Source organism: Cellulophaga omnivescoria (assembly GCF_027915275.1).
Taxonomy (GTDB): Bacteria; Bacteroidota; Bacteroidia; order Flavobacteriales; family Flavobacteriaceae; genus Cellulophaga; species Cellulophaga omnivescoria.
This window is the reverse complement of sequence record NZ_CP115819.1, coordinates 2,757,672-2,988,357: the sequence shown is the minus strand read 5'-3', so window position 1 is coordinate 2,988,357 and position 230,686 is coordinate 2,757,672. Positions and strand designations below refer to the sequence as shown.

Annotated in this window: 187 protein-coding genes, 3 tRNA genes, 1 other RNA gene and 1 pseudogene (1 of these 192 running past the window's edge); 97 read left to right on the top strand and 95 right to left on the bottom strand. The window is 31.4% G+C overall.

Annotated elements, in window-relative coordinates; genetic code table 11:
* Positions 1-589, top strand: partial view of a UDP-glucose dehydrogenase family protein gene (locus PBN93_RS13200; RefSeq protein WP_271080852.1) — the 3' portion only. It extends 746 nt beyond the left edge of the window; 589 of the gene's 1,335 nt are visible here — the last part of the coding sequence; its start codon lies off the left edge, out of view; it ends in the stop codon at positions 587-589.
* Between the two features lie 15 nt (positions 590-604).
* Positions 605-1,882, top strand: coding sequence for a nucleotide sugar dehydrogenase (locus PBN93_RS13195; protein WP_271080851.1), 1,278 nt, complete (start codon positions 605-607; stop codon positions 1,880-1,882).
* A gap of 4 nt (positions 1,883-1,886) precedes the next feature.
* On the opposite strand, the gene PBN93_RS13190 is transcribed toward PBN93_RS13195, so the two are convergent.
* The 17 genes and pseudogenes from PBN93_RS13190 to PBN93_RS13110 form a co-directional block, all read right to left on the bottom strand.
* Positions 1,887-3,086 (bottom strand): glycosyltransferase family 4 protein, encoded by a 1,200-nt coding sequence (locus PBN93_RS13190; protein ID WP_271080850.1) that lies wholly within the window; start codon positions 3,084-3,086, stop codon positions 1,887-1,889.
* 6 nt (positions 3,087-3,092) lie between these two features.
* Positions 3,093-4,226 carry a non-hydrolyzing UDP-N-acetylglucosamine 2-epimerase gene (gene wecB, locus PBN93_RS13185; RefSeq protein ID WP_271080849.1) on the bottom strand — a complete coding sequence of 378 codons (1,134 nt, stop codon included), beginning with the start codon at positions 4,224-4,226 and terminating at the stop codon, positions 3,093-3,095.
* 26 nt (positions 4,227-4,252) lie between these two features.
* Positions 4,253-5,389 carry a polysaccharide biosynthesis C-terminal domain-containing protein gene (locus PBN93_RS13180; protein WP_271080848.1) on the bottom strand — a complete coding sequence of 379 codons (1,137 nt, stop codon included), beginning with the start codon at positions 5,387-5,389 and terminating at the stop codon, positions 4,253-4,255.
* Between the two features lie 17 nt (positions 5,390-5,406).
* Positions 5,407-5,847 carry a cupin domain-containing protein gene (locus PBN93_RS13175; protein WP_077402296.1) on the bottom strand — a complete coding sequence of 147 codons (441 nt, stop codon included), beginning with the start codon at positions 5,845-5,847 and terminating at the stop codon, positions 5,407-5,409.
* Positions 5,848-6,852: a polysaccharide biosynthesis protein gene (locus PBN93_RS13170; protein ID WP_077402293.1), complete on the bottom strand. Its 1,005-nt coding sequence runs from the start codon at positions 6,850-6,852 to the stop codon at positions 5,848-5,850.
* 22 nt (positions 6,853-6,874) lie between these two features.
* Positions 6,875-7,945 carry a glycosyltransferase family protein gene (locus PBN93_RS13165; RefSeq protein WP_077402290.1) on the bottom strand — a complete coding sequence of 357 codons (1,071 nt, stop codon included), beginning with the start codon at positions 7,943-7,945 and terminating at the stop codon, positions 6,875-6,877.
* Between the two features lie 4 nt (positions 7,946-7,949).
* The gene (gene wecC / locus PBN93_RS13160) at positions 7,950-9,161 is read right to left on the bottom strand and encodes a UDP-N-acetyl-D-mannosamine dehydrogenase (protein ID WP_077402287.1); all 1,212 of its coding nucleotides are present in this window, start codon (positions 9,159-9,161) and stop codon (positions 7,950-7,952) included.
* Positions 9,161-10,282: a non-hydrolyzing UDP-N-acetylglucosamine 2-epimerase gene (gene wecB / locus PBN93_RS13155; RefSeq protein WP_077402284.1), complete on the bottom strand. Its 1,122-nt coding sequence runs from the start codon at positions 10,280-10,282 to the stop codon at positions 9,161-9,163. The genes wecC and wecB (PBN93_RS13155) overlap by 1 nt, the downstream gene beginning before the upstream one ends.
* 50 nt (positions 10,283-10,332) lie before the next feature.
* On the bottom strand, positions 10,333-11,205 hold the full coding sequence (locus tag PBN93_RS13150) for a glycosyltransferase family 2 protein (RefSeq protein WP_077402281.1): 873 nt from the start codon (positions 11,203-11,205) through the stop codon (positions 10,333-10,335).
* Positions 11,206-11,326: 121 nt separating this feature from the next.
* Entirely contained in the window at positions 11,327-12,493 is a 1,167-nt protein-coding gene (locus PBN93_RS13145) for a glycosyltransferase family A protein (RefSeq protein ID WP_077402279.1), read from the bottom strand.
* A 108-nt stretch (positions 12,494-12,601) separates the two neighbouring features.
* A pseudogene (locus tag PBN93_RS16310) lies at positions 12,602-12,776 on the bottom strand (DapH/DapD/GlmU-related protein); the annotation flags it as partial.
* Positions 12,777-13,202: 426 nt separating this feature from the next.
* The gene (gene asnB, locus PBN93_RS13135; RefSeq protein ID WP_077402276.1) at positions 13,203-15,059 is read right to left on the bottom strand and encodes an asparagine synthase (glutamine-hydrolyzing); all 1,857 of its coding nucleotides are present in this window, start codon (positions 15,057-15,059) and stop codon (positions 13,203-13,205) included.
* Positions 15,060-15,117: 58 nt separating this feature from the next.
* The gene (locus PBN93_RS13130) at positions 15,118-16,035 is read right to left on the bottom strand and encodes an O-antigen ligase family protein (protein ID WP_271080847.1); all 918 of its coding nucleotides are present in this window, start codon (positions 16,033-16,035) and stop codon (positions 15,118-15,120) included.
* A gap of 293 nt (positions 16,036-16,328) precedes the next feature.
* On the bottom strand, positions 16,329-17,654 hold the full coding sequence (locus PBN93_RS13125; protein ID WP_271080846.1) for a flippase: 1,326 nt from the start codon (positions 17,652-17,654) through the stop codon (positions 16,329-16,331).
* 48 nt (positions 17,655-17,702) lie between these two features.
* A complete protein-coding gene (locus PBN93_RS13120; RefSeq protein WP_077399291.1) occupies positions 17,703-18,794 on the bottom strand; it encodes a GDP-L-fucose synthase family protein in 1,092 nt (363 codons plus the stop codon).
* A 1-nt stretch (position 18,795) separates the two neighbouring features.
* On the bottom strand, positions 18,796-19,917 hold the full coding sequence (gene gmd / locus PBN93_RS13115) for a GDP-mannose 4,6-dehydratase (protein ID WP_077399294.1): 1,122 nt from the start codon (positions 19,915-19,917) through the stop codon (positions 18,796-18,798).
* A 257-nt stretch (positions 19,918-20,174) separates the two neighbouring features.
* Entirely contained in the window at positions 20,175-22,151 is a 1,977-nt protein-coding gene (locus PBN93_RS13110; RefSeq protein ID WP_271080845.1) for a hypothetical protein, read from the bottom strand.
* A gap of 438 nt (positions 22,152-22,589) precedes the next feature.
* On the opposite strand from PBN93_RS13110, the gene PBN93_RS13105 reads away from it, so the two are divergent.
* The 5 genes from PBN93_RS13105 (at position 22,590) to PBN93_RS13085 (ending at position 28,463) form a co-directional block, all read left to right on the top strand.
* Positions 22,590-23,894, top strand: coding sequence for a phenylacetate--CoA ligase family protein (locus PBN93_RS13105; RefSeq protein WP_271080844.1), 1,305 nt, complete (start codon positions 22,590-22,592; stop codon positions 23,892-23,894).
* Between the two features lie 26 nt (positions 23,895-23,920).
* A complete protein-coding gene (locus PBN93_RS13100; RefSeq protein ID WP_271080843.1) occupies positions 23,921-24,937 on the top strand; it encodes an ATP-grasp domain-containing protein in 1,017 nt (338 codons plus the stop codon).
* A gap of 106 nt (positions 24,938-25,043) precedes the next feature.
* Complete coding sequence (locus PBN93_RS13095; RefSeq protein ID WP_077402447.1) at positions 25,044-26,081, top strand: hypothetical protein; 1,038 nt, start codon at positions 25,044-25,046, stop codon at positions 26,079-26,081.
* A 6-nt stretch (positions 26,082-26,087) separates the two neighbouring features.
* Positions 26,088-26,690 (top strand): sugar transferase, encoded by a 603-nt coding sequence (locus PBN93_RS13090; protein ID WP_077402444.1) that lies wholly within the window; start codon positions 26,088-26,090, stop codon positions 26,688-26,690.
* 27 nt (positions 26,691-26,717) lie between these two features.
* Positions 26,718-28,463 carry a NeuD/PglB/VioB family sugar acetyltransferase gene (locus PBN93_RS13085; protein ID WP_271080842.1) on the top strand — a complete coding sequence of 582 codons (1,746 nt, stop codon included), beginning with the start codon at positions 26,718-26,720 and terminating at the stop codon, positions 28,461-28,463.
* Between the two features lie 10 nt (positions 28,464-28,473).
* On the opposite strand, the gene PBN93_RS13080 is transcribed toward PBN93_RS13085, so the two are convergent.
* The 10 genes from PBN93_RS13080 to PBN93_RS13035 all read right to left on the bottom strand — a co-directional run bounded on the left by PBN93_RS13080 (position 28,474) and on the right by PBN93_RS13035 (position 41,360).
* On the bottom strand, positions 28,474-29,430 hold the full coding sequence (locus PBN93_RS13080; protein WP_271080841.1) for a hypothetical protein: 957 nt from the start codon (positions 29,428-29,430) through the stop codon (positions 28,474-28,476).
* Between the two features lie 4 nt (positions 29,431-29,434).
* Positions 29,435-30,883 carry an MBOAT family O-acyltransferase gene (locus tag PBN93_RS13075; protein WP_271080840.1) on the bottom strand — a complete coding sequence of 483 codons (1,449 nt, stop codon included), beginning with the start codon at positions 30,881-30,883 and terminating at the stop codon, positions 29,435-29,437.
* A 19-nt stretch (positions 30,884-30,902) separates the two neighbouring features.
* Positions 30,903-32,084, bottom strand: coding sequence for an OmpA family protein (locus PBN93_RS13070; protein ID WP_271080839.1), 1,182 nt, complete (start codon positions 32,082-32,084; stop codon positions 30,903-30,905).
* Positions 32,085-32,193: 109 nt separating this feature from the next.
* Positions 32,194-33,339, bottom strand: coding sequence for an N-acetyl-alpha-D-glucosaminyl L-malate synthase BshA (gene bshA, locus PBN93_RS13065; RefSeq protein WP_271080838.1), 1,146 nt, complete (start codon positions 33,337-33,339; stop codon positions 32,194-32,196).
* An 18-nt stretch (positions 33,340-33,357) separates the two neighbouring features.
* On the bottom strand, positions 33,358-36,294 hold the full coding sequence (locus tag PBN93_RS13060) for a glycoside hydrolase family 3 N-terminal domain-containing protein (RefSeq protein ID WP_271080837.1): 2,937 nt from the start codon (positions 36,292-36,294) through the stop codon (positions 33,358-33,360).
* A gap of 90 nt (positions 36,295-36,384) precedes the next feature.
* Positions 36,385-36,867, bottom strand: a complete 483-nt coding sequence (locus tag PBN93_RS13055) for a PIN domain-containing protein (protein ID WP_271080836.1) — start codon at positions 36,865-36,867, stop codon at positions 36,385-36,387.
* A 68-nt stretch (positions 36,868-36,935) separates the two neighbouring features.
* The gene (locus PBN93_RS13050) at positions 36,936-37,727 is read right to left on the bottom strand and encodes a (Fe-S)-binding protein (protein WP_077402423.1); all 792 of its coding nucleotides are present in this window, start codon (positions 37,725-37,727) and stop codon (positions 36,936-36,938) included.
* Between the two features lie 19 nt (positions 37,728-37,746).
* Entirely contained in the window at positions 37,747-39,081 is a 1,335-nt protein-coding gene (locus PBN93_RS13045; RefSeq protein ID WP_271080835.1) for a (Fe-S)-binding protein, read from the bottom strand.
* 17 nt (positions 39,082-39,098) lie between these two features.
* Positions 39,099-40,064 carry an MlaD family protein gene (locus tag PBN93_RS13040; RefSeq protein ID WP_077402417.1) on the bottom strand — a complete coding sequence of 322 codons (966 nt, stop codon included), beginning with the start codon at positions 40,062-40,064 and terminating at the stop codon, positions 39,099-39,101.
* A gap of 33 nt (positions 40,065-40,097) precedes the next feature.
* Positions 40,098-41,360 carry an N-acetylmuramoyl-L-alanine amidase family protein gene (locus PBN93_RS13035; RefSeq protein WP_271080834.1) on the bottom strand — a complete coding sequence of 421 codons (1,263 nt, stop codon included), beginning with the start codon at positions 41,358-41,360 and terminating at the stop codon, positions 40,098-40,100.
* 55 nt (positions 41,361-41,415) lie between these two features.
* Here PBN93_RS13035 and PBN93_RS13030 point away from each other — a divergent pair, with 55 nt between their 5' ends.
* Together PBN93_RS13030 and PBN93_RS13025 are read left to right on the top strand one after the other, a co-directional pair.
* Positions 41,416-44,163, top strand: coding sequence for a putative LPS assembly protein LptD (locus tag PBN93_RS13030; protein ID WP_171974486.1), 2,748 nt, complete (start codon positions 41,416-41,418; stop codon positions 44,161-44,163).
* Between the two features lie 63 nt (positions 44,164-44,226).
* Positions 44,227-44,607 carry a RidA family protein gene (locus PBN93_RS13025; RefSeq protein ID WP_271080833.1) on the top strand — a complete coding sequence of 127 codons (381 nt, stop codon included), beginning with the start codon at positions 44,227-44,229 and terminating at the stop codon, positions 44,605-44,607.
* A gap of 82 nt (positions 44,608-44,689) precedes the next feature.
* Here PBN93_RS13025 and PBN93_RS13020 read toward each other — a convergent pair whose 3' ends face one another.
* From PBN93_RS13020 to PBN93_RS13005, 4 genes are all read right to left on the bottom strand, one after another.
* A complete protein-coding gene (locus PBN93_RS13020) occupies positions 44,690-45,541 on the bottom strand; it encodes an N-acetylglucosamine kinase (protein ID WP_077402404.1) in 852 nt (283 codons plus the stop codon).
* Positions 45,542-45,627: 86 nt separating this feature from the next.
* Positions 45,628-46,629: a type I glyceraldehyde-3-phosphate dehydrogenase gene (gene gap / locus PBN93_RS13015; protein WP_077402401.1), complete on the bottom strand. Its 1,002-nt coding sequence runs from the start codon at positions 46,627-46,629 to the stop codon at positions 45,628-45,630.
* A 21-nt stretch (positions 46,630-46,650) separates the two neighbouring features.
* On the bottom strand, positions 46,651-47,637 hold the full coding sequence (gene pfkA / locus PBN93_RS13010) for a 6-phosphofructokinase (protein WP_077402398.1): 987 nt from the start codon (positions 47,635-47,637) through the stop codon (positions 46,651-46,653).
* Between the two features lie 206 nt (positions 47,638-47,843).
* Positions 47,844-52,226 carry a translocation/assembly module TamB domain-containing protein gene (locus tag PBN93_RS13005; RefSeq protein WP_456298760.1) on the bottom strand — a complete coding sequence of 1,461 codons (4,383 nt, stop codon included), beginning with the start codon at positions 52,224-52,226 and terminating at the stop codon, positions 47,844-47,846.
* A gap of 82 nt (positions 52,227-52,308) precedes the next feature.
* Between PBN93_RS13005 and tsaD the strand changes: the two genes are divergently transcribed.
* Genes tsaD through PBN93_RS12980 form a run of 5 tightly spaced genes read left to right on the top strand, consistent with a single transcriptional unit; the run spans position 52,309 to position 57,043 of the window.
* Complete coding sequence (gene tsaD / locus PBN93_RS13000) at positions 52,309-53,337, top strand: tRNA (adenosine(37)-N6)-threonylcarbamoyltransferase complex transferase subunit TsaD (protein WP_077402391.1); 1,029 nt, start codon at positions 52,309-52,311, stop codon at positions 53,335-53,337.
* 27 nt (positions 53,338-53,364) lie between these two features.
* Positions 53,365-54,072 (top strand): 16S rRNA (uracil(1498)-N(3))-methyltransferase, encoded by a 708-nt coding sequence (locus tag PBN93_RS12995; protein WP_077402388.1) that lies wholly within the window; start codon positions 53,365-53,367, stop codon positions 54,070-54,072.
* A 34-nt stretch (positions 54,073-54,106) separates the two neighbouring features.
* Entirely contained in the window at positions 54,107-54,757 is a 651-nt protein-coding gene (locus PBN93_RS12990; RefSeq protein ID WP_077402385.1) for a DUF4159 domain-containing protein, read from the top strand.
* 7 nt (positions 54,758-54,764) lie between these two features.
* Complete coding sequence (locus tag PBN93_RS12985; protein ID WP_077402382.1) at positions 54,765-55,853, top strand: AI-2E family transporter; 1,089 nt, start codon at positions 54,765-54,767, stop codon at positions 55,851-55,853.
* Between the two features lie 8 nt (positions 55,854-55,861).
* Complete coding sequence (locus PBN93_RS12980; RefSeq protein ID WP_077402379.1) at positions 55,862-57,043, top strand: THUMP-like domain-containing protein; 1,182 nt, start codon at positions 55,862-55,864, stop codon at positions 57,041-57,043.
* Between the two features lie 2 nt (positions 57,044-57,045).
* Here the strand turns inward: PBN93_RS12980 and PBN93_RS12975 are convergent, their stop codons facing one another.
* The 3 genes from PBN93_RS12975 to PBN93_RS12965 form a co-directional block, all read right to left on the bottom strand.
* Positions 57,046-57,774: a M15 family metallopeptidase gene (locus tag PBN93_RS12975; protein WP_077402376.1), complete on the bottom strand. Its 729-nt coding sequence runs from the start codon at positions 57,772-57,774 to the stop codon at positions 57,046-57,048.
* A gap of 92 nt (positions 57,775-57,866) precedes the next feature.
* Entirely contained in the window at positions 57,867-58,574 is a 708-nt protein-coding gene (locus PBN93_RS12970; RefSeq protein ID WP_077402373.1) for a gluconate 2-dehydrogenase subunit 3 family protein, read from the bottom strand.
* A 3-nt stretch (positions 58,575-58,577) separates the two neighbouring features.
* Positions 58,578-60,296: a GMC family oxidoreductase gene (locus PBN93_RS12965; protein WP_077402370.1), complete on the bottom strand. Its 1,719-nt coding sequence runs from the start codon at positions 60,294-60,296 to the stop codon at positions 58,578-58,580.
* A gap of 373 nt (positions 60,297-60,669) precedes the next feature.
* Between PBN93_RS12965 and PBN93_RS12960 the strand changes: the two genes are divergently transcribed.
* From PBN93_RS12960 to PBN93_RS12940, 5 genes are all read left to right on the top strand, one after another.
* A complete protein-coding gene (locus PBN93_RS12960; RefSeq protein WP_271080831.1) occupies positions 60,670-63,471 on the top strand; it encodes a M16 family metallopeptidase in 2,802 nt (933 codons plus the stop codon).
* Between the two features lie 6 nt (positions 63,472-63,477).
* Positions 63,478-64,854 carry a TlpA family protein disulfide reductase gene (locus PBN93_RS12955; RefSeq protein WP_271080830.1) on the top strand — a complete coding sequence of 459 codons (1,377 nt, stop codon included), beginning with the start codon at positions 63,478-63,480 and terminating at the stop codon, positions 64,852-64,854.
* Between the two features lie 228 nt (positions 64,855-65,082).
* A complete protein-coding gene (locus PBN93_RS12950) occupies positions 65,083-67,056 on the top strand; it encodes a protein-disulfide reductase DsbD family protein (protein WP_408612179.1) in 1,974 nt (657 codons plus the stop codon).
* Positions 67,057-67,102: 46 nt separating this feature from the next.
* Positions 67,103-67,552, top strand: coding sequence for a protein-disulfide reductase DsbD domain-containing protein (locus PBN93_RS12945; protein ID WP_271080829.1), 450 nt, complete (start codon positions 67,103-67,105; stop codon positions 67,550-67,552).
* Between the two features lie 156 nt (positions 67,553-67,708).
* Positions 67,709-68,422: a YebC/PmpR family DNA-binding transcriptional regulator gene (locus PBN93_RS12940; protein ID WP_013622143.1), complete on the top strand. Its 714-nt coding sequence runs from the start codon at positions 67,709-67,711 to the stop codon at positions 68,420-68,422.
* Between the two features lie 77 nt (positions 68,423-68,499).
* Here the strand turns inward: PBN93_RS12940 and PBN93_RS12935 are convergent, their stop codons facing one another.
* The 7 genes from PBN93_RS12935 to PBN93_RS12905 all read right to left on the bottom strand — a co-directional run bounded on the left by PBN93_RS12935 (position 68,500) and on the right by PBN93_RS12905 (position 74,999).
* Complete coding sequence (locus tag PBN93_RS12935; protein ID WP_171974508.1) at positions 68,500-69,036, bottom strand: 1-acyl-sn-glycerol-3-phosphate acyltransferase; 537 nt, start codon at positions 69,034-69,036, stop codon at positions 68,500-68,502.
* A 50-nt stretch (positions 69,037-69,086) separates the two neighbouring features.
* Complete coding sequence (locus PBN93_RS12930) at positions 69,087-70,220, bottom strand: FAD-dependent monooxygenase (protein WP_271080828.1); 1,134 nt, start codon at positions 70,218-70,220, stop codon at positions 69,087-69,089.
* Between the two features lie 92 nt (positions 70,221-70,312).
* Positions 70,313-71,392, bottom strand: coding sequence for an iron-containing alcohol dehydrogenase family protein (locus tag PBN93_RS12925; RefSeq protein WP_271080827.1), 1,080 nt, complete (start codon positions 71,390-71,392; stop codon positions 70,313-70,315).
* A gap of 80 nt (positions 71,393-71,472) precedes the next feature.
* Positions 71,473-72,177 carry an HAD family hydrolase gene (locus PBN93_RS12920; protein ID WP_077404757.1) on the bottom strand — a complete coding sequence of 235 codons (705 nt, stop codon included), beginning with the start codon at positions 72,175-72,177 and terminating at the stop codon, positions 71,473-71,475.
* The gene (gene kdsB / locus PBN93_RS12915) at positions 72,168-72,896 is read right to left on the bottom strand and encodes a 3-deoxy-manno-octulosonate cytidylyltransferase (protein ID WP_271080826.1); all 729 of its coding nucleotides are present in this window, start codon (positions 72,894-72,896) and stop codon (positions 72,168-72,170) included. Before kdsB ends, PBN93_RS12920 begins: the two co-directional genes overlap by 10 nt.
* Positions 72,897-72,907: 11 nt before the next feature.
* A complete protein-coding gene (locus PBN93_RS12910) occupies positions 72,908-73,477 on the bottom strand; it encodes a DUF4126 domain-containing protein (protein ID WP_271080825.1) in 570 nt (189 codons plus the stop codon).
* A gap of 82 nt (positions 73,478-73,559) precedes the next feature.
* The gene (locus PBN93_RS12905) at positions 73,560-74,999 is read right to left on the bottom strand and encodes an ATP-dependent DNA helicase (RefSeq protein ID WP_077404766.1); all 1,440 of its coding nucleotides are present in this window, start codon (positions 74,997-74,999) and stop codon (positions 73,560-73,562) included.
* A 103-nt stretch (positions 75,000-75,102) separates the two neighbouring features.
* On the opposite strand from PBN93_RS12905, the gene PBN93_RS12900 reads away from it, so the two are divergent.
* From PBN93_RS12900 to PBN93_RS12890, 3 genes are read left to right on the top strand one after another with little or no spacing between them, the layout of a single operon-like run.
* Positions 75,103-75,756 carry a hypothetical protein gene (locus PBN93_RS12900; RefSeq protein ID WP_077404769.1) on the top strand — a complete coding sequence of 218 codons (654 nt, stop codon included), beginning with the start codon at positions 75,103-75,105 and terminating at the stop codon, positions 75,754-75,756.
* Entirely contained in the window at positions 75,734-76,561 is an 828-nt protein-coding gene (locus PBN93_RS12895; RefSeq protein ID WP_077404772.1) for a DUF3822 family protein, read from the top strand. Before PBN93_RS12900 ends, PBN93_RS12895 begins: the two co-directional genes overlap by 23 nt.
* Complete coding sequence (locus PBN93_RS12890; RefSeq protein WP_077404775.1) at positions 76,561-77,112, top strand: RsmD family RNA methyltransferase; 552 nt, start codon at positions 76,561-76,563, stop codon at positions 77,110-77,112. The genes PBN93_RS12895 and PBN93_RS12890 overlap by 1 nt, the downstream gene beginning before the upstream one ends.
* Here PBN93_RS12890 and rnpB read toward each other — a convergent pair.
* Positions 77,112-77,424: RNase P RNA component class A (gene rnpB / locus PBN93_RS12885), an RNA gene on the bottom strand. The genes PBN93_RS12890 and rnpB overlap by 1 nt on opposite strands.
* A 120-nt stretch (positions 77,425-77,544) precedes the next feature.
* Between rnpB and PBN93_RS12880 the strand changes: the two genes are divergently transcribed.
* The gene (locus tag PBN93_RS12880) at positions 77,545-79,344 is read left to right on the top strand and encodes a DNA polymerase III subunit gamma/tau (RefSeq protein WP_077404778.1); all 1,800 of its coding nucleotides are present in this window, start codon (positions 77,545-77,547) and stop codon (positions 79,342-79,344) included.
* An 11-nt stretch (positions 79,345-79,355) separates the two neighbouring features.
* On the opposite strand, the gene PBN93_RS12875 is transcribed toward PBN93_RS12880, so the two are convergent.
* Entirely contained in the window at positions 79,356-80,078 is a 723-nt protein-coding gene (locus PBN93_RS12875) for a ThuA domain-containing protein (protein ID WP_077404781.1), read from the bottom strand.
* Positions 80,079-80,543: 465 nt separating this feature from the next.
* Between PBN93_RS12875 and miaE the strand changes: the two genes are divergently transcribed.
* Positions 80,544-81,125 carry a tRNA-(ms[2]io[6]A)-hydroxylase gene (gene miaE / locus PBN93_RS12870; RefSeq protein ID WP_077403773.1) on the top strand — a complete coding sequence of 194 codons (582 nt, stop codon included), beginning with the start codon at positions 80,544-80,546 and terminating at the stop codon, positions 81,123-81,125.
* 2 nt (positions 81,126-81,127) lie between these two features.
* Here miaE and PBN93_RS12865 read toward each other — a convergent pair whose 3' ends face one another.
* From PBN93_RS12865 to PBN93_RS12845, 5 genes are all read right to left on the bottom strand, one after another.
* Positions 81,128-82,024 carry a Ppx/GppA phosphatase family protein gene (locus PBN93_RS12865; protein ID WP_077403776.1) on the bottom strand — a complete coding sequence of 299 codons (897 nt, stop codon included), beginning with the start codon at positions 82,022-82,024 and terminating at the stop codon, positions 81,128-81,130.
* A 10-nt stretch (positions 82,025-82,034) separates the two neighbouring features.
* On the bottom strand, positions 82,035-84,110 hold the full coding sequence (gene ppk1 / locus PBN93_RS12860) for a polyphosphate kinase 1 (protein ID WP_271080824.1): 2,076 nt from the start codon (positions 84,108-84,110) through the stop codon (positions 82,035-82,037).
* Positions 84,103-84,588 (bottom strand): SixA phosphatase family protein, encoded by a 486-nt coding sequence (locus PBN93_RS12855; RefSeq protein ID WP_077403782.1) that lies wholly within the window; start codon positions 84,586-84,588, stop codon positions 84,103-84,105. Before PBN93_RS12855 ends, ppk1 begins: the two co-directional genes overlap by 8 nt.
* Before the next feature lie 95 nt (positions 84,589-84,683).
* The gene (locus PBN93_RS12850; RefSeq protein WP_271080823.1) at positions 84,684-85,859 is read right to left on the bottom strand and encodes a GlmU family protein; all 1,176 of its coding nucleotides are present in this window, start codon (positions 85,857-85,859) and stop codon (positions 84,684-84,686) included.
* Between the two features lie 90 nt (positions 85,860-85,949).
* The gene (locus PBN93_RS12845; protein ID WP_077403788.1) at positions 85,950-86,201 is read right to left on the bottom strand and encodes a type B 50S ribosomal protein L31; all 252 of its coding nucleotides are present in this window, start codon (positions 86,199-86,201) and stop codon (positions 85,950-85,952) included.
* 171 nt (positions 86,202-86,372) lie between these two features.
* On the opposite strand from PBN93_RS12845, the gene PBN93_RS12840 reads away from it, so the two are divergent.
* From PBN93_RS12840 to PBN93_RS12810, 7 genes are read left to right on the top strand one after another with little or no spacing between them, the layout of a single operon-like run.
* Complete coding sequence (locus tag PBN93_RS12840) at positions 86,373-86,891, top strand: DUF4199 domain-containing protein (RefSeq protein WP_077403791.1); 519 nt, start codon at positions 86,373-86,375, stop codon at positions 86,889-86,891.
* Between the two features lie 37 nt (positions 86,892-86,928).
* On the top strand, positions 86,929-87,879 hold the full coding sequence (locus PBN93_RS12835) for a glycosyltransferase family 2 protein (RefSeq protein ID WP_271080822.1): 951 nt from the start codon (positions 86,929-86,931) through the stop codon (positions 87,877-87,879).
* 32 nt (positions 87,880-87,911) lie between these two features.
* A complete protein-coding gene (locus PBN93_RS12830) occupies positions 87,912-89,621 on the top strand; it encodes a phospho-sugar mutase (protein WP_271080821.1) in 1,710 nt (569 codons plus the stop codon).
* Positions 89,621-91,450 carry an ABC transporter ATP-binding protein gene (locus tag PBN93_RS12825; RefSeq protein WP_271080820.1) on the top strand — a complete coding sequence of 610 codons (1,830 nt, stop codon included), beginning with the start codon at positions 89,621-89,623 and terminating at the stop codon, positions 91,448-91,450. Before PBN93_RS12830 ends, PBN93_RS12825 begins: the two co-directional genes overlap by 1 nt.
* Positions 91,451-91,505: 55 nt before the next feature.
* On the top strand, positions 91,506-92,045 hold the full coding sequence (locus PBN93_RS12820; RefSeq protein ID WP_271080819.1) for an RNA polymerase sigma factor: 540 nt from the start codon (positions 91,506-91,508) through the stop codon (positions 92,043-92,045).
* 33 nt (positions 92,046-92,078) lie between these two features.
* A complete protein-coding gene (locus PBN93_RS12815; protein ID WP_077403806.1) occupies positions 92,079-92,606 on the top strand; it encodes a hypothetical protein in 528 nt (175 codons plus the stop codon).
* On the top strand, positions 92,596-93,045 hold the full coding sequence (locus PBN93_RS12810) for a hypothetical protein (protein WP_139344232.1): 450 nt from the start codon (positions 92,596-92,598) through the stop codon (positions 93,043-93,045). The genes PBN93_RS12815 and PBN93_RS12810 overlap by 11 nt, the downstream gene beginning before the upstream one ends.
* Before the next feature lie 11 nt (positions 93,046-93,056).
* On the opposite strand, the gene PBN93_RS12805 is transcribed toward PBN93_RS12810, so the two are convergent.
* On the bottom strand, positions 93,057-94,088 hold the full coding sequence (locus PBN93_RS12805) for a WD40/YVTN/BNR-like repeat-containing protein (RefSeq protein WP_271080818.1): 1,032 nt from the start codon (positions 94,086-94,088) through the stop codon (positions 93,057-93,059).
* Between the two features lie 282 nt (positions 94,089-94,370).
* Between PBN93_RS12805 and PBN93_RS12800 the strand changes: the two genes are divergently transcribed.
* Positions 94,371-95,582, top strand: a complete 1,212-nt coding sequence (locus tag PBN93_RS12800) for an RsmB/NOP family class I SAM-dependent RNA methyltransferase (RefSeq protein WP_271080817.1) — start codon at positions 94,371-94,373, stop codon at positions 95,580-95,582.
* A gap of 73 nt (positions 95,583-95,655) precedes the next feature.
* Here the strand turns inward: PBN93_RS12800 and PBN93_RS12795 are convergent, their stop codons facing one another.
* Entirely contained in the window at positions 95,656-96,090 is a 435-nt protein-coding gene (locus PBN93_RS12795) for a hypothetical protein (protein WP_077403927.1), read from the bottom strand.
* Between the two features lie 679 nt (positions 96,091-96,769).
* Between PBN93_RS12795 and purL the strand changes: the two genes are divergently transcribed.
* A complete protein-coding gene (purL, locus tag PBN93_RS12790) occupies positions 96,770-100,429 on the top strand; it encodes a phosphoribosylformylglycinamidine synthase (protein WP_271080816.1) in 3,660 nt (1,219 codons plus the stop codon).
* 107 nt (positions 100,430-100,536) lie between these two features.
* Positions 100,537-101,019, top strand: a complete 483-nt coding sequence (locus tag PBN93_RS12785; protein ID WP_271080815.1) for a CIA30 family protein — start codon at positions 100,537-100,539, stop codon at positions 101,017-101,019.
* Between the two features lie 5 nt (positions 101,020-101,024).
* Here the strand turns inward: PBN93_RS12785 and PBN93_RS12780 are convergent, their stop codons facing one another.
* Together PBN93_RS12780 and PBN93_RS12775 are read right to left on the bottom strand one after the other, a co-directional pair.
* Positions 101,025-101,477: a hypothetical protein gene (locus PBN93_RS12780; RefSeq protein WP_271080814.1), complete on the bottom strand. Its 453-nt coding sequence runs from the start codon at positions 101,475-101,477 to the stop codon at positions 101,025-101,027.
* Positions 101,477-102,031: a hypothetical protein gene (locus tag PBN93_RS12775; RefSeq protein WP_271080813.1), complete on the bottom strand. Its 555-nt coding sequence runs from the start codon at positions 102,029-102,031 to the stop codon at positions 101,477-101,479. The genes PBN93_RS12780 and PBN93_RS12775 overlap by 1 nt, the downstream gene beginning before the upstream one ends.
* Positions 102,032-102,162: 131 nt before the next feature.
* On the opposite strand from PBN93_RS12775, the gene PBN93_RS12770 reads away from it, so the two are divergent.
* Complete coding sequence (locus tag PBN93_RS12770; protein ID WP_271080812.1) at positions 102,163-102,816, top strand: DinB family protein; 654 nt, start codon at positions 102,163-102,165, stop codon at positions 102,814-102,816.
* A gap of 68 nt (positions 102,817-102,884) precedes the next feature.
* Here the strand turns inward: PBN93_RS12770 and PBN93_RS12765 are convergent, their stop codons facing one another.
* Positions 102,885-105,476 (bottom strand): T9SS type A sorting domain-containing protein, encoded by a 2,592-nt coding sequence (locus tag PBN93_RS12765; RefSeq protein WP_077403830.1) that lies wholly within the window; start codon positions 105,474-105,476, stop codon positions 102,885-102,887.
* Between the two features lie 418 nt (positions 105,477-105,894).
* Here PBN93_RS12765 and PBN93_RS12760 point away from each other — a divergent pair, with 418 nt between their 5' ends.
* The 7 genes from PBN93_RS12760 to PBN93_RS12730 all read left to right on the top strand — a co-directional run bounded on the left by PBN93_RS12760 (position 105,895) and on the right by PBN93_RS12730 (position 115,812).
* A complete protein-coding gene (locus PBN93_RS12760) occupies positions 105,895-107,664 on the top strand; it encodes an AMP-dependent synthetase/ligase (protein WP_271080811.1) in 1,770 nt (589 codons plus the stop codon).
* Between the two features lie 167 nt (positions 107,665-107,831).
* Positions 107,832-108,266 carry a MarR family winged helix-turn-helix transcriptional regulator gene (locus PBN93_RS12755; protein ID WP_077403836.1) on the top strand — a complete coding sequence of 145 codons (435 nt, stop codon included), beginning with the start codon at positions 107,832-107,834 and terminating at the stop codon, positions 108,264-108,266.
* A gap of 28 nt (positions 108,267-108,294) precedes the next feature.
* A complete protein-coding gene (locus PBN93_RS12750) occupies positions 108,295-110,700 on the top strand; it encodes a 3-hydroxyacyl-CoA dehydrogenase/enoyl-CoA hydratase family protein (protein WP_077403863.1) in 2,406 nt (801 codons plus the stop codon).
* Positions 110,701-110,772: 72 nt separating this feature from the next.
* Positions 110,773-111,963, top strand: a complete 1,191-nt coding sequence (locus PBN93_RS12745) for an acetyl-CoA C-acyltransferase (protein WP_013622104.1) — start codon at positions 110,773-110,775, stop codon at positions 111,961-111,963.
* A gap of 36 nt (positions 111,964-111,999) precedes the next feature.
* The gene (locus PBN93_RS12740) at positions 112,000-112,362 is read left to right on the top strand and encodes a four helix bundle protein (RefSeq protein ID WP_271080810.1); all 363 of its coding nucleotides are present in this window, start codon (positions 112,000-112,002) and stop codon (positions 112,360-112,362) included.
* 47 nt (positions 112,363-112,409) lie between these two features.
* Positions 112,410-114,218 (top strand): acyl-CoA dehydrogenase family protein, encoded by a 1,809-nt coding sequence (locus PBN93_RS12735; RefSeq protein WP_077403870.1) that lies wholly within the window; start codon positions 112,410-112,412, stop codon positions 114,216-114,218.
* A gap of 178 nt (positions 114,219-114,396) precedes the next feature.
* A complete protein-coding gene (locus tag PBN93_RS12730; RefSeq protein WP_271080809.1) occupies positions 114,397-115,812 on the top strand; it encodes a pyridoxal phosphate-dependent decarboxylase family protein in 1,416 nt (471 codons plus the stop codon).
* A gap of 59 nt (positions 115,813-115,871) precedes the next feature.
* Here PBN93_RS12730 and PBN93_RS12725 read toward each other — a convergent pair whose 3' ends face one another.
* Positions 115,872-117,674, bottom strand: a complete 1,803-nt coding sequence (locus PBN93_RS12725) for a glycoside hydrolase family 15 protein (protein ID WP_077403876.1) — start codon at positions 117,672-117,674, stop codon at positions 115,872-115,874.
* Positions 117,675-117,776: 102 nt separating this feature from the next.
* Between PBN93_RS12725 and PBN93_RS12720 the strand changes: the two genes are divergently transcribed.
* The 5 genes from PBN93_RS12720 to PBN93_RS12700 all read left to right on the top strand — a co-directional run bounded on the left by PBN93_RS12720 (position 117,777) and on the right by PBN93_RS12700 (position 124,842).
* Complete coding sequence (locus tag PBN93_RS12720) at positions 117,777-119,984, top strand: bifunctional alpha,alpha-trehalose-phosphate synthase (UDP-forming)/trehalose-phosphatase (RefSeq protein ID WP_271080808.1); 2,208 nt, start codon at positions 117,777-117,779, stop codon at positions 119,982-119,984.
* A 95-nt stretch (positions 119,985-120,079) separates the two neighbouring features.
* On the top strand, positions 120,080-121,210 hold the full coding sequence (locus PBN93_RS12715; RefSeq protein WP_271080807.1) for an MFS transporter: 1,131 nt from the start codon (positions 120,080-120,082) through the stop codon (positions 121,208-121,210).
* A 21-nt stretch (positions 121,211-121,231) separates the two neighbouring features.
* Positions 121,232-122,569 carry a M28 family metallopeptidase gene (locus tag PBN93_RS12710; RefSeq protein ID WP_271080806.1) on the top strand — a complete coding sequence of 446 codons (1,338 nt, stop codon included), beginning with the start codon at positions 121,232-121,234 and terminating at the stop codon, positions 122,567-122,569.
* A 69-nt stretch (positions 122,570-122,638) separates the two neighbouring features.
* On the top strand, positions 122,639-123,109 hold the full coding sequence (locus PBN93_RS12705; RefSeq protein WP_077403889.1) for an FKBP-type peptidyl-prolyl cis-trans isomerase: 471 nt from the start codon (positions 122,639-122,641) through the stop codon (positions 123,107-123,109).
* Positions 123,110-123,219: 110 nt separating this feature from the next.
* On the top strand, positions 123,220-124,842 hold the full coding sequence (locus PBN93_RS12700) for a M1 family metallopeptidase (RefSeq protein WP_077403891.1): 1,623 nt from the start codon (positions 123,220-123,222) through the stop codon (positions 124,840-124,842).
* A gap of 82 nt (positions 124,843-124,924) precedes the next feature.
* On the opposite strand, the gene PBN93_RS12695 is transcribed toward PBN93_RS12700, so the two are convergent.
* Together PBN93_RS12695 and PBN93_RS12690 are read right to left on the bottom strand one after the other, a co-directional pair.
* Positions 124,925-127,777: a M16 family metallopeptidase gene (locus tag PBN93_RS12695; protein ID WP_271080805.1), complete on the bottom strand. Its 2,853-nt coding sequence runs from the start codon at positions 127,775-127,777 to the stop codon at positions 124,925-124,927.
* Between the two features lie 33 nt (positions 127,778-127,810).
* Positions 127,811-128,389, bottom strand: coding sequence for a hypothetical protein (locus tag PBN93_RS12690; protein ID WP_077403897.1), 579 nt, complete (start codon positions 128,387-128,389; stop codon positions 127,811-127,813).
* A gap of 65 nt (positions 128,390-128,454) precedes the next feature.
* On the opposite strand from PBN93_RS12690, the gene PBN93_RS12685 reads away from it, so the two are divergent.
* Complete coding sequence (locus PBN93_RS12685; RefSeq protein WP_271080804.1) at positions 128,455-129,030, top strand: YdeI/OmpD-associated family protein; 576 nt, start codon at positions 128,455-128,457, stop codon at positions 129,028-129,030.
* 1 nt (position 129,031) lies between these two features.
* On the opposite strand, the gene PBN93_RS12680 is transcribed toward PBN93_RS12685, so the two are convergent.
* Positions 129,032-130,498: a magnesium chelatase gene (locus PBN93_RS12680; protein ID WP_271080803.1), complete on the bottom strand. Its 1,467-nt coding sequence runs from the start codon at positions 130,496-130,498 to the stop codon at positions 129,032-129,034.
* A 75-nt stretch (positions 130,499-130,573) separates the two neighbouring features.
* A complete protein-coding gene (locus tag PBN93_RS12675) occupies positions 130,574-131,701 on the bottom strand; it encodes a vWA domain-containing protein (protein WP_077403906.1) in 1,128 nt (375 codons plus the stop codon).
* Between the two features lie 156 nt (positions 131,702-131,857).
* Here PBN93_RS12675 and PBN93_RS12670 point away from each other — a divergent pair, with 156 nt between their 5' ends.
* From PBN93_RS12670 to PBN93_RS12645, 6 genes are all read left to right on the top strand, one after another.
* Positions 131,858-132,418, top strand: coding sequence for a PepSY-associated TM helix domain-containing protein (locus PBN93_RS12670; RefSeq protein ID WP_271080802.1), 561 nt, complete (start codon positions 131,858-131,860; stop codon positions 132,416-132,418).
* A 49-nt stretch (positions 132,419-132,467) separates the two neighbouring features.
* A complete protein-coding gene (locus tag PBN93_RS12665; RefSeq protein ID WP_271080801.1) occupies positions 132,468-135,674 on the top strand; it encodes a WD40/YVTN/BNR-like repeat-containing protein in 3,207 nt (1,068 codons plus the stop codon).
* A 53-nt stretch (positions 135,675-135,727) separates the two neighbouring features.
* On the top strand, positions 135,728-136,375 hold the full coding sequence (locus PBN93_RS12660) for a hypothetical protein (RefSeq protein ID WP_271080800.1): 648 nt from the start codon (positions 135,728-135,730) through the stop codon (positions 136,373-136,375).
* A 105-nt stretch (positions 136,376-136,480) separates the two neighbouring features.
* Positions 136,481-137,059 (top strand): superoxide dismutase family protein, encoded by a 579-nt coding sequence (locus PBN93_RS12655; RefSeq protein WP_077403918.1) that lies wholly within the window; start codon positions 136,481-136,483, stop codon positions 137,057-137,059.
* 79 nt (positions 137,060-137,138) lie between these two features.
* The gene (locus PBN93_RS12650; protein ID WP_077403921.1) at positions 137,139-137,669 is read left to right on the top strand and encodes an RNA polymerase sigma factor; all 531 of its coding nucleotides are present in this window, start codon (positions 137,139-137,141) and stop codon (positions 137,667-137,669) included.
* A 4-nt stretch (positions 137,670-137,673) separates the two neighbouring features.
* A complete protein-coding gene (locus PBN93_RS12645; RefSeq protein WP_077403924.1) occupies positions 137,674-138,474 on the top strand; it encodes an anti-sigma factor in 801 nt (266 codons plus the stop codon).
* Between the two features lie 158 nt (positions 138,475-138,632).
* Here PBN93_RS12645 and PBN93_RS12640 read toward each other — a convergent pair whose 3' ends face one another.
* From PBN93_RS12640 to PBN93_RS12625, 4 genes are all read right to left on the bottom strand, one after another.
* Complete coding sequence (locus PBN93_RS12640; RefSeq protein WP_013622084.1) at positions 138,633-138,776, bottom strand: hypothetical protein; 144 nt, start codon at positions 138,774-138,776, stop codon at positions 138,633-138,635.
* 242 nt (positions 138,777-139,018) lie between these two features.
* Complete coding sequence (locus PBN93_RS12635; protein WP_271080799.1) at positions 139,019-140,296, bottom strand: tetratricopeptide repeat protein; 1,278 nt, start codon at positions 140,294-140,296, stop codon at positions 139,019-139,021.
* A gap of 74 nt (positions 140,297-140,370) precedes the next feature.
* Positions 140,371-141,066, bottom strand: coding sequence for a hypothetical protein (locus tag PBN93_RS12630; protein WP_271080798.1), 696 nt, complete (start codon positions 141,064-141,066; stop codon positions 140,371-140,373).
* A gap of 21 nt (positions 141,067-141,087) precedes the next feature.
* Positions 141,088-141,765, bottom strand: a complete 678-nt coding sequence (locus PBN93_RS12625; protein ID WP_077403214.1) for a DUF4331 family protein — start codon at positions 141,763-141,765, stop codon at positions 141,088-141,090.
* Between the two features lie 144 nt (positions 141,766-141,909).
* Here PBN93_RS12625 and PBN93_RS12620 point away from each other — a divergent pair, with 144 nt between their 5' ends.
* On the top strand, positions 141,910-143,094 hold the full coding sequence (locus PBN93_RS12620; RefSeq protein WP_271080797.1) for an LETM1-related biofilm-associated protein: 1,185 nt from the start codon (positions 141,910-141,912) through the stop codon (positions 143,092-143,094).
* A 92-nt stretch (positions 143,095-143,186) separates the two neighbouring features.
* Here the strand turns inward: PBN93_RS12620 and PBN93_RS12615 are convergent, their stop codons facing one another.
* The 5 genes from PBN93_RS12615 to PBN93_RS12595 all read right to left on the bottom strand — a co-directional run bounded on the left by PBN93_RS12615 (position 143,187) and on the right by PBN93_RS12595 (position 146,370).
* On the bottom strand, positions 143,187-143,942 hold the full coding sequence (locus PBN93_RS12615) for a LytR/AlgR family response regulator transcription factor (RefSeq protein ID WP_077403208.1): 756 nt from the start codon (positions 143,940-143,942) through the stop codon (positions 143,187-143,189).
* Between the two features lie 91 nt (positions 143,943-144,033).
* Positions 144,034-144,375 (bottom strand): 2TM domain-containing protein, encoded by a 342-nt coding sequence (locus tag PBN93_RS12610; protein ID WP_077403205.1) that lies wholly within the window; start codon positions 144,373-144,375, stop codon positions 144,034-144,036.
* Between the two features lies 1 nt (position 144,376).
* Positions 144,377-144,709, bottom strand: a complete 333-nt coding sequence (locus tag PBN93_RS12605; RefSeq protein WP_077403202.1) for a 2TM domain-containing protein — start codon at positions 144,707-144,709, stop codon at positions 144,377-144,379.
* A complete protein-coding gene (locus PBN93_RS12600; protein ID WP_077403199.1) occupies positions 144,709-145,014 on the bottom strand; it encodes a 2TM domain-containing protein in 306 nt (101 codons plus the stop codon). Before PBN93_RS12600 ends, PBN93_RS12605 begins: the two co-directional genes overlap by 1 nt.
* 33 nt (positions 145,015-145,047) lie before the next feature.
* A complete protein-coding gene (locus PBN93_RS12595) occupies positions 145,048-146,370 on the bottom strand; it encodes a 2TM domain-containing protein (protein WP_077403196.1) in 1,323 nt (440 codons plus the stop codon).
* Positions 146,371-146,596: 226 nt separating this feature from the next.
* On the opposite strand from PBN93_RS12595, the gene rluF reads away from it, so the two are divergent.
* The 5 genes from rluF to PBN93_RS12570 all read left to right on the top strand — a co-directional run bounded on the left by rluF (position 146,597) and on the right by PBN93_RS12570 (position 150,368).
* Positions 146,597-147,334 (top strand): 23S rRNA pseudouridine(2604) synthase RluF, encoded by a 738-nt coding sequence (gene rluF / locus PBN93_RS12590; protein ID WP_077403193.1) that lies wholly within the window; start codon positions 146,597-146,599, stop codon positions 147,332-147,334.
* The gene (locus PBN93_RS12585) at positions 147,327-148,160 is read left to right on the top strand and encodes an endonuclease/exonuclease/phosphatase family protein (protein ID WP_077403191.1); all 834 of its coding nucleotides are present in this window, start codon (positions 147,327-147,329) and stop codon (positions 148,158-148,160) included. Before rluF ends, PBN93_RS12585 begins: the two co-directional genes overlap by 8 nt.
* A 4-nt stretch (positions 148,161-148,164) precedes the next feature.
* Positions 148,165-148,761, top strand: a complete 597-nt coding sequence (locus PBN93_RS12580) for an FMN-binding negative transcriptional regulator (protein ID WP_077403188.1) — start codon at positions 148,165-148,167, stop codon at positions 148,759-148,761.
* A 95-nt stretch (positions 148,762-148,856) separates the two neighbouring features.
* Positions 148,857-149,687 carry a metallophosphoesterase gene (locus tag PBN93_RS12575; protein WP_171974493.1) on the top strand — a complete coding sequence of 277 codons (831 nt, stop codon included), beginning with the start codon at positions 148,857-148,859 and terminating at the stop codon, positions 149,685-149,687.
* 252 nt (positions 149,688-149,939) lie between these two features.
* Entirely contained in the window at positions 149,940-150,368 is a 429-nt protein-coding gene (locus PBN93_RS12570; protein ID WP_077403183.1) for a DUF2141 domain-containing protein, read from the top strand.
* 78 nt (positions 150,369-150,446) lie between these two features.
* Here PBN93_RS12570 and PBN93_RS12565 read toward each other — a convergent pair whose 3' ends face one another.
* Positions 150,447-150,920, bottom strand: a complete 474-nt coding sequence (locus PBN93_RS12565; protein ID WP_077403180.1) for a Dps family protein — start codon at positions 150,918-150,920, stop codon at positions 150,447-150,449.
* A gap of 106 nt (positions 150,921-151,026) precedes the next feature.
* Here PBN93_RS12565 and PBN93_RS12560 point away from each other — a divergent pair, with 106 nt between their 5' ends.
* Positions 151,027-151,968, top strand: coding sequence for a LysR substrate-binding domain-containing protein (locus PBN93_RS12560; protein WP_271080796.1), 942 nt, complete (start codon positions 151,027-151,029; stop codon positions 151,966-151,968).
* Between the two features lie 51 nt (positions 151,969-152,019).
* On the opposite strand, the gene PBN93_RS12555 is transcribed toward PBN93_RS12560, so the two are convergent.
* On the bottom strand, positions 152,020-152,217 hold the full coding sequence (locus tag PBN93_RS12555; RefSeq protein WP_013622067.1) for a hypothetical protein: 198 nt from the start codon (positions 152,215-152,217) through the stop codon (positions 152,020-152,022).
* A gap of 375 nt (positions 152,218-152,592) precedes the next feature.
* On the opposite strand from PBN93_RS12555, the gene PBN93_RS12550 reads away from it, so the two are divergent.
* Positions 152,593-153,618, top strand: a complete 1,026-nt coding sequence (locus PBN93_RS12550) for a D-alanyl-D-alanine carboxypeptidase (protein ID WP_271080795.1) — start codon at positions 152,593-152,595, stop codon at positions 153,616-153,618.
* Positions 153,619-153,739: 121 nt separating this feature from the next.
* On the opposite strand, the gene PBN93_RS12545 is transcribed toward PBN93_RS12550, so the two are convergent.
* Both PBN93_RS12545 and PBN93_RS12540 read right to left on the bottom strand, forming a co-directional pair.
* The gene (locus tag PBN93_RS12545) at positions 153,740-154,537 is read right to left on the bottom strand and encodes a TIGR00266 family protein (protein ID WP_077403171.1); all 798 of its coding nucleotides are present in this window, start codon (positions 154,535-154,537) and stop codon (positions 153,740-153,742) included.
* A gap of 71 nt (positions 154,538-154,608) precedes the next feature.
* On the bottom strand, positions 154,609-155,064 hold the full coding sequence (locus tag PBN93_RS12540; protein ID WP_077403225.1) for a DUF4442 domain-containing protein: 456 nt from the start codon (positions 155,062-155,064) through the stop codon (positions 154,609-154,611).
* Between the two features lie 243 nt (positions 155,065-155,307).
* Between PBN93_RS12540 and PBN93_RS12535 the strand changes: the two genes are divergently transcribed.
* The 5 genes from PBN93_RS12535 (at position 155,308) to PBN93_RS12515 (ending at position 160,351) form a co-directional block, all read left to right on the top strand.
* A complete protein-coding gene (locus PBN93_RS12535) occupies positions 155,308-155,652 on the top strand; it encodes a PadR family transcriptional regulator (protein WP_013622063.1) in 345 nt (114 codons plus the stop codon).
* Positions 155,645-157,384, top strand: a complete 1,740-nt coding sequence (locus PBN93_RS12530; RefSeq protein ID WP_077403168.1) for a PspC domain-containing protein — start codon at positions 155,645-155,647, stop codon at positions 157,382-157,384. Before PBN93_RS12535 ends, PBN93_RS12530 begins: the two co-directional genes overlap by 8 nt.
* Before the next feature lie 102 nt (positions 157,385-157,486).
* On the top strand, positions 157,487-158,203 hold the full coding sequence (locus tag PBN93_RS12525) for a head GIN domain-containing protein (RefSeq protein WP_077403165.1): 717 nt from the start codon (positions 157,487-157,489) through the stop codon (positions 158,201-158,203).
* Positions 158,204-158,294: 91 nt separating this feature from the next.
* Complete coding sequence (locus PBN93_RS12520; RefSeq protein ID WP_271080794.1) at positions 158,295-159,305, top strand: dipeptide epimerase; 1,011 nt, start codon at positions 158,295-158,297, stop codon at positions 159,303-159,305.
* Complete coding sequence (locus tag PBN93_RS12515) at positions 159,305-160,351, top strand: aminotransferase class I/II-fold pyridoxal phosphate-dependent enzyme (RefSeq protein ID WP_271080793.1); 1,047 nt, start codon at positions 159,305-159,307, stop codon at positions 160,349-160,351. Before PBN93_RS12520 ends, PBN93_RS12515 begins: the two co-directional genes overlap by 1 nt.
* Positions 160,352-160,362: 11 nt before the next feature.
* Here the strand turns inward: PBN93_RS12515 and trxB are convergent, their stop codons facing one another.
* Positions 160,363-161,319 carry a thioredoxin-disulfide reductase gene (trxB, locus tag PBN93_RS12510; RefSeq protein ID WP_077403155.1) on the bottom strand — a complete coding sequence of 319 codons (957 nt, stop codon included), beginning with the start codon at positions 161,317-161,319 and terminating at the stop codon, positions 160,363-160,365.
* A 111-nt stretch (positions 161,320-161,430) separates the two neighbouring features.
* Entirely contained in the window at positions 161,431-162,519 is a 1,089-nt protein-coding gene (locus PBN93_RS12505) for a formylglycine-generating enzyme family protein (RefSeq protein ID WP_271080792.1), read from the bottom strand.
* A gap of 409 nt (positions 162,520-162,928) precedes the next feature.
* Between PBN93_RS12505 and PBN93_RS12500 the strand changes: the two genes are divergently transcribed.
* Positions 162,929-164,266, top strand: coding sequence for an MFS transporter (locus tag PBN93_RS12500; RefSeq protein WP_271080791.1), 1,338 nt, complete (start codon positions 162,929-162,931; stop codon positions 164,264-164,266).
* Positions 164,267-164,334: 68 nt separating this feature from the next.
* On the opposite strand, the gene PBN93_RS12495 is transcribed toward PBN93_RS12500, so the two are convergent.
* The gene (locus PBN93_RS12495; protein ID WP_077403146.1) at positions 164,335-164,925 is read right to left on the bottom strand and encodes a DUF6134 family protein; all 591 of its coding nucleotides are present in this window, start codon (positions 164,923-164,925) and stop codon (positions 164,335-164,337) included.
* 458 nt (positions 164,926-165,383) lie between these two features.
* Here PBN93_RS12495 and PBN93_RS12490 point away from each other — a divergent pair, with 458 nt between their 5' ends.
* The 5 genes from PBN93_RS12490 (at position 165,384) to PBN93_RS12470 (ending at position 174,583) form a co-directional block, all read left to right on the top strand.
* A complete protein-coding gene (locus PBN93_RS12490) occupies positions 165,384-167,015 on the top strand; it encodes a tetratricopeptide repeat protein (protein ID WP_077403143.1) in 1,632 nt (543 codons plus the stop codon).
* A 241-nt stretch (positions 167,016-167,256) separates the two neighbouring features.
* Positions 167,257-170,340, top strand: a complete 3,084-nt coding sequence (locus PBN93_RS12485) for a SusC/RagA family TonB-linked outer membrane protein (protein WP_271080790.1) — start codon at positions 167,257-167,259, stop codon at positions 170,338-170,340.
* A gap of 20 nt (positions 170,341-170,360) precedes the next feature.
* On the top strand, positions 170,361-172,091 hold the full coding sequence (locus PBN93_RS12480; RefSeq protein ID WP_271080789.1) for a RagB/SusD family nutrient uptake outer membrane protein: 1,731 nt from the start codon (positions 170,361-170,363) through the stop codon (positions 172,089-172,091).
* Positions 172,092-172,101: 10 nt separating this feature from the next.
* Positions 172,102-173,667, top strand: a complete 1,566-nt coding sequence (locus PBN93_RS12475) for a hypothetical protein (RefSeq protein ID WP_271080788.1) — start codon at positions 172,102-172,104, stop codon at positions 173,665-173,667.
* A gap of 91 nt (positions 173,668-173,758) precedes the next feature.
* Positions 173,759-174,583, top strand: a complete 825-nt coding sequence (locus PBN93_RS12470; protein WP_271080787.1) for a sugar phosphate isomerase/epimerase — start codon at positions 173,759-173,761, stop codon at positions 174,581-174,583.
* Positions 174,584-174,593: 10 nt separating this feature from the next.
* On the opposite strand, the gene PBN93_RS12465 is transcribed toward PBN93_RS12470, so the two are convergent.
* Genes PBN93_RS12465 through PBN93_RS12455 form a run of 3 tightly spaced genes read right to left on the bottom strand, consistent with a single transcriptional unit; the run spans position 174,594 to position 177,323 of the window.
* Entirely contained in the window at positions 174,594-175,850 is a 1,257-nt protein-coding gene (locus PBN93_RS12465; RefSeq protein WP_271080786.1) for an NAD(P)/FAD-dependent oxidoreductase, read from the bottom strand.
* A gap of 5 nt (positions 175,851-175,855) precedes the next feature.
* Positions 175,856-176,164: a 2Fe-2S iron-sulfur cluster-binding protein gene (locus PBN93_RS12460; RefSeq protein WP_271080785.1), complete on the bottom strand. Its 309-nt coding sequence runs from the start codon at positions 176,162-176,164 to the stop codon at positions 175,856-175,858.
* Position 176,165: 1 nt separating this feature from the next.
* Positions 176,166-177,323: a cytochrome P450 gene (locus tag PBN93_RS12455; protein ID WP_271080784.1), complete on the bottom strand. Its 1,158-nt coding sequence runs from the start codon at positions 177,321-177,323 to the stop codon at positions 176,166-176,168.
* 183 nt (positions 177,324-177,506) lie between these two features.
* On the opposite strand from PBN93_RS12455, the gene PBN93_RS12450 reads away from it, so the two are divergent.
* The 11 genes from PBN93_RS12450 (at position 177,507) to PBN93_RS12400 (ending at position 188,228) form a co-directional block, all read left to right on the top strand.
* Entirely contained in the window at positions 177,507-178,343 is an 837-nt protein-coding gene (locus PBN93_RS12450; RefSeq protein WP_271080783.1) for an AraC family transcriptional regulator, read from the top strand.
* Positions 178,344-178,480: 137 nt separating this feature from the next.
* Positions 178,481-179,386 carry a YihY/virulence factor BrkB family protein gene (locus tag PBN93_RS12445; RefSeq protein ID WP_077403122.1) on the top strand — a complete coding sequence of 302 codons (906 nt, stop codon included), beginning with the start codon at positions 178,481-178,483 and terminating at the stop codon, positions 179,384-179,386.
* A 109-nt stretch (positions 179,387-179,495) separates the two neighbouring features.
* The gene (locus tag PBN93_RS12440) at positions 179,496-180,515 is read left to right on the top strand and encodes an AI-2E family transporter (protein ID WP_271080782.1); all 1,020 of its coding nucleotides are present in this window, start codon (positions 179,496-179,498) and stop codon (positions 180,513-180,515) included.
* Between the two features lie 234 nt (positions 180,516-180,749).
* Positions 180,750-181,391, top strand: a complete 642-nt coding sequence (locus PBN93_RS12435; RefSeq protein WP_077403115.1) for an NADPH-dependent F420 reductase — start codon at positions 180,750-180,752, stop codon at positions 181,389-181,391.
* 49 nt (positions 181,392-181,440) lie between these two features.
* On the top strand, positions 181,441-181,740 hold the full coding sequence (gene hpf / locus PBN93_RS12430) for a ribosome hibernation-promoting factor, HPF/YfiA family (protein WP_077403112.1): 300 nt from the start codon (positions 181,441-181,443) through the stop codon (positions 181,738-181,740).
* 70 nt (positions 181,741-181,810) lie between these two features.
* Positions 181,811-182,125, top strand: coding sequence for a hypothetical protein (locus tag PBN93_RS12425; protein ID WP_077403222.1), 315 nt, complete (start codon positions 181,811-181,813; stop codon positions 182,123-182,125).
* A gap of 40 nt (positions 182,126-182,165) precedes the next feature.
* Positions 182,166-183,551, top strand: a complete 1,386-nt coding sequence (locus PBN93_RS12420) for an NAD-dependent succinate-semialdehyde dehydrogenase (RefSeq protein ID WP_271080781.1) — start codon at positions 182,166-182,168, stop codon at positions 183,549-183,551.
* 216 nt (positions 183,552-183,767) lie between these two features.
* Positions 183,768-184,217 carry a ferritin-like domain-containing protein gene (locus tag PBN93_RS12415; RefSeq protein WP_077403106.1) on the top strand — a complete coding sequence of 150 codons (450 nt, stop codon included), beginning with the start codon at positions 183,768-183,770 and terminating at the stop codon, positions 184,215-184,217.
* A gap of 258 nt (positions 184,218-184,475) precedes the next feature.
* The gene (locus PBN93_RS12410) at positions 184,476-185,027 is read left to right on the top strand and encodes a helix-turn-helix domain-containing protein (RefSeq protein ID WP_271080780.1); all 552 of its coding nucleotides are present in this window, start codon (positions 184,476-184,478) and stop codon (positions 185,025-185,027) included.
* Positions 185,028-185,042: 15 nt separating this feature from the next.
* On the top strand, positions 185,043-185,489 hold the full coding sequence (locus PBN93_RS12405; protein ID WP_077403100.1) for a response regulator: 447 nt from the start codon (positions 185,043-185,045) through the stop codon (positions 185,487-185,489).
* A 159-nt stretch (positions 185,490-185,648) separates the two neighbouring features.
* A complete protein-coding gene (locus tag PBN93_RS12400; protein ID WP_271080779.1) occupies positions 185,649-188,228 on the top strand; it encodes an ATP-binding protein in 2,580 nt (859 codons plus the stop codon).
* A 2-nt stretch (positions 188,229-188,230) separates the two neighbouring features.
* Here PBN93_RS12400 and PBN93_RS12395 read toward each other — a convergent pair whose 3' ends face one another.
* A complete protein-coding gene (locus PBN93_RS12395) occupies positions 188,231-189,028 on the bottom strand; it encodes a TerC family protein (protein WP_077403094.1) in 798 nt (265 codons plus the stop codon).
* A gap of 411 nt (positions 189,029-189,439) precedes the next feature.
* On the opposite strand from PBN93_RS12395, the gene PBN93_RS12390 reads away from it, so the two are divergent.
* Positions 189,440-189,586: a lmo0937 family membrane protein gene (locus PBN93_RS12390; protein WP_139344228.1), complete on the top strand. Its 147-nt coding sequence runs from the start codon at positions 189,440-189,442 to the stop codon at positions 189,584-189,586.
* Between the two features lie 27 nt (positions 189,587-189,613).
* Positions 189,614-190,645 carry a helix-turn-helix domain-containing protein gene (locus PBN93_RS12385; protein WP_271080778.1) on the top strand — a complete coding sequence of 344 codons (1,032 nt, stop codon included), beginning with the start codon at positions 189,614-189,616 and terminating at the stop codon, positions 190,643-190,645.
* A gap of 188 nt (positions 190,646-190,833) precedes the next feature.
* On the opposite strand, the gene PBN93_RS12380 is transcribed toward PBN93_RS12385, so the two are convergent.
* Positions 190,834-191,325 (bottom strand): Dps family protein, encoded by a 492-nt coding sequence (locus PBN93_RS12380; protein ID WP_077403088.1) that lies wholly within the window; start codon positions 191,323-191,325, stop codon positions 190,834-190,836.
* A 247-nt stretch (positions 191,326-191,572) separates the two neighbouring features.
* On the opposite strand from PBN93_RS12380, the gene cls reads away from it, so the two are divergent.
* On the top strand, positions 191,573-192,994 hold the full coding sequence (gene cls / locus PBN93_RS12375) for a cardiolipin synthase (RefSeq protein ID WP_271080777.1): 1,422 nt from the start codon (positions 191,573-191,575) through the stop codon (positions 192,992-192,994).
* 22 nt (positions 192,995-193,016) lie between these two features.
* Positions 193,017-193,622 carry a hypothetical protein gene (locus PBN93_RS12370; RefSeq protein ID WP_271080776.1) on the top strand — a complete coding sequence of 202 codons (606 nt, stop codon included), beginning with the start codon at positions 193,017-193,019 and terminating at the stop codon, positions 193,620-193,622.
* Positions 193,623-193,639: 17 nt separating this feature from the next.
* Here the strand turns inward: PBN93_RS12370 and PBN93_RS12365 are convergent, their stop codons facing one another.
* The 3 genes from PBN93_RS12365 to PBN93_RS12355 form a co-directional block, all read right to left on the bottom strand.
* Complete coding sequence (locus tag PBN93_RS12365; RefSeq protein ID WP_271080775.1) at positions 193,640-195,163, bottom strand: GH3 family domain-containing protein; 1,524 nt, start codon at positions 195,161-195,163, stop codon at positions 193,640-193,642.
* 215 nt (positions 195,164-195,378) lie between these two features.
* Positions 195,379-195,453, bottom strand: a tRNA-Pro gene (locus PBN93_RS12360).
* 70 nt (positions 195,454-195,523) lie between these two features.
* A tRNA-Ser gene (locus PBN93_RS12355) sits at positions 195,524-195,612 on the bottom strand.
* A 372-nt stretch (positions 195,613-195,984) separates the two neighbouring features.
* Here PBN93_RS12355 and PBN93_RS12350 point away from each other — a divergent pair.
* Both PBN93_RS12350 and PBN93_RS12345 read left to right on the top strand, forming a co-directional pair.
* A tRNA-Arg gene (locus PBN93_RS12350) sits at positions 195,985-196,058 on the top strand.
* Between the two features lie 261 nt (positions 196,059-196,319).
* Positions 196,320-199,100, top strand: a complete 2,781-nt coding sequence (locus PBN93_RS12345; RefSeq protein WP_271080774.1) for a substrate-binding domain-containing protein — start codon at positions 196,320-196,322, stop codon at positions 199,098-199,100.
* 350 nt (positions 199,101-199,450) lie between these two features.
* Here PBN93_RS12345 and PBN93_RS12340 read toward each other — a convergent pair whose 3' ends face one another.
* On the bottom strand, positions 199,451-200,248 hold the full coding sequence (locus PBN93_RS12340; RefSeq protein WP_271080773.1) for a tryptophan-rich sensory protein: 798 nt from the start codon (positions 200,246-200,248) through the stop codon (positions 199,451-199,453).
* Positions 200,249-200,370: 122 nt separating this feature from the next.
* Here PBN93_RS12340 and PBN93_RS12335 point away from each other — a divergent pair, with 122 nt between their 5' ends.
* From PBN93_RS12335 to PBN93_RS12310, 6 genes are all read left to right on the top strand, one after another.
* Positions 200,371-202,272, top strand: a complete 1,902-nt coding sequence (locus PBN93_RS12335) for a metallophosphoesterase (protein ID WP_271080772.1) — start codon at positions 200,371-200,373, stop codon at positions 202,270-202,272.
* A gap of 116 nt (positions 202,273-202,388) precedes the next feature.
* Positions 202,389-202,901 carry an RNA polymerase sigma factor gene (locus tag PBN93_RS12330; RefSeq protein ID WP_077403071.1) on the top strand — a complete coding sequence of 171 codons (513 nt, stop codon included), beginning with the start codon at positions 202,389-202,391 and terminating at the stop codon, positions 202,899-202,901.
* A 96-nt stretch (positions 202,902-202,997) separates the two neighbouring features.
* Complete coding sequence (locus PBN93_RS12325; protein ID WP_271080771.1) at positions 202,998-203,924, top strand: FecR family protein; 927 nt, start codon at positions 202,998-203,000, stop codon at positions 203,922-203,924.
* A gap of 69 nt (positions 203,925-203,993) precedes the next feature.
* Entirely contained in the window at positions 203,994-207,269 is a 3,276-nt protein-coding gene (locus tag PBN93_RS12320) for a SusC/RagA family TonB-linked outer membrane protein (RefSeq protein ID WP_077403065.1), read from the top strand.
* Positions 207,270-207,278: 9 nt separating this feature from the next.
* Positions 207,279-209,045, top strand: coding sequence for a RagB/SusD family nutrient uptake outer membrane protein (locus PBN93_RS12315; protein ID WP_077403062.1), 1,767 nt, complete (start codon positions 207,279-207,281; stop codon positions 209,043-209,045).
* A gap of 413 nt (positions 209,046-209,458) precedes the next feature.
* On the top strand, positions 209,459-209,656 hold the full coding sequence (locus PBN93_RS12310; protein ID WP_139344227.1) for a hypothetical protein: 198 nt from the start codon (positions 209,459-209,461) through the stop codon (positions 209,654-209,656).
* Between the two features lie 211 nt (positions 209,657-209,867).
* Here PBN93_RS12310 and PBN93_RS12305 read toward each other — a convergent pair whose 3' ends face one another.
* The 9 genes from PBN93_RS12305 to PBN93_RS12265 all read right to left on the bottom strand — a co-directional run bounded on the left by PBN93_RS12305 (position 209,868) and on the right by PBN93_RS12265 (position 223,256).
* Complete coding sequence (locus PBN93_RS12305) at positions 209,868-211,352, bottom strand: hypothetical protein (protein ID WP_139344226.1); 1,485 nt, start codon at positions 211,350-211,352, stop codon at positions 209,868-209,870.
* Between the two features lie 4 nt (positions 211,353-211,356).
* Entirely contained in the window at positions 211,357-211,845 is a 489-nt protein-coding gene (locus PBN93_RS12300; RefSeq protein ID WP_077403053.1) for a protein-disulfide reductase DsbD N-terminal domain-containing protein, read from the bottom strand.
* A gap of 16 nt (positions 211,846-211,861) precedes the next feature.
* Positions 211,862-213,046, bottom strand: a complete 1,185-nt coding sequence (locus PBN93_RS12295) for a TlpA disulfide reductase family protein (protein ID WP_171974491.1) — start codon at positions 213,044-213,046, stop codon at positions 211,862-211,864.
* Between the two features lie 20 nt (positions 213,047-213,066).
* Entirely contained in the window at positions 213,067-214,269 is a 1,203-nt protein-coding gene (locus PBN93_RS12290) for a TlpA disulfide reductase family protein (protein WP_077403047.1), read from the bottom strand.
* An 18-nt stretch (positions 214,270-214,287) separates the two neighbouring features.
* Entirely contained in the window at positions 214,288-215,487 is a 1,200-nt protein-coding gene (locus PBN93_RS12285) for a TlpA disulfide reductase family protein (RefSeq protein ID WP_077403045.1), read from the bottom strand.
* Between the two features lie 13 nt (positions 215,488-215,500).
* Positions 215,501-216,688, bottom strand: a complete 1,188-nt coding sequence (locus PBN93_RS12280; protein WP_171974490.1) for a TlpA disulfide reductase family protein — start codon at positions 216,686-216,688, stop codon at positions 215,501-215,503.
* Between the two features lie 137 nt (positions 216,689-216,825).
* Positions 216,826-218,352: a RagB/SusD family nutrient uptake outer membrane protein gene (locus PBN93_RS12275; protein ID WP_077403039.1), complete on the bottom strand. Its 1,527-nt coding sequence runs from the start codon at positions 218,350-218,352 to the stop codon at positions 216,826-216,828.
* 11 nt (positions 218,353-218,363) lie between these two features.
* A complete protein-coding gene (locus PBN93_RS12270; protein WP_245799615.1) occupies positions 218,364-221,981 on the bottom strand; it encodes a SusC/RagA family TonB-linked outer membrane protein in 3,618 nt (1,205 codons plus the stop codon).
* Between the two features lie 99 nt (positions 221,982-222,080).
* Positions 222,081-223,256: a FecR family protein gene (locus PBN93_RS12265; RefSeq protein ID WP_077403034.1), complete on the bottom strand. Its 1,176-nt coding sequence runs from the start codon at positions 223,254-223,256 to the stop codon at positions 222,081-222,083.
* A 110-nt stretch (positions 223,257-223,366) separates the two neighbouring features.
* On the opposite strand from PBN93_RS12265, the gene PBN93_RS12260 reads away from it, so the two are divergent.
* A complete protein-coding gene (locus PBN93_RS12260; protein WP_271080770.1) occupies positions 223,367-223,978 on the top strand; it encodes an RNA polymerase sigma factor in 612 nt (203 codons plus the stop codon).
* A gap of 58 nt (positions 223,979-224,036) precedes the next feature.
* Here PBN93_RS12260 and PBN93_RS12255 read toward each other — a convergent pair whose 3' ends face one another.
* The 3 genes from PBN93_RS12255 to PBN93_RS12245 form a co-directional block, all read right to left on the bottom strand.
* Positions 224,037-225,842: an alkaline phosphatase gene (locus PBN93_RS12255; RefSeq protein WP_077403030.1), complete on the bottom strand. Its 1,806-nt coding sequence runs from the start codon at positions 225,840-225,842 to the stop codon at positions 224,037-224,039.
* A gap of 79 nt (positions 225,843-225,921) precedes the next feature.
* Positions 225,922-227,508 (bottom strand): RagB/SusD family nutrient uptake outer membrane protein, encoded by a 1,587-nt coding sequence (locus PBN93_RS12250; protein ID WP_077403027.1) that lies wholly within the window; start codon positions 227,506-227,508, stop codon positions 225,922-225,924.
* 21 nt (positions 227,509-227,529) lie between these two features.
* Positions 227,530-230,601 carry a SusC/RagA family TonB-linked outer membrane protein gene (locus PBN93_RS12245; protein WP_271080769.1) on the bottom strand — a complete coding sequence of 1,024 codons (3,072 nt, stop codon included), beginning with the start codon at positions 230,599-230,601 and terminating at the stop codon, positions 227,530-227,532.
* Between the last annotated feature and the right edge of the window lie 85 nt (positions 230,602-230,686).

Sequence of the window (230,686 nt, the reverse complement as noted above, 5' to 3'; positions counted from 1 at the left end):
CAGCAGAATTGGCTACAGCTTTATTTATCCAGGAAGTGGTTATGGAGGCTCATGCTTTCCAAAAGATGTAAAGGCTTTGCAAAAAACTGCCATAGAACATGGCTATAACCCTAAGTTAATTGAAGCCGTAGAATATGTTAATGACAAACAAAAATTAGTTATTGCCGATAAAATCATAAATAAATACGGCTCTAATTTAAAAGGCAAAATATTTGCTGTATGGGGTTTATCTTTTAAACCTGGTACAGATGATATGCGTGAAGCTCCTTCAATATACATTATAAAAAAACTTACAGAAATGGGTGCTAAAGTTCATGCATACGATCCAAAAGCAATGGATGAAGCAAAACATTTTTATTTAAAGGATGTAGAAAATATAGAATACTTTAGTTCTAAATATGAGACTTTAAAAAATTCTGACGCTATGATTCTATTAACTGAATGGAAAGAATTTAGATCTCCAGATTTTGAAGAGTTAAAATTACAATTAAAGGAACCTGTAATTTTTGATGGTAGAAATCAATACAATGATGAGTTAATGAAAAATAGAGGGTTTGAATATTACCAAATAGGAAAAAAAACAATTTAATTACTAAATATATTTATGCCAAAAATTGCAATTATAGGTCTAGGCTATGTTGGGTTACCTTTAGCTCGTTTATTTGCTGTTAAGTACCCCGTTATTGGTTTTGATATCAATAAGGAAAGAGTTTTAGAATTACAAACTGGTATAGACAGTACTTTAGAAGTTGACAACAACGCTCTGAAAAAAGTTATATCTAACACTCCTAATTTATCTAATACTGGTTTATTTTGTAGTAATAATCCAGAACATATAAAGGATTGTACTCATTATATTGTAACAGTACCTACACCTGTAGACAAAAATAATAGACCAATTTTAACACCTTTATACAAATCTAGTGAAACAGTAGGAAAAGTATTAAAGAAAGGTGATATTGTAATTTACGAATCTACTGTTTACCCTGGAGTAACAGAAGAAGAGTGTGTTCCTATTTTGGAAAAATACAGTGGTTTAAAATTTAATATTGATTTTTTTGTAGGATATTCTCCTGAACGTATTAATCCTGGAGATAAAGAACACACCGTAGATAAAATATTAAAAGTTACCTCTGGAAGTACTCCAGAAATAGGCATAGAAGTTGACAAACTGTATAAATCTGTTATTACTGCCGGTACTCATTTAGCCCCAACAATAAAAGTGGCTGAGGCTGCAAAAGTTATTGAAAACTCACAAAGAGATATTAACATAGCATTTGTGAATGAGTTAGCTAAGATTTTTAACCTCATGGGTATAGATACACATAATGTATTAGAAGCTGCTGGCACAAAATGGAATTTTTTACCTTTTAAACCTGGTTTGGTTGGTGGGCATTGCATTGGCGTAGATCCCTATTATTTAGCTCAAAAAGCACAAGAATTTGGATATCATCCAGAAATTATATTATCTGGGAGGCGTTTAAATGATGGTATGGGAAATTATATTGCTTCTGAGATTGTTAAATTAATGATCCAGAACGATATTAAAATAAAAGGCGCCAACATTTTAATACTTGGTATAACTTTTAAAGAAAATTGTCCGGATGTACGTAATACTAAAGTTGTAGATGTTATAAGAAACTTAAAAACTTATAGTGCAAACTTAGATATTTATGACCCTTGGGCTTCTCCCGAAGAAGTTTATAAAGAATATAATTTAGAAACAAGTAAAAAATTACCTAATAAAACTTATGATGCAATAGTACTCACCGTTGCACATAAAGACTTTTTAACTATTGATTTAGATAAACTAAAAAATAAAAATGGTATTATTTACGACGTAAAAGGAGTACTAAAATCTAAAGCAAATAAAAGACTATGAGTAATTAACTCATAGTCTTTTCTATTATAGTTTTATAAGCATTATCCGGTAATAAATTTTGCTTCATATAATCATATCCATTTTCTCCCATTTCTTTTCTTAAATCAGAATTCTTATATAGTAATAAAAGCTTATCTTTTAACTCATCCGTCTTTCCAGCTTCTGCCCAAACTCCAGAGTTAATTTCTTCTAAAATGGTACCAAAATCTGTTTGCAAATCTACAGAGGCTAAAACTGGAATTTTATTTCCATAATAAGATAATACTTTTGATGGAAAATTTGGAATTGTAAAATCTTCGCTCAAAGATATTAATCCAACATCAGCAATACGTAACAAATTATTATAATCTGCCTTAGGTAATTTATTTTCTAAAATTACATTTGGTAATTTTAAATCCTTAGCCATATTAAATATTTTTTCCTTTTCAGTGCCTGTACCAATGATAAAAAATACAATATCAGGATAATCAAGACAGTTTTTAGCTAAATTTATAATGTTTTCTAACTTTTGTGGCTTACCTATATTTCCACCAAAAATTAAAATAAACTTATCTTTTAAACCATATTTACTAACTAAAGAATCTAACTTAATTTCTTCCTTATAAACTGGAAGATTTTCCCAGTTTGGCAGTAAATGTAGTTTTGAGAAATCCATAGTAGGATTATGTTCCTTAACATAGTTTACATTAGCTGGTGACATACACCCAATACTGTCTGACACAACATAAAGCGCCTCTTCTTTTTTTCTAAAATAATTATGAAATAGACCTTTGTCTTTCATCATATTTAAATCAACAGCATTCTGAGGAAAAATATCTCTTAAAATTAAGTATAATTTACCTCCTGTTTTTTTCTTTAACCATGACGCTACAGGGGTTAACGTAATTGGCGGAGTTGGCATTAAAATTAGATCAAAATCTAACTTGATATTATTATTTATTAGAGCCTTTTTATACTGTCTTGCTAACAATAAATTTGCAATACCTTTTTTAATAGCTCCTACATTAAAAAGGGGTAACGTTTTCACTCTTAAAACCTTAACACCAGCTTCTTGCCTAAAACCTACATCGTCTTTACTGGCTGCTGGGGCTAAAACCAAAACATCATGACCTTTTGTACAAAATTCACTAATAAGGTCTGTATAGATATTGGTAGATTTAGATGCGTTGGGAAAACCAAGCGCAAGAAAGATAATCTTTTTCATTTCTACTTATTTAGACCAAACTACTCTGTTAATATAATCTACGTAAGAAATAATTATGCGAACAACCTTGTCACTAACGTTAGGCATAGAATAGTCTGCCACTTGCCTAAAGTTACGTTCAGGATTTCTTTTTTGCACTTCTAAAGCTTCTAAACCTTGTAAAATACGCTCTGGGTTTAAACCTACCATCATTACAGAAGCTTCTTCCATTGCCTCTGGTCTTTCATGAGCTTCTCTAATATTTAATGCATTAAAGTTTAAGATAGATGACTCTTCAGATATAGTTCCACTATCAGACAATACAGCAAAAGAATTGTATTGTAAAGCGTTATAATCTGAAAAACCTAAAGGTTTTAAAAATTGAATATTTTTATGCGTTTCCATTTTTTTAGCATCTAACATATTCCTTGTTCTAGGATGTGTAGATACAATAATTGGATAATTGTATTTTTCTGCTATCTGATTTAAAGAAGTAATTAAACCCTCAAAATTTATAGGGTTACTTATATTTTCTTCTCTATGAGATGAAACTACAAAATACTTCTGCTTTTCTAGGTTTAATTTTTCTAAAACGTTAGAGGCTTCAATTTTAGATCTAAACTGATCTAAAACTTCAAACATTGGGCTACCTGTCTTAATTATTCGGTCTGCTGGTAAACCTTCTCTTAGCAAGTATTCTCTAGCAATATCACTATATGTTAAGTTTACGTCTGCTACGTGGTCCACAATTTTACGGTTTGTTTCTTCTGGTACACGTTGGTCAAAACACCTGTTACCTGCCTCCATATGAAAAACAGGTATTTTACGTTTTTTAGCAGGTATAGCACATAAACAAGAGTTGGTATCCCCTAAAACTAAAAATGCATCTGGCTTAACTTCTTCTAAAACTGGATCTATTTTAATTAAAATATTTCCAACTGTTTCGGTAGCGTTTTTACCTGCGGCATTTAAAAAATGATCTGGTTTTCTTATTCCCAAATCATCAAAAAATATTTCATTTAATTCATAATCATAATTTTGTCCTGTATGTACAAGAGTATGATCTATAGCTTGGTTAGCATCTAATGCATTTAAAACACATGCTAATCTTATTATTTCTGGTCTTGTTCCTACTACTGTAAGTACTTTTAGCTTTTTCAAAATTTATAAATTTAAATTAGATACTATTAAACGTTTACAAAATATGTGTCTGCATCGTCAGGATTATAAGGTTCATTTATCCAAAATAATGTAATTAACTCTTCTTCTCCTATATTTTTTATATTGTGTGTATACCAAATTGGCATATCTACATAAGCTGGTTCGTTACCATCTAGGTAATAATCTATAACTTCATCAGTACCAATTTTACGTAATTGTATTAATGCCTTACCACTAATTACTGCAAAACGCTCTGCTTTTCTGGTATGAAAGTGATTTCCTCTGGTAATACCCGGAACCGTTGTAGAAAATGAAAATTGCCCACTAGTTTGTGTTCTAGCAATTTCTACAAAACTACCTCTAGGGTCTGTATGTTTTGTATACTTAACAGGGTAATGGTCTATAGGAACGTAACACCTAAATGTATTAAACAATGCTTTTTCAAATGTTTCTTCAAGACTAGGGAAAACACCATTTTCAATATAATCTCTTTTATATTGTTTTAGTAAATTTAGTATTTCCGAAACTTTTTTAGTGTGTGGAGCAGCAATAGCTACTTCTGAAACATTTTTACCAATATTAATGGTGTTTTCTGCCTTACTAGATATTGCATCTGTAATAACGTCAACAAGCTCATTAATATATATTAAGTTTACGTCACTATCATTAATAATTGTAGGTTCCTCACCTCTAGCAATTTTATGGCAAAAAGTAGCCACAAAAGAATTGTAGTTTGGTTTGCCAAAGGGTCCAAAAACGTTTGGTATTGTTAATGATGTAAATTTACCTCCAGTACTTTTTGCCCATTGTATAAACTTTTCCTTTCCTTCTTTTTTAGATTTTCCGTAAAGATTATCCTTTGTTTCTTGTGATGATGACGAAAAAAGAATGTGTGGCGTTACATTTTTAACTTTACAAGCTTGTAAAAGGGTATCTACTAAAGCTGTGTTTGTGTTATAAATTACATTTGCATCATCATGTCTGTTCATAGCTGCTAAATGTACTATCACGTCACAAGATGCTACAAAGTTTTCTAATTTTTTTTGATCGGAGAAAAAAGCCCTTTCAAAAGGTACTAATGTTACACTTTCATCTAAAGATAAAGTGTTGTATAAGTGATTTCCAACAAAACCGGCTTGACCCGTAATTCCAATTTTTTTCATGGTAGTGTTTCTTATAATTATTGGTTAATAGGCCATTCTTCTAGTTTAAATCTAAAATCATCTGCAACGGATTCTTCTACAGAAAAGTTAGAGAAAACTAATAATGTAGCATTTTCTTCTTTCGCCTTAAAAGCTGTTGCATAACCACCTGTTATATGTAATATTGAAGGTGAATTAGCTGACAAATTGACTTCTGAAATATGATCTTCACTTTTATTTTCTGCATTAACTGTATTAAAATAAGTCAACGGAACCAAATAAACCGTGAAAGAGCCTGCTGAACAATAAAACCATTTATGTTCTTTAGCATGCCCTTGCCACCCTCTAATGTTTGTTGTAGAAGAAGGAGATATTTCATACATCCTTACAATTTCTTTTAAATTAAACTGATTAAAGAAGTTTAATTTACCTCGTTCATCTATATGAGAATTACCAGCTATAATATTATGTGAAATCATTTATAGATTTTCCTTAATATAATCTAAATTTAACAAGGTATTTTTAAGCTCTTCATTGGTTAGTCTTGTTGTATTATGCGAATGATAATCCTCTATAGTACTAATATCTGTTTCTCCTTCCGAGAAATAACGACTATAGTTTAAGTCTCTATTATCTGCCGGAATTCTATAAAACTCACCCATATCCTCTGCCTTTTGCATTTCTTCACGCGTACAAAGAGTCTCGTATAACTTTTCACCGTGTCTGGTACCAATTACCTTAACCTCATTATCTACATTGTAAATATCCTTCATTGCATTGGCCAAGTCACCTATAGTACTTGCTGGTGCTTTGTTCACAAATAAATCTCCTTGATTACCATTGGTAAAAGCAAAAATCACAAGATCTACAGCATCTTCTAAAGACATTAAAAAACGTGTCATATTAGGATCTGTTACCGTAAGTGGCTGTTTTTCTTTTATTTGATTAACAAATAAAGGTATAACAGAACCTCTAGACGCCATAACGTTACCATACCTAGTTAAACAAACAATAGTATTGTTATCTGGAATGTTTCTAGACGCTGCAACAGCAACTTTTTCCATTAACGCTTTGCTAATACCCATAGCGTTAATTGGATAAGCGGCTTTGTCTGTACTTAAACAAATAATACGTTTTACATTATTAGCAACAGCAGCATCTATAGCATTTTGCGTACCAAAAACATTAGTTTTAGTTGCCTCTAAAGGAAAAAACTCACATGATGGTACTTGTTTTAAAGCTGCTGCATGAAACACATAGTCTACACCTTTCATAGCTCTGTTAATACTATCAAAATCTCTTACATCTCCAATGTAAAATTTAACTTTTTCGTTTTTTAGTGTATTACGCATATCATCCTGCTTTTTTTCATCTCTAGAAAAAATGCGAATTTCTTTAATATCTGTTTCTAAAAAACGGTTTAATACCGCGTTTCCAAAAGATCCTGTACCTCCTGTAATTAATAATGTTTTACCTTTAAACATGTTAGTGTTATTATTTATTATTTTAAGCTTCAAACAACAATTTGTCCAACTTCTTTATATTATTATGCTTATCTTCTATTTTACTTAACGTTAAATTATTAAAAAAAACGTTCATTTCATCTTCGGAAATACCAATAGACCACCCCATATTATGCTCTAAAACTCTATCTGAAAGATAAGTATTATCAGAGCATATAATTGGTATATTAAAAAAACCAGACTCATAATATTTATTAGGCATAGCAACCTTTTCATTATCTAAGGTATTGTCATAAGCGACAAAATTGACATTGCTATTCTCATATATTTCCTCTAAATCATCTGGATTTTTAAATGGACCGTGAAAAAAAATATTGTTAGTTGAATTTTGTGCTTTTTTCATCATTTCAATTATCTCTTTATTATGGCAATCACCATAAAAATCTAAACGAAACATTTCATTATTACTCAAAGTAGAGATCAGATTTTTTATTATCCCCGAGTATCTGAAAGCACCAATATAAGCCACTCTAATTTTATCCCTTTTAATTTCTTGAATCGGTTTTACTTTTCCATATGATTTAAATTTATTCTCCTTAATACTAATTTTATTTTCACTTATATAAGGTTTGTAATAATTTTTATAAAATCCGTAGGAGGTAAATGCAACTTGATTACTAAACTTGGTTAAAAAATAATCCGTATTCCTTAAAATTATTTTTTTTACTCCTTTTGAATATAGCCATACAATATCACTAATCTCATATGTTATAGATTTATTCAATATTAGACCTGTTAACATTCTTAAATCAAGCCCAAAAACATATATATTTTTTTTCTTTAACCCAAAGTTTTTATAAATTTTAAAAACTAAAGAAAAATAGCTTTTTAACCTATTTAAGTATTGTGAATTAGACAAATTACCCACAATATTTATTTCTACATTTGAAAAATTTTCTAGAGCTGAGAAATTATTTACTTTATGAATATTTCTATTAAAACCAAATACAATAACCTTTTTATACAAGTTAGATAATTCAGTTATTCTTTTCACAACTCTAGGCTGTTCCAAAGATTGAGCTAAAACTATTATTTCGTTTTTCTTCTCAGACATGCCATTACTTATTTACTCCAGCAAAATCAAGGATAACTTTTTCTCCATCATTAGGTAATGTTGAAAATTCTTTATGATTTACTAAATAAACCACAATGTCTGCTTTATCAAAAGCTTGTGCATAATCAGTTAATTTAAAAACATTATGCTCTTTTATATTTGGCTCTACTATGTAATATTCTTCATTGTTTGCATTTTGCAACACACGCTGTGCTATATATTTTGCAGGAGACTCTCTTAAATCATCAATATTTGGTTTGAAAGCAAGTCCCATCAATGCTATTTTCGGTTTTCTACCAAAATCCAACTCAAACTTAAGCTTAGTATTTTGAACCTTTTCTGCACACCAAAATGATTTGTAGTTATTTACCTCTCTAGCCGTTCCTATAATTTTAGATTCCATTGGGTAATCTGAGACTATAAAATAAGGATCTACAGCAATACAATGCCCCCCTACACCACATCCTGGCTGCAAGATATTTACTCTTGGGTGTTTGTTTGCTAAATTAATTAATTCCCATACGTTTATATCTGCTTTGTCACAAATTAATGACAATTCATTAGCGAAAGCAATTTGTACATCTCTTGATGAATTTTCAACCAACTTGCACATCTCTGCTGTACGAGCATTTGTTTTGTGCAACTCTCCTTTAACATATTTAGAATAAAAATCTAGTGCCATTTGTGTAGATTTTTCATCTATACCACCAATTACTCTGTCATTATATACTAGTTCATGCATAACATTACCAGGTAAAACCCTTTCTGGGCAATAAGCAATATTTAACTTATCTTTTAATTCTGGTCTATTTTCATATATAAAGTTCATCATTTTTTCTGTTGTACCTACAGGAGATGTTGACTCTATAATATATAAATCGTCTTCTTTTAGCAAATTTAAAATAGCAGATGTAGCTGCTTGTACAAATGAAATGTCGGGTTCATTTTTATCTTTAAAAGGTGTAGGTACTACTATAATATATGTATTTGCTTTAACTGGTTTTGTATCTGCCTTTAAGAAACCTTTAGTTACAGCTTGCTTTACTGCTTCTCCTAAGTCAGGTTCAACTATATGAATTTCACCTCTATTAATAGTATCAACCACAGATTGATTAATGTCCACTCCGTGAACATGTGCACCACCTTGTGCTATTAAGGCTGCTGTTGGAAGACCTATGTATCCAAGGCCAATCATTACTACTTCTGGATTCTGCATTACTTTAAATTTCCTATAAATTCTACAATTCTTTTACAAGCTTCACCATCGCCATACGGATTGTGAAGTTTACTCATTTCTTTATACTTGGAGTTATCTTCTAATAAATTTTGAGCTTCTAGTACAATCTTTTCTTTATTTGTTCCTACTAAAATTACAGTTCCCGCATCTACTGCTTCGGGTCTTTCTGTAGTGTCTCTCATTACTAATACTGGTTTCCCTAAACTTGGAGCCTCTTCTTGTACTCCTCCACTATCTGTAATTATTAATTTAGATTTATTCATTAACCATACAAATGCTGGATATGCAAGCGGGTTAATTAAATGTACGTTGTTTAAACCACTTAATATTCTTTTAACTGGTTCCTGTACTTTAGGATTTAGATGAACTGGATAAATTATTTGTACATCATCATTTTTTGAGGCTATCTCTTTTAATGCTTCACAAATATTAATAAAGCCTTGTCCATGATTTTCTCTTCTATGCCCAGTAACTAAAATTATTTCTTTGGTAAAATCTATAGATTCTTTTAAGTTTTCAATCTCATCATCTACAATAGTATCTACTTTAGATACGCTTTCTAAAAGAGCATCAATTACTGTATTCCCAGTAACTAAAATATCATCTTTATTTGTATTTTCTCTAACTAAATTATTAAAAGATGTTTGTGTAGGTGCAAAGTGGTAATCTGCAATTCGGCCAGTTACCGTCCTATTAATTTCTTCAGGAAATGGAGCGTATTTGTTAAAAGTGCGTAAACCTGCTTCTATATGACATACTTTTGCTCCAGAATAAAAAGCTGCAATACTAGAACCCATTGTGGTTGTAGTATCTCCATGAACATAAACAAAATCTGGTTTGTAAGATTCTAAAACTGGTTGTAAACCTGTAATAATTGCTGCAGTTAAACCATATAAATTTTGCCCAGGTTTCATTAAATTTAAATCATAGTCTGGAGTAATCTCAAAAAAGTCTAACACTTGGTCTAACATTTCTCTGTGTTGGGCAGTAACACAAACTTTAGTTTCAAATAATTCTGATTTTTGAAACTCTTTAACCAATGGAGCCATTTTTATTGCCTCTGGTCTAGTGCCAAAAATTATAAGGTTTTTTTTCTTCATTTATATAATGGTCTATATGTTTAACAATATCATTAATTGATTTAAAGTAACTATTTTCTTAATATTTTATTTTTGTAAATACTTGGAAAAAAAACTTTAAAGTATCCCATTAAATATACCAATGGCAACCTATATAAAAAGTGATTTTTCATATATACTAAATGTGATTCAAAATCAAAACCTATAGGATTATGCAACATTTTTAATCTCTCTTTAAAAGATAGGTTTACGAACTTAGCATACTTATCAATATGGTCATTAGTACAAGTTCCTAAGTAATTATCTGCTAACAATACAGGAACATTATTTTTTTTTGCCTTTAATGTATAGTCAAAATCTGCCAGACCATGAACATAACCTTTAGATAATTGTCCTATTTTATCTACTGCATTTTTACTGGCAAGCATAATATTAGCATTCCCAAGCTCACACTCTTGTGGATATTCTCCGTTTGGTATTAATTTTGTGTACCTTCCTTTAAATTTGTTGGTAAAAACACTACCTCCATATGTCATTACATTGGTTTCTTCATCTAATGTAGCACCTACATATACTCCTCCTTTTCCATACTTTGTTAAACAATAATTGTGAGTTTTAAATAGCTCCTCTAAAAAATTCACGTAAGGTTTAGTGTCATCGTTTAATAATAAATATGCATCATAATCATTTTTTAATGCTTCTGCCCAAGAATTTCTCATACCTCCTGCCCAAAACAACTCACCGTTACCTTTTAATAGATTTACTTTTGGATAATATTTTTGTATTGCTTCTGATGTTCCATCGGTAGAGCCATCATCTGTTAAATAAACAGACATATCTATGTCTAAACTGAGTTCTTGTTTGGCTTTAAAAAGAGATTCTAAAGCTGCTAAAGATTTTTCTTTTCTATTAAAGCATGTTAATAATACAGCAAATTTTTGCATAACAGTTTTTAAATAATATTATATTTAAAATTTAATAAGATAAAACTACAATATTACTTTATGTAAAAGCACAATATTGGATAAGGTTACGCAATTATGCGTTTATCTGTACTTACAGATTTTACTTACCTAAAATTCTTCTTAAAAGTACCCTAAACTTTCTAAAAGTTTCTAGTTTAATATAATGAACAGCATCATTATAATTAAGACGTTTAATATTGTACAAAAATTCTTTTTTAAAATTTAAAACTTTATCATTTTTTTGAGATACACTTAGGTTGTAAAGAAAAAAATCATCCCCATTTATGTCATTTATGATATTCGAATCCAAAGGCTTTAAGAATTTTCCAAATGATTTTTCAATCTTGTAATTAATTATCTTGTTTGTTAATAAATAATTTGAAGAATAAACATTTTTGTAACCATATAAATCTATCGTTGTATCTGTATCATAGTCATAAAAATATTTTTTTAAATAATTATTTTCAAAAAAAGCATCATAAACAGACTTTGAATCCTTTAACTCTGAAAAAAAATATTTCTTTTTTAAACCAAGTTGTAAAGAAACTTGATATAAGTTACTACCAATTCCAACGTGTGTACCAGCGTCACTAAAATTAGTTGAAAGAGAAACTTTAGGATATAAAAAAAATAAATTTTTCTCTACAAGATAAGCTATATTATACTTTAACCATGATTTCTCTGACCATGATCTAACATATTTTGGGACTTTTGTATTGTTAGCAATATCTTGGCCTTTATTATACCAATTTTTAAAATCTCTCCAGTGGTCAGCACTCCAAGCTTGCCCCCAAGATGATGCAAACTGAAAATACCAATTATCATAACCATCATCTATAGCATTAAAGTGCTCTCCTTTATGCACATTAAATTGATGGTTATACAATGAAATCCCTGCTACATATTGTTTATCTTTACTAAAATCTAAAGCACTTACTGTATAATTATAAAAATTAGGAGAAATAAGCAAATCATCTTCCAAAACTATTACAGATCCATAAACTGTACTAAGATCTCCACATTGAATTATATGCTTCCGTAATCCGAGATTTACTTGTTGATACTCTACTTTTTTGTTACCAAAATCCCAATTAAAATTATTTGCTACGTTTAAAACACTATCATTATCACTACCGTTATCAATACTTATTATTAAGTCTATATCAGTATTTGGGTAATCTGCTTTACTTAATGAGGTTAACAACCTTTGCAACGATTTTGGCCTATTATAAGCTACTACAACAATTGGTGTATTTTTACTTCTCATTTTTAATGTTTTTTATAAAACCGCTTATATCAGTAAAAAAAGTTGCATTATTTACAATCCAATCTTTGGGTTTATTCCACCATTTAAATTCTTGTAAAAAATCAATTTCTTCCTCTAAAAATCTTTTCTTGATAATTTTGGATGGAACTCCACCAACAATGGTATAAGGCGGTACATTTTTACTTACTAAAGCATTTGCCGCAATTATAGCTCCGTCACCAATTTCTACTCCATCTAAAATTGAAACGTTTGCCCCTATCCAAACATCATTTCCTATTTTGATAGTATATTTTTCGTTTTCACTAATTGGATCAGGAAACTCTTTAAACAATTGTTCTTTTGCATAAGTAAATGAAACTGGAGTACGTAAAGCAAAAAAAGAAGGATGTGTAGACACAAAAGTACCTACCGGATGCCTACCAAAAATGCACTGAACATTAGGCCCAATAGAGCAATATCGACCTATTTTAGTTTTAGAAATTTTAGTATGCTGAGCTATATAGGAGCCATAACCAATATATGAAGAGGTAATTGAGCTATAAGCTCCAAAGCCATTTGATCCTTCACAAATAGTAGAAAAACCAATAAATGATTTTTTCCCATACCTAATACCCAAGGCTTTTTTAAGACGCATACGCCTAAAATACATAATGCAACTTGTTAAAAAAGCACTATTTAATATTAGTCTTTTTATCCTTTGTTTCATTCTTTACTTATTAGGGAACGATTTCCCACTTAAAACTGATTTTTCCCAAATATACGGTGATAGTTCTGACCAACATTTTTGAGCATCAGAAAACTCATTATTTTCTCCCTTAACAATTTTTGTGATTTTGGTTTGTAAATCTTTTGGATTACTCACTAAATTAGATTGTAAAAAGTCAGTGTCATTTATTGTACTTAAAAACCAATCACTCAAATCGTTTTGCATCCAATTTACAATTGGAGAACTAAAACCAATTTTCGATTTTCTCCACGTAACTTCCTTAGGCATATAAGGGTCTAAAGCATCACGTACTATTCTTTTAGTATAACCACCTCCTATTTTGCTTGAATAAGGTAATGAGTTTACAAAATTTACAATTCTATGGTCCATAAATGGCATACGTATTTCTACGCTATTAATCATAGCGTACCTATCATAATTACGCAATAAAGTAGGCAATATATTTTCATGAAACATTGCATACAAATATTGTGCATGATTGTCTAGTTTTTTATAATTGGGGTGCGCACTATCTACAGACGGCATAGTTTTGCCTAAAATTTTCTTCACAATTTTTTTAGACATAAAGTCAGTATACAACTTACTACTGTTAGTTCTCTTGTACTGCTCTTTGTCTTCATTAATAGAATCTTGGTAAATATTTAAAATATCTTTTGTTTTAGACGGACTTAACTTAGCATCCCATAAAGCCTCTAAATTACCTTGTTGGTAACCACTTAATAGTTCATCTGCCCCATGTCCATCTAACGTAACTGTTACACCATTTTTTTTAACAGACTCATACAGCATTATCATTGGTATAGGAGATGTAATATATAAATCTTCAAACTTATAAAAATATTCTTCCAATTTATCCCAATGTTGTAGAGGGTTTATATCTACAAAAGTTGCACCTATACCTAAATTCTCTGTTACTTTTTTAGCGTAGTACGATTCATCTAATGGAGTTCCTGGAAACGAAGCAACAAAAGCATGCTGCCAATCTTTAGAATAACTTCCACTATTTTTAGCCAAATTAGCCATTGCAGATATTGTTGCGCTACTATCTAAACCACCACTTAATGCAGTACCTATAGTTACATCAGATCGCATACGCAGTTTACAAGCATCCATAAACAATTCTCTAAACTGCTCTACTTGCTCATCATAAGATTTTGGTACTTGCACTAAATGATCTAACGTATTATGATATCTATATGTGTTTAGCTTCCCCGCTTTATATACTGCACTATAACCAGCAGGAAAACGTTGTATGCCTTTAATTAAACACTTATCTGTAGACTCATAAAAGAAAATATTCTTTTTCATCCAATGAAAATCATCAGAAATCTCTAATTGTTTAAAGAAAGGAAAAATGGCTTTCATTTCTGAAGCAAAAATAAATTGACCGTTTACATTTGCGTAAAACAATGGTTTTTTACCATATCTATCTCTAGACATAAACAACTCCTTTGTTTCTTTATCCCATATTGCAAATGCCCACATACCATTAAATTTATGTACACACTCTTCTCCCCACTCTATATATGCTTTTAATAAAACTTCGGTATCTGAGGTAGATTTAAAAGAATGTCCCTTTAATACTAACTCCCTCTTAATTTCAATAAAATTATAAATTTCACCGTTAAAAGTAATTAAATACCTTTGGTTCTCACTTTTCATAGGTTGGTGTCCTGTTTCAGAAACATCTAATATAGACAACCTTCTATGACCTAATGTTACATCTTGGTCCACAGATTCTATTCCAAAACTATCTGGACCTCTATGGTATAATGTATCTAATGCAGGTTTAAATTTATCGTATGATGTATAAGGCACAGTGCCTAAAATTCCGCACATATATATATGGTGTTAGTGAATATTATATTATAGTTATTGGTTTTAACTTATATACGTATTAATTATTGTTTATAATAGACGTGTTACTCGTTGTTACAGATAAATAATGTTGTCTAACAAGTCCTACAAATAAACAAAACAAGATAAACAACGTAAATGTACCATCTATACCAGGCTCTACCATAAATAGTGAAAAAAAGCCTAAAGTATAGGTTAAACATAAAATCTGAAATGACATATCTATTTTTTTGCTAAAAAAAATATTATAAATCAAATTAATAAAGCGTAAAGAGTACAGTATTAGAATTACAAAAGGAATGAAACCTCCCACTCTCAAAGCATCTAACCATAAATTATGAGAGTAACCAAATTCTTCCAAATCCCACCCAAAGGGTTTTTCAAACATATTATCTATAGATTTCATCCAAAGTTTTGTACGGCCACCACCACTTGCTATATCTGCAGCTCCGTCATCTTCCATTCTACTTGCAAAAGTTGCTAAAATATCTGAGTCTAAATCTAGAGAAACCTGTGTTGCAACTATACCTAATAAAATGGCAAATACCGTAAATGTAACCGAGTTCTCTTTAAACGACCGTTTAGGAATTGCAACAACCAAACTAATAATTAAAGAAAGCATAAAAATTGCCAATTGCGTTCTACTGCCCAGACGTAATACACACAGCAAGCTCACAACAAAAACAACACTTAATACAATTAGTAAATACTTAGGTATAGCCTTATATGCTGAAAATAATAATGCGGGGATGCACATATTAAAAATAAACAGAGCCGCCATTTGGGTTGCATTTACAGGTTCCCCCCCCCAAAACATTGGTAAATTTCTATCGAGCTGACCAAATCCTCCCTCAAGTATATTTAAAACTACAGATACCATTGCGGGCAATGAGTACAAAAAAGTTACTGCAATTAAAACATAAAATAAGGTTAATTTATTTTTTGCAATTGTAGCCATGTATTTCCCCCATAAATAAAAAACTGGTGGTGTACAAGCATAGATTACCACAAACTGCAACCCTTTCCAAGGGTTTAATGCATAAAATAAGCTATAAGTAACAGAAAAAAATGTTAACAACAAAAAGTTACGATCAATAGCTTGCCTTAAGAATTGATTTTTAAAAAAAATTAGCCCAACACAACCATATGCAAATAAGTACCCTAAATTTAATACATTGAGTAGCGCGCCCAACAAAAAAAGCATATTAAAAAAACCTAATGTGTTACAATAAGCATAAATTTTTTTCATAACTAACTACGCTTAATACTTTTTTTTATTAAAGGTATAAAAAACAACGCCTTAACCATCATATAAAAAGTTACTCGTGTTTTTTTAAACAATACTGGTGCTACCAGCGATGCTATTGCTTGTGCTAATAATGTTGCATAAGCAGCTCCTAAAACACCATATTTGGGTATAAACACTATATTTAAAAGTACATTTGTTAACATACCCAGTGCCAAGCATAAAATATTATATTTCTGTAAATTTTCACTAATAAACCATTTTTGGTTGGCAACACCCAAAAACACAAAAACACCCGCCCAAATGTGTATTTTTAAAACAGCCGCGGACAATTCATAAGCTTTACCGTACAACAGTGCTATCCCCCAATCACTAAGTAATAATACAGGTACAACAACCACTAACCCCAATACAACCATTAAATTAAATAAATTTTGTAATCTAGATAAATACAATTGCTCATTTACTTTTTTGGCATTAAGTATAGCCGGGAATAAAGAACTACAAATAATCATAGGAATAAAATACCACGCCTCACTTAAACGAACTGCCGCGGAATATTGCCCTACAGCTTCTGCATTTAAAAACTCCTTAATCATTACTTGATCTATTTTCATATAAATAGAGATAACTATAGCACTAAGTATTAACGGCCAAGCATCTAACAGTAAATTTTTGGCTTTGTCCCATGAGAAAGACCATGTAACTATTGTATTACCCTGTTGATAATACAAATACACTTGTCCCATCATCAAAAAAAACACATCAAAAACTAGGACGTATACAAAATAAATTAAGCTATAGTTATTGAGTATAAAAAATATTTTAAAAGCAGCAGAGAGCAATAAGCCTATAAAACTAGGTATTACTATATTTTTACTAGTAACATTGCTATAAAAGTAAGAGCTAATTACACCAAAACTATTTATAAATGTAACTCCCCCTAAAATTAAAATGATTTTATTTGTTAATTCGTCATTTTTATTAATAAATACTGCAATTAACAAGCACAACATAATAAAGCAAGACCCCATTATTTGCAACCAAAATGATGTTCCTAAAATACTATTTTTGTCTTGTTTGTTTTTTATTAATTCTCTAATAATTATATCATTAAGCCCTAGTGTAGAAAATGCGGTAAAAAGCCCTACAAAACTTTGGGCATAACTTAGAATACCAAACTGATTTGGACCTAAATAGCGTGCTACCCAAACCCCTACAGTTAACGCCACAAGCATACGAGCAACTTTTTCTCCCATTAGCCATGACGTATTTTTTAAGTACCTTAAAAAACCACCTTGTAGTACTACACTTTTAATCTTTTGAATCATACAATTAGTATAACTTATTTGTTTTTAAAAAAACTCAATTACAATAAACTAATCTGTATTTGTTGCTGTATACCAATTATAAATCATTCCAATACCCTCCTCTAAATTAACCTTATGTTTCCAACCTAAATTATTAAGTTTGGTAACATCTGTTAGTTTTTTCATTGTTCCATCGGGTTTACTTGTATTAAAAACAAACTCTCCCTTATAACCCACTGTTTTTGCAATTAATTGGGCTAACTGAGCTATGCTAACGTCTTCACCAGTTCCTATATTTATGTGAGTGTTTCTTACCTCTTTAATGTCCTTTACTACATCTCCAAAATCCCTTTCCTCCATAATATACACACAGGCATCTGCCATATCTTCTGACCATAAAAATTCTCGTTTAGGCTTGCCGGTTCCCCAAATCTCTACACTAGCTTTAGATTGGTTCAATACAACTCCAAAGTCTGATAAAACTTGTTCTATTTCTTCCTTAGAGGCAGATCCGTTTATACCTTTTATTGGTAACTTGTTTAGGTCTGAACTGATATAATCCCAGTTTTTCTCTTCTAATGCTTTACCTAAGGCTACTTTTCTAATTAATGCTGGTAAAACGTGTGACTTTTCTAAATCAAAATTATCATTAGGACCATATAAATTTGTTGGCATTACAGAAATAAAGTTAGTACCGTACTGTAGGTTATAACTTTCACACATTTTTATACCTGCTATCTTGGCTATTGCATATGGCTCATTTGTGTATTCTAATGTGTCTGTTAATAGGTAGTCCTCTTTCATAGGTTGCGCACAGTTTTTTGGATAAATACATGTGCTACCCAAAAACAACAACTTCTCTACCTTATGTTTGTAGGACTCATGAATTACATTGTTTTGAATCATTAGATTTTCATAAATAAAATCTGCTCTGTACGTATTATTAGCCACTATACCTCCTACTTTAGCTGCTGCTAAAAATACGTACTTAGGTTGCTCTACCTTAAAAAAATGAGATACTGCTTCTGTATTAGTTAAATCTAACTCTTTATGAGTTTTAACTACTAAATTATGATATCCCTTACTCTTTAAATTTTTAACTATGGCACTACCTACAAGACCTCTATGACCCGCTATATATATTTTTGAACTCTTATCCATACTATTCAAAGTAGTTTAAAATGCGGTAACCACCGTCTTTTAAATACTGCTCTTTTTGCATTAACTTTAAATCACTCTGCACCATATCTTTTACTAAATCTGGAAGATCATACTCTACGGTCCATCCTAATTTTGTTTTTGCCTTGGTTGGGTCACCTATTAATAAGTCTACCTCTGTTGGTCTAAAATATTTTGGATCTACTGCTAATACCTCTTTACCTATCTCTAATTGGTATTTTGGATTATTACATTTTACAACATAAGCTTTTTCGTCTACACCAGTCCCTTTAAACTCTAACTCTATGCCAGCTTCCGCAAAACTCATTTTTACAAACTCTCTAACTTTTGTAGTTTTACCAGTTGCTATAACCCAGTCTTCTGCTTCGTCTGCCTGTAATATCATCCACATCATTCGAACATAGTCTTTAGCATGGCCCCAATCTCGCTCGGCATCTAAATTTCCTAAATAAAATTTATCTTGTAGTCCTAACGCTATTTTTGCCGTTGCTCTGGTTATTTTACGTGTTACAAATGTTTCTCCTCGGATAGGAGATTCATGATTAAATAAAATACCATTACATGCATACATATTGTATGCCTCTCTGTAGTTTACTGTTATCCAATATGCATACATTTTGGCAACTGCATAAGGGCTTCTTGGATAAAAAGGAGTAGTCTCTGATTGTGGAACTTCTTGAACTTTACCATACAACTCTGAAGTTGAGGCTTGATAAATTCTTGTTTTATTTGATAAACCCAACATACGAACTGCGTCTAATATACGTAAGGTTCCTATACCATCTGCGTTAGCTGTATACTCTGGTACTTCAAAAGATACGTGTACGTGACTCATTGCTGCCAAGTTGTATATCTCATCTGGTTGTATCTCTTGTATTAACCTTATTAGGTTTGTACTGTCCGTCATGTCTCCATAATGCAGAATAAAATTCCTATCTTCTATATGAGGATCTTGGTATAAATGGTCTATCCTATCTGTGTTAAATAAAGAAGATCTTCTTTTTAAACCGTGTACTTCATATCCCTTTTTTAATAAAAATTCACTTAAATATGCGCCATCTTGGCCTGTCACTCCTGTTATTAAAGCTACTTTCTTTTCTGACATAGTTATGGTGTATTCGTTTATAGTTGTGTTTAATTATATGTTTTGCAAATTATTATTACTGTAATATACACGCAAAGATAACATTTGTACGCGTAAACTTACACACATACAAATGTCAGGTATTTTATTGTATTTACTTGTATTAATCTACAAAAGGTATCATTAATTAGATAAGTTAACTCAAAATAAAGAATAAATAAAAAGAGGTTTAAGTACAATACTTAAACCTCTTTTTAAGGAATTAATTTTAATAACTTTTAAAACACTGTAATCGGCAATCCAGAACCGTCTTTACTATTGTTTATTTTAACTGTTTTATTAGAGCCAGTTACCTTTATTGCGCCTGTTGCCAGCGCTCCATTTATGGTACAATTTGTAATGGTATTGGTATTTCCAAAATTAGAACTATTTTTTGATCCTATATACCCAAATGTTTGTCCAACACCAGATAAACCTTTATAATTCACGGTAACATTATCTATTGTTAAATTTTCTACGCTAGACACAATACTTACCACAACACCACTAAATAAATTAAAAATATTACTTGCACTATAGTTTATCGTACTATTTTGTAGCGTTACGGATCCTGTAACTGTAGCATTAGAGCTAGATGAATAACGCAAAGCACCTACATAATTACCAGGATTATTACCACCCCACTTGTAATTAAATATACAATCTTCAATAACCACTGGCCCCTCTTTAGGATCAAAAATACGAGCTATTTCAACACCACAATTGGTAAACACATTCTCTTTAATTGTGTTATTGATTAATACACCATAGTAACCAGTAGTACCAGAACCTAAAGTTAAACCAGGATAATTAGACACATCACTAAAGGTAATTCTATTCCCAATAATTTTTGCGTCTTCCAATTCGGTAACAGCAATAGCTCCCATAGTAGGAATGTTATTTGATATTAAATCTGAATTTATTAACTCAAAATTTTTGTTGGTTTGTCCTTTTTTGGTACTAAAAACGCCTATTATAACTGCTGCTTGCCCGTTAAAATCTTGTTCTACACCAGGAGCCTCAAAATAAGAATCTCTAATATGCACATTACTAACCGTTATTTTAACTTGTCTCCGTTTTGCATATTTATATGTCTCATTAGTTAAATAAAAATTTACATTATTATCCATAGTAGCAGAACCATGAGGAGCTATGTACAAGCACTCTGCATCATCACCAATAATATTTGTAATTGTGTTACCCTCTAAAAACACGTCAGCATCTCCATCTTCATACAAGCCAAGTAAAATACCTTTACTTAATCCATTAACATTATTAGCAATACCGTCAGAAGCTGAACTTATATTATTTATGGTATTACGGTAAAACTCACCTTTATAAAATCCTTTAGATTGTGGGAGCATATTAACTCTAAATGCTATACCTCTGGCGTTAGATGTAGAATGGTAATTATGTACGTTTAAATCTGCAAAATAAAAACTTTGTTGTCCTCTTAACCAAATTAACCTCCCGTAAGTATCTGTACCATCAAACTCACCATTATAAAATCTTGGATTTAAATTGTAAAATGTAAAAATATAATCTACATCAAACGTATTTATTCTAAAATTAGAATTGCTAGTAGTTTCTATTTTTGCTCCGTTTAAATTCCAGTCAAAATTACCTTCTCTTTTGTATGTAGATGGTTTATTTTTAATATAAGAACCTTTTGGACTTGCATTTGCTATTTCTATATTATTAATAGTAGCATCAATAGCATCAGAATCGTCTATTCCGTCTCCAGAAATAGCCCCAAAAACCTCTATACTTAATCTAGATTTATCATATACTTGAGTAAAACTGGTAGAGGCTGAAAAGGCTTGTTTATAGGTATTTTCTACGTACGCATTGTTTAGGTTAATATTTTGACCTGTAATTACACCACCAGCAGGCTCTATAGTTTGGTTAGCAGCAAACGTACAATTGTTACACGTAAAAGAATTTGTAATAATTGCTTTTTTATTGGCATTATCGGCATTTGTAATATCTGCTTGCGAAGTTGGATAATAAGTACCCACTATTTTATTAGGGTTACTAAAATCCTTATCCTTATATGGATCTTCATCAGAACCCGTTACAGGATCACTTGGTTCTATAATTTCTTCTTTTTCTTCTAATACTAGGTCTGTTAACAAGTCTGAATCTTGAGAACAAGATATAAAGCACATAAATAGTAAAAAAAGCATAAACTTGCTTGTAAATTTAATTAACTGCATAATAGTAAGTTTTTGGGAAAACGTTTGTATTATTTTTTAGGGCGTAAAAGTAGGTTATCAATTTTAAAAAAACAGATGAAAAGCATAAATAATCGGTAAAATACATTTAAAATAACTTTTTTATAACATTACACTTTTATAATCTATTTAAACTACTAACGTTTAAAAACTTAATTATTGTAATTAATTAACAAATATTCGATTAAAGTACGTAGTTAAACCAACATTTGGATTATTTCATCTATACTTTTTTTATTTTTTACAATATTTACAATTATTTTCTTACAAAATTTTACTAATGACCAAAAAATCATTTAAAAAGAAAAGCAATTTTATTAACAAAAAAATGTTTTACTTGCAATCACATTTAATTGTGTAACTATAATTAGCCTAAAAAAGCTATTCTATTATTTAAAAAATAACTCTTTAGTTTTTATTATGAATTTATTAGAACAGATAAGAAATTATGCCTTTTGGACATTAGATTTTTTTAAAGGTAGTCCTATAAAGAAAGACTTAAAAGAGATTGAAGATTACCACAAAATTGAAAGCTATTCTACCCTAATTAACAAGCAAAAACCACAGTTAAATAAACTTTTAAATTTAACCGTTAATAATACCAACTATTACAAAAAATATAAAAATTATAACTCATTATTAGATTTTCCTGTAGTTACTAAAAAAGATATTAAAGACAACTTTTTAGACATAAACATTTGCAACAGAGAAGATGCAAATGTTAACAAGGTTAAAACAAGCGGATCTACTGGCTCCCCTTTTGAAATATACCAGACTAAGAGAAAAAAAATAAGAAATACGGCAGATACACTTTTTTACGCTAAACTATCGGGCTTTACATTGGGCCAAAAATTACTTTACTTGCGTTTATGGGCTGCTTACTATAAAAAACCAAAACTTACTGCATGGCTTCAGAACTCTACACAGCTAGACGTAAGCGACCTTAATGATGAATATTTACGTAAATTGATTATAAGCTTAGAAAATGATAAAAGTAACAAAGGCTGGTTAGGCTATGCATCTGGATTTGAAACGATATGTAAATACTTAGATAAAAATAATTATGCTCCACTAAATTGCAACATTACCTCTATAATAGCAATATCAGAAAGACTTGGTAATGACGTTAAAGAAAAAATGGAGTATTATTTTAAATCCCATACAGTGTCTAGATACTCTAATGTTGAAAATGGTATTATTGCGCAACAAACTAAAGACGATTCCTTTTTTACTATTAATTGGGCAAGTTATATTGTAGAGGTTTTAGATTTGGAGAAAGATGAACCAGCTAAAACTAACAAGGTAGGTAGAATTGTTATAACAGACCTATATAATTTAGCGACTCCTATGATAAGGTACGACACAGGAGACTTAGGAATACTCTCCGTAAATGATAATGATGAAATACCAAAACTAAAAAGTATTCAAGGAAGAAGGATGGATGCCTTATATAAAACAAATGGAGAAATTTTAAATCCATTTACAATGCATGCATATGTATATGACTTTCCAGAAATAGAGCAACTACAATTTATACAATTAGATAAATATCAGTTTAAAATAAAAATTAACACAAATGTTAAGTTTACAAAAGAAAAACTACTAATAAGTAAATTTAAAAATGATATTGGATTGGATGCAGAGATAACTGTAGCGTATGTTAAAGAAATACCGTCTTTAAAATCTGGCAAAAGAAAAATATCTGTTAATTTATACAAACCCTAATTAAACATATAGCTGAGCTTATTTATATGGAAAAAATTAATATTTTATTTACGTGTGCCGGAAGAAGAAACTACCTAATTAATTATTTTAAAGAAGCCTTACATAAAAAAGGAGTTATTATAGCTACAGACATGCAGAGTAACGCACCTGCATTAGTAGATGCAGATATTGCTGTTACTGTACCCAGTATATATGACAGCGCCTATATAAACACCTTATTAACCATATGTAAAAAATATAAGGTTGATGCAATAATATCTTTAAATGACCTAGAGCTTCCTATATTATCAAAAAGTTTAGACATTTTTAAAGAACAGGGCACTAGGGTTATTCTATCATCACAAAAAGTAATTAATATAGCTTTTGACAAATGGGAATCTTATAATTTTTTTAAAGCATCAAACTTACATACACCTAAGACTTATATAGATTATAAATTAGCATATGAAGATTTAAAAACTGGAAAACTAAGCTTTCCTTTAATTTTAAAACCAAGGTGGGGAAGCGCCTCTATAGGCATTGAAACGGTTTATAATTTTGATGAGTTGGAATTGGTATATAAACTTCAAAAAATAAAATTAAAAAATACAATTCTAAATACCGTAAGCAAAAACAATATTGAAGAAGCTATTTTAATACAAGAAAGAATAGATGGCATTGAGTACGGGCTAGATGTATTAAATGATTTTAATGGAAACTATTATGGGACCTTTGCTAGAGAAAAAATTGCTATGCGATCTGGAGAAACCGATAAGGCAAAATCTGTAATTAACCACGAAATAAATAAAGTAGGAGAAACAATATCGAACAACTTAGGTCATATTGGCAATTTAGACTGCGACATTTTTATTAAAGATAATATCATATATGTTTTAGAACTAAATCCAAGGTTTGGAGGCGGATACCCTTTTTCTCATGAAGCAGGTATTAACACAGCTGCTATTTATATAGAGTGGATTAAAAATAACACCAACGTTAATAAATTTAATAACTATAAAGAAAACATAACTTTTGCAAAGTGTGATAAGCTCTTAAAGGTATAAGAAGTTCGTTAATCTATATAAAAGTACCATACATCTATATGCTTAAAGCATATTAAAATCAGGAATTTTTTTTAACTATTTTTGATTTCTAAAACTAGGGTGTTTAATGAATAATAAAGCTGGTATTGGTTCTTTTTTTCATCAGGTAAACGCTGATGATCTTGTAGATTTTAATTTAAATGAATTTATTCCAAAATTTAAACTGTTTTATACTGGAAGGCACGCTATAAAATTTATTATTGACGAAATAAAATTAACTAAGGATATTTCTAAAATTTGGTTGCCTAATTACTATTGTCAACATGTTACTAGCTGGCTAAAAAAATGTTACTCTAATATCTACTTTTACGAAATAGATCCTTTTTCTAATGCTGAGAATTTAGATTTAAACACTTTTTCTAACCCAAGAGATATTGTAATATTAAACAATTTTTGGGGTATTTATAATTATAATATACCAACATCTAAAGCTAAAGCAATTTTTATAGAAGATCACTCCCATGGGTGGCAAAGTACCAATTGCTTAAACAGTAATGCAGACTATTGTGTAGCATCTTTACGTAAAACACTACCTATACCATTAGGAGGAATTTTATGGCAACCAAATAGCAACAAAAATTATAAGAATAATTTAATTGAAGATTTCGACTTTTATGAAAATTGGAGAAAAATTAAGTTAGCAATGCATTTAAAAAGTGATTTTATTAGAAATAAAAATGACGATAAAAGTAAATTTCTAGACCTAATAAACCAATCTGAGCAATATTTGCACAAACAATATTCCCCAATAAAATTATCTAAAGAAAATGAGGAATTAATATTGCGTTTTTTAAATAAAGATTACCAAATTTACAAAAAAGACAACCTAAAGTTTCTTTTAAAAAATTTAAAATTAAACAAAAAATTTAAAGTTTTAAACTCTAAAATTGATTGTACATTTGGCTTACAATTGGTGTTTAAGAACAGAGAAGATTTTAACGAAGTAAAAAAAACTCTTATCACAAAGGACATTTATCCTTCAGAACTTTGGCCAAATAATAAAGAAAGAGATGATTTGTCTTACCTCCTAAATATACATATAGACTTTAGATATAATCTAAAGCATATGCAACATATAACTACAACAATTAACACTATACCCTAAAAGATTATGTATAATTTTATAACAAGAATTTTTGATGTTATTTTTGCTATAACAGGTTTATTTATTTTATCACCTTTCTTCATATTTGTATACCTGTATCTGTTTATAACCAATAATGGAAATGTTTTCTTTTATCATGCCAGACCAGGTAAAAATGAAAAGATATTTAAGGTGATTAAATTTAAATCTATGAATGATAAAAAAGACGAAAACGGTGAATTTTTACCTTTTGACCAAAGAGTAACTAAATTTGGTAGTACTATTAGAAAACTTTCTTTAGACGAAATACCACAATTACTTAATGTAATTAAAGGAGATATGAGCTTAGTTGGACCTAGACCATTACTTGTACAATACTTGCCACTTTACAACGATTTTCAAAAACAAAGACATAATGTTAAGCCTGGAATTACAGGATGGGCTCAGGTTAATGGAAGAAATGCGATATCTTGGGAAAAGAAATTTGAATTAGATGTTTGGTTTGTAGAAAATAAATCTATCCTATTGTATATTAAAATTTTATTTTTAACAGTTAAAAAAGTCCTTTTTAAAGAAGGTGTTAACAGTAGTGAAAATTTAAATATGACAACTTTTACTGGCACTAAATAATAACAAGCTCAAAAAAAACTTCCCCTAATGCAAAATAAAAATACTGTAATACTTGGTGCTGGATCTTATGGCGAGGTATTTTTAAATTATTTAAAAGAACAAGGCTTTAATATTGTTGGGTTTTATGATGACAATAAAAAAAACAAAGGAAAGCTAGTTCATAACACTCCTATATTAGGAACTTTTAAAGACTTATTAAATAAGGATGTAAAAAATAAAATAGACTGTGTTTTTTGTCCTATTGGAGATAATAAAATAAGGGCAAAATATTTAAAAAAATTGTATGACTTTGGATATGAAATTCCTAACTTTATACATAACTCAGTTATTTATGATAAAGATAGCATTCAAGGCAAAGGCATATATTTATTACCTGGAGTAATTATTATGCCACATGCAAAAATTAAAGATTTTGTAATAATAAGTATGGGCAGTAAAATTGCCCATCATACATCACTAGAAAAAGGCGTTTTTATTTCTACAGGAGTAAATGTAGGTGCAAATATAACTATTAATGAAAAAGCCTTTTTAGGTATAAGTTCCACTATTATGACCGGTGTTACAGACATTGGCAAAAACACAATAGTAGGTTGTGGCGCAGTTGTTATAAAAAATGTTCCCCCAAATCATATTGTTGCTGGTTTACCAGCTAAAACATTAAGAGTAATGGACACAAAAGAACAAAGCACTAACAAAGTTATTGAAGATAAACCTTTTAAAATAAGTGTTTGCAATTTCAACAATTTAAAAGATATAAAAAATTATAAAAAATTACTAAAAAACCACTTTCAGGATAATATATATTACTCTTATGAATATCTTATTTATTTTGAAACGAAAACAGATAAATTGAGATACTTTGTTTTTGAAGAAAATGAAGAACCTATTGTTATTATGCCTTTTTATATAAGATCTATAAAAAACAGTTCTTATTTTGATGTAATTACTCCATATGGGTACGGAGGTCCTCTATTTAAAAATGATTTAGATATTGATAAGTTATCTAAATTCTGGAACTTAGTAGATCAATGGTATTTAGATAATAGTATTGTATCTGAATTTGTTAGATTTAGCTTAACAGATAACCACATTAATTACTCTGGTACACTTGTAAAGAGCTTATTAAATGTAAAAGGAGAAGTAAAACATAGTGAAGAAGAACATTGGACTGCTTTCTCTAAAAAAGTTAGAAATAATTATAGAAGAGCGTTAAAAAGTAATATTAAATTTAATATATACAGAGGAGAAGAAATTACTGATAGTATAATTTCTGATTTTCATAATATATATATTGAAACAATGGAAAGAAATAATGCTAAAGATATTTATTATTTTCCTAAGCAATTTTTTGAAAGTATTATATACTCTAACCCTAATAGCTTTGCTATAGCATTAGATTATATAGATGACACAGCGGTTTCTGCTGAGTTAATAATAATTAATAATAAAACTTTGTATGCCTTTTTAGGAGGTACAAGAGCTAAATATTTTTCAGACAGACCAAATGATTTTTTAAGAGTAGAAATTCTGAAATGGGCTATAAAAAACAACAAAAAGTTTTACGTTTTAGGAGGAGGACAACATGATGATGATTCTTTATACAAAAGTAAAAAGATGTTTTTTCCAAAAGATGAAGACACCCAATTTTATACAGGCAGAAAAATTATAAATGAAAATGTTTATAAAGATTTGTGCTCAAAAAATAACTCGAACATATTAGAAGTACATTCTCGTGAAAAATTAACTGAATTTTTCCCTGCTTACAGACAATAAAAAAAGCCCATTACAGGCTTTTTTTTATTTGTAAATTTTCTTTTCTTAAATACCTAACAATTTCGTCAGCAATAATATCTCTTCCTAAATTATTCCAGTGCTGATCATAAATTAACGTTTTTGGTCTAGAATCGTTTTGAAAAAGAGCGCTAAAGTCAATACTTTCAAAATCGTTCCTTTTTAAATATTCCAAAAACTCTTTAGAACAAAGACTATAATCTAAGAGTAAAACATTCTTTTCTTTATCATAGTTATAAGTTTTAACCAATTTTTTAAAATTAGCTAAGTAAATAGAATCCTTATTCACCTCTACGTTATCATTGGGCTTAGCTCTTTTTATAAGGTTTATTGTTGATGCTATTTTATTTTTAATAGGATCAAACAATCCTATATCCTTAGCATAAACAATTAATTTACTTTGTTTTAGCAATCGATTAACAGGTGTATTTAATGACAACCTGCTTGAGACTTTATACTCTCCTACCGTTAAATCATCAGTATACCTCATATAAACAATAACCTTATCAATATCTTTAAATAAATGATTGTACGACTGGATTAAATTAAATTCTTCCGATAAATTATAACCCGCATAACCAAATTCTAACACTTTAATTTCTGGTATTTCTCTCTCTATTTTTCTACTAATAGAATTTGTATAGTTTTGATGGAAGCCTTCTATAAATGAATCTCCAACAATTGCTACCTCTATACTATCCTTAGATACCGTATAATCATCGTATACAGAATTAAACCCAAAATTATTAATTCTATATTCACCTACATTTTGTCTTCTATTTCCTGTAATGGAATATCCTTTTTGATTAGGAATCCATTTTTCTACTCCATATTCATCTAAATACCTTTCTGGTCGCTCATTATGTAAATGAAAAATTCTTACCAATATTTCTAAAGAAACCAATAAAATAATAGTATATAATACTACTTTCAATATTACCTTTTTCATACTCTTAAAATTGAAAATAAATAAATGACCTATCTACTCCATCATCATAAAACAACAGCATTAAAAATACTAGTAAAATATATACAGACAATCTCACATATTTATTTTTAAAACCAATAGGATTACGTTCTTTACCCCTTATAATGTATTCATAAACAATAAAAAATAGTAATAACAGCCCGTAATCTATTAATCTATACCCATTTGGATGACTGTATTCTCCTATTGAAAGCCCAGTCACAATACGTTTTAAGTAATTAAACGCATCAGAAATAGTTTCTGCTCTAAAAAATACCCAACCAATGGTTACAAGTATAAATGTAACTATTGTTTTATAGGTGTTTTTGGCAAGTATAACAATATTAAAACCAGACTTGTTAACTCCTACATACCTTCTATTAGTACCCATCAAAAAGCTTGGTAAAAACAACAACGCATGAAAAAGTCCCCAGACTATAAATGTCCAATTAGCACCGTGCCAAAAACCGCTTACTATAAAAATAGCAAATACATTACGAATACCTTTTAATTTAGAGCCTCTTGAACCTCCCAAAGGAATATACAAGTAATCTCTAAACCAAGTAGATAATGATATATGCCAACGCCTCCAAAACTCCCCTATATTCTTCGATAAATAAGGAAATTTAAAATTAGACATTAATTCAATCCCAAATAGCTTTGATGTTCCAATAGCTATATCAGAATATCCACTAAAATCACCATAAATTTGAAAAGCAAAAAAAATAGCTCCCATTAATAACACTGGTGAAGACAATGTACTATAGTTAGCAAAAATATCATTTACAATTGGGGATAAAGAATCTGCTATTACTACTTTTTTAAATAATCCCCATAACATTAATCGTAAACCATCCTTAGTCTGGCAATAGTTAAATTTTCGTTTATTAAGTATTTGAGGTAATAAATTTGTTGCTCTTTCTATAGGACCAGCAACTAGCTGCGGAAAAAAACTAACAAAAGCAGCAAAGGCTATAAACTTTTTAGTAGGCTCTAAATTACGTTTATAAACATCTATAGTATAACTCAACGTCTGAAACGTATAAAAGCTAATACCTACAGGCAAAATAATATTTAAAGTACCAACTTGTATTTCTTGCCCAAAAAATGTAAATGCATCTACAAAGCTCTCTACAAAGAAATTGTAATACTTAAAAAAACCAAGGAAACCTAAATTAATTATAATACTTGTCCATAAGTATAACTTACGTTTACCCTCTTTTTCTTCTTTACCTAATAACACACCCAAAGTGTAATCAACTAATGTACTAAAAGCTATTAAAGATAGAAAACGCCAATCCCACCAACCATAAAATACATAACTAGCTACTAAAAGCAAGAAGTTTTGTAATCTCAAATTTTTATTCACTACAAACCAATACAATAAAAATACTATAGGCAAAAAAATAGCAAAATCTATGGAATTAAAAAGCATTAAAATTTGGTTTAGGTTATTATAATTTTTCTACTAAAATCTCTATTCTTCGGTTAATTTTGTGCTCTTGCTCTGTACAATATACTCCATCTAAACAATCATTTAATAGTACTTCTTCTCCGTAAGCATTAGCATTAACATTAGATGCTATTACTCCCTTAGATAATAAATAATCTAAAGATCTTTGCATTCTGCGCTGTGACAACCACAAATTATACTTATTTGTACCTCTTGAGTCTGTATACGCACCAAGTTTAACAACTACGGTAGGATTTTCTTTTAATAGTTCTGCTATAGCTACTAAGGTTTTCTTAGAATTTTTATCTAAATAAGAGCTATTTAAAGCAAAGTTGATACTCCCTAAACTATTTATTTTATTCTGTAAATCTTCTTTTCTTTGAATTAAGGCCTCAAGTTTCTCTTTTTCAATTTGAGCTAATCGGTTAGCTTCTTCTTCTTTTTTAAGACGCTCTGCTAACTGCCTCGCTTCTTCCTCTTGTTGTTTAGCCAATGCAGTAGAATCGGCTACACGTTGCCTCTCTTTTAAAATCTCTTCTATCTGAGCTTGTTTCTCTAATCCCTTTTTAGAAAGTTCTTTTTCTGCTTTAAATTGATATACAACACCAACTGCATGTTGCAAATGGTTTGTTACTCCGTCGCCTTTATCCATTGCCCATTTACCAGAAGAATTAAAGTCCAAACCGATACGGTCTGTAATCCAAGTTCTAAAACCTACAACTCCATTATACGTTCCTCGGCTATTATTATTAGCATCTGTATATCCTAATCCTACACCAATATATGGATCAAACCAAGCAGTTTGTCCTATAATTTTGTTTAAATCGTAACTTACTCTTGCATCAATAGCATAGTAGTCTGTTTCATTTAAGTTTACAGCCCCATCAACAATTTTACCTATTTTATACTTATTATAACTACCAATAGCCTCTAGACCTATACCACTTTCAAAATATTTTCCAATACTAACTCTAGATGGAAAAGCTACTGAATTCCATTGTTTATCTACATCAAATAATTCATCAAAAACATCTCCAGAGTCATCAACAAAATTATATCCAAGACCAAACATCCAAGAACTTTTAACAATGCTATCTTTAGCTGTAAGTTGTAAATCTTGAGCCCATAAAGAACCCATAGTGTGAAGTAAAATAACTAAAACACCAACCTTAATATTTTTCATAATCTAATTTTCCCAAATAAGATTACGAAGTTATTCTGTTAGCAAACTACGTCCAACAAAATCGTGTAAACAGTAGCTTTCATCGATATAAAACAGCTTTTAACAAAACTTATTGATGTGTATTTTTATAGTATTTGTTAAAGGCTTCTTCATAAACTTTTTCATACATTGGAAGAATATTTACGATGTCAAATTTATGTGCCTCTTTTTCCGCATTATCTTTAAAAGTATTTAATGTTGCATCATCCTTTAAAATCTTTAATGCATTTAATGCCATACTATCTACATCACCAACATTACTCATATAACCAGTTACGCCATCTACATTAACTTCTGGTATACCTCCAGTGTTACTAGATATTACAGGTACTCTATGCATCATTGCCTCTAAAGCTGCCAATCCAAAACTTTCTGTTTCTGAAGGTAATAAAAACAAATCTGTAAAACATAAAATACGATCTACCTCGTTGCTATTTCCTAAGAAAACAACTTTGTCTTTTATTCCTAAATCTTCTGCTAATTGTTCTGCTTTTTCTTTTTCAGGACCCTCACCCACCATAATTAATTTGGCTGCTGTTACATCAACAATTTTCTTAAATATTTGCACAACATCTGGTATTCTTTTTACCTTTCTAAAGTTACTAATGTGTGTTATAATTCGCTCATCATCATTTGCCATTAAAGAACGTTGACAATCTGTATAATCTGCATTGTAATTACTTTTATCTATGAAGTTTGGAATTACATTTATCTTTTTTTTAATATGAAAAAGATCTAAGGTACTCTGCTTTAAGTTTTCTGATACCGAGGTAACTACTTCAGACTTATTTATACTAAATGTAACTGCTGGTTTGTAAAAAGGATGCTTACCTACTAAAGTTATGTCTGTACCATGAAGAGTAGTTACCATAGGAATATAAATGCCTTCTTCTTCTAACATTTTTTTAGCCATATAACCTGCATAAGCATGTGGAATTGCATAGTGAACATGAAGTAATTCTATTCCAAAAAACTTAACAGTGTCTACCAATTTACTAGATAATGCTAGTTCATAAGGTTGGTATTTAAAAAGTGGATATTCGGGAACATTTACCTCATGAAAATGTATACGTTCGTTTAACAACTCTAATCTTACAGGCTGCCTATATGTAACAAAATGTATTTCATGACCTCTATTAGCAAGTGCAATTCCTAACTCTGTGGCTACAACACCACTTCCCCCAAACGTTGGGTAACAAACAATAGCTATTTTCATTCTAGCAAAATTAATATTTTAATTTAGTATAGCGTCGTAAATTACTTGCTGAATTCTGGTTCTTAACCCAGATTTAACTAAAAGGTTGTTGTTTTGAGTAGGATATGTTCTGTTAGACAAAAATACATATACAATTTCTTCATCAGGATCTGCCCAAGTATAAGTGCCTGTAAAACCACTATGTCCAAAACTTTTTCTAGAGACGCAACCGCATGTAGATCCTGAGCCTTTTAACTGTGGCTTATCAAAACCTACTCCCCTACGCACATCTTCGTCACAAAAATAACAGGTATTAAATTTTTTTATAGTCCGTTCGTTAAAGTAGCGTTTGCCCCCGTAATAGCCTCCTTGCAAATACATTTGCATAATTTTAGCAACATCATTAGCATTACTAAATAAACCTGCATGACCTCCTACACCGCCTTGCATTGCCGCTCCCATATCATGAACATAACCCTGCACGGTTGCATAACGGTAATAATTATCTTTTTCTGATGGCACTATCATATCTTTAGAATACTTCTCTAAAGGATTGTATGCTGTACGGTTTGCTCCTATTGGTTGGTACAAAAAATCATCTACCAATTTATCTAAATCATTCTTATAAGTATCTTCTATATATTTTTTAAAAACATAGTAGCCTACATCACTATACCTATACCTATTAGATTTTAAATCTTGCCTTCCTATTCTATTATAAATTGAGTCTTTGTAGGCTCTTGTTAGATATAAATGATCAAAAACTTTATACGGATAATCCGCAGACTTTTTACTACTATAAAATTCTCTAGAGGGTTTTCTGTTATTATCTAACGTACTCACATAAAAAGCTATCCAAGCTGGTAGCCTACCGTAATGAGACAGCGCTTTTAACACAGTAACATCTTTTAACTCTGTATCTGCATATTCCGGAATTAGATCTTTAAACGTATTATTTAACGCTATTTTATTCTCTTCTTCCATTTTCATAATCATTGGCAGTGTCCCTAAAATTTTGGTTACAGAGGCAAGGTCATAGATATAATTATTGGTAATTTTTTCATTAGACTCGTAAGTAGGCTTACCAAAGCTTTTGTGGTATACCACTTTTCCCTTACGTGCAACTAATACCTGTGCCCCAGGAAACATTAATGAGTCTATACCTGCGGTAACTAGTGTATCTATTTTGCGTAGTCCGTAAGTGCTTAAACCTACACGCTCAGGATAATCATACCCTAATCTTTTTAACGATTCAAATTTTATTCCTGTACCTACTGGGTATTTAGTACTTATAGAGACAGGTAAATTACCTTTTGCTCCTATAGCTCCAAATAATAATTGAGCAGTTTTCTGTTGTGCCAAAGTGCTATTTTGATATCCTATAACTACACCATCCAATGTACTTAAGTCCGTATTTAAAAGCGTATACGGCTTAGCAAAATTCACTAAAACAGAATTTGATGTTCTTAACGAGGATACTGCTTTTACAATTTCTGCATCTTTAGTTGAAAATTGATAAGATTTCCAAGGGCTAGCATTACTTTTGTGATGTCCTATTATAACAATATTAAATTGTTGTAATTTTTGTAGTAAAATTTGAAGGTTGTCTTCTTTCACTTCAGTAACTGTTGTGTATTTTTTAAGCTCTTGTATAAAATCTTCTCCAGAAGCGTCACCCAAACTTAGATAAGCTATTTTTTTGTTTTCTAACTTTGCAATAGGCAAAAGGTCTAATTTATTTTTAACAACGGTGATAGCTTCTTCAATTGCCTCTTCATACACCAAATCGTTACTTAAAGTATTTAAATCATTATACAAATTTTTAAGACTTACCAGCTTGTTATTATGCAAATTTGCCTTGTATTTTGCTTTTAATATTTTTTTTACAGAACGTGCTAATCTCTCCTCTGTTACAACCCCATAATTATAGGCTTCAATTATTTTTTGCTTCCCTTTTCTTACATCTAAAGGCATTAACAAAATATCATTACCTGCCAAAAAAGCTGTTAAATCTGTATCCCCTGGATCTGAGTGGTTTGCTACACCTTTCATATTTAGCGCATCAGTAAAAATTAAACCTTTATATTGCAATTTATTCTGTAATAAATTAGTCACAATATTTTCTGATAATGATGAAGGATAATTTGATCTTGACTCTAAACTGGGTATATTTAAATGTGCAATCATTACACTACTTAATTTTCCGTGATTTATGAGTTTTTTAAACGGATAAAGTTCAATACTATCTAGCCTTTCTTTTGAAAAGTTAATTACAGGTAATGTTTTGTGAGAATCTGTTGACGTATCTCCGTGCCCTGGAAAATGTTTTCCGCTAGACAATATACCGGCTTTTTCAAATCCGTTTACAAAAGCTATCCCCATTTTAGCTACGTTGTCTTTATCTTCTCCAAACGATCTATTACCTATAATAGGGTTTAATGAATTGGTATTTATATCTATATCTGGCGCAAAGTTAATTTGTACTCCTAAACGTTTAGCGTGCTCACCTATTTGCTGAGCTACTTTTTCTACAACGGCATTATTTTTTATGGCACCTAAAGTCATATTCCAAGGAAAAGCATAGGTAGAATCTAAACGCATTGCCAAACCCCACTCTGCATCCATACCTATTAATAGAGGTATTTTTGCTGCTTTTTGGTATGTGTTAGTTAACTTTGCTTGCCGTACAGGTCCTCCTTTAGAAAAAATGACACCGCCAATATTTTCCTTTAATATCAGCTCTTTTATTTTATCTGTACTTTGTTTATTTTGGTTTGATGCAACACTAACCATAAACAGCTGCCCTACTTTTTCATCTAAAGTCATAGCGCTGTACTGTGCATCTACCCATTTTTTTTGTAAAATAGAATCCTTTGTTACTAAAGGGTCTACTGTAGTAACTAAAGAATCTAATTCTTGAGCATTAACTACTAAAAAACTAAAAAAAAATAAAGAAAATGAAACTAATAACCGCATAAACGAATGTAAAACAGGTTTGTTTTTAAGTAAATCTGTAGGTTAAGAACTTTACTTAGTAAGTATAAAAGATTTGGGGAGAACTTTATATTACATAAACCTACTGTGCCAACTTTCTTCTGCAGGAACTTCCCAGTAGTTTAAATACTCGTGCTTATTAGCTACAAGATTGTTAAATACAATAGTTTTTTTAGAGACCGATTTATTTTTAGCCATCTTTTTAAAATCTACCAAAGTTTTGTAAGCTACAAATTCTCCTTGTTTGTAAGATACATTCATCTTATCTAACAAATCTATATTATATTTTTGCTCTAAACTTTGAATAAAACGTACTGAGGCATCTATAGAACAACCTGTTGCAGAAGCATTGGTTTGGTCTAAACCTAACACTATAAAACGTTTGTATTTTATTTCATAACCTGCTGTTAGGTTACTCCCGTGAGCAATCCAATCTACAATAAAAGCATCTAGACCCTCTTTTATCTCTGCTAACTCTTCTGGAGTTAAAGACCTATTGGCCTGGTATATCCAAATACGAGATGTATCTGGCAAATCTTTAAAATCTACTAGCATAATTATTTTATTAAAAGTAAATAGACGTTTATTTTTTATAAAACTTCCTCTCTACCATAAAGATTTTCTTATAAATCTTCTGCATTAGCAATAAGTTCTGCAATATCCAAAACTTCTACTTCTCCTTCTTTTTCTTTACTCTTAACGCCGTCTGTCATCATTGTATTACAAAAAGGACAACCTGCAGCAATAATTTCTGGTTTAGTACCTAAGGCTTGCTCTGTACGTTCTACATTAACATCCTTGTTACCATTTTCTGGCTCCTTAAACATTTGTGCACCACCAGCACCACAACATAATCCCTTTTTCTTGCAGTTTTTCATTTCTACAAGCTCTGCATCTAACTTACGTATTAAATCTCTTGGAGCTTCATACACACCATTTGCTCTTCCTAAATAACAAGGATCATGAAAAGTAATACGTTTACCTTTATATTGGCCACCTTCCATAGTAATTCTTCCTTCAGCTAATAAATCTTTTAAAAACTGCGTATGATGAACTACGTCATAGTTACCACCCAACCCTGGGTATTCATTTTTTATAGTATTAAAACAGTGCGGACAAGCTGTAACTACTTTTTTAACTTCATAAGCATTCATTACCTCTATATTGGTAACTGCTTGCATTTGAAATAAAAATTCGTTTCCTGCTCTTTTTGCTGGATCTCCTGTACAGCTTTCTTCTGTTCCTAAAACAGCAAAACTAACGTTTGCTTTATTTAAAATTTTTACAAATGCTTTGGTAATTTTTTTTGCTCTATCGTCAAAACTTCCTGCACACCCAACCCAAAATAAAACTTCTGGTTGTTTACCCTCGGCAAATAACTCTGCCATTGTTGGCACTTTTAATTCGTTACTCATAAATATTTTGGATTTCTATTTAAGATTCGTTTTTCCAGTTTAACCTATCCATTTGATTAAATGGCCAAGGCGCTCCGTTGTTTTCTATATTTCCCATCATATTATTTAAATCTGATGGTGCTGCAGACTGCTCCATTACCAAGTAACGACGCATATCCATAATTATAGATAATGGGTCTATACTAACAGGACAAGCCTCTGTACAGGCATTACATGATGTACACGCCCATAGCTCTTCTTCTGTAATGTAATCTCCTAATAATTGTTTGCCGTCTGCTACAAACTCGCCTTTATTTTTGTCTATATTATTACCTACTTCATGAAGCCTATCTCTGGTATCCATCATTATCTTTCTTGGCGATAATAATTTACCTGTTTGATTGGCAGGACACTCACTAGTACACCTACCACACTCCGTACAGGTATATGAATTTAACAACTGCACCCAGTTTAAATCTGTAACGTCTGATGCTCCAAACTTGTCTGGCTCTGCAGTCTCATCTGCTCCCTCTGCTGGTGCTGCAAATGGATCTGCATCTGGGTCCATCATCATTTTAACCTCTGCTGTTACAGCCTCAAGGTTATCTAATTGTCCTTTTGGTTTTACTTTTCCATAGTACGTATTAGGGAAAGCTAATAAAATATGTAAGTGCTTAGAATAGTATAGGTAATTTAAGAAAAGTAAAATACCTATTATGTGTAACCACCATGCAGAACGCTCTACAACTATTAGACTAGCCTCTGACATACCACTAAACAATGGCGCTATAAACTGACTAATAGGAAACGAACCGGCTTTAACATAATGCAAGGCATCTATAGTTTGTAATTGAAAATCTGCTGCATTCATTGTTAAAAAAAGCGTCATTAACACGAACTCAATATACAAAATAAGGTTTCCATCTTTTTTAGGCCAACCTTTCATTTCTGGCTTTAAAAAACGTTGAATTTTTATAACATTTCTTCTTACCCAAAAGATAACAACCGAAACAATTACTAAAAACGCTAAAATTTCAAAAGAACCAATTAACACATCATAAACAACACCTAATGGCGCAAAAATACGGTGTGTACCAAGTAATCCGTCTAAAATAATTTCTAGTACTTCAATGTTTATAATAATAAAACCAACATAAACAATTATGTGCAAAATACCTGCAACAGGACGCACAACCATTTTGGTTTGTCCTAATGCAATACGAGCCATATTTTTCCAGCGCTGTGGTTTATTATCACTTACATCTACATCTTTCCCTAATTTAATATTACGAGAAAGTGCTTTTACGTTTTTAGCAAAAAATCCTATACCAGCAACTAATACTAGTAAGAAAATAATGTTGGGAAGGTAATCCATATATAATAGTTAGTTATTTAGTTTTTTAAAGTGTCAGCAGGGTCGTTTTCTGGTAAGGTATAATCTTTTTGTTTTTTACCAAAAACAGAAACATTTACGTAACGTTTAGGGTTTAACCTAAAATCTTGCAATAGTAAATCTAACTCTTTTGATGCGCCTGCTAGATTGTTGTAAAGTTCTTCATTGTTCATTAATTTTCCTAATGAACCCTCACCTTTATCTATTTTTGTTAGCAAATTATCTAAATTAGCAACCGTTTTTTGTAATCCCGCAATGCTTTTATCTAGCTCTGATTCAGATAATGAGGTAGATATTTTAGCAAAATCATCAGTTATTTTTTTTATGTTAGCCAATGAGCCTTCTAAATCTTCTTTATTGTTAGCCATTAAGCTATTTAAAGAGTTTGTAGTAATCTTAAAGCTCTTTATTAAATCATTTAAACCAGCTATACTACTTTGTAAATCTTTTTTTGTTTTAGCATCTAAAACATCATTTACATTTATTAAAAGTGAGTCCGCATTGGAAATAGCTCCTTCTACCTTAGTTTGTAATGGAGCTAAATTTTGCTGCACTAAATCTGTTAAACCTGGTTTAGTTTTGGTTACTAATGTGTCTCCAGATTTTGCTGTTGTAGCGTTATCAAAAACAGGTATTATCTGAATTCCTTTTCCTCCAATTATTCCAGTATCATACAATTCTGCAACACTGTTTTTTGAAAACTGAAAATCACTATCAACCGTAAAGGTCACCAATAATTTCCCTGTTTTATCTTTAAATTTAATATCATTTACTTTACCAACAGCAAAGCCATTTATAGATACCTGCGTACCAGGTTGTAGTCCGCCAACATCGTCATAAATAGCATAAAAGGTTTTACTATTATCAAACAAAGGTGTAGCCTTTAGGTAACTAAACCCCATTATAAATAGCAATATTCCGCCAATAACAATTATTCCTGTTTTTAATTCTCTAGATAGTTTCAATAGAAATATGTTTTGCTCTAAAATTAATTAGAATTATTTTTTTAATTGTTTAATAGCATCCTCTACATTAATACGCTTGCCATCTTTATAAGCTACAATGTATGAAGATATATACCCTTTTATATCAGCATTACTCTTAATTAACTTTGCATCATAATACGTTTTTGCCTTACCAGTCATATAACGGTATAAATTGTTAACTGGTTCTTTTGTTAACGCATTAAGCCCTTTAAAATTATCTGGTACTAAAGGTATAGATTTTCCGCTTGCAAAAAGCTGTACTCTAAATTCTATATTATAAATATTTTCTTCAACTATTTTTTCTTCTTGTTTAGGTGCACTAACAATTTCTGGTTCTTTAATAACAGGTTTTTTAGTAACAACAACGTCTTTTTCTTTTTCCTCTTGTGCTTTTTCTTTAACAACCTCTGTTACTACTTGCGCTGTTGGTTGTGGTTCTGGAGTACTTGTAGATGCCGCCAATGCATTAGCCACCAATTGGTCCATATAAGCAACCACAGACTCTGCTATTGCCGTTCCCATCTCTAATTGTCCGGATCTAGAGTTTAAATAAGCACCTTCATTTTTATTAGTTAAAAAACCAGTTTCTATTAAAACACTTGGCATAAACGTTTGGTGTAAAACTATAAAACCAGCTTGCTTTACCTTACGGTCTGTACGCTTTAATTTATTAGAAAATTTATCTTGTAGTAATTTTGCCAAAGCAATACTTTGGTCTAAAAACTCTTCTTGCATAATGGTTAAACCGATTACAGACTCAGGTGAATCTATATTATACTCAGAGTATTTAGCCTGGTAATTATCTTCTAAATAAATAACAGAGTTCTCTTTTTTAGCAATTTCAAAATTTTGCTTATTGGCGTGTAATCCTAAAACAAAAGTACCCGCACCGTGTGCATCTGATGTGTGAGAATCACAATGTACAGAAACAAATAAATCTGCATTAGCCTTATTGGCTATTTCCCCACGCTCAAATAAATCTACAAAGGTGTCGTCCTTTCTGGTGTAAATTACTTTTATGTTTGGATTTTGAGATAATAATTGGCCCGCCTTTAAAACAATATTTAAGGCAATATTTTTTTCTAAATAACCATTACCCAAATTTCCTGGATCATGACCACCGTGACCGGCATCTAAAACAACCACAAATTTATCTTGTGCTGTAATAGAATTAAAATTAATGCTTAATGATGAAAGTAAAAAAGTAAGCAGCAATAGTCTAACTGATGAAAAGTTGTTAAATTTTAATATATAATTATTAAATGTTTTATTCATTTAGGTTAAATTTATTCTAATGCGTATTTTAAAATAAAAAATATGCGTAAGTTTGATGCCCGAAACGACGAGCCAAATCAATACAAAAATAGGATTTATAGCCTTGCAATCAAATAAACATCGTTTACTTTTTTCTTTACTCCTGTTTTTAGGGGTTTTAAGCCTATCTGCACAGGAAGATAAGGTAATACCACTAACTATAAAGAAACAAAAAGATACAATAGTAGCTCCATTAATTCCTGCCGATATACTAGGTAACACCGCAAAAAAAGATAGCGTAATACAAGATTCTACTGTAAAAAAAGAACCTTTACTAGCAGACATTGTAAAAAGAAAAGCTGAAGGTTATATGCGTTATGACCGTAAAGAAGGTAAAATATATTTGTATGACAAAGCAGAATTATATTACCAGGACACAGAACTAAAAGCAGGGATTATAATTATGGACCTTGCTAAAAATGAAGTTTATGCTGGCCGTATAAAAGACTCTACAGGTGTATACACACAGTTACCAGACTTTAAACAAGGTAACCAAGTTGTAAAACCAGACTCTATAAGGTTTAATTTTGACACACAAAAAGCTCTTATTTGGAACTCTAGAACGGAACAGCAAGCTGGTTTAGGTAGTATTGGTAGTGATGCTATGAAGGTGTACGCCGAAAAAACAAAAAAGGAGAACGACTCTGTTTATTTTATGAGCCGAGCAAAGGTTACAACATCTAACGACACTATAAACCCAGATTATTATATACTTGTACGCAAAGGTAAATTTGTACCTGGCAAAAAAATGATTGCAGGTTATAGTAATATGTTTATTGCAGATGTACCTACTCCTATTGCGTTACCTTTTGCATATTTTCCTATGACAACTGGTAATACTGCAGGCTTAATTTTTCCAACTTTTGGTAGTGATCCAGACAGAGGGTATTTTTTACAAAACGGTGGTTATTATTTTCCTATTAGTGATTATGTAGATTTAACATTACAGGGAGACTTTTACACCAATGGTAGTTATGGTTTTAGAGGGCAATCCGTCTATACCAAACGTTATAAATATAAAGGAAACATAAATATAAGGTTTGAAAACCAAATAAATAGCCAGAAAGGTTTTGAAGACTATAGTAGATCTACAAATTACAACATACAAATATCGCACACGCAAGATCCTAAAAACAACCCCAACTCTAGGCTTTCAGCCAATGTAAACCTTGGTAGTAGTGATTACTACAGAAGTTCTTTAAACCAGTATAATGTACCCAATACACAAAACAATAACTTATCATCTTCTGTATCCTACTCCAAAACGTTTCCGGCGTACCCGTCTGTAAACCTTAGTTTAACGGCTACTCATAACCAAAACACCAATACAGACGTTATTAACTTAACGCTACCTACAATGCAAGCAAGTATGGAGCGTATTTTTCCGTTTGCAAAAAGAGATGGCTTAAAAAAAGGCATTATACAAAACATTAATTTTCAGTATGATGTTAATGCACAAAACCAAATAACAACAGTAGATTCACTTTTCTTTAAATCTGAAATGTTTGATGATGCAAGAGTTGGAGCAAGACATAGAATACCCGTTAGTACAAATTTTAAAATTTTTAAACAGTTAAGTGTTAGTCTTGGTGGATCTTATGAAGATATTTGGACGCTAGAAACCTACAACAAGTCTTATGATGCAACCACAGAAGAAGTAGTGTCTGAAAAAATAAATGGCTTTGACCGCTACAACAAATACAGCTTTAGCGCAAGTTTAGGAACAACAGTATACGGTACTTGGACTTTTGATGAAAGTAAGAACATACAAGCTATAAGACATACTATGCGTCCATCTATAGGGTATAGTTATTCTCCTTCTTTTGAAGAAACCTATGATGAATATATGAATGCCGATGGAGAATACATACAGTACAGTAGGTTTGAAGGAACTTTAAATGGTGCGCCCGGATTAACACAAAGTAGTGCCCTTAGTTTTTCTTTACAAAACACATTAGAGGCTAAGGTAAAGGATAAAGACTCTACTGCTACAGAGCCTAAAAAAATATCTTTATTAAGCAGTTTTAACATCTCTACAAATTATAATTTTCAGGCAGATTCATTACGTTTAAGCCCGTTTAGAATAAATGGTGGTACTACTATTTTAAATAAAAAAATGTCCATTAATTTCTCTGCAAATTTAGATCCTTATGCAATAGATAATAAAGGCACCAGAATTAACACTCTTAACGTTAATAATGGAGGTAGTTTATTTAGACTTACAACAGCAAGAGCTAACATAGGATACTCTTTAAACAGTAAAATGTTTAGCAAGGATAAAGACAAGGAAGAAGAGGATGAAGATAACGGAGACAATTATGTTGCGGCTAGTGGTGGTAGAACAGATGACTTATTTGGTACAGCAGATAATTTTAACGGAAGACCAGGAAACTTAAATGGTGATGAAGATGAAGAGGTAAAAGAAAACCCTTTATACAAAAATACTATACCTTGGGACGTTAGGCTTGCTTACGCAGTAAGTTATAGCAATCCTAATAGACAAGATGAAATTAGCAACCACTCTTTAATGTTTTCTGGAAATGTTGATTTAACTCCTAGATGGAAAGTAGGTGTATCATCTGGTTACGATTTTAAAAACCAAGGTTTTTCATTAACGCAATTGCGTTTTGAAAGAGATTTAAAGAGTTTTAGGCTTAATTTTAACTGGACACCATTTGGAACTTATGAAAGATGGTATTTCTTTATAGGAATTAAGAGTAGTATTCTTAAAGACCTTAAATGGGAACAAAGAAGCCAGAGATAAAACAACATTTATTTCTAAAATATTCTTCTTCTTTTTAAACTAATTAAAAAACACTTAATTAAGATGAAAAAAATTATTACAACAACTAATGCACCTGCCCCAATAGGACCATACAACCAAGCAGTTTTAACAGGGAATACATTATACATATCTGGCCAAATACCTATTGACCCAAAAACAGGAAATTTAATAGAAGGTGACATTAAAGCAGAAACTAAACAAAGTATGGAAAACTTAAAAGCCATACTTACAGAAGCTGGAATGACCTTTGAGAACGTTGTAAAGTCTTGCATATTTGTTAATGATATGCATCAATTTTCAGAAATTAATGAGGTATACGGATCTTACTTTAATGCAGACACTGCACCCGCAAGAGAAACTGTAGAAGTGGCTAATTTACCTAAGTTTGTAAACGTAGAAATTTCTATGATTGCAGTAAAGTAACAATACTATTAAACCATATAAAAAAAAGCGCAATCCATTACAGATTGCGCTTTTTACTTATGTGTTGCTTTTACACTCTTTATTACAAGTTACTTTTATGAAAATCTACCAACCCTTCAATTGGTCGTCTTCTAATAACTCCTAAAATAAGGTCGTTTCTTTCTATAACTTTAGCCAACTCATCTCTTAAAAAATAAGATATACTACCTACAAAATTTACAGGTACTTTGGTAGCCAAATCAAACTGCATAACATTATTATTAATAAACTGCTGTAGGCCTTTATTAATAACTCCTTTACAATAAGGGTGTTCTTTGTTTTCTATTATAAACTTTGCAAAAGTTGCCAAGTAGGTGTTAGGATTTGGTTGTTTGTATAAATTTTCTTTGATAAGGTCTGCTTCCAAATCATATTCAGCAGCAAATTTATCTGCCAAATCTTTAGGGATTTTATGAAAATAGTAGTCCCTAAGCAACTTTCTCCCAAAGAAATTACCACTACCATCATCCATTAAAATATACCCTAAAGAGGTTACTTTTTGATGTACTTTTTCCCCATCATAATAACTACAGTTAGAGCCCGTACCTAAAATACAAACAATACCTGGATCTCCTAACTTAGTAGTAGCGTGTATTGCTGCATAAGTATCTTCTTTTACTTGTGCCTCTGCATTAGGGAAAAAGGATTTAAAAATATCTTTTAAAAACAAACGCATACGCTCCGTACCGCAGCCAGCACCATAAAAAAATAGTTTAGTTACTTTTTGTTTGTTTTTAGATAATTCAAAATTATTTGCCAGTCTGTCTTCTATAACTTCTCTGGTTAAAACTTCTGGACTTAAACCTAATGTTTGCGTCACAAATAACTGGTCACCTTTATCATCTAAGGCTATCCAATCAGACTTTGTAGCACCGCTATCTACAATTAAAATCATACGTTATTACTTAAAATTAATGTATCCTGAAAATAAGTTACTACCTACCAATTCTCAGGATACTATATCACAATTATAAAATGGATTTATAAGCTAGCTACGTGCTGAGCTAAATCTACTAATTTATTAGAATAACCAGCTTCGTTATCATACCAAGAAATAATTTTAAAGAAAGTTGGGCTCAATTCTATTCCTGCACCAGCATCAAAAACACTAGTTTGTGCTTCTCCTACAAAATCTTGAGAAACCACATCTTCTTCAGTATATCCTAAAACACCTGCTAATTCTCCTTCAGAGGCAGCTTTAAATACTTTTTTTATTTCTTCGTAAGAAGTCTCTTTTTTAACTCTTACAGTTAAATCTACTACAGAAACATCTGGAGTAGGAACTCTAAAAGCCATACCAGTTAATTTTCCATTTAATTCTGGAATAACCTTACCAACTGCTTTTGCTGCACCTGTAGATGAAGGAATTATATTTGCCATTGCAGATCTACCTAATCTGTAATTTTTTCTAGACGGAGAGTCTACAACAAATTGAGTAGAAGTACTTGCATGTATAGTAGTCATTAAAGCCTCTTCTATACCAAAATTATCATTTAAAACTTTGGCCACAGGAGCTAAACAGTTTGTTGTACAAGATGCATTAGATACAATTAAATCTGATGCTTTTGCTTCTTTATGGTTTACACCCATTACAAACATTGGTGCATCTGCAGAAGGTGCAGAAATAACCACTTTTTTAGCACCACCATCAATATGCAATTGTGCTTTTTCTAAAGTTGTAAAAATACCAGTACACTCAGCTACAATTTCTGCTCCAGCTGCATCCCATTTAATATCTTTAGGATCGCGTTCTGCAGTAATACGCACAACTTTTCCGTTTACTACTAAATTACCATCATTTACTTCAACAGTACCATCAAACTTTCCGTGAACAGAATCATACTTTAAAAGGTATGCTAAATGTTCTACATCTAATAAATCATTAATTGCAACAACATCTACGTCACCTCTTTTTATTGTTGTTCTGAAAACCAACCTACCTATTCTTCCAAATCCGTTGATTCCTATTTTTAAATTTGACATTTTCTTGCTTTTTGTTATTAATTATGTTGACATTATGTCTGAAACTCTAATGAGTTCTTTATCTATTTTTGTGTGCCCTTTAATTGCTTGGTCTATTGGCGTAAGTATTAGTTTGTTATCTTGTATACCAACCATTAAGTTGCTTTTTCCTTCTAACAATGCTTCTACAGCCCTAACACCCATTCTACTTGCCAATACACGGTCAAAACAAGAAGGTGTTCCTCCACGTTGCATATGACCTAGTACAGATACACGCACATCGTATATTGGTAAATTTTCTTCTACGTATTCTTTAAGTTCAAAAACATTTTTGCCAGTTTTATCTCCTTCTGCTACTATAACAATACTAGAAGATTTACCAGATTTTTTACTTCGTTTTAAAGACTCTAACAAACGCTCTAAACCAAGATTTTCTTCTGGAATTAATATTTCTTCTGCTCCTGCTCCAACACCTGCATTTAGTGCAATATGGCCAACGTCTCTACCCATAACCTCTACAAAGAAAAGCCTGTTATGAGAACTAGCCGTATCTCTAATTTTATCTATAGCGTCTACAACTGTGTTTAAAGCCGTATCAAAACCTAAAGTATAGGTTGTACCAAAAATATCGTTATCTATAGTACCAGGAATACCAATTACAGGAAAGTTGTATTCTTTATTAAATATCATTGCTCCGGTAAAGCTACCATCACCACCAATTACAACAAAAGCATCTATATTGTTAGCCACAAGATTGTCATAAGCTTGCTTACGACCTTCTGCTGTTCTAAAAGAATCTGAACGTGCAGACTTTAATATAGTACCTCCTTTATTAATAATATTATTTACACTACGGGCATCCATTGGTTTAAAGTCTCCTTCAACCATACCTTCATACCCTCTATAAATACCTACACATTCTACTTTTAAATAAGCACAAGTACGTACTACAGATCTAATTGCCGCGTTCATTCCAGGAGAATCTCCACCGGAAGTAAATACTGCTATTTTTTTAATTTTTGATGCCATTTATTAATTTATTGTAGTAAAGCTAGGAAACTTATTTTAATAAATTAGTGCTAATAACCCTAAATTTTGACACAGGTAAAACTTCAAACGTTTTCGTTAATAAGTTTTATCAAAAGCTCTTAAAAATGTGTGATTTTAAACCGAAAAAAAGGATAAAAATGAAGAAAAAAAATATTTCCCTAGGTAGAATTTAAGTATCTGTAATTTTAGTTTTGAGGTTTTTTTGAGTTTTCTTCTACTTTTGGCTCCTCTTCTTTACGTGCTTTATTAGGAAAAATTTTAGTCATTAATTCCTTAAACGTATCAAAATCTACCTGGTAACTTAAACCTACACCTTGGGTATACCCTTGACGCTCTGCTAAAAATTGTTGAATTTCGTTTTCTCTATTAAATACTTTAGCACTTAATGTACCTTTGTCATTTAATATAATTTGCACTTCCATATCACCAGCAACTACAGATTCTCCTACACCACCTACTGGAACACCAAACTTACCATTAAATAGTATTTTTTCTCCAAGTTTTGTAGATACCGTAACACCTACTCTATTTTCTGTTTGTATAGCGTTTGGATTTAGGTTTCCTTGCTCATAAACAATACCTAGGTCTAGATTTTCTCCGTTGCTTTTAAAAACAGAATTTAGTAATCCAGATGCTGTTTGCGTTAAATTACCGCTTAATGCAGTTGCATTTAAACCACTTTCTTCATTTACAAACGTACCTTGCATTAGTAAGTAAAATGCATTGTTTTGTTCAAAATTATGATCTAACAATCTATATTCTAATTCAGATTTTACAATAGAACTGGTACTTGGAAACTCTATATTAAAGTCTACTTCTGGTTTTTCTAACTCCCCTTGTAAACTTACCACAACATCTACAGGTATACGATTTGTATAGTCAGAATTATCTAATAAAGGAGCAGGATTAGCGTCTAAAGAGTAAATAGCACGCATATTAACCTCTGCGTTTAATGGCGAGCCATCCCAAATAATTGTACCACCTGGCTCCACAGTAAATTTACGGTTTATAATACCTCCATATTTGTAATTATATTCACCAGTAGCAACAGCAAATTCGCCATACATATTAAACTTATCATTGGTATTAATTTCCATTAGTATGGTACCACCACCAGTACCTTTTAAAGAACTTTTTGTGCTTGGATCTATTACTATTTCTACTTCGGCTTCTGGTGTAACATCCAAGTCAAACATCAATTCTAAACCTTCATAATTCTGCAACTCTCTTCTTTTGTCTTCTTCGGTTTGCTTGGTAACAAAATTTATAAAACTATAATCGCCTACTGTTGCAACATCACTAAGTGGTATTTTTAATGATGTACCTTTAGCTGTAGCTCCAATAACATCTATATTTAAGGCCTTGGTAGAACCGTAAATTCTTCCTGTACCATTTAAATAGCCTGTACCGTAATACAAACTCTCCTCAGAAAAATCTGTGTTTAAAATTAAAAAACGGTTGTTATTTGTATTTACATTTAGGTCTAAATCCCAAGCAGAAAAATCTTTGTGACTAATTGTACCATCTAATATTGCTGTAGTATTTTTAGCTACATCAGTTAGCTGTATGTTTTCAAAATCAAAAGTTTGTTTGTATAAATTAACTACAGAGTTGTTTGCAAATCCATAATCTACATTTAAATAATCTATTCCTAAACCTGCCTTATTTAGCAGTAATTTACCTGTAATATCCGGGTTACTTAAACGCTCTGTTATTTTAGCTTTTCCGTTAATAACGCCTCTTATATTGGAAAGTATACCTTCTCCTAAATTAGAAAAAGGCTCCATTAAAAAATCATTAAACTCTACATCTAAATCTGCCGTAGGATTACTGTTTTCGTTAGTAATTTTACCTGCAACAACTAACCTATCTTCTCCTTTATTGCGCAAATGTGTTTCTACATCAAAAGAGGTTAAGTCATCATTACCTACAATTTCTACACCCAAGTTACCTAATCTAATGTCGTTAACTGTAAAGTCTGTCATTGTTAAATTACTAGAAGGCAAATATTTACCTTCTTCTTGGTAAATATTTAAGGACCCATTTACCTCTCCTTTAAGTTCTAAGTTTTCTAATGCCGGTGTAATTTTATGTAATGACACATCACTAAACTCCAACAACAAATCTTTGTAAGTAGAGTCTATAACTTTACCACTTAAACGTATTTGTTCATTAGCTTCATTATTAAAAACAATTTCTCTAATATCTATACTATCTAAAGTTCTATTTACTACAACTTTATTTTTTTTATCTCTATTTTTATTTACAATCCACTCGTTACCTTTAAGTACTATAGAAGAACGCTTAAGCCCTATAACAGACCTGTTATTTTTATTAAAGGTGTGGTAAAAGTTTAAATAATATGTATCATCATAACCACGCCCACCAGCAAATTCTGTTCTAAAAAACAGCGTATCATTTAACTTCGTATTAATAAGTTTAAAATTATTAACATCATAAAAACTGGTTGTGGCATCATTTACAGAAATAAACGTATTAAAAAGCGGATTTTTATTATCTATTTTTACGTTAATACTATCAAGCTTATTGCCATAAGCCTCTATCTGTGGAGATTTAAAGGTGAGTTTAAAATCACCTTCATCTGCTACAACTTTACCCCTAATAAATGTGTTAGACCCAAACTTTACTTTTGGAAAAAATACATCTACTATTTTATTGTAAATATTAAACTTAAAATCTACTTTTTGTCCTGATGAAATTTTAAAAGGTCTATAATTAGTATATATGCTCCCAATAGAATTTTGTATTAACTTATCTAACTCGTTTACCTTAAAATTACCTTCTAAATAACCAGTAATAATATCTGGAGAGTTAATAGTTATTTTACGTAGAGAATCTGTCTCAAAATTAGAAGTAACCTCAAAATCCTCAAAGTAATAGGTATCATTTTTATTTTGATAACTGGTTTCTCTAAATTTTATAGCACCAACAATATTATCTAATGTATTACCGGTAATATCCATATTAATATTGCCCTTAAATACAGATACACTATCATTTATAAAGTTTAACGCCTTAAAGTTTGCATAATCTACAGAGGCTATAAAATCAAACGTATTGTTATCTGATGAAAAATCTGCTAAACCTTTAAAATTTAGCTTTAAGTTAGGATCATTACTAAGCAAAGCACCGTCAAAAAACTGCTCTTTTAACGTACCAGATACCACTTTTATATTTTTGTAGACGTAGTTATTAAACTTAATGCTATAAACTTCACCAGTTATTTCTGTGTTCATAGTTTCTGCTACAAACCCATTACCATCTACATTGATATCTACAGTTGCCTTACCTAATGATTTATTTTCTAAAAACTTACCCAAATCAAAATCTATAAGCGATATAAATCCGTGGTAATTAGAATTATCTATATTGTTAATATTAGTTAACTCTACATCTGCATAACTACTACCAATAGCTGTGTTAACATTTACTTTAGCATTAACCAAAGTCTCTGTAATAGCCGTTGTTCCTCTAACCGTGAACTGTCCAAATTTAGAAAAGGACGAAGGCAAAACATTGCCTAATATATTTGGTAATAAAGAGCGTAACTCATAATAACTTGTGGTTACACTTTTCATATCTGCGTTTATAACATACGGTTTGCTTAAGGTAAATAAGTTTTTAAAGTTAAAATCTCCTCTAACACCAGTGTTTTCAGAAAAAAGCATTAATCTTTTTGTTGTAAGGTCATTTAAAACACCGCTAACATTGGCAGACAAGCTAACCTTTTTACCACTACCAAACTCATTGTATAGTATATTAATATCATCTAATGCTACCTCAGAGTCTGCAAAATTGGCATCTATTTGTACTTTATTTATAAAATCTGCAAAGTCTTTACGGTCATAATTAAAGACTAAATTACCTTTTAAATCAGATTCTTTTGTTTTTATCTGCAACGCATCAAACCTCATTTGTGTTCTAGAGTATTTAAATGCTGTGGTTAAGTTTTCTACCCTTGGCCCTCTTCTGCTAGTAAAAGTTAATGTGTTTATTTGTGTAGATACGTCTGGCCCTAAAATTAAAAAATCTGTTGCGCCAATATTTAAATTTTTAAAATCTAATTGTTGTGGTTTTTCTAAGTTTTCATCAATTAACTGAAACCTACTATTACCAATATTTACATTACCTGAAACCATTTTAAAAGGCTTTGCTCCTTCTGCTCTAGGTTTTTTATCATCTAACTTATCTATAAATACCTCTAAATTAGAACTGCTTTCTCCTTTGTATGTTTTTAATTTTAAATGAAGGTTGTCTACATTTATATCTCCAAACTCTAACTGTCCTTTAACTAAATTTTTAATATCTAAGATAGATGTTGTAAGGTCTCCTACATAAAAAAGAGTGTCATTTTTTTCATCTTCTGCATAAATACCCTTTGCAGATGTGTTCCAAGTAATAAAGTTAACTTTTAGCTTATCTATCTTTAAATTTGTTCCAAAGTCTTTATTTATAGTATTTGTAGCGTAATTAGCCAGGCGTGTTTGTACAGATGACAATGAAAAAACAAAAGTCGCTAACAAACAAAGCAGTAATAAAACTAGCAATATTCTTAGTAGTATTTTAAATAGTTTTTTGATAGCTCTTTATGTTTTACCTTTGTTACTTCAATATTTATTCCAAAAATACGTGGAAAAAAACAATATCTATATACTTGCAATAGAATCTTCATGTGATGACACATCTGCAGCCGTTTTACAAAATAGTAAAATGCTTAGTAATGTTGTTGCTACACAAAAGATTCATGAAGAATACGGTGGTGTTGTTCCCGAGTTAGCCTCTAGAGCACACCAACAAAACATTGTACCTGTGGTGCACCAAGCACTAGCCAAGGCAAATATCAACAAAAAAGATTTATCTGCAATAGCTTTTACAAGAGGACCCGGTTTAATGGGGTCTTTGCTAGTTGGTACTTCTTTTGCCAAATCTTTATCTTTAGGGTTAAACATACCTTTAATAGAGGTTAACCATATGCAAGCCCATATACTAGCCCATTTTATTGATAATGAAACAGGTAAAAAACCAAAGTTTCCTTTTATTGGAATGACTATAAGTGGCGGACACACACAAATTGTACTGGTTAAAAGCTATTTTGATATGGAAATCTTGGGTCAAACCTTAGATGATGCTGTTGGTGAAGCCTTTGATAAAAGTGCAAAAATTTTAGGTTTACCATACCCTGGCGGACCTTTAATAGATAAGTATGCACAATTGGGTAACCCAAAAGCATTTCCGTTTCCTAAATCTAAAGTTGGTGGTTTAGACTTTAGTTTTAGTGGATTTAAAACAAGTGTACTTTATTTTATACAAAGAGAAACACAAAAAAACCCCAATTTTATAACTGAAAATTTAAACGACATTTGTGCATCTATACAATACACCATAATAAATGTATTGCTAAGCAAGCTTAAAAAAGCGGTTGCACAAACAGGTGTAAAACAAATTGCTATAGGTGGTGGCGTATCTGCAAATTCTGGCATTAGAAAAATATTGCAAGAAGCAGAACAAAAACACGGTTGGAAAACATTTATTCCGCCTTTTCAATTTTGTACAGATAATGCTGCTATGATTGGTATAGTTGGTTATTTAAAATACAAAGAAGAATTATTTACAACACAAGAAATTACCGCAAAAGCACGTTACGTAATTAACGAATAACAAACAGTAACCAAATTAATATATTTTATGCAATTATTTTATAACAGCACTTTAGACAACAGTATTTCTCAATTTGTTTTTCCTCCAGAAGAAAGCAAGCATATTGTAAAGGTGTTACGTAAGGTAGAAGGAGATGAATTGTACATAACCAATGGTAATGGCTATTTATTTACAGCTAAAATTATGGTTGCTGATGTAAAAAAATGTAAAGCGCAAATTACATCTAAAGAAAAAAAACACAGACCTATGCACTGGTTGCACGTAGCTGTTGCACCAACAAAAATGAACGATAGGTTTGAGTGGTTTTTAGAAAAAGCTACAGAAATTGGTGTAGACGAAATTACACCTATAATTTGCGACCATTCTGAACGTAAAGTACTAAAACTAGAGCGTATGGAAAAAGTATTGCAATCTGCTATGAAACAGTCCTTACAAACATACTTACCTAAATTAAACACTCCTATACCTTACACTAAGTTTGTACAAAAAGAACATAAAGATTTATTGTTTATAGCACATTGCGAAGAAGAAGAAAAAGTAGAGCTTAAAAGAAGGGTAGCTGCAGACAAAGACGTAACTATTTTAATTGGTCCTGAAGGCGATTTTTCTTCTAACGAAATTAAACAAGCTTATGAAAATGGGTTTATTCCTGTATCTTTAGGTAAAAATAGGTTACGTACAGAAACCGCTGCTATAGTAGCCTGTGCTACAGTTGCTATGATTAATAACGGATAGTATTTTAAACATTTTTAAATCATCTTTTACTTGTATGAAAAAAATTGCTCTTTTATACTTTCTTTTATTAAGTACTGTAACAAATAATGTACAGGCTCAGGAAATAGCAATTTTAAAATATAATGGCGGCGGAGATTGGTATGCAAACCCAACTGCGTTACCTAACTTAATACAGTTTTGCAATAAGGAAATAGACACAAAAATAAAACCAAAACCAGCAACTGTAGAAGTTAGCAACATAGGTATTTTTCAATATCCTTTTTTACATATGACAGGACACGGAAACGTTGTTTTTTCTAATGAAGAAGCAGAAAACTTAAAAACCTACTTACTATCTGGTGGTTTTTTACATATTGATGATAATTACGGTATGGAACCGTATATAAGAAAAGAATTAGCTAAATTATTCCCAAATAAAAAACTTGAAGAATTAGGAGTTAACCACCCAATTTTTAATCAGAAATTTAAATTTAAAGACGGTTTACCTAAAATACACGAGCACAACGGAAAAAGACCACAGGCCTTTGGCATAACTCACAATAATAGACTTATATTGCTACTTACATTAGAAAGCGATTTAGGTGACGGTTGGGAAGACCCAGAAGTACATAATGATAGCCCTGATGTTAGACTTAAAGCCTTGCAAATGGGTGCAAATATTATAAAATATGTTTTTAACAACTAAACAGTAAATGAAAGCAAAAACAATAGCAGATGGCATATTACGTGCACTTGGCATTATAGTAGGTATTGTACTATTATGCTTTTTTTTATATAAAATTAGTTCTGTTTTAGTCTATATTTCTATTGCTGCTGTTGCCTCTTTAATTGGTAGGCCTATTGTTTTATTTTTGCGAGATAAATTAAAGTTTAATAACACATTAGCCGTAATTATTACAATGCTTTTTTTAATAGGCATAGTTGGTGGTATAATAGCACTTTTTATACCTCTTATAATACAACAAGGTCACAACTTAGCTTTACTAGACATTAACCAGCTACAAGGAAATATAGAAAACCTATATACTGAAGTGGTAAATTATTTTGGAGTAAGCACAACAGAATTAGAAGAAAACGTAAAATCCTCTAACTTTTTAACCAATGTAGACTTTGCCTTTATTCCAGACTTTTTAAACTCTCTTGTAGGTGTACTTGGTAGCTTAAGTATAGGGCTGTTCTCTGTGTTATTTATTACTTTTTTCTTTTTAAAAGACCGTAAATTATTTAGTGACGGACTTTTAATGCTAACGCCACAAAACAAAGAAGGACGATTTAAAAAATCTATGGACACTATTAGCAGTCTACTATCAAGATATTTTGTTGGACTTGTTTTTCAGATACTAATATTGTTTGTTATTTATACCATTGTTTTGCTAATTGTAGGTATAGAAAATGCTATTGTAATTGCTTTTTTATGCGCTTTATTAAACTTAATACCTTATGTAGGGCCAATAATTGGTGGTGCTTTAATGGTTACACTAACAATGTCCAGCAATTTAGGAGAAAGTTTTAGTGACGTTATTTTACCAAAAACAGGTTATGTAATGATAGGTTTTATTGTAGGCCAACTGGTAGATAACTTTTTTTCACAACCTTTTATCTTTTCAAACAGTGTAAAATCTCATCCATTAGAAATATTTTTAGTTATAATTATTGGCGGATTACTTTTTGGTATTACGGGTATGATTATTGCTGTTCCTGGATACACTGCTATTAAAGTAATTTTAAAAGAGTTTTTTGCAGACAATAAAATTGTAAAATCTATGACTAAAAATTTATAATCTTAAGTTTGAACACTGCTATTTTACATACCCAAGCTCAGGATTTTATTGCTCATAATTTAGATACAGATATTATGTCTGTTTTACTAAAAAAAAACACTATTGCTAATGTTACTAATAAAGAATTAGCAGCACAAATTGAAGCTAAAAATAAATGCAAAGATAAATTACCTACGTGGTTTAAAACGCCTGGTATTTACTATCCAAACAAGCTAAACATAGAACAAACCTCATCAGAAAAAACTGCTAAATACAAAGCCAGTATAGTTCACGGAAACACTTTAATAGACCTTACAGGAGGACTAGGTGTAGACTGTTTCTTTTTTGCCAAAAAAATTACAACAGTTTACCATTGCGAAATTTCTGAAAACGTATCTAAAATAGCTACACACAACTTTAATACACTAGGTGTAAACAACATTAACACCTTTACAGATAATGGCATTGAACACTTAAAAAGTTCAGATATATTTTACGACTGGATTTATATAGACCCATCTAGAAGAAATGAAGCCAAAGGAAAAGTATTTTTTTTAGAAGATTGCTTACCAAATGTACCACAACATTTAGATTTAATTTTTAGCAAAGCTAATAATATACTAATAAAAACATCTCCGCTTTTAGATTTTTCAGTTGGTATAAAGTCATTAAAAAATGTAAAAGAAATACATGTTGTAGCCCTTAATAATGATGTAAAAGAATTGCTCTGGATTTTAGAAAAAGAATATGCAGGAGATATACACATTAAAACAATAAACCTAACTAAAACTGAAGATGCACTTTTTTCTTTTAACTATACAGATGAAAAAGAAATTGTATTAAACTATAGTAAACCTCAACAGTACATTTACGAGCCAAATTCGGCTATTTTAAAAGCAGGAGCTTTTAAAGCTGTTGCTGCACATTACAAATTACATAAATTACATGAACATACACATTTATACACTTCTAACACCTTACTAAATTTTGCAGGCAGATGTTTTAAGGTTGAAAAGCAAATAGCTTTTAACAAAAAGGAAATTCAGCGTTTACAACTAACAAAAGCAAATATTACAACACGTAATTTTCCTGAAAGTGTAGCTAATATTCGTAAAAAGTTTAAAATTAAAGATGGTGGCAACACTTACCTATTTTTTACAACAGACTGCAATAACTCTAAAATTGTATTGCTCTGTAGTAAAATACAATAATATTACTCACCACAGTCCCACTTAAAATTTGCTACTTTTGCATTAGACATTGCAGACAAATTGTAATGCCACCACTCTGTACGTATAGACCAAAATCCGTGCTTTTCCATAGTTTCTTTTAGCAACTTTCTGTTTGCTAAAATTTCTTTAGGTAAATTGGTATTATCATGATATGCTTTTTTACCAAAAAAATCAAAATCTGTTCCCATATCTACTTCTACACCATCTAATGTCTCTAGGGTAATATCTACAGCACCACCTTTGTTATGTATAGACCCTTTTTTAGGGTTTGCTACATATTGCGGGTTTGGTACAATCTTCCACATTTTATATTGCACAGAATTTGGTCTGTAACAATCAAAAAACTTAATACGGTATCCAAGCTTTATAAAATCTGAATTAGCTGCTAAAAGTGCCTTAGCTGTTTTAACGCGAGTATAACACTCAGGACAATCATACACCTTAGCTTTTAAAAAATTATTTGTTGTTGCGTAACGTAAATCATAAGCAAAATCTCCACTATAATCTGCCAAACGTACAAAAGTGGTATCTGCCAAACCAGATAAAGTTTTGTATTTAATCTCTTGCTTAACTGGTGGTACTACAACAGTATCTTTTTTAATAGCGACTGTATCTTTTTCTAATACATTAGTTGCCATTTTGGTTTTATTTTTTTTGCATGCAAAAACAAAACAAATTAGAGAAGCTGCAAGTATGTGTTTAATTTTCATTGTTATTTTTTTTCAAAAACATCTATAGCAAAATTGCCTTTAGATTATAACTCTAAAGGCAATTTAACATTCTTAATTTAAAAGTGAATGATTTATGTAATTAAATTCATATCATCATCCCACTCTGCCATTACATTTCTCTTGCTTTGTTCTACAAACTTAGGCATCCATTCTTTTGGGTAAGATTTTCCGTGCTTATCCAGTACATCTTGTGGCACACCATCCCAAACATTTGGTGTATTTCCCTTATAACCTAGATCTTCTATACCTTCTTTAGATGTATAATAACCTGTAACAGTTAAATTACGCATTAATGAAAAAAAGTTTTGCTCATAAGTTGGCTCTTCTTTATCTGGATAAGCAATAGCATCTAAAATAACTTTTTGCTGCTCTGGTGTAGCTTTTTTAAACTCTACTCCATAATCTTTATTACTTGTATGGTCTAACCACATTAAACCTCCCTTAAGCTGTGTTTGGTATGCAGGTATATCTTTAGCCATAAACTCTATAAAATCTGGAACACCAATATCTGTGGCGCTACCATATTTTTCATTTGCTGGTAAAATTAAAGCACATAATACACCTAAGGTTTCCATTTGGTGTTCATTAAAAAATTGTTCTGCATTTAATTTTGCTATTTGCTCTTTTTCTTCTGGTGTACGTCCAAAATACTTTTCATCTACAACTGCTTCTTCTGTACTAGTTGTATCACTATCTACACCTGGTTTACAACCGTTTAAAGCTAAACCACCGGCTACACCGCCAAGAATAATAGATTTTATACTTTTTCTTCTATCCATAACTTAGATATTTTGCTGTTTAAACTGTTCTACAATATAATCTGACGTTCTCCAAGCCAATGCTAAAATTGTCCAGGTTGGATTTTTATCTGCCTGAGAAACAAACGGACCAGCATCTACAATAAAAACGTTGTCTACATCATGCATTTGTTCATACTTATTTACTACAGACGTTTTTGGATTATCTCCCATACGTGTTGTACCAACCTCATGAATAATTTCACCAGGTTTGTTAAGTCCATAATCTTGCTCTGCAGTTGGTGTATCTCCTAACACTTTACCACCCATATTATGAATTATTTCTTCAAACGTTTCTTGCATATGCTTTGCTTGTTTACGCTCATAATCTGTCCACTCATAATTAAAACGTAATACTGGTATACCATATTCATCTACAGTGGTTGGGTCTATTTCACAGTAATTAGTTTCTTGGGCAATAGACTCTCCTCTACCACCAAAACCTAAGGTAGCACCGTAATACTTTTTTACATCTGCACGCAAGCTGTTGCCATAGCCCCCAACTTTTTCTCCAAAGTATTCATTAAAACCATTAGGGTTAAAACCAAAACCGTAGTTTGGCATACCCATACCTCCCCAAACCTCTATATGGTAACCTCTAGGGAAATCTAATTTTTTATTGTCTAACCACCAAGGAGAATATACATGCATACCACCTACACCGTCTTCGTTATACATTTTACGGTCCATTAATGCCGGTATAAAACCACCTCTACTAGAACCCGTAGAATCATGTAGGTACTTACCAATTAAACCGCTACTATTACCTAAACCTGCTGGGTGTTGTTTACTTTTAGAATTTAAAAGGATACGCGCAGAGCTACAAGCAGAAGCTGCCATAACAACAACCTTACCTTTAAGTCTGTACTCTTTACGGTCTTCTTTATTTATATATAAAACACCTGTAGCTTTACCTTCGTCATTAGTAGTTACTTCTCTAACCATAGAGTTTACAAACAAATCTATTTGTCCGCCATTATTCTGTGCCGGAAAAATTAAGCAACTCCCAGATGAAAAATCTGCATAGTATTGGCATGATCTAGCACACTGCCCGCAATAGACACATACACCACGGTCTTTATTCACTTTTTTAGTAACCATAGACATACGAGCAGGTATTACAGGAACACCAGATTTTTTTGCTCCATCCATGTAATACAATTCATGTAATCTAGGTTTTGGTGCTGGCAAGAAAAACCCGTCTGGCTCATTTACCAAACCTTCTTTAGATCCAAAAACACCAATTAGTTTATCTACTTTATCATAATATGGCTTAACATCATCATAACCAATTGGCCAATTTTCTCCTAAACCATCTACATCTTTATGTTTAAAATCTCTTTCACTAAAACGTAAAGAAATACGTCCCCAGTGGTTGGTTCTACCACCAAGCATTCTAGATCTAAACCAAGCAAATTTAGATCCATTTTTTTGCGTATACGGCTCTCCTTCTATGTTCCATCCACCCAAAGCCATATCAAACTCTCCAAAATCTCTAACGGTATTAGCTCCTCTACGCGGAGACTCATAAGGCCATTTAAATTGGGTTTGTTGTTTTGGGTCTTTGGGATCAAAAAAAGGACCTGCTTCTACTACAGCAACTTTTAGTCCGGCTTCAGACAAAACTTTAGTTGCCATACCTCCACCAGCACCAGAACCAACTATGATAACATCGTACATAGTTGAAGATTCTATTATCTGCATATTATTTTAGTTTAAGTTAATTTGGTTGTTTACAACATTTAGAGCTTCTGTTTATACTCTTATATTGTTTTTTTGTTTGGTATTTTTTAAATAACAGAAGTCACTAATTTAGAATTTTTAATCATAAAAAAATTAAAAAATATGTTAATACAATTAATTAAGAATGATTTTATAGTTAAAAAATAAGAACTATTTACTTGTAATTTAAGCTCGTAAAAACACTATTACAGCAGTAAAAATATCTTTAAAATTACAGGCATACTGCAGTAAACAGATAAACATTTTACCATTTATTTAACAGTATAGCAATAAGGGTTATGCATTTTACCTACGTCTATTACTAAAACTCACAAAAAACTAACAAAATTTTAAAATGAAAAAAATTACAACATTACTCTGTTTATTTCTATGCTTAGGTGTTTATGCCCAGCAACTAGATTTAAACCAGCCGTTACCTGTGAACACCAAATTTAAGAAAGGTGTTTTACCAAATGGTATGACTTATTACATTTACAGTACAGATGTTACCAAAGGCGTAGCCAGTTACTACATTATACAAAATGTGGGCTCTATACTAGAAAACGATAACCAACAAGGTTTAGCTCACTTTTTAGAACATATGGCCTTTAACGGTACAAAAAACTTTGAAGGAAAAGGTATTTTAAACACATTACAAAAACACGGAGCTGTTTTTGGCAGAGATATTAATGCATACACAAGTTTTGATGAGACTGTATATAATATGGACAATATACCTACTAAAAATGGGCTAATTGATACTTGTTTATTGGTATTACATGATTGGTCTAACTACCTATTACTTACAGATGAGGAGATTGATGCAGAACGTGGTGTTATTAAAGAAGAATGGAGAACACGCCAAAATGGTAGAATGAGAATTTTGCAACAATCTTTACCTGTTGTTTTTAACAACTCTAAATACAGCAAAAGGTTGCCTATTGGCTTAATGAATATTGTAGAGAATTTTGAGTACAAAGCCTTAAGAGATTTTTACCATGATTGGTACCGTACAGATTTACAAGCTATTGCTATTGTTGGTGATATTAACGTAAATGAAATTGAACAAAAAATAAAAGATAAATTTTCTAAAATACCAGCTGTTAAAAACCCTAAAGAACGCTTTTATGTAGAAATACATGGAAATAAAGAAATGCTTTATAACATTGCTATGGATGAAGAAGTATCTACAGCAAATATTAGTTTTAGCATTAATCACTCTAAAAAAATTAAAGAGCAAACTATTGGGGACCTTAAAACATCTCTTTTAAGAAATATAGCAACATCTATGGTGTCTACTAGACTTGGTGAAATACAACAACAACCAGATGCTCCTTTTTTAGCCGCAAGAGTTAGGTTTACAGAAAAAGCAAAACTTAATAATGATTTATCTATTGATATTACCCCAAAGCCAGGTAAACAACAAGAAGCTTTTAAAACGGTAATGAATGAGGTTAACAGAGCTTTAAAATTTGGATTTACAGATGGTGAAATAGATCGTATAAAAAAACAATACGCAAACTATTATGAAAATGCTATTAGTAAGGAAGGAGATACACCTCACGGCCAATTAATAAAGTCTATACAAACCAATTACCTATCTAAACAAACCATTACTCCTATTGCAGAAGAATATAAAATTGTACAAGCAATATTTACTTCTTTAACTAAGGAAGATTTTCAGCAGACATTAAAAGCACTTTACACTAAAGAAAATAGAACTTTAAATGTTACTGGTGTTAAAGGTAAAAATAACTTAACTAAAGAAGAAGGGTTAGCTATTATTACAGCCGCAGAAAATAATAAGGAGTTAACAGCGTATACAGATAAGTTTAGCGGTAAAACATTAATATCTGATGTAAATATTACAGCAGGCAGTATTGTAGTTGAAGAAGAAAATAAAGACACAGGAGCTACCATATTTACACTAAGTAATGGTGTTAAGGTGTATTACAAATTTGCAGACAAAAATAAAAACGATGTTAAACTAGTAGCTACAAGCTATGGTGGTACTTCTTTACTAGCTACAGAAGATTTACCTTCTGCAAATATTATGGGGAACATAGTACAAATGTCTGGTTTAGGAGATTTTTCTGCCACAGAATTACCAAAAGTACTTGCTGGTAAAACTGCAAACACAAGTATTAACTTATCAGATTTAACAGAAAGTATTAGTGGCTCATCAACAACTAAAGATGTAGAAACTATGTTACAAATGGTTTATCTACGTTTTGAAAAACCTAGGTTTGATGAAGATGCTTATAAAGTATTACAAGGTAACATTACCAATTTTTTAACAAGAAAAAGTAAAGACATTAACGCTAAAATTAACGATAGTGTTACGGTTACTTTGTACGGTAAAAACAATCCTAAAGTGCGTATTTTGGATGACGCTTATATGAAAGAAGTGTCTTTTAGTAAAATGAAAGATATTTATTTAGACAGATTTAAAAATGCTGCAGATTTTACATTTTTTATAGTTGGTGATGTTAAAAAAGATGCATTAAAACCATTGCTAGCAAAATATATTGCAAGTATTTCTGCCAATACTAGTAAAGAAAATTACAAAGTAGACCCTAAAGTTTGGACAAGCAATGCTATAGACAAGGATATTTTCTTAAAAATGGAAGATGAAAAAGGATCTGTTAGAGTTGGTTACAAAAACGAAATGAAATATAGCTTAAAGAATGCTATTTTAGCAAGCGCCTTAGGAGACATTTTACAATTAAGAATTACAGAAACTGTTAGGGAAGCAGAAGGTGGTGCTTACTCTCCAAGAGCTGGAGCTAGTTTTTCTAAAAGACCAATACCTGAAGGTAGTATAACTGTAAATTTTGATTGTAACCCCGATAAGGTAGATGACTTGTTAGAAATTGTGCATACCGAAATTAAAAAAATAGCTAACGGAGAAATAAATCAAACAGATTTAGACAAAACTTTAACCAACTTCATTAAAGAACGTAAAGAGTCTAAAGACTACAATAGTTATGATATGAGCTTGCTTCAAAATTATGTTTTAGAAGGTTATAATATGAACAATCCAAAGAATTTTGAAAACATTGTAAACTCTATTACTGTTAAAGACATTAAAAAATTTACTAAAACCTTATTAAAAGGCGCAAAAACTTACGAAATTGCGTTTAAACCTAAACAATAACAACTTATGAAAAAATCAATTTATGTACTTGGTATAGCTATAATAAGCTTAGCCTCTTGTAAAACAGAATCTACACCAGTAGATTATGCAGTTATTACAGGAAAAATTAACAACGCTAGTACTACAGAATTAATTATTGCTAGTTTTAACGACCGAAAAGCAATAGATACCGTAGCCATAGCTGCAGATGGTACCTTTACAGATACAATTGTAAATGCAAAAGGACATTACGCCATAGTTAATGATAAAAACAGAGCCGATATTTATTTAGAAGAAGGTTTTAATATTGCTTTTAATGCAGATGCTACAGATTTTAATAAAAGTATAGTTATTACCGGAAACGGTGCTGTAGAAAACAACTTTTTTACTGCTAAAAAAGAGAAAGAAAATAGTTTTAGAAATGGAACAAATCCTTATACATTAGATGAAGCTGCATTTAAGGAAGAAATGCTTTCTCAAAAAAATGCTCTAAATGCAATAGTAGATACCACAGAGGGTTTAACAGAAGAGTTTAAAAAAGAGCAGAAAAATGATAACAATTACAATTATTTAGTAAGCTTATCTAATTTTGAAAGATACCATCAACATTATGCTAAAAAACCAGAGTTTAAGGTTTCTGAAAACTTTTTAGCAGAATTAGATGCTGTTGATATTAATAATGAAAATGACTTTAGCAAATCTAGCGCATACAAATCTTTAGTAGCAACGCACTACGGAAAAATTGCAGCAAAAAAAGCTGAAAAAGATTCTATTTCTTATGACTTGGCCATGCTTAAAACTGTTGCGCCCATAAAATCTGAGACTATTAGAAATAGCCTATTAAAAGATGCTATTTTTGGTATTACAGTAACAGACAATTTAGAAGAATACTACAATACTTTTATATCTGCTTCTACAGATGAAGAACAGAACAAAACAGTAAAAGATTATTACACTAAATTAAAAGCAGTAGAAAAAGGCAATCCTTCTCCTAAGTTTATTGGTTATGAAAACCACGCTGGTGGTAAAACTTCTTTAGAGGATTTAAAAGGTAAATATGTGTATATAGATGTTTGGGCTACTTGGTGCGGACCGTGTATAGCAGAAATACCTGCTTTAAAAGAAACAGAAAAAGCATACCATAACAAAAACATAGAGTTTGTTAGTATCTCTGTAGACAGGCCAGATGCTTATAATAAATGGAAACAAATGGTTGTAGATAAAGAATTAGGCGGTGTACAACTAATTGCAGATAATAATTTTGAATCTGATTTTATACAAGACTATGTTATACAAGGTATTCCTAAATTTATATTATTAGATACAGAAGGTAATATTGTAAATGCAAATGCTCCTAGACCATCTGACCCTAAATTAAAAGAAGTTTTAAATAGCCTGTTATAATACAGTAAACTATACAATTTAAAATATAAAAATCATCTTGGTAATTTATCAAGATGATTTTTTTTGTCCAATATTTTTATTTTATTGTCACCCAATCTACGTGTAATCTACTCATATATTAAGAAAGCGTAAACTTAACTTTAAAATATTAACCAAATTTAACAACATTAAAGTAAGGGTTCTTTGTTATTTTTACGTCTTATATTATATATCCATAAATATTATATTTTGAATAAACGTACTTTTTATTTCCTACTAGTTATTTTTACTACTCTTTTTAGTAATGTAAAAGCACAGATACTAGATCCTGTTAGTTGGTCTACATCTGTAGAAAAAATTTCTGATACAGAATATGATTTAGTCATGAAAGCAACTATAGACGCTTCATGGCATTTATATTCTCAGCATTTAGATGAAGGCGGACCAGTTGCTACTGAATTTACTTTTGTTGAAAGTGAGGATTATATATTAGTAGACTCACCATCTGAAGAAGAAGGGCATTCTGCTCCAGAACCTGCTTTTGATAATATGATGGTAAAATATTTTGAGAACTCTGCAACCTTTAAACAACGTATTAAGGTTTTAAATAAAGAGCTATCTATAATAAAAGGCGAGGTAAATTATATGGTATGTAATGACACACAATGTCTCCCTCCTACTTTTAAGGATATAGAGTTTAAATTTACATCAGATAAAACTGCCGCTAAACTAGCTAATAATGCAGACTCAACTTCAGATAAAAACTCTAAAAATAAAGAAGATAAAAAAGGATTATTTTCCATTTTCATTATTGCATTTTTATCTGGTTTTGCAGCCTTACTAACTCCTTGTGTATTTCCTATGATACCAATGACGGTGAGCTTCTTTACAAAACAAAGTAAAACTAAAGCTAAAGGTGTACGAAATGCAATAATATATGGTATATCTATTATTGTAATATACCTATTATTAGGTATTATAGTCAGTGCTGTGTTTGGTGCAGATGCTTTAAACGCATTATCTACAAATGTATGGTTTAACTTAATCTTTTTTGTACTATTATTAATTTTTGCTGCATCCTTCTTAGGTGCTTTTGAAATTATGCTACCAAATTCTTGGGCTAATAAAGTAGACAAACAAGCAGACCGTGGTGGTTTGGTTGGTATATTTTTTATGGCATTAGCTTTAGCTATAGTATCTTTCTCTTGTACAGGACCAATTGTTGGTACCTTATTAGTGCAAGCTGCTTCTGGCGGTAGCCAAATAGGCCCAATTGTAGGTATGTTTGGTTTCTCTTTAGCAATTGCTCTTCCATTTGCTTTATTTGCAGCATTCCCAGGTTGGTTAAATTCTTTACCTAAATCTGGCGGATGGTTAAACTCTGTAAAAGTTGTTTTAGGATTCTTAGAACTTGCTTTAGCATTTAAATTCTTATCTAATGCAGATATGGTTTTACAAATGCACTTACTAGAACGCGAAGTATTTATAGCAATATGGATTGCTGTTTTTGGAGCATTAACACTATACTTATTTGGTAAATTACAACTACCGCATGATTCGCCGTTAAAACATATTTCTGTAGGCAGATTAAGTTTAGGTTTAGTAACATTAACATTTACATTATATATGATTCCTGGTTTATGGGGAGCTCCATTAAACTTAATTAGTGCTTTTCCTCCGCCACAGCATTATAGTGAGTCTCCTTATGGTGTTGGTAATATGCAAACTGGTGGTGGTACAGCTACTCATACTCAAGAAGTACCAGAAGGTGCACATTTAATGGCACCACATAACATACTTGCTTTTAACGACTATGAAAAAGGGTTAGCTTACGCTAAAAAAGTAAACAAACCTGTTATGATAGATTTTACAGGTCACGCTTGTGTTAACTGTAGAAAAATGGAACAAAACGTTTGGGTAAAAGACAATGTTTTAAATGTGTTAAAGAATGATGTTGTTTTAATTTCTTTATATGTTGATGAAAAAATTAAGTTTGAAGGAGAAGCTCCTGACTCTAAATTACGTCCAGGTAAAAAGCTCCGCTATACAGGGCAACAATGGAGTGAGTTACAACAAATACGTTATGGCACTAATGCACAGCCATACTATGTGCTTATTGGCCATGATGAAGAAAACTTAAATGAACCCGTTGCTTACACACCAGATGTAACCGAGTATCACAATTGGTTAAAAGAAGGTGTATCTAACTTTAAAAATAAATAATATGGTATGCAATTTGTATACTAACTAACAACTTAAAAAATTTACAATGAAAAAATATTTTTTAGCAATTGTTGTATTAGCAATAAGTATTAGCTCATACGGACAAATATTAGAACCAGTTACTTGGAAAACATCAGTAAAAAAAATATCTACCACAGAGTATGATTTAGTTGCTACAGCTACTATAGATGATGGTTGGCACCTATACTCACAAGTAGTACCAGAAGGCGGACCAATAGCTACGGCTTTCATTTTTGAAACAGGAGAGAACTATACAATAGCTGGCAAAACTAAAGAAGGTAAAGGACATACTGTAGATGACCCAGTTTTTAATATGAAAATTACCTATTTTGAAAAAAAAGCTAGTTTTACACAACGTATTAAATTAACTAAACCAGGTAAAACTACTGTTGTAGCTGAAGTAGAGTTTATGGTTTGTGACGACTCTAGATGCTTGCCTCCTACTTACGTAGATTTGGATTTTAAAATAGAATAAGAATACCGCATTATTAAAAAAAGAGAGTTACCTAAAAGTAACTCTCTTTTTTTTTACTAAAACTAAAATAGTTAGCTAAAACACTAACCATCATTTGCTACGGTCTTAATTTTTATTAAATTTGTCTTTATACTAATTTTTATAGCATTTTAATTTATGGGAAGAGCGTTTGAGTTTAGAAAGGCACGTAAAATGAAGCGTTGGTCTGCAATGTCTAAAGCATTTACTCGTATAGGTAAAGACATAGTAATGGCTGTTAAAGAAGGAGGTCCAGATCCTGACTCTAATGCGCGCTTAAGAGCTGTTATTCAAAACGCAAAGTCCGTAAATATGCCTAAAGATAACGTGGAGCGCGCTATTAAAAGAGCTTCGGACAAAAGTTTAGGAGACTTTAAAGAGGTACTTTTTGAAGGTTATGCACCTCACGGTATTGCAATTTTAGTAGAAACTGCTACGGACAATAACACCAGAACAGTAGCCAATGTACGTAGCTACTTTAATAAATGTAATGGTAGCTTAGGAACATCTGGTTCTGTAGAGTTTATGTTTGACCATACTTGTAATTTTAGAATTCCTGCAGAAGGCATAGACCCAGAAGAATTAGAACTAGAATTAATAGATTTTGGAGCAGAAGAAGTGTTTGTAGATGATGATGGTATTTTAATTTATGCTCCTTTTGAAAGCTTTGGTGCATTACAAAAAGAATTAGAATCTAGAGGTATTGAAATTTTATCATCTGGTTTTGAACGTATACCACAAGTTACAAAGGAACTAGAAAATGAAGAGCACGTTGCCGAGGTAGAAAAATTATTAGAAAAATTAGAAGAGGATGATGACGTACAAAACGTTTATCATTCTATGAAAGAATAGTTTTTTATTACAATAAATATAAATAAAGCCCTTAAATTTTCTTTAAGGGCTTTATTTATATTTAACAGTAAAAGTAACTACATATTTTTTTTAACCCTACCTTCTACTCCTTTAAAAAAAGCTTCGTAGGTTTTAAAATCTAATTCTGTATTATCTGTAGTACTTAGAGCTTCAGATATTTTTATTTCTTTTTTACCATAATCAAATGCAACCATAACCACAGGTACATTAGCTTGTTTTGCAATGTAATAAAACCCAGTTTTCCATTTAGAAACTTTACTACGAGTACCCTCTGGCGCTAGGGTTAAGTGTATTTTGCTAGTACTTTTTATTAATTCTGTACAAGCATCCACAAAGTTGTTGCTTTTAGTACGATCTATAGGCATACCACCTTGCCACCTAAAATACCAGCCAAAAGGCCATTTAAACAAACTCTTTTTACCAACAAAATTAAACTCTTCATTAAGCACTCTTCTAATGAGTAAGCCTAAAAAAAAATCTAAGTTACTTGTGTGCGGCACAACTATTACAACACATTTATCTATTTTAGGAAAGGCTCCATTTAAAGTCCATCCCATTATTTTAAAATATATAAATTTAGCTATCGCATGCATCATCTCTCTATTTCATTAAAAATTTATAACTATTGTACAGCAAAAATACGTTACTCGTTATCTAATCTGTAAACAAAATGCATTTTTTTATCAATTAAAGATTTAGGAAGGTTTTTAAATACCATATTCCTAATTTTAGAACCAAAACCTAAATGTGCAACTTTACCCGTAATCCAAGACTGGTTTACAATAGAGTTTACTTTTTTATACCTTACCTTCTGAAATTCTTTAAAAGGACTATCTGTAGTATTTGTTGTAATAATTTTAGATAAAAAATAAGCATCTTCTATAGCTTGTGCACCACCTTGCCCCATATTTGGTGTTGTAGCATGAGCAGCATCACCCAACAAACAAACCCTATTTGTATGCCATTTTTTAATTGGTTTAAGGTCTATAATATCATTTCTAAGTATAGCATCTATATTAGTATTTGCAATTAAATCTGTAACCACATTTGCATAGTTATTATACTCCTTGAGCAAGTCTTCCTTTAAAGTTTTTCTATTATCTGTTAAAAAAGGTTTGCTATTAGCTACTGCAAACCATGATGTTTTATCTGTAGACAGTTTAGATATTCCAAATCTGGTTTGCTTACCCCACATTTCTATACCTCGATGATTATAATCTTCTGGTAGTATAAAATTTGTTACACCGCGCCAACACGTTTGTCCGCTATACCTAATTTTACTTTCTGGAAACAGTTGTTTTCGTACTACAGAGTTTATACCATCTGCTGCAATTAGGTAACTTACATTAGCTGTAGTAGCATCTAAAAACTGAAGTTCTATTCCTTCTTTAGTTTCTGTGTAACTCTTTAAACCCTTTCCCCAGCTAATATTAGAACTAGCTACATTGTTAGCCAATACTTTTTGCAATTCTGCCCTATGTATGGCAACGGTAGAATATCCATACTCCTGTTTAGCTTCATCCTGTCTACTGTCTGTAAGTGGTTTTAAATCTGCTGTTGCTATTGTTATACGATCTATAGAGTTACCTGTATCTTTAATCTGATCTAGAATACCCAACCACTCATACACTTTTAGTGCATTTGGAGCCAACCATATTCCTGCTCCAATAGCATTAATATCTTCAGCTTTTTCATATAAATGGTATGGTATATTTAACTTTTCAAAAGCCAAAGCCGTTGTTAAACCTCCAATACCAGCACCTATTATAGCGTACATTTTATTTTATTTATAGTTATTTATAAAATTACTACAAAAAAAGCCGAAAGCGTATGTACACTTTCGGCTTTTTTAAAATTATATAAAGTCTATTATATTTTAGCGTAAATAGATCTTAATTTCTCTGGAGTTGCAGTTTTTTTCCAATCTTTACCTAAAGCGTTTTCCCAAAGTGGTTCTAAACTTAAAGCAACATTAATCATAGTTGTAAACTCCTCTTCCGTAAGGTCTTTACATATACCTGTTGGCAACGTAATATTATGTTTTTCCATCATTTTATAAAACAATTTTACACCTTCTGGGTAAAATTCCTCTAAATGATTAAACACCAAACAGTTTCCTATACCGTGTTTTACTCCTAATAGGTATGATAGTCCATAACTTAACGCATGTGCAACACCCACCTGCGAGTAAGCAATGCTCATACCACCGTGCCAAGATGCCATCATTAACTTGTCTCTAGACTCGTCTTCTGGAATATCTTTTAAATACACATCATTACATAGTTCCATAGCTTTTTCACCATAACTTTGGCTAAAAGCATTTAAAAAAGTCCCTTCTAAAGACTCTACACAATGAATATAACAATCCATACCTGTATAAAACCATTGGTCTTTTGGAACACCTTGTGTTAAATCTGGATCTAATACAACCTGATCAAAAGGAGTATAATCTGAGTTTATGCCTAGCTTACGCTCTGGACCTAGTAATACAGTTGTTCTAGACACTTCTGCACCGGTACCACTAATGGTAGGTACACCTACGTGATAAATAGCTGGATTTTTAACTAAATCCCATCCTTGGTATTCTGCAGAACTACCTGGGTTAGTTAACATAATTGCAACAGCCTTAGCCATATCTAATAATGTACCACCACCAATACCAATAATACCAGAAGGCAACTCATTATAATCGGCTTTAATTTGTTCTACTAAAGCATCTACTTGGTATGTTTTTGGTTCAAATTCTGATGAAACAAAAATAGTTTTATCATTCTCTACCAAAGGTATTCTGGTAGCTAATTCTTTTCCTTTAAAAACATCATCAATTAAAAAAATAAAAGGTGCGTTAGCACTTTTACGCTTTAACTTTAATATGTCTCCTATTTGGCTAAAACTACCGTTCCCAAAAATTACTCTAGGTACCATTGGGAAGTTTCTATATGTCGTCATAGTATTATATCTATTATGTATGATAAGACAAATTTAAGCAAACCTGTCTTGTTATATGAATTTCTTTTTCTAAAATAATGTTATTTTAAGTAGTCTAAAATATCTTCAATTTTATTTAAGGTTAAAAACGAATTAGATTCCTCTTCTTCTTTAGATACGGTTTCATGCACCCAAGTTGTATGAAAAGGAATGTGTACAGCCTGTGCTCCTAGCTTTACAATAGGTAACACATCAGACTTTAAAGAATTACCTAACATTACAAATTCTGAAGTTTTTATTTGAAGATGATCTAATAAATTTTTATAATTCTCTTCTTTTTTATCACTTAAAACTTCTACGTGATGAAAGTATTTTTTTAATCCAGATTTTTCTAGTTTTTGTTCTTGATCTAGTAAATCTCCTTTAGTTAAAACTATTAATCTGTATTTAGACTGAAGCTTTTGTAAAACAGACTCTACACCTGGCAATAACTCAACAGGTTGGTCTATCATTTCTTTACCAATATCTAAAATTTTAGCTATTACAGAATTGTTTACTTTGTTATTAGATATCTCTAAGGCAGACTCTACCATAGACAATACAAATGCTTTTATGCCGTACCCGTACCGACCTAAATTTTGCATTTCCATTTTAAACAATTCCTGATCTATTTTATTTTTAGTTTCATAGCCTTCTAATAATTCTGCAAAAGTTTCTTCTGCTTCTCTAAAATAAGTTTCATTAACCCAAAGTGTATCATCGGCATCAAAACCAATAACTTTTATATTTTTAAAGTCTACTTCCATTCTGCTTGTGCTCTTTCTAAATCCTCTGGTGTATCTATTTCTATACCAGAAGTATTATCTACAATCATTTTAATTTTTTTTCCATATTCTAGATAACGAATACACTCTATTTTTTCTGATGCCTCTAAAGGTAACATTGGTAGATTGTAAAAATCCATAAGAGCATTTTTTCTAAAGGCATAAACACCTTTATGCTCGTAATATTTTAGTCCAACATTTTTTTCTCTAGGGTAAGGAATTGGCGAACGAGAAAAGTATAATGCAAAATTTCTGTTATCTACTATAACTTTTACAAAGTTTGGATCTTTAATTTCATTTTCATCTGTCATTTCAGACATAATTGTAGCAAGATCTATTTCTTTTTTATCATCATTTTTAAATACCGATAATAATTCCTCCAACCCTTCTTTAGGCGTAAAAGGCTCATCCCCTTGTATATTAAAAACTATATCTACGTCCATATTTTCTACAGCCTCTGCTATACGGTCACTACCACACTCGTGTTCCTTAATGCTCATTATAGCCTTACCACCAGCCTCTGTTATTGTCTTGTAAATAGTGTCACTATCTGTAACCACAAAAACATCATCAAATAAATTTGTTTTTATAGCGGTTTCATAGGTTCTAACAATAACGGGTTTACCTGCTAAATTTTGCATTAGTTTACCCGGAAATCTAGACGCTGCATACCGTGCAGGAATCATTGCAATAATCTTCATGTATCTTTTATCTATTTTTTTCGTTTAGGCATTAATTTTCTGTACATTCTAAAAATTAATGCTAATATAATAACTACCAAAACAGCTCCAATAACAGGAGCTATAATAGTTGCTGTAGATACAACTACAGCTGTACCTGTTTCTACTGTTGCTACAACAGGATTTGCTAAACCACCAGTTGTAGCGGTAGAGGTTAGCCTAGTTGCTGCAGAAGTACCTTTTATGGCGCTGGCTGTACCACCACCTGCAATAATTGCTAAAGACCAAGTAATTACCGGATCTAAATTAGCTACTGTAGATACCATTACTGCGGTACCCGCAATTGCTGCCAAAGGTATGGCGGCAGAGTCTAATAAATTATCTACCCAAGGAATAAAGTATGCAAAAATTTCTACCAAAGTAGCTACACCTAATACTATTAGTGCTGGTAAACTACCTATCCAAATCCAACTTTCATTTAATTCCCAAGCTCCAAAATATGATGCTAAACTTAATGCAAATAAAGGCAAAAAGACTCTAAAGCCTACAGATGTAGCTAAGCCAATGCCTAAAAAAATACTAATAATGGTTTCTGATGTCATTTGTAATGGTTTTATGTGTTTAAGTTGCTTTTAAAAAGCAGCTATATGGTTAGTTATACACATATATTGTACCAAAAATAGGTTATTCCCAATCAAGAAAAAAATCGTTCTTAAATCCTATTAAATACAATTGTTTTTTAGCTCTTGTTACTGCGGTATACAACCAACGCAAGTAATCTTTATCTATGCCATTTGGCAAATAGGGTTGTTCTACAAAAACTGTATCCCATTGTCCACCCTGACTTTTATGGCACGTTATAGCATAAGAAAATTTTACCTGTAATGCATTAAAATACTTGTTGTTTTTAACCTTTAAAAACTTTTTATATTTAGAGGTTTCATCTGCATAGTCTAACATAACCTCTTGGTACAAGCGGTTGCTTTCCTCATACGGTAAAGAAGGTGTTTCTGCGTCTATAGTATCTAACAATAAAACAGTTTCAAAAGCAGGCATATTTGGGTAATCTACCATTTTTACATTTACTTCTGCAAACTTAAAACCGTACAATTCTTTAATAGCAAAAATTTCTAAAATCTCTAAAATATCACCGTTTGCAATAAAACCAGCTTCTGTTGTAGGCTTAATCCAAAAATAATTATTTTTTACCACCATCATATAATCTCCTGTAGAAATTACATTTTCTAAATATAAAATACGATTTCTGATATTGGCATTATACAAATTGGCACGTTTGTTAGAGCGTACAATAAAAGCCGTTTCTTCTTTTCCGTTTTGTGCATAAGAATCTTCAATAGCTTCTAAAATATCATTACCTTCTATTAAACGCACAATGTCTTTGTACGGATTAACATCAAACTTAAAATCTTCAAAAAAACTACCGTGCAACTGCTCTCTTAAATTAGTTGCATTCATTAAAATACCCGAGTCTTCTGCCTGCCTCATTACTTCATCCAACTCTACCTTAGTAACATCTTTATTATAATTTAAAGATAGTCTGTCTTCATCTAAAGCCGGACTAATATCTAGTTTTACCGGTGGTAACTGAGCTGTATCTCCAATTAAAACCAGTTTACAATTTTTACCAGAATACACATAAGACATTAAATCATCTAACAATGAGCCATTTTCAAATAACTTGGAATCTGACGGCGCATCTGGTATCATAGACGCCTCATCTACAACAAAAACGGTATTTGTATGTTTATTAGGTGCCAAGGTAAATTGTATACCTCCACCGCTTTGTTTTTTAGGAAAATATATTTTTTTATGTATGGTAAGTGCCTTTGCATTGGAGTAATTAGACATAACCTTTGCTGCCCTACCTGTTGGTGCCAAAAGCACAGCTTTCATTTTAATATTCCACAAATTTGTAACTATAGTTCCTATAATTGTTGTTTTTCCAGTACCAGCGTAACCTTTTAAAAGAAAAAGATCATCATTATTTTTGGACAACAAAAACTGAGATAACTTCTCTAAAGTAATGAGTTGCTTTAAAGTAGGCTCAAAAGGAAATTTTTCTTTTAATAAATTAAAGAATGATGTAGAGGTAGGTAGATTCATAAGTCTTCAAAGATAATGATGAAATTTAAGCTGAAATACTTTTGTGATTAAAAAAAAATTGTAGATTTGTGTCAAACCACTAAATAAAAACAACAGTATACTAATGAAAACCGTAATTAAAATTGTTCTTTGGTTAGCAGCTATCTTTTTTGGATATATGATATACCAATCTGTAAATGGTCCTATAGAATTTAAAAAAGTAAAACAAGAGCGCTTCCAAGCTGTAATTAACTCTTTAAAAGATATTAGAGATATACAAGAAGCTCATAAATCTGCCACTGGTAAATTTGCTCCTAACTTTGATGCTTTAGTGAAGTTTGTAGAAAACGGAAATTACTACATTATACAGCAAAGAGATTCTTCTTACATGGAGTATGACAAAGACTTTGGTATTGATTTACAAAGAGACGTTAAAATTGTAGATACCTTAAATGTTATACCTGTTAAAGATTCTTTATTTAAGAACGATGATAGATATAAAACATTAAAGTTTGTACCTTTTTCTGAAAATGGAAAAGCTGAGTTTGATATGAAAACAGCGACTATTGAAAAAGGAGGAAAAGAGGTTTCTGTATTTAAAGCATCTGTTAAAAAAGACGTTGTTTTATATGACCAACCTAAAGATTTAAGAGACAGAGAAAATGCCTTAAATAGTGTTGAAGAAATAAATTTTGATGAAATTATAGTTGGTGACTTAGATGATGTAAGCACTAGCGGTAACTGGCCTCCTATTTATGACAGAAAAACAAAAAAATAATACTTTAGATACAACATCTAATTATAAAAAATTGTCCATTCAAATTAGTTTGAATGGACTTTCTTTTTGTGTTGTTGACACTCTAGATAATACCATTTTAGTCTCTAAAAGAAAAATTTTTAATACAGAACTAGATCCTTTAGAGTTAGAAAAAGAACTTGTTACTATGTTTAAAGAGCATAATATTACAAGTGATTCTTATACAGAAGTAATTGCTACGCACAGAAACACTTTATTTTGTTTTGTGCCAAAACCTTTGTTTGTAGAAGACGAGAAACACAATTATTTAAAATACAATACCAAAGTTTTAGCAACTGACCTAATTGCACATGATGAAATAACAAACTTTGATATTGTAAATGTTTTTGTTCCCCTAGTTAATATTAACAATTACATTTACGACTTATTTGGTGATTTTACCTACAAGCATAGCTCTTCTATTATAACATCTTCTTTACTTAATGCAAACACTAACAATGATATTACTTGTTACGTGTACGCATCAGAAAAACAAATGGATATTGTTATAATTGACAAGAAAAAACTACTCCTTTTTAATAGTTTTGAGTACTTAACTACAGAAGACTTTTTGTACTACCTACTTTTTACTTGCGAACAATTGAAATTAGATAATGAAACGGTTATACTTAGATTGTTTGGAGATATAGAAGAAGATAGTACTATTTATAAAAAATGCTATAATCATTTTAAAAACATTAGTGTGTACGCACCAGATAACAGTACTTTTCAACTAGGAGATTACACTAAAAAAAATATAGACTTTACCGTTCTAAACGCCCTATAATGCGCATAATATCAGGAAAATTTAAAAGCAAAAGACTAATAGCACCAAAAAAGTTACCGGTTAGACCAACTACAGATATGGCTAAAGAAGCCTTATTTAATATTTTAAATAACCATTACTATTTTGAAGATATTAGCGTTTTAGATCTTTTTGCTGGTACAGGTAATATAAGTTATGAATTTGCATCTAGAGGAACAGAAAACATAATATGTGTAGATGCAGATTATGGTTGTGTAAAATTTATAAACCAAACAGCTAAAGAACTAGATGTAAATATATCTACCATAAAAAGTGATGTTTTTAAATATTTAGAACGTACAGCCATCAAGTCTACAATAATTTTTGCAGATCCACCATACGATTTTTCTACAGAAGATTTTGCAAAAATACCAGAATTGGTTTTTAAAAACGATTTACTTTCTGATGATGGTTTGTTAATTGTAGAGCACTCTAAACACACTAAGTTAGATAACTTACCAAACTTTTCCTATCTAAAAAGATATGGAGGAAGTGTTTTTAGTTTTTTTGAAAAAGAAACAAAAGAAGAATAAAAAAGAGCAGGTAATAAGCCGGATTCTGTAAAGCCAACTAGTGGCTTCCCTATCATTTATCTAGGCTTTTAGTTACCTAAAAGCTCAAACCGCCTACCCTTTAGCTTGGGCGTGTACCCTTATAACGCTAATTTACATGGCGTTGCACCGCATAGAGTTTACCTGGTTTCACTACAGCATTACCTGTACATACTTTCTGCTGCACTTGTCCTCGTTTTACAACGGACGGGAATTACCCGCTATGCTACACTATGGTGTCCGGACTTTCCTCTTTACAAAACAAGTTTGCAAAGCGATAGAGTAACCTGCTCGTGGCAAAGGTAAATTAATTGTTGATAAGTAAGCACTATATCTTTGTAAAAAATAAGGTAAAATGAAGCCATATATTTATATTTGTACTGTAACATTAGTTCACTAATAAAAGCATAGTAATTGGAACCATTTGTAGTATCAGCTAGAAAATATAGACCACAAACATTTAAAGATGTTGTAGGGCAACAAGCTATTACAAATACACTTTTAAATGCCATACAAAACAACCACTTAGCCCAAGCTTTGTTGTTTACAGGTCCTAGAGGTGTTGGTAAAACAACCTGTGCACGTATTTTAGCAAAAATGATAAATTCTGATGGAGAAGAAAATCCAGAAGAAGATTTTGCGTTTAATATTTTTGAACTAGATGCTGCCTCTAACAACTCTGTAGACGGTATTAGGAGCTTAATAGACCAAGTACGCATACCGCCGCAAGTTGGCAAGTACAAAGTTTATATTATAGATGAGGTACATATGCTTTCGCAGGCTGCTTTTAATGCATTTTTAAAAACCTTAGAAGAGCCACCAAAACACGCTATTTTTATTTTAGCTACTACAGAAAAACATAAAATTATACCTACTATTTTGTCTCGTTGCCAAATTTTTGATTTTAAAAGAATTACGGTAAAAGACGCTGCAGAATATTTAAAATACATAGCAGAAAACCAAGGTATTGAAGCCGAAGATGATGCTTTACATATTATAGCTCAAAAAGCAGATGGTGCCATGAGAGATGCATTGTCTATTTTTGATAGGGTGGTAAGTTTTTCTGGAAAACAATTAACCCGAAAGGCAGTTACAGAAAATTTAAATGTATTAGATTACGATACTTATTTTGAAGCAACAGACCATATTTTACAAAATAACATACCGTCTTTACTAATACTATTTAACACTACACTTAGCAAAGGTTTTGACGGCCATCACTTTATAATCGGTCTCGCGTCTCATTTTAGAGATTTAATGGTGTGCAAGCATCCAAACACCGTTAATTTGTTAGAAGTTGGTGACGAAGCAAAAAAACGATACCAAGAGCAAGCTCAACAAACCAACAACGCCTTTTTATTGAAAGCCATAGATATTGCCAACACTGCAGATCTCAACTATAAAACAAGTAAAAACCAGCGCTTGTTAATAGAACTTGCCTTAATGAAATTAGCCTCTATCACTTTTGATGGAGAAAAAAAAAATCCTGAATCCCTAGCATTAAGTAATCAAATAATTACACTAGTACCTGCATCTCATTTTAGAGAAAGCAAACCTAAAACTAGTAATACTGCAGCAAACACCAAACCCAGCGCTAGTACAACTAATAACCAAAAAGCTAAAGAAACTGCTCCTGTCTACACAGATAACTCTACTATTGCTACCCCTACTAAACCTGTAGTTGCGGCAAAAACAGTTACTAAAGAAGTAGCTGCTACACCTGCTATAAAAAAGCTAAACATTAATTCTCCTAAAAGAGTATCTGGTTTATCTTTATCTAGCTTAAAAGCTAAAGAACAACATAAATTAAATAAAGTAGATGTAGTTGTTGACGAAAGCACCTTACCTAATGATGATTTTGAAGTTGAAAGACTTCAAGAATTATGGAATAAGTTTGTTGATAAAATAGAAGCTCAAGGTCAGCGTATTTTAGCATCTAACCTAAATAGTGACACACCTGTTTTAAAAGACAGAACTACAATTAGCATACAATTAGCTAATGACACTATGAAAAAGGAGGTTGAACGTGAAAAGTACGACCTTATGGAATACTTAAAAAAAGAGCTTAATAACTACTTTATTACGCTAGAAATTACAGTAAATGAAGAAGCTGTAAAAAAGTTTGCATTTACACCTGAAGAAAAATACCAAAAATTAAGAGAAAAAAATCCTGTCATAGACTTACTAAGACAGGAATTTGATTTAAGTATTTAAAAAGCAATCTACTACTCTCCCATCGCATATTTAATACCACCATATAAATGCTCTAAAAAAACAGGATTTTTAAATGTTACGTTAGTATGTCCTAATCCCGTATAGAAAGCTCTACCTCCATCATAATCATGGTACCAAGCCATTGGATGGTAATCTCCATTTTTACCTCCGCTATAACTCTTTTCATCTACGTTTAATAACACATTTACATTTTTATTTAAATCTTTATAATTATACCACTCATCTACTTTCTCCCACGTTTTACCTAACATTTTGGTTGATAAATGCGTACTATCTACAACTTGCAACGTAGCTTTCTGCACCTTAGGATGCCCATTAAAATAACCTCCAACTAGTTTGTTATACCATGGCCAATTATACTCTGCGTCTGCAGCTGCATGTATACCAACGTAACCACCTCCAGATTTAATATATTTTTCAAAGGCTTTTTGCTCTTCGTCATTTAAAATATCACCTGTAGTATTTAAAAACACAACTGCCTTGTATTGTTTTAAATTAGATACAGTAAACAAGGCTGAATTTGCCGTAGTGTCTATTACAAAATTTTTGTCTTTTGCCATTTTTTCTAGGGCTAACACACCACTATCTATAGATCCGTGCCTAAAACCAGCAGTTTTAGTAAACACAAGAACTTTGGGACTTTGCAATCCGCAAGAAAAGAAGGAAACACCTAAAAACACTATCAATAGAACTTTAAAAAATATAGATTTCATAAAATAATTAGTTATAAAATGGTTGATTTAAATTACGGTAAGTTAGTAAATTTATAAAAAGATAAATCTTTTATTTTTAAATAGTTACAAATCTATAGCAATAATTGCGACTTAACACCCAACATAAAATACAAGCTAAAATATTTAAAAACAGATATTTAAATTAAAATATGTTGCAAAATCACCAAATAAAAACATTTAACAAATAGTACAAAATTGTTACTTTTTTCTACATTTTATTTCATTATTGGATGATTTATGTTACATTTAGGCTTTAATATAATTTTAACAAAAACACTTACCTTTGTAATTTATTACAATAACAAGCGTTTTTAAAGTATCTATTATATTTAAAATAACTAATCAACCAAAACCTTTAAAAGGCATATTTTCTACCTTAGAAAATATGTCTTTTTTATTTGCATCCAAATCAATATCATTATTTTTGCAACTTAAACAAACACTATGCTAGGCTTAAAACTACCTACAGACCCAAGATGGGTAAATATTGTAGAAAAAAATATAGATGATATATTAACAGACCACGCTTTTTGTGAGCAGAAAGCTGCTGCTACAGCAATATCTTTAATAGTTAGTTTTCCTGAGTACACAGAATTGGTACAAGAGATGGTTGCTTTAACCAGAGAAGAAATGGGACATTTTAAAATGGTTCATGACAAAATAATTGCTCGCGGAAATACCCTAGGTAGAGACCGTAAAGACCAATATGTTGTAGATTTATTAAAGTTTTTTCCTAAAGGAGGTAGCCGAACCACACAACTGGTGCACAGACTCTTATATGCTGCCCTAATAGAAGCTCGTAGCTGTGAACGCTTTAGATTACTTTCTGAAGAATTAGCCGATAAAGAACTGGCAGAATTTTACAGAAAACTAATGATAAGTGAAGCCGGACACTATACTATGTTTTTAAATTTTGCAAGGCAATACGGAGACCGTGATGAAGTAGACCAAAAATGGCAAGATTTGTTAGAGTATGAAGCTAACCTAATGAAAAACTTAGGGGCAACTGGTAATGTACACGGGTAATATTAAATTGACTCCTTATTTTTTTGGTACAAGGTTTTAATCATACCATCTGAAAGGCCTATTTTAGGCACATGTATTTTTTTAGCTCCAGACCACTTTGCTGATGATAAAAATACACGTGTGGCTGGTATAATTACATCTGCCCTATCTTGATTTAAACCTAGTTCAGAAACTCTATCTTCATAAGACATGCTCTCTAAAAAATGATACTGAGCATTAAGCCAAATATAAGATAAAGGTTCCCCTATTTTTCGGCCAGACATTTTATGTAGCTTATTTATATTACCACCAGAACCAATAATTGATACTTTAGACAAATCTCTGGTATATAATTTAATCCACTCTTCTAACTGATTCCAAACCTTTACACCTACCATATCATTTAACAACCTAACGGTTCCAATTTTAAAAGATTTAGATGCTACAAGTTTACCTTCAGAAAAAACAGTAAACTCGGTACTACCACCACCAACATCTATATACAAATAAGCTTGGTCATTATTTATTAATTCTTTTAAATCTGTAGACGCTATAATTGCTGCTTCTTTTTTACCATCTATAACTTCAATATTAACTCCCGCTTCGTCACGTATTTTTTCAATAACCTCATAGCCATTATTAGCTTCTCTAATTGCAGATGTAGCACAAGCCATATAACTTTCTACGCCGTTAACATTCATTAATAATTTAAAGGCTTTCATTGCATCTATCATACGCTCAACATTACGGTCAGATATTTCTCCTACAGTAAAAGAATCTTCACCTAAACGTATAGGCACCCTAACTAAAGAACTTTTCCTAAATTCGGTTTTTTTGTCTTTGGCTTCAATAATATTATGTATAAGCAACCTTATGGCATTAGAGCCAATATCTATTGCTGCAAGCTTAAAAATCTTCAAAATAAAAAATCTATTTACTTAATTTGGTCTTGTAATAATCATATAATTCAAACTGAGAACGCAACTCAGGAGCATCACTTTTACGATAAGCATTGTCTTGCTTTTCAGAAAAAATACGTGCTTTTAAATTATCGTTCCAAGAAATATCAAACGTATCTAGTAATTCTTTCTTTATATCTTCATCATAAATTGGGCATCCTACCTCTACTCTAAAATCCAAGTTACGTGTCATCCAATCTGCCGAAGAAATATAAACTTTAGGATTACCATTATTACCAAAAACAAATAACCTAGTATGCTCTAAAAACTTATCTACAACACTTATAGCTTGTATATTTTCACTCATTCCTTTTACACCAGGAATTAAACAACAAACGCCTCTTATAATTAGTTGTATTTTTACTCCAGCGTTACTAGCCTCATACAGTTTATCTACCATTTTGTATGATGTTAAACTGTTCATTTTTAATTTTATGTAAGCTTCCTTACCTGCTTTTGCGTTTTCAATCTCTTGATCTATTAACGCTTTAAAAGCATTTTTTGTATAATGAGGTGAAACAATTAAATGTTTATACTTATTAATTTTATAAGTTGTTTCAAAAAAATCAAAAACTTTGTTTAACTCTTTTAATATTGATGAGTGTGCAGTAAAAAGCGTATAATCCGTATAAATTTTAGCAGTAGACTCATTAAAATTACCTGTACTTATAAAGCCATAGCGCTTTAATTTGTCGTTTTCTTCTCTTTCTATTAAACATATTTTGCTGTGCACTTTTAAACCTGGAACTCCAAAAATAAGTTTAACACCTTCTGCCTGCAAAAGTTCTGCATATTGTATGTTTGCTTGCTCATCAAACCTAGCTTGTAACTCTATTTGTACTGTTACCTGTTTTCCGTTTTTTACTGCATTTATTAGTGATGAAACCACTTGAGAATTACTTGCAAGCCTATAAACAGTAAGTTTAATGGTTCTTACTTGCGGATCTAAGGCAGCCTCTCTTAAAAATTTAGTAATGTATGAAAATGTGTGGTAAGGCGTGTATTGCAAATGGTCTTTTACCGCAATTTGCTCTAAAATACTACCCTCAAAATTAAAATCTTTAACTAACAAAGGTGTTATTTTATCATACATAAGGTCTTTACGTCCTAAACTAGGAAACTTCATATAATCCCTGCGATTATGGTAAATACCACCAGGAATAATACTATCAGTTTCTTCAATCCCCATTTTTTCCATTAAAAAAGAAAGGGTGTCTTTTGCTATTCTTTTATCATAAACAAAACGAACGGGATCACTAATTTTACGATGCTCTACACTAGAAGATATTTTTTCTATAAAACTTTTACTTAAGTCGTTATCTATATCTAGTTCTGCGTCTCTGGTTATTTTAATCATATGAGCAGAGATAGATTTATACGTAAACATATTAAAAATATGACGTAAAGAGTACCTTATTAAATCATCTAGAATAATAATATAATTCTTATCTCCTTCTTTTGGAAGTACAACAAAACGATCTATATCTTTAGGTATTTCTATTAAAGCGTATTTATTTTCTGGAACATCTTCTACACCATCTAAACTTGTTAGTACCATTTTTACGGCTAAATAAGCAGCAGTATCTTTTAACAGAGGAAATTCGCGTAAATCATTTAAAACAATGGTCATTAAACGCGGACTAACTTTCTCCATAAAATAAGTTTTAATAAAAGCCGCCTGACTTTTACTAACTTCTTTTTCGTTAATAATGAATATGTTTTCTGATTCTAATTCTTTTTCAATATCACCAAGTATTTTTAAACTTTTGGTTTGTTGTTTAATTACAATTTTGGTTATTTCTTCTAGTAAATCTTTAGCTTTTTCTCCTCCTAAAACACTTTTTCCTGTTTTACCCGCATCTACAATGCGTTTTACAGTGGCGTAACGTACCTTAAAAAACTCATCTAAATTATTAGAGAATATTCCTAAAAAACGCAATCTTTCAATTAAAGGCACTTTAGTATCTGCACTTTCCTGTAAAACACGAGCGTTAAAACTTAACCAACTAATTTCTCTATTTATATATTGATTTTTTGACTTAATCATTCTTTAATTGTTTAGGAAAAATTACATTTTGCGTGCTACCCTTAGTAATAGCACCCCACTCTAAAATATTAAAACTTAATTCTACTAATCCAGATGTAGGAACATTCTCTATAACCTTATCTCCATACATATTTACAATATGTGTTAAGGCGTGGTTATGCCCAAAAATTACAACATTTTGCAACTTGTTATCTAATGACTTTATAAAATTAATAACGTGCTCTCCAGAAAAGTCATAAAGCTCATCATAAATACGCAGCTCACTAGAAGGAATATTTAAAACTCTTAAAAAAATATTACACGTATGTAAAGCTCTATTGGCGGGACTAGAGAAAACAGCATCTATTACCGGCTTATTAATTGCGCTTGCAACCAAATAAGCATCATTAATACCACGTTCTAACAAAGGTCTGTCTCTGTCTGAAACATCGTAATTCCAAGAGGATTTTCCGTGACGAATTAGGGTAAGTTTTTTCATTTAATTTTAATGCTACTATAGATTAAAAAATTAAATGGAAAAATACAAAAACTTATTAGATTTAACTTAAAGTATTAAGGGTTCTTAATTATTTTTTAATCTTTCCTCCATTTTTTAGTTTCCTCAAAAACGTGAGTCAGGATAGCTTCATCCTCTGCAGTAAACTCAACATTACGTCTAGCCATCATAATCTTAGCAGTTTCAAAAGCTTTTTTAGTACCATATGTTGTAAAACCAGATGCACCACCCCAACTAAAACTAGGTACAAAATTTCTAGGGAAACCAGGCACATAAATATTTACATTTACACCAACTACTGTACCTGTATTAAACATTGTATTTATTGCACTTTTACTATGGTCTCCCATCATTAAACCACAAAATTGCAAACCAGTTTGTTCAAAACTCTCACTTTCATAATTCCAAAGCCTAACTTTAGCATAATTATTTTTTAAGTTAGAGTTGTTAGAGTCCGCACCTATATTACACCATTCACCTAATACAGAGTTGCCTAAATAACCTTCATGACCTTTGCTAGAGTAACCAAATATAACAGAGTTACTTACCTCTCCACAAATTTTACTAAAAGGACCAATAGTGGTTGCTCCGTAAATTTTTGCTCCCATTTTTATTATTGCATTGTCACATAATGCTAACGGACCACGCACCATAGCACCTTCCCAAATCTCTGCGTTTTTACCTATATAAATAGGACCTTTGGTTGCATTTAACATACAGTACTCTACTGTTGCTCCTTCTTCAACAAAAATATTATCAGGATTTATAAGTGTATTTGTATCAGATACAGGAGCGCTTATACGCCCTTCAGTTATTAAATTAAAATCTGCTTGTAAGGCCTCTTCATTTTTAGAAAAAATATCCCAAGTTTTTTCAACCGTTATTACATCTTCTTCAAAATAAATTTCCTCATAAGAATTAAAATCTACTTCTTCTTGTGCTTCTTTTGTAAAAAAAGCAACAATATTATCTTTATGATATATAACTTGGTTTTCTTTTAAGTTGGTAATTAAAGTGACCAAATTAGGGTTTGGCAGGTATGATGAGTTTATCATTACATTCTCCTCTAGCTCTACCATTGGATGCTTATCACTTAAATAGTCTTCTGTAATTGTACTTGTAGTGCTTCCTAAAAACTTTTCCCATTTTTCTCTAATAGTAAGTATTCCTATTCTAATTTCTGCAACAGGTCTAGTATAAGTAAAAGGTAATAAAGCTGTTCTTGCGGCACCATCAAATAAAATGTAATTCATAAGACTAAAGTATTTTGTGTTAAACTAAAAAAGTCACGTTTCAAAATTAATTGAAAAGTGACTTTTAAAAATATTATTGAAAAGAAATTATTACTTAGTAAATTTCTTGTATTTGTTTTTAAACTTATCAATACGCCCAGCAGTATCAACTAATTTAGCCTTACCTGTGTAAAATGGGTGTGATGTTCTAGAGATTTCTAATTTTACTAATGGGTATTCAACACCATCAACCTCTAATGTTTCTTTTGTATTTGCAGTAGATTTAGTTAAAAATACTTCATCGTTAGACATATCTTTAAACGCTACTAATCTATAATTCTCTGGGTGTATACCTTTTCTCATTTTTTAAAACTTTAATTCTTCTAAATAAATTTAGCGGTGCAAAAATACGCTTTTTTATGAAAACCACAATACTTAACTAAAAAAAATAATAAAAAAATAAGCGGCATTTTTCTGTAACAAAAATAATAAAATGAATACATATAATATAACAACCAAAAAATATAAATTAATATGGAAGAGAATACACCAAAAACAGGAAAATATGCTTTAAAATACGGTTTAATGTTAGGCGGAATTAGTATTGCGTTTGTACTTATGTTATTTTCACTAGATATGCATTACCAAGGAGGCGCAATGGTTTTTTTAATTAGTGTTCTATTGTCTTTAGCTTTTATTATTATAGGTATGCTACAATTTAAAAAAGATAACGGAGGATTTATATCTGTAGGTCAGGCTTTAAAAGTAGGCGTAGGTATTAGCTTAATAGGTGGCATAATAGGCGTAATATTTAACCAAATACTGGCAGGCGTAATAGATCCTGATTTTATGACTAAAGCAACTGAATATCAAAAAGGAATGCTTTTAGAATCTGGCCTATCTATGGAACAAATAGAAGCTAACATAGAAATGTCAAAACCTTTTCAAACCCCAGTAATGCAAATCTTATTTGGTCTTCTTTATAGCATAGTTGCAGGATTTCTACTTTCATTAATTCCTGCATTCTTAATAAAAAAGCAAGAAACAATTTAGGAATTTGTACTTTTGAATATATTTTCAAGAGTACCCTATGAATTTATCTATTGTTATTCCTCTTTTAAACGAGGAAGAATCTTTAAAAGAACTACATGATTGGATTGTATCCGTAATGCAATCCAATCATTTTTTATATGAAATACTATTTATAGATGATGGTAGCACAGACAATTCTTGGAAGATTATTTCAGAATTATCTACTACTAACCCCAATGTAAAAGGCATACGTTTTTTAAAAAACTTTGGAAAATCACAAGCACTACACGCTGGTTTTAAAGCAGTAAAAGGTAACGTGGTTATTACAATGGATGCAGACTTACAAGATAACCCAGAAGAAATACCAGAACTTTACAACCTTATTATTAATGACGGTTACGACCTAATTTCTGGTTGGAAAAAAAAGCGATACGACTCTGTAATTACAAAAAATCTACCTTCAAAACTATTTAACTGGGCTGCACAAAAAACTTCTGGAGTTAAACTTCATGATTTTAATTGTGGTTTAAAAGCTTACAGAAAAGAAGTTGTTAAAAACATAGAAGTATCAGGCGAAATGCACCGCTATATACCTGTACTTGCTAAAAATGCTGGCTTTACTAAAATTGATGAAAAAGTTGTGCAACACCAAGCACGCAAATACGGAAGCACAAAATTTGGTATGGAACGTTTTATAAATGGCTTTTTAGATTTAATAACCATATGGTTTTTATCTAAATTTGGAAAAAGACCTATGCATTTGTTTGGTGCTTTGGGCGCACTAATGTTTGTTATTGGTTTTGGTTTTGCTCTATATTTGGGTATAGATAAACTATTTCTTAATAAATTTGGCAGGTTAATTACAGAAAGACCACAATTTTACATCTCTTTAACCGCTATGGTTATGGGCAGTCAGTTATTTTTAGCCGGCTTTATAGGAGAAATTATTGTACGCTCTAAAAAAAACGAAACAAGATATTCTATCTCTGAAGAGTTAAATATCAACTAAATTATATTGTACCACTTAAAAATATACTAAAAATGAGTTCAATTTTAGATACCGCAAAAACTTGGCTTACTACTACTTTTGATACCGAAACAAAAACAAAAGTAGAAGATTTAATAAAAAACAATACAGAAGAACTTAATGATAGTTTTTACAAAAACTTAGAATTTGGTACTGGTGGTATGCGAGGGGTAATGGGTGTTGGTACAAACCGAATTAATAAATACACCTTAGGTAAAAATACCCAAGGAATAAGTAATTATCTAAAAAAAGTATACCCTAATGAAGATTTAAAAGTTGTTATTGCTTACGATTGTAGACATAATAGCGATACACTTGCTAAAACTGTTGCAGAGGTTTTTTCTGCAAATGGCATTAAAGTATTTTTATTTTCTGACCTAAGAACAACACCAGCATTATCTTTTGCCGTAAAGCACCTAAATTGCCACGTTGGTATTGTACTAACAGCATCTCATAATCCTCCTGAATATAATGGCTATAAAGTATACTGGACAGATGGCGGACAGATTGTACCACCACAGGACAAGGAAATTATTACAGAAATTAACAAATTAGATTTTAGTGAAATTAACTTTAATGCAGACGAAACTAAAATTGAATTAATAGACATAGAAGTTGATGAAGCATTTTTGAGTGCATCTGTAAAAAACGGAAGTTTTAATGCTAAAGGAAAAGACAATTTTAAAATTGTTTTTACATCGTTACACGGTACGTCTATAACTGCTGTGCCCGAAGTTTTAAAACGTGCGGGTTATACTAATGTTACCATTATTGAAGAGCAAGCTAAACCAGATGGTGATTTTCCTACGGTTGTTTCTCCTAACCCAGAAGAACCAGAAGCATTGTCTATGGCTATAAAAAAAGCAGAGGAAATTGGTGCCGATATGGTTATTGGTACAGATCCAGACTGTGACAGACTTGGTATTGCTGTTCGTAATTTAGAAGACAAACTAGAGCTACTAAACGGCAACCAAACTATGGTTTTAATGACCAAGTTTCTTTTAGAACAACGTAAACAAAAAGGGTTTACTGGAGATGAGTTTATTGGTTCTACTATTGTTTCTACACCAATGATGAATAAGTTGGCAGACCAATACAATGTAGAGTGCAAAACTGCATTAACAGGCTTTAAATGGATAGCTAAAATGATAAAAGACGCACCAAACCAATATTTTGTTGGTGGTGGCGAAGAAAGTTTTGGTTTTATGGTTGGTGACTTTGTTAGAGATAAAGATGCCGTAACCTCTACTCTACTGGCTTGTGAAATTGCTGCAAATGCAAAAGCTAACGGCAGTTCCTTTTATAAAGATTTAATAGATACATATGTAGATTGTGGTTTTTACAAAGAAAAACTAGTGTCTTTAACTAAAAAAGGAGCTTCTGGTGCCCAAGAAATTAAGCAAATGATGGAAGATTTTAAAAACAATCCAGTAACCACAATAGATAATTCTAAAGTAGAATGGATTGAAGATTACAATACATCTATTGCCAAAAATATAATTACTGGAGAAGAAAAGGAAATTACTATTCCTAAATCTAATGTACTTATTTATATAGCTGAAGACGGTACAAAAATGGCTGCAAGACCAAGTGGTACAGAGCCAAAAATAAAATTCTATTTTAGTGTTAATACCAACTTAGATACAGCGGCAGATTTTACAGCTAAAAACGACGAATTAGAGCAAAAAATAAGCAGAATTCTAAAAGAACTCAAGTTAAATTAATGAAATATTTTAAAAAAATACTAGTATATGCAAAGCCTTACAAAAGCTATGCAATTCTAAATATTATTTCTAACATTTTTTACGCTTTATTTAGTACGCTAGCAATGGTATCTTTATTTCCTATGCTATCTGTATTATTTGGACAAACAGAATCTATTACTGTTGCGCCAGAATGGGCAGGCATTACAGAAATTAAAGATTATACTATAGACTATTTAAACTATTACATAACGCAAAATGTTGGTAGCGGTAACCAAGGCGATGCACTAATGCTAATGGTTGGCTTGGTTATAGGTATGTTTTTCTTAAAAAACTTATTTGGCTATTTAGCTATGTATTTTATTGCTTTTTTAAGAAACGGTGTTTTAAAAGATTTAAGAAATGCTTTGTATGATAAAACCGTAGAACTACCAATATCTTATTACTCAGAAAAAAGAAAAGGAGATACTATTGCCCGTATTACATCTGATGTTTTAGAAATTCAACATTCATTTTTATCTGTGTTAGAGTTAGCCGTTAGAGAGCCACTTACTATAATTTTTACCATTGCAATGATGGTTGCTTTTAGTGCAAAGCTTACCATTTTTGTATTTATTTTTCTTCCTATTTCTGGTTTTATAATTTCATTAATTGGTAAATCGTTAAAAAAGAAATCTGATAAAGTACAGAAAGAACAAGGTACCTTTTTATCTATTTTAGAAGAAACCTTAGGAGGTTTACGTGTAATTAAAGCTTTTAATGCAGAACAAACTTTTGCTAGTACCTTTCAAAAATCAACCAACAGATTTTTTAAATTCTCTAACAGTTTATTAAACAGACAAAACTTAGCTTCGCCCGCTAGTGAGTTTTTAGGCATTGGTGTTATTGGTATTTTACTTTGGTATGGCGGACAAATGGTTTTGGTAGAAAAAAGTATAGAACCAGAACTTTTTATTACCTATATGGGACTTGCGTACCAAATACTTACACCTGCTAAGGCCATAAGTAAAGCATCATACGGTGTTAAAAAAGGTAATGCTGCAGCAGAACGTGTATTAGAAATTTTAGAAACCGAAAATCCTATTGCCGAAAAAGAAAACGCAATTGCTAAGGAAGAATTTAAAAATAACATCACTCTAAAAAATATCTCTTTTAAGTATGAGGATGATTACGTGCTTAAAAACTTTAATTTAACAGTAAACAAAGGAAAAACCGTAGCACTTGTTGGTCAGTCTGGTAGTGGTAAAAGTACCATTGCAAACCTAGTTACACGTTTTTATGATGTAAACGAAGGTGAAATTGCTATAGATGGTGACAACATAAAAGACCTTACTAAAAAATCACTCAGAAACTTAATGGGCTTGGTTACACAAGATTCTATTTTATTTAATGACACCATTAAAAATAATATTGCTTTAGGTAAAACTAATGCTACGGATGAAGAAATTATTGAAGCCGCTAAAATTGCTAATGCTCACGACTTTATAATGGAACAACCTAATGGTTATGATACCAATATTGGCGATAGCGGAAATAAATTAAGTGGCGGACAAAAACAACGTTTATCCATTGCACGTGCGGTACTTAAAAATCCGCCAATAATGATATTAGATGAGGCCACTTCTGCTTTAGATACAGAAAGTGAGCGTTTAGTACAAGACGCTTTAGAAAAAATGATGCAAAACAGAACCTCTATTGTAATTGCCCACAGGTTATCTACAATACAAAGTGCAGATACTATTGTTGTATTACAAAAAGGAGAAATTGTAGAGCAAGGTACGCACACAGAGCTTATAAATAATAATAATGTCTACAAAAAACTAGTAGATATGCAATCTTTTGACATTTAAGAATAAACCAATTACACGTTAAAAAGTCAAAATACTAAATTAATTACAATTTTTGATGACCGAAGAAACTTTAGTACATCAGCTTAAAGAAAAAAACTCGCAAGCAAAAGCTTTTGAGGTTCTTGTTGATACCTACAAGGAAAGGTTATATTGGCACATACGTAAAATTGTACTTAACCATGATGATGCTGATGATGTATTACAAAACACCTTTATAAAGGTATTTAGAAATATTAATAAATTTAAAGGAGACAGCAAACTATTTTCTTGGATATACCGCATTGCCACAAATGAATCTCTATCATTTTTAAAAACAAAATCTAAAATGCTTGGGGTTACAAGTGAAGAATTGCAAGAATTATTATTAGAAAATTTGCAATCTGATGTTTATTTTGAAGGTGACGAAATACAATTAAAGCTACAAAAAGCAATTAGCACGTTACCAGAAAAACAAAAATTAGTATTTAATATGAAATATTTTGACGAATTAAAATACGAAGAAATATCAGATATACTAGGCACTTCTGTTGGTGGTTTAAAGGCATCTTACCACCAAGCAGCAAAAAAAATTGAAAATTATTTAAAAAGCAATTAAACCATTTAGAGTATTGAGAGTCAAATTATAAGTATGAAAAGCCTACCAAAAAATAGCGGATTTAAAATGCCAGAGTCTTATTTAGAAAACTTCTCTGATAAACTGAATAATTCTATTACTCAGCAACAAAATGCTATACCTAAAAAAGAAGGTTTTACCGTACCAAATAATTATTTTGACAACATACACCAAAATATTCAAACCAAACTAAACCAAAAAACAGAACCTAAGGTTATAAAACTAAACTCTTTTAAAAAGAAACTATACGCAGTATCTAGTATTGCTGCTGCTATAGCTATTTTAGTTGCTGCTGTAGTTTTTAACAACGGTTCTACTCCCGTAACTTTTCAAGACATAGCTGCCTCAGACATTGAAAGTTATTTTAATGAAAATGATATAGAATTCTCTACCTACGACTTAGCACAAATATTACCTATGGATGATATTAATGTGTCTGATGTTACAGAAGGAGAATTTTACGAAGATGAAATTATGAACTATTTAGAGTCTAATAATAGTATAGACATACAAGATATTTATTTTAATGAAAATGAAGAATAAAACCCGTAACATAGTAACTATTTTGTTTTTTTTAATAGGAACAACGTTTTTCTATGGACAAAATAACGATTGGGAAAAAATTAAATCTTTAAAGGTTGCTTTTTTCACAGAACAGCTAGAACTTTCTAGTGATGAAGCAAAAGGTTTTTGGCCTGTTTATGATGATTTTGAAAAAGAACTTCATAAACTCTATGATGATAGAAGAGAGCTTAAAAAAAAGTACAACTACAACAATCTATCAGAAAAAGACTCTAAACATTTACTAGAAACTTATTTAGAGTTTGAAAAGCAAAAAGTAGAAATTACTAAAAAACACTATGCTAAAATTAGCAAAGTGTTAAGCTACAGAAAAACATACAAACTTGCTCGTTTAGAAGAAGATTTTAAACGCAGGTTAATACGTGAATATAGAAATAAACATAAAAAAGGAAAGCAATAAGCTTTCCTTTTTTATTTCTTAAATATTAATTGTGCTATTCTGTCTTTACCTGCCGCATACGCAAGAGTATCATTAACAAACCTAATTGTATAAAAGCCTTCTTTAGACAACTCTTTCCACGTTTGCCCTTTATCATTAGAATATGCAATACCTGTAAACCCTACAGCTACTAGTTCATTACCATTGCGCTCTGGCACAAATTGCACACAACTTTTATAATCTGGTTCTTTGCCATCTGCTACTAAACTCCAGGTTACACCACCATCTGTGGTTATTGCTTTATTTTTAATGTTTTGTTCTGGCTTTGTAAAATCACCTCCAATAGCAAAACCTAAATTTTCGTTATAAAAATCTAAAGAAAAAATTCCGTGTGTTTCTCCCAAACCTGTCATTGGTACACTAAATACATCCCAAGTAGTTCCTTTATCTGCAGAATAAAAAACACGACCTTTAGTGGTAGCTATCCAAGTTTTATCTCCTACAATTTTAATGTTGGTATTGCTAGCTGCAAAAGCACCTTCACCAGCAATACCTTCAGGTAAATTATTACACGCAATCTTATTCCAACTACTGCCACCATCTCTAGTAATAATAACAGACAAGCAACCATCTACACTATCACCAATAGCAATACCTTCATTAGCATTCCAAAAACTAATTGCATCATAAAAAACACCATCACCTTTTTCTGTATAAACCAATTCCATTTTTCCGTTTTCACCTGTTTTATACAATAATGCAGGGTTAGTTACAGATAACATAAAAAAATCTGCTCCGGTTGTACCAACAGCTCTAAACTCAGGTAAAATAGTATCGTATTTTTGTACATTGGTTATTACCTTGTTTGTTTTTAAGTCTACAGAGCCAAAAACACCATTACTCCCAGCAAAACCAATACTACCATCTAAAACTTCTATAGCCCTAATGCTAACATTTTTAGTGTAAACGTCTTTTACTACAACAGAGGTAAAAGGTTTAACCTCATTTTTTTGTTCACAAGCAAAAAGGGTTAAAGCACAAATTGCTACTACTAATTTCTTCATTTTCTTCTAATTTTGTGTATTCTACAAATACTTTACATTATAAGTATTTACTATTTAAATACGTAGATACAGCCTAAAATAGCTATTTACACATATATATTTCATCAAAAATAAGCGTATTCCTTTCTAAAACAATACCTTTGCAGCCATATTTTTTTTAGAGTAATTATTAGTGTTTTTTCATTTTAAAAATAACACTACATAAATTTAAAAATTATAGCCATTCTAGTTAAAGCTTTTGATACAAAGACTCCTAGAAAATAAAAACAATAAAAGGTAGAAATGAAATTACACAGAAACTTAGTATTTGCAGTTATAGACGCACTTAACCTTATTTTTAATGAAGATGAATATGCAGATAAGGTTGTAGAAAAAGTTTTAAAATTTGATAAACGTTGGGGATCTAGAGATCGTGGTTTTATTGCAGAAACCACGTATGAAATTGTACGCTGGAAAAGATTATACACAGAAATTGCCGAAGTTAAAGCACCATATAGCAGACCTAACTTATTTAGAATATGGGCAGTTTGGGCTGTTTTAAAAGGTATAGAATTGCCAGACTGGAAACAAATTGAACCAACGCCTACACGCAGAATTAAAGGAAGGTTTGATGAGTTGTCTAAAATTAGAAAATTTAAAGAATCTATACCAGATTGGATTGATGAAGTTGGAGAAAAAGCTTTAGGTGATAAAAAGTGGACAAAAGAAATTAACGCTTTAAATAAACAAGCCGAAGTAGTTTTAAGAGTAAATACTTTAAAAACAACAAAGGCAAACTTACAAAAAGTTTTATTAGAAGAGAATATAGTTGCCAATCCTATAAAAGGATATCCAGATGCTTTAACACTTACAGAAAGAGCTAATGTTTTTAGAACAGAGGCTTTTAAAAACGGTATGTTTGAAATGCAAGATGCATCTTCACAATTAGTGGGTCACTTTTTAGATGTTAAACCAGGACAACGTGTTGTAGATACTTGTGCTGGTGCAGGAGGAAAAACTTTACACATTGCAGCCTTAATGGAAAACAAAGGGCAATTAATTGCTTTGGATATTTATGGCAACAAATTAAAAGAGTTAAAAAGACGTGCAAAAAGAGATGGGGCCCACAATATTGAAACTAGGGAAATAGACTCTACCAAAGTAATTAAAAAACTGTACAACAGTGCAGACCGAGTGTTAATTGATGCTCCTTGTACTGGTCTTGGTGTACTAAAACGTAATCCAGATGCTAAATGGAAATTACAGCCAGAATTTTTAGATAAGATTACAAAAACACAACAAGAAATTTTACAAAGCTATAGTAAAATAGTAAAATCTGGAGGAAAACTGGTATATGCCACTTGTTCTATTTTACCACAGGAAAACAACGACCAAGTTATAGCATTTTTAGCCTCAGAAGCTGGTAAAGATTTTACATTAGAAAAAGAAGATAAAATATTTGCATCCGATTCTGGTTACGATGGTTTTTATATGGCTTTGTTACAAAAGAAATAAAAAAAACACTCATATAAATAAAAAAGTCGGCTCTAACCAGCCGACTTTTTCGTTCCCAAATACAAATTATCAATTATAATCCAATCCTAACGCTAGGTACCCTAACGCCAACATTAGTCCGTACTACAGTTGAGCGTCTTGGTGCTCTTCTGTAATTATTGTAGCTATAGTAATACGTTGTGTGAGTATGGTAATAATCACTATGGTGACAATGAGAATCACAATGTGCAGCGTGTTCTGCATATGCATCTCTCTTACCCTTCATATACGCTCTATATGCCTTTCTGTCTCTTTTCTTTAAGTTTTTCTCATATGCTTTTTGGTCTTCCCAAAATTCTTCCTCATCTTCTACAGCTATTTCTGTAGACTGCTCATATGCAGCATCTTCTTTTGCTCTTTGTTCATAATAAGATAATTTTTCCTTTTCAGTTACTTCTTTTTCCTGAGCCATCATTGTAAATGACATAGCCAATAAAACTGTCGATAATAAAAAATGTAGTTTCTTCATAAAATTTGGTTTTAAAATGTTATTACAACTATCAATAATACCGTAATACATTCTTAAAACAATTAACACTAAAAAAACCCTACTTTATTTTTAAAAAAATTATCTACCACATAAGTAGCTTTACAAACAACAACTATTTAATGGTTTACAACATATAATTTATAAAACAAGATATTGGCAATACATTAGCAGTATAATTAGTCAGAATAAATTTTTCATTTTCATATAGTGTTCTCGTAAAAAGAGTCTTGTTTTTGCCAACAAGACTCTTTTTCATTTATAAACAATTAAAAAACAGAGTTTTATCAATATACAAACACCAATAAAAAAACATCACAACATAAATTGCTTAACAAACAACAACTATACAATGGTTTACAACATATAGTTTATAAAACTAAATATTGGTAATACATTAGCAGTGTAATTAGTCAGAATAAATTTTTCATTTTCATATAGTGTTCTCGTAAAAAGAGTCTTGTTTTTGCCGACAAGACTCTTTTTCATTTTAATTTCTTTTAAACACAAACTAGTCATTTCTTTAGTAAAGAATAAAGTGTAAACTGGAGATAGAAGAAATTAACAATCACCACTAAAAACTGTTAACTATTCTTGTGAAAATTTACACTTAAAAAGTGTAAATTTGTGGCTTGTTAAACAAAACAACACAAGAGCTACAATGATTCACTTTTTCGGAGACCAAACCAGCAAAGTTTTTGCTGTAGAAACCAAAAATAATCTTACACAGGAAGATATTTCTAAATTAATATGGCTTTTTGGCAACAATACTAAAATAAATGCGGCGTCTCTTGACGCCTTTTTTGTTGGCCCAAGAGCAGCAATGATTACCCCTTGGAGTACCAATGCTACTGAAATTACTCAAAATATGGGTATTGAAGGCATTGTAAGAATTGAAGAATTTTTTGCGTCTACTGCAGATGCAAAAGATTTTGATCCAATGATATCTCAAAAATACACAGCTTTAACTCAAGATATTTTTACAATAGCTATTTCTCCTAAAGAAGTTTTACCTATTGATGATATTGCAGCCTATAACCAACAAGAAGGCTTAGCACTAAGCAACGAAGAAGTTGAATACTTAGAAAGCGTAGCTACTAAAATTGGCAGAAAACTAACAGATTCTGAAGTTTTTGGTTTTAGTCAAGTAAACTCTGAACACTGTAGACATAAAATTTTTAACGGCACATTTGTAATAGACGGACAAGAGAAACCTTCTTCTCTATTTAAGTTAATAAAAAAAACATCTCAAGAAAACCCGGGTACAATTGTATCTGCTTATAAAGATAATGTTGCATTTATTAAAGGCCCAACGGTAACACAATTTGCTCCTAAAACAGCAGATAAACCAGATTTTTATACCGAAGAAGAATTTAATTCTGTTATATCATTAAAAGCAGAAACTCACAATTTCCCTACAACCGTAGAGCCTTTTAATGGTGCTGCTACTGGTTCTGGAGGCGAAATTAGAGACAGGTTAGCTGGCGGAAAAGGTTCTTTGCCTTTAGCTGGTACTGCGGTTTATATGACATCTTACTCTAGGCTAGAAGAAAACAGACCTTGGGAAAAAGCTATGGAAGAACGTCCTTGGTTGTACCAAACACCAATGGATATTTTAATAAAAGCATCTAATGGGGCATCAGATTTTGGAAACAAATTTGGGCAACCATTAATTACTGGTTCTGTTTTAACTTTTGAACACCAAGAAGATGCTCGCAAACTTGGGTTTGACAAAGTTATTATGCAAGCTGGTGGTATTGGTTATGGTAAAGAAAACCAAGCTTTAAAAGACGAACCTAAAGAAGGTAATAAAATTGTTATTCTTGGTGGAGACAATTACCGCATTGGTATGGGTGGTGCTGCTGTATCTAGTGCAGACACAGGTGAGTTTGCTTCTGGTATTGAGCTAAATGCAGTGCAACGTTCTAACCCAGAAATGCAAAAAAGAGCAGCAAATGCAATACGTGGTTTGGTAGAAAGTAATGAAAATCCAATTGTTTCTATTCACGATCACGGTGCAGGCGGACACTTAAACTGCTTATCCGAACTTGTTGAAGATACAGGTGGACATATAGATTTAGATAAACTACCTGTTGGCGACCCAACACTTTCTGCTAAAGAAATTATAGGTAATGAGTCTCAAGAACGTATGGGACTTGTAATTGGTAAAGATGATATGGGCTTGCTAGAGCGTATTGCAGAGCGTGAGCGTTCTCCTATGTACCAAGTTGGTGAGGTTACAAACAACCATAGATTTACGTTTGAGTCTAAAACCACGGGAGAAAAACCTATGGATTTAGCTTTAGAAGATATGTTTGGGAGTTCTCCTAAAACAATAATGACAGATAAAACTGTTACTCGTAATTACCAAGATGCTAGTTATTCATTAGAGTTTTTTCATGATTATCTAGAGCAAGTTTTACAATTAGAAGCCGTTGGATCTAAAGATTGGTTAACAAACAAAGTAGACCGTTGTGTTGGTGGCCGTGTTGCCAAACAACAATGCGCAGGCCCATTGCAATTACCACTTAACAATTGTGGTGTTATGGCGTTAGATTTTAAAGGTAAAGAAGGTATTGCAACTTCTATTGGGCACTCTCCTATTTCAGGATTAATAGACCCAGCTGCAGGTAGTAAAAATAGTATTACAGAAGCTTTAACTAATATTGTTTGGGCTCCTTTAAAAGATGGTTTACAATCTGTTTCTTTATCTGCTAACTGGATGTGGCCTTGTAAAAACGAAGGCGAAGATGCACGTTTGTATGAAGCTGTAAAAGCTGTATCTGAATTTAGTATTGCTTTAGGCGTTAACGTACCAACAGGTAAAGATTCGCTTTCTATGAAGCAGAAATACAAAAATGAAGAAGTTATAGCTCCTGGAACCGTAATTATTTCTGCTGCTGCAAACTGTAACAATATTAACCAAGTAGTAGAGCCTGTTTTACAAAAAAACAACAATGCTATCTACTATATAAACCTATCTAAAGACAATTTTAAATTAGGTGGTTCTTCTTTTGCACAAACACAGAACAAAATAGGAAATAGTGCACCAAACGTTACGGATGCTGCTTACGTAAAAACAGTATTTAACACATTACAAGACGCAATAAAAGCTGATAAAATTAACGCCGGACACGATGTAGCCTCTGGTGGTTTAATTACAACTCTACTAGAAATGTGTTTTGCAGATGTTAATTTGGGCGCTAACTTAGACCTATCTGCTTTAGGCGAAGAAGACACTATTAAATTATTATTTGCAGAAAATGCTGGTGTTGTTTTTCAGGCAGATGCAAGTACAGAAACGCTATTTGCAAACGCTGGTGTAACTGCTATTAAAATTGGTTCTGTGGTTGAAGAAGCTACATTAACAATAAAGAATAACGGTATGGAAATGGGCTTAAACGTAACCTCTTTAAGAGATACGTGGTCTAAAACATCATACTTATTAGATAGTAAACAAACGGCAAACAATTTAGCTAAAGACAGGTTTAACAATTATAAAAACCAACCTTTACAATACACTTTCCCTGCAAACTTTACGGGTAAATTACCTGTAATAAACGGAGAAAGACCAAAGGCAGCTATTTTACGTGAAAAAGGAAGTAACTCTGAACGTGAAATGGCAAATGCAATGTATTTAGCTGGTTTTGATGTAAAAGATGTACATATGACCGATTTAATATCGGGACGTGAAACCTTAGAGGATATTCAGTTTTTAGGAGCCGTTGGTGGTTTTTCTAATTCTGATGTGCTTGGTAGCGCAAAAGGTTGGGCTGGTGCCATTAAATACAATGAAAAAGCCAACAAAGTAATAAACAACTTCTTTAAAAGAGAAGACACTTTATCTGTTGGTATTTGTAACGGTTGCCAATTGTTTATGGAATTAGAACTAATTAACCCTGAGCACGAGCAACACGGAAAAATGACGTATAATGATTCTCATAAACACGAGAGTAACTTTACATCTGTAAAAATTGAAGAAAACAATTCTGTAATGCTATCTACTTTAGCGGGCACTACATTAGGCGTTTGGATTAGTCACGGTGAAGGTAAATTTAGCTTACCACAAAACAAAGAAGACTACAATATTGTTTCTACTTATGGTTATGAGGGTTATCCTGCAAATCCTAACGGTAGTGATTTTAATACTGCTATGTTGTGTGATAAAACAGGAAGACACTTGGTTACAATGCCACACATAGAGCGTTCTACATTCCAATGGAACTGGGCAAATTACCCAACAGACCGTAAGGATGAAGTTACACCTTGGTTAGAAGCATTTACAAATGCCAGAGAGTGGATTTTAAAACAAAAAGGATAATATTGTTTTTTAAATTATAAAGTAAAATCCCGTTTCAATTAAGAAACGGGATTTTTTACATCCAATAAAAACAACTTATCTTAACACTGCAAAACTCATTAATCCATATGAAAAACAATATCAACTTTATACATACAACAGACTCAAAAGAATGGCATACCATTACAGATGCTGTTATGGGTGGAGTATCAAAAAGTAATTTTAAAATTACAACTGATAATTTAGGCGTTTTTAGTGGTTACGTATCGCTAGAAAATAATGGTGGCTTTGCAATGGTTAAACACTGCACATCATTACACTGTAAAAACTATAGTACTATTTGCATAACACTTAAGGGAGACGGCAAAGTATATCAAATTAGAATAAAAGAAAACACAGCAACTAAACATTGGTTTATTGCTCCTTTTACAACAAATGGAGATTGGCAAACCATAGAAATTAAACTAAATAATATGTATGCAATGTTTAGAGGAAATAAGGTTGATATTCCTAACTTTAACGCAGAAAACATTAATGAAATAGCCTTTTTAATTGGCAATAAAACAGCAGAAGATTTTAAATTAGAACTTAAAAGTATTGCTTTAAAATAACCATCTTACTTTTTTAAGCTTCGTTTATTTATTAGTCTTTTTAGCTGTAAAAAACCGTTTGTTACATTCCCTTTATTTACAACAATGGGTATTGCTAAAGTAACCAAAAGAGCTATACAAGCGGCAGAGCCTAATCCGCCACCAAAACCTGCAAAAAAACTACTTGTATTTAAATAAAGTATTGTAAATATTGCACCAGACACACCTATTACCCAATAGCTTTTTACAAGCTTAGAGGATACCATACCTATAAAAGAAGCTCCAAAACATACTAAGGCTAAATTCTGTGATAAATAAGTTGAAAAAAAATTAGGAAACAGAAATACAAAACCGCCAGACAAAAACCCTACCAAAGCAGATGCTCTAACAGCACTTTGTTTGTATTTAAACTGAAGTAAATAAGTTACAATAGCAGATAAACTACCTGCAAATAATAGTATAAAGTGTTCTATTTTCATTACGATAGTAAAAAAGTTATAAAAAAAGCCAATACTACACCACCAAAAGCCAATGTGCCAAGCTTACCTCCTACTCCGTGAAAACTATCTTTAGAGCCTACTAAAAGCAAACCTGTAAATAAACTTGCTAATGCTATAAAAACATAATCTGGCGCTACACTAGCATTTGTCATACCTACAAACGCTCCGCAATAAACAGCGGTTGGTATGGTATTTATTAAAGAATTACTTTTAAATACGTTAGGAACAAAACTAATTACCAGACCCACTATTGATGCCGCCAAAACTGTAGAAAAACCTAAAGATGTATGCAATATATAAGTTATTATTGCTCCAAAAAAAACAAAGGCTACAGTTAAAAAATGCTCAAAAGTGTGACTTTTTGCACTTACTGGGGTCTTTTTATAAGTTATTAGCAATAATACCAATGCTAAAATTAAAAAGCCAAAAACTAAATAATTGTTTTGCTTTTCAAAAAGAATTGCAGCCAAGAAACCTAAATGACAAATGATAATTAAACTAAAAGTAAGCTGTTTTACACGCTTCTTAATCATACTATTAATTTTCAAATTGCAAAAATAAATAATATAACAAGTACATAACCATTTAATACAGATAAAGAAGGATGACATTTATGTTGAAATGAATTTTGTAACTTACCTCATAAATCATCAATCTAAAAACAATGAAAAAAAAAGAACAAAACAGCAGTAGAAGATCTTTTATTAAAAATGCGTCTTTACTAACAATGGGAACAAGTAGCTTATTAGCTTTTCCGCTAGGAAAACCAACTACTACTATTTACACTCAAGATACAGATATAAATATTATTGGTCCTAAAGAAGGGTATAGTCCACAAATTGGAACTTTAGTTTCTATGATGACTTGGATGCGTATGGTAATATTAGCACCTGTACGTAATATGAGTGTTTCAGATTTAGACTACTTAGTAGATGAAAATGCAAATTCTATTGGCGCAATGCTTATGCACTTAGCTGCAACAGAACGTTTTTATCAAATACACACCTTTAATAATAAAAACTGGGGAGACTGGCCCAAAGAAGATAAAAAAAGATGGAGTATTGCTTCTGGTTTAGGAGACAAAGCACGTAAACAAATAAATGGTAATGAGTTAAGTTATTATTTAGACGCATTAGATGAAGTAAGACAAAATACGTTAAAAGAGTTTGCTAACAGAGATGATAAGTGGTTGTTAAAAGTTGATGAAAATTTTCCTTGGGGCCCAACAAACAACTACTGCAAATGGTTTCACGTTTGTGAACACGAGTCTAACCATAATGGGCAATTTAAATTTATAAAAAGTAGAATACCGTCATAAAAATAAAAAAGCAGGATTAAAAATCCTGCTTTTTTTTGCAATGGTTTGTGTTTGTGTAATGGTAGTGTTTATTTTTTAATTAATTTTCCGCTCCAAATGGCATTATTAGAACTAATTAGTTTGTATAAGTATATACCAGATGCTAAGCTTGGCACAGTTACATCTATACTATTTTGGCCTTGGTTTGCTTCGCCTACAATTGTGTAGGCAGGCATTAATGTACCAGTAATTGTATACAGTTCTAGCGTATAAGTGCTAGCCATTTCTTCATAAAAATACAAGGTTGTGGTACTTTCTACTGGGTTAGGTAGTAAAATAGACTTTGTTCTGTTTTTCTCTAAATACGCATTTCTTTGCTCTGTGTTATTAAAATCTATATCAGATAACTGTAGTTCTTTTTCTTGCAAACTACCATCGCTGGACTTTAAGTTAAATAATAACACTTTAAGTGAACTAAAATCTGTGTTTCCTCCAAACTCATTTTTAAAATCGGCGTCCTCTAGCACATAGCGTTGTTCTTCATTTGTTAAGTCCACAGTTGCAATATATGGCTCACCAGAACCTTTTAATAATTTTACCTCTAATGTTCCTGTACCAGAAGCTGTAAACGATAATTGTTTGTACTCTGATAAATCTACAGCTAAAAACCTTGGATTAAACGCTCTATAAGTACCAATATACTCTTGTGTTTTCCCCTTTAAATGTACATTACGTTCTATTCTGTAGCCATCACCTAAGTATGGCGCACTGTTTTGTTCTACATTATACATTGTAACTTCTGTAGTAGCCGTAGAACTATCTACACCCCAAGGTGCATCTGCAACAAATAAATCATCCGGCGTATCACCTTTTTCATTTTTTAACCTAAAACCTAAATCAAATAAAGCTCCAGTTTCTACAGTTACAGTATCTATATACCTATCTAAAGAAGCCTGTAATGTAACCATATCAGTTTCACTTGTTTCTGTACGTTTTAAACCACCCTCCAAAGTCATTTGTTTAGATACATTTGTGTTTACAACCGTCATTTCTACAGTACCATTCGTATATTTTGCAGACCTCACAAAAACAGGTGGTGGTGTAGAACCTTTATAACCTTCTATTGCTGCATTGGCTTCAAGTAGAGATAAAATTTCCTCTGCCATTACAACCAAATCATCTACAGAATTAGACCATATTTGAAAATTGTAAAACATATTATCTTTTTCATATGCATCAATATTCCAATGAGATTCTATTGTAAAACTGTTATTTGGGTTAACTTTTGCAGAAAAAGATAAAGCAAATTCTTTGCTACCATCTGCCTGTTTAATGATAGATTTTATAAAGTTATTATCTCTAATATTTAAATTAGATACAGAAAGTAATTCTGCTCCTAAAAAACGATCGCATATAAATTTACTGTGCTCATAAACAGTATTATCAGTTTTAATAACCATTAAAGCTCCAATAGTTTGGTCTCCTTTTAAATAATCTACAGAGAAAATATCACTAGCATTAGTTAGTTCTAATAAATCTGCCGGAGAAGACTCTATTGTACTTGTTTCTCCTAAAACATTTAGTGGTACCAAAGAAGATAAAGGAATATTATCACTGGTATATTTTCCGCTTAACTTGTATCCCTTATCCTTAGTAATTTGTTTTGCGGTAGTTTTATCAAAAATATAATTGTTTTTAGCCCTGTTATAATTTCTGTTTGTAATAAGGTTTGCAAGTCTGTCATTACTTTCCAATCCGCCATCATTACCACCAGATGTAGTTGTAATTACCGGGCACAAACTAATACCAGAACATGAAGGGTCATCACAATCTACAAGTCCGTCACCGTCATCATCAATACCATTAATACAATCTTCTTGTGGCACAGGCGCTGTAGGACAACGGGCTCCGTCATTAGAAGAACTTGCAGGACCAAAAGCAAAAATGTTAGAAACCATAACATTTGCAACAATGGTATGTACCGCATTAATTTTATAAACAGAACCAGTTTGGTTTGCCGATATGTAAAGGTTACCATCTACATCAAAATAAACAGCACCATACGTATAATTAAAGCCAGCCAAAACAGGTACTTCTCCTAAGTCTTCTACCACACCAGTTTCTGCAGTAATCCTATACAACCTGTTAGTACCCTTACTAACTGCATAAAGTTTACCATCTACAGCATTAAATGCCCAATCATGAATACTTATACTGGTATCTAATGTGTAAGAACCTATATACTCTAAATAATTATTAGACTCAGGATTTAAGTCTATTGCATAATAAGTGGAAGAACCAGCTCTAAGATAATAAATACCATCTAAGTTAATATCTCCTACATACTTGTTTCCATTATTTGGTAGTTCTGGAATAGTGTGCACTGTAGGTGTAAAGTCCTTTCCTATTTGCACTATAGATATTTGCGGTGTAGACAAATATCCCCAAATGTAACCATCTGCAGAGTTGTATGCTGCAGCATTAATATTACCTGGTACAACATCGGCTGCAACCAAATATGAGCTTCCAGATGCTAAATCTAAAGCATAAATATCATTTGTTTGAAAAAGGTACGCATTATAGTCGCACTCAAAAGGTTCTGACTGTGCAGTTGCGTTAAAAGCACAGAAAACCACACTCAGTAGTAAAAAGTAGGTTTTTAAAGGTAAAATTTTAGTCATAATTAATGATTTGGGGCGTTAATTAATTACAGCAAAAGTGCTTATTTACTTCTTATCTTAGTAGCAGTATAAGATTAAAGGCTTATTTAGTGCGATAAAATGCAGTTAACTATAGACAAACGGTAAAAAGCTTAAAAAATAGGTACTTAGAAGAAAAATTATAACATTTAATTACATATTTCGCACTTTTTAATTTTGTACTTTAGGTAATGTTTTAGTAAAAATTAGTACAAAGTGACTTTAAAGAAAAACAATTGTTCATATAATTGTAATTTTAACAAAATGTTAACTTGTTATATTTTAGCATTTTACTAATTCAAACTAAGAAAATAATAGAATTTATGGTGTTTTTTTACGAATCTAATTTTAAAATAAGCATTCCTTTTCTTAATTTGCAACTCTGATACAATCAATTCTTATGCAAGAAGTAACTAGATTATTTGATTTTCCTTACTATCAATTAAAAAAATACAACCTACAAAAATCATTAGCAACAAAATATGATGATAAGTGGGAATATATGTCTACCCAAGAGTATGTAGACAAAGCAAATGTAATGAGTAGAGCACTATTAAGGTTAGGTGTTTCTAAAAATGATAAAATTGCTGTAATATCCTCTACCAACAGAATGGAGTGGAATATTATGGATATTGGAATTCTTCAACTTGGTGCACAAAATGTACCAGTTTACCCAACAATTTCTGAAGAAGATTATGCATATGTACTAAACCATTCCGAAGCTAAATATTGCTTTATTTCTTGTACAGATGTTTACGAAAAAATTATAAAAATAAAAGATCAGGTACCATCTTTACTAGAGATTTATTCTTTTGATGAATTAGAAGGTTGTAAAAATTGGTCTGAAGTTTTAGACCTTGGTAAAGATGAGTCTAATCAACCAGAAGTAGAAAAATTAAAAGACGACGTTAAGCCAACAGATTTGGCCACCTTAATTTACACTTCTGGAACAACTGGAAGACCTAAAGGGGTTATGCTATCTCACAATAACCTTGTAAGCAACGCACTGGAGAGTTTTAAAAGAATACCTATAGAACTAGGTAAATCTAGAGCTCTTAGTTTTTTACCGCTTTGCCATGTGTATGAGCGTATGCTAATTTACTTATACCAATATTGTGGTGCTGCAATACACTACGCGCCAATAGACCAAATTAGTGAATATGCACAAGAGGTTCATCCGCAAGTAATGACCGCTGTACCTAGATTATTAGAAAAAGTATACGATAAAATTATTGCTAAAGGAACAGATTTAAAAGGTATAAAAAAGAAACTATTCTTTTGGGCTGTAGAAGTTGGTTTAGAATATAAGCCTTACCAACAAAATGGTTGGTGGTACGAGAAAAAATTAGGTTTAGCTCGTAAATTAATATTTAGCAAATGGAAAGCTGCCCTTGGTGGTGAAGTGGCCGTTATGGCTTCTGGTAGTGCTGCACTACAACCAAGACTTGCACGTGTATTTAATGCTGCCGGATTTGGTGTTATGGAAGGTTATGGACTTACAGAAACATCGCCAGTAATATCTGTAAATGATATGCGTAATGGTGGATTTAGAATTGGTACCGTAGGTAAACCATTAGACCGTACAGAAGTTAAAATAGCAGAAGACGGAGAAATATGCATTAAAGGCCCACAAGTAATGATGGGTTATTATAAGGATGATGCTAAAACTGCAGAAGTAATTATAGATGGTTATTTTCATACCGGAGATATAGGTGAAATTGATTCAGATGGATTCTTAAAAATTACAGATCGAAAAAAAGAAATGTTTAAAACATCTGGTGGTAAGTATGTTGCTCCACAATTATTAGAAAACAGATGTAAGCAGTCTAGGTTTATAGACCAAGTAATGGTTATTGGTGAAGGAGAAAAAATGCCTGCAGCTTTTATTCAGCCAGATTTTGATTTTGTAAAGGAATGGGCTAAACGTTACAACATTACTATTACTAGTAATGAAGATTTAGTAACCAATGAAAAAGTAATAGCTCGTTTTCAAGAAGAAGTTGATTCTGCCAACGAAAACTTCGCTAAATGGGAAAAAATAAAACAGTTTAGACTTACACCAGACGTTTGGAGTATAGAAGGTGGACACGTTACCCCTACCCTAAAATTGCGTAGAAAAATAATTAAAGAGAAATATAAAGCTCTTTACAATGATATTTACGGATATTAAATTTTATTTAGCTGCTAAGACCTAAAACCTTAGCAGCTAAACATCTACAAATTTCTCTACCATACATATACTTAATGTTAAGTATATATTAAGCTCACATTTTTTTATGAATTTATTATGCATGCATAATAAATTTTACTATATTTGGTAACCTATTCAAATTACAAATGAAAGAGATTACCATAGATTATGCTTTAAGAGAAACTTGGCTATCTGTAGCTAAGATGTACAATGAAGAAGCAAAAAACCATAACAACACAATGGCAATGGCTTTTACACTGTTAAGCATAGACCCAAAAACAGGTACCGCATCTACTGCACTTGGTCCTAAAATGGGAATGGAAGCCACAAGCTTGTCTAGGATACTTAAAAGTTTAGAAGCAAAAGAATTTATAGTACGTAAACCAAATCCTAATGATGGCAGAGGTGTTATTATACACTTAACAGAACTTGGTTTAGAAAAAAGAACACTTTCTAAAGAAACGGTATTTCAATTTAACAGTACTATTAAAGCTAACATATCCCAAGAAAAACTAAATCATTTTTTTGAGGTTACAGAAACAATTAATGCGCTTATAGCAAAAAAAGAAATTTTTAAATAATATAACTAATTAATAGGTCTAAATAGAAATGAACAAACACATTAAAAAAATAGCCATTATTGGCTCTGGTATTATGGGTAGTGGCATTGCCTGTCACTTTGCAAATATTGGTGTAGAAGTGCTATTGTTAGACATTGTTCCAAGAGAACTAAACGACAAAGAAAAAGCAAAAGGCTTAACACTAGAAGACAAGGTGGTAAGGAACAGATTGGTAAACGATGCTTTAACTGCATCTTTAAAATCTAAACCTTCTCCTATTTACAGTCAAAAATTTGCAAGCAGAATTACAACTGGTAATTTAGAAGATGATATTGCCAAGGTTGCAGACGTAGACTGGATTATGGAAGTTGTTGTTGAAAGATTAGACATTAAGCAACAAGTTTTTGAGAAACTTGAAAAATATAGAACACCAGGAACCTTAATTACATCTAACACATCTGGTATTCCTATTAAATTTATGAGTGAAGGACGCTCTGAAGATTTCCAGAAAAACTTCTGCGGTACTCACTTTTTTAACCCTGCACGTTACTTAAACTTATTTGAAATTATTCCTGGACCAAAAACTGATGCTGCGGTATTAGAATTTTTAAATGGTTATGGAGAAAAATTTTTAGGAAAAACATCTGTAGTTGCTAAAGACACACCTGCTTTTATAGGTAACCGTATTGGTATTTTTAGCATACAAAGTTTATTTCACGCAGTTAAGGATTTAGATTTAACTATTGAAGAAGTAGATAAATTATCTGGTCCAGTTATTGGTCGTCCAAAATCTGCAACTTTTAGAACTGTAGATGTTGTTGGTTTAGATACTTTAGTACATGTTGCAAACGGTATTAGAGAAAACTGCCCTAATGATGAGCGTTTAGAACTTTTTAAATTGCCAGACTTCATTAATACAATGATGGAGAATAAATGGTTAGGGAGTAAAACCGGACAAGGATTTTATAAAAAAACTGTTTCTGCAGAGGGCAAAAAAGAAATTTTATCTCTAGACTTAAACACATTAGAATACAGATCTGCCCAAAAAGCAAAGTTTGCAACTTTAGAACTTACTAAAACAGTAGATAAAGTTGTAGACAGATTTAAAATACTAGTAAAAGGAAAAGATAAAGCTGGTGAATTTTACAGAAAAAGTTTCACTGCTTTGTTTGCATACGTATCTAATCGTATTCCAGAAATTACAGATGAATTGTATAAGATTGATGATGCAATGAAAGCTGGTTTTGGATGGGAACACGGTCCTTTTCAAATATGGGATGCAATTGGTGTAGAAAAAGGAATTGAATTAATGAAAGCTGAAGGTTTAGAGCCAGCTGCTTGGGTTAATGAAATGATTGCCTCTGGTAGCAAATCATTCTACTCTGTAAAAGATGGTGCTTCATATTTTTATGACATTCCATCTAAAACCCAAACTAAAATTCCTGGTCAAGATGCGTTTATCATTCTAGACAACATCAGAAAAACATCTGAAGTATTTAAAAACTCTGGAGTAGTTGTAGAGGATTTAGGAGACGGTATACTTAATGTGGAGTTCCAGTCTAAAATGAACACCATTGGTGGTGATGTTTTAGCAGGTTTAAACAAAGCTATTGACATTGCTGAAAAAGATTTTGCTGGTTTAGTAGTTGGTAACCAAGCTGCAAACTTCTCTGTAGGTGCTAACATAGGTATGATATTTATGATGGCTGCAGAACAGGAGTATGATGAGCTTAATATGGCTATTAAATATTTCCAAGATACTATGATGCGTATGCGTTATTCTGCAATACCAACTATTTCTGCTCCTCACGGAATGGCTTTAGGCGGTGGTTGTGAGTTATCATTACATGCAGATAAAGTAGTTGCTGCCGCAGAAACTTATATGGGACTTGTAGAGTTTGGTGTAGGTGTTATACCAGGTGGTGGTGGTTCTAAAGAAATGGCTTTAAGAGCATCTGACTTATTTAGTAAAGGTGATGTGCAGTTAAATGTATTGCAAGAGCATTTCTTAACTATTGGTATGGCAAAAGTATCTACTTCTGCTTATGAAGCATTTGACACTAACCTATTGCAGAAAGGAAAAGATATAGTTGTAGTAAACAAAGCACGCCAAATAGCAGTTGCTAAACAACATGCTAAATTAATGGCAGATATGGGCTACACACAACCTGTAAAACGTAAAGATGTAAAAGTACTTGGTAAACAAGCCTTAGGTATGTTCCTTGTTGGTACAGACTCTATGGAAGATAGTAATTACATTAGTGAACATGATCATAAAATTGCAAATAAACTAGCATATGTAATGGCCGGTGGAGACTTATCTGAGCCAACATTAGTAAGTGAGCAGTATTTGTTAGATTTAGAACGTGAAGCTTTCTTAAGTTTATGTACAGAACGTAAAACATTAGAAAGAATACAGCACATGTTAACTAAAGGTAAACCACTTAGAAACTAGAAACAAGAAATTAGACTTGGAGAATCAAGATTAAATTTTGAGGCTTTATTCTATTAATCTTAAAGAAAAAAAATGAAAACAGCATATATAGTAAAAGCATACAGAACCGCAGTTGGTAAAGCTCCAAAAGGCGTGTTTCGTTTTAAAAGAACAGATGAATTAGCTGCAGAAACCATTAAACATATGATGAGTGAGCTGCCTAGTTTAGACCCTAAGCGTATTGATGATGTAATTGTTGGTAACGCAATGCCAGAAGGTTCTCAAGGATTAAATATGGCACGTTTAATCTCTTTAATGGGATTAGATATTGTAGATGTTCCTGGAGTTACAGTAAACCGTTTTTGCTCTTCTGGTATAGAAACAATTGGTATGGCAACTGCAAAAATACAAGCCGGTATGGCAGACTGTATTATTGCGGGTGGTGCAGAAAGTATGAGTAGTGTTCCTATGACAGGTTTTAAACCAGAATTAAATTATGACATTGTTAAAGCTGGTCATGAAGATTATTACTGGGGAATGGGTAACACTGCAGAAGCTGTTGCAAAGCAGTTTAAAGTTTCTCGTGAAGACCAAGATGAATTTGCTTACAACTCTCATATGAAAGCGTTAAAAGCACAAGCAGAAGATCGTTTTCAGGATCAAATAGTACCAATAGATGTAGAACAAACTTATGTTGATGCTAATGGTAAAAAAGCAACAAAAAAATATACTGTAACTAAAGATGAAGGTCCGCGTAAAGGGACCAGCAAAGAAGCTTTAGCTAAATTACGTGCAGTATTTGCTGCTGGAGGTAGTGTTACAGCGGGTAACTCATCTCAAATGAGTGACGGTGCTGCATTTGTAATGGTAATGAGTGAGGATATGGTTAAAGAATTAAATCTAGAGCCTATTGCACGCTTGGTAAACTATGCAGCAGCAGGTGTAGAACCTCGTATTATGGGTATTGGTCCAGTTAAGGCTATTCCAAAAGCTTTAAAGCAAGCAGGTTTAAAACAAGAAGATTTAGGTTTAATAGAACTAAATGAGGCATTTGCATCTCAATCTTTAGCTGTAATTAGAGAATTAGACCTTAACCCAGATATTATTAACGTAAACGGTGGTGCAATTGCACTAGGTCATCCGCTTGGTTGTACAGGAGCAAAACTTTCTGTTCAACTTTTTGATGAAATGCGTAAACGTGATATGAAAGGTAAATATGGAGCTGTTACAATGTGCGTAGGTACAGGACAAGGAGCTTGCGGAATATTTGAGTTTTTAAACTAAAAAGAGTAAAGAGAAAAGAATATAGAGTTAAGACAAATGTGTGCCAAACAAAGACATAATTATAGAAATTTAAAAATTTGGAAGCTCGGTTTAGAGATTACAAATGATATTTCTGATATATTATTAAACTTTCCAAAGCACGAGAGATTTGATTTAAGTTCACAATTAAGTAGATGCTCAGTGTCAATTCCAAGTAATATTGCTGAGGGTTCTTCTAGAACAGATAAATCTTTTAGTCATTTTCTAGATATTGCTTTAGGTTCTTCTTTTGAATTAGGAACTCAGTTACTAGTAGCAAAACATAGACAATATATAAACAACGAAGTATTAAAAACAATTGAAGATAAAATAGAAGAATTCCAAAGAATGACGATGGGATTCCAAAACGGGCTAAACTGAGTTTATATTCTATTTTCTTTCTTCTATAATCTAATATAAAAAAACAAATGGCAGATACAGAAAAAGATATCCTACGTGGAGGTCAATTCTTAGTAAAAGAAACAAATTGCGAAGACGTTTTTACTCCTGAAGATTTTTCAGAAGAACAAACAATGATGAAAGAAGCGGTAGCTGAATTCAACGAACGTGAAATTATAGCGCACAAAGCTAGATTTGAAGCTAAAGATTATGCATTAACAGAAGAAGTTATGCGTAAAGCTGGTGAATTAGGATTTTTAGGTGTTGCTGTACCAGAAGCGTACAGCGGCTTGGGTATGGGATTTGTATCTACGGTATTAACATGTGATTATATCTCTAGTGGTACAGGATCTTTTAGTACTGCATTTGGTGCACATACTGGTATTGGTACAATGCCAATTACATTATATGGTACAGAAGAACAAAAACAAAAATATGTTCCTAAATTAGCCACTGGTGAGTGGTTTGGAGCATACTGTTTAACAGAACCTGGCGCTGGTTCTGATGCAAACTCTGGTAAAACAACTGCTGTTTTATCTGAAGATGGAAAGTCATATAAAATTAACGGTCAAAAAATGTGGATTTCAAATGCAGGTTTCTGTAGTTTGATGATAGTTTTTGCTCGTATTGAAGACGATAAAAACATCACAGGATTTATTGTAGAGTATGATCCAGAAAACGCTAACGGTATTACATTAGGTGAAGAAGAACATAAGTTAGGTATTAGAGCGTCTTCTACAAGACAAGTTTTCTTTAATGATACTGTTGTTCCTGTAGAAAATATGCTTGCCGGACGTGGCGAAGGTTTTAAAATTGCTATGAACGCCCTAAACGTTGGACGTATAAAATTAGCTGCTGCTTGTTTAGATTCTCAGCGTAGAATTGTAACTACAGGTGTACAATATGCTAATGAACGTAAGCAATTTAAAACTCCTATTTCAGACTTTGGAGCTATTAAAGTTAAAATTGCTGAAATGGCAACTAATGCTTATGCCGGTGAGTCTGCAACATACAGAGCTTCTAAAAACATAGAAGATCGTATTGCTATGCGTGAGGCTGCTGGTAATACACACCAAGAAGCAGAACTTAAAGGTGTAGAAGAGTACGCTATAGAATGCTCTATCTTAAAAGTAGCAGTATCTGAAGACGTACAAAATTGTGCAGATGAAGGTATTCAAATATTTGGTGGTATGGGATTCTCTGAAGAAACACCAATGGAAGCTGCTTGGAGAGATGCACGTATAGCACGTATCTACGAAGGAACAAATGAAATTAACCGTATGCTATCTGTAGGTATGTTGGTTAAAAAAGCTATGAAAGGCCACGTAGATTTATTAGGTCCTGCTAGTGAAGTTCAAAAAGAACTAATGGGTATTCCTTCTTTTGAAACTCCAGATTATTCTGAGTTGTTCTCTGAAGAAAAAGAAATGATTAAGAAGTTAAAGAAGACATTCTTGATGGTTGCCGGTGGAGCAGTGCAAAAGTACGGACCACAATTAGAAGATCACCAACAATTACTTATAGCTGCTGCAGATATTTTAATTGAAATTTATATGGCAGAATCTACTATATTAAGAACTGAGAAAAATGCAAAGCGTTTTGGTGAAGATTCACAAAAAACACAAATAGCAATGTCTAAGTTATACTTATATAATGCTGTAGATATTATTGAGAAAAAAGGAAAAGAAAGTATTATTTCTTTTGCTGAAGGCGATGAGCAACGTATGATGTTAATGGGACTTAAACGTTTTACAAAATACCAAAACTACCCAGATATAGTAGATTTACGTAACGAAATTGCTGAAAAAGTAAAGGCAGAAAACAAATATTGTTTTTAACATATAAAAACGTATATTTACCATTGTTATAACCTACAATATTGGAGTTTATAACCAAAGATTGACTAATTCAAATTGAAGCTTTTAAGGCAGAGATTTAACAAAACCATCAGTTTTACTGATGGTTTTTTATTTTTAAAAGAACTAATTTTACATCACATATTTTAACTGTAGAATATTGAAAAAATTAGTTGAAGCATATAGTCCAGAAGACTTTAGAAAAAGAGGTCACGATCTAATTGATGAATTAGCAAATCATTTTGAAAACACTTTACAAAACAAAAATAACAAGACCATACATTGGAATCAACCAAAGGATGAACATATATTTTGGAAAGAGTTTTTAAATAATGGTGATAAGAAAAACCTTTTTAATACTATTATTGCTCATTCCATACACGTTCACAATCCTAAATATATTGGTCACCAGGTAACACCTACCTTACCAATAACAGCATTAAGCGCACTTGTAAGTGCATCATTAAACAATGGTATGGCTGTTTATGAAATGGGTGTAGCAGCATCTGCAATAGAGCGTATTGTTACAGACTATTTGTGCACTAAAGTAGGCTTTACAACTGCATCTAATGGTATATTAACTTCTGGTGGTACACTAGCTAATTTAACCGCATTACTTACTGCACGCAAAGCAAAAGTTACTACAAATGTGTGGGCAAAGGGTAACACCAACTCATTAGGAATTATGGTGAGTGAAGAAGCGCATTATTGCGTAGATAGGGCAGCTAGAATTATGGGCTTAGGCGATGCCGGTATAATTAAAATACCTTCTACCCCTAATTTTAATATGAATATTGAATTGCTTGAAGAGTATTATAAAAAAGCAAAAGATAAAGGAATAGAAATATTTGCCATTGTAGGTAGTGCGCCCTCTACATCTACAGGAATTTTTGATGATTTAGAAGCTATTGCAACATTTAGCAAACAAAAAAATATATGGTTTCATGTTGATGGTGCCCACGGTGGTGCTGCTATATTTTCTAAAACCTACAAACATACTGTAAAAGGTATAGAAAAAGCAGATTCCATTGTTATAGACGGACACAAAATGATGATGATGCCGGCTTTAACTACTGCCCTACTCTTTAAAGATGGCAATACATCTCACGCTACTTTTAGCCAAAAAGCAGATTATTTACTAGAAGAATCTAAAGAAGAAGATTGGTACAATATTGCCAAACGCACGTTTGAATGTACTAAAACAATGGCTAGCATACATTGGTATACCATTTTAAAAACCTATGGAGAAGAAATTTTTGATGAATATGTTACCACACTTTATGACTTAGGACAGCAGTTTGCAGAAATGGTTACCGCTACTCCTAATTTAGAAATTGCCATACAACCCGCGTCAAACATTGTTTGCTTTAGGTATGTAAGTCCAAAATTATCTGAAAAAGAAACAAACACTCTTAACGAAAAAATTCGTCAAACTTTGTTAGAAAAAGAAGAGTTTTATATTGTGCAAACCAAGTTAAAAGGAAAGCATTATTTACGTGTCACAATTATGAATCCTTTTACAACAAAAGCACATTTGCAACAATTATTAGAACGTGTTTTACAAGAAGTAAACTAAAAACAAAACCCTTATCTTTTATACAGATAAGGGTTTTGTTTTTAATGTAAATATAAGAGTTATTCTCGCATAGATTCTAGCACTTTTTCATCGCTCTCTTTAGCAGAAAAATTAAGTGCACATTCTATTAATGCTAAATGTGAATATGCCTGAGGGAAATTACCTAATAGTCGTTTTGTTTTAAAATCTACATCTTCACTAAACAACCCTAAATGGTTGCTATAGCCTAGCAACCTATCAAAATACATACGTGCTTTTTCTTCTTCACCTATTTTAAATAAACTATTAATAAACCAAAAAGTACAAATAGTAAATGATGATGATGGCAACCCAAAATCGTCTTCATTTTTATACCTATACAACAAGCCATCATTACATAAATTGTTTTCTATAGCTTTAACCGTTGCAACAAACTTAGGATGCTTTGCGTGTATAAATCCGTAAGATTCCATTAATAAAACAGATGCATCTAAATACGTAGACCCATAAGACTGCGTAAAGGCATTAACTTCATCATTCCAAGCGTTATCTAAAATATCTTTTTTAATTGCTTGCTCTAACCTTGTCCATTTTTCAATCTTGTGAGATTTATTAAAAATACGTGCTACTTTAATGGCTCTATCTACGGCAACCCAACACAAAACTTTTGAAAAAGTAAAATGACGATCTTCTGCTCTAAATTCCCAAATGCCCTTATCTGCCTCTTTCCAGTGTTTATCTACTATCCAAACAATACCCTTTGTTATTCCCCATAAATCTTCTCCGTTTTCCAAATCTGTAGAAAACTTAACAAGTTGCTCATAAATAACATCCATAAGAATGCCATAAATATCGTTCTGCTTTTGCTTGTATGCAGCATTACCAACACGTACAGGTTTAGATCCTTTATAACCATCTAAATGCTCTAAAGTTTCTTCTGTAAGTTCTTTTTCGCCATTAATACCATACATAATTTGCAATTTTTCATCCTTATCTGGAATAAGGTTTATTATAAATTGCAAGTATCTTTTGGCTACGTTTTTATGTCCCAATTCAGACATAACTTTTATAACCATAGAAGCGTCTCTAATCCAACAAAAACGATAATCCCAGTTTCTTACTTCGCCAATAGTTTCTGGCAAAGAGGTGGTTGCTGCTGCTAAAACAGCACCTGTTTTATCATAAGTTAATAGTTTTAAAGTTATAGAACTCCTGTTTATTTCTTTGTTATACAAATGGTATTTTGGAATTTTTCCGCTCCAATTTAACCAGTACACTTTAGTACGCTGTTGCTCTAAATAAACTTTTTTAACACTTGGCGAAAATATTTTTTCATTGTAACCAAATAAAAAATAACCATCTTCGGTAAGCTCTATTTCGTTACCACTAACTACACGTTCTTTATTAAAAGAAGTATATAAAAACACGGTATCAAACTTTTCTCCGTGCGTTAAACTAGTTATAAAATCTTTTTTTATATACGTTTTTGTATCTCCCGCTGCATACTCTAATTTAGGATTATAAAGTACTTTAAAGCTTGGCTTACCAGAAACGTGCCTTAAGTAACGTATAATTTCTGGAGGAGAATAATAAGAGCCATCTTCTAGCTTATATCTTGGCATAAAATCACGTACTTCAAAAATATCATTTCCGTTAGTATATGTTGTTACTAATATTGCTGTTTGTGATATATAATTCTGAGTAATTTGATAGTCGCTATTGGTCAGGATTTCAAAACTACCGCCTTTATTTTCATCCAAAATTTTAGCAAAAACAGAAGAAGAATCAAACGCTGGTAAACAGCTCCACTCTATTGCACCATTCTTAGATATTAGGGCTGCACTTCTACAATTTCCTATAATTCCATAGTCTAAATTATCCATATAATAAATTAGGGTTAAACATTTCTAATTAGTAGGTTTTATTACCAATTTTATCGAAATTTATACAAAAAACAATTAAACTCTATCAAAAAAGAGCAATTTATGAGTAAAACTATCATTATCTCAAATAGACTACCAGTACAATTAGAAATTCATAATAATGAAATAAAAACAACGCCTAGTGTTGGCGGATTGGCAACAGGTATGAAATCTGTACACTCTGGAAGCAACGATTTATGGATAGGATGGAGCGGTTTAACAGATGAAAATATTCCTAAAAATTTAGAAGAAAAAATTGATAAAACTTTAAACAACCACGGCTGTGCTAAAGTAAAACTAAATGCCAAAGAAGTAGATGGTTTTTATTTTGGATTTAGCAACAGAACCATTTGGCCTTTGTTTCATTATTTTTTAGAGTATTCTGAGTTTGAACTTGAAAACTGGGAAATTTACAAAGCAGTAAACCAAAAATTTGCAGATGAAATTATTGCTAAAGCAGATGATGATGATATTATTTGGGTGCACGATTACCAATTAATGCTTGTACCACAAATGGTAAAAGAGAAAAAACCAGATATTTCTATAGGTTTCTTTTTACATATACCTTTTCCGTCTTACGAAATTTTTAGAACGCTACCTTGGCGTGAAGAAATTTTACGAGGCTTAATGGGCTCAGATCTTATTGGTTTTCATACCTACGATTATGAAAGGCATTTTTTAAGTTCTGTTAGACGTTTACTAGGTTTAGAAGTTAGTTTTAATGAAGTACACGTAGAAAACCGAATTGTAAAAGTAGATTCTTTCCCTATGGGAATAGACTATAAAAAGTTTAGTGAAGCTGGCAAAGCCAATGCTTTGAGTACTAAAGATAAACAATCTGACTTTCAGCAAAGATTAAACGCACATAAAGAGTCTACAAAAGATGCCAAATTAATATTATCTATAGATAGGTTAGACTACACTAAAGGTATTGCAAAGAGATTATATGCGTTTGAATATTTTTTAAACAAACACCCAGAGTATAAAGAAAAAGTTAGGTTAATAATTTTAGCAGTACCATCTAGATCTAATGTGCCACAATACCAATTACTAAAAAAAGAAGTAGATGAGTTGGTAGGAAGAATAAACGGAGAATTTTCTACCGTAAACTGGACTCCAATTTGGTATTTCTACAGGTCTATGCCTTTTGAAAACTTAATAGATTTATACACCTCTTGCGATATTGCTTGGCTTACTCCTATTAGAGACGGAATGAACCTTGTAGCCAAAGAGTATATTGCCACCAGAGCAGATAAAACAGGAGTTTTAATTTTAAGTGAAATGGCTGGTTCTGCTAATGAAATGAACGAGTCTTTACTAATTAACCCTAATAATTTTGAACAAACAGTTGCGGCATTACAACAAGCTATTAATATGCCTGTAGAGGAACAGCAAGAACGCAATGATATTTTACAAAAAAGATTAGAACGGTATAATGTAGAGAAATGGGCAAACGACTTTATAAACTCATTAAAGGAACAAAAAGAAAATAGTATATCATATGTATCTAAAAAATTAGGAAAAGAACTCTCTAGCAAAGTTGAAGAAAAATACAACAAAGCTAAAAACAAACTTCTATTTATAGATTATGATGGCACACTAGCTGCTTTTAAAAACGATCCGCAAAAAGCTAGTCCAGATGAAGAACTATACACTTTATTAGACAATATTGCCGCACAACCAAATACAGATATGTATTTAATTAGTGGTAGAGATAAAGAAACTTTTACCAAGTGGTTTTTACACAAAAAATATAACATGATTGTAGAACATGGCGTTTGGATTTCTCAAAACGGAGAAGAGTTTAGAATGCTAGAAAATGTAAAGAAAGAATGGATGCAAAAAATTCATCCTGTTTTAGAATCATTTGTAGACCGTACTCCGGGTAGTTTTATTGAAGAAAAAAATTATTCTTTAGCTTGGCATTACAGAAAAACAGATCCAGACTTTGGTAACAAAAGAGCAACTGAATTAAATACTGTGCTAACCAGTTTAATTGCTAATGACGATTTAAGTGTTTTAAATGGTAATAAAGTTATGGAAATTAAAAGTAGTAATGTTAACAAAGGACGTGCAGCAATGCGGGTTTATAATGATAAAGCTTATGATTTTGTATTTGCCATTGGTGATGATTGGACCGATGAATTTATGTTTCAGGAATTACCAAATTCTGCCATTACAATAAAAGTAGGTCACCAAAAAACACAAGCAAAATACTACTTAGATGGTACTGAAGATGTGCGCAAATTATTAAAACGTTTTGCTAATTAATATTTAGGCTTTAGGTTTAGTATTTTTGTACGACCAACCTAAAACTTAAAATTAACAACTTGACAAAGAAAAATTTTATTCTTCCTTTGCTAATAATGTCGCAATTTGCCTGCACATCTTTATGGTTTGCAGGCAATGCTATTGTAGACGATTTAGCATTAAAAACCGGGTTAGGAAATGGTATTGTTGGTTATGTATTATCTTCTGTACAACTGGGGTTTATTTTTGGCACTTTGGTTTTTGCGTTGTTAATGATAGCAGATAGGTTTTCACCATCTAAAGTTTTTGCTATTTGTGCTTTGCTTGCTGCCTTATGTAATTTTAGTTTACTTGCAAATAATATTACAAAATGGCACATATTAGGAGCACGTTTTGGTACTGGCTTTTTCTTAGCTGGTATTTATCCTGTTGGTATGAAAATAGCGGCAGACTATTATAAAAACGGACTAGGAAAAGCTTTAGGCTATTTAGTAGGAGCATTAGTACTTGGTACTGCGTTTCCCTTTTTAATTAGTGGTCTAAATTTAGGCAGTAATTACCAAACTATACTTAAAACAACGTCTTTTTTAGCGCTACTAGGAGGGGCAATAGTTGTTGTGTTGGTACCTAATGGCCCGTTTAGAAAACCAAGTGCTAAGCTACAAATTAAAGCAGGTTTAAGGTTGTTTAAAAATACTAATTTTTATAAATCTGCTATTGGATATTTTGGCCATATGTGGGAGTTGTATGCCTTTTGGGCTTTTACGCCTTTAGCATTAAAAACAATTAATACAATACAAAATACAAACTACTCGGTTCCTATTTTTACTTTTATAGTTATTGCCCTAGGTGCAGTTTCATGTGCAATTGGTGGTACATTATCTAAAAAATATGGCAGTTATAAAATTGCCATTGTTTCATTGTTTATTTCTGGTATATTTTGCATTATTTCTCCTTTATTGTTTACAATACCAACAGTTTTCTTCTGTATAGGTTGGTGCATTTGGGGAATGGCAGTTACGGCAGATTCTCCTCAGTTTTCTAGCCTAGTAGCACAATCTGCACCAGCGGAACTAAAAGGTACAGCATTAACAGTTGTAAACTCTATAGGTTTTGCAATAAGCATTTTAAGTATTCAGCTTTTATCATACCTAAGTACAAATATTAGTATCCCGCTAATTTTCTTATTTTTAGGTATTGGTCCTGCAATTGGTTTGTATACTCTTTTATCTAAAAAATATAACTAACTTTTATAATAACTACTACAAATGACACTCAAAAAATTATTTCTGTTCTTATTTATTCTTGGTGTAACGTTTACAAATGCACAAACAAATTCTAAAATTTACGATATTATAAATGCGGTTTCAGCAGAACGTATTAAAAGTGATGTTACCACACTAGCTAATTTTGGCACACGTAACACCTTTAGTGACACTTTATCTAACACAAGAGGTATTGGAGCCGCAAGAAGGTGGATAAAATCTGAATTTGATGAAATATCTAAGCAATGTAACAACTGTTTAAACGTATTTTATCAAAAAGATTTTGTTACAAAAAAAGGGAACAGCAGAGTACCTCATGATGCGTGGGTTGTAAATGTTGTTGCCATACAAAAAGGCACAAAATACCCTAACAGGTATATAATTATGAGTGGTGATATAGACTCACGCGCTAGCGATACTATGGATTTTACTACAGATGCTCCCGGTGCAAATGACAATGCTAGCGGTATGGCTGGGACTATAGAAGCTGCTCGTGTTTTATCAAAATATAAATTTGAAAACAGTATTATTTACGTAGGTCTTTCTGGAGAAGAACAAGGCTTGTTTGGTGGTGCAGGACTAGCTAAATATGCAAAAGATAAAAATTGGGAAATTATTGGTGTACTTAATAATGATATGATTGGAAATATTAAGGGTGTAGATGGTGTTATTAGTAATAGAGATTTTAGAATTTTTTCTGAACCCGTACCTGCTAATGAAACAGAAAGACAACGTAAAGCAAGACGTTTTTATGGTGGTGAAGTAGATGGTATATCTCGTCAATTAGCACGTTACATTCATAAAAATGTAAAAACATATATGCCAGAAATGAATCCAATGATGATATATAGGTTGGATAGGTTTGGTAGAGGTGGTCACCACAGACCTTTTAATGATTTAGGTTTTCCTGGAATACGTATTATGGAAGCGCATGAAAATTATACACAACAACACCAAGATATTAGAACAGAAAATGGCATTGCATATGGTGATGTTGTAGAACACGTTAATTTTGGTTACGCAAAAAAACTAACCGCTGTTAATGCCTTAACAATGGCTAGTTTGGCTTGGGCTCCTCCTGCACCAAAAACAGTTAAAATTGGTGGTATTGTAGAGGCTTCTGCAAAACTAAAATGGTCTGCTGTAGATGGTGCTACAGGTTATAAAATTTACTGGAGAGATACCACTTCTCCTACTTGGGATAACAGTAAATATGTTGGCAATGTTACAGAGCAAACATTAAATGGTATTGTAATAGATAATTCTTTTTTTGGAGTTGCAGCTGTTAGTAAAAATGGTTTAGAGAGTGTTGTTGTTTTCCCTAATGAAATTATGAGGTAACATTAACTTATTTTTAAAAATAAAGATAGAGGGAAACACCTATATTTGCTCAGCTTAAAATAATTTTAAATGAAATACGGAATACTGATACTTGTTTTTACACTATTTATATCTTGTAAAAATGATGATGCTACAATTAAAGAACCTGTAGATTACACTGCACAAAACGAAGCAGAAATTAAAACTTACATAGAAAAAAACAACCTAACAGCCTTAAAAAGTGATAGTGGTTTGTATTATGTTATTAATGATGAAGGTAACGGTATAAGACCAACTACTACATCTGAAGTTACTGTAGCTTACAAAGGATATTTTACAGACGGAAGTACTTTTGATGAGAGTAATGCTAACGGAATTTCTTTTAATCTACAACAAGTAATTGCTGGTTGGACAGAAGGTATTACCTATTTTAAAGAAGGTGGTAATGGTATTTTATTAGTACCGTCTAGATTGGGCTACGGCAGTAATGATTATGGTCCTATACCAGGAGGTTCGGTTTTAATTTTTGATATTAATCTACTAAGTGTAAATCAAAACTAAATAGTAAAAACACATAAAATACAAGCCATTAATTAGGAAGCTATTTAATGGCTTTTTCTTTTTATTACATTTACACATAAATATATTTGTACTACTAACAAACTACTCTTATGAAAAAAACTTTATTAATTTGTGCTATCCTACTCCTATCTTTTGGTGTATATGCGCAAAAAACATTTACAAAAACTGATACTTTACGTGGTTCAATTACTCCAGAACGGGCGTGGTGGGATTTAAATTATTACCACTTAGATGTAACAGTAGACCCTGCTAAAAAATATATTTCTGGTAAAAACACCATTAAATATACCGTTTTAGATAAAAACCAAGTACTACAGGTAGACTTACAACCACCTTTAAAAATTACCAAAGTAACACAAAAAGGGAAAAAGCTAAAATTTACCTCAGCTACTAATGCTCATTTTATAAAACTAAAACAAAAACAGGAAATTGGTGCTGTTAATGAAGTTGTTGTTTACTATGAAGGCAATCCTAAAGAAGCTGTAAATGCACCTTGGGATGGTGGTTTTTCTTGGTCTAAAGACAAAAAAGGCAAGCCATTTGTAGCTACATCTTGCCAAGGATTAGGTGCCAGTGTTTGGTGGCCAAACAAAGACCATATGTATGACGAGGTAGACAGTATGCGCATTAGTGTTACTAACCCAAAAGGACTATCTAACATATCTAACGGAAGGCTAGAGAAAATTGAAGAACACGCTAATACTGTAACATCTCATTGGGTAGTTAAAAACCCAATTAACAATTACGGTGTAAATGTAAACATAGGAGATTATGTACATTTTTCTGAAGTTTACAATGGTGAAAAAGGTCCGTTAACAATGGATTATTATGTTTTACGTGATAACTTAGAAAAAGCTAAAGTACATTTTAAAGATGCTCCTAAAATGATGAAAGCTTTTGAGCATTGGTTTGGTCCATATCCATTTTATAAAGATGGCTATAAATTGGTGGAAGCTCCGTATTTAGGAATGGAACACCAAAGTTCTGTTACCTATGGTAATAATTATATGAAAGGATATAAAGGAAACGACTTTTCTGGTTCTGGTTGGGGAGTAAAGTTTGATTATTTAATTATTCACGAATCTGGTCACGAGTGGTTTGCTAATAACATTACCAATAAAGATATAGCAGATATGTGGATACACGAGAGTTTCACTACCTATTCTGAAAGCATCTTTTTAGACTATTATTATGGCACCCAAGCAGCTAATGAATACATTATTGGCTTACGAAGAAATATTGCTAATGATTCTCCTATTATTGGTAATTATGATGTAAATGATGAAGGATCTGGCGATATGTATTTTAAAGGTGCTAATATGATACATACGTTAAGACAATTGGTAGATAATGATGAAAAATGGAGACGTATTTTAAGAGGACTAAATAAAGATTTTTACCATTCTGTTGTAACTACAGAACAAATTGAAGATTACTTAAGTCAGCAATCTGGGAAAGATCTATCAACTTTTTTTAATCAGTATTTAAGAGACGTACGTATTCCTAACTTAGAATATAAAATTGAAAGCAATAAACTAAAGTACAGATATACAAATATTGTAAGTGGTTTTGATTTGCCTATAAAAGTAAAAATTAACGATAAAGAACAATGGATTTTTCCTTCTGCTGATTGGAAAACAACTAAAATATCTTCTGAAAACGCTACTGTAGTTTTTGATCCTAATTTTTACATCAATCTTAAAAAAATATAAATATATAGCACTTATAAAATGAGTATAAAAAAATCCGCTTTACAATGTGTAAAGCGGATTTTTTATGATTAAAAACTAGTGTTTAGTCTTTTAATATCACATCAGGATTTAATAATTCTGGCTCACCGTACCCTAACTTATTAAGTTTATTAAACTGCGTTTTAGCATCACCTACAATTAAGTAAATCATTTTATCTGGATTAACATATTCATCTGCTAATGCTTTAACATCTTCTACAGACATATTTTTTACTCCCTGCTCTCTTTGCTTAGCATAATCTACAGGATAATTATACATACTAATATTCTCTAGCATATTTAATTTAGACCCCATAGTTTCAAAAGCTCTAGCGTTACTTTTTACCATATAGCCTTTAGAAATCTCCAAATCGTTTTGGTTATAGCCTTCACTATAATTAGCCATGATATCTTTAACCAACTGAGAAGCCTCATAAGTTACGTTGGTGCGTACACCACTAGACACTGTAAATAAACCAGATGTTTTACCACCACTAAAACTAGATCGTACTCCGTAGGTATACCCTTTACCTTCTCTAAGTTCTTGTGTTAACTGCGACGCAAAACTACCTCCTCCTAATCTGTAATTCATTACCTGCGCAGGATAAAAATCTTTATCTGTTGCTGCAATTGCTGGTGTTCCAAATAATAGCACAGATTGTTTAGCGTTAGGAACATTGTAAAAATACACTTTCGCTTTTTCTGGTGTTTTAGCAGCAATTACCGTTGGTACATTTACATCTTTTTGTTCCCATTTTGTATTTAAGATTTTTAAAGAGGCAATTGCATTTTTAGGTGTAATATCTCCTACTATATGAAAATTGGTAATTGCAGGAGATATATTAGCATTGTAATACTCTTTTAAATCTTGCAATGTAATTGCTTTTACAGATGTTGTTGTACCGGCATTGTTATTAGACAAAATATTATCATCTCCGTACAAAACCTTATAAAACTGATCTCTTGCTATACTATTAGGGTTAGCTTGTGCTCTTTGCAATTGACTAATTGTACTTTGCTTTAACAAATCAAACTCCTTAACATCCCAACGTGGCTCTAAAATAATTTCGTTTACTAAGTCCATTACTTTTGTAAAGTTTTTAGCCAAGCAATTGGCCGAAATTGTAATGTATTCATCACTGGCAGATGCAACAATTGTTGCCCCTAAAGTTTCTATTGCATTCTCTAACTCTTCAGGAGTTTTATTTTTTGTTCCCTTTGTTAGCATAGATGCCAATAAATTAGAAACACCAATTTTTTCTTTATTTTCTAGTAGCATACCACCTTTAATTGTAAAATTAAACTCTACTAATGGTACTTCATTATTTTCTATGCCAAAGACTTTTATACCAGAAGAAAGCTCTTCTTTATAAACTTCAGGCACAATAACATCTGGGCTTTCTCCATATGGCGGTTCCACGCTACGGTCAAAACTAGATGGAGTTTTTTGGTAAGTAGCAGCAATACTTGGGTCAAACTTAGCTTCTTTGCCATCCACAATTTTTTCCTCTACAACTTCTGCCTTTTTAGACCCATTTAGCACTAAAGATGCCTGCCCTTTTGGAACAGCACTTACTGCCACTAAATTTTTATCTTTTATATACGTATTGTACACACGCATAACATCTTCTTTAGTAACTGCTAATATATTTTTAACATCTTCACTAACATAACCAGGATCTCCAGCAAAAATTTCATATTGTGCTAACTGAAACCCTTTCCCCAATACACTAGAAAGCGAGTTATAAAAATCTGTTTCTTGTCCGGCTTTTATTCTATTAATATCTGCATCAGAAATTCCTTCTTTTTCAAATAAAGCAAAAGCATCTTGTATGGCACTATTTACACTTGTAAGCTCTGTAGTATCAAAAGCAGTTACAGATAGTGTTAACTCTCCTGCTAGTTCAGATGAGTAATTGTACATACGTACGCGATCTGTTAATTTTTTATCTTCTACTAAAATCTTGTATAAAGGTGCTTTTTTGCCATATGCTAAATAAGATGATAGCACGTCTAAAGCATACGCATCTTTATGAAACTCTGGTACAGAAGGCCACGTTAAAGACAATTGAGGCAAACGTGCAAAATTATCTTCATAATACAACCTTTTTGTTTCTGCTAAAGTAACGGGTTGCTTTTCTAAAGCTGGTATATCATCTCCTTTTTTTATTTCATCAAAATACTTTTTAACCCATTCTTTTGCCTGATTCTTATCAAAATCACCTGCAATAGTTAGTGTAACATTGTTAGGAACATACCATTTGTTGTAAAAATCTTTTACATCTTGCAAGGTAGCATTTTGTAAGTCTTCTAAAGATCCTATAACCGTCCAGCTGTACGGGTGACCTTCTGGGTACAATGCTTTTGTTTGCACATAATTAACGTGTCCATATGGATTGTTATCTACACGCTGTCTTTTTTCATTTTTTACAACCTCTTTTTCTTTGGCTAAAACAGGCTCTGTAACCGTATTTATAAAAAATCCTAGCTTATCTGCTTCTGCCCAAATCATTTTTTCTAAAGCATCTTTAGGAACTGTTTGGTAATAATTGGTACGGTCTCTACTTGTAGATCCATTTGCACCAGAGCCACCAATACGTGCACTCATTTTATCTAAACCGCCTTTGCCAAGGTTTTCAGATTCTAAAAAAAGTAAGTGTTCAAATAAATGTGCAAATCCTGTTCTACCAACTTTTTCTCTTGCAGACCCAACATGGCTAGTTAATGCTACTGCTACTACAGGGTCAGATCTATCAATATGAAAAATAACTTGTAAACCATTATCTAGTGTGAACTTTTCAAAATCTACCTTAAATTCTGTTTTTGCTATTTCTTCTGATGTTTTTTCTGTTTTCTCTTTACAAGAGATTACAAGCAACACGGTTACTGCTGCCAAAAAAGATTGTAATTTTCTCATTTTTTATTGATGAATTAGTTTTAAGTTATGTAATTATTTTTTTGTTCCTAGTAATACATTTACACCTTTTGGCATTGGATTACCAGACGTTCTGCGCATAACAACAATTTGTCCGCTATGCCATATTGCATCTGTTATAGGCCCATTAATAGCATTCCAAAACGGAAGCTTAAAATTTTTATTAAAAACCAACTCGTGTGCTTTTAAGTTGGTTGCATTTTTTAAAATATCACTAGCTTTTTTAAAGTTCTCTAGTGTACGCTTTCTTTTTTGTTCAAAAGTTAATTCGGTATTCTTATCCTCATCAACCTTTAGTGTGGTTGTCTTTAAAATCATTTTAGATAAACCATAAATATGATCTACGGTTTCACCAGTACTTCTCCCCTCTTTATTGGGTTTGTAAGCTAAATCTTGAGAACATAACCCTTCTGTTGCCCAATAATATCTAAAACCTAATGCGTCTATAGTTCTTGCTGCTACTGCACCTGCTGTAAAATTCTCTGGAGCTTCTGGTATATTGTAATATGGTAAGGTTTGTTTAGACTGCTGTTGAGCATTTATAGACATTAAAACTATAAAAGTTAAAATAACGAAACTAAAATTACGATGCATTTTTTTATTTATTTTTGATTATAAATATACATTAATCTTTATAGTAAAGTATAACCAAACAAAAAATGACCAACGTAGAAGAATTTTATTTTAAAAACACTACCCAATGGAGAACTTGGTTATTAGAAAACCATAATGCAAATACTGGTATACATTTAATACTTTATAAAGTAGGTCATAAAAAGCAAAGTATGCGTTGGGAAGATGCTGTAAAAGTTGCACTTTGTTTTGGCTGGATAGACAGCACTGTAAAAAGCTTAGGTGATGGTAAAAGAAGACAATATTTTTGCCCCAGAAAACCTAAAAGTGTTTGGAGTAAGGTAAATAAAACACATATTAAAAACTTAATTGCTAACAAGCAAATGCATAAAAGCGGACTAAAAAGTATAGAAATAGCTAAAGAAAATGGCTCTTGGACTGCTTTAGATGATGTAGAAAACGGTGTTTTACCTACCAGCCTACAAAAAGCATTTAATAAAAATCCTAATGCCTTTAGTAATTACAATAATTTTGCTCCATCCTATAAAAAAGGCTATTTGTACTATTTAAACCAAGCAAAAAGAGAAGAAACAAAGCAAAAAAGAATCGCAGAGATAATTAAACTCTGCGATGCTAATATAAAATCTAGAAATACGTGGTAGCTTACAAACCACTTATGTAACTACTATAAGGGTCTTTAAACTGTATACCCTCTGTAAACCTGTATTTACTTAATTGTTTAAACTGTACCAAGCCCCAAAGTATAAACTCTTTTACAAAATAACTTTCTTCTTTTTTTAACTTAGGTTGGTGCTCCCCTAACAAATCATCTAAAGGAGACACTGCGTCTAACATATTTTTATACTCTTTATCTCTTAAGTCATCTAAAAGCTCAAAACCAGCTTCGTTATTAAAAAACCAAGACACTACACTGTCATAAGGACTAACATCTTCTTGTTTTTTAAGTTTTTCAATTTTAGGAAAATACTCTGGAAACAATGTTTGTACCGCATCACCAATTAAGTTATAAGCTACACTTGCTGCACCTTCTTGCTCACCCTCATAAACTAGCTCTACTTTACCAGTAATAGCAGGTATAATACCTATAAAATCACTTAATCTAACTGTAGTTTTATCATCTCCATTTTTTAAAGCCCTAAGTTCTGCTGTACTTAATAAGTTTTCAAAAGCAGTAATACTAAGTCTTGCACTAACACCACTTTTAGCGTCTATGTATTCGCTTTTACGAGCTTCAAAAACAATTTGCTCTAACAATTCTTTCGCCAATTCCGGTACCATAATAGCGCTAGACTGTCTCTTATCTAACTTAGCTTCTTGTTCTGTAATTATTTTAGCAGTTTCTATATCTTCTGGGTAATGGGTAAGAATCTGTGAGCCTATTCTATCCTTTAAAGGGGTAACAATACTCCCACGGTTGGTATAATCTTCTGGGTTGGCAGTAAATACAAATTGCATATCTAAAGGTAAACGTAATTTAAAACCTCTAATTTGTATATCACCTTCTTGCAATATGTTAAACAATGCAACTTGTATTCTTGCTTGTAAATCTGGCAGCTCATTAATAACAAAAATGCATCGGTTAGCACGTGGTATCATACCATAATGTATTACTCTATCATCTGCATAACTCAACTTTAAGTTTGCAGCTTTTATTGGGTCTACATCGCCAATAATATCTGCTACAGTAACATCTGGTGTAGCCAATTTTTCTGCAAAACGTTCACTTCTATGTAACCAACTAATAGGTGTATTATCTCCTTCTTCATTAATAAGCTCTACAGCATACCTAGACATTGGTTGTAAAGGATCGTCATTAATTTCAGATCCTTTAACTACTGGTATGTATTCATCCAATAAGTTAAGCATTAACCTTGCTAAACGAGTTTTTGCCTGTCCGCGTAAGCCTAATAAGTTAATATTATGTCTAGATAATATTGCGCGCTCTAACTCTGGTATAACTGTATTTTGGTAACCGTGAATACCTGTAAAAGTTGTTTCTTTATTTTTAATTTTATCTATTAAATTATCGCGTAACTCATCTTTAATAGATTTACTTTGATATCCAGCTTTTTTTAAATCGCCTAGTGTTTTAATTGTATCTATTTTCATATTTTATTTTTAGAAAAGAGATTATAGAAAATTAATTTAATTGTAATTATCTTATTTCTATTCTCTTTATTCTTTTTATCCTTTAATTCGTTTTTTTCTATTGGTTTCGTAATCTTCAAAAATCATTTCTCCAAGTCCTTTTAAACCTGTATAAAATGCTTTTCCTTGGTTTGCGTGTGTAAATTCTTTTACAAACTGCATTAAATATGGGTCTTGCGCAATCATAAAAGTAGTTATAGGTATGTGTAGCTTTCTTGCCTGTTGCGCCATAGCGTAACATTTATTTATAATGTTTTCATCTAAACCTACACTGTTTTTATAATACGTACCATCTGGCATTTGCAAACAACTTGGCTTACCATCTGTTATCATAAAAATTTGTTTGTTAGTATTACGTTTTCTACGGAGTAAGTCCATTGCCAATTGCAAACCTGCAACAGTGTTAGTATGGTAGGGACCAACTTGTAAATACGGTAAATCTGCAATTTTTATAGGCCAAGCATCATTACCAAAAACAAGTATATCTAAAGTATCTTTTGGGTAACGCGTAGTAATTAATTCTGCCAGTGCCATAGCTACTTTTTTAGCTGGTGTAATACGATCTTCACCATAAAGAATCATACTATGGCTAATATCTATCATAAGTACAGTACTCATTTGAGATTTATGCATAGTTTCTTCAACCACCAAATCATCTTCTGTTAAACTAAAATCACCAATGCCATTATTTATTTGTGCGTTACGTAAACTTTCTGTCATAGACACTTTATCTAAGGCATCGCCAAATTGGTAATTTCTAAAGTCTCCAGTATGCTCATCACCTGCTCCAACACCTTTGCTTTTATGGTTACCAGAACCGCTACGTTTTATTTTACCAAAAATTTGGTCTAATGCGGCTTGCCTAATAGCTCTTTCGGTTTTAGCCGTAATAGCAGTACCATTACTACCATCTGGTTTTATTTCTTCTCTAATGTAGCCCTTAGCCTTTAGGTCTTCTATAAAATCATCAATAGTATAATCTTCTGTGGTAAGTTTATATTCTTTATCTAACTCCCGCAACCAATCTATAGCCTCATCAAAATCTCCAGATGTATGTGTAATTAGCTCTTTAAAAATTTCAAAAAGCTTTTCAAACGGAGTTTGTGAAGGGGCTTTGTATTGCTTAAATACAAAACCTTTTCTGTTTATTTTATCGTTCTTCATACAAGTATAAAAATACGGCTTTTTCAATAAAACTTCTATTTTCAAAAAACCTATTTGTATTAAATGTTTGCTAAATGTAAGCTTGCTTTGTTAACATATTATTATGAAATTTTAATAGAGTTTTCGTTATTTTCGGAAACTTTAAATAAGTTTCTATTGAAAATTAAGATTAACAAACTTGCAAAAAGCACTCGTTTATACAGAAAACTACACAAAACTGTAGCTATAATTTTGGCAATATTTATACTACTTATTAGTGTTACAGGGGCTTTACTTGCTTGGAAAAGTGAACTTTATTTAAAACCCTCTACCCAAAAAGCATCTAAAATAAACACTCCTTTACTTGCTTTAGAAACCATTGAAAAAAATGCCATAACGTATGTAGATTCTTTACAGTTGTCCACCATTATAGATCGTATAGATTACAGACCCAAAAAAGGTGTGGCTAAAATTAGGTTTGATGAACATTTTACCGAATTACAAATTGACTGTTACACTGGTAAAATATTATCGGTAAAACAACGTACAGATACTATAATTGAAAAAATACACGACGGCTCTATTCTAGATTACTTTATACAAAATGATGCATCAATATTTAAACTATTGTACTCAACAATAATAGCACTAGGGCTAATATTTATTAGCGTAAGCGGAATAATACTATGGATAAACCCTAAAAAAATAAAGAAAATAAAAAATACTGACTATCAATAACTTAAACCAATATTACTTATTTTTAAAAATCAACTAACAACTCTAAAAAATGAAAAAACTACATTCACTTCTGTTCTTTTTTACTGTTTTGTGCTTATCTGCACAGGATTTTAAAATGGATTATGTACAAGATTTAAAACCCAGAAACATTGGCCCTGGAGGTATGAGCGGCCGTGTAACTGCTATAGATGCTGTACATACTAATCCTGATATTATTTATGCAGGCACAGCCTCTGGTGGACTATGGAAATCTACCTCTGGAGGTATAAAATGGGACCCTATTTTTGATAAAGAGGTAACAGCATCTATTGGTGCCGTTGCTATACAACAAAGCAACCCATCTGTAATTTGGGTAGGTACAGGAGAAGGTAATCCTAGAAATAGTTTAAATGGTGGTTATGGCATTTACAAGTCTTTAGATGGTGGTAAAAATTGGCTACCTATGGGCTTAGAAAAAACTAGACACATACACAGAATTGTAATAGACCCTACAAACCCTAACATAGTTTATGTTGGTGCTATTGGTTCTCCTTGGGGAGAGCACCCAGAACGTGGTGTTTTTAAAACTACAGATGGTGGTGTTACTTGGAAAAAAATACTCTTTACCAATAACAAATCTGGTGTGGCAGATTTGGTAATGGATCCTACAAACCCAAACAAGCTTATTGCTGCAATGTGGGAACACAAAAGAGATCCTTGGTTTTTTAAATCTGGTGGTGTTGGTAGCGGTTTATATATGACCCATGATGGTGGTAAAAATTGGAAAAAAATTACTGAAGAAGATGGTTTGCCAAAAGGTGAACTTGGTCGAATAGGTATTGCTATTGCACGCAACAAACCTAATGTAGTTTATGCTTTAGTTGAAGCTAAAAAAAATGCATTATACAAATCTACTGATGGTGGTTTTAAATGGAAAAAAATTAACGATAAATCTGATATAGGAAATAGACCTTTTTATTACTCAGAAATTTATGTAGATCCACAAAATGAAAACAGAGTATATTCTGTTTTTACCTACATAAACGTATCTGAAGATGGCGGTAAAAACTTTACCCAATTAATGCCAGCTTATGGCGCAGATAATGGCGTACATCCAGATCATCACGCGTGGTGGATACACCCCGAAAACGGACAATTTATGATGGATGGTAATGATGGTGGACTAAATATTACCAAAGACGGCGGTAAATCTTGGCGATTTATTGGCAATTTACCTGTTGCACAGTTTTACCACATAAACGTAGATAATGAGTACCCTTATAACGTTTATGGTGGTATGCAAGACAATGGCTCTTGGCGCGGACCTGCTTTTGTATGGAGAGCACAAGGTATACGAAATAGCTACTGGCAAGAAATTTCTTTTGGTGATGGTTTTGATGTTGTACCAGATTTAGATGATTCGCAATTTGGTTATACAATGAGTCAGCAAGGAAATGTATCTAGATATGATTGGAAAACAGGGAACAATTACTCTGTAAGACCAACACCACCAGATGCTGAAACAAAATTAAGGTTTAACTGGAATTCTGCAATTGGGCAAGATCCTTTTAATAATTCTACTGCATACTTTGGCAGTCAGTTTGTACATAAAACAACAGACAAAGGGTTAACGTGGACGGTTATTTCTCCGGATTTAACCACTAATGATCCAGCAAAACAAAAACAAAGCGAAAGTGGCGGTTTAACTATGGATGCTACCGGTGCAGAAAACCACTGTACTATTTTAGTAATAGAACCTTCTTCTGTAGAAAAAGATATGTTGTGGGTTGGCACAGATGATGGCCGCGTACATGTAACACAGAATGGCGGTGCCAACTGGACAGATGTAACCAAAAACATAAAAGGATTACCAGAAGGTAGTTGGATACCGCAAATTAAAGCATCTAACAAAAACAAAGGGGAAGCTTTATTGGTTGCTAACGATTACCGTAGGTTTAACTACACACCTTACGTATACAAAACCGTTAATTATGGTAAAACTTGGACTAGAATTGTAGATGAAAATGATGTAAAAAGTTATGCGTTATCTATTATTGAAGATCCCGAAACTCCAAACCTATTATTTTTAGGTACAGATGATGGTTTGTACATTTCTTTTGATGCTGGTAGCAAATGGCAAAAATGGACAGAAGGCTACCCAACTGTATCTACCAAAGATTTAGTAATACACCCAAGAGAACATGACCTTGTTATTGGTACTTTTGGTAGAGCCGCATGGGTTTTAGATGATATTAGACCTTTAAGAGCTATAGCTAAGGATAAAACCATACTTACTAAAGACGTGGCTTTATTTACTCCTCCTGTTGCCTACCAAGCGGCATACCAACAACCTACAGGTAGTAGATTTGGCGCAGATGCCTTATTTAACGGAGAAAATAAAAAAGGTGGCGCAATGCTAACCTATTTTTATAAGAAAAAAGAAAAAGCAGAAAAACCAGAGGCTGATAAAAAAGAGGAAGAAAAAGAAAATACTCCTGCAAAAAAAGATGGTATAGCTTCTAAAGATTCTTTACAATTTCAGTTTTTTAATGGTAATGAGTTAATCCGTACTATAAAAATTAAAGCCCCTAAAAAAACAGGCTTGCATCGCTTTTATTGGAATATGTCTGAAAAAGGACCAGAAAGACCATCACGTAGCATACGTAAATCTAAAAATGAACCAAGTGGGCAACGTGTTTTACCAGGCAATTATAAAGTTAAATTAACTTATGGCACAACTATAGATGAAACAATGCTAACTGTAAAACCTGACCCAAGGTTAAACGTTTCTAAATCTGCTATTGAAGAAGTGTACAATGCAAACAAGACACTTGCTAAGTATACCCAAACGGCTGCAGATGCAGTAAAACAATTGGTAGAAAGTAAAAATACTGCTAATAAATACAAAGCAGATTTAACTGCTTTAGACAAGGAAAAGTATAAACAAGAAATAGAATCATCTACATCTGTAGTTAAAGAAATAGATGCTGTTATTGCCCTGTATATTGGTAAAGTAGACAAAAGACAAGGAATTACCAGAAACCCAGAAATTACGGTTATGCAAAGAATTGGTAATGCTAGTAGTTATGTACGTAGTAGAAAAACTGGACTTACAACTACTGAAAAAAATCTAATACAATTTGCTAAAAAAGAATTAGAGACTGCCCTAGAAAAAACAAATACTTTTTTCACTGAAAAATGGAATCCGTATAAAGCAAAAATAAGTAGTTTAAACACAAACGTTTTTAAAGAAATTAAAACCTTTACAATTAATTAAAAGGATAAGAGTAATAGATTTTTTACCTTTATACTTTATTAAATTATAGTATTATGAAAAAGATAAAATTAATATGTTTAGGCTTAATAGCTGTTACCACTTTTAGCTGTAAAGATGCTAAAAAAGACCATTCTCATGAAGGTGAAAATGCAGATCATAGTCACGCAAAAACAGAGGCTCAATACTCATTAATTGCAGACTCTACAAAGGCAAGTTTTACTGCATACAAAACTACAGATAAAATTGGTGTTGGTGGAACATTTAAAACTGTTAACATTATTAAATCTAACACTGGCGCTACAGCTTTTGAGGCTTTAAATGGCACAGAATTTAGTATACCTGTAAGTAGTATATTTACTAATGATGGCACCGGCACAAGAGATCCAAAAATTTTAGAATTCTTTTTTGGTGTAATGAAAAATACCGAGTTAATTTCTGGAACTTTAAAAACCGAAGGAGATAAGGCCTCATTAGAAGTTACTTTAAATGGAGAAACCGCTACTGTACCATTAACTACTGAAAAATTAGCAGATGATAAATATAGCTTTTCTGGTGTAATGAATTTAGAAGAATGGAATGCTTTAGATGCAGTGGCATCTATAAACAAAGCTTGTGAAGCATTACATACTGGTGCAGATGGTGTTAGCAAAACTTGGAGCGAAGTAGCGATTAAAGGCCAAGTATTATTAGCTAAAAAATAATTTTTTATTGATAGCGTTACCATTTACTTTTTATGAGTTAAAGGTTTAGGGGTATTACTCTTAGTTTAGTGCAATAAATTTGTATTAATTGAAAACCATAACAAGATGAAAAAAATAATAGTAACGCTATCAATTCTTTTTATAAGTTTTACATACAGTTGTAAAAATCAAAATAAAAAAGCTGAAGATTCTTCTACAACAAATGCCACTGTAATTCCTGATACAAAGGACTCAAAATCACTTACAATTACATTGGAACCAAAAAGTAACAGTAATGTTACAGGTAAAATTACCTTTACCCAAAATAACAACAAAGTGGCAATGGTTGCCAACCTTACTGGTTTAAAAGAAGGTGAACACGCAATACATATTCACGAAAAAGCAGATTGTACTTCTGATGACGGTAAATCTGCAGGCGGACACTGGAACCCAACTTTTGAAAAACACGGAAAATGGGGAGATAAAGAAGGTTACCATAAAGGAGATATTGGCAACTTTATTGCAGATAAAAATGGTAATTCTGAAATTAAATTTAACACCAATGAATGGTGTTTGGACTGTGAAGATCCTAAAAAAAATATCCTTGGAAAAGGAATTATAGTTCATGAAGGTGTAGACGACTTTACTTCTCAGCCAAGTGGAGATGCTGGCGCAAGAATTAGTTGCGCAGGAATTATAGAATAAATTAAACAAACATATACATTATAAAAAAGCTACAGTTATGTAGCTTTTTTATATTATCTTACCACTGTAAATACAATATATGCAATTAGAGACCCTAGTTATACAATTTCAGAATAAAGACCCAAAAGCTTTTGAAAAATTATATGATATGTATTCTGAAAATATTTGTGGTGTAATAAATACAATTGTAAAAAACTCAGATATTTCACAAGAAATTTGTCAGGATGTTTTTGTAAAGATCTGGAATAATGCAGATAAATACAATGCATCTAAAGGGAGGTTTTTTACTTGGATTTTAAACATTGCACGCAATGCTGCAATAGATGAAGTGCGTTCTAAAGCTCACAAAAACAGCAAACAAAACCTATCTACAGATTATTTCGTAAGTATCTTAGAAGATAATAATAACCTAGATGATAAAATGGATGCCATTGGAGTAAAAAAGTTTTTATTAAACTTAAAAGACAAGTGTGTGCAAATTATAGAAATGTTATATTTTAAAGGTTATACCCAAAAAGAAGTATCGGAGGAATTAAATATTCCTTTAGGAACTATAAAAACAAGAAACAGAAGTTGTATAACACAACTAAGAAAAAATGTATTAGGATAGGCAAATGAATATTGAAGAATACATAGCGTCCGGAAAATTAGAACTTTATGTTGCTGGCTTGCTCTCTAATGAGGAAAACCTGCAAATACATAAAGATGCGGAACAATACCCAGAAATTAAAAAAGAGATAGAGGCTATAGAGGCTGCTGTACGGGAGCTAAGCAGAAGTGCTTCGCCTAAATTAGATAATAATATGTTTACAGCTATTAAGCGTAGACTTAATTTATTAGATAACCCTAAAGTAGTACAATTACCAAAACAAAAAACAAGCTGGGCAACTTATACTGGTTGGGCTGCTGCTGTGGTTTTATCTGCAGGTTTGCTTTGGATGTACAACCAGAATAAAGATTTAGAGTCTAAAATAGAGGTAGTTTCACAAGAAAAAGTAGATTTAGAATCTAAAATAGACAATGCAAATAACTCTTTATTAGAAACACAAGATTTACTTAACACAATTAGAGATAAAAATATAGCTGTTGTTGCTTTGGGCGGACAAACAGTTTCACCAGAGTCTTACGCAAAAGCTTATTGGAACAAAAAGGAACAAAAAGTATTTATAGATGCTAAAGGATTACCAGAGCCACCAGATGGTTTTGTGTACCAAGTGTGGTCTTTAAAACTTAATCCTTTAACACCAACTAGTTTAGGTTTACTAGAAGATTTTAAAGGAGATGAAAACAAAATATTTGCTTTAGCCAATGCAAACAATTCTGAAGCTTTTGGTATTACTTTGGAGCCTGCTGGTGGTAGTGAGTCTCCTACCCTAGAGCAGTTATACACACTAGGTGTAGCCGCTAGCTCTTAAAAATTACTTATCATACATTAAAAAATCCTCTGTTTTTAGAGGATTTTTTAGTTACATAGTTATTGGTTACAAAAAAAGCTCTGTAAATACAGAGCTTTAATATTTAACAAAACCAATAAATGTTAAACAAACATATCTTAATCAGTTTAAAGAATACACTATTTATGTATTTTAATCTGTTTTTCTTTTAATTTATGAGCATTATTATACTCTACTTTTTTTAAAGATTTGTGTGCTGCAAACAATTTGTAGCAATAAAACGCCATTACGGCAATCCAAAGTGTAAAAAAATAATATTCCATAACAAATATGTTTTTAATAGTTGTTGCACTTGTAATGCTGCACCTATTTTCACTACATACGGAGTTTTAGGTTAAGTGGTTTTATTAAAACTACATTTTTTATGTTTTAGTATATTAACATAAAAAAATCTTAAAATTTAAAAAATAAAAAAGCACCAAAACACAGGTGCTTTGGTACTTTTTAGCAACAACCTACAACTAAACTCTACAAAAGTTGTACTTATAAATATTATAGTATTTACTTATAAATTAGCTATTTTTTGTTCCATATTTGGTCCAAGTTCATAAATAGCACCTGTTAATTCTGCCTTTAATTCCTCTACTTTTTTTGTGTTACCTGCTGCTTTAAAAATTTCTGCCGAACTATATAAAATATGTGGTTCAAAAGTTTTTCCTTCAATATGTTTTTCAACAATTGTAACCGCGTTAGCTATATTTCCTTTTTTAAATAAACTATGCGCTAGCAACATATAAGACTCTGGAGTTTTTCTGTTATTTACCTCTTCCTTTGCTATATCTAAGGCTTTCCCGTATAAATCTGTATAATCTAAATAAAAGTTAACATTATAGGCGTTATACATTGCACCATAAGCTGGATTTTCTACTGCTTTAATGTATCTATCCATATTTTTTAACTTCTCAAACTTATTGTTTTGGTATTCTGCTATTTCTGCTTTTAGCAAATAATAGTCTGGAGCATTATACGTTTTGTTAATTGCATTTAAAATACGAAGTGCCTCTACTGGTTTACGCTCATATGAAAAAACAATCCAAGCTATTCCTTTTTTTGCATATGCATTATGAGGTTCTAAAAAAAGAGATTTTAAATAATAGTTATAAGAATCCTTAATCCTTCCGGCGTGACCATAGTAATCTGCAATATTAGTATAAGACCACACTTTTAAGTTGATATTATTAGACATTTCTGCTATTTGCTTTGCTTTTTCCATATAAGCTATAGTAGCATCTAAATCTCCTTTATAGTCTTTCCATTTTGCTATTCTAATTAAATAGCCAAAACTATTTTTATCTTTAAGTAAAGCTAAGTTTTCTTGGGCTTTATTATACTCTCCAAGTTCCATATAAACATCAAATAAAAGACTTTTTGTTTCTTCTACTCCACTTCCCATATTTTTAGCAGCTAATGCCATTTGCAATGCTTCTTTAAATCTATGCTGAGAAATATAATTGCGCCCCAAAGACCTATAAAAATCTGCTTTATTAACCGCCGATATTTCTACTGCTTTAGTTAGACACTGCTCTGCTTTTTTTAAATATTCTATTTTTCCCGTGTTTTTAAAGTACCTATTGTACTCTTGCGCAACCATACCAAAGCTGGCAATTTGCATACTGTCTGGTTTTATTTTTGAGTTCCACAACTCATATTGTCTAGATGTTGTTTTTTCTGCATCAACCTTTAAAAATGCATTATAATCTTTGGCATTTGTAACTGTTGTATTACCATCTAAATTACAAGAAGCAAAAGTAATTAAGATTATAAATAAGGCGAAATTTTTCATTTTTTAAAATTTTGTAGAGTTAAAAATAAGTTGAGAAAAAGGGAGGTTAAACCTCCCTTTCAATTAGTACGTTTTTAGTTTTCTGGAGTTCCTAAAAAAGGAAAATCAGTAGAAACTGTTGCTGTTAAGCTAACACCATCAGATGTTAAACGAGGTAAGTCTGCTGTACCATCACCATCTGTGTCTTGACCACTAAAACGGTCTCCTTCTTCTCCTCCAAAAAGTAGTATTAAAGAAACATCAATAACGTCATCTGTAATAAGTCTTCCAGTTAAAGCAACTTCATCACCATCTGGCACAAGAACTCTACCATCACCATCGTTATCTGTACCTGGATTAAAATATGTGGTTGGTAAATTAGGAGCAACTTCTAACACATCTGCTGCTAAATAGCCTGTTAACGAAGCCGCATCTAAACCTAAAATATTATTCTCATAATTTACATCTGCAGGATCTGCTCCTAATAAATTAGCGTAAACATCATGATATTGTTCTAATCTAGCCTCAAAACCAGCCTGAAACATAGCACCCATTTCTGATGGTATAGTAACATTTTGTGCATCTTTTACACTGGCTTGTCCTTCCATATCAAAAGACAAAACTGTATTAATTCCTGGTCTACCCATATGGTCTACTTGAGTGTAAGTTCCAGAAAAATCTATTGTTTGTGGTTCCATCTCCATATCTCCATTATCATCATCAGAACAAGATGCTATAGTTAATGCAGCTCCAAAAGCTAAGGCCAGATGTTTTATATTATATAATTTCATAATTGTAAGTTTTTAGTATTATTATTTTTTGTTTGTAGTTACCCAAGTTTTGTAAACTTCTAAACCTAATGCATTAGTTGCAGTAGTTGTACCTAACATAGTGTTAGGAATTTCTATAGCAATAGACATTGTATTTGCACCGTTAAAAGTATCTGTAGCTTCACCTACAGCCTTAAAACCTTCTGGTGCCATACCGCCTATAACAGCATTAAACTGTGTAAAGTCAAAAAAGAAAGCATCCTGTCTTGGACCAGCAAATAACTTAACACCATTAGATAATTCTTCAACCGTTGCAGTAGCACCAGAAATAGCAACAGAACCTAAAGGAGCATCTACCATAACTTCACCATTTAAACCAGTAGCAGATGGCGCTATAGGTCCAAAAAAGTACATTTTACCATCTCTAGGTATAGCTTGTATTACCAAATCTTCTATTAAATCGCCATCACGATCAATATTTATTTCTGTTAGTACGCCTTCATCAAAAGTACCATAAGCTAAATCTGGTAAAACATTAGTTTGTAGGTCTACTACAAATACGGTATTGTCTGAACCCGTTGTTGGCTCAAAAGCATAAAAATCTGCAATATCTGCAGTTTGTCCTGTAGTAGACGGAGCATCAATATGATCTGCCGCTACTAATACTACACCCACTATTGCTAGCAAGCATACAACTAATAAATTTCTGTTTTTTCTCATTGTAGTATGTTTTAATTATAATTCACCCCTACTTACGGAGCTTTAAAAAGTAGGGTTTGGTTTTTAATTGTTAAAATTTTGTTAAACAGAAATAAAGCCTAAATTGCATATAAACAATATATAGTTTAGCAAAAAAAATAAGTTATGAACCCGTCGGCTTCTGGTTGGATAGATAAGTTTGGACAAATAGCAACAAATAGTACTGTTGCGCATACTAATTTTGAAGAATTATACAGTAGTCTTTGTACTACAGGTTTTATTTATGGGATACACGTAAAATGGCTACAATTTATCCCAATTACCCATACACCAACAGAAGATGAAAATGCAAAAGCTAACTTAATTTCTGCCCTATATTTTACATACATTTTAGAAACTAAGGACAAAAATTACGGAACATTTATAACTAAATTAATTAATTTTTACGAAGCCCTAGATGTTAGCTCTAGCTTTTTTGATACCATTTTTACAGGCTCAAAAGCAAGTAACAAATTAGAGGCAATTATAAAATCTAGAGTTTTTTTAGAAGATAATTTAATAAACAAAACCTTTGGAAGTACAGTTACTAATACTTTATTATTTGTTGATGTGTTACTTTTTAAGCATTATTTAATTGACCAAAAAGATATAAAAAAGTATGCAGAAGAACTAGAGTATATATTAATAAACCTTGTGCACCACACCTTAAATTCCAAACAACAACAAAAATATGATGAGCGACTAAGCTATTTATTTATTGCCTCATTATCATTTTTACCAGACGATTATCATCATTTTGATGCGCATTATAGAGACCGATTAATTAATAAATTTAGTCCAGAAGTATACCAATATTTGATGGATATAATTTGCGTAACAGCTTGGGAAGATTTAACCTTAGACTACAAAGAATCTGAGTTTGTTTTTGGCATTGCAAAAGACCTAAATTTAAAAGAAAAAGAAGTTGAAAAATCTATTGAAAAAGTAGCTATTTTTTTCAAAGAAAATGCAAAAAAAATTCCACATTTAAAGGACCATAATTTAGCAGAAAAATTTTATGAGAACACCTCTAAATTTGCTAATAAATTAATATTAAGAAACAGCAAAAGATTGCAAAAAGAACTAGCAGAAAGTAAAGAATTAGTTGCGTTAATATCTAAATCTACCATTACAAATTTAAGTGTTGAAGAGAAGAGAAAAGTACAAAACCAATTGCTAGATATTTTTAAGAGCATACCATCTTTAGCAATATTTATGCTACCAGGAGGTGCAATTTTATTACCAATTTTTATTAAATTGATACCTAAATTACTACCATCTTCTTTTGATGAAAACAGAATTGAACAATAAGCAATAATTATACAAAAAGGCTAATATAGATAAATCTTATACTAGATTTATTAATGATATTAATAAATTTAAGTCCAGTTATTTAAATACATCTACTCCAACCATAACTTAAAGTCTTTTACCTTCTCTCTGCTTACTATAATTTCAGAATCATTATACTTATTTAAAACAATTTTTAGTCTAGAATTGGTGTAAGATACTATATCTTTTATATAATTTACATTAATATAAAATTTACGACTAACTCTAAAAAAGTTTTTTGGTTCTAACTCAGATTCTAAATTCTCTAAGGTAACATCTAACAAATAATTTCTACCATCGGATGTTGCGGCATAGGTTCCTTTATTCTCACTAAAAAAACACTCTATCTCATCTGCATTTATAATTTTTAAATGCTGCCCAACTTTTACCGTAAAGCGCTTTTTAAACTCACGCTCTATTGGGTTTACAAGCAGCTTTTTTATATCATCAAAATCTACTGATATTTTAGGGTTAGATGCAGTCATATTTTTATACTTATTAACTGCAACTTCTAGCTCCTCATCATCAATTGGTTTTAGTAAATAATCAATACTATTTAATTTAAAAGCTTGCAGTGCATATTCGTCATACGCAGTGGTAAAAATAATAGCACTTTTTACATCTACTTGCTCAAAAATTTCAAAAGACAATCCATCCGATAATTGTATATCTAAAAAAATTAAATCTGGATGCTTATTTTCATTAAACCAAATTATAGATTCTTCAACCGAGTGCAACATAGTAGAAACTGTTACATTTAATTCTGCAAGCAACCTACTTAGTCTTCTTGCTGCTGGTTTTTCATCTTCAATAATTATTACGTTCATTGGTTTGGTTATTTTATGGTGATGGCAAAATAGAAAAAAATTATATTAATGATGCCAATTCTACTTTTAAAAAATTAATTTTATTTACTTACTACAAGTATTTTGTTTGCTCATCTTCTTCCATATATTTTTCAATTTGCCTTTGTTCCCAATCTTTAAAAAACTGAAACTTATCTTTAAAAACATATAGTCCGTGGCAGGTTAATCCAAACAACCAAAGCAATGGCATAACGGTCATATTAACATCTATCCAAGTAGAGATGTTTTTTCCTACAGAAACAGATTCAATTGGAAAGATATCAAAAAGTCTAAATCTGACAATTAGCACTACAATATTTACGACTAAAAACCAACCTAAATGATTATAAAAATCTTTAATTTCTTTTACTTTCTTCTCTGCTCTTTCTAACTTACTTAATGGTGCTTTTTTCATCTTATTTCTTTTTTAAAAAGTCATCTGACTCCCTTTTTTCTTTTTCCATATACTTTTCAATCTGACGCTTTTCCCATTCTTTACTAAAAAATGGTAATGAGCCGTGAACTTTAGAGTAATGTGCTACTAAACCTATTCCCCAAAAAAACGGTGTAAAATATGTACCTATATTTAAAAATCCGTTCCAACCAGAACTAAAAATAACACTACCTACAATAAACAGATTTACTAAAATAAACACCGTTAAATGAATGTAAAACCCTTTAAGTTCTTTTATTTTTTCTTTAGCCCTTTCTAGCTTTTCGTTTCTATATTGCTCATTATAATTTTCCATTACCTCCATTTTTTATTGTTTTCTTCTTCCTCTTTCATTAACTGATTAATTTTCTTTTGCTCCCAGTCTTTACCCATAAACGGAAAAAAGCTAAATACTTTTATTGCTTTAAAAATTAAGCTTATACTTAAACCTAGTACTACCCATAAAAACCAAGGGTTGCTAAATTTGTTTAGGTAATAATTTATAGCGGCTACTATGGCTATTGTAAACACAGATGATATTACTTTGTTATAAAACTCTTTTTCATCTTTTACACGTTCTTTAGCTCTTGCGTATTTTTCTTGGTTGGTATTAATTTCCATAGTTATTTTTTTAGATGGTTGGTATATTTATTTTTAAAACTTATCGTCTTCCATATATTCTCTAATCTTGCGATTTTCCCAGTTTTTACCAAATAATGGATTATAACCAAAGGCCTCCATACCGTGTGCAGTTAGTCCTAATCCCCATCCAAAGGCAGGAAATACTGACCACGGAAAATCTGTTGTTTGGTAATTTAACCATATTAAAAAAGGAATAACAAAGCAATAGGCTACTAGGTTGTATGTAAATCCTTTTATTTTTTCTACTCTTTCTTTTGCTCTTTGATAGCGTTTTTCGTCTAAATGAACTTTTTGTGTTTCCATAGTTGATACTTGTTTGGTTAAAATTGGCAAATGAACACTAAATTCTGTTTCGCCTTTATTAATAATTACTGTTCTGTCTGTTAACATTTGGTAACGTTGGTGTATATTTTTAAGCCCTACACCACTGCTCTTTTTTACTACTTTTTTCTCTTGTAAATTGTTACTTACAATTAGCATATTATCTACTTCTTCAACCTTTAAACGCAGTGGTTTGTTGGATGATACTATATTGTGTTTTACAGCATTCTCTAATAATAATTGTAATGATAACGGTATTATTTTTGCATCTGGGTTGCTACTTTTTTCAGGTACTTCAAAAACAATACTATCTTCAAATCTCATTTTTAATAACCGTATGTAGGTTTTAGCAAAACGTAACTCCTCATCTACAGTAACCAAATCTTTATTTTTTTGCTCTAAAACATACCTGTATACTTTAGATAATGATGTGGTAAACTTTTGAGCCTGAAAAGGGTCTTCTTCTATTAAACTAGTTAACACATTAAGGCTATTAAATAAAAAATGCGGATCTAATTGATTTTTTAAAGCATCAAACTTTGCAGATGCAGTACCTGCTATAATTTTTTGCTCCTTTATTTTAGAGTCTTGTATGTACTTATAAAAATAGTAAGCGTGCAATGCTAAAGAAACCACTATAGATATTAACAACGTAATAAAATATGGTGACAACGTTTGGTTGCTTACATAATACTCTACGCTATTTCCAAAAAGCACAATTGCTATTATAAACTTTACAACTGCAAAAGCAATAAGTGTTAGTATTATAGATCCAAATGCACCAAGCCAAAGTCTTTTTTTGGGTTGTTTCTCCCAACTATATATGTTAGATATATATTGAAAGTAATATGAATTTACCATACTTAAAACAAAAGAGTAAAGAAAGGTAATTGCTATGCCGCGTAATATTTTAATTAAAGAAAAACCGTCTCCAATACTTCCTAATACATTTATAACTGATATTATAATTGTAATAATAATACTTAGCTTTAATATCTTTTTTATATTGAACATTTTAATATTTGATTTTGCTCTAATTTAGTAAATAATTACTGTTTTAATCTGATACAAAGTTGAAGCATTAGTTACTTTTTACAAATAATTTAAAACCCAATTGTAAATATTTACAGATGAGTTGTAAAAAATTAATACAATCCTGCAATTAAAGCACAAAACCAATAATTTTTAAGGCTGTAAAGCAAAACAAACTACTATCTTTGCTACAAGAGACGTAATTATAATGAAAGAAATACAGGCTACCAGAATTAACAAATACCTTAGTGAAGTTGGTTATTGTTCTCGCCGAGCGGCAGACAAACTTATAGACCAAGGACGTGTAACTATTAATGGTAAAATACCAGAAATGGGCACCAAAATAGTTCCTACAGATGAAGTACGCGTAGATGGCAAATTAATATCTGAACCCAAAGAAGATTTTGTGTACCTAGCATTTAACAAACCCGTTGGCATTGTTTGTACTACAGATACACGTGTAGAAAAAGATAATATTATAGACTATATAAATTACCCAAAACGTATTTTTCCTATTGGCAGGTTAGATAAACCTAGTGAGGGTTTAATATTTTTAACTAATGATGGAGATATTGTAAACAAAATTTTACGCGCTAGAAATCATCACGAAAAAGAATACATTGTTAAAGTAGATAAAGTTATAACAGATGATTTTGTACACCAAATGAGCAATGGCATTCCAATATTAGATACCATTACCAGAAAATGTAAAGTAGAAAAATTAAGTAACTACGAGTTTAAAATTATACTTACACAAGGTTTAAATAGACAAATTAGGAGAATGACAGAGTATTTGGGATACAATGTTGCAAAATTAAAACGTGTTCGTATTATGAATATTTCCTTAGATATGCCAGTTGGTACTTATCGTGAGTTTACCAAAGAAGAATTAAAAGAAATTAACAGACTGGTATCTACATCTGCTAAAACTTATAAAGATGAATAAAAAAATTATTGTTACACTAGCTTTAATTTTTTCATTTGCTACAACCAAGCTTATAAGCCAGTCTGTAAAAGCAATGACCTACAATATAAAGTATGACAATACTGGTGACACAATAAACAATTGGAACCTTAGAAAAGCTAAAATGGTAGCTTTAATACAGCATTACAAGCCGTCTTTTTTAGGTATACAAGAAGGTTTACACAACCAAGTGAGCTACCTAAATACCAATTTACCCAACTACAATTACATAGGGGTTGGTAGAGATAATGGTAAAGAAAAAGGAGAATACAGTGCTATTTATTACAGTAATGAGTTTAAACCTGTAACTTCTAATACCTTTTGGTTATCTAAAACACCAAATAAAGTTTCTGTAGGTTGGGACGCCGCAATGGAACGTATTTGCACTTATGGCTTATTTCAACATAAAAAAACAAAACAAAATTACTGGGTATTTAATGCACATTTTGACCATATTGGTATTGAAGCACGTAAAAATTCTGCTAAACTAATTATTGAAAAAATTAAAAGTCTTAACACCAATAACTACCCAATTATTTTAATGGGAGATTTTAATGTAACTCCTACTGAAGAAGCCATTACAACCATTACCAATTACTTAGTAGACAGTTACAAAAACAGTAAAACTAAACCTTACGGACCAAAAGGTACTTTTAATGGTTTTACAGACCGTGTATTAGACCACAGAATAGATTATGTTTTTGCAAAAAATTTGAATGTATTATCCGTAACAATTATAGATGATAGATTAGATAATAACAAACATATATCAGACCATTTACCAGTATTAGCAACATTTAACAAGTAAAATAATGTATATACCACCAAGCTACCAAAATAACAATACAGAAGAAATTAAAACCTTTGTTAAAAACAATAGTTTTGGTATACTAGTAAACCAAACTAATGGCAAACCTTGGGCAACGCATATACCTCTAGAATTACAAACAAAAAACGAAAAAGACATACTTGTTGGGCATATTGCAAAAGCTAATCCGCAATGGCATAATTTTAAAGATAACCCAGAGGTGCTTTGTATTTTTAATGGTCCACATAGTTATATATCTTCTTCTTGGTATAAAGATGAAGAAGTACCTACTTGGAACTATATTGCAGTACACATTTATGGCAAAATTACTATTGTAGATAAAGACACTGCAATGAAAGGACTTAATGATTTGGTTAATAAATATGAGCAAGCATCAGAATGTCCGTTACATTTAGATAATTTATCTAAAAGTACACTAGCACAAGTAAATGGTATTATTGCTTTTGAAATTGAAATAACAGATATACAAGCTACCTACAAACTCTCACAAACACGAGAAGAAGACAAACCAAAAATAATTGAAGAGTTAGAAAAAAGAGATGCTGGCAGCAAGGAAATAGCAAAACATATGAAAAAGTAATTATTATTTATTTTGTATTTTTAAGTATGATAATTTATTACCGCAAACCTTTAGTATTTAAACTAATAGTACTTGTATTTTTAGCTACACAAACTATGTCCTGTGCTAGCGATACTAACAATGACGTTAATAAACCAAATGAAGAGCCACAATTAATAGATCCTGTGGTTTTTACTGCCATTGGCGATGTACCTTACAACGATTTCCAAAGAGACTCTTTACCAAAAGTAATTGCTGCACATAATGCAAGGGCAAACTCTAGTTTTGTAATTCACGTTGGAGATATAAAACCAGGAGCAGGATCCTGTACAGAAGATGTTTATGTAGATGTAAGCAACCTTTTAAAGCAATTTTCAGTCCCTACTTTTATTGTTTTAGGTGATAATGAATATAATGATTGTATAAACCCAGAAGAAGGGTTAGCCTTTTGGAACACCCATTTTTTTAAATTTAACACTAACTGGAACTTTACTCCTACTGTAAGTTACCAACAAAAACGACCAGAGAACTTTAGTTGGGTACAAAACAAGATACTATTCTTAGGCATTAATATTGTTGGTAGCAATGTACATAATGTAACAGAATGGGAAACTAGGCTTACGGATGATGCCAATTGGGTGCAACAACATCTGCAAGCAGAAAAAGACAATGTAAACGCCGTAGTTGTTTTTGGACACGCAAATATTACAGAAGGTGATCCTACCAAGTTTAATACATTTACCAGTGCTTTTAGAAGCAGTGCAGCCGCTTTTAAAAAACCAGTGCTATATTTACAAGGAGATGGTCACTTTTGGTTTACCAACAAACCTTGGCCAGAAAAAAATATTACACGCGTACAAATAGATGGCGGACACAGAGCTGTAGAAGTTACCGTAGATCCAAACAAGAGTAACCCGTTTAGTTACAATCGTACTTTTTTAGATTAAAAACAGCTTTCATTTTTCTCCCCACAACACCTGTTTTTATTTCGTAGTAGTACACCACACTTTTTAGACTTTCTACTTTTTAAATTTAGTTTCTGTTTTCTTTCATCTACATTCTTTTCTTCATATTTCATCAATTTAAACAAACAATTTACAATTCAGCCTAAAAAAATTACAGTTCGGTTTATTACATTTTAAAAAACTGAAGTACTGCTGCATCTTTGTATCATAATCAACAATAAAAACACAAACATTATGAGAACTTTAGGATTACTTTTAGCTTTATTTATAACAACAATTACTGTAAACGCACAAAAAGAAAAAAAAGCAGAAACATTTACAGTTACCGTTACAATAGACAACGTTTTAAATGATAATGGAACAGTTATGGCTGGTTTACACTCTTCAGAAACTTTTATGAGAGGATCAGGGCTGCAAGATAAAATTACCACTATAAAAGATGGTAAGGTAACCATAGTTTTTAAAGATGTTAAACCTGGTGAGTATGCTATTTTAGCAATGCATGATGAAAATAATAATAAGCAGATGGACAGAGAAGCAAACGGTATGCCTAAAGAAAGCTATTGCATATCTGGATCACCAACTCCATACGGTCCACCAACATTTTCTGAAGCCAAATTTAATGTAATAGATACAGATTTAGAGTTTGCACTTAGGTTTTAATAGTTATAAAAATTAAGAATAAAAAAAGGAGATAAATAATTTTATCTCCTTTTTTACGTACAATTTGGTTACAATCATCTATTCTTCTAACCAAGCATTCATCATCCAAATTGTTTTTTCCTGCTCAGCTATAAAGTCACTCATTAAAGAGTTTGTCCCTTCATCATTAGCCTCACCAGATATATCTAATACATCGCGTTCTATAACCAACAATTCTTTTAAAGAATTTACAATTAATTTTATAGCCTCCACATCTACAGAAATATTTTTGCCTACCGGTAATTTAGAAACCGACATATAATCTTCAAAAGTGTGCAATGGTTTTCCTCCTAGGGTTAAAATACGTTCTGCAATCATATCTACTTTTTCATTTGCATCAGTATATAACTCTTCAAACTTAATATGTAAATCAAAAAAGCGTCTACCTCTAATATTCCAGTGAACACCTCTTAAATTTTGGTAATAAACCTGGAAACTAGATAGTAAAACATTTAATTTACTGTTTAGCTCTTTAGCTTTTTCTACTTCTAATCCTATACTGTTTAATTCCATAATATTTATCTTTTTTGTGATACCACAAAGTTAGTTAGTATTTACTATTTTTGGTGCTGATTAAAATCATTTGTTTTTATAATTTTATAGCTATAACCTATTAAGAATGACAATAACTCAACTACAGTATGTATTGGCTGTTGCCAAATACCAAAACTTTACACTTGCCGCCGAAAAAAGCTTTGTTACACAGCCTACTTTAAGTATGCAAGTTCAAAAGTTAGAAGATGAGCTAGACATTCAGATTTTTGACCGAAGTAAAAAACCAATTTCTATTACAGAGGTGGGACAAAAAATAGTTGAACAAGCTAAAAATATTGTAAACGAAGCAGACCGTATAAAAGATATTGTAGACCAAGAAAAAGGATTTGTTGGTGGTGAGTACGTTTTAGGTATTATACCAACCATTATGCCAACACTTTTACCTATGTTCTTAAAAGCCTTTATTTCTAAATTTCCAAAAGTAAACCTGGTTATAAAAGAGCAAAATACAGACACACTTATTAGAAATTTACAAGACGGACAAATAGATGCTGCTATTGCTGCAACACCACTAGAAATTGAATTTATTAAGGAAAGGCCTTTGTATTATGAGCCATTTGTTGGTTATATACCAAAACAACACAGACTCTCTTCTATAGAAAAATTAACACCTCAAGAATTAGATATTGACGATGTTTTACTTTTACAAGATGGACATTGTTTTAGAGATGGTGTAATTAACTTATGCAAATCTCCTAAAAACTCTGTAGTAGACCATTTTAGGTTACAAAGTGGTAGTTTTGAGACCTTAATTAATTTATCTAATGAAGGTTTAGGTATGACTTTATTACCTTATTTAAACACATTGGAATTAGATGAGAAAAAGAAAGAGAACTTAAAACATTTTGAAGCCCCATCACCTGCCAGGGAAGTTAGTTTAATTTACCATAAAAAAGAATTAAAAATACAAATTACTAATGCACTACATGATGTAATTACAAGTGTTGTACGTGGTGCAATTGCTTTTCAGGATGTAAAAATTATTAGTCCGGTTAACAAAAAATAAAAGCTAAATAAATTAAAAAAGCCACCGTAATGGTGGCTTTTTAGGTATTTACTATTTTTTGATGTAAATCATACACTGCCTTAGTTCTGGTTTATCTGTAGTAAAAGAGTTTAACCAAACTTTAAGCTCATCTACCTCGTAAGGCAGTAATCTTGAAATTGCTTTTTCTAGCTCTTTGCAAAACAACTTAGAATCAAAACTTACTTTTTGCAAAACAGTTTTAGTGTAATCAAACATTGCTCTTGCCATATTTATAATTATTAAATTATTATTCCATAAATTTAACGATAAAACCTGAAAAAAGTATCTAAATAAAGTGTTAAAAATCATAGTTATCAAAAAAAATAATACGTAATGACCTACAATACCATATTTTACAATAACTATAGAAGTTTTATTTATTGTATAATTTTGATGTTTTTGGTTGGTTGCGCAAGTACTAAACAAAAAATTTCAAAAAACACTAATTCTATAATTAGTAACAGTCTTTTAAAAAATCACTTTATAGGTATAAAAGTTTATGATCCGGTGCGAAACAAAACTATTTTTGAAAAAAATAGCACCAAATATTTTACCCCAGCAAGTAACACTAAAATATTTACGTTATACACAACTTTAAAATTAGTGCCAGAATTTAGCCCTTTATTAAAGTATGCTATTGCAAATGATACTACTTATATACAAGGAACTGGAAACCCAACAACACTCCACCCATATTTTAAGGATAGCACAGCTATACATTTTTTAAAAAAACAGAAAAATATTGCGTTAAACGTAAACAATTATATATCTGGTAAATTTGGCAGCGGATGGGCTTGGGAAGATTTTGATGCCTCCTTTTCTCCAGAACGTGGTGGTTTACCCTTATATGGCAATGTACTAAGTATATATAAAAAGGGATATTTATCTACATATCCAACCTACTTTAATGATAGTATACGTGTTACACCATATAATTTTAAAAGAGATTTAATAAAAAATATATTTTATGTAAATACTAACTTAATAGATACTGTAACAATTCCTTTTAAAACAAGTAATAAACTTATAAAAGACTTATTAGAAAAGGCAATTAATAAAAAAATTATAATTACAGATAAAAAGGCAAACACAGAAAAAAATACACTTTATGGTGTAGCTACAGATTCTATTGCAAAACGAATGATGCACCTTAGTGATAATTTTTTAGCCGAACAATTATTAGTTATGGCATCTAACACTTTATCGGATACTTTAAGTACAAACAAGGCAATAAAACATATTTTAAAAACAGATTTAGCAGATATAGAACAGCAACCTCGCTGGGTAGATGGCTCTGGCCTGTCTAGATACAATTTATTTACACCTGCATCATTTGTAAAAGTGTTGCACAAAATGTATAAAGAGGTTCCCAAAAAAAGACTATTGAAGCTTTTTCCTGCAGGTGGTAAATCTGGAACCCTAAAAAACTGGTATAAAGGCAACCCAACACCGTACGTATATGCAAAATCTGGTAGTTTAGGTAACAACTATAGTTTAAGCGGTTACCTAATTACAAAATCTGGAAAAACAATAATTTTTAGCTTTATGAACAACCATTTTAAAGCAAAAACTTCTGATGTAAAAAAACAAATACAAACTGTTTTAGAACTAATAAGAGATACTTATTAATTATGTGTTCACAAACAAAAAACTAATAATTGGTTCTTTTCTTTTTACAATTGTATACATTATTTGGTTAGAACTTTTATAAGTTATAAATAAGTAATTTGTTTTTAGATTATTACCAGATCTAAAACCTATTATCACCATCTAAAAGATCTCCTAAACCTCCTAACAAACTACCTTCTCCCCTGTCTTTTCCTCCTTTAGGAACAGAAGCTAATACACGGCCAGCTAGTCTGCTAAATGGTAAAGATTGTATATAAACAGTACCTGGTCCACGTAGTGTAGCAAAAAATAACCCCTCGCCGCCAAAAACAGTATTCTTAATTCCGCCTACAAACTCTACATCATAATTTATGGTTTGAGAAAAGCCTACAATACAACCTGTATCTACCTTTAAAACTTCACCTGCAGCCAATACTTTTTTAGCCATAGTGCCGCCTGCGTGTACAAATGCCATTCCATCTCCTTCTAACTTTTGCATAATAAAACCTTCACCGCCAAAAAGACCACGACCAAGTTTTCTAGAAAATTCTATACCAACAGACACTCCCTTAGCTGCGCATAAAAAAGCATCTTTTTGACAAATAAATTTTCCATTTTTTTCAGATAAATCTATTGGTAATATTTTTCCAGGATAAGGAGAAGCAAAACTTACTTTTCTTTTATTTGATCCAATATTTAAAAAGGCTGTCATAAATAAACTTTCACCAGTTAACATTCGCTTTCCTGCCGAAAAAATTTTACCCAAAACACTAGTATCTTGGTTAGAGCCGTCTCCAAAAATGGTATCCATTTTTATATCAGTATCCATCATCATAAAACTACCAGCTTCTGCTACAACAGCTTCTTGCGGGTCTAATTCTATTTCTACATACTGCATTTCTTCTCCATAAATATGGTAATCTATTTCGTGTGCATTCATTTTTATATTTTGATTTTGATTGACACTAATAGGTAGCAACAAAAAAGAGAATGTTACATATTTTTAAAAAATTATTTCTTTAAACGCACTGTCCAGTCAAAATTAAAAGTAGAAACCACCACTCCATCTGTATTAACACCAACAGATTTCATTGTAAATATTTGCCCTTCTCCTGTTGCAATAGTTTTTTTAATTGCATCTTCTATTAAGTGTCCATCTTCACAAGTAAAAGTAATTCTTCCTGTAGCTTTTTTAGTAAATGTGGCATTATTACTAGCTACCAACATAGATATTTTTCTACCGCTTTTTTCTATTTGGTCTATTACCATTATCCCTGTTGCGTACTCTGCAGCCATACCTTGTACTGCCCAAAACATAGAGTTAAATGGGTTTTGGTTAAACCACCTGTGCTTTACGGTAACAACTGCTTTTTTCTCATCAATGTGTTTTAAACGTACACCACACCACCAAGCAGATGGTAACTTAAAAAAATTGAATACGTTATATTTTAATGTGCTATTTGCCATTCTGTTTTTTATAATTTTTATAAAAGTATTGAAAATAGTTGAATCTATAAATGTTAAAGTAAAGTTAATTTTTAGTACTATGTTTTGCATAATACCTTTTTAAAGATATATATTTGCATAAGAAACTAACAAGTTAGAGTTATAGAAATTAATCAATTCTGTAAAAAAATAATTCAACGGAGTTTGTTCATCAAATCAAAAACAGCCCGCTTCTTATACGGGTTTTAAAAGAATATCTAAACTATGAAGATAGAAAACACAAAGGCACAAATGCGCAAAGGTGTTTTAGAGTATTGTATCCTCTCTATACTAAAAGGAGAAGATAAGTATACCTCTGAAATTCTTTCTACACTAAAAGATGCCAAAATGCTAGTTGTAGAAGGTACTATTTACCCATTATTAACCAGACTAAAAAATGCTGGTTTACTAACCTACCGTTGGGAAGAGTCTACATCCGGACCACCAAGAAAATACTATGCACTTACAAAAACAGGCGAAGAATTTTTAACAGAATTAAACACTACCTGGGACGAGCTTAGAAATGCAGTAAACCTAGTTACCAACTCAAAAAAAACGAACAATGAATAAGACTATAAACATAAACTTGGCTAACTTATTCTTTCATATAGACGAAGATGCTTATCGTAAACTAGATACCTATTTAAAAGCTATAAAACAATCTTTAAATAATGGGCCCGGTAGTGACGAAATTATTTCTGATATAGAAGCAAGAATAGCAGAGCTTTTTCAAGAAAAAATTAAAAACGAACAGCAAGTAATTACTAAAACAGACGTAGAAGATGTTATTTCTGTTATGGGGCAACCTGAAGATTACCGTGTAGATGAAGAGATTTTTGAAGACGAAGAGCCTATTACAAAATCTAAAACCAAAAAGCTTTACAGAGATACAGATAACAAATATATTGGTGGAATATCTGCTGGTATGGCACACTACTTAGGCATAAATCCTTGGTGGGTTCGTTTGCTATGGATTGTTCTTACACTAGCTACTTTTAGCGGATTTATAGTAATTTATATTCTATTATTGTTTTTAATACCTGAAGCTAAAACTACCTCGCAAAAATTAGATATGCGTGGTGAGTCTATAAACATTAGTAACATAGAGCGTACTGTAAAAGAAAGTTTTGATACCGTAACTAATAAAGTAAAAAATGCAGATTACAACAAGGCTAATCATAAAATTAAGTCTGGTATACAAACTTTTTTTGATGCCATTGGCACGTTTTTTAACTTCATTTTTAAAAGCATAGGTAAAGTTATAGGCCTCCTTTTAATTCTAGTAGGCGGATCTGTAGTTATAGGTACATTTATTGGGGTTTTTATAGCAGGTTTTTCAGATGCATTTGTAGTTAACAACACGCCTCTTTACAATCTAATAAACACCTCTAATTCGCCCATTTGGTTAATTTCTATGCTTGTATTTTTTGCAATAGCAATTCCATTTTTCTTTTTACTTTATTTAGGATTAAAAATTGTTGTATCTAACCTTAAATCTATTGGTACAATTGCCAAATTAACGTTACTTGGTGTTTGGCTTGCCGCTATTATTGGCTTAACAATTATTACTATAAAACAAGCTACCGCAAATATGTATAAAGGTAGTATTAATAAAACAGAGCAATTAAATTTTACTAAGCCTCTAGACACTATTTACATTGGAACTAAAAGTAGTCAAAATTATGACAGACCAGAGAATTTTAGAATTAACGGAATGACATTTACTACAGATGAAAATGGTAAAAAACTTTTATTAGATAATGATTTTAAGTTTGACATTGTAAGATCTGATACTGACATTGCTAAAATTAAAATACAAAAAGTATCTCAGGGTAGTTCTTTTGATGAAGCAAGAGAAAGAGCAAAAACTATAGAGTATAATTATCAAGTTTTAGAAAATAGAGTAATTCTAGATAACTTTTTATCACTAGATCCTAACGGTAAATTTAGAGATCAGGAGGTAAACATTACCCTTTACATTCCTAAAAATGTTATTGTTAAGTTTGATTTTAACACTGATACAAACAGAATAGGATGGCATACATCTTACAAAGAAGAAATTTACAGGTCCGATGTTAAAAATTATACTTGGTTAATGAACAAGCAGGGTGTTTTGGAGTGCCTAGACTGTATTAATGATGAAATTAATGAAGATAATAATGATGATGATGAAAACAGCAATAAAAATTCAGAGTTAATTTTAGATGAAGAAGGTGTAAACATTAAAATTAACGCAAACGAAAACTCTTTAAACATTAAAATAGATGAAAACGGTGCGCGTATAGAATCTTCAAACAATTAAAACCTACAATTCAGTTCTAAAAAACAACAATTCGGTCTTTAAATTTAGTTTTACCACAAACATTTATAGACTTTTACATCAACAATCAAAAAAATAACAATTATGGCAACACTATCTAAAATCACAATTGCAATAGTATTAAGCTTACTATTTACTTCATGTTCTATTAACATTGGTAATGGTAAAAAAGGAAACGGAGTATTAACAGAGCAAAGCAGAGATATAGCTTCAAATTTTGAGCGTATATCTGCATCAGAAGGTATTAATGTTTTTGTTACACAAGCTAAAGAATTTAGCATACGTGTAGAGGCAGATGAAAATGTTATTGACCTTATTGGTACAGATATTGAAGACGGTAAACTTAAAATACACGCAATAGAAAATATTGGCAGAGCTACAAAAAACGTATATGTAACATTACCAGTAGTTACTGCGCTATATAGTTCTAGTGGTGCAGAATTAAATTCAGAATCACAAATAGAAGCTGACCAAATAGACTTAAATGCTAGCAGCGGTGCAGATATACAAATTGCGTTAGTAGCAAACTCTGTAAACGCAGACTGTAGTAGTGGTGCAGATATTAAGTTAAGTGGTAAAACAAATAACCTAACTGTAAATGCTAGTAGCGGGTCTGATATTGATGCTTATGAACTAAAAACAAAAACCTGTGATGCAGATGCTAGTAGCGGGGCAGATATTAGTGTAGATGTGTCTGACTCTTTAATAGCTGATGCAAGTAGTGGTGCAGATATTATGTACAGTGGTACTGCAACAGTTAAAAAAAATAAATCTTCTTCCGGTAGCGTAAAAAAGAGATAAATTACCGACTGTTAAAAGCGTTTTATTAAGGTCAATCTTGTTTTGTTTACAAGGTTGACCTTATTATATTAGTATAAATTTAAATATTGATATGAATTTAACCTTAACAAAGTATGTTCTTCCCCTAAAACATACATTTAGTATTTCTAGAGAGTCTCATAATTTTCAGGACAGTATGGTGGTAAGTCTTGGTTTACATGATAAAGTTGGTTATGGTGAAGCTACAGCAAACCCATACTACAAAATTACTTTTGAGAGTATGCAACAAGAAATTGAAAGCATACGAACAGAAATTGAAAACTATGCGTTTACCACGCCTGAAGATTTTAATCAATTTTTAAATAAAAAAAACTTAAGCAACTTTGCAATTTGTGCACTAGATTTAGCTGCCTATGATTTATATGGTAAAATTTTAAATAAACCTCTGTATAAAATATGGGACACAGATAATAGCTCCTACCCTATTACAAATTTTACTATTGGTATAGATAGTATAGATAATATGGTTACAAAAATGAAAGAACAGCCTTGGCCTATTTACAAAATAAAACTAGGCACAGACCAAGATGTTGCCATTGTAAAAGAGCTAAGAAAATACTCTGATGCTATTTTTAGGATAGATGCAAATTGTGCTTGGACAGCAGAAGAAACCATTAACTACGCACCAGAACTTAAAAAATTAGGTGTAGAGTTTTTAGAACAACCCTTAAAAGCAGATGATTGGACAGGTATGGAACAAGTAATGCACGCTAGTGTATTGCCCGTTATTGCTGACGAAAGCTGTATTGTAGAATCTGACGTAGAGAAATGTGGTTACCATTTTAACGGAATAAATATTAAATTAACCAAGTGCGGAGGTTTAACACCAGCGCTTAGAATGATAAAAAAAGGAAAAGAACTAGGCCTAAAAGTTATGGTTGGATGTATGACAGAGTCCTCTGTAGGAATATCTGCAATAGCACAGTTAGCACCACAATTAGACTATGTAGATATGGATGGTGCAATGCTATTAAGCAAAGACATTGCAAAAGGAATAGAAATAGAACCAAACGGAAACTTAATTTTTCCTAATACAGGAGGTTCTGGTATTACATTATTATAATGACATACGTTACTACATTTCCTGGTAGAAAAATTAATGTAGATGGTTCTAAAAAACTATATTTTGGCGGAACTGCTTATTTAGGGCTTCAAAAGCATAAAAAGTTTTTAAAAACATACTTAAAAAACATTAAAAAGTATGGTACCAACTATGGAGCCTCTAGAAAATCTAATATTAAAGTTGATATCTATAAAAAAACAGAAAATTATCTTGCAAAACTTGTACAAAGTGAAGCTTGTGTAACTGTTTCTTCTGGCTATTTAGCAGGGCAGTTAGTATGTAATTATTTTACATCTAAAGGTTACACTTTATTTTATGCTCCTAATTCTCACTCTGCTCTACATCAAAACAACTCTAGCAATTATGCAAATTATAGTGACTTAGTTACTGATGTAGAAAACCATATTAAAAAAGCTAAAACTACTCCCGTAGTTTTTTTAGATAGTCTGGATTTTTACGGATTAAATTACCCCGACTTTAATGGACTACAACAATTACCTTTAAATAAATTAATTGTAGTAGCAGACGACTCACATACACTAGGCCTACCACTCAACAATGGTGCTGGCTGTTATACTTTATTACAGAAACTAAACCCCAAAGAACTTATAGTGTGTAGCTCTTTAAGTAAAGGATTTGCCATACAAGCTGGTGCTATTTTTGGAAAAAAAATAAGAATAGAAGAAATAAAAGACACTGCTTTTTTTGGCGGTGCTAGTCCGGCTACACCTGCAAATATAGCTACAATAATAACTGCAGAAAGTCTCTATAAAAAGAGACAGCAAAAGTTACAGCAAAATATTCAGTCTTTTTTAGATGGCCTAAACAATACAGAACAATTTACCATAATGCCTAACCACTCAGCATTTACATATAGTGACCAAAAAATAACCGCATATTTGGAAAAACACAATATAATAGTCACTAGTTTTAATTATCCAGACAAAGAATCGCCAACAATGAGTAGAATTGTACTAAGTGCGCACCATAAAAAAAAGGATATTCATAAGCTTGTTACACTTATAAATACCCTTCAGTTTGCTTAAAAAATAACAAATTAAGCTATTTCTTCTATACTAGCTAAATAACGTTCTGCATCTAATGCAGCCATACAACCCGTACCAGCAGCAGTAACAGCTTGTCTGTATTCTTTATCCTGTACATCTCCACTAGCAAATACACCAGGCATATTTGTTTTGGTAGATTTACCTTCAGTTATTAAATAACCAGTTTCATCCATATCTAATTGTCCTTTAAATATGTCTGTGTTTGGCTTATGGCCAATAGCTATAAAAAGTCCTGTTATCGCTATTTCTTCTTTTTCTTGAGTTTGGTTATTTACCATACGTAAGCCCTCAACTACCTGCTCTCCTAATACTTCGTCTACTTCAGTATTATATTTTACAGTAATATTAGAAATACTATTAACTCTATGCTGCATTGCTTTAGATGCTCTCATTTCATCTCTACGAACAAGCATAGTAACATTGTTACAAATATTTGCTAAGTATGATGCTTCTTCTGCTGCTGTGTCACCAGCACCAACAATAGCTACATCTTGACCTTTGTAAAAGAAACCATCACATACAGCACAAGCAGACACACCACCTCCACGTAAACGTTGCTCACTCTCTAATCCTAAATATTTAGCTGTAGCTCCTGTAGATATAATTACTGTTTCTGCCTCTATAATTTTAGAATTATCTACAGTTATTTTATGTACGCCTCCAACAGTTTCATTAAATTCTACTGCTGTAACCATACCAATCCTTACTTCAGTACCAAAACGTTCTGCTTGCGCTTGCAATTGCGTCATCATTGTTGGCCCATCTATACCTTCTGGATACCCTGGAAAATTGTCTACTTCTGTTGTAGTTGTTAATTGTCCGCCCGGTTCCATACCTGTGTACATTACTGGTTTTAAATCTGCTCTAGAAGCATAAATTGCCGCAGTGTATCCTGCTGGTCCAGAGCCTATAATAAGACATTTAATTCTCTCAATTGTATCTGACATAATATTAGTTCAAAGTTTAGTTTAGAACACAAATGTAATTTTTTTATACAAACTGAAAAGCTTATTGTCATAAATTGTTACAATACAGTCATAGTCATATATAATTTGAGTTTATTTTAACATTTTTACAGTAGCAACTGTTCTAAATCCTGTATGTTCTGCAGAAGAGTCAACACTAGATCCCATACGAGCAGATATTCTATAACTAGCACAATAACTGTCACTACATAAAAATGACCCTCCTTTTATTACCTTTTCTTTTATATAAAGATTTTGAGGGTTGTATGCATCTGTTGCACCAAGCGGATTTTTTTTGGTAGTGGTTGCAGCTAACTCTTTATAATAATTTACATTATACCAGTCACTCGTCCATTCCCAAACATTACCTGCCATATCATATAAACCAAAACCATTTGGTTGGTAGCTTTTAACTGGAGCTCTTTTCTCATAACCATCTTTTTTACTATTGTTTACAGGAAATTCTCCCTCCCAACTATTGGCATTTTTAGATAAAACTGACATATCATCTCCCCAAAAAAATATTGTACCCGTTTTTCCTCCATTTGCAGCATATTCCCATTCTGCCTCTGTAGGTAACCTTCTATTTGCCCAGCTGCAATAAGCCATTGCATCTTCATAACAAATTTGCACAACTGGGTGGTTGTCTAATCCTTGTATAGAGCTAGATGGTCCATTTGGATGTTTCCAATTGGCTCCAATTGTCCAATGCCACCACTGAGAAAAATCAAATAAATTTGGTACAGATGTTTTTGTTTTTTTAAATGTTAATGAGCCTGGTTGCAAAATAGAATCATGAGGTTTAGGAGTACCTTCTGGTACTTGCTTTTTCATTTCTTCCCAATCTATTGCTCTTTCTGCTACGGTTACATAACCTGTTTCTTTTACAAATTTGGCAAACTGTGCGTTTGTAACCTCTGTTATATCCATAAAAAAACCATCTACAGCTACCTTATGTGCAGGTTTCTCATGTTGCATTGCCATTTTATCATGTGGCACTGCACCCTGTATAAACTCTCCACCAGGAATCCACACCATACCATCTGGTACTTTTACATCTTCAGGTTTTTTTACTAATAACGTAAATGTTGTATCTTTTTTAGTATTTACTTTAACAGTAACTTTTGGGCTTTCTTGTGTAGCTTTATTTTCCTTTGGCGCATCTTTACATTGTATACACATTAATACTATTATGCACAAAACAAGGTAATTTAGATTTCGTTTTTTGAGTTTCATAATTTAATTTGATAAGCAGTAAATATGCTAACAAATATATAGATCTAAAAAAAACTGAATGTATTTCTGCGTAATATTAACGTCTTTCTTTGTTTTAAAACTGTTTTTACAACTAAAAAACTTAGACACGGCTAGAGTTAAAAATGGATTAAAAATTATCAAATTAATAAAAAACACCTATCAAAAAAACAAATAACAAAAAATTAACCTAGTCAATAGTGTTAAATTTGTATTAGGTGATAAAACTTTATTACATTTAAAATTAACTTTAATGTGAAAATAGAAAGTGTGATTTTTATATTAAATACAAAAAATTTACTAAAACTCAATTTTACCAAACAAAACAAACTAACTTATGGAAAACACAAATGTGGAAACAGGAACTAACGCTAAAAGACTATTTTACGGTAGTTGCTTTGCTTTAATTACAACGGCATTCTCATTTGCCATAGCGGCAGGTATTTTAGATCAACTAAAAACAGAGCTAGCATTAAGTGCTAGTCAAGCCGGATTAATTACCTCTATGTGGTTTTTAGGCTTTCCAATATCTATGGTTATTGGTGGTTTAATTTACCACAAAGTAGGCGGAAAAATTATAATGCAATTTGCTTTTTTTGCACATGCAATTGGTATTTTGCTTTTAATATTTTCTGGCAATTACATAGGTCTTTTAATTGCCAACTTGCTAATTGGTCTTGGTAATGGATGTACTGAAGCAGCTTGCAACCCTATGATTGCAGATGCATACAAAGGAAATAGAATGAGCACAATGCTTAACCGTTTTCATATGTGGTTTCCTGGCGGAATAGCCATTGGTAGTTTGCTTTCGGGCTTTATGACAGATTTTGATATTACCGGGCAAAGCCAAGTGTGGTTATTATTAATACCAGCTATAATTTATGCTTACTTATTTTATGGACAAACTTGGCCAAAAGCTAAGATTGAAGAAGCAGCAACTATTAGCGGAAATTTAAAAGGTATGTTTACTCCTTTATTTTTATTTATAGGAATATGTATGGCATTAACCGCTATATCTGAATTTGGTCCAAACCAGTGGGTTGGTTTAATACTTTCTAAAAGTGGCGCAGAGCCAACACTTATTTTAGCATTAACAGCCGGATTAATGGCCGTTGCTAGATTTTTTGGAGGAAATATGGTAGCTAAGTTTAACCAAACAGGTGTTCTTTTAGGATCTGCCATACTTGCAACTTTAGGTATTTATTTGTTTAGTACACAAACAGGAGCTATGGCTTACGTAGCCGCTATATTTTTTGCTCTTGGCGTTGCTTATTTTTGGCCTAATATGATTGGATTAACCGCTACCAAAACTCCAAAAACGGGTGCTTTAGGTATGTCTATTATTGGTGCAATAGGAATGTTTTCTTCTTCTATTTTCCAGCCAATAATAGGTGGTTGGATTGATTCTGATGTTGATAAAATAGCAAATTCTGCACTTAATGTTTCTGGAAAAACATTTAATGAGGCTAAAAATATTTTTGAAAGTAACGAAAACCTAAGTGAAGCAGCTTCATTAATTAATGTAAGCGAAAGCAATTTAGAATCATCAATAAACAACGTAATTTTAGAGTCAGGACAAGAAACTTTAGGTACCATGGTACTTTTTCCTGCTATATTAATTGTGCTATTTACTATTTTATATTTTTGGATGAAAAGCACTAAAGAAGAAAATTAAAGATGTTATAACCGTATAAAATTAAAAAAGCTCCTTTGTTACAAAGGAGCTTTTTTAATGCATATATATTAGTCTTTAATTTTCATTGTAAAATTGATGAGCCCACCATCTATACTCGCCTCATATAAAACACCATTTTTATAGGTATAAATATTCTCGTTGCCCTTGGCGTTTACTTTTTTGTATTTATGATTTCCTAAATAAACTAAAGTATTCATAACTGCATCTTGCTCAGAGTAACACGTTGTTATATGCAAAGGCTCCGTAAAATATAATTGTACAGTAGTAAATGTTATAGGCTCATTAAATGTGCTAATCTTTTTGTTTTTGGTTATCTTATACTCTTTGTTATTACGTTCTGTATTTGTTTCTGCATAAACTTTATTATTTAGCATAATACTAACATCTGCCTTGTTTAGTTCCTTATTTTTAAAAGCTACGTTATACGTATATTTTACATTTATAGTTGTTATAATTTTAGCTTGTATGTTTGTAAAACTATGGTAATTTATAACGTTATCATCTATTGTTTTTGTTGTTACTAAACTTCCTACAATTTTATTTTTATGAAGTATATTAAAATGTAAAACCGTTTCAACAGTATTATTTTTTGCAATTAACGTGCCTAAAAACACTAGTAATACTATGTTTTTTATCATTATATCTAAAAATTAATATATGCCATATAAATATATTAAAATAAAGTAGTCACTTATTAGTAACCTTATTCTTTTTATACAGTAAAGAACTAAAATTGTTACTTATAAAACCTGGGTAACATAATTATAACCTTTGTATATACAACTACAATTAAAAACTACTCCTTTGCTCTTAAAATAACTCAACCTAAAAAAAACAAGCACCAAAAACTAACAAAAACAACTAGACAAAAACTAGACAAACACATAATAGCAACAAAATACAACTAGACTTAGTTTTATTTTTAATTACTTTTATTTCCTGTAATTTTTACAAATAACCAAACCAACCAGCTTTTTATCACCAAACTAAAATTAAAATAATACGCTATAAACTTTTTTAATTATTCATTTTACAACATTAATAAATAGTAAAAAATTAAAATTAGTTACTTAAAATAGCAAATTCACATTTTACAATGTTTACAATACTTAAACTAAAACAAGGAATTAAACTAGCAATTTTAGGACTAGTTTTATTGAACACCACAAAAACATATTGCCAAGACAATAGACAAAGTAATGATTATTTAAAAATAGCAAGAGAATTAGCTCATAAAAATCCTGACAGCTCTGCTTTCTATTTTAATAAAAAAATAGAAATAGATCTTAAAAGCAAAGACACCATTTCTGCTATTCAAACTTTAAATGAAGTATCAATTTTATACTCTCACAATTTAAATTACAGTAAGTCTTATGATGGGTATTGGAAGGCTTTATTGCTTGCCGATAAAATTAAAAACAACAAATTAATAGCAGATATTTACCAAGAAATAGGCTGGCTTTATAGTTTTTATAAACGAGACGATAAAGCTTTAGAGTACTTTAATAAAAGTATAAAACTAAGAAAAAAACAATTTACAAAAAACGAATCTAATGCCCACTTTATAGCTAGTGATTATTTTTCTATTGTAAACTTACACAGAGGTAATAAAGATTATAAAAAAGCTGCTCAGTTTTTAGATTCCTGCAAGTTATATCAATCTAAATTAAAACCAAGAATTGTTAGTTATTACATAATTGCGGAGGAAGCCTATTTAGATGCTGTTAGTGGCAATTATAATATTGCTATAGACAAACTAAACCAGTGTAAAGAACATTTTAAAAACAAAGACAAAACTTACTTAAGTGTAATACACAGTCTTACTGCAGATGTTTATAAAATGAAGAAAGAATACGATAAAAGTATCGCAAACTATAAAATATCTATACAACTTTCTGAAAACAACAAAAGTCACTTAAACTACAAGCTAAAAAACTATGAAGGACTTAAAGATATATATGTAGGATTAAAAAATTACAAAGAAGCTTACTACTACCTAAATAAAGAGAATACATTAAATAATAAAATTTTTGGTATTACTAGTGAGAACAGCAAACATCTATTAGAGATTAAAGATAATTATAGATTAGAAAAAGAAAAACAAGAAGATGCTTTGCAAGAACAGTTAATTGCAAACTATGAACAAGAAGATAAAATTTGGCTTTTAAAATCTATAATATTAATAATACTCATTATTTCATTACTGTTTTACGGTTTTGTTTTGGTTAAGCAAATTAAAAACAAGCACAAAAACGAAAAACAAATTATTGCAGAAAAGCAAAAGCTAAAAACCCAAAAAACTAATGAGGTCTTAGAGCTTAAAAATAAAGAACTTACCCAAGCTGCATTACGTTTAATAGAAAAAGATGAATTTATAGCAGGATTACATAAAAAAATTGAGACTGCAGGAGACAACGTAAACAAGAAAGTAATTTTAAGAGCTCTTAAAACTTTTCAGGGCACACCCAGCAAAAACTGGACAGAGTTTGAAGCTCGTTTTACAACAATTAATCAGAGTTTTTACGAAAATTTAAGAAATAAATACCCAAAACTTAGTCAAACAGATCAAAAAATATGCGCTTTAGTGCGGTTAAATTTCCCAAGTAAAGATATGTCTAAACTATTAGGCATATCTGTAGAAAGTGTACATACATCTAGGTACAGGCTAAGGAAAAAATTAGGCTTAAAAAGAGAAGATAACTTAGAAGATTTTATAAGTAGGTTTTAAAGTCTGTATGTTAAAACAAATATCAAAAGTTCAGATAATTAAGAGTTTAATCATCAAAATAAAAAACATAACACACTGATGTTAAGCATTTAATAATTATAAACAAATGTAAATTGTTCATAATAAGTCTAGTTAAAATTGACTATTACCCCGTTTTGTTTAGTTCTAGTCTAGTTAAAATACCACACACATAGGTTAATATAAACAACATTTGTAATCAATTAACTTAAACAAACTATTTATGAAAATTAAACTTAATTTAACAAGAAGACTAAAACCCAAATTACTCGTTTGGGCATTGTTCTTCAGTTTTACCTTTGGGTATGCACAAACTACTGAAATTAAAGGTACCGTTATTGCAGAGGGTTTTCCTATTGGAGGCGTAAATGTAATAATTAAGGGAACAATTAATGGCACATATACAGATTTTGATGGTAACTACACTATTAAAGTAGAAAAAGGAAACACACTTGTTTACAGCTATGTTGGTTATAAAACTAAAGAGGTAATAATAGCAGACCAAAAAAATATTAACATTACGCTAGAGCCAGATGCTGCTGCATTGCAAGAAGTTATAGTAATTGGTTATGGTACACAAAAGAAAAAGGAAGTAACCGGAGCAGTAGTTAGTGTTAGTAATGATGTAATTGATAAAACAGCTACATCTGATCTTGGTACTGCTTTACAAGGCCAAGTTGCTGGTGTAAACATACAAGCAAGTAGTGGTAGACCTGGTGAAGCTGCAAATGTACAAATTAGGGGGCTTGGTTCTGTTAGTCCTAATGCCCTTGGACCTTTATATGTTGTAGATGGTATTCCTTATGAAGATAACCCAAATATATCTCCAGAGCTCATTTCCTCTGTAGATATTTTAAAAGATGGTGCAGCAGCATCAATATACGGTACAAGAGCATCTAACGGTGTTATTTTAATTACTACAAAAAAAGGAAAGTCTGGTAGTATAAAAGTAGATTTTAACACTTACACTAGTATACAAGATATTACATCTGGTACACCACTAATGAATACGCAACAGCAGATATACGCAGAAGATGTAATGCTTAAAGCACTAGGGCGCGATCCTTTAATTTTCTTTTTTAATCCAGATGCATTAGATTATGACTCAGATTTTGTGGGTGATGTTCAAAATGATGGGGCTATAATAAGAAACTACAGTTTAGGCGTTTCTGGTGGTAGTGAAAACTTAACACTTAGCTTTAATACAAATTACTTTAATCAAGACGGTATTTTAGTTAATTCTGGTTTTGACAGGCTAGCAACTCGTTTTACAGGTGAATTTAGAAAAAACAAATTTAAAGCGTTTGCAACCATTGGTTATACAAATGAAAATAGAGAGCAAGAACCATGGGGTTTATATGAATATTCTATAGCTCAAAAACCTTGGCAGCCACCTTTAACTGGCTTAAACAGTATTGGTGGTAATGGGGTAGAAATACCTGTGCGTAACGCTATATTATACAGCTACCTTTCTCAACAACTAAATAACGAAGACGACCGTAAAACTACAAGTGTAAATATTGCTGCCAATTTGCAGTATGAGTTTTTTGATGGATTTACCTATAAAATAAACCTAGGTAGAAATACGTATGATTACAGTCGATCTTTTTTTCAACCACAATATTTAGTGTATGACAAAGATGGTTTAAACCCTACCGCATCTAGAGAAAATGCAAAATTAGAAGAAAACTATATTTCTACAGAAAGAAACGTTATTGAAAATATGTTTACCTATAAAAAATCTTTTGGAAAACATAACTTAAACTTTTTAGCTGTTTTATCTTATGAAGAGTTTAAATCTAAAACATTAGGTTTAGGTGTAAACTTTAGTGAAGAATCTGGTAATAGCTCTAAAACTTTAGGTGCTGGTAGTGACCCTATAGCTCCTACATCATACATAGACGAAAGAAAATTAGCTGGTAAATTAGGAAGAGTACAATATAATTTTGATGAAAAATACTTGTTTTCTGCTAGTTACAGAAGAGACGGGTCTTCTCGTTTTTCTGAAAAAAATAGGTATGGAGACTTTTTTGGTTTTTCTACTGGCTGGAACATTCATGAAGAAAACTTTTTTCAAAATGTATCTTTTGTAAACCAATTTAAACTTAGGCTTAGTTATGCAGAGTTAGGAAATCAAAACATACCATCTTACTCCTACATACCAGCCATAGAAAGTGGTGTTAATTACCCTTTTGGCAGTAATGAGTCTTTAAGTTTTGGGCTAACTCAAAGAAGATTTGTAGATCCTAATATTAAATGGGAAACTACTATATCTAAAAACATTGGTATAGACCTTACTTTATTAGATAATAAGCTTAATATTACTGCAGACGTCTATCAAAACGACAAAAAAGATATGCTTTTAGAAGAGCGTTTACCAGCATCTGCAGGTACTTACCACCCTAACACTAATTTGTACGATACAAAAGTTATTAACGCTGGTAATATGGTTAACAAAGGTATAGAGTTAGCTGCTAGTTTTAAAAACAGGTCTAAAAAAGGAGATTTTGGTTATACTATTAGTGCTACGTTTACCAAAAATGATAATGAAGTAACTAGCCTTAATGGTACAACAAGAGGCTATGGTAACGGAGCTCCTTCTACCGTTTTAGCAAATGATATAGATTTTACTACTTTTTTAGCAGAAGGTTATGAGGCCGGCGCCTTTTTCTTAGTACAGCATGATGGTGTTATTAAAACACAAGAACAGTTAGATGCTTACAAAGTTATAAACAAAAGTGCTCAGCTAGGAGATATGATGTACAAAGATATAGATGGCAATAATGTTATAGATGATAACGACCGTGTGTATGCTGGCTCTGGACAAGCAGATTTTGAAGCTGGTTTAAGTGTAAACTTAGATTATAAAAATTTTGATTTCTACGTTCAATCCTACTACTCACAAGGTGCCGAAATATATAATGGCGCCAGGTATTACGCATACACACAAGGCAGACATTTAGAGCAGTTTTATATGTGGAGTCCACAAAATCCTAATTCTGACATACCTACAAATAGGCAAAACGCTATACACAATAATGTAAGGTCTAGATCTGATTATTTTTTAGAAGATGGCTCTTACTTTAGAATAAGAAACATTAGTCTAGGATACACACTTAAAGACATACCAGAGCTTGGGTTAAACTCTGCTAGAGTTTATATCTCTGCTACTAACCCATTTACGTTTACAGAGTACACAGGATATGACCCTGAGGTTGGTGGTGACGGTATATTTACTAGAGGAATTGATAAAGGTAACTACCCAGTTGCAAGACAATTTTTACTTGGAGTGCAATTGCACTTTTAATAACTGATTAATTTACAATTATGAAAATATCAAAAATACATTTAACTATAGCAACACTAGTTTCTATATTTATATTTACTAGCTGTAATGAAGACAGGTTTTTTGACCAGGAAAACCCAAACGCTATTACGTCAGAAACTTTTTGGGAAACACAACAGCAATTTAATAGTGGTTTAACTGCTGCTTACGGTACACTTCAGTTTCAGAGTATTAGTGGCGGAGAACTACAATATGAAATGGCATTGGGAGACATTGCTGGCTCGGAGTCTTGGTACAGACCAACAGCGTTTAGAAATTTAACGTATACAGACGCCACTTACTACGTAACTGATAAGTGGAACGAATTATACATTGGTATATTTAGAACCAACCAAATAATAGAATTTTTAGCACAAGCAGACGATGCAAACTTTATAGGAAACGGTAAAGCAGAAATTGAAGCACAAGCACGATTTTTAAGAGCATTTTTCTATTTTCAAGTTGCTAATACATATGGTGGTGCAATTTTACATACTGGTATTCCTAAAACAGATGAAGAATTAAACAAACCTTTATCTTCTATTAGTGACGTGAACTCTACAGTAATAATTCCAGATTTAATATACGCACAAAATAATTTACCTACCACTTGGGGTCCAGATGATACTGGTAGAGCAACTTGGGGAGCTGCCACTGCCCTACTTGGTAAAGTATATTTATTTGCGGAAGATTGGCCAAATGCAGTTACACAATTTAAAAACGTAATAGATTCTGATTTGTACCAATTAACTCCTAACATTATGGATAATTATACAGATGAAAATGAATTTAATAGCGAGTCTATTTTTGAAGTTGCTTACTCTGCAGATCTAAACCCAGGTGTACCTGGTAGTAATGTAGATGACACCCCTAATACTACAGGTGCAGAAGCATCTACAATGGCTACAGCATTGGGTCAATTAAGCTTTGGAGCATACAATACTTTATTACCTACTTATTATTTACATGAACTTTTTACAAATGATGAAGTAGACCCTACAAACCCTGTAAATGATGGCAATACTTGGTCTAAAAGAATGAATTCTAGCATTGTTCCTATTAATGGAGAAGGTTTGTATTATGGGTTAGAAATAGGAGAAAAAGGTGGTTGGGCCTTTGGGCAAAGTGCGTACATAAAAAAGTTTACCAATTGGTATAGTTTAAAAGCTGAAGATAGCAGAAGTAGATCTGGTATTAATTTTAGACATATTAGACTTGCAGATGTATATTTAATGTATGCAGAGGCTGTAATTAAAAATAGTAACGATTTTAGTACCGCTATTACTTACATAGACCTTGTTAGAAGCAGAGCTGGTGTAAAAACACTACAACAATATATGGATGAAAACGGAGGTATGTTCCCGCAATTACATATTAGTAAACAAGTGCATGGCTCACAGCCAATGGTTGCCGCTTCTGCTAACACAGTAATGACACACATACAAAGAGTAGAAAGGCCATTGGAGCTGTGTTATGAAGGTCACCGTTGGAAAGATTTAGTTAGGTGGGGTATTGTTAAAGAAGTATTTACAGAGCTTAGAGCAGATGAAGTATGGAGAACAGAACACTTAGCAGAATTAGAAATAGAAGATAACGGTATTGCTCCTTTATTTATAAAAGAACGTGTAAGACCAGATTTCTTTTTAGCAACAGATAACTATGATTCTGCTACACATGACTACTTGCCTATTCCTGCGCAAGAATTACAAACAAACGATAATTTTAACGACTAAATAACACAACATGAAACATATATTAAGACCTAAATTAATAGGGTTGGCTTTTATGTCTTTAATCTTTGTTGCTTCTTGTAGTGAAGATGATACAGAAAATTTAACAGAACCTAGTCATAGAGTAATTTTCACCTCTGAGATGGATTTTGAAAATAAAGTAGAAATTAATGGCAGTATTACATTTGGTGATGCATCACCAGGTGTAGTATCTAGAGAATGGAATTTTCCTAAAGGCGTTGCTAATGTTTCTACATCTAAAGATCAAAACGTAAAAGCTGTTTTTAATAAAGCAGGTATACACAACGTTACTCTTAATCAAACATTTAAAAACAACGCTTACGTTGGTACAAGTTTAAAAGGTAAAGAGTTAGATACCACTATTGTAGTAACAGTTTTAAACCCCGTAAAGGCTTCTATAAAAGCTAATCATATAAATCCTGATGGTACTTTAGGTGCTGCCTTAGATATTAGTGAAAACGCAGAAAATGAGGTTGTTGCTAGTAGATCTGTGCAATTTTCTTATGTAGTAGATGGTGAACCAGAAAACTTTATGTGGAATATAGATGGTGGTGACCCAGAAACTTTTGATGGTACAGATGCAGAAGTCAATGTTAAATATAAAAGACAAGGTATATACAATTTAAGCTTTGCTGCTACAAGACAAAGACCTTTTGGTGGTGATACAATTTCTTTTAAAAACTTAATAAAAGTAATACCTTCTACAGACCCTGTAGACTTAGAAAAAGTTACAGATAAAAATGGTGCTATTGCTCTTGAATTTAGCAGAGAAATGGATGCATCATCTATAAATGCTACAGATTTTAGCGTAACAATAACTAACAATGAAGTAGCTATACCAACTACTATTGGTTCGGTTTCTATAGATAGCGATGAAGGTAATATTTTACTGATTTCATTGGAGGGCACTACTATCTATAATGATGATATTGTTACTGTTAACTACACCAAAGGAAGTTTAAAAACTTTAGATGGCGTAGAAGCTGAAACCTTTGCAGATAGTCAGCTAGTTTTTAACAAGGTAAATATTTTAAAAGAAGCATCTAATTATGATTATAGTTTTGAAAATTCTACAGTAGCTAACTGGCCATATATGAATTGGGGTGCTCCTTGGGATGCTTACAACTTAGAAATTTCTAGTGACCAAGCACTAGATGGCGCTAAAAGCGCTTATATAGAAATGGATGCTGCTGGCGGAATGATTATTGGTCACAAAACAACTTCTGGAGACGAAATAACCTTTCCTGTAGAAGCAGGTAAAACTTATGAAATTGGTCTATGGGTTTACGTAACTAGTTTAGGCAATAATAATGCTGCTGGTTTTGATCCTGATTTACGTTTCTTTTGGTTTCCAGACACAGACTGGGCCGTTGGTGGCAACCCTACATTTACTTCAGACTTTGCAGTTGGTAAATGGGTGTATAGTTCTACTTTTGTTGAGTTTAGTACTACAGGAGACAAAACTTTTCAAATAAGAGGTTATAACCAAGACAATGCAGAAATTATAAGTTTTTATATGGATAATTTAAGCGTTTCTGAAGCTTCTCTTAGACCATAAAAAATACTGTCAGTTTTTTTAAAAACTTGCTCTTGTTTATTACGTTAAACAAGAGCAAGTTTTGTATTTTTATAACTCATACTTTTTTAAAATGAAACTAAAATATGTGTGCCCATTTTGGGGCCAAGAGGGTATAATAGCTAAGGATTTTATACATAAAGTTACAAATGCTGGTTACAATGCTGTAGAAGTTAATATTCCTGTAGAAAATAATTTTGAAACCGAATTAAAATCTGTTTTAAACAACTCTAAACTAGACCTTATTGGTCAGCAATGGTTACAACCTTTAAAAGAATCTGTAACTGAATACAGTAAACGATTAGAAGAGCGTTTGTATAACTTAGCAGAGTTTAACCCAATTTTTATTAACTCGCATACAGGTAGGGATTTTTTTAAGTTTGAAGAAAATTGTCGTGTATTAGAAACTGTTTTTAAGTTTGAAGAAAAAACAGGTATTAATGTTTACCATGAAACGCACAGAGGTAGGTTTAATTACAGCGCACAAACAACTGAAAATTTTATAGATAAATTTCCTAATTTAAAGCTTACTGCAGATTTTTCTCATTGGACTGTAGTATCTGAAAGCTTGCTAGAAGACCAAATGCAATCTTTAAAAAAAGCAATAAATAACACCCAGTATTTGCACGCTAGAGTTGCAGATACACAAAGGTCTCAAGTAAATTATCCGTTTTCTAAAGAAAACCATATATTTTTAAAAACCTTTACCAACTGGTGGCAACAAGTTATTACCAATGCACAAACGCTTGGCAAAGATACTTTTTACATTTGTCCAGAGTTTGGCCCTTATCCATATATGCCTTATCAGCCTAACACTACAAAACATTTGGTAAATCAGTGGGATTTAAATGTAAAAATGATGCAATACTTAAAACAGCAAAACCTTGTGGTTAAATAACCTTTTTAACTTAGTTAACTACAGCAATATCTTTTGATAAAGGAATACCAGTATCTGCTAATTTTTCTTTGGCTATTTTTTTGCTTTCTTTTATAAATTTTGTTCCAAAAACATATGCCTTTGTATGGTTTATAGCATTTACAGCTAGCAACTCATCATTATTAAAATACCATACAGAAATTACATTTTCTTTATCTTGCTCTTCTCTAACAATATAATCTGTGTAGTTTTCTGCTAAGCCAACTATTTGGAGTTTTACATTGTATTGGTCAGACCAAAACCAAGGAATAGTATTATACATTAAAGGATTACCACAAATATTAGCTGCTATAATTTTAGACTGGTCAACCGCATTTTGTACAGACTCTAATCTTACATATGTTTTATAATGCAAATTATAATGATAAGCACAATCACCAACAGCATATATATTTAGATTGCTAGTTTCTCCTGTATTAGCTACAGATATACCATTTTTTAATTTTAAACCCGCTTGCTTGGCAAGTTTTGTATTTGGCACTACACCTACTCCTAAAATAAGAACTTCTGCTGTAAAGTATGATGCATCTGTACAGTGAACTTTAATTACCTTAACACCGTTTTCTAGAGTATTTTCAACTTTACATACCTCTTTATTTTCTAATATCTGAACTCCATTTTGAGTGTGTAAATCTCTAAAAAAATCTGATATTACTGCTGTAGCTACACGCTTTAAAATTCTAGACTCACGTTCTAAAACCACTACCTCTGCTCCTATCTTTTTTAAAGATGCAGCAGTTTCTAACCCAATATAACCGCCACCAATAATTACTACTTTTTTTGTTTTGCTTGCGTTGTAAGTATCTTTTATAGCAACAATATCTGCTGCTGTTCGCAAGCAAAAATAAGAGGCAGTTTCTTTTAAGCCCTCTATAGTAGGTATAATAGGTTTTGCTCCTGTTGCAAGTACTAATTTTGTATAATCTATTTTGGTTTCATTATCTAAAAACAAACACCTGTTTACAGCATCTAAACGGGTAACTTTTTTACCCAACAACAAGGTTATATTATCTTTTTTATAACTTTCTATAGGTTTTAATAAGTTTGTGCTAGACGTGTTTGCTGTTAAGTATGTTTTAGACAAAGGTGGCCTATGATACGGCAATTCTGGGTCTGCATCAATTAAAATAATTTTTCCTAACCATTTTTCTTTTCGCAAATTAAATGCTGTGTTTACCCCAGCGTGACTTGCACCTATAATTACACAAGTATCTTTAGAAGTACACATCCTATTTATTTAGCTACAGTAAAAACAACATTATTTATAGCATCTGTTACAGGAATTTGACAACAAAGTCTACTGTATTCATTTGCATCATCTGCCAGCTCTAACATATCTGTTTCAATTTCACTTGCTGTACCTACCTTGTCTAAGTCTTCTGGTGCCACAAATACGTGACAAGTAGCACAAGAGCATACGCCGCCGCAATCACCATCTATACCGGCCACATTATTATTTACTGCCAACTCCATAACAGAACCCTCTGTACCATCTACAGTTATTTTTTCATTACTACTTGTTATAAATGTAATTTTTGCCATCTTATCTTTTCTTAAATGTTGCTTTTAAAGAATTGTAACCAACTTTACGGGTAAACTCTCCTAAATTTTCTATATTTTCTTCTGCATCTAAAACAGTAATATCACTTACTTTTTCTGCTAGTAATTTTAATGTAATTCTCATAATTTGTCTGGCGTGCGTTGCTCCCAAACAATTGTGATGACTAAAGCCAAAGCCCACATGCGGATTAATTTTTCTGTCTAACACTACCTCATCAGCATTCTTAAAAACCTTTTCATCTCTATTGGCAGATGCCCAACATAAAGATATTCTACTATCTGCTTTAACAGCATGTTCACAAACTGTAGTGTCTTCTGTTACTACACGACCCATATGTGTTAGTGGAGAAAAATATCTTATAAACTCTTCTACAGCTGTATTAATAATCTCTGGCTTAGAGCGTATGTAATCTAAAGCCTTTTTATTTGCAGAAAAGTAGCTTATTATATTAGTTAAAGCGTTAATTACAGTATCTCTACCGCCTGCAAAAGTTAATATTAAAACACCTTTTACTTCTTCTTTAGTTAACTTTTTGCCATCTACTTCTGCAGCTAATAAAGTACTGTATAAATCATCTGATGGGTTTTCTATTGCTTTGTCTATTTCTTCATCAATATAATTGTAAAGAATAGCTGCTTTATCGCCATCTAAGGCTTCTCCCTCACTTCTGAATACGTGAGTTCCCCAAGAAATCCATTTTACAGATTTATCAAACGGAACATTTAATAAAAGAGTTAACGCTCTAGACTGTATTACTAGTGCTAAATCTAACACTACATCTACTTTATCTTTAGACAAGACATCATCTAAAACAGTACTAATTATAGTAGTTAATTCCTCTTTATAAGTATCTTGCAAAGGCCTTTTAAACCAAGCTTCTAATAAAGACCTGTATTCTTTATGCATTGGCGGGTCTACCTCAAAAGGTATTTGGCGCGTGGTACGTATATTTACCTCAGACGGCACAACAATACGGCCAGGAACTGCTTCAGATGAAAATGCTTTGTAATTATGAGCAGCCTTACGTACATCTTTATGATTTAATAACATTACTACCGGATCTCCTTGATCATCCATTTTTCCAATTCCAGACTTTTCCCTTTCTTCCTTAAAAGCATCTGCAAATTTACATTTAGCCATACGTAATATTTTAGTTATTAAGCTACACAAATATCTGTTTTTAGTTAGATGAATCCATTCTCTATTTCATCAAAAAAATAAACTATTTTATCATTATAAATTTTAATTAAATAAAATAACAATTAAATAAGCTATATTTATAAGTGTATTGATATGCATTATTTAACCAACATTTAGTCTAAAATGAAGCCTATTTTAGAAACAATTCCGTTAGGAATAGAAAAAAGTATAGTAGCTTTTAATTATACTAGTAGAGATTTTGAAACTCCGTGGCATTTTCACCCACAACTAGAGCTTACGTATATTGAAGAAAGTTACGGCACCAAATTTATTGGCGACTATGTTGGTGCTTATGAGCCAGGAGAGCTAGTTTTAATACAGTCTAATGTACCACATTGCTGGACAAATAATAAGAGTGACACGGTAAAATCTAGCTCATTTGTAGTACAATGGAACAAAGATATTTATACTAACATACCTGAGTTAAAACCATTACACAATTTATTTGTAGCTGCTTCTAAAGGAATAATTTTTAATAAAGAGCGAAGTAAAATACTTATTCCTGAACTTAAAAAAATGACGCATAAAGAGGGCAGCAAACTATACATAAGTCTACTAAGTTTGTTACTAAAACTTACTAAAACAGATTATAAAACACTATCTAACAGTAGTTTTACAAAAAATATATCTGATGATTATACAAGTAAAATATCTAAAATACACTCGTATATAGCCAAAAATTACAATCGTAAAATTTACTTAAAAGAGGTAAGCAAGCAGGTAAATATGTCAGAGCAATCATTCGCTAGGTTTTTTTTAAAAATTATGGGAAGAACTTTTTTTGTTTTTTTAAATGAATATCGAGTTAATATAGCTATTAGAATGTTACTACACACCAACAAATCTGTGTCAGAAATTGGTTATGCCTGTGGTTATGAATCGCTCCCCTTCTTTTTTAAAAAATTTAAACAACTACACAAATTATCTCCTGCTAGTTACAGAAAAAAACATAAAAAGTAAGATTATTAAAAAGGATTTGCATTAACAATAAATGCATTTGGATTAATTGCTTTAAAAAAATAAAGCCAATTTTGAGTACAAAAGTGGTTTTATAGCAAACTAAGCTATATATGCTTGACTTTTAATGCAAATTACCAATGACACAGGATAGAAACTCAGATACATTTACAAGCAAAGACTTACCGTCTTTATTAAAAGAAACGTACACCTCTTGGATGGCAGACGATCCCTTTAGGTTAAGTGCTATTGTAGCATATTACACCGTTTTAGCCTTACCAGCTTTGTTAGTTATAATTATTAACGTTGTAGGCGCTATTTGGGGAATAGACATTGTACAAGGAAATTTAACAAACGAAATTTCTTCTGCCTTGGGTAGCGATGCAGCCAAAGCTATTGAGAATATTATTGGAGAAACACAAAACTCTAATAAAAACTTAACCTCTACAATTATTGGTATTGGCACATTGCTTTTTGGTGCTACAGGTGTGTTTTACCAGTTAAAAATATCTTTAAATGAAATTTGGAAAATTAAACCTAACCCGAAAGCTAAAATTTGGAAAATAGTTACAGACCGTGCCATAAGCTTTGCTTTTATTTTGGTTATTGGCTTTTTATTGTTGGTTAGTTTTATTGTTACTACCGCCATTAGCGCACTAAATAATTACATCCGAGAGGTACTACCAGACGTTTTACTATATCTAGCTTATATTTTAGACTTTTTATTATCTGTTGGTATTATTTCTATACTTTTTGCACTAATGTTTAAGTATTTACCAGATGCTAAAATTAAGTGGAAAACAGTATGGATTGGTGCAATTTTAACAGCGTTACTTTTTGTTATTGGTAAACTTTTGTTAGGCATTTATTTTGGTCAGGCAGATCCTGGCTCTACCTATGGCGCTGCTGGTAGCATTATTCTAATTCTTCTTTGGGTTAGTTACTCTTCTCTAATTTTATTTTTTGGAGCAGAGTTTACATATGTATATGCAAAAAGATACGGTAAAGGAATAGAGCCAACAGCAATAAGTATAAAAAAGGAATAATGAATAAAACCCTATAAGAGTTAATTATTTAACCAATAAGAGTAATACAATACAGCCTAATAATACAACTTTGACACACTAATTACATACAAGTTTAAAACCATAAATTATGAAATATATTAGCCCACATATTATTAGACAAATTTTTGTTCTGTTACTAATAGTATTAATGGGCGGACTTATATTTAAAGAAATACTACCTTACTTAAGTGGTGTTTTAGGAGCCATAACTATGTATGTAATCTTAAAAAAACCAATGCAAAAACTTGCTAAAAAAGGTTGGCAAGTCAATATTGCGGCTATTTTTTTAATGATATTATCTTTCTTGTGCATAATGGTACCCATAACTGGATTAGGTTTTATGATGGGGTCCAAAATTAAATATGCCGTAGATAATTCACAAAAAGTAATTAATGCCGGAAAAACTCAACTAGAAAAGATAGAATCTTTTTTGCACATAGATTTAGGAACAGAGATAGATACCAGCTCCATAACAAACTGGTTGTCTGGCAAATTACAGAATTTTGCAGGTAGTACTTTTACTATGGTAATATCTATAACCATAATGTACTTTATTCTGTATTTTATGTTAACTAACAGAAAAAAATTAAGAGAGTCTTTATATGAGTATATACCCATTAAAGACAGCAATTTAAAAACTATAGGAAAAGAAATTACTGCTAACGTAAAAGCAAATGCTTTGGGCATACCACTAGTAGCAATAGGTCAAGGTTTAGTTGCGTTAATTGGTTTTTATATTTTTGGTATTAACGATCCGTTTTTTTGGGCAGCTATAGTTACTATTGGTTCTATGATTCCTTTTGTAGGAAGTGCATTAGGTACAATACCTGTATTTTTATTGGCCTTATCTAATGGCGATACTTTTCAGGCCTGGGGAATTTTAATCTACGGTTTAGTGGCAATAGGAGCTACAGACAATATATTTAGATTATATATTTTAAAAAGATTAGATGATGTACACCCTTTAATTACACTTGTTGGTGTATTGGTTGGTGTCCCTTTATTTGGTTTTATAGGTTTAATTTTTGGCCCATTATTGGTTAGTCTTTTTCTTGTTGTTGTCCGCATTTATAAAAATCAATATGGAGAATCTGGCAACAGTATTTAATTAAAAAAGCACTTAACACCACACTCCTTATTTTTACTAGTTTTTGCATTTTTAAAGCAAAAACACCTAAAAAACAATCCTTTTTAAACAAAAAACACTCAAAATAGCTTCATTTTATTGATAGCATCAAAAAAGAACGGATACCAGTTAACCCCAACTATAAGTAGATTGTAATTTTGATATAGAAATTAAAGTATAACATTCTGATGCGTCAGAATATAAAATTAATATCATATGAAAATAGGAATTATAGGAAGCGGAAATATTGGAGGAAATTTAGGAAAACATTGGGCAAAAGCAGGACATAATGTTATGTTTAGTTCTAGACACCCAGAAGAATTAGGTAGCTTGGTTAAAGAAGCTGGTCCTAACGCAAAAGCAATGAGTATTACAGATACTTTTGAAGCTAAAGCAGATGTTTATGTATTAGCAATGCCATACAAAGCTATAGACCAAATATCTGAGCTTTATGCTGGTGAATACGCCAATAGCGTAATACTAGATGCTACAAACCCATATCCAGAAAGAGATGGAGAAATGGCACAAGATGTTAGAGATGCAAATTACAACGCATCAGAGTACACTGCAATGAAATTTAGCTCTGCTAAAACGGCAAAGGCGTTTAACACCATTAAGGCTTCAGATTTAAAGAACCGTGCTTTTGAAGACACAGATAAATTATCTATACCATTTGCAGCACAAGATCAAGAAAGTAAATCTGTCGTAAAAGAATTAATAGAAGATATTGGTTTTGATGCAGTTTATGTTGGTAATTTAAGCGACACTAAAATTATGGATCCAGATCAAAAAATTTATGGTTTAAGCACCTCTAAATCAGATTTACTAGAAACTATAAATTCACAAAAATCATTTTAAGTAACAAATAGTACTACTTAAAATAATTTACAAACTAAAAAAAAATTATATGCAAATTATATTTGAATACCACGATGTTACAGCAAGTAGCAGACTAGAAAACATAGCAAAAGAAAAATTAGAACATTTACACAAGAAGTTCAACTTTGTACACAGGGCAGATGTATTTTTTAAAGTACAAAACAGGTCCGATGACCAAGAGCAAATTTGCGATATACGCTTAAGTATGCCTGGTCCTAGAATTTTTGCATCTACAAATGCAGATAATTTTGAATCTGCCATTGCTGAAACCGTAAGAGATTTGGATAATCAATTACAAAAAACAAAAGATAAAATGGGTGTTAGGTAGTATAAATTTAGAATAGCAATTGCTTTTTTAGGGAAGAATGAAGAAAGAAACATCACATAAAAAAATTACAATGAACACAGATAAAAAAAATAAAGTTAATACAGAAACAGAAACTTATAATTCTAATATTACTGAAGAGGACTTACAAGCTATTGGCAAAAGAGGCTTACGTTTAGATACGGGTGATGATGAATTATTGCAAAACAGAAAAGAAATTATAGATTTTCAAGGTAAAGACTTAGACATACCTGGCAGAAATGAAAGTAAAATTTATACCAAAAATAACTTAATAGATGAAGAAAACAGTCTGTTTGGTCAAGGTGGTGAGTCTAAAGAAAATTTAGAAGAGCCAGAGAGGGCTAATACAAATAAAGATAATTTATAGTAGCAGGAATTAGAAGAAGAATAAATTAAAAGAACACACAATGAGCACAGACAAAAACAAATTTAAAACAATAAATCCTGCTACCGAAGAAACCATAGCAGAATACACATATTTAAGTGGCGATGAGGCAACTAATAAAGTAGAGGATTGCCACAAAGCTTTTTTAAACTGGAAACTAAAATCTTTAGATGAGAGAGCAAATATCATAAAATCTATTGGTAAAACCCTAGAGAAACATAAAGAAAGTTATGCCCAATTAATGACTAAAGAAATGGGTAAGTTACTTAGCCAAAGTTACCAAGAAATAGATTTATGTATTGCTATTTGTAACTACACAGCTACAGAAGGAATAAAACAATTACAAGATGAAGAAAGACCCCTTTATGATGGTGGTAAAGGAACAATACACTACTCGCCAATTGGTGTAGTTTATGGTATACAACCCTGGAATTTTCCGTTATACCAACCTATACGTTATTCTATTGCTAGCTTAATGGCCGGTAATGGTGTGTTACTAAAACATGCTAAAAATGTAACTGGTTGTGCCTTAAAATTAAAAGAAATATATGAAGAAGCTGGCTTGCCTAAAAACTTGTTTCAGGTGTTAGTCATAAATCACGATGTTTCTGATGATATTATTGCAAACAAATATGTAAAAGGTATTACTTTAACAGGTAGTACACCAGCAGGTAAACACGTTGCCGTAAAATCTGCAGAAGTAATAAAGAAAACAGTTTTAGAACTTGGTAGTAATGATGCTTATATTGTACTAGATGATGCAGATATTAACAAAGCCGCTAAAATTTGTGCCGATGCAAGAATTTACAATAATGGGCAAACTTGTATTGCTGCCAAACGTTTTATTGTGGTAGATAGTGTTTATGATGAGTTTAAAAAACAATTTGTAAATATTTTAGAAAGAATGAGTTATGGAGATCCTACAAATGATGATTTTGATTTGGGGCCTATTGCACGTAAAGATCTACGAGAACAACTACATAAGAAAGTTGAAAAAAGCGTTGAAAAAGGAGCAGAAATTTTATGTGGAGGAAAAATACCAAATACAAAAGGCTACTACTACCCTTCTACCGTTTTAGGAAATGTAACATCTGGACAACCTGCTTACAATGAAGAGTTATTTGGGCCTGTTGCATCATTAATTAAAGCTAAAGACAATACAGACGCTATGCGTATAGCCAACGATAGCAAGTTTGGCTTAGGTGGCGGAATTTTTAGTGAAGATATTGATAAGGCAATGGACCTAGCTAAAAATTATTTTGACACAGGTATGATACATATAAACTCCTATGGATTGGCGTATCCAAATATGCCATTTGGTGGCGTTAAAAACTCTGGTTACGGAAGAGAACACGGAGGTTTTGGAGTAAAAGAATTTGTAAACGCAAAAGCAATTACACAAGCTTAAAAAATAAAAATATACATGTAAAATAAACGCTAAGACTTATTAAGACTTAGCGTTTTATTTTTACAACACTTATGCTAAAAAAACACTTTATTAATTGAGCAAAAAAGTTAATTAATAGCGTTAAACTTAGCTATTTAATACTTGTAAATTTGAGTATGATATTAAACGGACTATATCATTAAACAAATAAGTCCCGTAACATAATTTTTTTTAAATATGACAACATACACTGAACAAGTAGGAACAAAACTAAACAATTTACTAGAAAAAACATACGATGCTGAAAAAGGATATAAAAAAGCAGCCGAAAATACAGATCACGGTGCACTAAAAACATACTTTAACAAACGTAGTAAAGAACGTTATGATTTTGGACATGAATTAAAAACAGAGATTGCTAAATTTGGAGAAGAACCAGAAAAAGGAGGAAGTTTAACAGGTACAATGCACAGAGCTTGGATGGACACTAAAGCCTTTTTTGCTGCAGATGATGCAGAGTCTATGTTAGAAGAATCTATTAGAGGAGAAAAAGCTGCCGTAGAAGAATACGAGAATGTACTAAAAGATACCACACTACCATCTAGCACAGCAACAGTGCTGTTAAAGCAAATGAACAATATTAAGTCTGATTTAAACACTATTAAGTTTTTAGAAGACATAAGCTAGTATATACATTTACTAAATAAAAAAAGGATGCTTTTAGCATCCTTTTTTTATTTTAATAGGTTACCAAAGCACACTTAAAAAGTAAATACTAACTTATTAATAATTAATAAGCTAAGTTTTATCTTATTAAAAAATATAGTGCACAGCCTAAAAAAAGGAGTGCATATTAATAAAAAGCCTATATTTAGCAAATTAATTATTGTAGTAATAAAACGTTTATTTCTGTAAAAAAACAGAGTACAATTTTAGTGTCATTTTATGAAAATGAATCTTAAATTTGATTATAACTTAATTTGTAAAACTATTTTGCAAGAACAGTTAGGTGCGTTAAATTTAGAGTATAAAATAAATAGTTTAAGCGAGGTTGAGTTTAAAAGAAAACCAACAGAAAAACAGTTGCAGCAAGTAACAAAAGCCTTAAAACATTATGGCATAAGCATTATAGTAGACCAACAAAGTGCTTTAGTGCAACGCATAAAAGAACTAATTACAGAACTTATAAACGATACTGAAAAGTCTAGCAAATACAATGCATCAGACTATCTAGCAGAACAACTAAATTACTCTTACGCGCACTTGTCCTCTGTGTTTTCAGAAACTACGTATTCATCTATAGAAAACTTTATAATTCTTAAGAAAATAGACTTAGCTAAAGAACTTATTATTCATAAAAATTATACGCTTACAGAAATAGCTCATGAACTTAATTACAGTAGTGTAGCACATTTATCTGCCCAATTTAAAAAAACAACGGGCTTAACACCTTCTGCATTTCAGAGGATAATTAATAAAAGAAAGGAAAATGAATAGTAAAACCCTAAACTAATGGCGGTAGATATTATGAATATAGTTTTAGCCGATGATGACTCTGACGATCGCTTATTGTTTGAGGAGGCTATTGAAGAAATTGATGTAAAAACAAACCTATCTTTATTTAAAGATGGTAAGGAACTATTAGATTATTTACTGTTACCGGACACCATTTTGCCCGAGATTGTTTTTCTAGATTTAAATATGCCAATTAAAAACGGTATGCAATGTTTAAAGGAAATACGTAATACAGATGCTCTTAAAGAATTGTGTGTAGCAATTTATTCTACTTCCTCATCAGAACAAGATATAGAAGAGACTTTTGTACATGGCGCAAACATTTACATTAACAAGCCCAATAGTTTTTCGGCTTTAAAAAAGGTTATAGACAAAATAGTAAAAATAAATTGGCAGTACCATACCTCTGCACTTAACAGAGATAATTTTTTACTGCGTTTGTAATGCATTAAAATAGAGCACAAAATTTTTTACTCTCTTTTGTGCTCTATCCGTTTTATTTTTAACTCTATACATTAAGCAACTCTTAAAAGAGGTTGTATAAAAAATTGTTTTCTTACTTTAGCTTGTCTATCAAACCAAACACTAAAAATAATATAGCAAGTGGTTAAATCTTCTAAAATATTTATTGTACTTCTAATTTTATCTATTGCGTTATTAACCTTTTTAGGAAGTAACAGTTACAAACAAATTAGAGAACAAGAAAAAACTGCAGAATTGGTTGTTTTTACTCTTCGTGTAGAAACAGAAATAAACACCCTTTTTTCTAGATATGCAATGATGCAGTCTCAGGTTTTAAAAAATAAACTTCAAGACAAGGTAAACCATACCATATTATTAAACAGACAAAAAGATAGTGCTTTAACTACATTTAATAGGCTTAAAATTTTAACTAAAGACAAACCAAACCAGCAAAAAAAATTACAAGAATTAAGCACTATACAAAACTCTTTTTACAAGGCGCTAGATCAATTAAATGCATATAAAACAGATACTACCTTAGAAGAAAAAAACGATGCTATTTTGTTACATAATGCTTCTGTTTTAATGGATGAAATTGAAGCTATTAAAACTACTATGCTTGCCAATGCAGAACATTATTTAGCAGAACAACAAGAGCAATTTTCTACCTCTAGACTTATAACTCCTATAACTACTTTATTTTTAGGAATGTCTGCTTTGGTTATTTTTCTTGTGTCGTTTTGGCAAATTAATAAGCAACGTAAAAAAAACAACCGTACCACCGCTTTTTTGGAAAGCGTTTTAAAAAACACCGAAAACATAGTTAGTTATTACACACCTGTAAAAAATGAGGCTAATAAAATAATAGATTTTAAAATTGACTATATAAACCACAATATAGAAAATGTATTAGGTACAAAGGTTAATGAGATGAAGGGTAAATTACTATCTGCCATATTACCCATACAGTTTAAAAATGGCGTTTTTGAGATTTTGGTAGATTGTTATGAAACTGGCAAAAATCAAAAATTTAAAAGAAACCATATCTTTAATGGTAAAGATTACAGATTTAAAACAAATGTTGTAAAACTTAACAAAGGTGTTTTAGCAACTGCTAGTGACATTACAGAAGAACATATTATAAAGAAAAACTTAACAGTAACCAAAGACCAACTAGAAGCTCAAAATTTATTATTGCTAGACAATAGAGCTTTTTTAAGTAATGTTTTTAAAAGCACATCTAATATAGTTACACATTTTAAATCTATTAGAAATGATAAGGGTTACATAATAGATTTTGAAATTTTATTTATAAATGATGCTTTAAATGAAGGAATTAAAAACAACATTCCGTCTGAGCTAAAATACAAAAGAGCTACAGAAATTTATCCAAATATTTTTAAAAATGGAGTTTTTGAAAAAATGGTTAGCTGTATTGAAGAGTCTCGCCAAATAGAATATGAAACTAAAATTAACAGAAACGGTAAAGAGATTTGGTTACATGATACAGCTATAAAATTAAATGATGGTGTAACGGTTACTTCTAGAGACATAACCTTAGAAAAAACAAGAGCAGAAAAACTAAACGCATTATATACAGAGATTGAAATACAAAACTCTATTTTTAAAGATGCCGAAGAAGTTGCAGATATTGGTAGTTATGTTTGGTATTTAGATACTGGTGCTGCGGTAATATCTGATAACTTTTACCGTATTTTAGGATATGAGCCAAATGCTTTTGAAGTTACTTTTGATAATTACCGTAGGTTTGTTCACCCAGATGATTTAAAAAGGTATGACAAGTTTGGCAAAGAGATGGTAGAAAAAGGAAGCTCTAACATACACACATACCGTATAATTACCAAATCTGGTACAATTAAACATATTTATGTAAACGGCCAAAACATTATTAAAGATGGCAGAAACACTTCTGTTGGTGTTGTACAAGATATTACAGATAGTGTAAAAACCGAAGAAAAATTAAAGGCTAAAAATGAAGAGCTAAAGCGTTCTAATGCAGAACTAGAATCTTTTAATCGTGTAGCAAGCCATGACTTGCAAGAACCTATGCGTAAAATACAAATGTTTATTTCTAGATTGTCTGAGGGAGAATTAGAAAAACTATCAGACAGAGGAAAAATGTACTTTAGTAAAATTGATAGTTCTGCAAACAGAATGCAAACATTAATTAAATACCTATTAGCTTACTCTAGAATTAATAGAACTAAAAAAGATTTTGTAAAAGTTGAGCTTAATAATACATTAAATAAAGTATTAGATGATTTAGAAGAACTGGTTAATGAATCTGGTGTTGCTATTACTGTTGCTAACTTACCTGCAGTAAAAGCCATTCCTTTTCAAATGGAACAGTTATTTAATAATTTGGTAAATAACGCTATAAAATACAAATCTACTACAGAAAGCCCAACAATAGCAATAGACTGTAAAAAAATACCGCGCACAAAAATTAAAGAAACTTTTGATAAAAGAAGAAAAAATTATTACCAAATAACTGTAAAAGATAATGGTATTGGTTTTGATCAAGAAAATGCTAAAAAAATATTTGGTCTTTTTGAACGTCTACACCAAAAAGAACAGTACTCTGGTACTGGCATAGGTTTAGCCATTTGTAAAAAAATTGTGGTTAACCATAGAGGGCATATAACTGCTAAGAGTAAACAAGGTGAAGGCTCTACATTTTGTATCTATTTACCAGTTTAATATTATTTACGTTTGGCAGAGTTTTTCTTTAGTTTCATATTTAAAAACTCTACCAATAATGAAAATGCAATAGCAAAATACAAATATCCTTTTGGTATTGCGCCAATACTTTTACCAAACAATACGGTACCAGATAAGTGAGCTGCTTCTGTAATTAGCATAAAACCTATTAATATTAAAAAAGATAATGCCAATAGTTGCATAGATGGGTGTTTACTTATAAACTCTCTTATAGTATTGGCAAAAAGCATCATTACACAAATAGATATTACAACTGCTATTATCATTAATATTAAAGAGTGGTTTTCCTGAGTACCAATACCGTTTGTCATCCCCACTGCAGTTAAAATAGAATCTATAGAGAATATAAAATCTATAAGTACTATTTGTACAATAGCTTTTGGTAGTGTGGTAATTTTTTTCGCCATTAATTCTTCTTCCTCTTCACCAGGTTCATCTATTTTCTCATGTATTTCAGATGTACTTTTGTATAACAAAAAAAGACCCCCAAAAAATAATATTAAACCTTGCCAGCTAATACCAACCTCTAGCCATGATGTATTAATGGTATAAAACGGTTTTTTTAGTCCAACTAAAAAAGATACTCCTAATAACAATATAATACGTTGAAGCATTGCCAACAACAATCCTAAATTAGTGGCCTTTTTTTGCTGTTCTTTTGGTAGTTTACCTGCCGCTATAGATATAAATACAATATTATCTATCCCCAATATAATTTCTAAAAAAGTTAAAGTAAGCAATGCTATCCAAGCATCTGCACTAGAAAAAATTTCTAACATAGGTAATGGTTTGTAGTGTAATGTTATAGTTTAATATGTCTCCATAAAATTATAAAAAATAGTATCAAAAAGTAGCAATATTACTTAAAAGCATCAATAAATAATGGCTTAACGTCCAAAAACCGGGCTTTTCTAATAATTATATAACATAAAACAAAAATTATATAACAAAAAAGGACGCACTCTTCACCAACTTTGTATCAAACAAAAAACAATAACAATATGATACATATAAAACAAGCGTGCATTACAAACTCTAGAGTTGGACGTAGTTGGGTTAAAGAATCATTGCGTCCAAAAAAAAACAAACAAGAATCTACTAAAAAAACTACTGATCGTTTTAAAAATTTGAATAAGGAATAAGAGTAACTCTTAATATCTATTTAATAAAAAACAATCATTAAAAATAATATGAAAAAGCTATTACTACCACTGGCAATAATTTTGATAATAATTTGGGCACTTGCCTTTTTTATATACGCTTTAGGTTACATAGCACATATTTTTTTAGTAGCAGCCACAATACTTTTTATTATAAAAGTATTACAAGAAAAATAAGTAAGAATCTCCTAAACAAGAAACGTTATGAAAGTTATAAATCTTAAAACAAACAATATAGAACAAGACTTTAATCAATTTAAAGCAGATCTAGGCGGAAGTTTAGAGTATACGCATAAAGAGTACTCTTTAGAATTAGATAATAATTTTGCTACAGGAGACATTAAAGGTGTATCTGTAAACAAAAACATATCTTTTATAGAGTATAATTTAAAGTTTGCACAAGACACTATTATAGTAAGAAACACACCAGTTACCAACCCAATTTACTTTTTATATTGTGCAGAAGGACAAATGAGCCACAGTTTTGGTTTAAATGGAAAACAAAGATCATTAAACCAGTTTCAGACAGGGATATTTGCTAGTGACCCTAGTAAAGACGCTTGTTTTTACTTTAGAAAAGGGCAAGCTGTAACTTTCTCTAATATTAGTATAAATACCTATACCGAAAATGCTGATGAAGAGGCTGATGATTTGTTACAAACCCAGCTATTAAAAACATTTATGCCCTCTAAAGAAAAAGAAATATTTGCATATGTAGGTTCTTACAACCTTAAAATTGCAGAAAAAATGCAACAATTAGAGGCTATTAAACAAAAAGGTATTGTTAGACAACTATTAATAAAGGGAATTGTACACACTGTTTTAGCGTTAGAAATAGAGCAACACAACCAAGATAAAAAACACGGCGCTACAAATTTTGGTTCTTTAACAAGAAATGAAATGGACACTGTTAAGGAATTATCTAATTTTATTAGAAATTATCCAGAAATTAAGTATACACTGGTATATTTAAGTAAAAAATCTGGTATGTCTCCTGCAAAATTACAAGAAGGTTTTAAACTGCTACACAACCGTACCGTGTCTGATTTTATTAGAAATACAAGAGTAGAAAAAGCAGAGAATTTACTAAAAACTACAGACCTTAATATTTCTGAAATTGTGTATACAGTTGGTTTAACAAGTAGAAGTTATTTTTCTAAAATATTTAAAGAAAAGTATAATTGTAGTCCAAAATACTATCAAGAAAATCAATTTTCTACACCACTTACTGCTTAGTACTGTAAAAATATATAAAACTAAAAACTCCGCTTTTTAAGCGGAGTTTTTAGTTTTAAAATGATCCAATATTTTAAAAATACAGTTATATAGGCATTAGATAATAATTAAAACTTATAAACTATAGCAAGTACATAAAAAAGGCGGTAAGATTAAAACCTTACCGCCTTTTATATTAAATAACTATATTATTTAAATGTTTTTAAAGATGAACGTAGCATCCAAGCCATTTGTTCATGCATTTGTAATATTGCTGTAATAAAATCTGCTGTACCTTCATCATTGTGTGCTTCAGCATTTTCTCCAATGCTCTCTCTAATAAATTTAATTATTGTTTGGTGATCTTCTAATAAAACCTCCATAAAACTAGCACTGTCATTTTGGTCTGGACCGTTTTCTTTTAGCTCAGACAATTCTAAAAATTGCTGCATACTACCTGGGGAATAAAAACCTAACATACGTATACGCTCTGCTACTTCATCAATAGTATTTTCTAGTTTTCCATATTCTTCTTCAAAAAATACGTGTTTGCTATGAAAATCTAAACCTTCTACATTCCAGTGAGCGTTTCTGTATTTTGTATACATTACATACTCATCTGCCAATAATTGTTTTAACATTTTTACTACAGCTTTCCTGTTGTCTTTTTTTATTCCAATAGCTGTTTCTGTTGCTTCCATTTTTATTTTTTTTAAGATTATAGTATAAAGATACAAGTAAGCGTTAGTCCTTTTTAACGTTATTAAATTATAAATTACCTCTAAAAATTTGACTAAAAAAAAACTACATAAATAACTACAATTAAACTACTTAACTACCAAAAAAAGCCTATAATTAACGTTATTAAATTCTTTTGTAGCTCTAAACAAATAACTTAACGGTTAACAAAAACATGTTGATTATATTGTAGGTATAAAACAAACAACTATGAGTACTTTTTTATGGATATTGTACGCTTTGGTAACACTAAGGAGTATTAGTAGTATTATATTTCATGGTAGCAGACCTACAAAATCATTAAGTTGGTTTTTAGCGGTTCTTCTGTTGCCTTTTGCTGGCGCCTTACTCTATTATATGTTTGGTGTAAACCGAAGAAAGTTTAATTTTTTTAGAGACAAGCAAGAAGAAAAAAAGAAACAATTTGATGAAAAATACAAAAACTTACATGCCTTAGATAACACAGTAACTTTTAAAACATCTAAACAACAAAAATTATCTAAACTAATTGAAAGCAGCACCTTATTAAAAGCATACAACAATAATAAAGTAACTGTACTTAATAACGGGGAACAAACTTTTAATAGCATTTTTAATGCTATGCAAAAAGCAGAAAAGTATATTCATTTACAGTACTATATTTTTTCGAAAGGTGACTTAACAGAGCGCTTTTATTCAATTTTAAAAGACAAAATTAACCAAGGTGTAGAAGTACGCTTAATTTATGATGCATTTGGTAGCTATTCCTTTAAAAATAAAACTATAAAAAAATTTAAAAGTATTGGTGTAAAGGCGTTTCCAATGATGCCAATAAAATTTGGCAATTTATTATACACACTTAACTACAGAAACCACAGAAAAATTATTGTAATTGATGGTAAAGTTGGTTTTACAGGAGGTGTTAATGTAACAGACAAATACATTAAACCTATTTCTAACGTAGGAATTTGGAAAGACATACATTTAAAACTGGAAGGGCCCATAGTAAACAGTTTACATAGAGTATTTATTAAAGACTTTTATTTTGCTAGTAATGATGAGGTTTTATTACATAAAAAATACATTTTTAATACGGATAAAAAGGGGGAACATACAGCGCAAATTGTAGCAGCAGGTCCAGACTCTAAACAACCTGCAATAATGCAACAATACATACAAATGATAAATATTGCCGAAAACAGTATTTGCATAGCCAATCCTTATTTTATACCAAGTACATCTGTACTACAAGCTTTAAAAATTGCAGCATTAAGCGGGGTTTCAATTACTATATTAATTCCTAAAGTATCCGATTCTTTAATGGCAAAGTACAGTATGTTCTCTAGGTTAGAAGAACTTTTAGAAGTTGGAATAAAAATTTATTTACGACCAGATTTTTCTCATAGCAAAATGATATTAATAGATGGTGAAATACTATCTGTAGGCTCTGGAAATTTTGATTATAGAAGTTTTGAGCACAATTTTGAAACCAATGCCGTGATATACGATCAAAAAATAACAAAAAGCATACAAGAAAAATTTAATATTATATGTAATGAAGATACTATTTTAAATTACGAAACCTTTAAAAACAGACCCTTATGGAAAAAATTATTAGAAGGTATTGCTAAATTTTTTAGTCCATTATTATAAAAAGTAAAACAATTAAAAATTAATGAAAAATATAATTTATATACTATTATTTATGAGTGTAAAATACTTAAATGCACAACACATTATACCTAAAATTATTGAAAAAGAAGCAACTACAGCCTTATCTTATTATCCACAACTAAAAAACACAGAAATTGAATTTAGATTTAAAGATAATATTAAAAAATCTACAATGCTTGCGCAGCCAGTTTTTGGTAGTCTTTTAAAATCTAAGAAAAAAAGACGTTACCTTATTTTAATGAGTAAAAAATTTAAAATTTCTGGAAAAGAATTTAAAACTACAGATGTAGATAGTGATATACTTATTGGTTGGCTAGGCCATGAACTTGGTCATATTTTAGATTATCAAAATCGTAGTAGTTTTAATTTACTTTGGTTTGGCATAAAATATTCGTTGTCTGACAATTATATAAAGGAAGCAGAACGCGCTGCAGACTCCTATGCCGTAACATCTGGTATGGGAACATACATATTAAAAACAAAACACTTTATATTAAACAATGCTGAAATAGAACCTAGTTATAAGGCAAGGATTATAAAATACTACTTATCCCCGGCAGAAATTATGCAACTAGTTAAACAACAAGAAAAAAAGGAGCAATTATAATTGCTCCTTTTTATTTTTTAAGAATTTGCTATTACAAAATCTTCCCATTCTGCAAAACGCTCTTGTCCCATAACCCTCTCCATTTTTACTTGTCCGCCTTTCTTTTTATGACTACCACTCCATTCATAAAATACAGAAGGCAAAACAGTGGTAACTTTAACCCCTTCCAATGCCTTAGACCTTGCCACCTTATAATTTTTATTTGCATTCATTAAAAAGTCATCTAATTCACTTGCTAACTTACTATTACTAAATTTAGCATTAGTACCTAGGTACCAGCAGTGGTAAAAATCATCATTAATACGATTTGCACATAATGTATATTCTTGTATTTCTATATCAAAATGTTTTTCTAAATGTTGCACAGCATCATTAAGTTTATTTACAGATAATTGTGAACCTACAGTATTTAAAAAGAATTTTGTACGACCTGTAATTTTTATTTCTGCCCGTTCAATATCAGTAAATTCTATAGTATCTCCAATAATATAACGCCAGGCGCCAGCAACGCTACTTAATATTAAAACATAATCTTGATTTAACTCTACTTCCGAAATTGTAAGTGCTGGTGCATTTTGTTTTAGAGATCCATCAGGCTTAATATAATCTGGATTAAAAGGCACAAACTCAAAATAAATACCGTTATCCGTTACCAATTTCATAGCATCAGTTTCTGGTCTTTGCTGAAAAGCAATAAAACCTTCTGATGCCAAATAGGTATCTATTACAGTTATTGGTTTACCTAAAAGAGCATTAAAACTTTTTTTATATGGACCAAAAGCAACACCACCAGAGGTATATACTTGTAAATTAGGCCATATTTCGTGTATGTTTTTTATATTATTATATTCTATTACTTTTTGTAGCATAAGTTCTATCCATGATGGTATTCCGCTTAAGGCTCCAATATCCCAATCTGATGCTTTTTCTGCTATACGCTGTACGCGTTTATCCCAATCATCAATTTTAGCAATTTGTTTTCCTGGCTTGTAATAGTTTTGAAACCAAAACGGTATATTACTAGCACTTATTCCACTTATTTCACCTTCTAATGCATTGTTATGTTCCTCTAAATCTGTAGAACTCCCAAGCATCATTATTTCTTTTTCAAAAAAATCTGCAGGTAAATTAAAATTTTTAAGTGCTAAAACTTGTTGTATTCCTGCATTTCTTATGGCCTTAACCATATCATCTGTAACTGGTATACGCTTACTAGTTTTACCTGTAGTACCAGAACTAAGAGCAAAATAGTCTGGACTATTGGGCCAAGTTATATTTTCTTCTCCATTTTGTACGTGCTGCCACCAATTATTAGTTATTTGGTTGTAATCTGAAAAAGGAACTTTAGCACTAAAAGTTTTCTCTAGATTATTAGAATTTAATATTCCTGTAAAACTATAATGTTTACCAAACTTAGTGTGCTCTGCTGTACGTAGTAAATTTTTAAGTACTGCACGTTGTTCTTCTGCTGCATTGTATTCTCCAGAAATAATATCAGACGCGTGTATTATTCCTTTTATGATGTTCCCAACTATAGCCATGTATTAGTGTGTTTTTAGGTTATTTATTAGTATTGCAGTAAAAAATTAAAAACCACAACTAACAACCCAAAAATCTACTAATTTCAAAAAACAACTTAACCCTATTAAAATTATTATTAACCCTAAAAGGAGTATGTTTCTCTAAAAATTAAGCATAAAAAAACCAGTAATAAAAATTACTGGTTTAATTTATTATGAGTCTTTCTACTCATTTGTCGGGGTGGCAGGATTCGAACCTGCGACCTCCGCGTCCCAAACGCGGCGCGATAACCGGGCTACGCTACACCCCGATAGGTTATCTAATACTTTCAATACTTAGAGAAATTTTTCTGCCCTCGCAATATGCTTTGGCAGCTCTTGCGGAGAGACAGGGATTCGAACCCTGGGTAAATGTTTCCACCTACGACGATTTAGCAAACCGCTCCTTTCGGCCACTCAGGCACCTCTCCAAAATCTTTAATGAACTTGTGCAGTTTTCAATTGCGAGTGCAAATATATAACGATTAAGCGTAGCTACCAAGCTATTTTAAACTTTTTTTATCTTTTTTTTCAATCTTTTTTGTAACCTATTCATTTTAAGAACATTTCAAAAAAACTTTTTTTACATTAATTCCACTTTACATTTAATTAGCAAACATTAAGCATAATTTTATGGTTTAATTACAAGAAAATGGTAACTCTTATTTAGTATAATACTTTCAATTTATCTTCATTTTACTAAAAATAAAAAAAGTAAAAATAAATGTAAAATTAACTTGCATATTAAAAATAGATTATTGTATATTTGCAGCCCGAAAGACAAAAACATTTGTCATTTCAATGGTCGCGTAGCTCAGCTGGATAGAGCATCTGCCTTCTAAGCAGACGGTCAAAGGTTCGAATCCTTTCGCGATCACAAAAAGCCTTCAGTTTTACTGAGGGCTTTTTTGTTTTCAATATATATTTAAATGTACCTCTTCCCCTAAAACAAACATAATTGTTTAATTCTTACATTTTTAGTAATAATTATTTATTATTTGTTTAATTTTAAGACGTAAAAGTTTAATGTGTAAACACATAATAAATTAATTATACAGTTAATTTTCTTACTTAATTATACTTATATAGTTAACCAAAGAATTTTATAGCCTTTGGGCAACTAATAAAAATTAAAGTAATGCGGTATTTTAAATTTTCTAAACTTGGCTTTTTACTTGTTATAACAACTTTACTTAGTCTATGCAGCTGTAATTCAACAAAAAAAGAAAAGAAAACAATTATTGGCTTTTCGCAAACTGGTGTTAATGACCAATGGAGAAAATCTATGAACAAGTCTATGCAACTACAAGCAGACTTTTATCCAGAGATAGAACTAAAAATTTTAGATGGTAATGATGATGTAAAAAAACAAATAGAAGATATAAACCAATTTATTGATGAAAAAGTAGATGTATTAATAATATCTCCCGTACAATCTAAACCAATTACTCCTTTAGTTAACAAAGCATTACAACAAGATATTCCTGTTTTAATTGTAGACCGCAAAATAGACGGACCAAATTACACTTCGTATATAGGAGGTGATAACTATCAAGTAGGTGTAAATGCTGCAAATTACATAGCTAGTTTAAGCTCCAATGAAGATAAAAAGATACTAGAAATAAAAGGCCTAGAAGGTTCATCGCCTGCTGCAGAACGCCACTTAGGGTTTATTTCTACTCTTAAAACTATACCTAATTTACAAATAACACATACTATACAAGGTAATTGGGAAGCGAGCTCTATTAAAGAACCTCTAAATAACTTTTTAAATAACAATAATAGTATAGATTTTATTTTTTGCCATAACGACCGTATGGCGCTAGGTGCTTGGGAAATTTTAAAACACCACAATTTAGAACAAAAAGTAAATATTATTGGTGTAGATGGTTTAAACGGACCTAACGGTGGTATACAGTATGTAAAAGATGGCATACTAAAAGCTACTGTTTATTACCCCACTGGAGGAAATGAAGCTATTACATATGCTATTGATATTATTGATGGTAAAAAAATTAATAAAAACAACATACTAGAAACTACTGTTATAGATAGCAGAAATGCTGATATAATGAAACATCAGTTTGATAAAATAAATCAACATCAAGAGAGTTTACTTGCGCAACAAAACAAAATTAAAGAACAAGAAGAAACCTATGCATCACAAGGCAATATGCTAAAAATACTTTTTGCCCTATTTATACTTAGTATATTATTGGGGGCGTTTAGCATTTATTCTGGCATTAATATTAGAAAAAAGAAGCACGATTTAGAGCTATATAATGCAAAAATTATAAGACAATCTTTAGAGATTAAAGAAATTGCAAAAGAAGCAGAATTAAGTAATGAAGCTAAGGCTAACTTTTTTACTGGTCTGTCTCATGAATTTAAAACCCCAATAACTCTTATATTATCTGCCATAGAATCTATTACCGAAAAAAACAATTTTACTAAAAATAACTTAACCACCGAAGTAACTCTAATCTCCAACAACTCTAAACGTTTGCTACGCCTAATAAATCAGCTTTTAGATTTTAGAAAAACGGATGAGAAAAAATTGACCTTAAAAGCTTCTAAAACCAACATTTTTCAATTTTCTACTAAAATAATTAATGATTTTAAAATTGAAGCAAAAAATAGAGATATTGTTTTTGATCTAAAAACAAATAATAAAGACTTAGAAATTTATATAGATAGAAATTTAATGGATAAAGTATACTTTAATCTTTTATCTAATGCATTAAAGTTTACACCAGATAATGGAGAGATTGTTATCTCTATTGACGATTATAAAAACAAAAACTTTATTAATATATCTTTTAAAGATAGTGGAATTGGTATTCCTAGTGATGATCTAGAAAATATTTTTAAACCTTTTGAGATTGGAAGTAATAACAATAAAGCAAGCTCTGGTATTGGTTTGCACCTTACAAAACAATTTGTAGAACTGCATAAAGGAGAAATAACTGTTAGCAGTGAGCAAAACACAATTTTTACCCTTAAACTGTATAAAGACAAAAAACATTTACTGCCTAATGAAGTTATAATAGAACCAAGTATTTACACCAACCAAGAAATTATTTTAACAGAGGAAATTGAAGAAAACATATACAAGCAAACCATAGTAAATAATAATGAAAACAAGTACGACGTATTAATTATTGAGGATAATGATGAACTTATAAAAATACTTAAAAATAAACTTATGGAAACATATAAGGTACACTTATCTAATGGTATAGATGGTATAGAAAAAGCATTAGATATTATACCTGATATAATAATATGCGATGTAAATTTACCAGACAAAGATGGATTTGTAATTTGTGAAGTTTTAAAAAATGATTTAAGAACATCACACATACCAATTATTATGCTAACTGCTTTAGATAATAATGAATCTTACGTTAAAGGGTTAAAATGTGGTGCAGACTCATACCTTACAAAACCATTTAGCTTTCCAGTATTATCTCAATCTATAAAATCATTACTATACAATAGAGAAAAGCTCAGGTATTACTATCTAAACAACATTCATAAAATAAACCCTCACGAAAAATTTGATGTAACTGACCAGGAATTTATTTTAAAAATGAATTCTATTGTTGAAGAAAATATAGACAACTCTGACTTTTCTGTAGAAAGTATGGCAGAAACTCTAAATATATCTAGAGTACAATTATACAGAAAAACTAAAGCTATAATTGGCATAAGTATAAGTGATTACATTTTAAATTTTAGATTAACTAAAGCTAAAAATTTGCTTAAAAACTCTAATATGTCTATTTCGCAAATAGCATACGCTGTTGGATTTTCCTCTCCAAATTATTTTTCTACAAATTTTAAAGCTAAGTTTAATAAAACACCCAAAGAGTTCAGAAATAATTTAGACAATAGCGCAACTAGTAATAAACACTAATAAGCCTATTGTTATATTTTGAAACATTATAAATTTAAAAATGTTACCAATAAACAATTAAAACATTTTTAATATTTAGTAGAATGTACTCAAAAACACATAAAACAAAGATAATAGTAGTGTTGTAATCTTTATGGTGCATAACTAAACTTAAAATATCTAAATTATAAGTACAGTGTAGCCTACACTAAGTATTTTTGTTACCCATTATTTTAAAAAATTTTTATAGACACACAAAAAGCTGGTATAGTATTTGTTTGTTTACTAATATTGATAGTGTTCTGTTCCCCAACAGATAAACCTTGCTTATTATTTTAATAGCAAGGTTTTTTGGTTTAAACCCAACGCATTTATTTATTAAAATACTCTTTTAGCTTTACAAAGGGTACTGTTTTTCGGTTTTTAAATGCGTGCATACTACTGCTAAATATAATTAATGCGGCTCCTATATAAGCTGTATAAACTAATACCTCCTCTACTCCTTTATTAGCTACTGCAATTGCTATAAGTGCCCAGGCACCAACAAGCCCAAATTCTCGCATATTACGGGTCCAGGTTACAATTAAATTAACTATAACTGCCACTACAATCATTACAATGGTCCATATTAAAGGAGCTACGCCAAAACCGTTCCAATTAATTTTTACTAAATATGCAGATATGTTAGCAATACTAGCAACAGTTATCCAGCCAGTGTAAATTACAAAAGGCCACCATAAAAAAACAATTACAGAAATTGGCGCATCCCACAGTTCCATTTTATTATTAAAAACAATTTTTAGTAGTGATAATAATAGTACAATTATACATATACAAGATAAACCTGTGTATCCATAAATCCAGCATACTATCCAGCAGCAATTGGCTAAACAAGATACTACAAACCACCAGCCTATTTTTAATACAAAATCATTGTTACGTACTTTTGTAAATAGACTTCTGCCTTGATAAATAACAAAACCAAATACCAAAAAATAAATCAATCCCCATATAGAAAACGCATAACCTGCGGGTGTAAATAAAGTTTTTAAACCTCTAGAAACCTCCCCTATAGTTGTACCGTTCATTTTACCTGTATTAGACAAGTAGTTTATAAATACAGTAGATATAAAAGCTATACCGTTTGTAATTTGTAATACCTTTTTCATTCTTCACTTTTTCTATAATATACAAAAGAAATATTTTTAAATTTTCTTCTTAACCTTAATTTAATTTAAAAGGAATTTTAAATATGTAATCTAGCAGTAATTTTTTAATATTGAGGAATCATATGTCATCAACCAAAATAATAATATCTTTTTTAATTATATTCATATGTTTTAAAATAACTGCACAAACAAAAAAAATAGAAATAGCTTTTTTAGCAGATATTCATTTTCAGGATTTGTATGGTTCTTTTAACGATATTAATTACAAGGGTATTAAAAATCCGCATAACAATAAGCATACAGTATTACGAACAATGCAATCTCAATTAAACTCTACTAGAATTTTTAATGAGAACTATTTTGCATTTAAAACAGCTCTAGATGACATTGTTAGTAGAGGCATTACTTATGTTGCTTTACCTGGTGATTATACAGATGACGGACAACCTATACACTTAAGAGGACTGCAAAAAATACTAAACGATTACAAATATAAATACGGACTACAATTTTTTATAACCACTGGTAACCATGATCCTGCAGGACCATACAAACAGGAATCTGGAAAAAGTGATTTTTTAGGTGCAGAAGGTAAAAATCAACCTATATATAGTAAAAAAGGAATGTATGCATCTAAAAAAAATGAGCATCCTGTATTAATTAGTACTGATATTGCTAAAATGGGATATACGGGTGTACTTAATATTTTAGGTGAGTACGGTTTTAATGCACAACCAAATTATAAATATTGGACCACTCCGTTTGCTACCTATAACTACAACAATTACTCTTTTAAAAAGGCACAAATTGCATCTAACTTAAAACTAAGAACCTATACTGCTATAGACAGTTTACAAATGGTAGATACTAGTTATTTAGTAGAGCCCGTAAACGGTATTTGGTTACTAGCTATAGATGGTGATACCTTTTTACAAAAAAAGGATGGTAGCTTTTCTAGTGCTAGCGTAGGCTATAACAACACTATAATACATAAAAATTACTTAATTAAATGGGTGAAAGATATAGTTACAGAAGCTAAAAAAAACAATAAAACATTAATTGCTTTTAGTCATTTTCCTATGGTAGACTTTAATGATAATGCCACTAGCAACATTAAAAAATTAATGGGGAATAACAAATGGCAATTGCAACGTGTACCTGTAAAAGAAGTAGCAGAAGCATTTGCAGATAGTGGTTTAAAAATACACATAGCAGGACATATGCATATTAATGACACTGGAGTACACAGGTCTAAAAAAGGAAACTTACTGGTTAACATACAAACACCTTCCTTAGCTGCTTACATACCAGGTTATAAAATTTTAAAAATTAATAACAGTAGTAACATAGAGGTAAAAACTGTTACTATACCCGATACAGAAAATTTTAAATTGTTATTTGATTTGTATAAAGTAGAATACAACAAACTAAAACTAGAGCACAATAACAATGTTTGGAACAAAAAAATACTAGAGGTTAACACCTATAAAGATTTTACAGCTTGGCATTTAAAAGAACTTATACGTTTGCGCTTTTTACCAAATGATTTTCCTATAGATTTAAATATATTTTTAAGTAATGTTACTGGTGAAGAGTTGTTATTACTTGCTACAAAAAATAGTGAACTAGATTTTTCTAAAGCATTAAAAGAAATACGTAACAATACTAAAGCAAGAAAAAATCAGTTAAAAATTATTGCCACTCCTTTAGCTAAAAACAATTTAAAAGCTAAAGATTTTAGAAAGTGGAAAGGCTTAGATTTAGTTTTTGATTTTTATAGACTTAGAAATGCAGATGAATTGGCTTTAGAAGATATTACCACAGAAAAAATAAAGCAGTATAAATTTATTTACAACACAATTACTTCACAAACCAAGTATATTAATAAAGAAGATACTACAGCCAAACAATTACTTTTATTCTTTAAAATTTTTAATTCTTTTTTAAACAGTGAACCGTCCAACCACTTTAGTATTAATTTAGAAAACAATACTATAACAGACCTAAGTAAAAACAATAATTAGCTTATAAGTTTACAGTCTGTTTTAAAAAGTTAATTTAAAGATAACGTTGGCATAATCAATTTTAAACTTTAGGGTCTTTTATTTACACTAACTAATTCCAGAATTTTTTAGTCCCTATGAAAACCTCCCAAGAATTTGAAGATATCTATTCTAAACACTGGGAAAAATTATATGCTTTTTCATTTAAAGTTACAAAAGACAGCAACTTATCTAAAAACATTATACAAGACGTATTTACCAATTTATGGGAGCGTAAAAATAGCTTAAACATAAACTCTGTTGAGCATTTTTTATTTAGAGCAGTAAAAAATCAAATTTTAAAGCATTACAATCAAAACACTTTTAACACTACTTCTATAGATAATGAGTTTGATAATTTTATTATGGAATCTCCATCTATTTCTGAATCTGACCTATCTAAAACCGTTTTTCATATTGTAGATAAGTTACCTGCTAAGCGAAAAGAAATTTTTTTAATGAACAAGCTACAGGAAATGAATGTAGAACAAATTGCAGAGGAGCTAAAGCTATCAAAACAAACGGTTAAAAATCAATTATCATCTGCAATTAAACAGCTTAGACTAGAGCTTAAACAACTTAGTTGGTTACTATTTCCGTTCTTTTTTTAAAAAAATATTTCACTTAATGTTTGCTTAAACTTTTGGTAACATTTGCCAATAGTACTAATTACTTGTTTTGGGTACTTACCTATATAAAACAAGTTTATGCAACAGAAAAAAAGCACTGTATTAAAAAAGCTTATTGCAAAAAGCACCAAACAAAAAACTAGTGCTAAAGAAGAAAAGTTATTACATACATTTTTTAAAAAAATGTATGATAAGTCTGGCTGGGATACAAATAAAATGGGTAATGCAACTTTTATAAAAGATGATATCCGTTCTAAAATTGTACTTAAAGAAACTAAAAGCACAAAAACTAATATATATAAATATGCTGCCATAGCAGTTACAATACTTACGCTTGGTGGTATATTATTATCTACTTACAAAACTAACCAGCCAAGTTTTGTTACGGTAAATACTGGTGCTGCAATAGATTCTGTTTTTTTAGCAGATGGTTCTACTATTTACCTAGCTCCAGGATCTAGTTTTAGTTACCCTAATACATTTACCAACACTACAAGAGAGGTTAACCTAATAAAGGGTAATGCATTTTTTAACATTGCTAAAAACCCAAACAAACCATTTATTATAAACTCTGGTGACTTGGTAACAAAGGTATTAGGTACTTCTTTTCATATAGGGTTACAAAAAAAGGAAAGCAAAGTATCTGTAGTTACTGGAAAAGTACAGGTAAATTACAAAAACAACCAACAACAATTAGTATCTGGGCAAGAAGCCGTAGCTACAAACAACTCTTTACGCAAACAAAAATCATCAGTTTTAATGACTTCTAACTGGTATACTAAAGATTTAAACTTAGCAGAGGTATCATTAAAAGAAACCTTAGACTTATTAGAGATTAAATACAATGTAAAAAGCGCTATAAAAAATGAAGATGTATTGGCTCTTAAAATAACACTATTTATAAAGCAAAACGCTACACTAAATGAGATTATTGAACAACTAAATTATATAACCAATTTAAAATTACTATATGAGAATGAAATAATTACACTTAAAACTAATTAAAGAAAAACCGCAGCTGCTACCAACAACTACGGTTAAATTTTCAAGTATTATTAACTAACACTTAAATTAATGTATTTTAAAAATATTCCTTTTAAATTAAAAACCATACTTTTTTTTGTATTATCTGCAATTTTTTGTCAGACAGTGCAACCTAATAATGGTGTTTACAAAAAACAAAATATAACTGTAAACTATAAAAACACAAATTTAGTAACCCTTTTAAAAGAGGTAAGTAACCAAACATCATATAACTTTAGCTACGGTGAAGATATTATAAAAGACAAAAATAAATACACAGTATCTTACCTAAACATCAGCTTAGAGTCTGCCTTAAAAGACCTGAGTAAAAAGGCAAACTTTAGTTATAAAATAACAAATAAAATTGTTTTAATAAAAAAGAAATCTACAACTATAACTACCAGTAATGTCCAAAAAGAAATAACAGGTACTGTTGTAGATGAAAACGGAGATCCTTTACCAGGTGCTACCATTCATGAAGTAGGAACATCTAATGGTGTTACAACAAATTTTGATGGAGAATACACTATAACTGCTACAACCGGAAGCGTTTTAAAATTCTCTTACATGGGGTATAAGAGTAAAGAAATAAAGGTTACACAAAATGTAGTAAACGTACAATTAGAACTAGATGCTGCTGAGTTAAATGAAGTTGTTGTTGTAGGCTACGGTAGCCAAACAAAAGCAGATGTTACTGGTGCCGTAACACAACTAAAAGAAAGTAGTTTTAGACAAGGTATTAACACATCTCCAGATGCTCTTTTACAAGGTAAAGTTGCTGGTGTTAGAGTTGTTAATGCTAGCGGAGAACCAGGTGCAGGTATTAATGTTACAATACGTGGTGTAGGTTCTATTAGAAGTGGTAGTAGCCCTTTATTTGTTGTAGATGGTGTGCCGTTAACTAACGATAATGTTAGCCCAACGGGCAGTAATGTTGGTTTTGGGGATTCTAGTGCTAAAAACCCATTAAACTTTTTAAATACTAGTGATATAGAATCTATTAATGTACTTAAAGACGCTTCTGCATCTGCTATATACGGAGCTAGGGGTTCTAACGGTGTAGTAATAATTACTACTAAAAAAGGAAAAGCTGGTATAGGCTCTTTATCTTTAGACTCTTACATTGGTATTTCTAACGTTGCAAATAAAATAGATTTGCTAAATGCAAATGAATACAGAAATGCCTTAAAAGACCCTACTTTTGACCACGGCAGCACTACAGATTGGCAAGATGTTGTTTACAGAACAGCAATTACAAAAAATAATGTTTTGTCTTATTCAAAAGCCTCAGAAAGTGGTAACTACTATGTTTCTTTAGGTAATATAGATCAAGAAGGTATTGTAAATAATAGTGAATTTTCTCGTACATCTGGTAGAGTAAATGTAGAAGAAAGCTTTTTAGATAACAAACGTTTAAAAATAAAAGTAAATCTTACTGCAAGTGAAACTAAAGACAAAGGGGTACCAACTAGTGATGATGGAGGATCTAACGGCCAGCTAATTATACACACCTTAATGGCTAATCCTACAAGGCCTGTTTTTGATGAAAACGGAGCATATACAAACTTTAATATGAATGCACATTACAACCCTGCATACTTGTTAAGCATTTATGAAGATGAAACAAGAACATTACGTGTTTTGGGTAACATAGAGGCTTCATTACGTGTATTTAACGGTTTAGAGTATAAGTTAAATTATGGAGTAGACAGGTCTGTTGCAGAGCGTAACACCACAGTATATCCAAACTTAACAGATTTAAATCCTACGGGAATGTATGTGCAAAATAACTTAGAGTCTCAAAGTTCTTTGTTAGAGCATTACTTAACATTTAATACAACCATAGCAGACAAGCATAAGTTAGAAATTTTAGGAGGTTTCTCTTATCAAAAGTTTGAGCGCTCTGGTACCAACTTTAGTTACGATAATTTATCTGAAAAAGGAACTGGGGTTAAACCTGTACACAACCCTACATCTAATAACTCACAAATAGGTATTAACGGTTTTGCGCAAGAAAACGAATTGCAGTCGTATTTTGGTAGATTAAACTATTCTTATGATAGTAAATACCTTTTAACGGCATCTATGCGTGCAGATGGTTCTACTCGTTTTGGTAAAAACAATAAGTACGGTTATTTCCCTTCTTTTGCATTGGGTTGGAATATCTCTAATGAAGAATTTTTAATTAATAGTAATGTAGATAATTTAAAGCTAAGAGCAAGTTGGGGGCAAACAGGTAACCAGGAGGTGCAAAATAAAATAACACAAGCTAGTTACGCTATATCTGGTGCAGATGGTTATTATTTGTATGATGACCAAACACTAACTAACGGTGTTTCTGTTTTAAGAACTCCAAATCCAGATTTAAAGTGGGAAGTAGTAACACAGTATAATATTGGTGCAGATTTTAGTTTATGGAACAGAAAACTGTATGGTTCTCTAGATTATTTTAAAAAAACAACTACAGATGCTATTTTAAATATACCGTCACAAGTGCTTAGCCCAACCAACAATATTTGGGTAAATATAGATGGCGAAATTGTAAATACAGGCCTAGAATTTATGTTAGGATCTAACCTAATAGCTACAGAAAATTTTAATTGGGATGTAGATATAAATGGTGCAACATTGAATAATGAAATTAAAAATTTACCTGTATCAGAAATTTTATCAGGAACCATATCTGGTCCAGGACAATCTGGAGTACTTGCCAACATTTACAAAAGCGGCTATGCTGCTGGTTCTTTTTACTTGTTAGACCATATAGGTTTTAATGAAAATGGCGAAGATATTTACAGAGACGTAAATAATGATGGTAATATAACTGGTGATGATAGAATTATAATTGAAGGTGCTTTACCTAAATTCTCTTACGGATTTAATAGTCAAATGAATTACAAAAATTTTGATTTCTCATTTTCAATTATTGGTCAAGCTGGTGGATATTTGGTGAATAATACAGGGTTAAATGCTTTAAATATAAACAATTTAGCATCAGACCGTAACGTATCTAAAAAGTATTATGAGTCTGGAGCTAATCAAGAAAACTCACCTCAATTATCAACTTTGTACCTAGAAAAGTCAGATTTTATAAGACTTAACACTGCACGTTTAGGATACAATTTAAAATTAAACAACGTAAACTGGTTAAATGGTATTAATTTTTATGTTACTGGGCAGAACTTATTAACCATTACCAACTACTCTGGTTATGATCCATTAATAAACAGTCCTAAAGCAGATGGTGGTAATCAATCATTAGGTATAGATTACTCTAGTTACCCAGGTTCTAAGACATTTATATTAGGAGCAATTTTAAAATTTTAAAATATAATAATGATGCATAAAAAAATAAAAATAGCAGGTATAGCTTTTCTATTACTAAACTTTTTAATTACAAGTTGTACAGATCTAGAAGAAGTTGTTTTAGATGAAGAATTAGGAGAAGAAGTTGCAGACCCAGAAGGTGTATTAGCTGCTGCATATGACCGTTTAGGCGATAAAACTTTTGTAGATCACGGAGGTGTATTTGCTTTACAAGAATACTCTACAGACATTGCAATGCTTGCAACAAGAGGTAGTGACTGGGGAGATGGCGGTAAATGGCGTTCTATGCATGAGTTTACTTGGACACCAGATAACAGTATAGTAACTGGTAACTGGAACAACTTAACAAACGGTATTACCAGAGCGTTAACTGCCGTAGAGAGTATAAACCAAGCAGAGTTTAGTGATAAAGAATTATTTTTGGCAGAGGCCAGAGGTCTAGTTGCTTTTTATACTTACACTACCTTAGATCTATTTGGACAAGCCCCTTACAGAGACCCTTATGGAGGAGACCAAACTATACAAATTTTAAAAGCAGAAGATGCAATAGATGATTTAATATTAGAGGTAGAAAGCATACTGCCTAACTTAGCATCTATAGGGGAACAAAATACATTTAATGGTAGATTTACTAAAGAAGCTGCATATGGCTTATTGGCAACAATGTATTTAAACAGAGCTGTTTTTAAAGATAGATATAATAGTGCATCTTCCTTCAATTTTACTGAAGCATCTTTAGAGGCTGGTAAAACCGATATGGAACAAGTAATAAAATATACTTCTTTAATAATTAATTCTGGTACGTTTAATTTAGAGTCTAATTACTTCTCTAATTTTTCTATAAACAACAATCAAAGTTCAGAAATGATATTTGCTGTAATACAGGAAATTGAAGCTGTAAGATCTGGAGATAATGACTTTGGGTATGTTTGCGTAGCTCGTAACCAAAGACCATCACCTGCAAACAGAGGTACTAATGCGGCCTGTACTACTCCAGAGTTTTTTGCAACCTGGAATGATAACCAAGACGACCCAAGATTTTCTAGAAAATACCAATACTCAGATGGTACTTGGTTTATGAATGATGGTTCTGATGTTAGCGTACCTGCAGAAGATATTGTACCAAATTCAGACAATTTACCTTGGTTTCATTTTAATAGTGGATTTTTATTTGGACAACAATTTGGCCCTGTTTTAGATGGTAATGGTGGGTATATTATGACTAGTGATAACCGAATAGAAGTATCTGCTTTAGTAATGGAAAAAAGTGCTACAACTCCAATGGACTTTACACCAGAATTAAATTTTGACAATCCTGTACAAGCAATTTTTGCTCAAGACCAAATAAACCGCGGAGCACGTATTTTTAAGTTTGAATACGATCCTGAATCTGGTAATGGAAGAAGTAAAGTAGATATTCCTTTATACCGTTTAGGCGGAATATATGCGATGAGAGCAGAAGCTTACTTTAGAAATGGGCAAACTGCATTGGCTTTAGAGGACATAAATATGTTAAGAACCAGCAGAACTAGAGAATCTTTATATGGTAATGCTCCTGGCCAAGCGCTTACTAGTTTAGATGAAGAGCAACTATATAATGAAATTGGATTTGAGTTGTATTGGGAAATGAAAAGAAGACCACAAATGATACGTTTTGGTAAGTTTGATGAAGCATATACTGCAAAACCACAAACTGAACCTTTTAGACGTGTTTTTCCTATACCACAAGAAACAACAGATGTAACCGAAGATTTTATACAAAACACAGGTTACTAAATAACAATAACTTGCTAATTTTAGTTTTTTAGTTTTTCATTACCTCGTTAAGTAATTAGCAATAAAGCCAGGCATTTTGCCTGGCTTTTTAATTATGTAGTATTTTTATGTTTTTAAGTATTAATAAACAATTTAGACACGTATATAACGTTCATGTAATAAATACGTTTACTATGCCAAAAGCTAAAAAAAAGCCTATATCTAAAATAATTTTTTTACTTACTTCCCTACTCTCTATTTGGGGGCCTGTATTGGTTTTTCAAAAATTATTTTTAAGCAAAATGGAGTACTACAACCCTTATAATAATGAGTTGGTACTGCCACTTATGTTATGTATTATATACATATTATTGTGCATCTGGTTTTTACCCATATTTAAAAATAAAATTTTTAGAATTATAGTATTTCTTCTAATGCCAATATTACTAATCTCTTACATTTTTTTTGATATTGCCTACGCTAATAGAATAGAGTTTGGGAACTCTTGGACAAATACAGAAGTATTTTTAGAACTGGTTTGTACACAAAGCTTTTTTATACCTTTATTACTAATTGGTATGTCCTTAAACTTTATAGTAAATTTATGGTACTATAACAGTAAAGCTAAATAAATTGTAGCGCATATAAGTTTTTTTTAGTAATAGCTATAATTTTTTTTCACATATATAAGATGATGAAGTTTCTGCCTATTGCTTAAAGGTACTTCAAAATATTGCTAACGTAGAAAAATTATTTTGTCAAAATATAAGATATAAGGATAGTAAATTAACAGTTGTAATCTAGCCTTATAAAAAAAAGCCACCGTAACGGTGGCTTTTTTTTTTAGATAATTATGTATTTGTAACCATCACCTTCAGAAAAATAGAGATTTTTACGATTTTTATTAAACCATTTTTTCCATTCTTTTGCAGTGCTAAAAGTTTCATTAGTATACCTTTTTAAAATACGCTTAGCCATTTCTGTACGGTCATTATTAGTAAGCATCGCAATAGCGGTTTCCAAAATTTTAATGTTGTTATTCGCTATCCCTAAAGCTTTAGCATCTTCATCTACTGCACTCCAATATGTATATCTTTCATCAGGAATAGGATAAAAATAATCCATATTCTCTTTATAATAGTTTTCATACATTGCCCAGTTTTCTCCAAATTTTTCTTTTAAATACTGTGGTTCATGCCTAATAGTCCATATTCTGGTTTCTTTTCTAATTGGCATTCTAAGTTGCATTTTTTCTAATTCTGATAGTTGCTTACCTGCATCTTTTTTAGCTTGTATTTTTTCTTTTTCTAGTCGCATTTTTAAAGTATCTTTATTTATATAATGCAACCATGCAGCAGAACCTTCATCAGAAACAGTCCATTGACTTTCTCTTAAATATTGTCTTAAAGGTATTCTTTTTATTTTTCGGGTAACTTGTTTAGCGCCTTTATACTTAGCTATGTAGTGTATTGCATTTATAAAAGCTAGTTTAGCGCTTTGTGTTAAATACTCTGGTGCTGCAGCAAAACCCCAATGCAAAAAGTTTGCATGACGACCAATAGCTGTGGCTTCTACACCTTTAGAATTATATCCCCCAGAAATCCACTCTGCATCTATGTCATTATCAAAAGCATAACCTGTAGATACTAAACCTATAGGCATTCCTTTGCCTTCTGTATAACCTTCTGTTTGTATACGCCACATTTGCATTGTTTTGTCTAAGTGTTTACCGCCATATCTTGCCTTGTAGTTAGCAGGAGTTTCTTTAGTTTCATAGGTTACATTTATTTTGTTAGGTGTATTAAAAATTGGATGATCTAACTTCATACCGTGTGCGTGCGCATCTAAACACAAGCACAAATGATCCATTTTAAGGTCTCTTCCTTCTCCTATAAATGCAGAAGGTTCACCAATCATTATGGTTGCTGCATTGTAGTTCTCCGTTAAATATTTTTTGGTATTGTACCCAATTATTTTACCATTTTCGTCTTTCTCATATCCGCCTGCAAAAGGTGTTAAATAAGTATCTATAATTGTTACATCATAATCAGCAGCCATTTCTTCTTTAAAATCATCGCCATAGACAACTGTTACAGAATTAAAGTGCTTACTAATTAAGTCTTTAAAATCGTTAGCCCTTGTTTTTCTTAATGCAACTTTACGTTCTAGGTTTGTGTATATACTTTTTTCCCTGTCACTTAAAGGCTTATCTGGGTTTGTACCAACATAAAGAATTTTTAAATCGTTTTTTTTAGTTTGACTATAGCCTGTAGGCACTAAAGCTATCATAAAAATGAAAAGCAATAATTTTTGAAATAAATTTTTCATATAATTAGTTTTTTAAAGTTAGTAAAACGTCTTTTTGTATTGGTGGCAAACAAATATTTGCGTTACAGGTTTGGTAAAACAGTCCGCATTTAATAGCAGTTAAGTTGTTATAATCTTCAGCTATTTTTAAAGGCTGCTTAAACTGAATGTTACCTGTGTATACATATAACTCTCCTTTGCCAGGATAAGCAGTAGGAGTTGGTGTTTGGAGCTCCCCTAAATTTGTAACACCTTCTGGAAGTTCCAATTTTAACTTAGATTGGATGTACGGATCTTGCGGAGATACATAAGCATAAATATGATATCCTTCTAAAATTGCAACATTAAAAATTAGAGTTTTAACTGTTGGGTCTTCTGTAGATACAATACTAGCACTAACCTGTACTGGGTCTAAAGATGTAGGTGTATCTGGCTTACTTTTTATATCTTGGGCATAAGCACTAACGTTTGCACCCACAAAAAGCAAAATGGCAATAATACGGTAAAAACGCATTTTTTATGTTTTAAGGTTAAATTTTAAGTAATTCTTCTAGCATTTTAAAGGCATCTTCTCCACTACCCACAAATCTTTTAATAATTTTTCCGTTAGGATCTATAATAAATTTTGTTGGAAACCCTTGTACATTAAATCTGTTTACAAAATTGTCTAGTGTATTTTTTTTGTCACTCATTAACTGTATCCAACCATAATTATTTTTAGCTACAAAGGCTTGTATTTTTTCTTTTGTATCCCCAGAGTTAATACCAACAACTACCAAATTATCTTTATGTTTTTCTTGAAATTTTTTAACTTCTGGCATTTCTGCAACGCAAGGACCACACCAAATACCCCAAAAATCTATAAGTACATATTTTCCTTTAAGTTCATTAATGTTAAAGGAATTCCCACTTAAAGTAGCGTTAGTTTTTATACTTGGTACAGGAGAACCATCTGCAGTCTCTTTAATACCTTGTACTCTTGTTGCAACATCTTTATAGTCTGGATACTCAGCTAAATCTGTAGATAAAGAATTAAAGAGTTCCTCTGCTTGTTCATTGGTTATTTGGGTACGTAACATTAAATCGTTTAAATACCAAGCCGAAGCCAAATCGTTAGGATTATTTTTTATATGATTAGTTAGAGCATCTATAGATTTTTTAAAGATAATTTCAGATTTTTTTTCAATTTCTTCTTTTTTAGCTTCATCTTCTGCGTAAGTGCTTTCTACGGCTAGGTTGCCCATTTTGTTATACATTGGATACATAAGTTTGTTAACTTTAGCTAAACCATCATTAAAAGCATCGCCGCTTGGGTAAGCATCAAAAAAATCTTTTGCTTCGCCTTTAATTGTAATATTTGCCCCCGGCGATACATATAACATAATAGCACCACATTTTACAGGAAAATAACCTCTACCACCTTTAGGAATTTTAGATAGCTTTTTGTCTGGCCCTTTAAATGAAGGAAACACCCTTATCATAGCCATTTTAGATACATTCGTAGTTAATTTAAACTTCCCATTTTTAACCACAATAGAGTCTGATGGTGTATTCCTAGTATATTCCTTATCTGGATGTCTAAAATACAAGTTGCCTTTTAATCCTTTTATTTCTCCAGTAAGTGTAAATGTATTGTCTGTTTTTTGTGCGTTATTTTGCTTAAAACTCATAAGTGCCAAAAAGCAAAGCAATACTAGTTTGTGAACATTTTTCATAGTCATTTTTATTTTAATTACTAAAGTCTAAACAACTCTATAAGTTTAGCATCTAGCTCTTCTTTTGTAGGGTTTCTAAGTATAATTTTAAGGTTACTATCTAGCAAATAGGTAGTTGGTAAAAAAGGAACTCCATAAGCATCTGCAACGTCGCCATTACGTCCTTTGCTTTTCTTGTTTTCATCAAAAACGTGTAACCATAGAGTTTGGTCTTTTACAATAGCATCTCTCCAATTTTTATCTTTGTCGCCAGTAGCAACACCTACAACCTCAAAACCATCATTTTTATAAGTATTATAAACTTTTTTTAACTTAGGGAATGAAGCTCTACAAGGTATACACCAACTTGCCCAAAAATCTACTAAAATATATTTTCCTTTTACCTTAGATAATGTTAGTTGTTCTCCTGTATTGGTTGTTAAGGTAAAATCTGGTGCCGTAGCCCCAGGAACAAATTTTTCTACATAATCTTGATACGTTTTTTTGATAAAAGCAAATGAGCTAGACTTTACAGCGTCTCCTTTAAACAGGTTATATACCGTTTTCATTTCTTCTCTAGACATCATAATTTCACTAAAAGTGATGCCCATAATTTTAGGACCAATTGGTGAATTTGGATTGTTTTTAACAAAGTTTATTTTAAACTCCTTAAGTTCTTCTTGTTGCTGTTTTTCTAATGGCTCTAAAGCTGTCATTTTTTGCTTTACTTGCTCCATTAAAATACTATCTTTAGACTGTTTTGCAGCCATAACCATTTCTCTAAAGCCTATAAACGCACTGTATTTGTCTTGACTTCGTATACTATCCATTTTTTGTTTTTGCAACTCATACAATGCTTGGGTTTTAGAACCCGTTATATTAGCTGGTGTATACCCGTTTCCTTTTTCAGATTTTGCTACATCAATAGCTATGTTAATAGTATTGTTATCTAAAAAAAAGTATGTGCCAATGTTAGGCTCTATATAAACACCAACCATATCTACATTGGCTACATTACCAGTAAATTTAAATGTGCCGTTAGTAATTTTAGTACTATCTAAAGTTATTATGGGATCTGTAAAAAGCGATGGTGTATTTTTTAATTTTACCCAAGCTCCTTCTTTAGCTCCCTTAACAATGCCTGTAATAGTATACCCATTATGCTCTGTGTTAGTTTTACAACCTATGCAGAATAAACAACTAATAAGAAGTACTCTTGTTAATTTTAAAAAAGAATTTTTCATAATTGCGGTTTTAATAAATTAGTGCCCAAGTAGCTCTTTTAATTTGCTATCTAGTTCTTCCTTAGTTGGGTTTCTTAAAACTATTTTTCTGTTGCTATCTACCAGTAGTGTTGTTGGTAGATGTGGTACGCCGTAAGATTTTGCAATTGGGCCATAAGAGTGATTTTCACTAGTATCATAAACGTGGTTCCACGGTGTTTGGTCTTCCTCTATTGCTTTCTCCCACTTTTCTTTTTCATCTGCTGTACCTACGCCAACTATTGTAAATCCTTTATCTTTATACTGCTTTCTTAACTCTTTTAAATGCGGAAAAGAAGCTCTACAAGGTGCACACCAACTTGCCCAAAAATCTACTAAAATGTATTTACCTTTTACATTAGACAAGGTTAACTCTTCTCCCGTGTTTGTGTTTAAAGTGAAATCGGGAGCTGTATTTCCTACACCTAAGTTTTCAAAATTATCTTTGTATATTTTTGTAATAAAGGTTTTAAAAAATGTAGTCTTGCGTGCATTTCCTTTAAAAATAGCATAGAATTCTTTTAGTTGTTCTCTAGTCATTCTTCCTTCTGTATACTGTACACCAAGAACATAAGGCGAAATTGTATTACTTGGATTAGCTTTTACAAAATCAAATTTTATATTTTTATATCTAGCATTTCTTTCTTCTGCTAAATCTTGTAAACCTTCTTGTTTTTTTAAAGCTTCGTTAAGTAATTCTTCATTACCCTCTTCTTTAGCTTTGGCAAACATTTCTCTTACCTCCTTAAAAACATCGTACTTTTTATCGCTAAAAACAGCACTAGTTTGTTCTTCTAAGGCCTTATATTTACTGTGGCTTAAAGACCCAACTACATCTAATTTTACCTGATCTCTTGGACTCTTAACATTTGAAACATCTACAGAAATTTTGATTGTACTGTTTTCTAAGAAAAAATTTGTTTTGTAATCTCCTATTTCTAGCGTTACCATATCTGGAAAAGCAACTTCTCCTATAAGTTCAAACTTTCCGTTTACCACTGCAACACTATCTATAACTGTATAAGGATTAGAGTTAAAAAATTGATAGTCTGTAATTTTTGCATATGAATTGTCTAGTCCTTTTACTGTTCCGTTAACAACAAAACCTTTGTTATTTTTAGACTGCTCTTTATCTTTACAAGAATAAAAAACAGTACTAAAACTTATAATTGCTACTAATACTTTTAATTTTGTACCCATATCTCTAAAAATTTTATTTTAATAATTCATCTAACATTTCAAAAGCTTCTTCTCCTCCACCAACAAAGCGTTTCACTATTTTTCCTCTTCTATCTATAATAAATTTGGTTGGAAAACCTTGTACATTAAATCGGTTTACAAAGTTGTCTGTTGTATTGGCTTTATCACTTAAAAGTTGTTGCCAATTGTATCCGTTTTTAACCGTAAATGCCTCTATTTTTTCTTTAGTATCTCCAGAGTTAATTCCTAATACAACTAAATTATCTTTGTGTTTTTCTTGAAACTCTTTTACGTGTGGCATTTCTGCAACACAAGGACCACACCATATACCCCAAAAATCTATTAACACATACTTTCCTTTTAAAGAATTAATATTAAACTCTTTGCCAGATAGTGTAGCTGTAGTTTGTATTGATGGTACTGGAGAACCATCTGCAGTAGCTTTTATTCCTTTTATCCGTTCTGCTACACTTTGGTAATCTGAGTATTCTGCTAAATCTGTAGATAATGAAGCAAATAACTCTTCTGCCTCTTCATTAGTAACTTGTGTGCGTAAAATTAAATCGTTTAAATACCAAGCCGCTGCTACAGAATTAGGGTTGTTTTTTATATGATTTTTTAACTTTTTAATGGATGCAGTAAAAAGTAATTCTGATTGTTTATTATTGGCTTTAATAGTTACAGAGTCTGTCTCGTAGGTATTTTTAACAGCTAAGTTTCCCATTTTGTTATACATTGGGTACATTAACCTGTTTGCTGCAGCTAAACTGTTATTAAATTTATCACCGCTTGGGTAAGCGTTCATAAAATCTGTAGCTTCACCACTTACTGTAATATTTGCTCCTGGAAAAGCATAAAATGTTAGGTATACACATTTTACAGGAAACATTCCACGGCCACCTTTTGGCTTTTTAAAAAGTTTACCATCTGGTCCATCAAAACCAGGATACACTCTAATTTGCGATAAATTAGAAATAGTACCAGAAAAATTAAATTTTCCGTCTGTTACAATTATAGAATCTGACAGTGTTTCTCTTGTATATTTTTTATCTGGATGTCTAAAATACAAGTTACCTTTTAATCCTTTAATTTCTCCTTTAAGTGTAAATGTGTTGTTGGCTTGCTGTGCATAAATTTCATTAGAAAATGAAAGCAACAAAACGCACAATAAGTATATTGTATTTTTTAAAAGTTTAGGCATAATATGGTATAAATAATGATTTATTTGAAGAAAATTATAAAATAGCATCTCTGTACTTACTATGTATTTTACACGTAAGTAGCTGTATAATCAAGAAAATAAAGGAAGTAACTAAAAGGTTACTTCCTTTATTAGTTTTAATACTCGTTTTGTTTTAAAGTACCGCCAGAGGCAATAATGTCTGTCTCTGGAATTGGACGAGCAAACCTTCTTGAGTTTTTCTCTAAAGTAAAGTTTATAGGAGTTTCTGCATCTAAAATAGAACCACTTGTGTATGGATAAAAAGTTCTGCTCATAATAACATCATCTGTATCTACTTCGTTATTATTAAACCTTCTAATATCATACCATCTATGTACAAAAGGTAGTTCTCTTCTACGCTCTTCTAAAACTTTAGTTAAAGCATCTGCTTGTGATGTTGCAGCTAAATCTCTAATATTAGCAGGTGCACTGGCGTCTATTCTATACTGCCTTAAAATGTTTGCAGTTTGTATACCATCTGCCCAGTTTCCTTGACGAACTTGACATTCTGCTTTTATTAATAACATTTCTGGTGCAGACGGTCCACTTAAAATATCTGACTTAAAGAAGAAAATATATCCTGGGTAACTATATGGCGGATCTACAGAACCTCTGTCGTAAGTATAATCTTCTACTATATGAAATTTATAACGTAAGTCATAATCTTGGTCATAAATAGATAATAGCTCTGTTGATGGAAAATAGTTCCAAGCGCCATTGTTTAAAAATCTATAGTAGTAAGACTCTCCCCACTCTAACTTATCTGTAGGTATAGATTGTAAATCATGAGTATACGGGTAATCTATATTAACCGTTTCTGGATCTGGATTAAAAATAGTTACAGGATTAGGCCTAGTAGAAAAACGCATATCTGTATTATAATCTCTTAAATAGCTATGTAAATCTAAGGCATCTTCTGCGTATGATTGCGCCATTGCATAATCATTTAAAGATAAATAATACCTGGCTGCAAAACCTAAAACAGCTACCGTACTTGCTCTCCAGGTTCTGTTTTGTCCGTTTATAACCTCTAAATCTCTATTTAACTCTAAGGCTTTTTGTAAATCTGCATCTATGTATGCGTAAGTTTCCTCTAAGGTTGCTCTTTCTATGTTTTCTTCAAAACTAGTAGTTTGCTTTAATGGTAAACCTAATTCTGCCTTATTAGCATTGGTATAAGGTAAGCAGTAAATATTTGCCATTTGAAAATAGCTATAAGCTCTAATAAAATGAGCCTCTGCCTCTATCATTTGTTTTTGCGTAGGATCTCCGCTTACATTTGGCAAATTTTGTAAAATTAGATTTGCCGTAAATATTTTTTTCCATTCCTCTGGCCAATACGGTCTACCTGTTGTTGGCAAATAATCTATATCCCAAGTACCATATTGCACGGTTTCTAAAGTAAATACATTAGAAATACCATTGTACAAATCTGTTTGTATGGCAAAATCATCTGTTCCATAAATTAATTCTGATGCTCCTTCACTGGCAAAGCTGTTATAATTGTTAAGTAACTGTTCTAAATGATCTAAAGTTTCTGGCACTACAGATGTAGTTTTAGAAGGATTTTCTTCTAAAAAATCGTTACAACTAACACCTGCACACAATAAAACTAGTACTAATATATGTTTGTATGTTTTCATAATTCTTTATTTTAAAAGTTTAAATTCATTCCAAAAGTTAATGAGCTTTGTAAGCGTAAACCTCCTTTAGGATACTCTGGGTCTTCTCCAAAATCGTTAAATAAAATAGTACCAACATTATTAGCTTGTGCGTAAAAACGTAAGGCATTAATACCCAAATCACTAACAACTTTAGATGGTAAAGAATATGATAAACTAATTTCTTGAAATCTTATGTGTGATGCATCTTCGGTTAAATAATCCATATAAGGATGAAAACGATCATAAAAAAAATAACGTCCTTCTTCTTCAGGTATAGGTAATATTTGGTTTGGATCTCCGTTAGCTACTTCACTATACTTTTCATTAACTTGTGTATTACCACCGCTTGCTAATGAGTTATAGTTAAAGCCTTGTCTTCTAAATACGTGTCCAAATTTACCTGTTACTATAAATGATAAATCAAAATCATAAATTTTAAAAGAGTTTCTCATACCTACTGTGGTAGGTGCTACTAAAGTACCTTGAGACTCCATATATTCTATAGCATTACCTTGTGGCCAACTAATTAATGTTATAGGAGTTCCTCCTTCACCTACAACAGATGGTTTTAATACCGGATTGGCATCTGTGCCCACATTGGTTAAACCTGAATATTGGTATGACCATAACGTATTGGCGTTATACCCCTCTACGTAAGATGTTGTTGGTCCGCTATATAATTCTGGGGCTTGATAATTAGTTTTAAAGAAATTAGTAACCTTATTGTTATTATAAGCATAATTAACAGAACCGGTCCAAACTACATCATTACCGCTAATAGGTAAAGTGGTACCAAGTGTTACCTCTATACCTCTGTTATACATTTCACCATTATTAAATTTTTGGTTAGTTGTACCGTTTACAGATGCAATAGACTGTGAAACAATTAAATCAAAACTTTGCTTATTATAAACATCTACAGAACCGTTAAGTCTGCTTTTAAATAATGAAAAATCTACACCAAAATTTAAAGTTTTGGTTTTTTCCCATCTAAGTGTTGGGTTACCAAAACTAGATATGGTTGCAGTGTTTTCTTGTGTAAAAACATTTAATGAAGAGCCTAAAGCAATTAGTGGTTTAAACGAAGTAGACCTGTCTACATTACCATTAAAACCATAGGTTGCCCTTAAGTTTAACCTATTTAACCATTCTACATCATTTAAAAAACCTTCTTTGTGCGCTTTCCAGCTACCACCTACAGACCAAAACGGATTGTACCTAAATGATGGATCGTCTGTTATTAGGTTTGATGCATCTGTTCTATAACTACCAGTTATGGTATATTTATTATTAAAAGTATAACCAAGGTTACCAAATAATGAAAAGAATCTGTTTGTATTTTCTTGGTAAGTACTAGTTGGTGTTAAGTTAAACGGATAATAGAAACTAGCAAAACGCAATGGAAAACCATTCCACATTGTAGCAGATTGCACAGGGTTTAACAGTTCTGATGATGCTAAAGTTTCATCACTATAACCAAAAGAATCTGGGTGCACTGTACTCTTATATACTCTGTTAGACAGTTCTGTACCTGCTATAAAGTTAATAGTATGCTTGTCTGCAAATGTTCTATTAAAATTAAGCTGATTTCTAAAATTATAAGAATTTATTGTTGCGTCAGATTTTTTTAAAATACCACCAGAAGGTATATTTTGTGTTGGTATAGTATTAAAATCACGGTTCCAACCAGAAGTTTCGTTTACAAACTGGCGTACATCAAAGGTTTTTTCGTTGTAATAATTTTCTTCGTTAGTCTTAAAAATTTCATACTGTATTTTAGATGAAATAGAAAGACCGTCCATAATTTTAAAATTTAAACCAGCCTGTATACGACTATTTAAACTTTTTGTAGAAAAATCTCTGTTTTCTACATCGGTTATTGGGTTATAAGACCAATCTGAATACGGAAATGCATCTGTAGGCACAAAAGCATTTAAGTTAGGTGTATAATACTTTAAATATGATAAATCTGTTCTACTACCATCTTCATTAACCAACATATCCCAAGGAGCTAAAGACCTAATAGTACTAAGCATATCTCCTTCTCCATATAAATTTTGCTCTCCAGAGTTGTTTCTTATATCTCTATACTGCATCATACCTGCAAAATCAAAATCTAATCTATCATTAACCTTTATTTTACTCGTATAATTAATAAGGTATTTGCTTTGCTCATCTCCCTTAAAGAAAGTTTTATTATCCTCATATAATAATGATAAGTTATTTTTCATGGTATCACTACCTCCAGACACACTAATATTATATTGTGATGTAATAGGAGATTGTAATAAATATTTCTCTATCTGCTTTTTATTATTTAATCCAGATAAGGTGGCTAATGTAGCGTCTCTTTCTGAAGCTGTTATTCTTCCTAAACGAGCTTCATTCATAGCCGTTAACCCTAAAGAGTATGAATTTAAATTAAACGGACTAGCGCCTTGAGGACCTCCAAAAAGACTTCCAAAAAAGTTAGTATCAAAAGCAGATTGCTCATAAGCTAACACATCACTGGCTGAAGCTGAAGCGATAGAATAATCCAAATCTAATTTGTCTGAAACCTTTACAAAAGTAGATACAGATATATTAGTTTTTCCTTGTTTTGCTTTTTTTGTTGTAACAACAATTACACCATTTGCAGATTTTGCACCCCAAATAGAAGCAGCAGCAGCATCTTTTAAAACGGTAATACTTTCTACATCGTTAGGGTTAATGGTTTCAAAACCACCTTCTATAGGAAAGCCATCTAATACAATTAAAGGTTGTTGGTCTGCAAATAAACTAGACTGACCTCTAATCTGAAAATCTACCGATCCGTCTGCATTAATTGTACTTTGTAAACCAGCAACCATACCAACTAACCTTTCTGATATACTAGAGGCTGGCTTGTCTAACTGACTTTTTTTAATTGTTTCAAAAGCACCAGTAGACCTTTCTTCTGATATTTGCTGATATCCTGTAGAAATTACTGTAACCTCATCTAAAACATTTACGTTTTCTTTTAAAACTACATTAATCACACTTTTATTTTCTGTAACAGTCACTTTTTGAGTAAGATAACCTACATATGAAAAACTTAACACATCACCTGGTTTCGCTTTTATGGCATAATTACCATCAAAATCTGTAGTAACTCCATTTGCTGTACCCTCTACAAGTATAGTTACTCCTAGCAATGGTAAATTACCCTCATCTAACACTTTACCTTTAATTTGCATTTGCATATTAGCAGTAAGGTTATCTGTTTTTTTTACTATAACTATTGTTTTATTTGGCAAAAATTCATAAGACACATCACTATTTTCTAGTGTTTTATCTAACAGTGCGTTCGCTTTTATAACTCCTTTATGTAGTGTTACTTTTGGGTAAGCATCAAAAAAGCCTTCACTATAAATAAATTTATAGTCTGTTTGCTCCATAATAATATCAAAAACCATATCTACGCTAACTATAGCATCTGCTTTGATACTAATTTTAGCATTTTGTGAGAACGAATTTGTAGTGGTAAAACTAAAAATTGCAGTACACCATAAAAAGATAAAAGCTTTCATAATCGTCATCATTAGTTTTCTTCTATAGCAGAAGAGAACATTCATTAATTTAATTTTCATAAATTTGAGTGTTTTTTTGGTTAGTTACTTAATTAATCAAGATTCAAATAAAATGGGGGATAAAGTGTTATTCTTTGGACGGCATAAACTTTGTTCCCTTTATTTTATGTAAATAGTTCTATTTTTTATTTCATAGGCATTTATATTACTAGTGTTTTTAATTATTTGTAAAATTGTTTCTATGTCTTGAGTTTTTCCTAATACTCCTTTAAAGTTAATATTCTCTAATTCTTTATTTTCTATAACAACATCTACATCATACCATCTAGACAATACTTTTGTTATTTCTTTTAAAGATTTATTTTTAAAGTTAAAGACTCCTTTTCTCCAAGCAATTTCATTATCTACATTTACGTTGTAAACCTCAACTTTTTCAGAAATTCCGTTTGCTATAACTGCCTGTTGTCCTGGCAACAGATCTGCTTTGTATGTCCCATTTTCTAGTACTATATGGCCTTCTACTAAAGTAGAATATATAAAGTTTTCATCTTTATATGCTTTCACATTAAACTCAGTTCCTAAAACTGCTATATTTTGTTGGTTGGTAACCACATTAAAACCATCTCCGTTATGGTGCGTACTTGGTGAAACATCAAAATAAGCTTCGCCGTAAACCAATTCTACAGTCCTAGATTCTCCTTTTTTAAAATGTACTGGGTATTTTATTTTTGTTTCTGAATTTAACCAAACCTTAGTTCCATCTGACAATTGTAATGAATACTCACCTCCGCGTGGTATAGTTAAAGAATTATAAATAATTTTACTGTTTCTACTCCCTTTTTTATAAGTAAGCTCTTTACCATTGCTTTTTGCCTTGCCAACATTAACCTCTTTACCATTTTCTAAAACCACCAGCGATCCATCTTCTAATGATAATACTGCCTTATTAGAACCTACTTTTATATTATGTGATACTTGTACTGGCTCCGCTCCTGTTTTATTAAATAAAGATGTTTTAAAAAATATACCAGACATTACAAGTACCGCTACAGCTGCAGCTGCAGAATATTTTATTAAGGTAAAAATTTTAGCTTGCTTTGCTTTCTTTTTATCTTCTTTAATAGTATCTAACAATTGTTGCCTTGCTTTTTCTGTATTAAACTTTTGTAATACATAATCTGATACAACATTTATTTTTATATATTCCTTTAGAAACTTTTCATTATTTAAGTCGTTATTAAGTAACTCCTCTAAACCATCGAGCTCTTTTTTAGTAGACTCTCTAGTAAGGTACTTAACTATTAACTTATCTAATTTTGTTATTTTCTTTTTCATTATATTTTTAACATATATACTTTAATACGTAAGCATTTTACATAACCCTAACATTTTATTAAACTTTTTTATATATTGGCAACATATTTAACCAATTATTGTCTTTTTATATGAGTCCCACATTAAATAGCGACATTAATTTTATAAATGCACTCAAGGCCGGTGATACAACTGCATACAATAAACTTGTAAATGATTACCACCAAAAGCTTTGTGTTTATGCCCTTAACCTTACACATGACCGTAGTGAGGCAGAAGATATTGTGCAAAATGTTTTTATGAGAGTTTGGCGCAAAAGAGATAGGCTCAAGGCCAATTTTTCATTAAAGAGTTTTTTATACAAATCTGTATATAATGAATTTATAGACCATTACCGTAAACAAAAAAATGTTTTTCCGTTAGAGAAAAAATATTTAGATGCTTTACATGATTTAGTAGAAGAAACAGATGTTATATCTTTTGACAGTCTTATTAAAAAGGTAAAGCAAGAAATACAAAATTTACCTCCTAAGTGTAAAAATGTATTTTTATTAAGTAAACAAGAAGGTTTAACTAATATAGAAATAGCAGAGTATTTAAATATATCTATAAAAACAGTAGAAGCCCAAATTACCAAAGCTTTTTACATTTTAAGATCTAAAGTAAATGATAAAACAGACAGTAATTTATTTTTATATTTTTCTATCTTAAAACTAAAAAGAGTACTACTTTTTAAAAGTTAAAAGGCGCGACAAAAAACTTTGCCACGCCTAATAAACTAAAAAACGAAATATTAAAAAACTATTTTTTTACTTCTAATGCCTCTAATATTTTATAAAACACCTCTGTGTTTTCAAAAACTCCTGTAAAATTGTTAGACTTTGGTCCGTAAGCAAAAACAGGAACCATTGTAGCGGTATGGTCATGAGTTATAAAGTCACCTTCTACTTTTTGGTGGTTACCGTTACCACTTGCAATACCAAAACCAGATGTTTCATGATCTGCAGTTATAATTACTAAGGTTTCTTCATTACTATCTGCAAACTTTATTGCTTCTGTAATTGCTTTATCAAAATCTATGGTCTCTGTTACAATACCTTTAGTATTATTATGGTGCCCAAACGAGTCTATTTGTGCTGCCTCTACCATTAAAAAAAATGGTTTGTTTTTATTGTTTAAGTATAATAATGCTTGTTTGGTAGTTTCGGCTAATAAATTACCTCTACCATCCATTACAGATGGCACTCCTGAATCTGCTAAAAATACACCTAGTTTTTTAGAGGTATTATCTCCTACTTTAGATATATGATCTACAATAGTATATTGCTTATTTAAAGGTAAATTTTTATACAAGCTAGCCCCGCCACCAGCAAAAAAATGAAGATCGCTTTTTAATAAATCTTTTGCTATTTGTGCTGTATTATCTCTATCTATTGCTTTTGCATAAAATGAAGAAGGTGTTGCCCCTGTTATTTTATCTGTAGTTATAATACCTGTATAAAAATTAGCTTTTGCTAATATTTCTACTAAAGTAGGCAAAGGGTTACCATTAATATCTGTACCAATAGCCCTATTATTTGTTTTTTGACCAGTAGCAATGGCAGTACCAGCAGCAGCAGAGTCTGTAACTAGATCATCTGCAGATTGGGTTTTTAGTAACCCAACAGATTTTAACTGCGTAAGTGTTAATTGCCCTTTATTTGCAATTGTTGCTGCCGTTATTTGAGACAAGCCCATACCGTCACCAATCATTAAAATAACGTTTTTTATTGGCTTGTTTTTATTATCAGAAGCATAAGTAGGTATATAAGTTTCTGATAAAGTTTGAGTTGTTACTGTACGGTTATCTAATGTTTTTGTGTAGGTAGCACATTTGTATGGCATATCTGTATTAATAACATCTACACCCAAATCTACAAATGTTCTCCATGCTGTTTTAGAGTCTGGTGTTGCCCAAAACCTAAAAGGCTTATTTAATTTTTTAGCAGATGCTATTACATTGCTTACCACATCAAAATCTGTGTGTGTTAATCTACCTTTACCATTCCATACACTATATTGTTTAAAACTTGTGCTAACCATACCAACTTTATCCCAATTTTTAGAAGTTAGGTTATTGTTTAGCTCCTGATGATCAAAATAAATATAATTAGGATACGTATAATATGTACTTGGTTTAGGTCTGTTACCAGATATTAAAAACTTAATATTTTTGTGCGTAGTTAAATCTGTATACTTTTTTAAGATCGATATAATTTTGTTTATTGTTTTTTCTGCATCAGACTTAACATCTATCATTACTATTAAATTAGACGTTGTTAACTGATTGTTTTTTACCGCCTGTTGCAAAGGGTTTAAGTACAAGCTTTGCAGCGTATTACTTGGTATTATTTCATTTTTTGTATGTGCAACAAATAAATTGTTTTTAGTAAGCCAAACATCTGCTTCTATAATATTAGCTCCGCTAGACAAAGCATTCCAAAAAGGCACATTTTGTAAATAATCATTATGAGAATGAATAAGAATTTCATTTTCTTTTTGAGCAAAAGAAATTATTGAAAAAAAGCTAACGAGAAGAATGATACATTTTTTCTTAAATGTGAACATATGAGTGTATTATAAAAAAGGTGCTGCGCAATTACAGCACCCTTTCCTTGTTAAAAAAACTAATTGAAACTTTATTATTTTACCAGCCTTTATTTTGTGGTATTCCAGATGATTCTATTACTGTGTTAGGTATTGGCCACACATTCATATAAGATGCATCAAAATTTCTGGCAGGCCATACTATTTCTGACGTGTATGGAGAATCTGGGTTAGACCTATCTGTGTAAACTCTGCCGTAAATTGGTTGTGCATAGGTAGCAGCTGCATCTCCCCAACGAACCAAATCAAAATGCCTGTTTGCAAACTCACCAGCCAACTCTACTCTACGCTCGTGTTTAAGGTCCTCTATAGTTGCATTAGTTATTGGTGCTAAACCAGCTCTATCTCTAACCATATTTAATGGTGCATCTCCATTTTTACCGTCTGCAATTAAGGCTTCGGCTTTCATTAACAACACCTCTGCGTAGCGCATTAGTGGCACATTGTAAACAGTAGTTGGATTGTCTCCGTTTGGATTTAAATATTGACCAATAGGGTTTTCAAACTGAAACTCATACATATATTTATTAAACTGGAAACCAGAGATTGAGTTTTCAGATTGGTATCTTCTATCTTCCCCAAAGTACTTAAATTCATCACCAAAATTTAAAATAGTAACACCTCTACGTACGTCTCCTGTTTCGTACTCATTATACAACCCTTCAGACGGAGTGTAATAACCCCAACCGTTGTATTTACCCCAGCCTTTGTTTTCTAGCATCACACCAGATAAAATACTACCACGATCTACACCAGAATTTACAGACCAAATATATTCGCTTGTCCAATTATTTAAGTGGCTATGTAGTTCTCTGTAATCTACAGCAGGGTTATCTGTATCTATTAAAGCTCTTCCAGAACCAGATGTTGCAACTGCATCTGCATACTTTACGACCTCTGCATACCTAGAGGCATCATATGCTGCCCAGTATAAGTTTGTTTTAGCTAAATAACCTAGGGCAGCATCTTTATGAGGACGCCCATAATCTTCTGCACTATAGTCTGTAAACAACGGTAACAAATCTGCTGCCATTTTTAAATCCTCTTCAATTTGCTTGTAGTTTTCTACAACAGAAGCAGGTCTTGCATAACTACCTCCTTCATCAAACATATTATCTACTGTAATAATTGGTACACCACCATTAACATCATCACCATATGTATGTGCTACCCAAAAGTAGCTAAAGGCACGCATAAAATATGCTTCACCTAAAACACGATTTTTAATGTCATCTGATATTTCCATTTCTGGAACGTTTAACAAAATATCATTAGCACGTCTAATAACTTGGTAAGATTTTGTGTAACAAGTAGAGGTATAACTCCCCTCACTACCATCAATATTAAAATCTTTAATTACGTCTGCTGTGGCTTTAATACGCCCAGTAATCATATCATCAGAGGCGTTAATGTACCAGAAAAAACCTCTACCAAACATTTCTTGGTCTTCCATTAATTGGTACAAACCATTTGCAGCCTGTATTGCATCTGTTTCTGTTTTCCAAAAACTCTCATTAGACACCTTACCCAATGGTTCTAAGTTTGTAAAATCGTCTGAGCAAGAGGTTAAATTTAACCCTAAAACACCCAAAGCAACTAACCCTAATTTTTTATATGTATTTTTCATTGTATTCTTTTTTTAGTGAGATTATAATGACAGTAATAATCCTAATGTGAATGTTTTTGCTACTGGATATTTAGCAATATCTAGTCCTTTACCACCTACTTCTGGATCTAAACCTGAATATTTAGTAAACGTTACTAAGTTTTCTCCGGACACATACATTCTTAATGATGATCCTTTAGATAATTTATCCATTACCTTGTTGTTAAAAGTATATCCTAAGGTTACGTTTTTAATACGTAAGTATGATGCATCTTCTAAATACCAACTAGATGCAGTTCCAAAGTTTTTATTATCATCTTTTGTAGAAATAACAGGAATATCTGTATTTGTATTTGTAGGTGACCAAGCATCTAATACTCTGTTATCTAAATTATAACCAGACAATGCAGCGTTATACGTTGTAAACTTGTAACCATTAAAAGCTTTTACACCTGCAACTCCTTGTAAAATAACATTAAAATCAAAACCCTTATAGTCCAAATTAGCACCTAAATTGTAAGTTAATTTTGGCTGGTAAGCATCATAATACACACGGTCTTCGGAGCCTATTTTACCATCATTATTAGTGTCCTGAAATTTAAAATCTCCAGGCCTAGCGTTAGGTTGTATTAAGTTACCATCTTTAGTATATGCATCTATTTCTGCTTGTGTATTAAATATACCCAATTGTGGTATTAAAAATGGTGTGTATAATGCACCACCAACCTGTGTTTGGTAAGGTACTAACACGCTTCTTACATTGTCATTATGATAAAAAATATCTTGACCAATTGATGCATAACCGTCTAAGTTCTCTAACTCATTTTTAATAGTTGTTGCATTAGCATTAATGCTATAATTTAACTTACCATTTGTATTTGTATATGTAGCAGAAACCTCTAAACCAGTATTTTTTACTTGTCCGCCATTTACATCTGCAGGGGAAATACCTTGGTTAATATCTGCTAAACCAGGAATTATCATTCCTTTTGTTGTTTTCTCAAAATAATCTACAGTTAAACTTAAGCTATTGTTAAATAAAGATGCATCTAAACCAAAATCTAAAGACTCTGCTGTTTCCCATTTTAAATCTCTGTTAGCGTTTCTTTGTACGTAACTACCAACATTATCAAAATAAGCACCATTTTCACCCATAACTACATTACCACTTGCCACAGGAACATCAAAAGGGTAATAACCACTAATAGATTGTATGTTACCTATTTCTCCCCAAGATGCTCTCAGTTTTAAATCGTTAATTGCAGGTATATTAAAGAAAGACTCGTTAGAAATTCTCCATCCAGCAGATACAGAAGTAAAAGTATCTGACTGATTTTCTACAGCTAACCTAGATGACTCATCTGTACGTATACTACCAGAAATGTAATACTTATTGTTATAGTTATACATAACTCTACCAATAGCAGAAGTTAAAGCTTCTTCAAAAGGGTTGTTGCTAGGTTTATTTATAAGTTCTGCATTTTGTAAATATTGATTGAATGGTTCTTCAGATGAAAAACCTGTTCCACGCAAGTATATATAATCTCCTTTTGTTTTTTGAGCAGAATAAATTGCTGTTGCATTTAAATTATGGTTTCCAAAAGATTTATTATACGAAAGCTGGTTGTCCCAAATCCATTTATTTTGGGTATTACTTGTTTGTAATAATGAATTTTGACTGTTACTACGCCCTAATTCTGGTACACGAGGATAAAATTCTTTTGTTTTATTATCTCTATAAGAATATGAGTAGCTTGATTTAAATGCTAAACCATCTAACAAATCATACTTAAAATATACGTTTGCATTTATAAATGTTTTAGGAGACTCTTTTGTTGGTCTTAACAATAAAGCTAATGGGTTGTAAACATCTCCGTAAGCACCTGCAAACTGTGATAAACTCTCTGGTACAACACCCGAAAAACTACCATCCTCATAACGTGTTGGTGATGCAGAAGGCATATAAATTGCGTTTATTATAGTACCAGAATATGGATTATCTGTATTAGTACCATAGGCTTCATCTCTAGAGAAATAAATATTTTCTCCTACTGTAATTTTATCTGTAATATTAAAATCTGCTTTTAATCTTAAACTATAGTTTTGAGAACTTGTACCTTCTAATACACCTTCTCTGTCTCTAAATGTAAAAGAAGTGTAATAATTAAACTTTTCTCCTGCCCCACTTAAATCTATATTTAAATTATTTACAGTAGCATCTCTAAAAATTGCGTCAATCCAATTGGTGCGGTTTACTTGTCCGTATGGGTTTTGCGCGGCATCATGAGCAGACTGTCTTGGTACACCAGCATTATCTGCTGCTAAATTATATACGTCTGCCTGTTGTTGTGCTGTTAAAGGAGTAGGCAAATTAGCGGCCGTTTTAATACCTGTATAATAGTTAACATTTAACCTAGGTTTACCTTTTTTACCTTTTTTAGTTTCTATAACAATTACACCAGAGGCAGCCTGTGCACCATAAATGGCAGCAGAAGCGGCATCTTTTAATACAGATATAGAAGCAATATCATTTGGGTTAATTTCTGGGCCGTTGTATGGTAATCCATCAACAACAACCAATGGAGACTCTGAGTTTAATGTACCAATACCTCTAATTTTAATACTGGCAGTACTAGTTGGATCTCCACCAGAACTTAATACCGTAACACCTGCTATATTACCTTGTAAAAACTCTTTATAATTACTAACAGGTCTGCTTGTAATTGTACCTACATTAGCTGCTGTACCAATTGCTGAAGTTAAATCTCCTTTTTTTGTAGATCCGTAACCAATAAGTACAACCTCATCTAAAGAATTTGTTGCTTCATCTAAACCAACAGAAATAGTTTGGTTACCATTATAAGCAACTTCTTTACTAGCAAAGCCTAAAGAAGAGACCACAAGTACGCCGTTTTCTTCTTTTAATTCTAATGTAAAATTACCATCAAAATCTGTTGCAGTACCTGTTGTAGTTTTACCTTTAATAGTTACTGATGCTCCAGAAATTGGTAATCCGTCTGCATTAGACACTACTGTGCCTTTTACTGTTACCTGCGCTAGCATGGTAGATAAACACCCTAAACTGAGCGTTAGAAAAAAGTATAATTTTTTCATTTTAATTTATAGTTTTTTGTTTTGCTCAAATGTATTGTGTGGTGTTTTTTAAAGGGGGGAAAATTGTTTCATACAGGCGGACTAT

What these genes read in the sequence shown, in the direction of transcription:
- rluF (WP_077403193.1), top strand. Translation starts at nt 146,597, where the DNA reads ATGAAAGAAATACAGGCTACCAGAATTAACAAATACCTTAGTGAAGTT.
- PBN93_RS12370 (WP_271080776.1), top strand. Translation starts at nt 193,017, where the DNA reads ATGAAAAATATAATTTATATACTATTATTTATGAGTGTAAAATACTTA.
- PBN93_RS12855 (WP_077403782.1), bottom strand. Translation starts at nt 84,588, where the DNA reads ATGAAAAAACTTACCCTAATTCGTCACGGAAAATCCTCTTGGAATTAC.
- PBN93_RS12580 (WP_077403188.1), top strand. Translation starts at nt 148,165, where the DNA reads ATGTATATACCACCAAGCTACCAAAATAACAATACAGAAGAAATTAAA.
- PBN93_RS12690 (WP_077403897.1), bottom strand. Translation starts at nt 128,389, where the DNA reads ATGCATCGTAATTTTAGTTTCGTTATTTTAACTTTTATAGTTTTAATG.
- PBN93_RS12765 (WP_077403830.1), bottom strand. Translation starts at nt 105,476, where the DNA reads ATGACTAAAATTTTACCTTTAAAAACCTACTTTTTACTACTGAGTGTG.
- hpf (WP_077403112.1), top strand. Translation starts at nt 181,441, where the DNA reads ATGCAAATTATATTTGAATACCACGATGTTACAGCAAGTAGCAGACTA.
- PBN93_RS12425 (WP_077403222.1), top strand. Translation starts at nt 181,811, where the DNA reads ATGAACACAGATAAAAAAAATAAAGTTAATACAGAAACAGAAACTTAT.
- wecC (WP_077402287.1), bottom strand. Translation starts at nt 9,161, where the DNA reads ATGCAGAATCCAGAAGTAGTAATGATTGGCCTTGGATACATAGGTCTT.
- PBN93_RS12910 (WP_271080825.1), bottom strand. Translation starts at nt 73,477, where the DNA reads ATGACATCAGAAACCATTATTAGTATTTTTTTAGGCATTGGCTTAGCT.
- PBN93_RS12255 (WP_077403030.1), bottom strand. Translation starts at nt 225,842, where the DNA reads ATGTTCACATTTAAGAAAAAATGTATCATTCTTCTCGTTAGCTTTTTT.
- PBN93_RS12945 (WP_271080829.1), top strand. Translation starts at nt 67,103, where the DNA reads ATGAAAAAATATTTTTTAGCAATTGTTGTATTAGCAATAAGTATTAGC.
- PBN93_RS12660 (WP_271080800.1), top strand. Translation starts at nt 135,728, where the DNA reads ATGAAAAAGATAAAATTAATATGTTTAGGCTTAATAGCTGTTACCACT.
- miaE (WP_077403773.1), top strand. Translation starts at nt 80,544, where the DNA reads ATGCTAGGCTTAAAACTACCTACAGACCCAAGATGGGTAAATATTGTA.
- PBN93_RS13145 (WP_077402279.1), bottom strand. Translation starts at nt 12,493, where the DNA reads ATGAGAAGTAAAAATACACCAATTGTTGTAGTAGCTTATAATAGGCCA.
- PBN93_RS12415 (WP_077403106.1), top strand. Translation starts at nt 183,768, where the DNA reads ATGACAACATACACTGAACAAGTAGGAACAAAACTAAACAATTTACTA.
- PBN93_RS12600 (WP_077403199.1), bottom strand. Translation starts at nt 145,014, where the DNA reads ATGGAAATTAATACCAACCAAGAAAAATACGCAAGAGCTAAAGAACGT.
- PBN93_RS12900 (WP_077404769.1), top strand. Translation starts at nt 75,103, where the DNA reads ATGAAAACCGTAATTAAAATTGTTCTTTGGTTAGCAGCTATCTTTTTT.
- PBN93_RS13020 (WP_077402404.1), bottom strand. Translation starts at nt 45,541, where the DNA reads ATGATTTTAATTGTAGATAGCGGTGCTACAAAGTCTGATTGGATAGCC.
- PBN93_RS12930 (WP_271080828.1), bottom strand. Translation starts at nt 70,220, where the DNA reads ATGTACGCTATAATAGGTGCTGGTATTGGAGGTTTAACAACGGCTTTG.
- PBN93_RS13030 (WP_171974486.1), top strand. Translation starts at nt 41,416, where the DNA reads ATGCCCGAAACGACGAGCCAAATCAATACAAAAATAGGATTTATAGCC.
- PBN93_RS12545 (WP_077403171.1), bottom strand. Translation starts at nt 154,537, where the DNA reads ATGAATGCACACGAAATAGATTACCATATTTATGGAGAAGAAATGCAG.
- PBN93_RS13090 (WP_077402444.1), top strand. Translation starts at nt 26,088, where the DNA reads ATGTATAATTTTATAACAAGAATTTTTGATGTTATTTTTGCTATAACA.
- PBN93_RS12320 (WP_077403065.1), top strand. Translation starts at nt 203,994, where the DNA reads ATGTATTTTAAAAATATTCCTTTTAAATTAAAAACCATACTTTTTTTT.
- PBN93_RS12440 (WP_271080782.1), top strand. Translation starts at nt 179,496, where the DNA reads ATGAAATATATTAGCCCACATATTATTAGACAAATTTTTGTTCTGTTA.
- PBN93_RS12820 (WP_271080819.1), top strand. Translation starts at nt 91,506, where the DNA reads ATGACCGAAGAAACTTTAGTACATCAGCTTAAAGAAAAAAACTCGCAA.
- PBN93_RS12490 (WP_077403143.1), top strand. Translation starts at nt 165,384, where the DNA reads ATGTTTACAATACTTAAACTAAAACAAGGAATTAAACTAGCAATTTTA.
- PBN93_RS12845 (WP_077403788.1), bottom strand. Translation starts at nt 86,201, where the DNA reads ATGAGAAAAGGTATACACCCAGAGAATTATAGATTAGTAGCGTTTAAA.
- PBN93_RS12365 (WP_271080775.1), bottom strand. Translation starts at nt 195,163, where the DNA reads ATGGCTATAGTTGGGAACATCATAAAAGGAATAATACACGCGTCTGAT.
- PBN93_RS12555 (WP_013622067.1), bottom strand. Translation starts at nt 152,217, where the DNA reads ATGGCAAGAGCAATGTTTGATTACACTAAAACTGTTTTGCAAAAAGTA.
- PBN93_RS13025 (WP_271080833.1), top strand. Translation starts at nt 44,227, where the DNA reads ATGAAAAAAATTATTACAACAACTAATGCACCTGCCCCAATAGGACCA.
- PBN93_RS12955 (WP_271080830.1), top strand. Translation starts at nt 63,478, where the DNA reads ATGAAAAAATCAATTTATGTACTTGGTATAGCTATAATAAGCTTAGCC.
- PBN93_RS12270 (WP_245799615.1), bottom strand. Translation starts at nt 221,981, where the DNA reads ATGAAAATTAAATTAATGAATGTTCTCTTCTGCTATAGAAGAAAACTA.
- PBN93_RS13170 (WP_077402293.1), bottom strand. Translation starts at nt 6,852, where the DNA reads ATGTTTAAAGGTAAAACATTATTAATTACAGGAGGTACAGGATCTTTT.
- gap (WP_077402401.1), bottom strand. Translation starts at nt 46,629, where the DNA reads ATGTCAAATTTAAAAATAGGAATCAACGGATTTGGAAGAATAGGTAGG.
- PBN93_RS12585 (WP_077403191.1), top strand. Translation starts at nt 147,327, where the DNA reads ATGAATAAAAAAATTATTGTTACACTAGCTTTAATTTTTTCATTTGCT.
- PBN93_RS12260 (WP_271080770.1), top strand. Translation starts at nt 223,367, where the DNA reads ATGAGTCCCACATTAAATAGCGACATTAATTTTATAAATGCACTCAAG.
- PBN93_RS12735 (WP_077403870.1), top strand. Translation starts at nt 112,410, where the DNA reads ATGGCAGATACAGAAAAAGATATCCTACGTGGAGGTCAATTCTTAGTA.
- PBN93_RS12535 (WP_013622063.1), top strand. Translation starts at nt 155,308, where the DNA reads ATGAAGATAGAAAACACAAAGGCACAAATGCGCAAAGGTGTTTTAGAG.
- PBN93_RS12610 (WP_077403205.1), bottom strand. Translation starts at nt 144,375, where the DNA reads ATGAAAAAAGCACCATTAAGTAAGTTAGAAAGAGCAGAGAAGAAAGTA.
- PBN93_RS13175 (WP_077402296.1), bottom strand. Translation starts at nt 5,847, where the DNA reads ATGATTTCACATAATATTATAGCTGGTAATTCTCATATAGATGAACGA.
- PBN93_RS12380 (WP_077403088.1), bottom strand. Translation starts at nt 191,325, where the DNA reads ATGGAAGCAACAGAAACAGCTATTGGAATAAAAAAAGACAACAGGAAA.
- PBN93_RS13095 (WP_077402447.1), top strand. Translation starts at nt 25,044, where the DNA reads ATGAATAATAAAGCTGGTATTGGTTCTTTTTTTCATCAGGTAAACGCT.
- PBN93_RS12840 (WP_077403791.1), top strand. Translation starts at nt 86,373, where the DNA reads ATGGAAGAGAATACACCAAAAACAGGAAAATATGCTTTAAAATACGGT.
- PBN93_RS12770 (WP_271080812.1), top strand. Translation starts at nt 102,163, where the DNA reads ATGAAAAAAAAAGAACAAAACAGCAGTAGAAGATCTTTTATTAAAAAT.
- PBN93_RS13125 (WP_271080846.1), bottom strand. Translation starts at nt 17,654, where the DNA reads ATGATTCAAAAGATTAAAAGTGTAGTACTACAAGGTGGTTTTTTAAGG.
- PBN93_RS13045 (WP_271080835.1), bottom strand. Translation starts at nt 39,081, where the DNA reads ATGGATTACCTTCCCAACATTATTTTCTTACTAGTATTAGTTGCTGGT.
- PBN93_RS12800 (WP_271080817.1), top strand. Translation starts at nt 94,371, where the DNA reads ATGAAATTACACAGAAACTTAGTATTTGCAGTTATAGACGCACTTAAC.
- PBN93_RS12435 (WP_077403115.1), top strand. Translation starts at nt 180,750, where the DNA reads ATGAAAATAGGAATTATAGGAAGCGGAAATATTGGAGGAAATTTAGGA.
- PBN93_RS13050 (WP_077402423.1), bottom strand. Translation starts at nt 37,727, where the DNA reads ATGAGTAACGAATTAAAAGTGCCAACAATGGCAGAGTTATTTGCCGAG.
- PBN93_RS12300 (WP_077403053.1), bottom strand. Translation starts at nt 211,845, where the DNA reads ATGCGTTTTTACCGTATTATTGCCATTTTGCTTTTTGTGGGTGCAAAC.
- PBN93_RS12575 (WP_171974493.1), top strand. Translation starts at nt 148,857, where the DNA reads ATGTCCTGTGCTAGCGATACTAACAATGACGTTAATAAACCAAATGAA.
- PBN93_RS12905 (WP_077404766.1), bottom strand. Translation starts at nt 74,999, where the DNA reads ATGAATCTACCTACCTCTACATCATTCTTTAATTTATTAAAAGAAAAA.
- PBN93_RS12970 (WP_077402373.1), bottom strand. Translation starts at nt 58,574, where the DNA reads ATGGATAGAAGAAAAAGTATAAAATCTATTATTCTTGGCGGTGTAGCC.
- PBN93_RS12540 (WP_077403225.1), bottom strand. Translation starts at nt 155,064, where the DNA reads ATGGCAAATAGCACATTAAAATATAACGTATTCAATTTTTTTAAGTTA.
- PBN93_RS12515 (WP_271080793.1), top strand. Translation starts at nt 159,305, where the DNA reads ATGACATACGTTACTACATTTCCTGGTAGAAAAATTAATGTAGATGGT.
- PBN93_RS12780 (WP_271080814.1), bottom strand. Translation starts at nt 101,477, where the DNA reads ATGAAAATAGAACACTTTATACTATTATTTGCAGGTAGTTTATCTGCT.
- PBN93_RS12570 (WP_077403183.1), top strand. Translation starts at nt 149,940, where the DNA reads ATGAGAACTTTAGGATTACTTTTAGCTTTATTTATAACAACAATTACT.
- PBN93_RS12890 (WP_077404775.1), top strand. Translation starts at nt 76,561, where the DNA reads ATGCGCATAATATCAGGAAAATTTAAAAGCAAAAGACTAATAGCACCA.
- PBN93_RS12680 (WP_271080803.1), bottom strand. Translation starts at nt 130,498, where the DNA reads ATGAAAATAGATACAATTAAAACACTAGGCGATTTAAAAAAAGCTGGA.
- PBN93_RS12960 (WP_271080831.1), top strand. Translation starts at nt 60,670, where the DNA reads ATGAAAAAAATTACAACATTACTCTGTTTATTTCTATGCTTAGGTGTT.
- PBN93_RS12335 (WP_271080772.1), top strand. Translation starts at nt 200,371, where the DNA reads ATGTCATCAACCAAAATAATAATATCTTTTTTAATTATATTCATATGT.
- PBN93_RS12455 (WP_271080784.1), bottom strand. Translation starts at nt 177,323, where the DNA reads ATGGCTAAATGTAAATTTGCAGATGCTTTTAAGGAAGAAAGGGAAAAG.
- PBN93_RS13085 (WP_271080842.1), top strand. Translation starts at nt 26,718, where the DNA reads ATGCAAAATAAAAATACTGTAATACTTGGTGCTGGATCTTATGGCGAG.
- trxB (WP_077403155.1), bottom strand. Translation starts at nt 161,319, where the DNA reads ATGTCAGATACAATTGAGAGAATTAAATGTCTTATTATAGGCTCTGGA.
- PBN93_RS12485 (WP_271080790.1), top strand. Translation starts at nt 167,257, where the DNA reads ATGAAAATTAAACTTAATTTAACAAGAAGACTAAAACCCAAATTACTC.
- PBN93_RS12785 (WP_271080815.1), top strand. Translation starts at nt 100,537, where the DNA reads ATGAAAAACAATATCAACTTTATACATACAACAGACTCAAAAGAATGG.
- PBN93_RS12645 (WP_077403924.1), top strand. Translation starts at nt 137,674, where the DNA reads ATGAATATTGAAGAATACATAGCGTCCGGAAAATTAGAACTTTATGTT.
- PBN93_RS12345 (WP_271080774.1), top strand. Translation starts at nt 196,320, where the DNA reads ATGCGGTATTTTAAATTTTCTAAACTTGGCTTTTTACTTGTTATAACA.
- PBN93_RS12275 (WP_077403039.1), bottom strand. Translation starts at nt 218,352, where the DNA reads ATGAAAACATACAAACATATATTAGTACTAGTTTTATTGTGTGCAGGT.
- PBN93_RS12390 (WP_139344228.1), top strand. Translation starts at nt 189,440, where the DNA reads ATGAAAAAGCTATTACTACCACTGGCAATAATTTTGATAATAATTTGG.
- PBN93_RS13120 (WP_077399291.1), bottom strand. Translation starts at nt 18,794, where the DNA reads ATGGATAAGAGTTCAAAAATATATATAGCGGGTCATAGAGGTCTTGTA.
- PBN93_RS12520 (WP_271080794.1), top strand. Translation starts at nt 158,295, where the DNA reads ATGAATTTAACCTTAACAAAGTATGTTCTTCCCCTAAAACATACATTT.
- purL (WP_271080816.1), top strand. Translation starts at nt 96,770, where the DNA reads ATGATTCACTTTTTCGGAGACCAAACCAGCAAAGTTTTTGCTGTAGAA.
- PBN93_RS12410 (WP_271080780.1), top strand. Translation starts at nt 184,476, where the DNA reads ATGAAAATGAATCTTAAATTTGATTATAACTTAATTTGTAAAACTATT.
- PBN93_RS13060 (WP_271080837.1), bottom strand. Translation starts at nt 36,294, where the DNA reads ATGCGGTTATTAGTTTCATTTTCTTTATTTTTTTTTAGTTTTTTAGTA.
- PBN93_RS12465 (WP_271080786.1), bottom strand. Translation starts at nt 175,850, where the DNA reads ATGTGTACTTCTAAAGATACTTGTGTAATTATAGGTGCAAGTCACGCT.
- PBN93_RS12625 (WP_077403214.1), bottom strand. Translation starts at nt 141,765, where the DNA reads ATGAGAAAAAACAGAAATTTATTAGTTGTATGCTTGCTAGCAATAGTG.
- pfkA (WP_077402398.1), bottom strand. Translation starts at nt 47,637, where the DNA reads ATGGCATCAAAAATTAAAAAAATAGCAGTATTTACTTCCGGTGGAGAT.
- PBN93_RS12640 (WP_013622084.1), bottom strand. Translation starts at nt 138,776, where the DNA reads ATGGAATATTATTTTTTTACACTTTGGATTGCCGTAATGGCGTTTTAT.
- PBN93_RS12685 (WP_271080804.1), top strand. Translation starts at nt 128,455, where the DNA reads ATGACCAACGTAGAAGAATTTTATTTTAAAAACACTACCCAATGGAGA.
- PBN93_RS12245 (WP_271080769.1), bottom strand. Translation starts at nt 230,601, where the DNA reads ATGAAAAAATTATACTTTTTTCTAACGCTCAGTTTAGGGTGTTTATCT.
- PBN93_RS12280 (WP_171974490.1), bottom strand. Translation starts at nt 216,688, where the DNA reads ATGCCTAAACTTTTAAAAAATACAATATACTTATTGTGCGTTTTGTTG.
- PBN93_RS12525 (WP_077403165.1), top strand. Translation starts at nt 157,487, where the DNA reads ATGGCAACACTATCTAAAATCACAATTGCAATAGTATTAAGCTTACTA.
- gmd (WP_077399294.1), bottom strand. Translation starts at nt 19,917, where the DNA reads ATGTCAGAAAAGAAAGTAGCTTTAATAACAGGAGTGACAGGCCAAGAT.
- PBN93_RS12445 (WP_077403122.1), top strand. Translation starts at nt 178,481, where the DNA reads ATGACACAGGATAGAAACTCAGATACATTTACAAGCAAAGACTTACCG.
- PBN93_RS12650 (WP_077403921.1), top strand. Translation starts at nt 137,139, where the DNA reads ATGCAATTAGAGACCCTAGTTATACAATTTCAGAATAAAGACCCAAAA.
- PBN93_RS12295 (WP_171974491.1), bottom strand. Translation starts at nt 213,046, where the DNA reads ATGAAAAATGTTCACAAACTAGTATTGCTTTGCTTTTTGGCACTTATG.
- PBN93_RS12710 (WP_271080806.1), top strand. Translation starts at nt 121,232, where the DNA reads ATGACACTCAAAAAATTATTTCTGTTCTTATTTATTCTTGGTGTAACG.
- PBN93_RS12925 (WP_271080827.1), bottom strand. Translation starts at nt 71,392, where the DNA reads ATGACGACATATAGAAACTTCCCAATGGTACCTAGAGTAATTTTTGGG.
- wecB (WP_077402284.1), bottom strand. Translation starts at nt 10,282, where the DNA reads ATGAAGAAAAAAAACCTTATAATTTTTGGCACTAGACCAGAGGCAATA.
- asnB (WP_077402276.1), bottom strand. Translation starts at nt 15,059, where the DNA reads ATGTGCGGAATTTTAGGCACTGTGCCTTATACATCATACGATAAATTT.
- bshA (WP_271080838.1), bottom strand. Translation starts at nt 33,339, where the DNA reads ATGAAAATAGCTATTGTTTGTTACCCAACGTTTGGGGGAAGTGGTGTT.
- PBN93_RS12720 (WP_271080808.1), top strand. Translation starts at nt 117,777, where the DNA reads ATGAGTAAAACTATCATTATCTCAAATAGACTACCAGTACAATTAGAA.
- PBN93_RS12725 (WP_077403876.1), bottom strand. Translation starts at nt 117,674, where the DNA reads ATGGATAATTTAGACTATGGAATTATAGGAAATTGTAGAAGTGCAGCC.
- PBN93_RS12305 (WP_139344226.1), bottom strand. Translation starts at nt 211,352, where the DNA reads ATGAAAAATTTATTTCAAAAATTATTGCTTTTCATTTTTATGATAGCT.
- PBN93_RS12460 (WP_271080785.1), bottom strand. Translation starts at nt 176,164, where the DNA reads ATGGCAAAAATTACATTTATAACAAGTAGTAATGAAAAAATAACTGTA.
- PBN93_RS12895 (WP_077404772.1), top strand. Translation starts at nt 75,734, where the DNA reads ATGACAGAAAAACAAAAAAATAATACTTTAGATACAACATCTAATTAT.
- PBN93_RS12630 (WP_271080798.1), bottom strand. Translation starts at nt 141,066, where the DNA reads ATGAAATTATATAATATAAAACATCTGGCCTTAGCTTTTGGAGCTGCA.
- PBN93_RS12405 (WP_077403100.1), top strand. Translation starts at nt 185,043, where the DNA reads ATGGCGGTAGATATTATGAATATAGTTTTAGCCGATGATGACTCTGAC.
- PBN93_RS12935 (WP_171974508.1), bottom strand. Translation starts at nt 69,036, where the DNA reads ATGCATGCGATAGCTAAATTTATATATTTTAAAATAATGGGATGGACT.
- PBN93_RS13195 (WP_271080851.1), top strand. Translation starts at nt 605, where the DNA reads ATGCCAAAAATTGCAATTATAGGTCTAGGCTATGTTGGGTTACCTTTA.
- PBN93_RS12330 (WP_077403071.1), top strand. Translation starts at nt 202,389, where the DNA reads ATGAAAACCTCCCAAGAATTTGAAGATATCTATTCTAAACACTGGGAA.
- PBN93_RS12595 (WP_077403196.1), bottom strand. Translation starts at nt 146,370, where the DNA reads ATGTTCAATATAAAAAAGATATTAAAGCTAAGTATTATTATTACAATT.
- PBN93_RS13070 (WP_271080839.1), bottom strand. Translation starts at nt 32,084, where the DNA reads ATGAAAAATATTAAGGTTGGTGTTTTAGTTATTTTACTTCACACTATG.
- PBN93_RS12635 (WP_271080799.1), bottom strand. Translation starts at nt 140,296, where the DNA reads ATGAAAAATTTCGCCTTATTTATAATCTTAATTACTTTTGCTTCTTGT.
- PBN93_RS12450 (WP_271080783.1), top strand. Translation starts at nt 177,507, where the DNA reads ATGAAGCCTATTTTAGAAACAATTCCGTTAGGAATAGAAAAAAGTATA.
- PBN93_RS12795 (WP_077403927.1), bottom strand. Translation starts at nt 96,090, where the DNA reads ATGAAGAAACTACATTTTTTATTATCGACAGTTTTATTGGCTATGTCA.
- PBN93_RS12285 (WP_077403045.1), bottom strand. Translation starts at nt 215,487, where the DNA reads ATGGGTACAAAATTAAAAGTATTAGTAGCAATTATAAGTTTTAGTACT.
- PBN93_RS12975 (WP_077402376.1), bottom strand. Translation starts at nt 57,774, where the DNA reads ATGAAAATTAAACACATACTTGCAGCTTCTCTAATTTGTTTTGTTTTT.
- PBN93_RS12810 (WP_139344232.1), top strand. Translation starts at nt 92,596, where the DNA reads ATGAAGAATAAAACCCGTAACATAGTAACTATTTTGTTTTTTTTAATA.
- PBN93_RS13075 (WP_271080840.1), bottom strand. Translation starts at nt 30,883, where the DNA reads ATGCTTTTTAATTCCATAGATTTTGCTATTTTTTTGCCTATAGTATTT.
- PBN93_RS12830 (WP_271080821.1), top strand. Translation starts at nt 87,912, where the DNA reads ATGAGTTCAATTTTAGATACCGCAAAAACTTGGCTTACTACTACTTTT.
- PBN93_RS12815 (WP_077403806.1), top strand. Translation starts at nt 92,079, where the DNA reads ATGAAAAGCCTACCAAAAAATAGCGGATTTAAAATGCCAGAGTCTTAT.
- PBN93_RS12700 (WP_077403891.1), top strand. Translation starts at nt 123,220, where the DNA reads ATGAAAAAAACTTTATTAATTTGTGCTATCCTACTCCTATCTTTTGGT.
- PBN93_RS12850 (WP_271080823.1), bottom strand. Translation starts at nt 85,859, where the DNA reads ATGAATTACATTTTATTTGATGGTGCCGCAAGAACAGCTTTATTACCT.
- PBN93_RS12500 (WP_271080791.1), top strand. Translation starts at nt 162,929, where the DNA reads ATGGAAAACACAAATGTGGAAACAGGAACTAACGCTAAAAGACTATTT.
- PBN93_RS12560 (WP_271080796.1), top strand. Translation starts at nt 151,027, where the DNA reads ATGACAATAACTCAACTACAGTATGTATTGGCTGTTGCCAAATACCAA.
- PBN93_RS12615 (WP_077403208.1), bottom strand. Translation starts at nt 143,942, where the DNA reads ATGAACGTAATAATTATTGAAGATGAAAAACCAGCAGCAAGAAGACTA.
- ppk1 (WP_271080824.1), bottom strand. Translation starts at nt 84,110, where the DNA reads ATGATTAAGTCAAAAAATCAATATATAAATAGAGAAATTAGTTGGTTA.
- PBN93_RS12940 (WP_013622143.1), top strand. Translation starts at nt 67,709, where the DNA reads ATGGGAAGAGCGTTTGAGTTTAGAAAGGCACGTAAAATGAAGCGTTGG.
- PBN93_RS12755 (WP_077403836.1), top strand. Translation starts at nt 107,832, where the DNA reads ATGAAAGAGATTACCATAGATTATGCTTTAAGAGAAACTTGGCTATCT.
- PBN93_RS12835 (WP_271080822.1), top strand. Translation starts at nt 86,929, where the DNA reads ATGAATTTATCTATTGTTATTCCTCTTTTAAACGAGGAAGAATCTTTA.
- PBN93_RS12825 (WP_271080820.1), top strand. Translation starts at nt 89,621, where the DNA reads ATGAAATATTTTAAAAAAATACTAGTATATGCAAAGCCTTACAAAAGC.
- PBN93_RS12315 (WP_077403062.1), top strand. Translation starts at nt 207,279, where the DNA reads ATGATGCATAAAAAAATAAAAATAGCAGGTATAGCTTTTCTATTACTA.
- PBN93_RS12745 (WP_013622104.1), top strand. Translation starts at nt 110,773, where the DNA reads ATGAAAACAGCATATATAGTAAAAGCATACAGAACCGCAGTTGGTAAA.
- PBN93_RS13100 (WP_271080843.1), top strand. Translation starts at nt 23,921, where the DNA reads ATGGAAAAAATTAATATTTTATTTACGTGTGCCGGAAGAAGAAACTAC.
- PBN93_RS13080 (WP_271080841.1), bottom strand. Translation starts at nt 29,430, where the DNA reads ATGAAAAAGGTAATATTGAAAGTAGTATTATATACTATTATTTTATTG.
- PBN93_RS12605 (WP_077403202.1), bottom strand. Translation starts at nt 144,709, where the DNA reads ATGGAAAATTATAATGAGCAATATAGAAACGAAAAGCTAGAAAGGGCT.
- PBN93_RS13190 (WP_271080850.1), bottom strand. Translation starts at nt 3,086, where the DNA reads ATGAAAAAGATTATCTTTCTTGCGCTTGGTTTTCCCAACGCATCTAAA.
- PBN93_RS13055 (WP_271080836.1), bottom strand. Translation starts at nt 36,867, where the DNA reads ATGCTAGTAGATTTTAAAGATTTGCCAGATACATCTCGTATTTGGATA.
- PBN93_RS13035 (WP_271080834.1), bottom strand. Translation starts at nt 41,360, where the DNA reads ATGAATAAAACATTTAATAATTATATATTAAAATTTAACAACTTTTCA.
- PBN93_RS12480 (WP_271080789.1), top strand. Translation starts at nt 170,361, where the DNA reads ATGAAAATATCAAAAATACATTTAACTATAGCAACACTAGTTTCTATA.
- PBN93_RS13110 (WP_271080845.1), bottom strand. Translation starts at nt 22,151, where the DNA reads ATGCAGTTAATTAAATTTACAAGCAAGTTTATGCTTTTTTTACTATTT.
- PBN93_RS12675 (WP_077403906.1), bottom strand. Translation starts at nt 131,701, where the DNA reads ATGAAGAACGATAAAATAAACAGAAAAGGTTTTGTATTTAAGCAATAC.
- PBN93_RS12395 (WP_077403094.1), bottom strand. Translation starts at nt 189,028, where the DNA reads ATGTTAGAAATTTTTTCTAGTGCAGATGCTTGGATAGCATTGCTTACT.
- PBN93_RS12495 (WP_077403146.1), bottom strand. Translation starts at nt 164,925, where the DNA reads ATGATAAAAAACATAGTATTACTAGTGTTTTTAGGCACGTTAATTGCA.
- kdsB (WP_271080826.1), bottom strand. Translation starts at nt 72,896, where the DNA reads ATGAAGATTATTGCAATGATTCCTGCACGGTATGCAGCGTCTAGATTT.
- PBN93_RS12665 (WP_271080801.1), top strand. Translation starts at nt 132,468, where the DNA reads ATGAAAAAACTACATTCACTTCTGTTCTTTTTTACTGTTTTGTGCTTA.
- PBN93_RS12705 (WP_077403889.1), top strand. Translation starts at nt 122,639, where the DNA reads ATGAAATACGGAATACTGATACTTGTTTTTACACTATTTATATCTTGT.
- PBN93_RS12995 (WP_077402388.1), top strand. Translation starts at nt 53,365, where the DNA reads ATGCAATTATTTTATAACAGCACTTTAGACAACAGTATTTCTCAATTT.
- PBN93_RS12920 (WP_077404757.1), bottom strand. Translation starts at nt 72,177, where the DNA reads ATGGAAGTAGACTTTAAAAATATAAAAGTTATTGGTTTTGATGCCGAT.
- cls (WP_271080777.1), top strand. Translation starts at nt 191,573, where the DNA reads ATGAGTACTTTTTTATGGATATTGTACGCTTTGGTAACACTAAGGAGT.
- PBN93_RS12750 (WP_077403863.1), top strand. Translation starts at nt 108,295, where the DNA reads ATGAACAAACACATTAAAAAAATAGCCATTATTGGCTCTGGTATTATG.
- PBN93_RS12760 (WP_271080811.1), top strand. Translation starts at nt 105,895, where the DNA reads ATGCAAGAAGTAACTAGATTATTTGATTTTCCTTACTATCAATTAAAA.
- PBN93_RS12965 (WP_077402370.1), bottom strand. Translation starts at nt 60,296, where the DNA reads ATGCAGATAATAGAATCTTCAACTATGTACGATGTTATCATAGTTGGT.
- PBN93_RS12775 (WP_271080813.1), bottom strand. Translation starts at nt 102,031, where the DNA reads ATGATTAAGAAGCGTGTAAAACAGCTTACTTTTAGTTTAATTATCATT.
- PBN93_RS12290 (WP_077403047.1), bottom strand. Translation starts at nt 214,269, where the DNA reads ATGAAAAATTCTTTTTTAAAATTAACAAGAGTACTTCTTATTAGTTGT.
- PBN93_RS12530 (WP_077403168.1), top strand. Translation starts at nt 155,645, where the DNA reads ATGAATAAGACTATAAACATAAACTTGGCTAACTTATTCTTTCATATA.
- PBN93_RS12565 (WP_077403180.1), bottom strand. Translation starts at nt 150,920, where the DNA reads ATGGAATTAAACAGTATAGGATTAGAAGTAGAAAAAGCTAAAGAGCTA.
- PBN93_RS12805 (WP_271080818.1), bottom strand. Translation starts at nt 94,088, where the DNA reads ATGAAGAAATTAGTAGTAGCAATTTGTGCTTTAACCCTTTTTGCTTGT.
- PBN93_RS13150 (WP_077402281.1), bottom strand. Translation starts at nt 11,205, where the DNA reads ATGCAAAAATTTGCTGTATTATTAACATGCTTTAATAGAAAAGAAAAA.
- PBN93_RS12250 (WP_077403027.1), bottom strand. Translation starts at nt 227,508, where the DNA reads ATGAAAAATACATATAAAAAATTAGGGTTAGTTGCTTTGGGTGTTTTA.
- PBN93_RS12310 (WP_139344227.1), top strand. Translation starts at nt 209,459, where the DNA reads ATGCCAATATTACTAATCTCTTACATTTTTTTTGATATTGCCTACGCT.
- PBN93_RS12475 (WP_271080788.1), top strand. Translation starts at nt 172,102, where the DNA reads ATGAAACATATATTAAGACCTAAATTAATAGGGTTGGCTTTTATGTCT.
- PBN93_RS13105 (WP_271080844.1), top strand. Translation starts at nt 22,590, where the DNA reads ATGAATTTATTAGAACAGATAAGAAATTATGCCTTTTGGACATTAGAT.
- PBN93_RS12655 (WP_077403918.1), top strand. Translation starts at nt 136,481, where the DNA reads ATGAAAAAAATAATAGTAACGCTATCAATTCTTTTTATAAGTTTTACA.
- PBN93_RS12875 (WP_077404781.1), bottom strand. Translation starts at nt 80,078, where the DNA reads ATGAAATCTATATTTTTTAAAGTTCTATTGATAGTGTTTTTAGGTGTT.
- PBN93_RS12470 (WP_271080787.1), top strand. Translation starts at nt 173,759, where the DNA reads ATGAAACTAAAATATGTGTGCCCATTTTGGGGCCAAGAGGGTATAATA.
- PBN93_RS13130 (WP_271080847.1), bottom strand. Translation starts at nt 16,035, where the DNA reads ATGGCTACAATTGCAAAAAATAAATTAACCTTATTTTATGTTTTAATT.
- PBN93_RS12340 (WP_271080773.1), bottom strand. Translation starts at nt 200,248, where the DNA reads ATGAAAAAGGTATTACAAATTACAAACGGTATAGCTTTTATATCTACT.
- PBN93_RS12265 (WP_077403034.1), bottom strand. Translation starts at nt 223,256, where the DNA reads ATGAAAAAGAAAATAACAAAATTAGATAAGTTAATAGTTAAGTACCTT.
- PBN93_RS12620 (WP_271080797.1), top strand. Translation starts at nt 141,910, where the DNA reads ATGAACCCGTCGGCTTCTGGTTGGATAGATAAGTTTGGACAAATAGCA.
- PBN93_RS12420 (WP_271080781.1), top strand. Translation starts at nt 182,166, where the DNA reads ATGAGCACAGACAAAAACAAATTTAAAACAATAAATCCTGCTACCGAA.
- PBN93_RS12505 (WP_271080792.1), bottom strand. Translation starts at nt 162,519, where the DNA reads ATGTGTATACAATGTAAAGATGCGCCAAAGGAAAATAAAGCTACACAA.
- PBN93_RS12985 (WP_077402382.1), top strand. Translation starts at nt 54,765, where the DNA reads ATGAAAGCAAAAACAATAGCAGATGGCATATTACGTGCACTTGGCATT.
- PBN93_RS12325 (WP_271080771.1), top strand. Translation starts at nt 202,998, where the DNA reads ATGCAACAGAAAAAAAGCACTGTATTAAAAAAGCTTATTGCAAAAAGC.
- PBN93_RS13165 (WP_077402290.1), bottom strand. Translation starts at nt 7,945, where the DNA reads ATGTCTGAGAAGAAAAACGAAATAATAGTTTTAGCTCAATCTTTGGAA.
- PBN93_RS12385 (WP_271080778.1), top strand. Translation starts at nt 189,614, where the DNA reads ATGAAAGTTATAAATCTTAAAACAAACAATATAGAACAAGACTTTAAT.
- PBN93_RS12990 (WP_077402385.1), top strand. Translation starts at nt 54,107, where the DNA reads ATGAAAAAAATTGCTCTTTTATACTTTCTTTTATTAAGTACTGTAACA.
- PBN93_RS12715 (WP_271080807.1), top strand. Translation starts at nt 120,080, where the DNA reads ATGTCGCAATTTGCCTGCACATCTTTATGGTTTGCAGGCAATGCTATT.
- PBN93_RS13180 (WP_271080848.1), bottom strand. Translation starts at nt 5,389, where the DNA reads ATGAAAAAAATTGGAATTACGGGTCAAGCCGGTTTTGTTGGAAATCAC.
- PBN93_RS12695 (WP_271080805.1), bottom strand. Translation starts at nt 127,777, where the DNA reads ATGAGAAAATTACAATCTTTTTTGGCAGCAGTAACCGTGTTGCTTGTA.
- PBN93_RS12740 (WP_271080810.1), top strand. Translation starts at nt 112,000, where the DNA reads ATGTGTGCCAAACAAAGACATAATTATAGAAATTTAAAAATTTGGAAG.